Origin of the sequence: Mycobacterium sp. ACS1612 (genome assembly GCF_001667505.1) — a bacterium.
GTDB lineage: Bacteria > Actinomycetota > Actinomycetes > Mycobacteriales > Mycobacteriaceae > Mycobacterium.
On the sequence record NZ_LZHZ01000004.1, the window covers coordinates 1 to 226,519 of the forward strand.

General features: G+C 65.7%; 228 protein-coding genes, 1 tRNA gene and 1 pseudogene. 116 read left to right on the top strand and 114 right to left on the bottom strand.

Features of this window, described 5'->3' with window-relative positions; all coding sequences use genetic code 11:
• Positions 1–92: 92 nt before the first annotated feature.
• Positions 93–725: a TetR/AcrR family transcriptional regulator gene (locus A5724_RS01200; protein WP_067794904.1), complete on the bottom strand. Its 633-nt coding sequence runs from the start codon at positions 723–725 to the stop codon at positions 93–95.
• Between the two features lie 69 nt (positions 726–794).
• Here A5724_RS01200 and A5724_RS01205 point away from each other — a divergent pair, with 69 nt between their 5' ends.
• Positions 795–1,313: a cupin domain-containing protein gene (locus A5724_RS01205; protein WP_082964794.1), complete on the top strand. Its 519-nt coding sequence runs from the start codon at positions 795–797 to the stop codon at positions 1,311–1,313.
• Positions 1,314–1,327: 14 nt separating this feature from the next.
• Here the strand turns inward: A5724_RS01205 and A5724_RS01210 are convergent, their stop codons facing one another.
• Genes A5724_RS01210 through A5724_RS01220 form a run of 4 tightly spaced genes read right to left on the bottom strand, consistent with a single transcriptional unit; the run spans position 1,328 to position 3,707 of the window.
• On the bottom strand, positions 1,328–2,482 hold the full coding sequence (locus tag A5724_RS01210; RefSeq protein WP_067794907.1) for a serine/threonine-protein kinase: 1,155 nt from the start codon (positions 2,480–2,482) through the stop codon (positions 1,328–1,330).
• 40 nt (positions 2,483–2,522) lie between these two features.
• Positions 2,523–2,789, bottom strand: coding sequence for a hypothetical protein (locus A5724_RS01215; protein ID WP_156752079.1), 267 nt, complete (start codon positions 2,787–2,789; stop codon positions 2,523–2,525).
• A gap of 52 nt (positions 2,790–2,841) precedes the next feature.
• On the bottom strand, positions 2,842–3,102 hold the full coding sequence (locus tag A5724_RS35050) for a hypothetical protein (protein WP_369830591.1): 261 nt from the start codon (positions 3,100–3,102) through the stop codon (positions 2,842–2,844).
• Positions 3,103–3,104: 2 nt separating this feature from the next.
• Entirely contained in the window at positions 3,105–3,707 is a 603-nt protein-coding gene (locus A5724_RS01220; RefSeq protein WP_369830592.1) for an SPFH domain-containing protein, read from the bottom strand.
• Between the two features lie 55 nt (positions 3,708–3,762).
• Here A5724_RS01220 and A5724_RS01225 point away from each other — a divergent pair, with 55 nt between their 5' ends.
• Positions 3,763–4,086: a hypothetical protein gene (locus tag A5724_RS01225; RefSeq protein ID WP_067794913.1), complete on the top strand. Its 324-nt coding sequence runs from the start codon at positions 3,763–3,765 to the stop codon at positions 4,084–4,086.
• On the opposite strand, the gene A5724_RS01230 is transcribed toward A5724_RS01225, so the two are convergent.
• Positions 4,068–5,075, bottom strand: coding sequence for an oxygenase MpaB family protein (locus A5724_RS01230; protein WP_067794916.1), 1,008 nt, complete (start codon positions 5,073–5,075; stop codon positions 4,068–4,070). The two genes, A5724_RS01225 and A5724_RS01230, sit on opposite strands and share 19 nt — an antisense overlap.
• Positions 5,076–5,155: 80 nt before the next feature.
• Between A5724_RS01230 and A5724_RS01235 the strand changes: the two genes are divergently transcribed.
• Complete coding sequence (locus A5724_RS01235; protein ID WP_067794920.1) at positions 5,156–5,740, top strand: TetR/AcrR family transcriptional regulator; 585 nt, start codon at positions 5,156–5,158, stop codon at positions 5,738–5,740.
• A 2-nt stretch (positions 5,741–5,742) separates the two neighbouring features.
• On the opposite strand, the gene A5724_RS01240 is transcribed toward A5724_RS01235, so the two are convergent.
• Both A5724_RS01240 and A5724_RS01245 read right to left on the bottom strand, forming a co-directional pair.
• Positions 5,743–6,165: a hypothetical protein gene (locus A5724_RS01240; protein ID WP_067794924.1), complete on the bottom strand. Its 423-nt coding sequence runs from the start codon at positions 6,163–6,165 to the stop codon at positions 5,743–5,745.
• 98 nt (positions 6,166–6,263) lie between these two features.
• Positions 6,264–6,635, bottom strand: coding sequence for a hypothetical protein (locus A5724_RS01245; protein ID WP_067794928.1), 372 nt, complete (start codon positions 6,633–6,635; stop codon positions 6,264–6,266).
• A 219-nt stretch (positions 6,636–6,854) separates the two neighbouring features.
• Here A5724_RS01245 and A5724_RS01250 point away from each other — a divergent pair, with 219 nt between their 5' ends.
• The 4 genes from A5724_RS01250 (at position 6,855) to phoU (ending at position 12,002) form a co-directional block, all read left to right on the top strand.
• On the top strand, positions 6,855–7,862 hold the full coding sequence (locus tag A5724_RS01250; RefSeq protein ID WP_067794931.1) for an acyl-ACP desaturase: 1,008 nt from the start codon (positions 6,855–6,857) through the stop codon (positions 7,860–7,862).
• Positions 7,850–9,013 carry a tRNA dihydrouridine synthase DusB gene (gene dusB, locus A5724_RS01255; RefSeq protein ID WP_082964811.1) on the top strand — a complete coding sequence of 388 codons (1,164 nt, stop codon included), beginning with the start codon at positions 7,850–7,852 and terminating at the stop codon, positions 9,011–9,013. The genes A5724_RS01250 and dusB overlap by 13 nt, the downstream gene beginning before the upstream one ends.
• A 197-nt stretch (positions 9,014–9,210) precedes the next feature.
• Entirely contained in the window at positions 9,211–11,241 is a 2,031-nt protein-coding gene (locus A5724_RS01260) for an LCP family protein (RefSeq protein ID WP_067795650.1), read from the top strand.
• A 95-nt stretch (positions 11,242–11,336) separates the two neighbouring features.
• Positions 11,337–12,002, top strand: coding sequence for a phosphate signaling complex protein PhoU (gene phoU / locus A5724_RS01265; protein WP_067794937.1), 666 nt, complete (start codon positions 11,337–11,339; stop codon positions 12,000–12,002).
• An 80-nt stretch (positions 12,003–12,082) separates the two neighbouring features.
• On the opposite strand, the gene pstB is transcribed toward phoU, so the two are convergent.
• The 6 genes from pstB to A5724_RS01295 all read right to left on the bottom strand — a co-directional run bounded on the left by pstB (position 12,083) and on the right by A5724_RS01295 (position 17,794).
• Complete coding sequence (gene pstB / locus A5724_RS01270) at positions 12,083–12,859, bottom strand: phosphate ABC transporter ATP-binding protein PstB (protein ID WP_067794940.1); 777 nt, start codon at positions 12,857–12,859, stop codon at positions 12,083–12,085.
• A gap of 10 nt (positions 12,860–12,869) precedes the next feature.
• On the bottom strand, positions 12,870–13,784 hold the full coding sequence (gene pstA / locus A5724_RS01275) for a phosphate ABC transporter permease PstA (protein WP_067794943.1): 915 nt from the start codon (positions 13,782–13,784) through the stop codon (positions 12,870–12,872).
• Positions 13,781–14,836 carry a phosphate ABC transporter permease subunit PstC gene (gene pstC / locus A5724_RS01280; protein ID WP_067794946.1) on the bottom strand — a complete coding sequence of 352 codons (1,056 nt, stop codon included), beginning with the start codon at positions 14,834–14,836 and terminating at the stop codon, positions 13,781–13,783. The genes pstA and pstC overlap by 4 nt, the downstream gene beginning before the upstream one ends.
• A 48-nt stretch (positions 14,837–14,884) precedes the next feature.
• A complete protein-coding gene (pstS, locus tag A5724_RS01285; RefSeq protein WP_067794949.1) occupies positions 14,885–16,021 on the bottom strand; it encodes a phosphate ABC transporter substrate-binding protein PstS in 1,137 nt (378 codons plus the stop codon).
• Between the two features lie 103 nt (positions 16,022–16,124).
• A complete protein-coding gene (gene mshD, locus A5724_RS01290) occupies positions 16,125–17,012 on the bottom strand; it encodes a mycothiol synthase (RefSeq protein ID WP_067794951.1) in 888 nt (295 codons plus the stop codon).
• On the bottom strand, positions 17,009–17,794 hold the full coding sequence (locus A5724_RS01295; protein ID WP_067794954.1) for a response regulator transcription factor: 786 nt from the start codon (positions 17,792–17,794) through the stop codon (positions 17,009–17,011). The genes mshD and A5724_RS01295 overlap by 4 nt, the downstream gene beginning before the upstream one ends.
• A 177-nt stretch (positions 17,795–17,971) precedes the next feature.
• Between A5724_RS01295 and lmeA the strand changes: the two genes are divergently transcribed.
• The 8 genes from lmeA (at position 17,972) to A5724_RS01330 (ending at position 22,280) form a co-directional block, all read left to right on the top strand.
• Positions 17,972–18,769, top strand: a complete 798-nt coding sequence (gene lmeA / locus A5724_RS01300) for a mannan chain length control protein LmeA (RefSeq protein ID WP_067794957.1) — start codon at positions 17,972–17,974, stop codon at positions 18,767–18,769.
• Positions 18,766–19,188, top strand: coding sequence for a thioredoxin family protein (locus A5724_RS01305; protein ID WP_067794960.1), 423 nt, complete (start codon positions 18,766–18,768; stop codon positions 19,186–19,188). The genes lmeA and A5724_RS01305 overlap by 4 nt, the downstream gene beginning before the upstream one ends.
• A gap of 29 nt (positions 19,189–19,217) precedes the next feature.
• Positions 19,218–19,310 (top strand): Ms5788A family Cys-rich leader peptide, encoded by a 93-nt coding sequence (locus A5724_RS35055; RefSeq protein ID WP_369830593.1) that lies wholly within the window; start codon positions 19,218–19,220, stop codon positions 19,308–19,310.
• A gap of 91 nt (positions 19,311–19,401) precedes the next feature.
• Positions 19,402–19,872 carry a DUF4395 domain-containing protein gene (locus tag A5724_RS01310; RefSeq protein ID WP_067794963.1) on the top strand — a complete coding sequence of 157 codons (471 nt, stop codon included), beginning with the start codon at positions 19,402–19,404 and terminating at the stop codon, positions 19,870–19,872.
• A gap of 35 nt (positions 19,873–19,907) precedes the next feature.
• Positions 19,908–20,741, top strand: coding sequence for a sulfurtransferase (locus tag A5724_RS01315; protein ID WP_067794965.1), 834 nt, complete (start codon positions 19,908–19,910; stop codon positions 20,739–20,741).
• Position 20,742: 1 nt separating this feature from the next.
• Positions 20,743–21,045: a DUF1416 domain-containing protein gene (locus A5724_RS01320; protein WP_067794968.1), complete on the top strand. Its 303-nt coding sequence runs from the start codon at positions 20,743–20,745 to the stop codon at positions 21,043–21,045.
• Between the two features lie 138 nt (positions 21,046–21,183).
• Entirely contained in the window at positions 21,184–21,492 is a 309-nt protein-coding gene (locus A5724_RS01325) for a DUF732 domain-containing protein (protein WP_067794971.1), read from the top strand.
• A 158-nt stretch (positions 21,493–21,650) separates the two neighbouring features.
• Entirely contained in the window at positions 21,651–22,280 is a 630-nt protein-coding gene (locus tag A5724_RS01330; RefSeq protein ID WP_067794974.1) for an FABP family protein, read from the top strand.
• A gap of 253 nt (positions 22,281–22,533) precedes the next feature.
• On the opposite strand, the gene A5724_RS01340 is transcribed toward A5724_RS01330, so the two are convergent.
• The 3 genes from A5724_RS01340 to A5724_RS01350 form a co-directional block, all read right to left on the bottom strand.
• A complete protein-coding gene (locus A5724_RS01340; RefSeq protein WP_232004660.1) occupies positions 22,534–23,376 on the bottom strand; it encodes an ABC transporter substrate-binding protein in 843 nt (280 codons plus the stop codon).
• Between the two features lie 271 nt (positions 23,377–23,647).
• Positions 23,648–24,556 (bottom strand): adenylate/guanylate cyclase domain-containing protein, encoded by a 909-nt coding sequence (locus tag A5724_RS01345; protein WP_232004661.1) that lies wholly within the window; start codon positions 24,554–24,556, stop codon positions 23,648–23,650.
• Between the two features lie 32 nt (positions 24,557–24,588).
• Positions 24,589–25,497 carry an aminodeoxychorismate lyase gene (locus A5724_RS01350; RefSeq protein ID WP_067794983.1) on the bottom strand — a complete coding sequence of 303 codons (909 nt, stop codon included), beginning with the start codon at positions 25,495–25,497 and terminating at the stop codon, positions 24,589–24,591.
• Positions 25,498–25,531: 34 nt separating this feature from the next.
• Here A5724_RS01350 and A5724_RS01355 point away from each other — a divergent pair, with 34 nt between their 5' ends.
• Together A5724_RS01355 and A5724_RS01360 are read left to right on the top strand one after the other, a co-directional pair.
• Entirely contained in the window at positions 25,532–26,605 is a 1,074-nt protein-coding gene (locus A5724_RS01355) for a folate-binding protein YgfZ (RefSeq protein WP_067794986.1), read from the top strand.
• 149 nt (positions 26,606–26,754) lie between these two features.
• Entirely contained in the window at positions 26,755–26,937 is a 183-nt protein-coding gene (locus A5724_RS01360) for a DUF3073 domain-containing protein (RefSeq protein WP_067794991.1), read from the top strand.
• Positions 26,938–26,942: 5 nt separating this feature from the next.
• On the opposite strand, the gene purM is transcribed toward A5724_RS01360, so the two are convergent.
• Positions 26,943–28,016, bottom strand: coding sequence for a phosphoribosylformylglycinamidine cyclo-ligase (gene purM, locus A5724_RS01365; RefSeq protein ID WP_067795656.1), 1,074 nt, complete (start codon positions 28,014–28,016; stop codon positions 26,943–26,945).
• 108 nt (positions 28,017–28,124) lie between these two features.
• Here purM and A5724_RS01370 point away from each other — a divergent pair, with 108 nt between their 5' ends.
• Both A5724_RS01370 and A5724_RS01375 read left to right on the top strand, forming a co-directional pair.
• Positions 28,125–28,550 (top strand): cupin domain-containing protein, encoded by a 426-nt coding sequence (locus A5724_RS01370; protein WP_067794993.1) that lies wholly within the window; start codon positions 28,125–28,127, stop codon positions 28,548–28,550.
• 34 nt (positions 28,551–28,584) lie between these two features.
• Positions 28,585–29,514, top strand: coding sequence for an NAD(P)H-binding protein (locus A5724_RS01375; protein ID WP_197518510.1), 930 nt, complete (start codon positions 28,585–28,587; stop codon positions 29,512–29,514).
• On the opposite strand, the gene purF is transcribed toward A5724_RS01375, so the two are convergent.
• Together purF and A5724_RS01385 are read right to left on the bottom strand one after the other, a co-directional pair.
• Positions 29,511–31,043, bottom strand: a complete 1,533-nt coding sequence (purF, locus tag A5724_RS01380; protein WP_067794996.1) for an amidophosphoribosyltransferase — start codon at positions 31,041–31,043, stop codon at positions 29,511–29,513. The genes A5724_RS01375 and purF overlap by 4 nt on opposite strands.
• Before the next feature lie 111 nt (positions 31,044–31,154).
• Positions 31,155–31,553 (bottom strand): sterol carrier family protein, encoded by a 399-nt coding sequence (locus A5724_RS01385; protein ID WP_067794999.1) that lies wholly within the window; start codon positions 31,551–31,553, stop codon positions 31,155–31,157.
• A 16-nt stretch (positions 31,554–31,569) separates the two neighbouring features.
• Between A5724_RS01385 and A5724_RS01390 the strand changes: the two genes are divergently transcribed.
• On the top strand, positions 31,570–32,763 hold the full coding sequence (locus A5724_RS01390; protein ID WP_067795002.1) for an MCE family protein: 1,194 nt from the start codon (positions 31,570–31,572) through the stop codon (positions 32,761–32,763).
• A gap of 111 nt (positions 32,764–32,874) precedes the next feature.
• Here the strand turns inward: A5724_RS01390 and A5724_RS01395 are convergent, their stop codons facing one another.
• Genes A5724_RS01395 through purL form a run of 4 tightly spaced genes read right to left on the bottom strand, consistent with a single transcriptional unit; the run spans position 32,875 to position 38,347 of the window.
• Positions 32,875–33,669: an SDR family NAD(P)-dependent oxidoreductase gene (locus A5724_RS01395; protein WP_067795005.1), complete on the bottom strand. Its 795-nt coding sequence runs from the start codon at positions 33,667–33,669 to the stop codon at positions 32,875–32,877.
• Entirely contained in the window at positions 33,656–34,297 is a 642-nt protein-coding gene (locus tag A5724_RS01400; protein WP_067795006.1) for a CPBP family intramembrane glutamic endopeptidase, read from the bottom strand. Before A5724_RS01400 ends, A5724_RS01395 begins: the two co-directional genes overlap by 14 nt.
• Positions 34,297–36,021 (bottom strand): alpha/beta-hydrolase family protein, encoded by a 1,725-nt coding sequence (locus A5724_RS01405; protein WP_067795009.1) that lies wholly within the window; start codon positions 36,019–36,021, stop codon positions 34,297–34,299. Before A5724_RS01405 ends, A5724_RS01400 begins: the two co-directional genes overlap by 1 nt.
• Positions 36,022–36,028: 7 nt before the next feature.
• Entirely contained in the window at positions 36,029–38,347 is a 2,319-nt protein-coding gene (gene purL, locus A5724_RS01410; protein WP_067795012.1) for a phosphoribosylformylglycinamidine synthase subunit PurL, read from the bottom strand.
• 105 nt (positions 38,348–38,452) lie between these two features.
• On the opposite strand from purL, the gene A5724_RS01415 reads away from it, so the two are divergent.
• Together A5724_RS01415 and A5724_RS01420 are read left to right on the top strand one after the other, a co-directional pair.
• Entirely contained in the window at positions 38,453–40,264 is a 1,812-nt protein-coding gene (locus A5724_RS01415; protein WP_067795015.1) for a thiamine pyrophosphate-requiring protein, read from the top strand.
• 36 nt (positions 40,265–40,300) lie between these two features.
• The gene (locus A5724_RS01420; RefSeq protein WP_067795018.1) at positions 40,301–40,531 is read left to right on the top strand and encodes a hypothetical protein; all 231 of its coding nucleotides are present in this window, start codon (positions 40,301–40,303) and stop codon (positions 40,529–40,531) included.
• Between the two features lie 139 nt (positions 40,532–40,670).
• Here A5724_RS01420 and A5724_RS01425 read toward each other — a convergent pair whose 3' ends face one another.
• Positions 40,671–41,021, bottom strand: coding sequence for a VOC family protein (locus A5724_RS01425; RefSeq protein ID WP_067795021.1), 351 nt, complete (start codon positions 41,019–41,021; stop codon positions 40,671–40,673).
• A gap of 14 nt (positions 41,022–41,035) precedes the next feature.
• The gene (locus A5724_RS01430) at positions 41,036–42,292 is read right to left on the bottom strand and encodes a M18 family aminopeptidase (RefSeq protein WP_067795024.1); all 1,257 of its coding nucleotides are present in this window, start codon (positions 42,290–42,292) and stop codon (positions 41,036–41,038) included.
• 43 nt (positions 42,293–42,335) lie between these two features.
• On the opposite strand from A5724_RS01430, the gene A5724_RS01435 reads away from it, so the two are divergent.
• Together A5724_RS01435 and A5724_RS01440 are read left to right on the top strand one after the other, a co-directional pair.
• Positions 42,336–43,361 (top strand): Dyp-type peroxidase, encoded by a 1,026-nt coding sequence (locus tag A5724_RS01435; RefSeq protein ID WP_067795027.1) that lies wholly within the window; start codon positions 42,336–42,338, stop codon positions 43,359–43,361.
• Positions 43,358–44,155, top strand: a complete 798-nt coding sequence (locus tag A5724_RS01440; RefSeq protein ID WP_067795031.1) for a family 1 encapsulin nanocompartment shell protein — start codon at positions 43,358–43,360, stop codon at positions 44,153–44,155. The genes A5724_RS01435 and A5724_RS01440 overlap by 4 nt, the downstream gene beginning before the upstream one ends.
• 6 nt (positions 44,156–44,161) lie before the next feature.
• Here A5724_RS01440 and A5724_RS01445 read toward each other — a convergent pair whose 3' ends face one another.
• The 9 genes from A5724_RS01445 to A5724_RS01485 form a co-directional block, all read right to left on the bottom strand.
• Positions 44,162–44,758: a hypothetical protein gene (locus A5724_RS01445; RefSeq protein WP_067795034.1), complete on the bottom strand. Its 597-nt coding sequence runs from the start codon at positions 44,756–44,758 to the stop codon at positions 44,162–44,164.
• Positions 44,755–46,320 (bottom strand): phage tail sheath subtilisin-like domain-containing protein, encoded by a 1,566-nt coding sequence (locus tag A5724_RS01450; protein ID WP_067795037.1) that lies wholly within the window; start codon positions 46,318–46,320, stop codon positions 44,755–44,757. The genes A5724_RS01445 and A5724_RS01450 overlap by 4 nt, the downstream gene beginning before the upstream one ends.
• Before the next feature lie 44 nt (positions 46,321–46,364).
• Positions 46,365–47,087, bottom strand: a complete 723-nt coding sequence (locus A5724_RS01455) for a hypothetical protein (RefSeq protein WP_067795041.1) — start codon at positions 47,085–47,087, stop codon at positions 46,365–46,367.
• Positions 47,084–47,758 carry a hypothetical protein gene (locus A5724_RS01460; protein WP_156752081.1) on the bottom strand — a complete coding sequence of 225 codons (675 nt, stop codon included), beginning with the start codon at positions 47,756–47,758 and terminating at the stop codon, positions 47,084–47,086. The genes A5724_RS01455 and A5724_RS01460 overlap by 4 nt, the downstream gene beginning before the upstream one ends.
• Positions 47,759–47,823: 65 nt before the next feature.
• Positions 47,824–49,041: a hypothetical protein gene (locus tag A5724_RS01465; RefSeq protein ID WP_232004662.1), complete on the bottom strand. Its 1,218-nt coding sequence runs from the start codon at positions 49,039–49,041 to the stop codon at positions 47,824–47,826.
• A 132-nt stretch (positions 49,042–49,173) separates the two neighbouring features.
• Positions 49,174–49,458 (bottom strand): type VII secretion target, encoded by a 285-nt coding sequence (locus A5724_RS01470; RefSeq protein ID WP_082964812.1) that lies wholly within the window; start codon positions 49,456–49,458, stop codon positions 49,174–49,176.
• Between the two features lie 101 nt (positions 49,459–49,559).
• The gene (gene purQ / locus A5724_RS01475) at positions 49,560–50,234 is read right to left on the bottom strand and encodes a phosphoribosylformylglycinamidine synthase subunit PurQ (protein WP_067795054.1); all 675 of its coding nucleotides are present in this window, start codon (positions 50,232–50,234) and stop codon (positions 49,560–49,562) included.
• The gene (gene purS / locus A5724_RS01480; RefSeq protein WP_067795662.1) at positions 50,231–50,470 is read right to left on the bottom strand and encodes a phosphoribosylformylglycinamidine synthase subunit PurS; all 240 of its coding nucleotides are present in this window, start codon (positions 50,468–50,470) and stop codon (positions 50,231–50,233) included. The genes purQ and purS overlap by 4 nt, the downstream gene beginning before the upstream one ends.
• Before the next feature lie 36 nt (positions 50,471–50,506).
• Positions 50,507–51,166, bottom strand: a complete 660-nt coding sequence (locus A5724_RS01485; RefSeq protein ID WP_067795056.1) for an ATPase — start codon at positions 51,164–51,166, stop codon at positions 50,507–50,509.
• A 45-nt stretch (positions 51,167–51,211) separates the two neighbouring features.
• Between A5724_RS01485 and A5724_RS01490 the strand changes: the two genes are divergently transcribed.
• The gene (locus A5724_RS01490) at positions 51,212–51,865 is read left to right on the top strand and encodes an MBL fold metallo-hydrolase (RefSeq protein ID WP_067795061.1); all 654 of its coding nucleotides are present in this window, start codon (positions 51,212–51,214) and stop codon (positions 51,863–51,865) included.
• Here A5724_RS01490 and A5724_RS01495 read toward each other — a convergent pair.
• The 4 genes from A5724_RS01495 to A5724_RS01510 form a co-directional block, all read right to left on the bottom strand.
• Entirely contained in the window at positions 51,862–53,505 is a 1,644-nt protein-coding gene (locus tag A5724_RS01495; RefSeq protein WP_067795064.1) for an FAD-binding dehydrogenase, read from the bottom strand. The two genes, A5724_RS01490 and A5724_RS01495, sit on opposite strands and share 4 nt — an antisense overlap.
• A 22-nt stretch (positions 53,506–53,527) precedes the next feature.
• Entirely contained in the window at positions 53,528–54,232 is a 705-nt protein-coding gene (locus A5724_RS01500; RefSeq protein ID WP_067795067.1) for a DUF2334 domain-containing protein, read from the bottom strand.
• Between the two features lie 62 nt (positions 54,233–54,294).
• Positions 54,295–54,786 carry a glutathione peroxidase gene (locus A5724_RS01505; protein ID WP_067795071.1) on the bottom strand — a complete coding sequence of 164 codons (492 nt, stop codon included), beginning with the start codon at positions 54,784–54,786 and terminating at the stop codon, positions 54,295–54,297.
• A gap of 11 nt (positions 54,787–54,797) precedes the next feature.
• Positions 54,798–55,355, bottom strand: a complete 558-nt coding sequence (locus A5724_RS01510) for a TetR/AcrR family transcriptional regulator (protein WP_067795077.1) — start codon at positions 55,353–55,355, stop codon at positions 54,798–54,800.
• A gap of 75 nt (positions 55,356–55,430) precedes the next feature.
• Between A5724_RS01510 and A5724_RS01515 the strand changes: the two genes are divergently transcribed.
• Positions 55,431–55,880: a DoxX family protein gene (locus tag A5724_RS01515; RefSeq protein WP_067795080.1), complete on the top strand. Its 450-nt coding sequence runs from the start codon at positions 55,431–55,433 to the stop codon at positions 55,878–55,880.
• On the opposite strand, the gene A5724_RS01520 is transcribed toward A5724_RS01515, so the two are convergent.
• Together A5724_RS01520 and A5724_RS01525 are read right to left on the bottom strand one after the other, a co-directional pair.
• On the bottom strand, positions 55,839–57,944 hold the full coding sequence (locus A5724_RS01520; protein ID WP_067795083.1) for a S9 family peptidase: 2,106 nt from the start codon (positions 57,942–57,944) through the stop codon (positions 55,839–55,841). The genes A5724_RS01515 and A5724_RS01520 overlap by 42 nt on opposite strands.
• Complete coding sequence (locus A5724_RS01525; RefSeq protein WP_067795086.1) at positions 57,941–58,828, bottom strand: phosphoribosylaminoimidazolesuccinocarboxamide synthase; 888 nt, start codon at positions 58,826–58,828, stop codon at positions 57,941–57,943. The genes A5724_RS01520 and A5724_RS01525 overlap by 4 nt, the downstream gene beginning before the upstream one ends.
• 30 nt (positions 58,829–58,858) lie before the next feature.
• Between A5724_RS01525 and A5724_RS01530 the strand changes: the two genes are divergently transcribed.
• Positions 58,859–59,485, top strand: coding sequence for a hypothetical protein (locus A5724_RS01530; protein ID WP_067795089.1), 627 nt, complete (start codon positions 58,859–58,861; stop codon positions 59,483–59,485).
• Between the two features lie 96 nt (positions 59,486–59,581).
• Positions 59,582–60,445: a type IV toxin-antitoxin system AbiEi family antitoxin domain-containing protein gene (locus A5724_RS01535; protein ID WP_067795093.1), complete on the top strand. Its 864-nt coding sequence runs from the start codon at positions 59,582–59,584 to the stop codon at positions 60,443–60,445.
• On the opposite strand, the gene A5724_RS01540 is transcribed toward A5724_RS01535, so the two are convergent.
• The 3 genes from A5724_RS01540 to purB are packed head-to-tail and all read right to left on the bottom strand — an operon-like array spanning position 60,369 to position 63,906.
• Entirely contained in the window at positions 60,369–61,283 is a 915-nt protein-coding gene (locus A5724_RS01540; protein WP_156752082.1) for a tellurite resistance/C4-dicarboxylate transporter family protein, read from the bottom strand. The two genes, A5724_RS01535 and A5724_RS01540, sit on opposite strands and share 77 nt — an antisense overlap.
• Positions 61,280–62,491, bottom strand: coding sequence for a cytochrome P450 (locus tag A5724_RS01545; RefSeq protein ID WP_067795096.1), 1,212 nt, complete (start codon positions 62,489–62,491; stop codon positions 61,280–61,282). The genes A5724_RS01540 and A5724_RS01545 overlap by 4 nt, the downstream gene beginning before the upstream one ends.
• A complete protein-coding gene (gene purB, locus A5724_RS01550) occupies positions 62,488–63,906 on the bottom strand; it encodes an adenylosuccinate lyase (RefSeq protein ID WP_067795099.1) in 1,419 nt (472 codons plus the stop codon). The genes A5724_RS01545 and purB overlap by 4 nt, the downstream gene beginning before the upstream one ends.
• 40 nt (positions 63,907–63,946) lie before the next feature.
• On the opposite strand from purB, the gene A5724_RS01555 reads away from it, so the two are divergent.
• Positions 63,947–64,789, top strand: coding sequence for a DUF429 domain-containing protein (locus tag A5724_RS01555; protein ID WP_067795102.1), 843 nt, complete (start codon positions 63,947–63,949; stop codon positions 64,787–64,789).
• Here the strand turns inward: A5724_RS01555 and A5724_RS01560 are convergent.
• Genes A5724_RS01560 through A5724_RS01575 form a run of 4 tightly spaced genes read right to left on the bottom strand, consistent with a single transcriptional unit; the run spans position 64,786 to position 68,545 of the window.
• Positions 64,786–66,210 carry an APC family permease gene (locus A5724_RS01560; RefSeq protein WP_067795105.1) on the bottom strand — a complete coding sequence of 475 codons (1,425 nt, stop codon included), beginning with the start codon at positions 66,208–66,210 and terminating at the stop codon, positions 64,786–64,788. The genes A5724_RS01555 and A5724_RS01560 overlap by 4 nt on opposite strands.
• A gap of 15 nt (positions 66,211–66,225) precedes the next feature.
• Positions 66,226–66,855, bottom strand: a complete 630-nt coding sequence (locus tag A5724_RS01565; RefSeq protein ID WP_067795108.1) for a TetR/AcrR family transcriptional regulator — start codon at positions 66,853–66,855, stop codon at positions 66,226–66,228.
• 50 nt (positions 66,856–66,905) lie between these two features.
• A complete protein-coding gene (locus A5724_RS01570; RefSeq protein WP_067795112.1) occupies positions 66,906–67,739 on the bottom strand; it encodes an oxidoreductase in 834 nt (277 codons plus the stop codon).
• A gap of 14 nt (positions 67,740–67,753) precedes the next feature.
• The gene (locus tag A5724_RS01575) at positions 67,754–68,545 is read right to left on the bottom strand and encodes an SDR family NAD(P)-dependent oxidoreductase (RefSeq protein ID WP_067795116.1); all 792 of its coding nucleotides are present in this window, start codon (positions 68,543–68,545) and stop codon (positions 67,754–67,756) included.
• Between the two features lie 87 nt (positions 68,546–68,632).
• Between A5724_RS01575 and A5724_RS01580 the strand changes: the two genes are divergently transcribed.
• Together A5724_RS01580 and A5724_RS01585 are read left to right on the top strand one after the other, a co-directional pair.
• Entirely contained in the window at positions 68,633–69,211 is a 579-nt protein-coding gene (locus A5724_RS01580) for a TetR family transcriptional regulator (RefSeq protein WP_067795119.1), read from the top strand.
• Entirely contained in the window at positions 69,208–70,116 is a 909-nt protein-coding gene (locus A5724_RS01585; RefSeq protein WP_197518511.1) for an alpha/beta hydrolase family protein, read from the top strand. Before A5724_RS01580 ends, A5724_RS01585 begins: the two co-directional genes overlap by 4 nt.
• Here the strand turns inward: A5724_RS01585 and purD are convergent.
• Positions 70,113–71,381, bottom strand: coding sequence for a phosphoribosylamine--glycine ligase (purD, locus tag A5724_RS01590; RefSeq protein WP_067795125.1), 1,269 nt, complete (start codon positions 71,379–71,381; stop codon positions 70,113–70,115). The two genes, A5724_RS01585 and purD, sit on opposite strands and share 4 nt — an antisense overlap.
• 82 nt (positions 71,382–71,463) lie before the next feature.
• Complete coding sequence (locus tag A5724_RS01595) at positions 71,464–72,180, bottom strand: FadR/GntR family transcriptional regulator (RefSeq protein ID WP_067795128.1); 717 nt, start codon at positions 72,178–72,180, stop codon at positions 71,464–71,466.
• Positions 72,181–72,360: 180 nt separating this feature from the next.
• Between A5724_RS01595 and A5724_RS01600 the strand changes: the two genes are divergently transcribed.
• Genes A5724_RS01600 through A5724_RS01610 form a run of 3 tightly spaced genes read left to right on the top strand, consistent with a single transcriptional unit; the run spans position 72,361 to position 75,932 of the window.
• Complete coding sequence (locus A5724_RS01600; RefSeq protein ID WP_067795131.1) at positions 72,361–73,278, top strand: ABC transporter substrate-binding protein; 918 nt, start codon at positions 72,361–72,363, stop codon at positions 73,276–73,278.
• Positions 73,278–74,822: an amino acid ABC transporter permease/ATP-binding protein gene (locus tag A5724_RS01605; RefSeq protein WP_067795132.1), complete on the top strand. Its 1,545-nt coding sequence runs from the start codon at positions 73,278–73,280 to the stop codon at positions 74,820–74,822. The genes A5724_RS01600 and A5724_RS01605 overlap by 1 nt, the downstream gene beginning before the upstream one ends.
• 15 nt (positions 74,823–74,837) lie before the next feature.
• The gene (locus A5724_RS01610; protein ID WP_067795135.1) at positions 74,838–75,932 is read left to right on the top strand and encodes an acetamidase/formamidase family protein; all 1,095 of its coding nucleotides are present in this window, start codon (positions 74,838–74,840) and stop codon (positions 75,930–75,932) included.
• Positions 75,933–75,937: 5 nt separating this feature from the next.
• Here the strand turns inward: A5724_RS01610 and ddaH are convergent, their stop codons facing one another.
• Positions 75,938–76,708, bottom strand: coding sequence for a dimethylargininase (ddaH, locus tag A5724_RS01615; RefSeq protein ID WP_067795138.1), 771 nt, complete (start codon positions 76,706–76,708; stop codon positions 75,938–75,940).
• A 61-nt stretch (positions 76,709–76,769) separates the two neighbouring features.
• Here ddaH and A5724_RS01620 point away from each other — a divergent pair, with 61 nt between their 5' ends.
• Complete coding sequence (locus A5724_RS01620; RefSeq protein ID WP_067795141.1) at positions 76,770–77,999, top strand: cytochrome P450; 1,230 nt, start codon at positions 76,770–76,772, stop codon at positions 77,997–77,999.
• A 9-nt stretch (positions 78,000–78,008) separates the two neighbouring features.
• Positions 78,009–78,650 (top strand): TetR/AcrR family transcriptional regulator, encoded by a 642-nt coding sequence (locus A5724_RS01625; RefSeq protein WP_067795143.1) that lies wholly within the window; start codon positions 78,009–78,011, stop codon positions 78,648–78,650.
• Here A5724_RS01625 and A5724_RS01630 read toward each other — a convergent pair.
• The 5 genes from A5724_RS01630 to A5724_RS01650 all read right to left on the bottom strand — a co-directional run bounded on the left by A5724_RS01630 (position 78,589) and on the right by A5724_RS01650 (position 83,391).
• Positions 78,589–79,815 (bottom strand): hypothetical protein, encoded by a 1,227-nt coding sequence (locus A5724_RS01630; protein WP_067795146.1) that lies wholly within the window; start codon positions 79,813–79,815, stop codon positions 78,589–78,591. The two genes, A5724_RS01625 and A5724_RS01630, sit on opposite strands and share 62 nt — an antisense overlap.
• Entirely contained in the window at positions 79,805–80,245 is a 441-nt protein-coding gene (locus tag A5724_RS01635; protein WP_067795149.1) for a carboxymuconolactone decarboxylase family protein, read from the bottom strand. The genes A5724_RS01630 and A5724_RS01635 overlap by 11 nt, the downstream gene beginning before the upstream one ends.
• A 5-nt stretch (positions 80,246–80,250) precedes the next feature.
• A complete protein-coding gene (locus A5724_RS01640; protein ID WP_067795153.1) occupies positions 80,251–81,099 on the bottom strand; it encodes an NAD(P)-dependent oxidoreductase in 849 nt (282 codons plus the stop codon).
• Positions 81,096–81,845, bottom strand: a complete 750-nt coding sequence (locus A5724_RS01645; RefSeq protein ID WP_067795156.1) for an SDR family oxidoreductase — start codon at positions 81,843–81,845, stop codon at positions 81,096–81,098. Before A5724_RS01645 ends, A5724_RS01640 begins: the two co-directional genes overlap by 4 nt.
• A gap of 79 nt (positions 81,846–81,924) precedes the next feature.
• On the bottom strand, positions 81,925–83,391 hold the full coding sequence (locus A5724_RS01650) for an aldehyde dehydrogenase (RefSeq protein WP_067795159.1): 1,467 nt from the start codon (positions 83,389–83,391) through the stop codon (positions 81,925–81,927).
• Between the two features lie 140 nt (positions 83,392–83,531).
• Between A5724_RS01650 and A5724_RS01655 the strand changes: the two genes are divergently transcribed.
• From A5724_RS01655 to A5724_RS01690, 8 genes are all read left to right on the top strand, one after another.
• Entirely contained in the window at positions 83,532–84,116 is a 585-nt protein-coding gene (locus A5724_RS01655; RefSeq protein ID WP_067795162.1) for a TetR/AcrR family transcriptional regulator, read from the top strand.
• Complete coding sequence (locus tag A5724_RS01660) at positions 84,113–85,315, top strand: cytochrome P450 (RefSeq protein WP_067795165.1); 1,203 nt, start codon at positions 84,113–84,115, stop codon at positions 85,313–85,315. The genes A5724_RS01655 and A5724_RS01660 overlap by 4 nt, the downstream gene beginning before the upstream one ends.
• Positions 85,316–86,143: an SDR family oxidoreductase gene (locus A5724_RS01665; RefSeq protein ID WP_067795167.1), complete on the top strand. Its 828-nt coding sequence runs from the start codon at positions 85,316–85,318 to the stop codon at positions 86,141–86,143.
• Positions 86,140–87,495 (top strand): cytochrome P450, encoded by a 1,356-nt coding sequence (locus A5724_RS01670; RefSeq protein ID WP_067795170.1) that lies wholly within the window; start codon positions 86,140–86,142, stop codon positions 87,493–87,495. Before A5724_RS01665 ends, A5724_RS01670 begins: the two co-directional genes overlap by 4 nt.
• 12 nt (positions 87,496–87,507) lie before the next feature.
• Positions 87,508–87,711, top strand: coding sequence for a ferredoxin (locus A5724_RS01675; protein ID WP_067795173.1), 204 nt, complete (start codon positions 87,508–87,510; stop codon positions 87,709–87,711).
• Positions 87,711–88,256 (top strand): hypothetical protein, encoded by a 546-nt coding sequence (locus A5724_RS01680; RefSeq protein WP_067795176.1) that lies wholly within the window; start codon positions 87,711–87,713, stop codon positions 88,254–88,256. The genes A5724_RS01675 and A5724_RS01680 overlap by 1 nt, the downstream gene beginning before the upstream one ends.
• 66 nt (positions 88,257–88,322) lie before the next feature.
• Entirely contained in the window at positions 88,323–89,450 is a 1,128-nt protein-coding gene (locus A5724_RS01685; protein WP_067795178.1) for an NDMA-dependent alcohol dehydrogenase, read from the top strand.
• A gap of 93 nt (positions 89,451–89,543) precedes the next feature.
• Positions 89,544–90,002, top strand: coding sequence for a nuclear transport factor 2 family protein (locus A5724_RS01690; protein ID WP_067795183.1), 459 nt, complete (start codon positions 89,544–89,546; stop codon positions 90,000–90,002).
• Between the two features lie 68 nt (positions 90,003–90,070).
• Here A5724_RS01690 and A5724_RS01695 read toward each other — a convergent pair whose 3' ends face one another.
• Genes A5724_RS01695 through A5724_RS01705 form a run of 3 tightly spaced genes read right to left on the bottom strand, consistent with a single transcriptional unit; the run spans position 90,071 to position 93,785 of the window.
• A complete protein-coding gene (locus A5724_RS01695; RefSeq protein ID WP_067795185.1) occupies positions 90,071–91,018 on the bottom strand; it encodes a 3-hydroxyacyl-CoA dehydrogenase in 948 nt (315 codons plus the stop codon).
• On the bottom strand, positions 91,015–92,292 hold the full coding sequence (locus A5724_RS01700; protein ID WP_067795188.1) for an iron-containing alcohol dehydrogenase: 1,278 nt from the start codon (positions 92,290–92,292) through the stop codon (positions 91,015–91,017). The genes A5724_RS01695 and A5724_RS01700 overlap by 4 nt, the downstream gene beginning before the upstream one ends.
• Complete coding sequence (locus tag A5724_RS01705; protein ID WP_067795191.1) at positions 92,289–93,785, bottom strand: NAD-dependent succinate-semialdehyde dehydrogenase; 1,497 nt, start codon at positions 93,783–93,785, stop codon at positions 92,289–92,291. The genes A5724_RS01700 and A5724_RS01705 overlap by 4 nt, the downstream gene beginning before the upstream one ends.
• A 267-nt stretch (positions 93,786–94,052) precedes the next feature.
• Between A5724_RS01705 and A5724_RS01710 the strand changes: the two genes are divergently transcribed.
• The gene (locus A5724_RS01710; RefSeq protein WP_067795193.1) at positions 94,053–95,777 is read left to right on the top strand and encodes a sigma-54-dependent Fis family transcriptional regulator; all 1,725 of its coding nucleotides are present in this window, start codon (positions 94,053–94,055) and stop codon (positions 95,775–95,777) included.
• On the opposite strand, the gene A5724_RS01715 is transcribed toward A5724_RS01710, so the two are convergent.
• Entirely contained in the window at positions 95,778–96,509 is a 732-nt protein-coding gene (locus tag A5724_RS01715) for an SDR family NAD(P)-dependent oxidoreductase (RefSeq protein WP_067795199.1), read from the bottom strand.
• Positions 96,510–96,621: 112 nt separating this feature from the next.
• On the opposite strand from A5724_RS01715, the gene A5724_RS01720 reads away from it, so the two are divergent.
• The gene (locus A5724_RS01720; protein ID WP_232004664.1) at positions 96,622–97,650 is read left to right on the top strand and encodes an alpha/beta hydrolase fold domain-containing protein; all 1,029 of its coding nucleotides are present in this window, start codon (positions 96,622–96,624) and stop codon (positions 97,648–97,650) included.
• Complete coding sequence (locus A5724_RS01725) at positions 97,647–99,314, top strand: NAD(P)/FAD-dependent oxidoreductase (protein WP_232004665.1); 1,668 nt, start codon at positions 97,647–97,649, stop codon at positions 99,312–99,314. Before A5724_RS01720 ends, A5724_RS01725 begins: the two co-directional genes overlap by 4 nt.
• A 15-nt stretch (positions 99,315–99,329) precedes the next feature.
• Here the strand turns inward: A5724_RS01725 and A5724_RS01730 are convergent, their stop codons facing one another.
• Positions 99,330–100,604 (bottom strand): glycosyltransferase, encoded by a 1,275-nt coding sequence (locus A5724_RS01730; RefSeq protein ID WP_369830596.1) that lies wholly within the window; start codon positions 100,602–100,604, stop codon positions 99,330–99,332.
• Between the two features lie 10 nt (positions 100,605–100,614).
• Between A5724_RS01730 and A5724_RS01735 the strand changes: the two genes are divergently transcribed.
• Positions 100,615–101,019, top strand: a complete 405-nt coding sequence (locus tag A5724_RS01735; protein ID WP_067795671.1) for an HIT family protein — start codon at positions 100,615–100,617, stop codon at positions 101,017–101,019.
• Between the two features lie 3 nt (positions 101,020–101,022).
• Here A5724_RS01735 and A5724_RS01740 read toward each other — a convergent pair whose 3' ends face one another.
• Both A5724_RS01740 and A5724_RS01745 read right to left on the bottom strand, forming a co-directional pair.
• Positions 101,023–102,459, bottom strand: a complete 1,437-nt coding sequence (locus A5724_RS01740) for a cell wall metabolism sensor histidine kinase WalK (protein ID WP_156752084.1) — start codon at positions 102,457–102,459, stop codon at positions 101,023–101,025.
• 86 nt (positions 102,460–102,545) lie between these two features.
• Entirely contained in the window at positions 102,546–103,265 is a 720-nt protein-coding gene (locus A5724_RS01745; protein ID WP_067795208.1) for a response regulator transcription factor, read from the bottom strand.
• Between the two features lie 126 nt (positions 103,266–103,391).
• Here A5724_RS01745 and A5724_RS01750 point away from each other — a divergent pair, with 126 nt between their 5' ends.
• The 9 genes from A5724_RS01750 to A5724_RS01790 all read left to right on the top strand — a co-directional run bounded on the left by A5724_RS01750 (position 103,392) and on the right by A5724_RS01790 (position 110,853).
• Entirely contained in the window at positions 103,392–104,183 is a 792-nt protein-coding gene (locus A5724_RS01750) for a hypothetical protein (RefSeq protein WP_067795211.1), read from the top strand.
• Positions 104,184–104,208: 25 nt separating this feature from the next.
• Positions 104,209–104,283 (top strand) — tRNA-Thr (locus A5724_RS01755).
• 44 nt (positions 104,284–104,327) lie between these two features.
• Positions 104,328–104,732, top strand: coding sequence for an HNH endonuclease (locus tag A5724_RS01760; protein WP_067795214.1), 405 nt, complete (start codon positions 104,328–104,330; stop codon positions 104,730–104,732).
• 52 nt (positions 104,733–104,784) lie between these two features.
• Positions 104,785–105,774 carry a TIGR03885 family FMN-dependent LLM class oxidoreductase gene (locus A5724_RS01765; protein WP_067795217.1) on the top strand — a complete coding sequence of 330 codons (990 nt, stop codon included), beginning with the start codon at positions 104,785–104,787 and terminating at the stop codon, positions 105,772–105,774.
• Entirely contained in the window at positions 105,771–107,450 is a 1,680-nt protein-coding gene (locus A5724_RS01770) for an alpha-amylase family protein (protein ID WP_067795220.1), read from the top strand. The genes A5724_RS01765 and A5724_RS01770 overlap by 4 nt, the downstream gene beginning before the upstream one ends.
• Before the next feature lie 71 nt (positions 107,451–107,521).
• Positions 107,522–107,767, top strand: a complete 246-nt coding sequence (locus A5724_RS01775; protein ID WP_067795222.1) for a BatC protein — start codon at positions 107,522–107,524, stop codon at positions 107,765–107,767.
• Positions 107,739–108,986, top strand: coding sequence for a cupin domain-containing protein (locus A5724_RS01780; protein ID WP_067795225.1), 1,248 nt, complete (start codon positions 107,739–107,741; stop codon positions 108,984–108,986). The genes A5724_RS01775 and A5724_RS01780 overlap by 29 nt, the downstream gene beginning before the upstream one ends.
• Positions 108,983–109,876, top strand: a complete 894-nt coding sequence (locus A5724_RS01785; protein WP_067795228.1) for a sucrase ferredoxin — start codon at positions 108,983–108,985, stop codon at positions 109,874–109,876. The genes A5724_RS01780 and A5724_RS01785 overlap by 4 nt, the downstream gene beginning before the upstream one ends.
• A gap of 62 nt (positions 109,877–109,938) precedes the next feature.
• On the top strand, positions 109,939–110,853 hold the full coding sequence (locus A5724_RS01790) for an MBL fold metallo-hydrolase (RefSeq protein ID WP_067795233.1): 915 nt from the start codon (positions 109,939–109,941) through the stop codon (positions 110,851–110,853).
• Between the two features lie 2 nt (positions 110,854–110,855).
• Here A5724_RS01790 and ponA2 read toward each other — a convergent pair whose 3' ends face one another.
• The 3 genes from ponA2 to A5724_RS01805 all read right to left on the bottom strand — a co-directional run bounded on the left by ponA2 (position 110,856) and on the right by A5724_RS01805 (position 115,527).
• Positions 110,856–113,294: a transglycosylase/D,D-transpeptidase PonA2 gene (ponA2, locus tag A5724_RS01795; protein ID WP_082964813.1), complete on the bottom strand. Its 2,439-nt coding sequence runs from the start codon at positions 113,292–113,294 to the stop codon at positions 110,856–110,858.
• A 119-nt stretch (positions 113,295–113,413) separates the two neighbouring features.
• Positions 113,414–114,496 carry a dihydrodipicolinate reductase gene (locus tag A5724_RS01800; protein WP_197518512.1) on the bottom strand — a complete coding sequence of 361 codons (1,083 nt, stop codon included), beginning with the start codon at positions 114,494–114,496 and terminating at the stop codon, positions 113,414–113,416.
• A gap of 5 nt (positions 114,497–114,501) precedes the next feature.
• Positions 114,502–115,527: a Rieske 2Fe-2S domain-containing protein gene (locus tag A5724_RS01805; protein WP_067795680.1), complete on the bottom strand. Its 1,026-nt coding sequence runs from the start codon at positions 115,525–115,527 to the stop codon at positions 114,502–114,504.
• A 49-nt stretch (positions 115,528–115,576) separates the two neighbouring features.
• Here A5724_RS01805 and A5724_RS01810 point away from each other — a divergent pair, with 49 nt between their 5' ends.
• A complete protein-coding gene (locus A5724_RS01810) occupies positions 115,577–116,188 on the top strand; it encodes a TetR/AcrR family transcriptional regulator (RefSeq protein WP_067795683.1) in 612 nt (203 codons plus the stop codon).
• A 7-nt stretch (positions 116,189–116,195) separates the two neighbouring features.
• Here the strand turns inward: A5724_RS01810 and A5724_RS34075 are convergent, their stop codons facing one another.
• Together A5724_RS34075 and A5724_RS01815 are read right to left on the bottom strand one after the other, a co-directional pair.
• Positions 116,196–116,357, bottom strand: a complete 162-nt coding sequence (locus A5724_RS34075; RefSeq protein ID WP_197518513.1) for a hypothetical protein — start codon at positions 116,355–116,357, stop codon at positions 116,196–116,198.
• Between the two features lie 111 nt (positions 116,358–116,468).
• The gene (locus tag A5724_RS01815) at positions 116,469–117,887 is read right to left on the bottom strand and encodes a hypothetical protein (RefSeq protein ID WP_156752085.1); all 1,419 of its coding nucleotides are present in this window, start codon (positions 117,885–117,887) and stop codon (positions 116,469–116,471) included.
• A 465-nt stretch (positions 117,888–118,352) separates the two neighbouring features.
• Here A5724_RS01815 and A5724_RS01820 point away from each other — a divergent pair, with 465 nt between their 5' ends.
• The 7 genes from A5724_RS01820 to A5724_RS01850 all read left to right on the top strand — a co-directional run bounded on the left by A5724_RS01820 (position 118,353) and on the right by A5724_RS01850 (position 128,425).
• Positions 118,353–121,106 (top strand): AAA family ATPase, encoded by a 2,754-nt coding sequence (locus tag A5724_RS01820; RefSeq protein ID WP_067795238.1) that lies wholly within the window; start codon positions 118,353–118,355, stop codon positions 121,104–121,106.
• A 62-nt stretch (positions 121,107–121,168) separates the two neighbouring features.
• Positions 121,169–121,834, top strand: coding sequence for an Abi-alpha family protein (locus tag A5724_RS01825; protein ID WP_067795691.1), 666 nt, complete (start codon positions 121,169–121,171; stop codon positions 121,832–121,834).
• Positions 121,831–123,093, top strand: a complete 1,263-nt coding sequence (locus tag A5724_RS01830; RefSeq protein ID WP_067795686.1) for a hypothetical protein — start codon at positions 121,831–121,833, stop codon at positions 123,091–123,093. Before A5724_RS01825 ends, A5724_RS01830 begins: the two co-directional genes overlap by 4 nt.
• Positions 123,094–123,163: 70 nt before the next feature.
• Positions 123,164–125,353 (top strand): GAF domain-containing protein, encoded by a 2,190-nt coding sequence (locus tag A5724_RS01835; protein WP_067795248.1) that lies wholly within the window; start codon positions 123,164–123,166, stop codon positions 125,351–125,353.
• Entirely contained in the window at positions 125,350–125,730 is a 381-nt protein-coding gene (locus tag A5724_RS01840) for a response regulator (protein WP_067795251.1), read from the top strand. Before A5724_RS01835 ends, A5724_RS01840 begins: the two co-directional genes overlap by 4 nt.
• Entirely contained in the window at positions 125,730–126,851 is a 1,122-nt protein-coding gene (locus A5724_RS01845) for an adenylate/guanylate cyclase domain-containing protein (protein WP_067795254.1), read from the top strand. The genes A5724_RS01840 and A5724_RS01845 overlap by 1 nt, the downstream gene beginning before the upstream one ends.
• Positions 126,848–128,425 (top strand): peptide ligase PGM1-related protein, encoded by a 1,578-nt coding sequence (locus A5724_RS01850; RefSeq protein ID WP_067795255.1) that lies wholly within the window; start codon positions 126,848–126,850, stop codon positions 128,423–128,425. The genes A5724_RS01845 and A5724_RS01850 overlap by 4 nt, the downstream gene beginning before the upstream one ends.
• Here A5724_RS01850 and A5724_RS01855 read toward each other — a convergent pair.
• Entirely contained in the window at positions 128,412–129,119 is a 708-nt protein-coding gene (locus A5724_RS01855; protein ID WP_067795258.1) for a cutinase family protein, read from the bottom strand. The genes A5724_RS01850 and A5724_RS01855 overlap by 14 nt on opposite strands.
• A 57-nt stretch (positions 129,120–129,176) precedes the next feature.
• Here A5724_RS01855 and A5724_RS01860 point away from each other — a divergent pair, with 57 nt between their 5' ends.
• From A5724_RS01860 to A5724_RS01870, 3 genes are all read left to right on the top strand, one after another.
• Positions 129,177–129,542, top strand: coding sequence for a hypothetical protein (locus A5724_RS01860; RefSeq protein WP_067795260.1), 366 nt, complete (start codon positions 129,177–129,179; stop codon positions 129,540–129,542).
• 164 nt (positions 129,543–129,706) lie between these two features.
• Entirely contained in the window at positions 129,707–131,782 is a 2,076-nt protein-coding gene (locus A5724_RS01865; RefSeq protein WP_067795263.1) for a DUF4185 domain-containing protein, read from the top strand.
• A gap of 4 nt (positions 131,783–131,786) precedes the next feature.
• Positions 131,787–132,263: a hypothetical protein gene (locus A5724_RS01870; protein WP_067795266.1), complete on the top strand. Its 477-nt coding sequence runs from the start codon at positions 131,787–131,789 to the stop codon at positions 132,261–132,263.
• Here the strand turns inward: A5724_RS01870 and A5724_RS01875 are convergent.
• Both A5724_RS01875 and A5724_RS01880 read right to left on the bottom strand, forming a co-directional pair.
• Complete coding sequence (locus A5724_RS01875; protein ID WP_067795269.1) at positions 132,249–133,118, bottom strand: DKNYY domain-containing protein; 870 nt, start codon at positions 133,116–133,118, stop codon at positions 132,249–132,251. The genes A5724_RS01870 and A5724_RS01875 overlap by 15 nt on opposite strands.
• Positions 133,119–133,134: 16 nt before the next feature.
• Positions 133,135–133,788 (bottom strand): M15 family metallopeptidase, encoded by a 654-nt coding sequence (locus tag A5724_RS01880; RefSeq protein ID WP_067795272.1) that lies wholly within the window; start codon positions 133,786–133,788, stop codon positions 133,135–133,137.
• Between the two features lie 93 nt (positions 133,789–133,881).
• Here A5724_RS01880 and A5724_RS01885 point away from each other — a divergent pair, with 93 nt between their 5' ends.
• From A5724_RS01885 to A5724_RS01920, 8 genes are all read left to right on the top strand, one after another.
• Entirely contained in the window at positions 133,882–135,111 is a 1,230-nt protein-coding gene (locus A5724_RS01885; protein ID WP_067795275.1) for a cytochrome P450, read from the top strand.
• A gap of 54 nt (positions 135,112–135,165) precedes the next feature.
• Positions 135,166–136,284: an XdhC family protein gene (locus A5724_RS01890; protein WP_067795278.1), complete on the top strand. Its 1,119-nt coding sequence runs from the start codon at positions 135,166–135,168 to the stop codon at positions 136,282–136,284.
• A gap of 55 nt (positions 136,285–136,339) precedes the next feature.
• On the top strand, positions 136,340–138,655 hold the full coding sequence (locus A5724_RS01895) for a xanthine dehydrogenase family protein molybdopterin-binding subunit (protein ID WP_067795281.1): 2,316 nt from the start codon (positions 136,340–136,342) through the stop codon (positions 138,653–138,655).
• Entirely contained in the window at positions 138,655–139,284 is a 630-nt protein-coding gene (locus tag A5724_RS01900) for an SRPBCC family protein (RefSeq protein WP_067795284.1), read from the top strand. The genes A5724_RS01895 and A5724_RS01900 overlap by 1 nt, the downstream gene beginning before the upstream one ends.
• A complete protein-coding gene (locus A5724_RS01905; protein WP_067795287.1) occupies positions 139,281–140,156 on the top strand; it encodes a xanthine dehydrogenase family protein subunit M in 876 nt (291 codons plus the stop codon). The genes A5724_RS01900 and A5724_RS01905 overlap by 4 nt, the downstream gene beginning before the upstream one ends.
• Positions 140,149–140,622, top strand: a complete 474-nt coding sequence (locus tag A5724_RS01910; protein ID WP_067795290.1) for a (2Fe-2S)-binding protein — start codon at positions 140,149–140,151, stop codon at positions 140,620–140,622. Before A5724_RS01905 ends, A5724_RS01910 begins: the two co-directional genes overlap by 8 nt.
• A gap of 75 nt (positions 140,623–140,697) precedes the next feature.
• On the top strand, positions 140,698–141,024 hold the full coding sequence (locus A5724_RS01915) for a DUF732 domain-containing protein (protein WP_067795293.1): 327 nt from the start codon (positions 140,698–140,700) through the stop codon (positions 141,022–141,024).
• A gap of 45 nt (positions 141,025–141,069) precedes the next feature.
• A complete protein-coding gene (locus tag A5724_RS01920) occupies positions 141,070–141,954 on the top strand; it encodes an NAD(P)-dependent oxidoreductase (RefSeq protein ID WP_067795296.1) in 885 nt (294 codons plus the stop codon).
• Here A5724_RS01920 and A5724_RS33525 read toward each other — a convergent pair.
• The 4 genes and pseudogenes from A5724_RS33525 to A5724_RS01935 all read right to left on the bottom strand — a co-directional run bounded on the left by A5724_RS33525 (position 141,951) and on the right by A5724_RS01935 (position 144,793).
• Entirely contained in the window at positions 141,951–142,340 is a 390-nt protein-coding gene (locus A5724_RS33525) for a hypothetical protein (RefSeq protein ID WP_156752086.1), read from the bottom strand. The genes A5724_RS01920 and A5724_RS33525 overlap by 4 nt on opposite strands.
• Before the next feature lie 157 nt (positions 142,341–142,497).
• Positions 142,498–142,687, bottom strand: a pseudogene (locus A5724_RS32765) (hypothetical protein); the annotation flags it as partial.
• A 259-nt stretch (positions 142,688–142,946) separates the two neighbouring features.
• Positions 142,947–143,783, bottom strand: coding sequence for an SDR family oxidoreductase (locus A5724_RS01930; RefSeq protein WP_067795303.1), 837 nt, complete (start codon positions 143,781–143,783; stop codon positions 142,947–142,949).
• A gap of 44 nt (positions 143,784–143,827) precedes the next feature.
• Complete coding sequence (locus A5724_RS01935; protein WP_156752087.1) at positions 143,828–144,793, bottom strand: enoyl-CoA hydratase; 966 nt, start codon at positions 144,791–144,793, stop codon at positions 143,828–143,830.
• Between the two features lie 215 nt (positions 144,794–145,008).
• Between A5724_RS01935 and A5724_RS01940 the strand changes: the two genes are divergently transcribed.
• The 5 genes from A5724_RS01940 to A5724_RS01955 all read left to right on the top strand — a co-directional run bounded on the left by A5724_RS01940 (position 145,009) and on the right by A5724_RS01955 (position 147,991).
• Entirely contained in the window at positions 145,009–145,353 is a 345-nt protein-coding gene (locus A5724_RS01940; RefSeq protein ID WP_067795703.1) for an intersectin-EH binding protein Ibp1, read from the top strand.
• A gap of 125 nt (positions 145,354–145,478) precedes the next feature.
• Complete coding sequence (locus A5724_RS01945) at positions 145,479–145,841, top strand: hypothetical protein (protein WP_067795306.1); 363 nt, start codon at positions 145,479–145,481, stop codon at positions 145,839–145,841.
• Between the two features lie 119 nt (positions 145,842–145,960).
• Complete coding sequence (locus A5724_RS01950; protein WP_067795309.1) at positions 145,961–146,314, top strand: intersectin-EH binding protein Ibp1; 354 nt, start codon at positions 145,961–145,963, stop codon at positions 146,312–146,314.
• A 45-nt stretch (positions 146,315–146,359) separates the two neighbouring features.
• Positions 146,360–146,524, top strand: a complete 165-nt coding sequence (locus A5724_RS33530; protein WP_101951790.1) for a hypothetical protein — start codon at positions 146,360–146,362, stop codon at positions 146,522–146,524.
• Positions 146,525–147,991 carry a trehalose-6-phosphate synthase gene (locus tag A5724_RS01955; protein WP_067795311.1) on the top strand — a complete coding sequence of 489 codons (1,467 nt, stop codon included), beginning with the start codon at positions 146,525–146,527 and terminating at the stop codon, positions 147,989–147,991.
• On the opposite strand, the gene A5724_RS01960 is transcribed toward A5724_RS01955, so the two are convergent.
• From A5724_RS01960 to A5724_RS02015, 12 genes are all read right to left on the bottom strand, one after another.
• Positions 147,978–148,466 (bottom strand): mammalian cell entry protein, encoded by a 489-nt coding sequence (locus A5724_RS01960; protein WP_067795314.1) that lies wholly within the window; start codon positions 148,464–148,466, stop codon positions 147,978–147,980. The two genes, A5724_RS01955 and A5724_RS01960, sit on opposite strands and share 14 nt — an antisense overlap.
• Positions 148,466–149,161 (bottom strand): mammalian cell entry protein, encoded by a 696-nt coding sequence (locus tag A5724_RS01965; RefSeq protein ID WP_082964799.1) that lies wholly within the window; start codon positions 149,159–149,161, stop codon positions 148,466–148,468. The genes A5724_RS01960 and A5724_RS01965 overlap by 1 nt, the downstream gene beginning before the upstream one ends.
• Positions 149,158–150,936 carry a virulence factor Mce family protein gene (locus A5724_RS01970; protein WP_067795320.1) on the bottom strand — a complete coding sequence of 593 codons (1,779 nt, stop codon included), beginning with the start codon at positions 150,934–150,936 and terminating at the stop codon, positions 149,158–149,160. The genes A5724_RS01965 and A5724_RS01970 overlap by 4 nt, the downstream gene beginning before the upstream one ends.
• Positions 150,936–152,132 (bottom strand): MCE family protein, encoded by a 1,197-nt coding sequence (locus A5724_RS01975; protein WP_067795323.1) that lies wholly within the window; start codon positions 152,130–152,132, stop codon positions 150,936–150,938. Before A5724_RS01975 ends, A5724_RS01970 begins: the two co-directional genes overlap by 1 nt.
• Entirely contained in the window at positions 152,129–153,574 is a 1,446-nt protein-coding gene (locus A5724_RS01980) for a virulence factor Mce family protein (RefSeq protein ID WP_067795326.1), read from the bottom strand. The genes A5724_RS01975 and A5724_RS01980 overlap by 4 nt, the downstream gene beginning before the upstream one ends.
• The gene (locus A5724_RS01985; RefSeq protein ID WP_067795330.1) at positions 153,571–154,617 is read right to left on the bottom strand and encodes an MCE family protein; all 1,047 of its coding nucleotides are present in this window, start codon (positions 154,615–154,617) and stop codon (positions 153,571–153,573) included. The genes A5724_RS01980 and A5724_RS01985 overlap by 4 nt, the downstream gene beginning before the upstream one ends.
• Positions 154,610–155,644 carry an MCE family protein gene (locus A5724_RS01990; RefSeq protein WP_067795333.1) on the bottom strand — a complete coding sequence of 345 codons (1,035 nt, stop codon included), beginning with the start codon at positions 155,642–155,644 and terminating at the stop codon, positions 154,610–154,612. The genes A5724_RS01985 and A5724_RS01990 overlap by 8 nt, the downstream gene beginning before the upstream one ends.
• Before the next feature lie 31 nt (positions 155,645–155,675).
• Entirely contained in the window at positions 155,676–156,866 is a 1,191-nt protein-coding gene (locus tag A5724_RS01995; protein ID WP_067795336.1) for an MCE family protein, read from the bottom strand.
• 11 nt (positions 156,867–156,877) lie between these two features.
• Complete coding sequence (locus A5724_RS02000) at positions 156,878–157,732, bottom strand: ABC transporter permease (RefSeq protein ID WP_067795339.1); 855 nt, start codon at positions 157,730–157,732, stop codon at positions 156,878–156,880.
• Positions 157,729–158,493, bottom strand: coding sequence for an ABC transporter permease (locus A5724_RS02005; RefSeq protein WP_067795342.1), 765 nt, complete (start codon positions 158,491–158,493; stop codon positions 157,729–157,731). Before A5724_RS02005 ends, A5724_RS02000 begins: the two co-directional genes overlap by 4 nt.
• Before the next feature lie 258 nt (positions 158,494–158,751).
• Positions 158,752–159,672, bottom strand: a complete 921-nt coding sequence (locus A5724_RS02010; RefSeq protein WP_067795345.1) for a 3-oxoacyl-ACP reductase — start codon at positions 159,670–159,672, stop codon at positions 158,752–158,754.
• 13 nt (positions 159,673–159,685) lie between these two features.
• The gene (locus A5724_RS02015) at positions 159,686–159,877 is read right to left on the bottom strand and encodes a ferredoxin (protein ID WP_067795348.1); all 192 of its coding nucleotides are present in this window, start codon (positions 159,875–159,877) and stop codon (positions 159,686–159,688) included.
• A gap of 161 nt (positions 159,878–160,038) precedes the next feature.
• Between A5724_RS02015 and A5724_RS02020 the strand changes: the two genes are divergently transcribed.
• The 4 genes from A5724_RS02020 (at position 160,039) to A5724_RS02035 (ending at position 164,731) form a co-directional block, all read left to right on the top strand.
• Complete coding sequence (locus tag A5724_RS02020) at positions 160,039–161,223, top strand: acyl-CoA dehydrogenase family protein (RefSeq protein WP_067795707.1); 1,185 nt, start codon at positions 160,039–160,041, stop codon at positions 161,221–161,223.
• An 8-nt stretch (positions 161,224–161,231) separates the two neighbouring features.
• Positions 161,232–162,323 (top strand): acyl-CoA dehydrogenase family protein, encoded by a 1,092-nt coding sequence (locus tag A5724_RS02025; RefSeq protein WP_067795351.1) that lies wholly within the window; start codon positions 161,232–161,234, stop codon positions 162,321–162,323.
• Positions 162,324–162,326: 3 nt separating this feature from the next.
• Positions 162,327–163,865 carry a long-chain-fatty-acid--CoA ligase FadD17 gene (gene fadD17, locus A5724_RS02030; RefSeq protein ID WP_067795355.1) on the top strand — a complete coding sequence of 513 codons (1,539 nt, stop codon included), beginning with the start codon at positions 162,327–162,329 and terminating at the stop codon, positions 163,863–163,865.
• A 137-nt stretch (positions 163,866–164,002) separates the two neighbouring features.
• Positions 164,003–164,731, top strand: a complete 729-nt coding sequence (locus A5724_RS02035) for an AraC family transcriptional regulator (protein ID WP_067795359.1) — start codon at positions 164,003–164,005, stop codon at positions 164,729–164,731.
• On the opposite strand, the gene A5724_RS02040 is transcribed toward A5724_RS02035, so the two are convergent.
• Complete coding sequence (locus tag A5724_RS02040; RefSeq protein ID WP_067795711.1) at positions 164,668–165,066, bottom strand: VOC family protein; 399 nt, start codon at positions 165,064–165,066, stop codon at positions 164,668–164,670. The two genes, A5724_RS02035 and A5724_RS02040, sit on opposite strands and share 64 nt — an antisense overlap.
• A gap of 127 nt (positions 165,067–165,193) precedes the next feature.
• Between A5724_RS02040 and A5724_RS02045 the strand changes: the two genes are divergently transcribed.
• On the top strand, positions 165,194–165,853 hold the full coding sequence (locus A5724_RS02045; protein WP_067795362.1) for an LpqN/LpqT family lipoprotein: 660 nt from the start codon (positions 165,194–165,196) through the stop codon (positions 165,851–165,853).
• A 16-nt stretch (positions 165,854–165,869) separates the two neighbouring features.
• On the opposite strand, the gene A5724_RS02050 is transcribed toward A5724_RS02045, so the two are convergent.
• Genes A5724_RS02050 through A5724_RS02060 form a run of 3 tightly spaced genes read right to left on the bottom strand, consistent with a single transcriptional unit; the run spans position 165,870 to position 169,363 of the window.
• A complete protein-coding gene (locus A5724_RS02050; RefSeq protein WP_067795365.1) occupies positions 165,870–166,565 on the bottom strand; it encodes an alpha/beta fold hydrolase in 696 nt (231 codons plus the stop codon).
• A gap of 24 nt (positions 166,566–166,589) precedes the next feature.
• The gene (locus tag A5724_RS02055) at positions 166,590–167,711 is read right to left on the bottom strand and encodes a nitronate monooxygenase family protein (protein ID WP_067795714.1); all 1,122 of its coding nucleotides are present in this window, start codon (positions 167,709–167,711) and stop codon (positions 166,590–166,592) included.
• Positions 167,711–169,363 carry an acyl-CoA synthetase gene (locus A5724_RS02060; RefSeq protein ID WP_067795368.1) on the bottom strand — a complete coding sequence of 551 codons (1,653 nt, stop codon included), beginning with the start codon at positions 169,361–169,363 and terminating at the stop codon, positions 167,711–167,713. The genes A5724_RS02055 and A5724_RS02060 overlap by 1 nt, the downstream gene beginning before the upstream one ends.
• A gap of 69 nt (positions 169,364–169,432) precedes the next feature.
• Here A5724_RS02060 and A5724_RS02065 point away from each other — a divergent pair, with 69 nt between their 5' ends.
• On the top strand, positions 169,433–170,233 hold the full coding sequence (locus tag A5724_RS02065; RefSeq protein WP_067795370.1) for a crotonase/enoyl-CoA hydratase family protein: 801 nt from the start codon (positions 169,433–169,435) through the stop codon (positions 170,231–170,233).
• A gap of 25 nt (positions 170,234–170,258) precedes the next feature.
• Complete coding sequence (locus tag A5724_RS02070; RefSeq protein ID WP_067795373.1) at positions 170,259–171,650, top strand: MFS transporter; 1,392 nt, start codon at positions 170,259–170,261, stop codon at positions 171,648–171,650.
• Here the strand turns inward: A5724_RS02070 and A5724_RS02075 are convergent.
• The 4 genes from A5724_RS02075 to A5724_RS02090 are packed head-to-tail and all read right to left on the bottom strand — an operon-like array spanning position 171,631 to position 176,461.
• Positions 171,631–173,385 (bottom strand): fatty acyl-AMP ligase, encoded by a 1,755-nt coding sequence (locus tag A5724_RS02075; protein WP_067795376.1) that lies wholly within the window; start codon positions 173,383–173,385, stop codon positions 171,631–171,633. The genes A5724_RS02070 and A5724_RS02075 overlap by 20 nt on opposite strands.
• 55 nt (positions 173,386–173,440) lie before the next feature.
• Entirely contained in the window at positions 173,441–174,649 is a 1,209-nt protein-coding gene (locus tag A5724_RS02080; RefSeq protein ID WP_067795379.1) for a cytochrome P450, read from the bottom strand.
• Positions 174,646–175,377, bottom strand: a complete 732-nt coding sequence (locus A5724_RS02085) for an acetoacetate decarboxylase family protein (RefSeq protein WP_067795382.1) — start codon at positions 175,375–175,377, stop codon at positions 174,646–174,648. Before A5724_RS02085 ends, A5724_RS02080 begins: the two co-directional genes overlap by 4 nt.
• Positions 175,378–175,420: 43 nt before the next feature.
• Positions 175,421–176,461: an LLM class F420-dependent oxidoreductase gene (locus A5724_RS02090; RefSeq protein ID WP_067795384.1), complete on the bottom strand. Its 1,041-nt coding sequence runs from the start codon at positions 176,459–176,461 to the stop codon at positions 175,421–175,423.
• A gap of 70 nt (positions 176,462–176,531) precedes the next feature.
• Here A5724_RS02090 and A5724_RS02095 point away from each other — a divergent pair, with 70 nt between their 5' ends.
• Genes A5724_RS02095 through A5724_RS02120 form a run of 6 tightly spaced genes read left to right on the top strand, consistent with a single transcriptional unit; the run spans position 176,532 to position 182,019 of the window.
• The gene (locus A5724_RS02095) at positions 176,532–177,521 is read left to right on the top strand and encodes a Zn-ribbon domain-containing OB-fold protein (protein WP_067795387.1); all 990 of its coding nucleotides are present in this window, start codon (positions 176,532–176,534) and stop codon (positions 177,519–177,521) included.
• A 12-nt stretch (positions 177,522–177,533) separates the two neighbouring features.
• Positions 177,534–178,589 carry a thiolase domain-containing protein gene (locus tag A5724_RS02100; RefSeq protein ID WP_067795390.1) on the top strand — a complete coding sequence of 352 codons (1,056 nt, stop codon included), beginning with the start codon at positions 177,534–177,536 and terminating at the stop codon, positions 178,587–178,589.
• Positions 178,589–179,758, top strand: coding sequence for a thiolase domain-containing protein (locus tag A5724_RS02105; protein ID WP_067795392.1), 1,170 nt, complete (start codon positions 178,589–178,591; stop codon positions 179,756–179,758). Before A5724_RS02100 ends, A5724_RS02105 begins: the two co-directional genes overlap by 1 nt.
• Positions 179,755–180,633 carry a TIGR03619 family F420-dependent LLM class oxidoreductase gene (locus A5724_RS02110; RefSeq protein WP_067795395.1) on the top strand — a complete coding sequence of 293 codons (879 nt, stop codon included), beginning with the start codon at positions 179,755–179,757 and terminating at the stop codon, positions 180,631–180,633. The genes A5724_RS02105 and A5724_RS02110 overlap by 4 nt, the downstream gene beginning before the upstream one ends.
• Positions 180,630–181,037: a nuclear transport factor 2 family protein gene (locus A5724_RS02115; RefSeq protein ID WP_067795397.1), complete on the top strand. Its 408-nt coding sequence runs from the start codon at positions 180,630–180,632 to the stop codon at positions 181,035–181,037. Before A5724_RS02110 ends, A5724_RS02115 begins: the two co-directional genes overlap by 4 nt.
• Before the next feature lie 31 nt (positions 181,038–181,068).
• Positions 181,069–182,019, top strand: coding sequence for an aldose 1-epimerase family protein (locus A5724_RS02120; protein WP_082964800.1), 951 nt, complete (start codon positions 181,069–181,071; stop codon positions 182,017–182,019).
• Here the strand turns inward: A5724_RS02120 and A5724_RS02125 are convergent.
• Complete coding sequence (locus A5724_RS02125; protein ID WP_232004666.1) at positions 182,006–182,998, bottom strand: zinc-binding dehydrogenase; 993 nt, start codon at positions 182,996–182,998, stop codon at positions 182,006–182,008. The genes A5724_RS02120 and A5724_RS02125 overlap by 14 nt on opposite strands.
• Positions 182,999–183,110: 112 nt before the next feature.
• On the opposite strand from A5724_RS02125, the gene A5724_RS02130 reads away from it, so the two are divergent.
• Complete coding sequence (locus tag A5724_RS02130; protein ID WP_067795400.1) at positions 183,111–184,154, top strand: LacI family DNA-binding transcriptional regulator; 1,044 nt, start codon at positions 183,111–183,113, stop codon at positions 184,152–184,154.
• On the opposite strand, the gene mmsB is transcribed toward A5724_RS02130, so the two are convergent.
• Genes mmsB through chvE form a run of 3 tightly spaced genes read right to left on the bottom strand, consistent with a single transcriptional unit; the run spans position 184,151 to position 188,010 of the window.
• Positions 184,151–185,395, bottom strand: a complete 1,245-nt coding sequence (mmsB, locus tag A5724_RS02135; RefSeq protein ID WP_067795406.1) for a multiple monosaccharide ABC transporter permease — start codon at positions 185,393–185,395, stop codon at positions 184,151–184,153. The genes A5724_RS02130 and mmsB overlap by 4 nt on opposite strands.
• A complete protein-coding gene (gene mmsA / locus A5724_RS02140; protein ID WP_067795409.1) occupies positions 185,396–186,925 on the bottom strand; it encodes a multiple monosaccharide ABC transporter ATP-binding protein in 1,530 nt (509 codons plus the stop codon).
• Positions 186,922–188,010, bottom strand: coding sequence for a multiple monosaccharide ABC transporter substrate-binding protein (chvE, locus tag A5724_RS02145; RefSeq protein ID WP_067795412.1), 1,089 nt, complete (start codon positions 188,008–188,010; stop codon positions 186,922–186,924). The genes mmsA and chvE overlap by 4 nt, the downstream gene beginning before the upstream one ends.
• 336 nt (positions 188,011–188,346) lie before the next feature.
• Here chvE and A5724_RS02150 point away from each other — a divergent pair, with 336 nt between their 5' ends.
• From A5724_RS02150 to araA, 8 genes are read left to right on the top strand one after another with little or no spacing between them, the layout of a single operon-like run.
• On the top strand, positions 188,347–189,321 hold the full coding sequence (locus A5724_RS02150; protein ID WP_067795418.1) for an ABC transporter substrate-binding protein: 975 nt from the start codon (positions 188,347–188,349) through the stop codon (positions 189,319–189,321).
• 33 nt (positions 189,322–189,354) lie between these two features.
• Complete coding sequence (locus tag A5724_RS02155; RefSeq protein WP_067795420.1) at positions 189,355–190,890, top strand: sugar ABC transporter ATP-binding protein; 1,536 nt, start codon at positions 189,355–189,357, stop codon at positions 190,888–190,890.
• Complete coding sequence (locus A5724_RS02160; RefSeq protein WP_067795423.1) at positions 190,887–191,960, top strand: ABC transporter permease; 1,074 nt, start codon at positions 190,887–190,889, stop codon at positions 191,958–191,960. The genes A5724_RS02155 and A5724_RS02160 overlap by 4 nt, the downstream gene beginning before the upstream one ends.
• The gene (locus A5724_RS02165) at positions 191,957–192,958 is read left to right on the top strand and encodes a sugar ABC transporter permease YjfF (RefSeq protein WP_232004667.1); all 1,002 of its coding nucleotides are present in this window, start codon (positions 191,957–191,959) and stop codon (positions 192,956–192,958) included. The genes A5724_RS02160 and A5724_RS02165 overlap by 4 nt, the downstream gene beginning before the upstream one ends.
• Positions 192,955–193,974 (top strand): LacI family DNA-binding transcriptional regulator, encoded by a 1,020-nt coding sequence (locus A5724_RS02170; RefSeq protein ID WP_232004668.1) that lies wholly within the window; start codon positions 192,955–192,957, stop codon positions 193,972–193,974. Before A5724_RS02165 ends, A5724_RS02170 begins: the two co-directional genes overlap by 4 nt.
• An 8-nt stretch (positions 193,975–193,982) precedes the next feature.
• Positions 193,983–195,650 carry a ribulokinase gene (gene araB / locus A5724_RS02175; protein WP_067795726.1) on the top strand — a complete coding sequence of 556 codons (1,668 nt, stop codon included), beginning with the start codon at positions 193,983–193,985 and terminating at the stop codon, positions 195,648–195,650.
• Positions 195,647–196,351, top strand: coding sequence for an L-ribulose-5-phosphate 4-epimerase (locus A5724_RS02180; protein ID WP_067795430.1), 705 nt, complete (start codon positions 195,647–195,649; stop codon positions 196,349–196,351). Before araB ends, A5724_RS02180 begins: the two co-directional genes overlap by 4 nt.
• Positions 196,348–197,859 (top strand): L-arabinose isomerase, encoded by a 1,512-nt coding sequence (araA, locus tag A5724_RS02185; protein WP_067795433.1) that lies wholly within the window; start codon positions 196,348–196,350, stop codon positions 197,857–197,859. Before A5724_RS02180 ends, araA begins: the two co-directional genes overlap by 4 nt.
• Before the next feature lie 16 nt (positions 197,860–197,875).
• Here araA and A5724_RS02190 read toward each other — a convergent pair whose 3' ends face one another.
• Together A5724_RS02190 and A5724_RS02195 are read right to left on the bottom strand one after the other, a co-directional pair.
• Positions 197,876–198,856, bottom strand: a complete 981-nt coding sequence (locus tag A5724_RS02190; RefSeq protein ID WP_197518515.1) for an MOSC domain-containing protein — start codon at positions 198,854–198,856, stop codon at positions 197,876–197,878.
• 19 nt (positions 198,857–198,875) lie between these two features.
• On the bottom strand, positions 198,876–199,406 hold the full coding sequence (locus tag A5724_RS02195; protein ID WP_067795436.1) for a gamma carbonic anhydrase family protein: 531 nt from the start codon (positions 199,404–199,406) through the stop codon (positions 198,876–198,878).
• A gap of 131 nt (positions 199,407–199,537) precedes the next feature.
• Here A5724_RS02195 and A5724_RS02200 point away from each other — a divergent pair, with 131 nt between their 5' ends.
• From A5724_RS02200 to A5724_RS02210, 3 genes are read left to right on the top strand one after another with little or no spacing between them, the layout of a single operon-like run.
• Positions 199,538–200,686 carry a Rieske 2Fe-2S domain-containing protein gene (locus tag A5724_RS02200; protein WP_067795438.1) on the top strand — a complete coding sequence of 383 codons (1,149 nt, stop codon included), beginning with the start codon at positions 199,538–199,540 and terminating at the stop codon, positions 200,684–200,686.
• On the top strand, positions 200,687–201,148 hold the full coding sequence (locus A5724_RS02205) for a hypothetical protein (RefSeq protein WP_067795441.1): 462 nt from the start codon (positions 200,687–200,689) through the stop codon (positions 201,146–201,148). It abuts the gene before it with no gap.
• The gene (locus A5724_RS02210; RefSeq protein WP_082964801.1) at positions 201,123–201,770 is read left to right on the top strand and encodes a sensor domain-containing protein; all 648 of its coding nucleotides are present in this window, start codon (positions 201,123–201,125) and stop codon (positions 201,768–201,770) included. The genes A5724_RS02205 and A5724_RS02210 overlap by 26 nt, the downstream gene beginning before the upstream one ends.
• Positions 201,771–201,774: 4 nt before the next feature.
• Here the strand turns inward: A5724_RS02210 and A5724_RS02215 are convergent, their stop codons facing one another.
• The 3 genes from A5724_RS02215 to A5724_RS02225 are packed head-to-tail and all read right to left on the bottom strand — an operon-like array spanning position 201,775 to position 204,834.
• Positions 201,775–202,920 carry a sulfotransferase gene (locus A5724_RS02215; protein WP_067795443.1) on the bottom strand — a complete coding sequence of 382 codons (1,146 nt, stop codon included), beginning with the start codon at positions 202,918–202,920 and terminating at the stop codon, positions 201,775–201,777.
• Entirely contained in the window at positions 202,921–203,703 is a 783-nt protein-coding gene (locus A5724_RS02220) for an SDR family oxidoreductase (RefSeq protein WP_067795446.1), read from the bottom strand. It abuts the gene before it with no gap.
• Positions 203,704–203,706: 3 nt separating this feature from the next.
• Complete coding sequence (locus A5724_RS02225; protein ID WP_067795448.1) at positions 203,707–204,834, bottom strand: hypothetical protein; 1,128 nt, start codon at positions 204,832–204,834, stop codon at positions 203,707–203,709.
• Between the two features lie 86 nt (positions 204,835–204,920).
• Between A5724_RS02225 and A5724_RS02230 the strand changes: the two genes are divergently transcribed.
• Both A5724_RS02230 and A5724_RS02235 read left to right on the top strand, forming a co-directional pair.
• A complete protein-coding gene (locus A5724_RS02230; RefSeq protein ID WP_067795450.1) occupies positions 204,921–205,829 on the top strand; it encodes an IclR family transcriptional regulator in 909 nt (302 codons plus the stop codon).
• A gap of 91 nt (positions 205,830–205,920) precedes the next feature.
• Positions 205,921–206,316, top strand: coding sequence for a hypothetical protein (locus A5724_RS02235; protein ID WP_067795452.1), 396 nt, complete (start codon positions 205,921–205,923; stop codon positions 206,314–206,316).
• Here the strand turns inward: A5724_RS02235 and A5724_RS02240 are convergent.
• The 6 genes from A5724_RS02240 to A5724_RS02265 form a co-directional block, all read right to left on the bottom strand.
• The gene (locus tag A5724_RS02240; protein WP_067795453.1) at positions 206,313–207,020 is read right to left on the bottom strand and encodes a TIGR03943 family protein; all 708 of its coding nucleotides are present in this window, start codon (positions 207,018–207,020) and stop codon (positions 206,313–206,315) included. The two genes, A5724_RS02235 and A5724_RS02240, sit on opposite strands and share 4 nt — an antisense overlap.
• Positions 207,017–207,967, bottom strand: a complete 951-nt coding sequence (locus A5724_RS02245; RefSeq protein ID WP_067795454.1) for a permease — start codon at positions 207,965–207,967, stop codon at positions 207,017–207,019. The genes A5724_RS02240 and A5724_RS02245 overlap by 4 nt, the downstream gene beginning before the upstream one ends.
• 68 nt (positions 207,968–208,035) lie before the next feature.
• Entirely contained in the window at positions 208,036–208,419 is a 384-nt protein-coding gene (locus tag A5724_RS02250; protein WP_232004669.1) for a heme-binding protein, read from the bottom strand.
• 176 nt (positions 208,420–208,595) lie between these two features.
• Complete coding sequence (gene dmpG / locus A5724_RS02255) at positions 208,596–209,648, bottom strand: 4-hydroxy-2-oxovalerate aldolase (protein WP_067795462.1); 1,053 nt, start codon at positions 209,646–209,648, stop codon at positions 208,596–208,598.
• Positions 209,645–210,562 (bottom strand): acetaldehyde dehydrogenase (acetylating), encoded by a 918-nt coding sequence (locus tag A5724_RS02260; protein WP_067795464.1) that lies wholly within the window; start codon positions 210,560–210,562, stop codon positions 209,645–209,647. The genes dmpG and A5724_RS02260 overlap by 4 nt, the downstream gene beginning before the upstream one ends.
• Positions 210,563–210,574: 12 nt before the next feature.
• The gene (locus tag A5724_RS02265; protein ID WP_067795467.1) at positions 210,575–211,360 is read right to left on the bottom strand and encodes a 2-keto-4-pentenoate hydratase; all 786 of its coding nucleotides are present in this window, start codon (positions 211,358–211,360) and stop codon (positions 210,575–210,577) included.
• Positions 211,361–211,444: 84 nt separating this feature from the next.
• Between A5724_RS02265 and kstD the strand changes: the two genes are divergently transcribed.
• The 6 genes from kstD (at position 211,445) to A5724_RS35065 (ending at position 217,554) form a co-directional block, all read left to right on the top strand.
• Positions 211,445–213,127, top strand: a complete 1,683-nt coding sequence (gene kstD, locus A5724_RS02270; RefSeq protein WP_067795734.1) for a 3-oxosteroid 1-dehydrogenase — start codon at positions 211,445–211,447, stop codon at positions 213,125–213,127.
• Positions 213,127–213,987, top strand: coding sequence for a MaoC family dehydratase (locus tag A5724_RS02275; protein ID WP_067795469.1), 861 nt, complete (start codon positions 213,127–213,129; stop codon positions 213,985–213,987). Before kstD ends, A5724_RS02275 begins: the two co-directional genes overlap by 1 nt.
• 370 nt (positions 213,988–214,357) lie before the next feature.
• Positions 214,358–214,750 (top strand): hypothetical protein, encoded by a 393-nt coding sequence (locus A5724_RS02280; protein ID WP_067795471.1) that lies wholly within the window; start codon positions 214,358–214,360, stop codon positions 214,748–214,750.
• A gap of 197 nt (positions 214,751–214,947) precedes the next feature.
• Positions 214,948–216,780 (top strand): DUF4012 domain-containing protein, encoded by a 1,833-nt coding sequence (locus A5724_RS02285; protein ID WP_067795473.1) that lies wholly within the window; start codon positions 214,948–214,950, stop codon positions 216,778–216,780.
• A 401-nt stretch (positions 216,781–217,181) separates the two neighbouring features.
• On the top strand, positions 217,182–217,262 hold the full coding sequence (locus A5724_RS35060) for a DUF1942 domain-containing protein (RefSeq protein ID WP_369830597.1): 81 nt from the start codon (positions 217,182–217,184) through the stop codon (positions 217,260–217,262).
• A gap of 94 nt (positions 217,263–217,356) precedes the next feature.
• Positions 217,357–217,554: a DUF1942 domain-containing protein gene (locus A5724_RS35065; RefSeq protein WP_369830594.1), complete on the top strand. Its 198-nt coding sequence runs from the start codon at positions 217,357–217,359 to the stop codon at positions 217,552–217,554.
• Between the two features lie 438 nt (positions 217,555–217,992).
• Here A5724_RS35065 and A5724_RS33535 read toward each other — a convergent pair whose 3' ends face one another.
• The 4 genes from A5724_RS33535 to A5724_RS02310 form a co-directional block, all read right to left on the bottom strand.
• Positions 217,993–219,309, bottom strand: coding sequence for a hypothetical protein (locus A5724_RS33535; RefSeq protein ID WP_156752088.1), 1,317 nt, complete (start codon positions 219,307–219,309; stop codon positions 217,993–217,995).
• 26 nt (positions 219,310–219,335) lie between these two features.
• The gene (locus A5724_RS02295; RefSeq protein ID WP_082964802.1) at positions 219,336–220,667 is read right to left on the bottom strand and encodes an NAD(P)-binding domain-containing protein; all 1,332 of its coding nucleotides are present in this window, start codon (positions 220,665–220,667) and stop codon (positions 219,336–219,338) included.
• Positions 220,668–221,418: 751 nt separating this feature from the next.
• Complete coding sequence (locus A5724_RS02305) at positions 221,419–222,585, bottom strand: glycosyltransferase family 4 protein (protein ID WP_067795496.1); 1,167 nt, start codon at positions 222,583–222,585, stop codon at positions 221,419–221,421.
• Positions 222,586–222,746: 161 nt separating this feature from the next.
• Positions 222,747–223,772 carry a GNAT family N-acetyltransferase gene (locus A5724_RS02310; protein ID WP_067795501.1) on the bottom strand — a complete coding sequence of 342 codons (1,026 nt, stop codon included), beginning with the start codon at positions 223,770–223,772 and terminating at the stop codon, positions 222,747–222,749.
• 666 nt (positions 223,773–224,438) lie between these two features.
• Between A5724_RS02310 and A5724_RS02315 the strand changes: the two genes are divergently transcribed.
• On the top strand, positions 224,439–224,906 hold the full coding sequence (locus A5724_RS02315; RefSeq protein ID WP_156752089.1) for a VanZ family protein: 468 nt from the start codon (positions 224,439–224,441) through the stop codon (positions 224,904–224,906).
• A gap of 157 nt (positions 224,907–225,063) precedes the next feature.
• Positions 225,064–226,149, top strand: a complete 1,086-nt coding sequence (locus A5724_RS02320; protein WP_232004670.1) for a GNAT family N-acetyltransferase — start codon at positions 225,064–225,066, stop codon at positions 226,147–226,149.
• Positions 226,150–226,519 lie beyond the last annotated feature (370 nt).

Here is a 226,519-nt window from a genome sequence, read left to right on the forward strand (position 1 = left end):
CAGCCCTAAACCCATAACCCAGAGTGTCAAGGATCAGCCGAAACAGATCCGTCAACCGTCAACCGACTCTGAACAGGGGCACCAAAGGCTCGTCACCGCGGCTTCAGCAGTGCCGCGGCGGCCTGCTCGCGAAGCCAGTGCTCGGCCTCGTCCCACGTCCACCCCGCCTCGGCGACCAACGTGTGCCACGGCTGATGGCCGAAGTAGAACCAGAGCAGATCGGTGGCGCGCTCGTCGGTGAGATGCTCTCGGAGAGCGCCCATTTCACGTAACCGCGCCGCGGCCACGGCCAACGATTGCCGATAGGCGCGGTTGGATGTGTCGAGGATTTCGGCCGCGCTCTCGTCGACGGCCGCTGCGGTCCGGTTCACCTGAATGATGTCGTGGTAGCGCTCATTGTCGGCTCGGGTGCCGTGGGCCGTCACATCGATCACCTCACGCGGATCGCGGGCCCGGCGCACAGCGGCCAGCGTCTGTTCGACGACGGGGTCACGGACCGCCTCCTCGATGATCGTCGCGAGGAGCGCGGTCTTGCCCCCTGCGCTGGAGTACACGGTCGGCACCGCAACACCGGCCTCCCGCGCAATGTCGTTGACGGTGACTAGGCCGTAGCCCTTCTCGATGAACAGGCGCATTCCGGCGGCAAGAATCCGCGCGCGGGTATCGCCCGCCGCCTCCGCTCTGCGCGCCGATCGGTACGGCCTGCCCTGCACTGCACCCGCCATCTTCGTTATAGCATCCCTATAATCAATATTTCGTCCACCTAAGACTAAACCCGAGAGGGCAGATGCCGCATGAAATCGGAATTCAGCACCGTGTTCCATCGACTTGCCGGGATGCCGCCGAGCCAAAGCTTCGAGGTGTTCGGCGGCATCGTCGAGTTCCTCAGCTGGTCCGACGAGTTCTGCGTGCTGCGCGGCACCGTGCCGCCCGGCTCGGTGGTGCCGCTGCACCGTCATCCCGACGCTGAGGACTTTCTCATCCTGTCGGGCACCCAGCAGGTTCTCGTTGCGGGCGACAGCGGCCTGCAGTGGCGCGACGCCCACGCCGGCGACTACGTCCGGGTGCCCGGCAACGCGCCGCATGCGCACCGCAACGTCACCGACAGGCCCGCGGTCGATCTGATCGTCACCACCGCGCGGCTCGGCCGGTTCTTCCAAGAGGTGGGCCGTCCGATGACCGACGGCCTGGCTCCGCCCACCCCGGAGGAGGTGGCGAACTTCGTCGCGGTGTCGGAGCGGTACGGCTACGTGTTGGGTACCCCCGAGGAGAACGCGGCGGTGGGAATCACGATGCCGGTGTTCAGCGGCTGAGCCCCTCAGTCGCGTCAGTCGCGGCCCTTCTTGGGCCCCTTGCCATTGCCGTGCCCGGGCGGCCCCTTCTTTTTCGGCGGTGGCTGCTCGAGTTGCGCGGGCGTCGTGGTCGGTGGCGGCGGCACGAATGACGTCGGGGGCGGAGGTGGCACCGATGTGCTGGTGCTCGCGGGCTCCGGGACGGCGGGCTTCGACGACGAATCGACGATGAACGCGATCGCGATGACGAGCACTGCCACCACCGCCGCGGTGACCAGCCACCACCGCGACCGGTGGGTTCCCCGCACGGGCGCGGCCACCATCGTCGTGGGGTCGGGCAGCGGCGCCGCCATCACCCGCGTGGCCGGCCGCGCGGGAGGGCCGCCGCGGCCAGCCAACGCCGCGCGCATCTCTTCGGCGTCGGCGAACCGCCACGCCGGATCGGGCGCCATCGCCCGCTCGATCACTGCTGCCAACGCCGGGTCCGCGTCGGGCCGCAGCGCGCCGAGCGGGGGCAGCGCCCCGTGCGATATGGCCCTGGCCAACTCAGCGATGTTCTCCTGCGGAAAGGCTCGACGGCCGGTCAGCGCCTCATAACCCACCACACCGACGGCGTACAGATCGTCGGCGACCGACGCCGGCCTGCCCGCGATCCGCTCAGGGCTCAGATACGCCATGGTTCCGACGATTTGGCCCGTCATCGTGTGCACGCTGCCCGGGCTCTTGGCCACGCCGAAATCGGCCACCTTCGCATGTCCCGACAACGAGAACAAGATGTTGGCCGGCTTGATGTCGCGGTGCAGGATGCCTGCCGCGTGCGCGACGGACAGCGCGGACAGCACGTCATCGAGGATCCTCCGCACGTCCGGCTGCGGCAGTGGTCCCCGTGCGATCACGTCGGCGAGCGACTGGCCCGACAGCCGCTCCATCACGATGTACGGCGTGCCTGCGTGCTCGCCGCTGTCGTGGACGGACACGATGTGCGGATGGTTCAGGGCAGCCGCGGCGCGGGCCTCAGTCTGGAATCGCAGACGGTTGTCGGGTGCTTCGATCAACATCGGGTGCAGCAGCTTGACGGCGACCGGTCGGTCCAACCGGATGTCCCAGCCGTCGCGTACTTCTGCCATGCCACCGCGTCCGAGAACGCCCCGAAGTTCGTAGCGGCCGCCCAGCACCTCCGGCGCCTGCATGTCTAAAAGCTAGCCGGTCGACGTTGGCGTCAAACAACCGCTAGGTCGCGGCGTGCGGCGCGGGCACCGTGATCGGTGCGGGCGTCGCGATCATTTCGACCGCGTTGGCGAGGCCCTCGGCGATCGCGTCGATCACGTGGATGCCGATGGTGAACGGCGTGACCAGCACGGTCAGTGGCGACGGCGGCGGGTGGTAGCCGTTGGTCACCGTCGTCGCCGACGCAGGCGCTGGCGTGGACAACCCGATGGCCAGGGCGGCGATCATCGCCACCACTGCGCAGCCGACGGACCGCATTGCACGCAACACACGTGAATCGTGCCTTATAAACGGCGCCAGGCATAGCGGAAAACGCCGAACGTTACCGAGCCGGCACGGTCGGCACCGCCGAAGTGTTGGGCCAGCAGCCCAGCGGGCTGAGATGGGCCTCGCGTGCGGCGTCGAGGCACTTGCTCACCAACACGTTCGGATCGTTGGACACCGACGCGGCCAGGATCTCGTTCGCCCTGGCCTCGGCCGCGGCGGTCTTGGCCCGCTGCTCGGCGACCCGGGTGTTGGCCTTCTCCACGTTCAGCGCGTTGATCCGGCTCTGCGTCGCCTCGTCGTAATTGACAAGCGGCACAATCACATTGATGATCTCGATCTGCCCGCCACCTTGGACCGCAGCTTGTCGGCCACGTCGTCGCCCAGCGCCTGCACATTGGTGCCGTCGGAGTTCTCCGGTGCGAGCGGATCGAAGTTCGCGAACACCTCGTTGAGCGCGGCCCTCAACTCGCGGGTGACGAGATTGTCGCGAACGTTTTCGAAGTCGCGGTAGTCCAGGAACAGTTCGTCGGCGGCCGCGGGTTGGATGCGCCACCGCACGCTGTTGTCGACGAACGCCGTCGAGTTGTTGCCGAGTCGGACGGTGGTGGCGGCCTCGCCGGTGTGGTTGTCGATCTGGATGGTGCCGTTCATCTCGGTCACCGACTGCCACGGCGCCATGGCGTGCAGACCGTTGCTCAGTGTGCCGCCGGGCCTGCCGAACGTCGTGACCACGCCGATGTTGCGTGTCGAGACGATCGTCGTCGAGCCGAGAATCAGCACGAACACCAACAGGCCGCCCGATGCCACGGCGACCCGCATGGCCCTGGTCCGGCCCGCGTCGGCCTTCGAGGTGACCCGGACAAGCAGGGCGATCACGGTGACGATCACGAGCAACATCGCAGCGAACACTTGCCAAGGCACGTGGGCAGCCCTTTCGAAGGCGGGAGACGTCCGCCGCATCGTATGATCAAAATCGATGCTCTACCAGCAACCTCACAGGTCGTTTCCGTCACGGCATCCATTGCTCACCGGCGCGGGGCTGCTGGTGGCGCTGTGGTGGTTGAACAATGGCTGGTACGAGGCGCTCGCTGCCGTGGCGATCGTCGGCCTTCTGGTGGCCGTCACGCGGCGCAGACGGGCGCTCGAGATTCGCCGCGCCGGACTACGGGCACGCGCCGACTTCGAACACCGGCTGACCCTGGCGGGCGACCCCCGCGGCGTATTCGGACGGTACCCGCCCGTGCAGCCGGTCCTCTTCCCCGAGCCGCCGACCGTGAGGCGTCAGACCTTCGGGCAGTAATGCATCCCGTTGTCGCGGTGTTCGACCGGCGGCAGGTTGCGTGCGGGGGTGTGCACCAGCGGTGCGTCGGCGGGACAGCGCCCCGTTGCCCGGTCCCAGCCTGCGCGAGCCCGCGGATGAAAGCGGCGCCGTTTCGGCAGCAGCTTGAACGTCAGATTCACCAGCCGGCCGAACAGCCAGTGCAGCCGCTCGTCGCGAGCCGACCAGGTGTAGCCCATCAGGTCGCGGACCGGTTGGTCGTACAGTCCGACGGTGACCCAAACCGCAAAAGGCCCAAGCACTTTCAGCTGGAGGCGCCACAGCCAGTCCGGAATCCATTGCAGTGACGGATGCTTGGGCATGGTCGACAGATTGAGAACCTCGCGCGCGGCGAAATTGTTCTCGAGGACGTTGCGACACATGTGATCCCAGTAAGCCTGGAAATCCTCCCAGCTCTTGGGAACTGGTCGCATGCTCACGCCGTACATGCTGTACCAGGTGACATGTTCGTCGAACAGTTGCCGCTTCTGGGCCTCGGTCAGACCGTCGCCGAAGTGTTCGGCGGTCAGGATGGTGCCCATGAAGAACGTCGAGTGCGCCCAGTAGAAGACGTCGGGGTTGAGCGCGCTGTAGCGACGGCCTTGGTCGTCGACACCCTTGATGCCGATGTGGTAATCGCGAACTTCGGCACCCGTCTGCGGGGCGCGGTCGCCGTCGAAGACGACGCCGCCGATCGGATACAGCGAGCGAAGCAACCGCGGCATGCGTTCTTGGAAGAAGATCGAATGTTGTTCGACGGCGGCACCGAGTTGAGGGTGCATGTTCTGCATGGAACCGGCCCAGGGCCCCTGCAGCAGCCCGCGCCAGTCACCGAATAGTTGCCAGGTCAAGGAGTCGGGGCCGAGAAACGCAGGAACGGCGTCGTAGCCGCCCGTCGTGACCGGGCAGCCCGGTGCCGGAGGGGTGGATCCGGTGGTCTCCGGGCACGCCTCAGAAGTATCTTGAGTCACCGGTGAACTTCCGCTCGTGTCAAAAGCCGTCCACGGCATTCTGACTACGGGTGTTGTCATCATCGAGTTTAGGGAGTGATGTGACTTCGGGTCAACGACGGGGCCGTTGGTCAGGCGTTCCGCTGCAGGATCGTCAGGTCCTGCGGCGCGACGAACTGATCGCCGCCGGCGTCGGGCTGCTTGGCAGTGAATCCGGCCCGGGGCTGACGGTGCGGGCGGTGTGCAAGGCGGCCGGGTTGACCGAGCGCTATTTCTATGAAAGCTTCGCCGACCGCGACGAATTTGTCCGCGCGGTCTACGACGATGTGTGCACGCGGGCGATGTCGACGCTGATGACCGCGGAGACCCCGCGCGACGCCGTCGAACGCTTCGTCGCGCTGATGGTCGACGATCCGTCACGGGGCCGGGTGCTGCTGTTGGCCCCCGGCGTAGAACCGGTGCTGACCCGGTCGGGCGCGGAATGGATGCCCAGCTTCATCGACCTACTGCAGCACAAGCTGACCCGGATCACCGATCCGGCTGTGCAGGCGATGGTGGCCACCGGCCTGATCGGCGCGTTGACGGCGTTGTTCACCGCCTACCTGAACGGTCGGCTACCGGCCACCCGTGAGCAGTTCATCGACTACTGCGTCGACATGCTGCTCAACCGGGTGTCGAGCTATTAGTGCTACTCGTCGGGTGTGCTGACCTCTTCGAGCGACTGCTGCTCTTCGGCCGCGGCCTCATCGGCAGCAGCCTTGGCCTCGCGGCCCGCTGGGCTGGCGACCGACGCACCGGGGTTGGTCGCCGTGGCGTATCCGCCGTTGCAGTTGAGATAGAACTGCACCTGGCCGTCATAGTGAGCGCCATCGTCGGCATCGGCGAACGGCGCCGTCTGCGAACGCGTGACCAGGCACTCGTCCTGCGACAGTTTGTCGCCCACGCGGGCTGCGACCACGACGGAAAGCCCGGCATCACTGGCGGCCGACGAGGCGTCGGCGTAAGTCTGACCCGCGTAGTCGTCCGCCGCGGCGACTCCGGTGCCGAACAGCGCCATCAAGGCTGACGCGGCCACTGCCGAGCCGGCCGAAAGAACGAGGGACTTCTTCACTGAGTCCGACCTCCGAATTGTCGTAAAACTGCCTGGAAAGGTGATGGTCGGAGTGTATTGCGTGGTAGGCGTCACCGCTACCGATCGCGCAGTCCAGGTCAGCCGACTTGTTGAGCGGTGATCGCCTGCCGGCCCGCAGTACTGGCGGCGGAGTTGCCAGGAGTTCCCGGGCCCGCGATCGCGGCGTTACAGCTCAGCGCGACCCACACTTCGCTCGGACCCGATGCCTGCCGGGGCTGGTCGACACTCGGCTTACCCCAGGCGTTGGTGACAACACACTTGTCGATGTCCGCCGACCCGCCGGTGCGCGTCGCGATCACGACTGCCGACCCCTGGCTCTGGAGGGTGTTCTTGGCATCCCGGAACGTCTGGCCGACGACGTCAGGCACCGCGCCCGCGACGCCCGCGCCGACGGAGATGGTTGCTGCCATCGCGGCGGCAGCGCCTAATAGAACAGTGAGGGTCCTCATGTGAGCCCGACCTTCGAGTCGCGGGTGGCTGCGGCAGGATTTGCGGGCTCCCCCATTTGCCCGGGCCGATACTACCGCGACTATTGGCAACCTGTGAGGCGGATGTGACACACCGCGAGGCAACTTGAATGTCACCGGGGTACACAGATATATTGAGTGCAACCAACAGGTACAGATAACTGGGATAGCGCTTCCCTGCCGCGAGGAGGACGAAAACCCATGGCGCAAGATCTGACCGATCTTCAGCTACTGCACGAACTCGAGCCCGTTGTCGAGAAGAACCTCAATCGGCACCTGACGATGCGCAAGGACTGGAATCCGCACGACTACATCCCGTGGTCGGACGGCAAGAATTTCTACGCCCTCGGCGGTAAGGACTGGGACCCCGAGGAGTCCAAGCTTTCCGAGGTTGCCCAGGTGGCGATGCTGACCAACCTGCTGACCGAGGACAATCTCCCGGCGTATCACCGCGAGATTGCGATGAACTTCTCGATGGACGGCCCGTGGGGATTCTGGGTCAACCGCTGGACGGCCGAGGAGAACCGGCACGGCATCGCGCTGCGTGACTACCTCGTCGTCACCCGCGCCGTCGATCCCGTGGAGCTGGAGCAGCTCCGGCTGGAGCAGGTCACCCGCGGCTTCTCCCCCGGCCAGAACCAGCAGCTGGAGGGCAACGCCGAGCTGTTCGCCGAGAGCCTGTTCGACTCCGTCATCTATGTGACGTTCCAAGAATTGGCGACGCGCGTCTCGCACCGCAACACCGGCAAGGCGTGCAACGAGACCGTGGCCGACCAACTGCTGCAACGGGTTTCGGCCGATGAGAACCTGCACATGATCTTCTACCGCGATGTCTCCGCGGCCGGGTTCGACATCGCACCGAACCAGGCGATGCACTCGCTGCACAAGGTGCTGAAGAACTTCAAGATGCCCGGCTACACCATTCCGGACTTCCGGCGTAAGGCCGTCACCATCGCGTCCGGTGGCGTCTACGACCCGCGGATCCATCTCGACGACGTGGTGATGCCGGTACTGAAGAAGTGGCGCATCTTCGAGCGCGAGGACTTCACCGGCGAGGCGGCGCGGCAGCGCGACGAACTCGGCAAGCTCGTCGAGGAGCTCGAGGAAGCCTGCGTGAAGTTCGAGGTTGCCAAGCAGCGCAGGCTCGAGCGGCTGGCGCAGATGGCCGAGAAGAAGGCCGCGAAGGAGCTCGCCGCATCAGCGTCATAGCCGACCAGCGGCCCGCGCTCCGGATCGGGCCGATCGAACTGCCGAGCCCGGTCGTCCTGGCCCCGATGGCCGGTGTGACCAATGTCGCATTCCGCACCCTCTGCCGTGAATTGGAGTTGGCGCGCGCAGGCACCGTCAGTGGGTTGTACGTGTGTGAGATGGTCACCGCGCGTGCGCTCGTCGAGCGGCACCCGGTGACCATGCACATGACGACGTTCGCGCCCGACGAGACACCACGCTCGCTGCAGCTGTACACCGTCGACCCGGAAAACACCTTCGCCGCCGCGAAGATGGTCGCCGACGAGGGCATGGCCGACCACATCGACATGAATTTCGGCTGCCCGGTGCCCAAGGTCACCCGGCGCGGCGGCGGTGCGGCGCTGCCCTTCAAACGGCGGCTTTTCGGCCGCATCGTGGCTGCGGCCGTGCGAGCGACGGAGGGCACCGGCATCCCGGTCACCGTGAAGTTCCGCATCGGCATCGACGACGACCATCACACCCACCTGGACGCAGGCCGGATCGCGGCCGAGGAAGGTGCGGCCGCCGTGGCTCTGCACGCCAGGACCGCTGCGCAACGGTACTCGGGGACCGCCGACTGGGAGCAGATCGCGCTGCTCAAGCAGCATGTCACCACGGTCCCGGTGCTGGGCAACGGCGACATCTTCGACGCCGACGACGCGCTGGCGATGATGGCCGCGACCGGTTGCGACGGCGTGGTCATCGGCCGCGGCTGCCTCGGCAGGCCGTGGCTGTTCGCCGAGCTGTCCGCGGCCTTCACCGGCACCACCCCGGCGACGCCGCCGACGCTCGGCGAGGTCGCGGCCATCATGCGCCGACACGGTCGGCTGCTGGCCGAGCACTTCGGTGAGGACAAGGGCATGCGCGATATGCGCAAGCACATCGCCTGGTACCTGCACGGGTTTCCGGCAGGCGCCGATCTGCGCCGGGCGCTGGCGCTGGTCAAAACCCTTTCCGAGCTGGATGCGCTGCTCGATCAGCTCGACGAAGACGTACCGTTCCCGCAGGCCGCGACCGGTCCGCGGGGCAGGCAGGGATCGGCGGCATCAGTGGCGCTACCTGAGGGCTGGCTGGCCGATCCCGACGACTGCACGGTCCCGGCAGGCGCCGAAATTATGCACTCCGGAGGCTAAACCGAGACGATCTCGGTACCTCCGGCGGACTGGCCGTTGAACACGATGTCTCAGTACGATAAGGATCTTGTCGTATCCGGCTCCAACGGCGGAGCCCGCAGAGTGTCGCTACACCAACCGAAGGCACACGAAAGCACTGCATACGCCCACGCGCACCGAGGCGCGCGATGGTCCAGAAGTCGGAGGCCAGCAGAAACATGAGTGACGGCCAGAACGCCACTCCTGGATCTTCGGGCGCTGGACCCAACCGATGGCTTACCCGAAGTACGCCGCCGCCGCCACACGCCGCGCCGTGGGAGCGCAGCGGAAATTCGGATTCCGGCGAGCTGACGAAGAGCGAGTCGGCCGGCAATCACACCGATGGCGTCACAGTCGCCGACCTGATCGCCAAGGTGCACGGCGCCGCGAGCGTGCCCGAGGAGTTGAAGCGGCCTCGGCAGGCACCCGAACCGGAGCAAGAGCCCGAACCCGAACCGAAGGCCCCGCCGACCGAGATCCTCGCCCCGGTCGTCGAGGGCCGGGATCCGGACACCGAGGTTATTCCGATCGTGGCGGGGTACGCCTCCGAGGTGCCCGATTTGGCGGCACAGCGCCCTCGTGACAGGGTGCAGCCGTCGCGTGTCGGCACCGGACGCGGCAGCGGAGTTCCTGCGCCGGCCCGCCGCCGCCTGAGGAAGACGGCGGCCGCAGGCCGCGCCGCCGCCGCCCTGATCGCCGTGGCCACCCTGGCCGTCACCGGCGGCGCCTGGCAGTGGCAGTCGTCGAAGAACAACATGCTCAACAAGGTCTCCGCGCTCGATTTGAATTCGCGCGACATCGTCGACCCCACTGCGCAGTTCGGCGACGAGAACTTCTTGATTGTCGGCGTGGACAGCCGCATCGGCGAGAACAGCGACATGGGCGCGGGCAGCACCGAGGACGCTGCGGGTGCGCGATCCGACACCATCATGCTGGTGAACATCCCGGCGAACCGCAAACGCGTTGTCGCCGTGTCGTTTCCGCGTGACCTCGAGATCACGCCGACGAAGTGCCAGCACTGGGATCCCGACACCGGACAGTACGGACCGGTCACCGACACCGAGTCGGAGATGTACGGCCAGAACGACGTCTACACCGAAACGAAGATCAACTCCGCGTACGCGGTCGGTGGCCCCAAGTGTCTGGTGAAGGTGATCCAGAAGCTGTCCGGGTTGTCCGTGAACCGGTTCATGGCAGTCGATTTCGCCGGTTTCTCCAAGATGGTGGATGCGATCGGCGGCGTCGAGGTGTGTAGCACCACTCCGTTGGAGGACTACGAACTAGGCACCGTGCTGGCCAACGCCGGCCGTCAGACGGTCGACGGCCACACCGCGTTGAACTACGTCCGCGCCCGCCAGGTCACCACCGAGACCAACGGCGACTACGGCCGGATCAAGCGGCAGCAGTTGTTCCTGTCGTCGCTGCTGCGGTCGCTGATCTCGAAAGAAGTGTTCTTCTCGTTGTCCAAGCTCAACAACGTCGTGAACATGTTCATCGACGACAGCTACGTCGACAACATCAAGACCAAAGACCTTGTCGATCTTGGCCAGTCAATCCAGGGCGTGAACGCGGGCCGCATCACCTTCGTCACCGTGCCGACGGTCGGCTATGCCGACGAATACGGCAACGAGGTCCCGCGCACCGACGATATGCGGGCGCTGTTCGACGCGATCATCAACGACGATCCGCTGCCCGAGGAGAAGAACCCGGACAACACCCCGGTGCCCGGCACGCCGGAGTCGCAGACCAGCGAACCGGAAGCGACGCAGGCGCCTGCCCCGGAGAACGCCGAGTTGGTGAGCGCGGTGACCACCAATCCGCAGGACATCACCGTGCGGGTGTCGAACTCGACCGGTGAGAATGGGTTGGCGGCCACCGCGGCGACTGAACTGCAGTCGCACGGCTTCAACGTGACCAGTCCCGACGACTACCCCGGCCCGCTGTCGGCGACGACGGTGTTCTTCTCGCCGGGCAACGAGCAGGCGGCCGCGACGGTCGCGTCGTCATTCGCCAACCCGACCATCGAGCGGGTGTCCGGCATGGGCGACGTGGTGCGGGTGGTGTTGGGCAGCGACTTCTCATCGGTGACCCCGCCGTCGCCGAGTGGCTCGCCCGTTCAGGTTCACGTCGTGAAGGGCGCCAGCACGCCGCCCACTCGCCTGCCCGAGGATTTGACGGTCACCAACGCCGCCGACACCACCTGCGAATAACGCCCGTCGGCCCACTCATTTAGGCAGGTGGCATTCACCTTTCGTTCACCGCCTGCGTCGTGACGTTGTGCCTAGTCACCCCGTAGGCTTGGCGCATGCGAACCGCATACCACGACCAACTGGACGCGCTCACAGCGCAGCTCGGCGAGATGTGTGGACTGGCCGGCGCCGCGATGGAACGCGCCACCCAGGCCCTGCTGCAGGCCGATCTGGTGTTGGCCGAACAAGTCATCACCGACCACGAGCAGATCGCGGCGATGAGCGCCAAGGCCGAGGAGAGCGCGTTCGTGCTGCTGGCGCTGCAGGCCCCGGTCGCAGGTGATCTGCGGGCGATCGTCAGCTCGATCCAGATCGTCGCCGATGTCGACCGGATGGGCGCGCTGGCACTGCACGTCGCCAAGATCGCCCGCCGTCGTCACCCGCAGCATGCGCTGCCGGAAGAGGTCAACGGCTACTTCGCCGAAATGGGCCGCGTCGCAGTGGAATTGGGTAACAACGCCCAGGAGGTGCTGCTCACCCGCGACCCGGAGAAGGCCGCGCGGATCCGCGAAGAAGACGATGCGATGGACGATCTGCACCGGCATCTGTTCACCGTACTGATGGACCGGGAATGGAAGCACGGGGTGGCCGCCGCCGTCGACGTGACGCTGCTCGGCCGGTTCTACGAGCGCTTCGCCGACCACGCCGTCGAGATCGCCCGCCGGGTCATCTTCCAGGTCACCGGCAACCTCCCCGACGAAGAGGAGATGGCCGCCCGCTGAGTTTTTCTCGGCGAGCAGACGCAAACGGGCCCGACACGCCGATGATTTGGCGCACTCTGCGTCTGTAGGCGCAGGGAAAGTCAGCCGAAGCGGCCCGAGATGTAGTCCTCCGTGGCCTTCTCGTTCGGGTTGGAGAAGATCTTCTCGGTGTCATCGATCTCGATCAACCGGCCGGGCTTACCCGTCGCCTCCAGGTTGAAGAACGCGGTCTGATCGCTGACGCGGGCGGCCTGCTGCATGTTGTGGGTGACGATCACGATCGTGAAGTCCTGCTTGAGTTCGGCGATGAGGTCCTCGATCGCCAGCGTCGAGATCGGGTCCAGCGCCGAGCACGGCTCGTCCATCAGCAACACGTCGGGCTGCACGGCGATCGCGCGGGCGATGCACAGTCGCTGCTGCTGACCGCCGGACAGGCCGCCGCCCGGCCTGTCGAGCCGGTCCTTCACCTCGCTCCAGAGGTTGGCGCCCCGCAGTGAACGCTCGCATACGTCGTCGAGCGTCTTCTTGTTGCGAACGCCCTGCAGCTTCAGCCCCGCCACCACGTTGTCGCGAATCGACATGGTGGGGAACGGGTTTGGCCGCTGGAACACCATACCGATGGTTTTGCGCACGCCGACCGGGTCGACGCCAGGGCCGTAGATGTCCTCACCATCGAGCAGCACCGACCCTTCGACGCGGGCGCCGGGGATGACCTCGTGCATGCGGTTCAGCGTCCGCAGCACCGTCGACTTGCCGCAGCCCGACGGCCCGATGAACGCGGTCACGCTGCGGGGCTGAACGGACAGCGCCACATCGGCGACGGCGTGAAAGGAGCCGTAATAGATGTTGACGTCTTTGAGGTCCAATCGCTTGGCCACTGAAAAGCTCCTAAACCTTCTTGGGGGCGAAGATCCGCGCGATGAGTCGCGCGCCGATGTTGAGTAAGGCGATCAACAGAATCAACGTCAGTGCGGCGCCCCAGAGTCGGTCGGTGGGCACCGGGTTGGCGCCGGCACCCGCCGAGATCTGGTCGTACATCATGCCGGGCAGCGATCCCATGAAACCGCTGAACATGTCGAAATTCATGGCCTGCGCGTAGCCGACCAGGATCAGCAGCGGCGCCGTCTCACCCATCACACGGGCCAAGGCCAGCATGATGCCGGTGATGATGCCGGACAGCGCGGTGGGGATGACGATGCGCACGATGGTTTTCCACTTCGGCACGCCCAGTGCATAACTGGCCTCGCGAAGGTCCATCGGAACGATGCGCAGCATTTCCTCGGTGGCACGCACGATCACCGGAATCATCAACAGCACCAACGACAGTGACACCGCGAAACCGGACCGCTGGAAGCCGAGCGTGGCCACCCACAACGCATAGATGAACAGGGCGGCCACGATCGACGGGACACCGGTGAGGATGTCCACCATGAAGGTCGTCAGCTTGCCGAGTCGGGAACCGCCACCGTACTCGACAAGGTAGACGGCGACCATGATGCCGATCGGGATGGAAATGGCCGCACACACCAGGCCCTGCAGCAGGGTGCCGACGATGGCGTGGTAGACACCGCCACCGGCCTGGAATGCCGTCATCCCAGCCTGTGAATGGGTGAACCAGACCGGTGAGGTGAGCGCCTTGAAACCCTTGGCGATCACCGAGTACAGCACCCACAACAGCGGCACCAACGCGATGACCAGCGATGCGGTGACAAGCACGGTGGCGATGTTGTTGGTGACCTTGCGGCGCAGGCTCACCCCCTGAAAGGTGGTGACCTTGACAGGGCGGTCCAGTGTGGAGGTCACTTCGCCCCCCTTCCGGCGACTGCGGCGCGCGCCGCCGAGTTCACCACGAACGTCAGGATAAACAGCACCAGGCCCGCCGCGATGTAGGCGCCTGCCTTGTACTGGTCGTTGAATTCGCTTGCGGTGGCGGCGATTTTGCTTGCGAACGTGTAGCCCCCGTCGAACAGTGACCAGCCGAACGCCTTTTGGGTGCCGCGCAGCACGATCAACAGCGCGATCGTTTCACCGAGCGCGCGACCGAGGCCGAGCATCGCGCCGCTGATGTAGCCGGAGAGGCCGAACGGCAGCACCGTGGTGCGCACCACTTCCCACCGGGTGGCGCCGAGCGCAAGTGCGGCCTCGATCTGGCCGCGAGGTGTCTGCACGAACACTTCCCGCGTCACCGCCGTGATGATCGGCAGGATCATCACGGCCAGCACGATGCCCGCTGTGAAGATGGTGCCGCCGCCGGCCACCGAGGCGTTACCGGTCTTGAACAGGAAGAGCCAATCGAGGTTCTCGTTGAGCCACAACGCAAATGGCTTGAGCACCGGAGCCAGTACGTACAGTCCCCACACGCCGTAGACGATCGACGGCACCGCGGCGAGCAGGTCGACCATGTACGCCAGCGGGCCCGACAGTCGCCGTGGTGAGTAGTGGGTGAGGAAGATCGCGATACCCAGCGCGACGGGCATGGCAAGGATCAATGCGAAGACCGAGACAAAAACCGTCACCTGGAGCAGGTCGAGGATGCCGAAGTGCATCGCCGATGTGTCTGTGGTGATCCAGTTTCCGCCGTAGAGGAAGAAGTTCTCCTCGTTGCGCGCGAGCGCAGGAATCGCGCGCCACAACAGGAAGACGCCGATCGCCGCGATGATGACGACGATCAGGATTCCGGCGCCTTCGGCCAGACCGCGGAAGATCCTGTCCCCCAACCGGACCTTCGAGCCCTTCGCGGGATCGGTGGGGATGGGCGCCGGTTCCGGGAGGGGTGAAGCGATCACTTCACCCGAGCCCGCTTTGGCTGGGTCAGGCAGCCCGCTAGCTTCCGTCACATCAAGCCTATCGGTCATTGGTCCCGGCACCCATCCTCACCGCTTGTGTGCTATCGCGCAGGGCAACTATGCAATTGCGTTGACGGACTTGAGCAGACGCTCCTTGAACGAGTCCGGCAGCGGCACGTATCCGGCGGGCGACAGGTTGGCTTGGCCCTGGTTGGCGGACACCGTCAAGAACGACTTCACTGCGGCGGCGGTGTCGGCGTCGTAACCCTTGCTGCACACGATCTCGTAGGTGGCCAGCATCAACGGGTAGGAGCCCGCTTCCTTGCTGGCGTACAGGGCGTTGAGGTCCAGCGTGAGGTCGTTGCCCGCGCCCGCGATTTTCGCGGCGGCGACCGCCGCCTTCGTGGAGTCGTCGTTGAGCGCGACCGGCCCGGCGCCGCTGTCGATCTCGGCGGTCTTGAGGTTGGCCGCCATCGCCGGGCTCTTCTCCACGTAGCCGATGGAGCCGGGGGTGGCCTGAATTGCCTGCACAACGCCGGACGACTTCTGGGCGCCCTCGCCGGCACCGCCCTGGAACTCCTTGCCCGCGCCCTTCGTCCATGCCTGCGGCGCGGCGGCGGCGAGATACTTCTGGAAGTTGTCGGTGGTGCCCGACGAATCCGAACGGTAGACGGGCTTGATGTCGGTGTTCGGCAGGTTGGTGCCGCTGTTCAGCGCCGCGATCGCCGGGTCGTTCCACTTGGTGATCTGGCCCTGGAAGATCTTGGCGAGCACCTCACCGTTGACGACGAGCTTGTCGACGCCGTCGATGTTGTAGGCCATCGCCACCGGGCCGAACACCAGCGGCAGATTCCACGCTTCGTTGCCGCCACAGCGCTGCGCCGCCTTGGGCTTTTGGTCGTCACTCAGCGGGGAGTCGGATCCAGCGAAATCAACCTGCTTTGCGATGAACTGGTCGACACCCGCGCCCGACCCGGTGGGGTTGTAGGCCAGCGTCTTTCCCGAGCACACCTGGCCCCACACCTTGTTGAACTCCGCGATCGCGTTCTGCTGCGCCGTCGAACCCTCGGCGGTCACCGAGTTCTTGCCGCCGCAGTCGGCCGATGCGGATGCGGTGCCCGTGCCCGTACCCGACGCGCTCGTGGAAGGCGCGGAGGCGTTGTTGTCGCTACCGCAGGCGGTCAGCGTCAGCGCGGCGATCGCCGTCGCGGACAGGCTGGTGCCAAGCGCCTTGCCAATGCTGTTGAGCTTCACTGATCCCACTTTCGAATTTTTGACGACTTGAACTCCACGGCAACGTATGCGGCCGTAGTAGACGGCTCTGAGATGGAAAGTGAACGAAGGGTGAACAGGTCGGCTAGTTCACTGGTGACGCCGCATAGGCGGCATCGACGCTGAACACCTCGAAACCAAGGCGTTGATACGTGTTCACCGCAGCGGAGTTATCTGCCTCGACGTAGAGCGTCACAGTCGGTTCTGCGCTTTTTGACAGACTCTCGGCGAGGTGATGCAGCCCGGCCAGTGTGAGCGTCGCACCGAGGCCGCGACCCTGCGCGGCCGGATCCACGCCGACCACATAAACCTCGCCGAGGTCCGCGCTGTGCCGCTTGGTCCAGTGGAAGCCTGCCAGCTTGCCGGTGTCCGAGTCGAAGGCCATGAACAGGCCTTCGGGGTCGAACCACGGCTCGCCGCGACGCTCGGCGATGTCGGCTTCGGTCCACCCGCCCTGTTCGGGGTGCCAGGCGAAGGCGGCGTTGTTCACCCGCAGCAGCTCCGCGTCGTCGGCAGGACCGGAATATGTGGTCAGGCGAACCCCGTCGGGGACGGTCAACGGCGGCAGATCGGTTAGCGGCCTGCGCATCTGCAAGAGCTCACGAACGACGACGAGGCCGAGTGCGGCCGCGGTGGCCCGCGCCGGCGCCAGGTTGCCGTGTGCCCAGATGCGGGCGTCGGCGCCGCCCTCGGACAGGCCGGTACGCACCATCGCCGAGCCGATCCCGCGCCGCCGGGCTGTTGGATGCACCACCAACTCGGCCATCGCGGGCTCAGCGGTCAAGTTCAGATATCCCACCACGTGATCGCCGTCGACGGCCAGCAGGTGGCGGGTGCGGTCGTGCGCCAACTCGCGCAGCACCTGATCACCGACGGGCGCGACGCCGTCCTCGCGTTTCGTGACCGCGATCAGTTCACGGATGTCATGCTGCTCGGCCAGGGAAAGGCTTGGGCGCCAGTGGATTTCGGTCACTGACTGCGCAGCGGGTCGACCAGCGCATCGGGCAGGCTGTCGGGCGCCTCATAGCCACCTGCCTCGTCGACCATGTCGTCGGACACCTCCGCACCCGCTGGAGCCGGGCGGCCGCGGGCGGGCCGCACCGCCTTGTACCCGACGTTGCGCACCGTGCCGATCAGCGATTCGTATTCGGTGCCCAGCTTGGCCCGCAGCCGCCGCACGTGGACGTCGACGGTGCGGGTGCCGCCGAAGAAGTCGTAACCCCAGACCTCCTGCAGCAACTGCGCGCGGGTGAATACCCGGCCCGCGTGCTGGGCCAGGTACTTCAGCAGCTCGAATTCCTTGTACGTGAGGTCCAGTGGTCTACCACGCAGCCGGGCGGTGTAGGTGCCCTCGTCGATCACCAATTCCCCGAGACTGATCTTGCCGACGTTCTCCTGATTGGCCACCCCGCCGCGGCGGCCGACCAGTAGTCGCAGCCGGGCGTCGATCTCGGCCGGGCCGGTGCTTGGCAGCAGGATCTCGTCCAGACCCCATTCCACGTTGACGGCGACCAGGCCGCCCTCGTTGACGACGGCCACCACGGGGACCGACGTGCCCGTCGTCCCCAACAGCCGACACAGGCCGCGAGCGGCGGCCAGGTCAGTACGCGCGTCGACGATCGCCACATCCGCGGTGCCGGCTTCGAGAAGGGAAGACACCTCCGTTGGAGCGGTCCGCACGTTGTGCGCGAGCAGCGCCAACGACGGCAGCACGGATTCGGGATGCGGGTCGACGGTCAGTAGCAATAGATCCAACTGGCCCTCCAGCAGCCATAGGGACCTCGCCTGGACAACGATGTCGGTGGTGACTTCCCAGATTCACGCCTGACATACGGCCGTTACCCGGCCGTTAGTCATCTAACGATAGCGCGCCACCTGCTCGTTAGCCGCGCCGAACAGGGAGGCGGGCCGCCCGTAGGCCAGAATGTCCGGGTGCGGAAGCTGCTGACCGGTGCGATCGCGACGGTAACCGCGGTGGTCGTCGGCGCCGTCGGAACCGACTTCGGCGCCGCCATCTACGCCGAATATCACCTGGCCAGAAGCGTGCGCACGGCCGCGAACCTGGATTTCGACCCGTGGGTCAGCATCCTGGGCTTTCCGTTCATCACCCAGGCCAGCCGCGATCGGTACAACGAAATCGAGATCAAGGCCAGTGGCGTGGATCACCCTGTCGTCGGCAAGGTCGGACTCGAGGCGACCCTGCACCAGGTCGACGCCTCCCAGACGTCCTGGTTGATCGGTCCGGACGCCAGCCTGCCGGTCGGTGAGGTGGAAAGCCGCATCATCATCGACTCGACCCACGTCGGCCGCTTCATGGGCATCCCTGACCTGCTGGTCGAGGCGCCGTCACGGGAGACCAACGATGCGACGGGCGGCACCACCGAGTCGGGCATCTCGAGCAACCGGGGACTGGTGTTCACCGGCACTCCCAGGAAGGCGGATTACGACAAGAAGGTCAGTATCGCCGTCGATCTGTCGATCAGTGGGCCGGACCAGACGACGCTGATCTTCACCGGGACCGGGGTGCTGACCGGGCCAGGCACCGCTGACCAGGAGATTCCCGAAGACAAACTGCCCGCGGTGCTGGCCGCGTTCAGCACCAGCATGCCCGGGCAGAAGCTGCCGTTCGGGGTCCGACCCACCAGCGAGGGGGCCCGGGGTTCGGACATCATCATTGAGGGCATTACCAAGGGAGTAACCGTCCCGCTTGATCGGTTTCGATTGTCATGAGCTCTTCGATGGTGCTGGCCGTCACGGTGCTGATCGCGGCACTGGGCGTCGCCTTCGTCGTCGGCAGGCTGCTCACGCTGCGCGCCGGGATGTTGAAAGCCGCCGCCGAGGCCAGCGACGTCGACACCTCGGGCCTGGGACTTTCCGAAAGCGGACCGACGATCCTGCATTTCAGCGCGGAGTGGTGCGGGCCGTGCGCCGCGGTGCGACGGGTGGTGGACCAGGTGTGCGGGGAACTGCCCGGTGTCGCGCACGTCGAGATCGACATGGACGTCAATCCCGAAGCCGCCCGGCGGCTTTCGGTGCTGTCGCTGCCGACGACGTTGATCTTCGACGCCGACGGCCGGCCGCGGTATCGGACCAGCGGCGTCCCCAGCGCCGCTGACCTGCGGTCCGCGGTGCAACCGCTGTTGGCTTGATCACCCTGTCGTTGGGTAAGCTGTCTGCCGTGTACGCCCGCCTCGAGCCGATGCTCACCAAGCGCCGCGCAGTCGATCTGTGCCGCGTCGCGGGTTGTTGCTGTTGTTGTTGTAGCTGCTGAGCGCAGCCGCGCGAGTTAAGCGCGTCCGCTCGGAGCAGCCGGTCAGGCCTGCTCATGCCCAGCCCCTCCCAACGCAACAGGAGTCTGCTTCATGTCGACCAACACCACAGCCACGCAGGTGGATGTGCGCGGTCCCCGGTTCGCCGCATGGGTGACGACGGCCGTGATCGTGGCGACTCTGCTCGCCGCGGGCGCCAGCCCGGTCGCCGCTGCCGTGATCCTCGGCGCCCAGGCCGTCGTCTTCGCCGTCGGCGCGTGGCAGGGACCGCGCCGGCATCCCTACGGATTGATCTTCGGCCGCTTCGTCGCGCCCAGGCTGGGGCCAGTCGCCGAGAAGGAACCGGTCGCACCGCTGAAGTTCGCGCAGTTGGTCGGCTTCGTGTTCGCGGTCGTCGGCGTCGTCGGATTCGCCTCGGGCGTCGAACTTCTCGGCTTGATCGCCACCGGCTTCGCGCTTGTGGCGGCGTTTCTCAATGCGGCCTTCGGCATCTGCCTCGGCTGCCAGATCTACCCGCTCGTCGCACGCGTCCGCTCAAGGGCGAGTGCACCGTCCACCGCATAACGCTCAAACAGTAAGCAATCGAAAGGATTTCGTTCATGGCACGCTCCGACGTCCTGGTCAGTACGGACTGGGCCGAGAGCAATCTCAACGCGCCTAACACCGTTTTCGTCGAGGTCGACGAGGACACCAGCGCCTACGACGGCGGCCACATCGAGGGCGCCGTCAAGCTCGACTGGAAGACCGATCTGCAGGATCCGGTGCGCCGGGATTTCGTTGACCAGCAGCAGTTCTCCAAACTGCTCTCCGAGCGCGGCATCTCCAACGACGACACCGTGATCCTCTACGGCGGCAACAACAACTGGTTCGCTGCATACGCCTACTGGTACTTCAAGCTGTACGGCCACGAGAACGTCAAGCTGCTCGACGGCGGCCGCAAGAAGTGGGAGCTCGACGGGCGCCCGCTGTCGAAGGAGTCGGTGAAGCGTCCGGAGACCAGCTACACCGCCAAGGCCCCGGACAACAGCATCCGCGCCTTCCGCGATGAGGTCATCGCGGCGATCAACCAGAAGAACCTCGTCGACGTGCGCTCCCCCGACGAGTTCTCCGGCAAGATCCTCGCGCCCGCGCACCTGCCGCAGGAGCAAAGCCAGCGGCCCGGGCATATCCCCGGCGCCATCAACGTTCCGTGGAGCAAGGCGGCCAACGAGGACGGCACCTTCAAGTCGGATGAGGAGCTGGCCAAGTTGTACGCCGAGGCCGGCCTCGACGGCGAGAAGGAAACCATCGCGTATTGCCGCATCGGTGAGCGCTCGTCGCACACCTGGTTCGTGCTGCAGGAACTGTTGGGACACAAGAACGTCAAGAACTACGACGGCAGTTGGACGGAATACGGCTCCCTGGTGGGTGCCCCGATCGAGTTGGGAAGTTGATATGTGCTCTGCACCGAAGCAAGGACTGACGTTGCCTGCCAGCGTTGATCTCGAGAAGGAGACGGTGATCACCGGTCGCGTCGTCGACGGCGCGGGTCAGGCGGTCGGCGGCGCGTTCGTGCGCCTGCTGGACTCCTCTGACGAGTTCACCGCCGAGGTCGTCGCGTCGGCAACCGGTGACTTCCGGTTCTTCGCTGCGCCAGGTACATGGACGCTGCGCGCGCTGTCGCCTGCGGGCAACGGCGATGCGAGCGTGGCACCGTCCGGGGCGGGCATCCACGAGGTCGACGTCAAGGTCGCCTGACGCCGGAGGCTGCGGCCGGGTGGACCGGCCGCAGAACGGCTTTCGCCGCGAAAACGCTCCAAAATTTGCTGGACCGGCTCACCATTGTGGTAGCTCCCGCGCTGTCGCACGGGACAACCACGATGAACAGGGCCGATCATGAAATTCGCAATTGGGGGATTCGCGACAACACTCTTCGCCCTCCTCGCCATAGCTACCGCTCCTGCGTCGACGGCCAGCCCGGACGACGACTTCCTCGCCGCTCTGACCAGGAGCGGCATCTCGTTCCCGCCGCAGGTGGGACTCAACCTCATCAGCGCAGGTCACAATGTTTGCGCCAAGCTGGCCAAGGGCGACCCGTACGACGACGTCGTTTCGTACGTCTCCAAGGGCCTTGGCAACAACAAGGGTCTGACGACGAGTTTCATCAGCGCCGCGACCAATACGTTGTGCCCCGGTCACCGCTGAGCGCCCGCGTGATCTTGAGCCACCATCACCGCCGAGAATCGGTGGGCGGCTAGACTCATCGCCGTGGTGTTGTTCTTCGAGATCATGCTCGTCGCGACCGTCGTGGTGATCACGTGGTTCGCGCTGTACTCGCTCTATCGCCTCATCACCGACGAGTCGTGACCTCCGGCGACGACGCCGTCGCCGCGGCGGCCGAACGAGCCAAGAGCACGGCGGCCCGCAACATCCCGGTGTTCGACGATTTGCCGCTGCCGGCGGATACCGCGAACCTGCGGGAAGGCGCCCACTTCAGCGACGCCCTGCTGGCACTGCTTCCGCTGGTCGGGGTGTGGCGCGGCGAGGGCGAGGGCCGCGGCGCCACCGGTGACTACCGGTTCGGCCAACAGATCGTGGTGTCGCACGACGGCGGTGACTACCTGAACTGGGAGGCGCGGTCGTGGCGGCTCAACGACAGCGGTGAATACGAGGCGCCCGGCCTGCGCGAGACCGGCTTCTGGCGCTTCGTGGACGATCCCGCCGATCCGTCGGAGTCCCAGGCCATCGAACTGCTGCTCGCACATTCGGCGGGCTACATCGAACTGTTCTACGGCAGCCCCCGCAACCAGTCGTCGTGGGAACTGGTCACCGATGCGTTGGCTCGCAGCAAGTCGGGAATGCTGGTCGGCGGCGCCAAGAGGCTCTACGGCATCATCGAGGGCGGCGACCTGGCGTATGTCGAAGAACGCGTCGACGCCGACGGCGGGCTGGTACCGCATCTGTCCGCGCGGCTGTCCAGGTTCGTCGGCTAGTGCGGCGGCTTGCGCTGGCCGCGGGGGTTGCCGCGGCAGGACTGCTCGCGGCGTGCTCGTCGAATTCGCCTGCTCCGGAACAAACTTCGCCATCGGTCGCTCCGGCCGGCCACGGCAGTCTCGCGCACTGTCTCAGCGAGCACGGCGTGCCTGCCGCCTCGGGTCCGGTCGCGGGTCCACCGCCCGGCGTCGACCAGAACGCCTGGCACCAGGCGATGCAGGCATGCTCCTCGTTCGCGCCAGGGCCCGCAGGCTAAGCCAGCAGCGGCGCCCTGCCCACATCGGCCAACCACGTCTGCTCGAGGCGGGCCAGGGTGCCGTCGCCGTGCAGCTCCTCGACGGCCCACGAGACGCACCTGGTCAACCCGCTGCCCTTGTCGAGCACGATGCCGAGCTGCTCTACATCGCCTGGGGCACTTGGCAATTGACCCACCATCAGGCCGTGGCGCAATTCGTTTGCGACCGCGAACGCGGTGGGTAGATCGGCCACCAACGCGTCGATCTCACCGGTGCTGAGGGCCATCTTGGCGTCACCGTTGGTGTTGTACACCTCGATCGGGATGTCGCCGTTCACCGACTCCGCCGCCGTGTAGCTGGTGGTGCCGACCTGGACACCCAGCCGCAGCTTCTTCAGCCCGCGCACGGTCGTGACGGTCGCAGCTGGCGACGACTTCACCGTGACGACGCCCTGTGTCACCGTGAAATACGGTGATGAGAAATCGACTGCAGCCCTGCGCTGTTCGGTGATCGAAAACTCGGAGAGGTTGGCGTCGAAGGTCTTGGGGCCCGGTGCCAGCGCCGCATTGAACGGCACCCGCACCCACCGCACCTCGTCGGGCGTGTAGTCCATCTTGGCCGCGACGGCGTAGGCCACCGCCGCTTCGAACCCCTCACCGCTGGCTGGATTGTCGCCCATGTACCACGGCGGGTACACCGGTTGGTCGGTGCCGAAGGTGAAGATGCCGGAGTACAGCGTCTTCAACGCGTCCTTCTTACATTTGTCGGCGGTAGGGGCCGCGGTCTTGTATGAGATCGGAGCACATGCCGTGCTCACCGCGACGAGGGCCGCCACCGCCACTCCGACCACCCGCCGCACGCCATGCATCATCGCGCACCCGAGTCAACTGGTGCCAGTATCAGGCCGGTCAAGGCATGAAGCGGCCCCCGAGCCGTCGTACCTGGTTGGACAAAACCGAGGGGCTCGGGGGCCGGGTGACTGCGGGGAATTCGCCGGCGCGCGCAGGAGACTCCCCGGTGCTGCTAGCTCGCAGCCACCTCACATGTCCGTAAGTCACTCAATTGGTCGGACCACCTCCTTCCTTGTGTACAGGCGACGGTACCTGCGTATCCGCACGGCGACAACCGATTTAGGGATGCGCCGGGGTTTGGAACCAGCGCGCGCGTTGGGCGGCGACGGGTTCGTGCTTGCCTTTCACGGCAAGATGTTCGAGCGGCCCGACGGGTTCGTCGAGGAAGTCGGCGAGGCGTTGGGCGACCACCACCTCCCCGCTGCCCGCGCACCCCTGTAGCCGGGCCGCGGTGTTCACCACGTCGCCAATCGCGGTGAAGTCACTGATGGCGCCGCTTCCGCCGATGTTTCCGACGAATGCCTCGCCGTAGTCGAGGCCGATACCGAGGTCGAGGGCGGGGCCCTCCCGACTTCCGTAGCCGAGACCGGCGAGCAGCAGGCGGGCGTGCTCGAGCATGACCTTCGCCACCGTTCGCCGGTCTGCGTCTTGCGGCTTGAAGGAGCTTCCTGTGACGAAGATCGGCAGATACAGCGCCATCACCTCGTCGCCGATCAACTTGTCGATCAGCGCTTCCGGGAACAGCACGTCCTCGGCGACGGAATACAGGCGTCGCAACAGCGCGGTCGCCTCCTGCGGCGTGATGGATTCGGAACGCGCGGTGAACCCGCGCAGGTCGGCGAACATGACACCCACCTCTGTGGTGATGCCGCCGGGCGGCGCCAATTCGACGCACGTCGCGCACAAGTTCGGATTCTTGCGCGACGGCCGGAAGCCCAGCGGCCGAACGAACCGGCTGCCGAGGCCTGCGAACGGCGCCCCACACATGCCGCATCGCGGGCTGGACGGCAATGCGCGCATTACCCGATGTACCGCCCGTGTGCTTCTGACGGTGGAGAACTCGAAGTAGGCCTGCCATTCGTTCGAGGTCAGAGGCTGGCCCGGTCGCAAACCGGCGTGCTTCATCAGCCGACGCAACGCCATGCGTTGATACCGAGTCAGCCGTTCATCTGCGGGCTGCTCCCCCACTCACTAAGCATGTCGCATCCACCGTTCAATATTCAGCGATCGGACACGATTGCCGCGTCGACCAGTTCGGCGAGATCGGCCGCCATCGGCGCAGGGGGTAGCAGCTTGCCGTCGAGGGTGTGCACCCGGGCGGCGAGCGTGATGCTCGACACCAACCAAACCCCTTGCGCCTCAAAGAGATCCGGCGGGGTCAGGTTGCGGTAGTCGCAGTCGTAGCCCTTGCTGCGGGCCACCTCGAACAGCGCCTGCTGCGTGGTACCACGCAAAATCGGATACCACGGCGGCGGTGTCAGAAGCGCTGGGGCGCCGTCGAGTTCCGTCGCGATCACCACCGTCGAGCGCGGCCCCTCCAGCACGTTGCCGTCCGAGCTGACGAAGATCACGTCGCCCGCGCCGTGCCGCTCGGCGTGCCGCAGCGCGGCCATGTTCACCGCGTACGACAAGGTCTTCGCGCCAGCCAACAACCACGGCATCTCGGACGCGCAGTCCGACGGCAGGCCGCGCGCCAGCGTCATGGCGGAAACCCCCTTGCGACGGGCGTCGGCGACCCGCGCGGGCAGCTGCCCGATCGTCGCATATGCGGTGCATGATGTCGCCGACCCAGCGGCTCCGGTCGGCGGCGATCCGCTCTCCCTGCCCCTGCTGTACACCAGCCGCAGCACGCCTTCGTCGCCGCCATCGGCGATCCACCGCTCGACGCCGGCCGCCACGGCGGCCCGCCACTGCGGCAGCTCGGGTTCGGGCAGATCGGTCATCCGCGCCGACTGCGTCAACCGGGCGAGGTGCGCCTCCAGCAGGCATGGCCTGCCGTCGCGCACCAACAGCGTCTCGAAGACACCGTCACCGCGGACGGCGGCCAGGTCGTCTGCGAAGAGCAGGGGTGCCGCGGGGTCGTGCAGTTCGCCGTCGAGGGTGACGACGACTCCGGGTGCGCTGGCCATGGCGTAGAAGCGTAGCCCTCGTAGAGTTGAGGACATGTCCGCAGTTCCCGCCCCAGAGACCGGACCGGATGCGGGGGCCGTGTGGCACTACGGCGATCCGCTCGGTGAGCAGCGCGCGGCCGCCGAGGCCGCCATCGTCGTCGACCGCTCGCACCGCGCGGTCCTGACGCTCACCGGCGCCGACCGCAAGACCTGGCTGCACAGCATCTCGTCTCAGCACGTCAGCGAGCTTCCCGACGGCGCGGTCACCGAGAATCTGAGCCTCGACGGGCAGGGCCGTGTCGAAGATCACTGGGTTCAGACTGAGCTCGATGGCGTCACATATCTGGACACCGAACCGTGGCGCGGCGAACCGCTGCTGGCCTACCTCCGCAAAATGGTGTTCTGGTCCGACGTCGCCGTGGAACCCGCCGACTTGGCGGTGTTGTCACTGCTCGGCCCCCGGCTGGCCGACCAACAGGTGCTCGACGCTCTCGGGGTGGCCGCGCTACCCGCCGAAGGCACGGCCGTAGCGCTGCCCGGCGGCGGATTCCTGCGCAGAATGCCAGGTGACCGCTTGGAACTGGACCTCGCGGTGCCCAGCGAGCAGGCCGGTCAGCGACGGCAGCGACTCGTCGATGCGGGCGTGCGCGCCGCCGGCGTGTGGGCTTATGAAGCGCATCGCGTCGCGGCGCTGCGGCCCCGCCTCGGCGTCGACACCGACGAGCGGACCATCCCGCACGAGGTCGGCTGGATCGGCACCGCCGTGCACCTGGACAAGGGCTGCTACCGAGGCCAGGAAACCGTCGCCCGGGTCCATAACCTGGGTAAACCGCCCCGGATGTTGGTGCTCGTGCATCTCGACGGTTCCGCCGATCGGCCCGCGACCGGCGACCCGCTGCTGGCCGGCGGCCGGCCGGTCGGCCGAGTGGGCACCGTGGTCGACCACGTCGACGAAGGTGCCGTCGCCCTGGCCCTGGTCAAGCGCGGGCTGCCGGCGGATACCCCGTTGACCACCGGCGGCGAGGCGGCCGTCGCGGCCGTCATCGACCCCGACTCGGTGCCACCCGCCGACGCGGTGGGCGCCGGCCGGCTCGCCGTGGAACAGCTACGCGGCCGAGCGCGTTGACGCAATCGCCTGTTTCGCGGCTCGGCCGTGACCGGGCCTGCCAGCGCACAACAGCCGGGCACGGTAAAGTGTTGGCAGGACAATAAAGACACACAGATCGGAGCCGCCTGATATTGGGCCGCTCCGTTATTGCGCGAGGGGGTACCCCCATGGGCCGCGGCCGGGCTAAGGCAAAGCAGACCAAGGTTGCTCGTGAGCTTAAATACAGCTCACCGCAGACGGATTTCGAACGGCTACAGCGCGAGCTGGCAGGTTCCGACGACTCCGGCGATCTCAACGGCGCCGACACCGAGACCGACGATTGGGCCGCCGAGGACGACTGGCGGCGCTAACCCCTCTAGAAGCGCGGGTGCTGGCCCACCAGGCTGGCACGGGGACTGTCCTTGCTGCCCTTCTTGACGGTGCCCAAGGTCCAGCAGTCCAGATGCCTGGCGGTGAGTACGGCCAGCGCGCGGTCGGTGTCCTCCGGCGCGACGACGGCCACCATGCCGACACCCATGTTGAACGTCTTCTCCATCTCCACCCGCTCGACGCGGCCACGCTGCGCGATCATCCCGAAGACGGGCGCGGGCGTCCACGTGCCGCGGTCGATCTCGGCGACCAGCCCGGGCGGGATGACCCGTTCCAAGTTCCCAGCCAACCCGCCGCCGGTGACATGGCAGAAGGTGCGCACCTGGGTCTCGGCGGCAAGCGCCAAGCAGTCCTTGGCGTAGATGCGGGTGGGCTCCAGCAGTTCTTCCCCGAGTGTGCGGCCGAACTCCTCGACATGCCCGGCCAGGTTCATCCGGTCGATGTCGAGCAGCACCTTGCGCGCCAGCGAGTACCCGTTGGAATGCAGCCCGGTCGACGCCATCGCGATGATCACATCGCCCGGTTTGACCCGCTCGGGCCCGAGCACGTCGTCGGCCTCCACCACGCCGACGCCGGTGGCCGAGATGTCGTAGTGGTCGGGCGCCATCAGCCCCGGATGCTCGGCGGTCTCGCCGCCGAGCAGCGCGCAGCCCGCCATCACGCAGCCGTTGGCGATGCCTGACACCAATTCGCTGACCCGCTCGGGCACGGTCCGGCCGACGGCGATGTAGTCCTGCAGGAACAGGGGTTCGGCCCCGCACACCACCAGGTCGTCGACCACCATCGCGACCAGGTCGATACCGACCGTGTCGTGCTTGTCCATGGCCTGCGCGACAGCCAGCTTGGTGCCGACACCGTCGGTCGACGACGCCAGCAGCGGCTCGCGATAGCCGCCGCGTAATGCGAACAACCCGGCGAATCCGCCCAGTCCGCCTCGAACTTCAGGCCTGGTGGCCTTCTTGGCCAGCGGCTTGAACAGTTCGACGGCGCGGTCACCGGCTTCGATGTCCACACCAGCCGATGCGTAGGAGATGCCGTGTTGTTCGGCTTGATCCGTCATCGATAGCAAGGCTACCGTCGTTGCCCACCGCTGGGTAACCGGTCGAACCGCAGCGGTTCTGCCACATCGACCGCCATGAACGCGCCCGGTGTGGGAATGTGACCGACCATGAAAACAGTTCGCTGGTTTGCGCTCCTCGGCACGGCGATCATGCCCGCCGCCACGGCCATGGCGGCGACGGCGTCCGCCACGGCGCCGATCATGACCGACGCGGTGACCATCTCCCAGGCGACGGTCGACGGCGTCGACTACATCACCCGCGAGATCACGATCCAACCCGGCGGCAGCACCGGCTGGCACTACCACGACGGCCGGGTGTTCGGCGTCGTCCGCGAGGGCACGCTGACCCGCACCATGGGCGACTGTTCTGTCATCGCGTCTCCGCAAGGCTCGGCGGTCACCGAGGAAAGCGGACCCAACGCGGCACACAACGGCCGCAACCTCGGTCCCGGTGTGGTGAAACTCTGGGTTGATTACATCCAGCCCGCGGGTACTCCGCTGGCTGTGGAAGTGCCCGATCCCGGCTGCGGATAGGGCCAGATCGGGGGGTGACGACATCCGCTGCTTGGTGACGGGCGCGACCGGCTACATCGGCGGCCGGCTGACGCCGCGACTACTCGACAACGGCCATGCCGTGCGCGCGATGGCCCGCAACCCCGACAAACTCGGCGGCGCCGAATGGCGTGAACGTGTCGACGTCGTCCGCGGGGATCTCGGCGAACCGGACTCGCTGACCGCGGCGTTCGACGGGGTGGACGTCGTCTACTACCTGGTGCACTCGATGGGCACCGCCAAGGATTTCGTCGCCGAAGAGGCACGCGCGGCACGCAATGTGGCGGCTGCCGCCAAGCAGGCGGGCGTGCGCCGGTTGGTGTATCTGGGCGGCCTGCACCCAGTAGGCGCCGACCTGTCGCCGCATCTGCGGTCGCGAACCGCGGTCGGTGATGTCCTGGTGGATTCCGGTGTGGAAACCGTTGTGCTGCAAGCAGGAATAGTGGTCGGTTCCGGTTCGGCCTCGTTCGAGATGATCCGGCACCTGACCAACCGGCTGCCCGCGATGACGGCGCCGAAATGGGTGCACAACAAGATCCAGCCGATCGCGATCGACGATGTGCTGCACTACCTGACCGAAGCGGCGACGGCGCGTGTCCCGTCCTCGCGGGCGTGGGACATCGGCGGACCGGACGTGATGGAGTACGGCGACGCGCTGCAGACCTATGCCGAAGTGGCCGGGCTGCGCAGGCGGTTGATCGTGGCACTGCCGTTCCTGACCCCTACGATCGCGAGCCTCTGGATCGGGCTTGTCACACCGATGCCGCCCGGCCTTGCGCGTCCGCTGATCGAATCGCTGGAATGCGATGCGGTGATGGGTAATTCAGACATCGACGACGTCATCGCGCCGCCGCCGACCGGCCTGACCGGCTACCGCGACGCGGTCGCGCGCGCCTTGCAGGAGGGTCCGCTGCCGAGTGATCCGAGTTGGGCAGGCCCGCGCTAGGGCCTGCGCAGCGCTGACGCATTGTCGTTGTCGGCCTGCACCGGGATGCCCGTGCGTGCCGCAGTGGTGAGCATCTGCTCGATCACGTTCTTGCCCAACGCCGCTTCGCCGGGCAGTTCGATCGGGTAGTTGCCGTCGAAGCAGGCCGAACACAGCCGCGATGCCGGCTGCTCGGTGGCCGCGATCATGCCGGCCTGCGAGATGTAGCCCAGCGTGTCGGCACCGATGGCGTGCCGCACTGCCTCGGTCATATCGGCCTCGTTCGCCTCCATGCTCTTCGCGTTGGCGATCAACTCCGCCGGCGTTGCGAAGTCGATGCCGTAGAAGCACGGCCACTTCACCGGCGGGGAGGCGATCCGCACATGCACCTCGATGGCCCCCGCCTCGCGCAACATTCGGACCAGCGCTCGCTGCGTGTTGCCGCGCACGATCGAATCGTCGACGACGATCAGCCGCTTGCCGCGGATGACTTCCTTGAGCGGGTTGAGCTTCAGACGAATGCCCAACTGCCGGATGGTCTGCGACGGCTGGATGAAAGTCCGTCCCACATAGGCGTTTTTCATCAGGCCCTGCCCGTAGGGGATGCCCGACTCCTGCGCGTAACCGACCGCTGCAGGTGTGCCGGACTCGGGCACACCGATCACCAGGTCGGCGTCGATGGGATGCTCACGAGCCAGCGCCCTGCCGATGTCGACGCGGGTCTTGTGCACCGACCGGCCCGCAAGCGTGCTGTCCGGCCGGGCCAGATACACGTACTCGAAAACGCAGCCCTTCGGTTCGGGATTCGCGAAGCGGGTGGAGCGCACGCCGTCGGCGTCGATGGCCAGCAGTTCGCCCGGCTCGATGTCGCGGACGAACGACGCACCGACGATGTCGAGTGCCGCGGTCTCGGAGGCGACCACCCAGCCGCGGTCCAGCCGGCCGAGCGACAACGGCCGCACCCCGTACGGGTCGCGCGCCGCATATAGGGTGTTCTCATCCATGAACGTCAGGCAGAACGCGCCGCGCACAGTCGGCAGCAGTTCCAACGCCGCCTGCTCGAGCGTGGAGTCGGCGGCGCCGTGGGCCAGCAGCGCGCCCAGAATGTCGGAGTCGGTGGTCGCGGCGGGAGCGCCGCGGGTGCCTAACAGACCGGCTTCGCGGGCGCGGGCGGCCAACTCGGTGGCGTTGACCAGGTTGCCGTTGTGGCCGAGCGCGACGCCGGTGCCTGCAGCGGTGTTGCGGAACACCGGCTGGGCGTTCTCCCAGGTGGTGGAGCCGGTGGTGGAGTACCGGCAGTGGCCGATGGCGACGTGGCCTTCCATCGCGGCCAGCGTCTGCTCATCGAAGACCTGGCTGACCAGACCGAGATCCTTGAACACCAGCACCTGCGAACCGTCGGCGACAGCGATGCCTGCCGCTTCCTGGCCGCGGTGCTGAAGCGCGTACAGGCCGTAGTAGGTGAGTTTGGCGACTTCTTCGCCCGGCGCCCAGACGCCGAATACGCCACACTCTTCGCGGGGTTCTGGATCGGTCTGCGGGCCGGTCACGATATGGCTGCTCCCAGGGCGGGGGGGTAGACGCACCCAGTCTACGGCTACCACCGAGTAATCACGGAATCGCGACGCGGTGTCGCGTGACACACCAACAAACTGTCTAGCTCAGACATTTCCGTCGACGCCGACCAGCGGCAACCAGTGGGCTATCTCACACGCACGCGATCCGGACAACTGCAGGCCGCCCGTCGCGGCGGCGCCTTCCACGTCGAGCAGGCCCGTGGCCAGCAACAGCCACGTGCGCGGATCCGCCTCGACGACGTTCGGTGGGTTCCCGCGGCGGTGCGCAGGCCCCGAAATACATTGCACCGCAACAAAAGGAGGCACCCGGACCTCGACGCTGGCGCCCGGCGCGACGGCCGCAAGGGTGCGGGCGGTCAACCGCACCGCCTCGCCCAGTTCGGTGCGGCCAGGTTCGGGCCTGCCTGCGTCTTTCAACCACTCGAGAACTGCGGAAACGGCGGCGCGGGTCTTCGCCGGATCGGCACTGCGGCGGGCGGCCATACCTTAGATTCTCAAAGTGCTCGTCGACCGCCACCGACCGCCCTACAAAACGGCTGGCGCGGTCTTCCTGGCGATCGCGGTGGCCGTCGCGGTTTTCATCTTTCTCGCCTTTCGCGGCGCGCTCACCGACAACATCCAGTTGACCCTGCTGTCACCCCGGGCAGGCCTCGTCGTCGAACGGGGATCGAAGGTGACCTACAACGGCGTGCAGATCGGCCGGGTGGCGCGGATCGCGATGGATGACCAGAAGGCCAAACTCACGCTCGACGTCAACCGTCGCTACGTGCAGTTCATCCCGGCCAACGTCGCCGCCGAGATCAAGGCCACCACGGTGTTCGGCAACAAGTACATCTCCCTGAGTTCTCCGAAAAGCCCGACGCCGCAACGGATTACCTCCATCGACGTGATCGACGCCTCGGCCGTCACGACAGAGTTCAACACGCTGTTCGAGACGGTCTCCGCGATCGCCGAGCAGGTGGACCCCATCAAGCTGAACCAGACGCTGGCCGCGGCCGCCGAGGCGCTGACCGGCCTTGGCGATCAATTCGGCGAATCGCTGGAGAACGGCAATCAGATCCTCGGCCAGCTGAATCCGCAGATGCCGCAGATCGCCGCCGACAACCGCGGGCTGGCCGACCTGGCAGACATCTACGCCGACGCGTCGCCCGACCTGTGGGACGGCCTCGGGCACGCGCTGCGGACCGCGCAGACTTTCAACGAGTACCGCGCCGACATCGATGAGGTGTTGATGGCCGCGGTCGGGTTTGCCGACGACGCCGCGGACAGCCTCGAGCGTGGCGGGCCGTATCTGGTCCGCGGCGCCGCCGACCTGGTTCCGACGACGCGACTTCTCGACGATTACCGGGGCATGATCTTCTGCACTATTCGCAAGTTCTCGGTCGTCCAGAAGCAGGTCGCCAAGGCGCTGGGCGGCAACGGCTATTCGCTGGCCTCCTCGTCGGGCACGGTTGGCGGCGGCGGCAACCCGTACGTCTATCCCGACAACCTGCCGCGGACCAAGGCCCGCGGCGGGCCGGAAGGCAGGCCGGGCTGCTGGCAGGACATCTCGCGGGACCTGTGGCCCGCCCCGTACCTGGTGATGGACACCGGTGCATCGATCGCACCGTACAACCATTTCGAACTCGGCCAACCGATCCTGATCGACTACGTGTGGGGTCGACAAGTCGGCGAGAACACGATCAACCCGTGAGCGTTGACATGAACTTCCCTTGCGGTTCTACGTTGGCCACCATCCAGCCGGACGGCAACATAGATCGCCGCGACGCCTGGATCAAGAACCAACCAAGGCGGGCCGCCGACGTCAGTCGACAGGAAACCCGAACAGCTTGACGACACCGTGATCGCGGCCCGCCGTGTAGCCACCGTCGACGGCGATCGCCTGCCCGGTCACGAACGACGCATCAAGGGATACAAGGAAAGCCGCCATTGCGGCCACCTCGTCCGGTTGGCCGCGGCGCCCAAGCGCGTGCTCTTCTGTGATCGAACGCAGCGGGCCCTCCATGCCGTCGAGGCCCAACACGCTGTCGAGCATCGGGGTGTCGATGAAGCCGGGGCAGATGGCATTCGCCCGGATTCCGCTGGGGCCGTAGTCGAGCGCAATGTTCTTGGTCAGCAACACGACACCGCCCTTTGCGGCGTTGTACGCACTGCCGCCCGCCGTGCCTTCGAGGCCCTCGATGCTGGCGAGCGTCACCACCGATCCGCGTTCCCCGCCGACGCGCGGTTGTTCGATCATCCGGGCCACCGCCGCCTTGACCACCAGAAACGTCCCGGTGAGGTTTATCCGTATCACCCGCTCCCACTCGTCGCGAGGCAGCAGGTGGATCGGCCCGCCGCCCGCGACACCCGCGCAGTGCACCACTCCGTCGAGTCGCGCAGGCACAGCGGCGAACACGGCACCGACGGCGTCTTCGTCAGTGATGTCGGCCGCCACGAAGCCGAAGCGATCACCGAGATCGTCTGGCGGGTCGGCAATGTCGGTTCCGACGACGGTGCCACCCTCGGCCAGCAGCTGCCTGACAGTCGCAAGGCCGATACCTGACGAGGCGCCGGTGACGACAAATGTGCGCGAACGTGCGCGCTCAACGCTGACCATTGGGCGACCCTAGCCGCCTCGCGCGGCGTTGTACGCCGAGTGCGGTCAACCCGGCGGCCTCGTTGATCGCCAGGTGCAGCAGTATCGGCGCGATCACGCTGCCCGATCTCGCGTGCAGCCAACCGAATACCCAGCCCGCTGCGCCGGTCGCCAGCACGGTGCCCGCGACCGGTTGCCCGGTGACGCGGGCGTCGACGATGTGCCACAGACCGAACGCCGCGGCCTGCAGCAGCCTGCCGCGGGTCGGGCCGAATGCCGCTTCGGCGACGGTGCCCAGCGTGGCCCGGTAGGCGGCCTCCTCCGGCCACACTGTGCCGACCGGGATGCTCAGCAGCAGCCAGCGGGCGGTTCGCTCGGGCAATTCGCGTTCGGCCATCGCGTCGCGCACCGGCGGCAGCGCCGACACGGCGGCGATGCCCAGCGCCGCGACCGCGCCCGCCGCGAGGCCGTGCCGGATACCCGACCACACGGTGGGCGGGCGAAACCCCAGCGGGGACCGCGTGATTGCGACCAGGCCGGTGCCCAGCGACGCGTTCGGGACCGGGTGCCAGCGCACCCGAGGCGCGGCGAAGCTCCAGCCGACCAGTGCCGCGGCAAGACCGAGAGCGCGAGTCTTGCTTGGCCGCATCAGTATTCGGGCCCGTCTTCGGACTCGGTCTTCTGCAGCGCGATGCGGATGCGTTCGGTGTCGTCCTGGGTCCAGCCGTCCGGCGGGGCGACGGCGGCCCAACCGTCGAGCACGAAGTCGCCGTAGTTGTGGCCGTGCCCACCTGGCACCGACGACGCATTCGTCATGTCGGCCGCGACTTGCCAGAAGGTGATGATGGGATACCAGCGCATCGACGCGGTCCGGTCCCGGCCCGGCGGCTCCCTCAGCCAGTCGGGCCGGGTGAACAGCAGATTCTCCGACCACCACACGATCGGGTCCGACGGATGCTGCAGGAACAGCACCCGGGTGCCCTCCCACGGCGCCATCGTGTCGTCATGGATCTCGTTGGCGTCGTTGCCTTGTGAGAACCGCACCGTGCGGCCGTTGTCGTAGCGCGGTTCGACCTCGGTGGTGCCGGGGTCGCGGCGGGCGATGAGGCCGCTCCAGATCGGGCTCGCGTTGGGCGGGCCCACCCACAGCACCGAGGAGAAGCCCATCCGGGAGATGTCGGGCAGCCACCCGAATGCGCCCTGCCCGGCCATCGATCCGAGGCTTTCGCCGTAGAGCACCAGCTTCGGCCTGCGGTCGGCGGGCAACTGCATCCACCGTTGATGGATGGCGTCGATCATCATCCGTCCGGAGCGCATCGATTTGTCTTTGTCGCCGAGGAACGAGATCCAGCTGGGCAGAAAGGAATATTGCGATCCGACCAGCGCGGTGTCGCCGTTGTACATCATCTCGAGCGACCGGGCGGCCACCGGGTTGATCCATCCGGTGCCGGTGGTCGGGATGATGACGAGCAGCTTGCGGTCGAAGGCGCCAGTGCGTTCGAGTTCGCTCAGCAGCACCGCCATTCGGCTCTCGTCGTCCTCGGCGGTGTTCAGCCCGACGTACACCCGGACGGGTTCCTTGGCGGGCCTGCCGTTCAACCGGGTCAGCTCGTCGGCGTGCGGGCCCGTCGCGACGAAGTTGCGGCCCTGGTAGCCGAGCGTGTCCCACGGCGCGTATGACGCTGGGCTGCCTGATCTTTCGGGCTGCACCGGCTGCACGATGCCCTCGCGGGTGGTGCTGTTCTGCGGCTGAAATACCCGGTTCGCGCCGGCCAGGAAACCACGCACCAGGACGCCGTTGATGAGCGTCACGGCCAGTACCACCACGATGGCGGTGCCGATGAACAGCGCCATCTCGTCGTGCAGATGCCACCGTCGAATCAAGTACCGGGCCATGGTTTTGATCACGTCGAGCAGCACCCGCGCCACTGCGACGCACACCGCGCCGACAACCAGCGCGATGATCAGGGTGCGCATGTATCCCAGCGTGTTCGGGCCCTCCATGCCCATCACCGCCGAGACCTGACGCTGCCAGGCCGCCGCGGGGATCATCATCAACACGCACGCCGCCACGGATCCGACGACGACCACCGTTTTCAACGCGTACAGCAGCCGCTTCGACGGTGGCCACCAGTCCCTGCGGCGTAACACGAAGCGCCGCACCATTCTTTCCAGGAACGCGCCGATGCCGTAACCGATCGCGGCGGTGAGCCCACCGATCAGCCCCTGGAACAGCCAGTCACGCGGCAGCAGCGACGGGGTCAACGAGAGGCAGAAGAACAGTGCGCCGACGGCCACCCCGGTGAAGTCGAGGTGGACCAGGCTCCACGCCCAGACGAGTAGCGGATGTCGTTCTTTGGCCGCCCCGGTCACCCGAAGGTCACCCGAACAACCCGGGGAGCACGCCCTCCGACGTGCTGCGCAGGTCCTCCAACGAAACCGTGAACAAGCCTTGGACTTCGATCGAATCGCTGCCCTCGTCGACGACACCGATCCGCGTCGCTGGCAGCCCGCGTGCCTCGCACATCGCACGCAACCGGCTCTCCTCGGTGCGCGGCACCGCAACGAGCACCCGGCCCGCGGACTCGCTGAACAGGAACGTGAACGGGCCCGTGCCTTCTTGGAAGCCTTCGGGAATCACGATGCGACAACCGGTTTCGCCAGCCAGCGCCGCCTCGACGACGGTCTGCATCAGCCCGCCTTCGGAAAGGTCGTGCGCGGCGGACACCAGCCCGTCGCGCGACGCGGCGGCAAGCACCTCGGCCAGCAGCTTTTCCCGGGCCAGGTCGACCTTCGGTGGCAGACCGCCGAGATGATCTGCGGTGACCTGCGCCCAGATCGAGCCGTCGAACTCGTCGCGGGTGTCGCCGAGCAGGAGCAGGGTCTCACCGGGTTCGGTGCCCAGCCCCGTCGGGATGCGTCGCTTGACGTCGTCGATCACGCCGAGCACCCCGACCACTGGCGTCGGCAGGATCGGCGTGGTTCCGGTCTGGTTGTAGAAGCTGACGTTACCGCCCGTGACGGGAATGCCAAGTGCTGCACAACCATCCGCCAACCCGCGGACGGCCCGGCTGAACTGCCACATCACCGCCGGGTCTTCGGGGGAACCGAAGTTGAGGCAGTTGGTCACCGCGACCGGCTTGGCTCCGGTGACCGCGACGTTGCGATACGCCTCGGCCAGCGCGAGTTGCGCGCCGGTGTACGGGTCGAGTTGGGTGTAGCGGCCTGACGCGTCGGTGGACACCGCGATGCCGCGACCGGTGGTCTCGTCGACGCGCAACACGCCGCCGTCGGCGTGTTCGGCGAGCACGGTGTTGCCCCGCACGTAGCGGTCGTACTGCTCGGTGATGAACGCCCGGCTGCACAGGTGCGGACTGCCAAGCAGCGCAAGGAGAGTGGCCTTCAGGTCCTCGCCGGTCTTGGGCCGGGGCAGATGGGCCGAGGTGTCGGCGTTGAGCGCGTCCTGGCTGTCCGGACGCCGCACGGGCCGTTCGTAAACCGGGCCCTCGTGGGCGACCGTGCGCGGTGGCACGTCGACCACCGTCTCGCCGTGCCAGGTGATCTGGAGCCGATCGCCGTCGGTGACCTCGCCGATGACGGTGGCCAGCACCTCCCACTTGCGGCACACGGCCATGAACTTGTCCACGTTTTCCGGGGTGACGACCGCGCACATCCGCTCCTGCGACTCGCTGGACAGGATCTCGGCGGGCGTCATGTTCGCGGCGCGCAGCGGCACGGCGTCGAGTTCTATCTTCATTCCGCCGTCGCCAGCCGACGCGAGTTCGGATGTGGCACAAGACAATCCGGCGCCGCCGAGGTCCTGGATGCCGACGACGAGGTCGGCAGCATACAGCTCGAGGCAGCATTCGATGAGCACCTTCTCCATGAAGGGGTCGCCCACCTGAACGCTCGGCAGCTTCTTGCGGCCCGGGGCACCGCTCTCGTCACCGCCGAAGGTTTCGGATGCCAGCACCGAAACACCGCCGATGCCATCGAGACCGGTGCGCGCACCGAACAGGATGATCTTGTTGCCGGTACCGGACGCGAACGCCAGGTGCAGGTCCTCCTTGCGCAGCACGCCGACGCACAGCGCGTTCACCAATGGGTTGCCCGCGTAGGAGGCGTCGAACACCGTTTCACCGCCGATGTTGGGCAGTCCCAGCGAGTTTCCGTAGCCGCCGATGCCACGCACCACACCGTCGACCACCCGGCGGGTGTCGGGTGCATCGGCGGCGCCGAAGCGCAGTTGATCCATCACAGCCACCGGTCGCGCGCCCATCGCCATGATGTCGCGGACGATGCCGCCGACACCGGTGGCGGCGCCCTGATACGGCTCGATGTAGGAGGGATGGTTGTGCGACTCCACCTTGAACGTGGCCGCCCAGCCGTCGCCGATGTCGACCACACCAGCGTTCTCGCCGATGCCGGCGAGCATCACCTCCCGCATCTTTTCGGTGGTGGTCTCACCGAAGTAGCGCAGATGCACCTTCGACGACTTGTACGAGCAATGCTCGCTCCACATCACCGAGTACATCGCCAGCTCGGCGTCGGTGGGCCTGCGGCCAAGGATTTCGCGTATCCGCTGATACTCGTCCTCCTTGAGGCCGAGTTCGCGGAACGGCTGCGGGTGCTCGGGAGTGGCGGCGGCGTGTTCGACAGTGTCTAAAGTGCTTGAGGCGTTCGTGAGCTCCGACGTCACGCGGTCAGTTTAGTTCCCCCGGTCGCTCGCTCTCCCCAACCTCCGGTGTGGGCCTAGCCCGCCGAACCTAGTTTGACCCTCATCCTCGCGGGTATCGCGACGCTCATGGGTCAAACCGTTGCCGATTTCCTGCTTGCCCGTCTGCGCGAATGGGGGGTCGAGCAGGTCTTCGGCTATCCGGGCGACGGCATCAACGGGATCGTCGCCGCATTCGGCGACGCCGACAACCGGCCGCGGTTCGTGCAGGCACGCCACGAGGAGATGGCGGCGTTCGCGGCCACTGGTTATGCCAAGTTCTCCGGCAACGTCGGCGTCTGCCTCGCCACGTCGGGACCCGGCGCGATTCACCTACTCAACGGGCTCTACGACGCCAAGCTCGACCACACCCCTGTGGTGGCCATCGTCGGTCAGACGGCGCGCAGCGCGATGGGCGGCAGCTATCAGCAGGAAGTCGACCTGCAGACCCTGTTCAAGGACGTGGCCAGCGACTACCTGGTGGAAGTCAACGTCGCCAGCCAGCTGCCCAACGCCATCGACAGGGCGATCCGGACCGCGCGCGCCCGCAGGGCGCCCACCGCTGTGGTGATCCCCTCGGATCTGCAGGAGGAGCCGTACGAACCGCCCGCGCACGCGTTCAAGCAGGTGCCGTCGAGCGGTCCGCACGACGTCGAACCGCTGGCTTCCGCCGATCCCGTCGCGATCTCGCTCGCGGCCGACATCCTCAACGCGGGTTCGCGGGTGGCCATCCTCGTCGGGCAGGGCGCCCGCGGGGCGGCCACCGAGATCCACGAAGTTGCCGAACGCACCGGCGCGGGCGTTGCCAAGGCGCTGCTGGGCAAGGACGTGCTCACCGATGACCTGCCGTACGTCACGGGAGCGATCGGCCTGCTCGGAACCAGGGCGAGCTACGAGCTGATGCGCGACTGCGACACGCTGCTGATCGTCGGCTCCAACTTCCCCTACAGCCAGTTCCTGCCCGAGTACGGCAAGGCAAGAGCCGTGCAGATCGACATCGACGGCGCCAACATCGGCATGCGATACCCCACCGAGGTCAATATCGTGGCGGACGCGAAAACCGCTCTGGCCGAACTAGTTCCGTTGCTGAACCGGAAGACCGAGCGGTCCTGGCGGGACACCGTCGAGGGTAACGTCGCGCGCTGGTGGCAGACCGTTGAACGCCAGGTGATGCTGTCGGCCAAGCCGGTGAATCCGATGCGGGTGGTGTGGGAGCTGTCGAACCGGCTGCCCGCCGACGCGATCGTGACCGGCGACTCCGGTTCGTCGACCAACTGGTACGCGAGGTGCCTGCGGTTCGGGCCGGGGATGCGGGGCTCGCTGTCGGGGACATTGGCCACCATGGGTCCGGCGGTGCCGTACGCGATCGGCGCCAAGTACGCCCACCCGGACCGCCCGGTGGTCGCTCTGGTGGGCGACGGCGCGATGCAGATGAACGGGCTGGCCGAACTGCTCACCGTCCGCAGGTACTGCCAGCAGTGGTCGGATCCGCGGCTGGTGGTGTGCGTCTTCCACAACAACGACCTGTCGCACGTCACGTGGGAGCTGCGGGCGATGGGCGGCGCACCCAAGTTCGAGGAGTCGCAGGCACTGCCCGAGGTGTCCTACGCCGACGTGGCACGTGCGATGGGCCTGACCGCGATCGCTGTTGATGACCCGGACGAGCTCGGCGCGGCGTGGGACCACGCGCTGTCCGCGAGTGAGCCCGTCGTGCTCGACGTGCGCACGGATCCGGAGGTGCCGCCCATCCCGCCGCACGCCACCTACGACGAGATGAAGTCGATGGCTGAGGCGATCTTGAAGGGCGATCCGAACGGCTGGCATGTGGTGGGCGAACTCGCGAAGAACAAGGCGGCCGAACTGGTCACGCGTGTCGGTTTGTCTCCGAAAAGCGGTGGGTAGGCGTTCAATACGCCATTCGATGAAGGAAGGTGACGTATGAGCACCGCAAGCGAAACCGGCCAGGTGACCGGCACCAAGGACAAGAACTACAACCTGCTTTGGTACACCGAGCAGTGCCTGGAAAACGCGCTGAGGCTCGAGACCTACATCGGCGACGCCGAGCGCGAGGGTGACAACGAGGTGGTCGAGTTGTTCCGGAAGGCACAGGCTGACAGCAAGAAGGGTGCGGAAGAAGGCAAACGCCTCCTCGCGCAGCGCATCAAGTAATAGCCAGTCTGCGCTCGGCAAACGGCGGGTGATAGTGCCTCGTGAGCGACACTGGCGAACCCCGCGGTAAGCCGAACAGCGTCTGCTGCGCCCTGCAGAATCATCTGTCGGGCGCCGAGTGCGACTGCCGGCCGGTCGCTCAGTCAGCCGACGACGTCACACAGAACGCGTTGCCCTCCGGGTCGGCCAGCACCACCCACGAGACGGGGCCCAGGCTGTGCCGTCCGGTCTCTTCGGCGCCGAGGTCGACCAGCCGCTTCACTTCCGCCTCGACATCGGCGGCGGTGAAGTCCAGGTGGATCTTGTTCTTCCCCGGCGTCGGGTCCGCGACTTTCTGGAACAGCAACTTGGGTCCCGGCTGGCGTTCGACGGCGACGTATTCGCCTGCGACATAAGGGGTCAACTGTCCGCCGGCGGCCTGCGCCCACCATTGGGCTGCCCTGTCAGGGTCGGTGGTGTCGAACGTGATGGATTCCACGGAGAGTGCCATGGCGCCACCCTAGGTCAGGCCGGTGACAAAAAGGCGCCGAGCGCCGCGGCGTAGGCGGCGACGTCGGCGGCGCCCATCAGTTCCCGCGCCGAGTGCATGGCCAGTTGCGGCGCACCGACGTCGACGGTGGGAATGCCCGTGCGCGCGGCCGTCATCGGGCCGATCGTCGACCCGCACGGCAGGTCGGCCCGATGCTCATAACGCTGTAGCGGGACGCCTGCCTGGGCGCACGCCATCGCGAACGCCGCGGCGGTTCGGCCGTCGGTGGCGTAGCGCAGGTTCGGCTGCACCTTGAGCACCGGGCCACCGTTCACCTCGATCAGATGCCCGGGCTCGTGACGCTCGGGGTAGTTCGGATGCGTTGCGTGCGCCATGTCCCCGGAGGCCACCATCGACGTCGAGACCCTGCGCAGGTAGTCCTCGCGGACACCGCCTGCGGCCAGCGTGATGCGCTCCAGCACCGTCGGCAGCAGTTCAGACTGCGCGCCGTGGTCCGACTGGGAGCCGACCTCTTCGTGGTCGAAGAGGGCGAGCACCGGAAGGACCTCGCCCGGGCTGGCGGTGAGGAACGCCTCGAGTCCGGCGTAGCAGGTGGCCTGGTTGTCCAGCCGCGGCGCGCTGACCAGTTCCTGGTTCGCGCCGACCAGCCGCGACGGGTTGAGGTCGTGTGTCATCAGGTCGTAGCCGAGCACGTCGGCTTCCGGGACGCCCGCGTGCTCGGCGACGTACCGGAGAAACGACCCGGTGCCGGTGCCAACGCCCCATACCGCGTTGACGTGCCGCTGCGGATCCAGCGACACCGCCTTGCGGTCCTCGGCCAGGTGAATGGCCAGCTGTGGCACCCGCAGGATCGGCTCGTCGATGCGGACCAGCCAGTGGTCAACCGTGTTGCCGACCCGGATCGACAGCCGACCGCTGATGCCGAGGTCGCGGTCCAGCCACGAGTTCAGCCACGCCCCGCCGTAGGGCTGCAGCGCCACGATCTGCCAGCCGGAGACGAACCGGTCGGGATGTTGTTTGACCCGAAGGTTGGGGCTGTCGGTGTGGGCGCCGACGATGCGAAACGGCGTCGCGGCGTCGTCGCCGGTGATCCAGGCGACCAGCGAGCCTGCCCGCACGGTGAAGAAGCGTCCCGAGGCGGGCCATGCGTCGGCTTCGGACAACTCGGTGAACCCGGCGTCGGTCAGCCGCTGCGCGGCCGTCGCACACACGTGGAACGGCGAGGGTGACGCGTCGATGAACTCACACAGCCCCTTGGCACTCGCCGACATGGTTAACCATCATGGCCGATGATCTTGACGATAAGGTCAGACGGTGCCCGAGCCACTGCCACAACCGGTAACGGCGCCGCTGACACCGGCCGCCATCTTCCTGGTGGTCACCATCGACGAAGGCGGCGAGGCCGCTGTGCACGACGCGCTGCCCGACATCGCGGGGTTGGTGCGCGCCGTCGGCTTCCGCGACCCGGACAAGAAGTTGTCGGTGATCACCTCCATCGGCTCCGACGCGTGGGACCGGCTGTTCTCCGGTCCGCGGCCTGCAGAGCTGACCCGATTCATCGAACTGGACGGCGGCCGCCACAGGGCTCCCGCGACGCCCGGCGATCTGCTGTTCCACATCAGGGCGAACTCGATGGACATGTGCTTCGAGTTGGCGGGTCGGATTGTCAAGGCGCTGGGCGCGGTGACGGTCGTCGACGAGACGCATGGTTTCCGCTTTTTCGACAACCGCGATCTGCTCGGGTTCGTCGACGGCACCGAAAACCCGGACGGGCCGCTTGCGGTGTCGGCCACCGAGATCGGCGACGAGGATGCCGATTTCGCGGGCGGCTGCTACGTCCACGTGCAGAAGTACCTGCACGACATGTCGGCGTGGGATGCGCTGTCGGTCACCGAGCAGGAACTGGTGATCGGCCGCAGCAAGCTCGAGGACATCGAGATGGACGACGATGTGAAGCCGGCCAACTCGCACATCGCGCTGAACGTCATCGAGGACGAGGACGGCAACGAACTCAAGATCGTCAGGCACAACATGCCGTTCGGCGAGATCGGCAAGGGCGAGTACGGCACCTATTTCATCGGCTATTCACGTACCGCCGCGGTGACCGAACGGATGCTGCGCAACATGTTCATCGGTGATCCGCCGGGAAACAGCGATCACATCCTCGAGTTCTCGACCGCCGTCACGGGCGGCAAGTTCTTCACGCCGATCGTCGATTTTCTCAATGACCCACCACCGCTTCCGGATTCGGAGCCAGAAGAGCAACCAGAAGTCACTGTTGTGCCCGTCGCCACCAACGGGTCGCTGGCGATCGGCAGCCTGAAAGGAACCCGTCAATGAACAACCTGTATCGCGAGCTGGCTCCGATCACCGATGGCGCGTGGGAACAGATCGAAGAAGAGGCCACGCGAACGTTCAAGCGACACATCGCCGGTCGACGGGTGGTGGACGTCAGCGGGCCGGGTGGCCCGGTGACCGCGGGCATCAGCACCGGCCACCTGCTCGACGTCGCGTCGCCGGGCGACGGCGTGGTGGCGCATCTGCGGGAGGCCAAGCCGCTGGTACGACTGCGGGTGCCGTTCACGGTGTCGCGCATCGCGATCGACGACGTCGAGCGGGGTTCGCAGGACTCGGATTGGGATCCGGTCAAGGACGCCGCCAAGAAGTTGGCTTTCGTCGAGGATCGGGCGATTTTCGAAGGGTATGCGGCGGCGTCCATCGACGGCATCCGGGCCTGCAGCTCGAACACCGCGCTGGCGCTTCCGCAGAACGCCAACGAGATTCCTGACGCGATCGCACAGGCGCTGTCGGAGCTACGTCTGGCGGGCGTCGACGGCCCATATTCGGTGCTGCTGTCGGCCGAGGTGTACACCAAGGTCAGCGAGACGACCGAACACGGCTATCCGATCCGCGAGCACCTCAACCGGCTCGTCGACGGCGACATCATCTGGGCACCTGCGATCGACGGCGCGTTCGTGCTGTCGACGCGCGGCGGTGATTTCGATCTGCAGCTGGGCACCGACGTGTCGATCGGATACTCCTCGCACACCGCCGACAACGTCGAGCTGTACCTGGAGGAGACGCTGACGTTCCTCTGCTACACCGCCGAGGCCTCGGTCGCGCTGACGCCGTAGCGTTTCCTACAGCGCCGAGTGGGCGTCGAGTTCGTCGACCAGTTCGTTCGTCTGCAGATCGAGCCGCTGCGGGCGGGTGGCCCGTACCGCGTCCGTCGTGACCTTCATGACCAGATCCGCCGGATCGAGGCCGTGCGCTCGCGCCCCTGCGATCGCCGTGTCGACGGCTTCCTGTTCTCCGATGTCGCGGCCACCGGCGTAGACCTTCGTCGTGTGGGCGTAGGCGGTGGTGCCGTTCGAGGGCCGATGGAAGGAGACCGTTCGCACGGTGGTGGGCTCTTCGGGTGGGCCGGTGAAAGCGCCGGTGGTGTCGAACTGGTTCACCACGGCCACCGCCGCACCGTTGTCGGAGATCAGCTCGACATGCAGTTCGGTGATACCTGTCGCAACCAGGGAAGGTCCGTTCACGGTGACCGTCGACCCGCCGACCACCGCCCGTCGCAGCAGCGAGTAGCTGCGGAATATCGGGTTCGGCGCGATATTGGCGTTGAACTCGGTGTGCAGCGCCAGCGTCGACTGAGCGACGACCGTGTGCGCGGCGTGGGAGTAGTGGACGGTGGCCGAGTAGCCCCACGTGTTGACGGTGTCGGTCAGGATGATCATGGCGGCCCCTTCTGCCCTGCGATCAGCTGCAACTGCAGGATGACAAATTCGGAGGGCTTGAGTGGGGCGAAACCGACGACGACGTTGACGACGCCGTTCTCGATTTCGTCGTCTGTCGTGGTTTGCCTGCCGCAGTTGACGAAATAGGCGACGTTCGGCACCACGCCCTGAAACGCACCCTGCCGGAACAGGTTGTGCATGAACGCGCTGACCGTGAGCCGGATCTGCGCCCAGAGTGATTCGTCGTTGGGTTCGAGCACCACCCATTGCAGCGCGCGTTGCAGGCTTTCCTCGATGAACAACGCGGTGCGCCGAACGGCAATGTATTTGAATTCGTCGGCGTGGAGGTCGGCGCCGCGCATGGTGCGTGCTCCCCACACCACCGGGCCGACCGTCGGGAAGGTGCGAATCACGTTGATGCCGTGCTGATTCAGCGGGCCTGCCTGGGCGTCGGAAAGATTCTCGGACAGCCCCACCACACCGGCAAGTGAGGCGTCGGTGCCTGCCGGGGCCTTCCAGACGCCGCGGGCTGCGTCGGTGCGCGCGATCACTCCAGCTACTGCGCCGCATGCGGCGAACGGCTCGATCTGGCTGCCCCGCAATGGATTCTTTTGCAGCAGCCGCGGATAGAAGATCGCGGCATTGCGTGCGGCCGTTTCGGTGGATTCGAATTCGGAGAGCCGATCGGTCAGGTCGGCGCGGATCCAGTCGGCCGGCGCGTCGACGAGGAGGAACGCACGACGTTCGACGCAGTAGTCGAGGATGTCCCGGTACACCGGCGGCGGCACCGAGTTGTCGAGGGTATTGGCCGACACGCAAACGAGGTTGACGAGGTCGACGTGCGCGAGCTGATGCTTGCCGGTTCGTGCCGCTCGATCGCCGGCATAGGCGGCGAGGTCCAGAGGCGCGCCGGGGTGCCCGACGTCGTTGGGCTGCACGTGATCCCATGCCGCGGTGCCGGTGTCGTCGAGCGATTCGTCGGGCCGCTCGACCAATGCGTCGGGATCCGCGATCCGCACCCATGCCGACTCCCGCGCCAACACTCGGTCGACGCGCCGGGCACTGTCTTTGACCGTCAGGTTGAGGAACTTCTCCTGCGCTCCGCCCGGCCGGGTCCTGACGCGCAAGCTGAACAGGTCGTCCGGCGCCACCGCGAGGGCGGTTGCCACCGCAGCATCGCCGTCATGTTTGACCTGAGCTTCAAGGCTGTTCGCCCAATCTCCTGGTGAGGCGGCGACCAGCGTGACGGGGTGGACCGTTCCCGCCTTGAGGACGGCGGCCGCTTTGCCGGCGGGTGGGTTCTTGTAGAGCCGAACGATGACCGCGTGCGATCCGCCGTTGGCGAAGAAGTCGCGGACCGCGAAACCCATCGGGTAGTTCAGGTCGAGGGGACCGAACTGGTCGATGAAGTCGGTGAGATCGAAGACGCTGACCGGCTTGTCCGTGGGGCCCATCCTCGCCTGACCGAGAAAGGCCGTAATCGACGTCGCAACACCGGCGATGGGGTGCCCTGCTGGGAACTCCTCGATAAAGACACCCGGGTGGGAGACTTCGTCCGGCATCTGACTGATATTCGTCGCCTGCGCCGAGATTCGCAGGCGTTCTGTCAGAGCTGCATCTGAGTGAGCCGCGTGCGAGCTCGGCCGTCGGCCAGCTCGTCGCGGTGTTCGGGATGTGTCCAATAGAACAGGATCAACTCCCGCAACGCGGAGCCGTTTGGGGTGTACCAGTCGGTGGGAAGCTCTCGGGTTCGTCCGTCTGCGGTCGTGATGTAGGTGGCCCGGGCCGATTTGCGCGCGGTCTGTGGTCTGTCCGTAACGTCTGTCACTTCGTCCCATGACCGGTCTGCCGACGACATGGTGTTTCCGAGCTCGAGACCATCGACAGTGAGGTGGACATAGCTCGTCCCACGTCGCCTGATTATCTGCCGCAGGCTGAAGACACCCACCAGAACTGCCGCAGCACAGGCCAACACGAAGTACCTCTCATCGCCGCGCGGTGCGCGGATGGCGATCATGTCGAGTGGAGCGAAAATGGCATAGCACGCCATCGCACCGAAGGCCCCGAACGTCGCAGCCATCAGAAGGCGGTCTAGTCTTCGGTCCGGGCGAATCATGGTTCCGCCATCGGCGAGCTGAACTCGCGGTTTCACCTTGCGCGACGCGACGATCGCCAGCATCACTAGGAAGCACAGACTGAAGACCGCGAACCCCAGTGCCACGACAGCCGACAGAAACTCCGCACGCGTGACGAAGATGAACCCCCACGCGAGACAGACAAGACCGAAAGGGCCGAGGACGATCCACAAGAATGCGGTGGCGATGGTCACCGCGCCCCAATGAGCGCGATGAGTCGCTCGAGTGCGCGACCGTCGGTGAGTTCACCACGCGATTCCGGGTTCTTCCAGTAGAACCGGACCAACTCCCGTACTGCAGAACCATCTGGTGTCATCGCGCCTGCTGCGATGGTGTGCGCGCTTTTGTCGGACATGACGAACACGACAGCGTCGCCCGCTGATCGTGCCTGTTGCGTAGGAACCTGATCACTGATTTCCTCGACCTGCGCCCAGTCACCGGACGCCGATCGCAATCCTTCTGACAACTCGAAACCTTGCGTGCTTAGCCGCAGATACTTCGTGGTGCCGCCGCGACTTATGTTCCGCCACAACATCGGTGCACCGATCACCACGATCAGCGCGGCCATGAACGGAATCGCGTAACGCAGCCCAGATGGAATTGGGATGTCCAGCTTCCCGAGCGGCACGAGCACCGCGACAAGTCCGCCAGCTACGACGCCGCCAATGAGCGACACCTGGACGGGTATGTCGATTCCGGGGTCTGGCCGAAAGGTGGTTCCGTCATCATCGACGTTCACGCGTGGGGTCTGCTTGCCTCGGACAACCTTCGCCAGCGGCGTGATCAAGCCGTAGCAGAACACGCTGCCACCGAGCGCCGCGAGGGCCGACGGGTACTCACCGCGGACCACACTGCGCACCGTCAAGCACGCAGCAATAGTTCCGATACAGCCCATGAATAGCCACGCGAGTATCGCGGTCGATCGTTTCATCAACGGCACACAATATTGCCGATGATGCCGCCGACGTAGCCGAATGTCCAGCCGCCGAGAATGTCTCCCCCCATCGCGAACGCGGGAGCCAACTCTGGGTTACCTAGCGCAGTGATGCCGGCTGCCGCCAAACTCCCGGTTGCGGCGCCGCCCGCGACACCGGCACCGCCTGAGATGGCAGCGACGCAAGCGTCCTGGAAGGTCTTCGCCGTCACAGTGTCATAGAGCGCGGTCGCCACACCCAGAGTCGGGCCGCCGTACTTCCCCACCTTGCTAAGGCTCTCGACGGATTGCGGTGAGAGCATAGGGATTCCGCGTTTGGCCTGTCCCTCCAGTCCGGTGAACGCACCGCCGACGGTCGTCAGCACCGGATGGGTGAAGAATTCGTCGGGCAACACTCCGTGACGTCCATCCGCGGCCGTCACGCCACCGGTGCACTTACCGTCAGCAGTGAGCGTCATGGTGACCTCCGTGCCGTCGGCGAATTTGATCGACGTGAGCTTGGTCCCGTCGTAGTTCGTCTTGTCCTGAGAGAACGTGCTCGACACCTCTTTGCCGTTCTTGTCGTAGTACGTGTCTTCGACGCAGGGCAGAAATTCGTTCCATTCGTATATCTCGTGTCTACTGCCATCCATCATCGTCAACGTCCTGCGCACCTGGCCGTCTTCAGTGACCCACTCTTTGGTTTCCCGCACGGTCTGGGCCATGTCGTTGTCGCGCACGATGCCTTGTTGGATCAGGCCATTGAGCGTCATCGGGTTGGGGACCTGGTCCGCCGGCTGCGCGAATCCCGAGTTGGGGTCCAGACTGCGTGGATCACTCGGACCGGGCAAAGAAGATCCGAAAGTATCTGCTATAGCGTGTATTTGGGCTGCGGTTCCGCTGTCGGCATCGCCGAGCGCGACCAGTAGACGGTTGATCTCCGCCTGCTCAGCCTTCGCCCGAGCCTGAAGAATGGCCGACTTCTCGGCCGACAAGCGTGCCGGCTTGATGAGCACCACCCACATGTCCGTAACGGACAGTTCGCCGCGGTCGACTTCGTCCGCGTGATGCAACAACGCGGTTCTGGCACCGCCGATCGCCCCGACGCCCTTCGACAGGCCGCCGGCGACCGCTTCGGTGTAGTCGCTGAACTGGGACGCGGTATCCGTCGCACGGATGAACATCGCAGTCGCGGCCTTGTGCGCCGGGCCGTCCCATGCGCGGGCCTCCGGCATCCGGTCGCAGCCGTCATCGAGATTGCGCATGGCCGTGTACACCGAGTACCCCGCGGCGCTCACCCCCGATGAGGCCGGTAACAGCGACTCAGGATTCCACCCCTGCAGGCGGGAACGCGTCGGCAGCACCGGTCAGAACAATCCGTCGAACGCACGGGCGAGATTGTCGTCCTCGACCTGATATCTGTCGCCGGCCCCCCGGACTGCGGCGCCCATGTCGGTCACGTTCTTGGCGATGTCGTTCGCCTTCTGAGAGATGTGCTCGCCGACAACGCGCATCGCCCATTGCGTGGTCGACCCCGGAATTCCATCAGCCGCGGTCGTCGCTCTGTGCCCGACGTCGCTATCGCGAATGGCGGTGGCGGCCGAATCAACCTGCGCGGCAAACGCGCGCAGCACCTCTGGATCGACGAGCACGATCACTCCTGGAATTTCAGTACGCAATCAGTTGTCTCGACCCTAAGGCCTGCCGGACACCTCTCCGCGCACGAATTTCCGCACGCTCGCCGTCGCGCGAGCTACGCCGCGAGCACCTGGTCGAGGGCCGAGTAGAACAAGCCGAGCCCGTCGTCGGACGGCCCGGTCAACGCCTCGGTGGCGTGCTCGGGATGCGGCATCAGGCCGACGACGCGACCGTTGGCCGAGCTGATACCGGCGATGTCGCGCATGGAGCCGTTGGGGTTGTCGCGGTAGCGGAACACCACCCGCCCTTCGCCCTCCAACTCGTCGAGCACCTTCTCGCTGGCCACGTAGCGGCCCTCGCCCGATTTCAACGGCACCAGAATGTCGGCGCCGACGTCGTAGCGCGACGTCCACGCCGTCGTATTCGACACGACCTCCAGCCACAGATCACGGCAGACAAAGTGCAAGCCCGCGTTACGCGTCAGCGCTCCAGGCAGCAGGCCGGCCTCACACAGCACCTGAAAACCGTTGCAGATCCCCAACACTGGCAATCCCTGCTCAGCGCCGCGGACCACCTCGCCCATCACCGGGGCGAACTTCGCGATCGCGCCGCAACGCAAGTAGTCCCCGTACGAGAAGCCGCCGGGCACCACCACCGCGTCGACCCCCTTGAGGTCCCCGTCGGCGTGCCACAGGCTGACCGCCTCGGCCCCGGCCAGCTTGACCGCCCTGGCCGCGTCGACGTCGTCCAACGTCCCCGGAAATGTGATCACGCCCACACGTGCGGTCATGATGGCTCCCTGCTGACGCTGAAATCCTCGATCACCGTGTTCGCCAGAAGCGATTCGGCAATCTCGGCCAGGGTGTCGTCGTCGATGCTGTCGTCGACCTCGAGCTCAAATCGCTTGCCCTGCCGCACATCCGAGACACCGCCGAAGCCGAGCCGTCCCAGCGCCCCGACGATCGCCTGCCCCTGCGGGTCGAGGATCTCCGCCTTGGGCATCACCTGCACAACCACCCTTGCCACGGCGAACACTCTACCGGCGGCAACACCGCCGCCGCCTCACCGGCACGAACCCAGGTATGCCCTGCACAACGCGGCCGCCATCGCATCGAGCACCTGCGCGTCGGCCACCGCCGGCCAGTCCACCTGAGCCGGCAGCGACGACCACATGGCCAGTTCGACAACGGTGCTGCTGCCCGGATGGGCCAGCAGGTACTCGTGCATCACCTGGATGCCCGCCTTGCTGATCACCGCTGCGACGCTTGTGCCGTCATCGGTGGTGATCGATGGCGACGCCGTGTCCGCCGTCGACTGGCAGTCGCGCAGCTGTGACCTGGCGGTTTCCAGGGTCGACAGCGCGGTCCGTCCGCCGGTCGCGGTGTCGCCGCGCCAGTGGATCACCTGCACCAAAAGGTTCCACTGGCCTTTCTCGTGGAGCACCACCGACCGCGCCGCGACGGCATACGCCCGCGGATCCTCGGCGACCGGCGGACTGGTGCACACCGCCTCGAAGCCGAACCGCGGCGACGACGCCGTCACCGCCAATGCGGCCAGGCCGGGCCACCGATACACCGGGTATAGCGGCACAGACGTCGGCGCGATCCACGCCGCATCGGGGATGGCGTCGCAAAACGGCGGGCACTCGCCCGGGACGGCGCCAGTAGTGGGCGCGATGGCCAGCCCAAACGTCGTCACGGCCACCGCCAGCAGCAATCGCACGTTGCAGGTCCCCCCGGGTACAGACTTGCGCGCCACAATATAGGCATGCAATTGACGCATTTCGGCCATTCATGCCTACTCGCGAATTTCAAGGGCGATTCAGGACAGGACACCACCGTCCTGTTCGACCCGGGGACCTTTTCGCATGGGTTCGAGGGCATCACCGGGCTGTCGGCCATCCTGATCACCCACCAGCACCCCGATCATGCCGACACGGCGCGGCTACCGGCGCTCGTCGAGGCCAACCCGCAGGCCGCGCTGTACGCCGACCCGCAGACCGCCGAACAACTCGGCGACCCCTGGCAGGCCGTGCACGTCGGCGACGAGTTGAGCATCGGGCACCTGGCCGTGCGCGGAGTCGGCGGCAGGCACGCGGTGATCCACCCGGAAATCCCTGTGATAGACAACATTTCGTACCTCATCGGCGACGGCTCGCATGCCGCCCGGTTGATGCATCCCGGCGACGCGCTGTTCGCCCCCGGTGAGCCCGTCGACGTGCTGGCCACTCCCGCGGCCGCCCCGTGGATGAAGGTGTCGGAGGCGGTCGACTATCTGCGCGCCGTCGCACCCGCCCGCGCCGTACCCATCCATCAGGCGATCATCGAACCGAACGCCCGCGGCCTCTACTACGGGCGGCTGTCCGAGATGACCAACGCCGACTTCCAGGTGCTCGAACCCGAGAACGCGACGGAGTTCTAGGCCGTAGCCCTCGCCGCTGCCCGGCCCGCCGCTCGCCCCGAGAACACGCATCCGCCCAGGAAGGTGCCCTCCAGCGAGCGGTAGCCGTGCACGCCGCCGCCGCCGAATCCGGCCGCCTCGCCGGCTGCGTACAAACCGTCGAACGGGGTGCCGTCGGGTTTGAGCGCCCGCGAGTCCAGGTCGGTTTCCAACCCGCCCAACGACTTGCGGGTCAGGATGTGCAGTTTGACGGCGATCAACGGGCCGGCCTTCGGATCGGTGAGCCGGTGCGGGGCGACGACGCGGCCGAACCGGTCGCCGAGGTAGTTGCGCGCCACCCGGATCGAGGCGATCTGGGTGTCCTTGGTGAACCGGTTGGCCACCTCGCGGTCGCGGGCAGTCACCTCCGCCTCGACGGTCGCATAGTCCAGCGGCACCACGTCAGGCACCTTGTTCATTGCAGATACCAAGTCGCGCAGCGAGTTTGCGCTGACGAAGTCGACACCCTCGTCCACGAACGCTTGTACCGGCGGCGGTGCCCCAGGCCGCACCCGCCGCAACACATCGCGCACGCTCTTGCCGGTGAGGTCGGGATTCTGCTCCTGCCCGGACAACGCGAACTCCTTTTCGATGATTCGCGCGTTGAGGACGTACCACGTGTAGTCCTGCCCGGTTTGCGAGATGTACTCCAGCGTGCCGAGCGTGTCGAAGCCCGGATACAACGGCGACGGCAACCGTTTGCCGTTGGCGTCCAGCCACAACGACGACGGCCCAGGAATGATCCGGATGCCGTGCAACGGCCAGATGGGGTCGTAGTTCGTGATGCCCTCGGTGTAGTGCCACATCCGGTCGCTGTTGATCACCCGAGCACCGGCCGATTCGGTGATGCCGATCATCCGCCCGTCGACGTGCGCGGGAACCCCGCTGAGCAACTGCTCGGGCACCCGGCCCATCCGCTTCGGCCAGTTCTGCCGCACCAGGTCGTGGTTACCGCCGATCCCGCCACTGGCGACGACTACCGCCTGTGCGCGAAATTCGAAGTCGCCGACGACATTTCGTGACGACTCCACACCGCGCGCAGCGGTCGTAGGTTCCAGCACCGCACCGCGCACTCCGGTGACCGCGCCGCTGTCCACGACCAGCTCGTCGACGCGGTGGCGGTGCGCGAACCGCACCTTGGCGTTGCCCAGCAGCCTGCGCGCGAAGATGTCGACGATCGCAGGCCCGGTGCCCCAGGTGATGTGGAAGCGCGGCACCGAGTTGCCGTGGCCGCGGGCGTCGTAGCCGCCCCGCTCGGCCCAGCCGACCAGCGGGAAGGTCCGCAGACCGCGCTCGTGCAGCCAACTGCGCTTCTCCCCCGCGGCGAAGTCGACGTAGGCGTGCGCCCACTGCCGCGGCCAGTGGTCCTCGGGCCGGTCGAAGCCCGCGGTGCCCAGCCAGTCCTGCAACGCCAGCTCGTGGCTGTCGCGGATGCCCAGCCGCCGCTGCTCCGGGCTGTCCACGAAGAACAGCCCGCCGAACGACCAGAACGCCTGGCCACCGACGTTGTTGGCGTTCTCCTGGTCCACGATCAACACGCTGCGGCCACGTTCGACCAGCTCACACGCGGCCACCAGACCGGCCAGACCGGCACCTACCACGATCACATCAGCATCTGCCACGCCGCCACGTTAGCGGCGTTGGCTATGCCGCGTCTGTCAGAGCGGGATATGGATCCCAGTGGTAGACGCACGGCACGCACCCGTGCATCAACGCCAGGTCGACGGCATCCAACATGGCCTGCCGCGGCCCCGGCCGACGCAGATGACGTGCGGCCACCGCGACGCGGACGACACCCTCGCGCCGCGCCGAGCGTTCGGCCGACAGGACAAGCGTTCGACACCACCACGGCTCGCTCAGGAACCCCTCGCCGATGCCGAGCACCCGGCTCCGCACGGTGGTCTGACGAACCAGATCGGTGATACCGCTCAGCCCGGCGACGAGCCGAAACCCAGTGCGGGGCAACGCCATCATGGTGCCCTGCGATACCGTCCATCCGGGTGCGGCGAACAGCCGGGTCCGCAACCCCAGATGCTCGAGCACCCGGTCCGCGCCCATCAACCGCAGATTCGCTTCGTGCGCTTGCAAAGTGGCGAACTCGCCGCGTCGCTTCTTGGTGGCCGCCTCGTCAAAGCCGTGCAGCACGATGGCATCACCGCGGGTGCGCCGGTCTGCAAGCCACTCGACCGTCGGCGCATCCGAGTCGAGCCGGTAGCCCCCTTTGATTCTCGGCGCCACCAAAAACGAGGCAGGCACCCCACGTTCGTCAAGCCGGCCGCGGAACGCGGCGACGTCGGCCAGCGTGCGATCGCTGATCCCGGAAACCGAGACGATCAGTTGTCCAGCCACGCGTTCAGTGTGGCGCCGGCAAATGTCGCGACGGTTTACAACACGTGGTCAGCAGTTGACATCTACCGGGGCAACACCGATTCGATGGCCGCGATCACCTCAGGCGCATCCGGCACCGTGCGCGGCCGGAACCGGTTGAGCACCTGACCGCCGGGGGCGAGCAGGAACTTCTCGAAGTTCCACTGGACGTCGCCCGCCTCGCCGGAGGCATCCGGCGTCCTGGTCAGCTCGACGTAGAGCGGGTGGCGGTTCGCGCCGTTCACGTCGGTCTTGGCCAGCAGCGGAAATGTCACGCCGTAGTTGGTGGCGCAGAACGTCTGGATCTCCTCGGCGGTGCCCGGCTCCTGGCCCATGAACTGGTTGCACGGCACCCCGATCACCGTCAGGCCGCGGTCAGCGTAGTCCTTCGCCAGCTGCTCCAACGCGGTGTATTGCGGAGTCAGCCCACACTTCGACGCCACGTTCACCACCAACGCAGCGCCGCCGGCCAACTCGGCCAGCGTGGTCGGCCGTCCGTCCAGCGTCGTCAATGCGATGTCAGTCAGCGAGGTCATAACCCGGCACGCTACCGGTTCGTGAACAGCATCCCGGCGACCCGGTGCACCAGCGCGATCGGATCGGTGTCGTTGTCGATCGCTTGATTGAGCCATAGCAGCGAAAAGCCGTGCACCAGAGACCATGCCGCCAATGCCGCGGCCTGTGGATCGCCCTTGGCGTTCAGATCGTCGAGCGTGCCTACCCCTTGTGCCAACTCGGTCCCGGCGGCATCCATCGACGCGATCAGTTCGGGGTCCGCGGAGTTGACCAGCGACCGGTCGAACATCACCGCGTAGTGGCCGGGATGGTCCAGCGCGAATCGGACGTAGGCCAGTGCCGCGTCAAGGAAGTCCGGCCGCGCGTCTCGCAGCGCCTCGGTCAGCAGGCGCCACCCCTCGGCGGCGAGCGCGGTGAACAGTCCGCGACGGTCGGTGAAGTGATGCGCGGGCGCGGCGTGGGACACCCCGGCCTCCCGCGCGAGCTCACGCAGCGAGATTCCGTCGGCGCCGCGCTCGGCGACAAGGGTGGCGGCCTTGGCCAGGATCACGGCCTTCAGATCGCCGTGGTGATAGGTGTCCCTGCTCATCTGCCGATCATATCTTGACAGTGCCTAGATTCCCGCATAACCTCAATCTTGTCACTGTCTAGATTAGGAGTCGCAATGGCAGTCGTCCTCACCCTGGTCTTCGGCACCCTGGCCGCCCGCCTGGTCGGCTGGCTGGGGGTCGATTACGTCGCAGGTTGGCCGGAAGCGCTCGCGGTCGGCCTGGCGGCGATGTTCGTGTTGACCGGGGCCGCGCACTTCGTGAACCCACTGCGGCGCGACATGATCGCGATCGTCCCGCCGCGGCTACCCGCGCCGGGTCTGCTCGTCACGTTCACCGGCGTGCTGGAACTGCTGGGCGCGGCCGGACTGCTCTACCCGCCGACCCGTGTCGCGGCAGCGGTGTGTCTTTTCGTGCTGATGTTGGTGATGTTCCCGGCCAACATCTATGCGTCGCGGATGTCCGACCCGCCGAAGTCGATGAACTCACGGTTGGACGTGCGAACGGCGGAGGAGATCGTGTTCCTAGCCGCCGCCGTCGTGGTTGGCCTTGGCGGCGTCCAGTAGCCAGGCGTACTCGAACGCCACTTCCTTCCAGCGCTCATAGCGGCCGCTGATCCCGCCGTGGCCGGCGTTCATCTCGGTCTTCAGCAGCACCGGGTGATCGTCGGTCTTGGTGTGTCGAAGCGCCGCAACCCATTTCGCAGGTTCGACATACAGGACGCGGGTGTCGTTCAGCGATGTCATCGCGAGGATCGGCGGATAGTCTTTCGCCTCGATGTTCTCGTAGGGTGAGTAGGACTTCATGTAGTGGTAGACGTCCTTGTCTTCCAACGGGTTTCCCCACTCGTCCCACTCGGTGACCGTCAAAGGCAGCGACGGGTCGAGGATGGTGGTCAACGCGTCGACGAACGGCACCGCAGCGAGGATGCCCGCGAACAGTTCCGGCGCCATGTTGGCGACCGCGCCCATCAGCAACCCGCCCGCGCTGCCGCCAAAGGCCACCAGGTTCTCCGGTCGGGTGACGTCGGTCTGGATGAGGTGGTGCGCCACCACGATGAAATCGGTGAAGGTGTTCTTCTTCTCCAGCAGCTTGCCGTGCTCGTACCAGGATCTGCCGAGCTCGCCGCCGCCGCGTACATGGGCGACCGCGAACACCATGCCCCGGTCGAGCAGCGACAGCCGGGCGATGGAAAACCGTGGGTCTTCGCAGGATTCGTAGGCGCCGTAGCCGTACAGCAGCGTCGGAGCGGGGTACGGCAAGCCGATGCGGTGGACGATCGAAATCGGTACGCGCACACCGTCGGGGGCGACGGCCCAGTCGCGCCGCTCGACGTACTCGTCGGGGTGATAGTCGCCGAGTACGGGTTGCTCACGCAGCAGCGTGCGCTCGCCGGTGGCCAGGTCGATGTCGTAGATGCGCACCGGGATGACGAACGACGTCGCACCGATCCGCAGCTTGGGCGAACTCCAGTTCGGGTTCGCCGAGAGGCCCGCCGACATCAACTCGGAGTCGAACGTGATGTCCTCGGGGCGGCCGTATTCGCCGTCGGCGTATATGGGCCACAGCTGAATCCGCGGCAGCGCCTCACTGCGGTAGCTGACGACCAGATGTCCCTCGAACGCGTCGACCGAGTCGAGTCGGACGTCGCCTCGGTGTTCGATCAGGGTCCGAACGTTGGTGGGATCGCTGACCGGAGCCTCGACGAGCGTGAAGTTCTCGGCGCCGTCGTTGTGCAAGATCAAAAACCGGTCCTCGCCGCCGACGATCGCGTGCTCGACGGAGTACTCGACCAGTTCGCGCCGCGGCCAGATGGTGGTGAACTCGGCCTCACCGTCTCCTGCGTCGCCGTAGCGCATCTCGGTCGTGACGGCGCTGCCTGCGGCGATGACGATGTATTTGTTGCTGCGGGTGCGGCCGACAGCGAGCCAGAACTTCTCGTCGGGCTCGTGGTAGACCTTCTCGGCGGGCAAGCCGGAGCCCAGGCGATGTCGCCATACCGTGTCCGGGCGCCATGCCTCGTCGACCGTGACGTAGTAGATCGTGTGGTTGTCGGCCGCCCAGGTGGCTCCGGCGCCGATGCCGACGATCTCGTCGTCGTACAGAGCTCCGGTGCGTAAGTCCTTAAAGCGCAGCGTGTATCGTTCGTCACCCTTGACGTCCACGGAGTAGGCCAGGATGTTGCCGTCCAGGCTGACCGACGCGGCGCCGAGAGCGAAGTAGTCGTGTCCTTCAGCCTCGACGTTCTCATCGAGCAAGATCTGCTCGCCGGGGATCTCGGTGTTCTCGTCGAACTGCGGCGGCACCCAGTCGTCGGGATCTGCGACGGGGCAACGGCATTGCACGCTGTATTGCTTGCCCTCGAAGCTGCGGCCGTAGTACCACCAATCGCCGCGCCGAGTCGGCACCGACAGATCGGTTTCCTTGGTCCGCGCCTTGATCTCGTCAAAGATCTTCTGCCGCAGCGGGGCCAACGACTCGGTGACGTGGTCGGTGTATTCGTTCTCGGCCTTGAGGTACTCGAGAACTTCGGGGTCGTCTTTGTCGCGCAACCACTCGTAAGGGTCGACGAAGACGTCGCCGTGATACTCGCGGCGATGATCGATGCGTTTGGCTACAGGCGGGTTCACGGTTTGATCCAGTCGCTGAACTTACGGCCCGAAATGCGTTCGTAGGCCTCGATGTAACGGGAGCGGGTGGCGTCGACGATGTCGGGTGGCAGCGGGGGCGGCGGCTTGTCGCCGTTGCGGTCCCAGCCGGACTCCGGGCTGGTCAGCCAGTTGCGCACGAACTGCTTGTCGAAACTCTGCTGGACGACACCCTCCCGGTATTCGTCGGCGCGCCAGTACCTGCTGGAGTCCGGGGTGAAGACCTCATCGGCGAGGCGCAGGTTGCCTTGCTTGTCGACGCCGAACTCGAATTTGGTGTCGGCGACGATGATGCCCTTCGTCAGCGCATGATCGGCGCCCTGCACGTAGGTCTGCATGGTCTTCTCCCGCAACTGGTTGGCCCGCACCGCGCCGACCAATTCGATCACGTCGTTGAACGAGATGTTCTCGTCGTGTTGTCCTAGTTCGGCTTTGGTGGCCGGGGTGAACAACGGCTGGGCGAATTTACTGGCCTCCGTCAGCCCCGGCGGCAATGCGATGCCGCACACCTTGCCGGTCTTCTGATAGTCGATCAGCCCGGACCCCGTCAGGTAGCCGCGGGCCACCGCCTCCACCGGCAGCATCTCGAGTTCCTGCACCACCAAGGCCCGGCCGAGCACCTCTTGCGGGATGCGCTCGTCGTCGGGCGGGCCGGCCAGGTGGTTGGGCGCCGAGACGAAGTCGAAAAAGAAGACGCTCATCGCGGTCAGGATGCGGCCCTTATCGGGTATCTCCGAGTCCAGGATGTAGTCGTAGGCGGAGATCCGGTCGGTGGCGACGAACAACAGTGTCTCGTCGTCGACGCGGTACAGTTCGCGAACCTTGCCGCTGGCCAGATGTTCGTAGTCCGACAGAGACGGGCGCATCGGGCCAGCCTATCTGCTGGGATCAACCTTATGACGTCCCGTTACGTGCCCTATGCCACCACACCGACGCGGCTGCTCAGGCAGTTGATCAGCGACGTGGTGGTGATCGCCTGGACGACCGTGTGGGTGCTGGTCGGGATGGCGGTGCATTCCGCTGTGTCGGCCATCGGCGAGGTCGGTCGCCAGGTCGAGGCCGGCGCCAACGGCGTCGCCGACAACCTCAACTCGGCCGGTGACCGCACAGACGACTTTCCGCTCATCGGTGATGCGCTTGCCAAGCCGCTGCGAGCGGCCAGCGAGGCCGCGCTCGACATCGCGGGCGGCGGGCACAGCTTGTTTACGACGGCGTCGTGGTTGTCCTGGGTGCTTGCACTGGCGGTCGCCGCCCCGCCGATCCTGTTCGTCGCGCTGCCCTGGCTGTTTCTGCGGATCCGGTTCTTCCGCCGCAAGTGGACGGCCATCACACTGTCCTCGACGGCGGCGGGTGAGCAATTGCTCGCCCTGCGGGCGCTGGCCAACCGGCCGTTAGCCAAGCTCGCCGCGATCACGCCCGACCCGGTGGGCGCGTGGCGGGATCTCGACCCCATCGCGATCCGCGGCCTGGCCGCGCTGGAACTCCGGGCGGCGGGCGTCCGGGTCCGCCGCATCCCCCACTGAGCGATTTCGGTGTGCTGGGTCGCGCCCGCCGCGACTGAACACACCGAAATCGCAGCGAGTGGAACCGCGCAGGCCGTCACTGCCGTCCATTAAGTCGTGCTCGATGACTACCTACGCCGACATGACGGCGTCATCACATTGACTCAAGCGCGCAGCGCGGGCCTGAGCAAGCATGCTGTCAACCGACGAACACAGGCCGGTCAGTGGGTGCGATGTTCCCAGGGCGTGTACTTCGTCGACGACAGGCCGTTTACCGACCGGGCACGTATCCGCGCCGCGGTGTGGGGCTACGGGGACCGAGCCACCGCGAGCGGTTTGGCCGCGGCGTGGTGGCACGACCTGACCAGATACCCGCCCGACGTCGTCGAGGTGACAGTGCCCCGTCAGGGCGCGAGCCGATGCCACGCGGCTACCAGATTGAGGCGGCGGGATCTGGATCCACACGACGTCGTCGAGCGCGACGGCTTACGCGTGACGGCGCTGCCGCTGACCGTGGTCGAGGCCGCCGCCAGACGCGGCGCCGGCGCCAAGCTGATGGACTCCGCACTGCAGCGCCATGTCGAACTGCCGCAACTCTGGAAAGCCCATCTGCGCAACAAGGGCCGCTACGGTTCGCCCGCCGCGAGGCGACTGCTTGTGGCCGCGGCCGACGGCGCCCGCTCCGAAGCCGAACGCCTGCTGATCAAGCTGTTGCGAGACAACAACATCACCGGCTGGAAGGCCAACTATCCGGTCGGCGGATACAAGGTCGACGTCGGATTCCCGGCGGAGAAGATAGCCGTCGAAACCGACGGCTGGGCCTTTCACCACAGCCGGGAAGACTTCCAGATCGACCGCGAACGACAGAACAAGCTGATCCTGCTCGGCTGGCTGGTGCTGCGCTTCACGTGGCTGGATCTGACGGAGTATCCGCAGCGCGTGCTCGCCGAAATCGAAGCAGCGCGTCGGTCGCGACGATGAGCCACGCCGCCAGCGCGATCCAGAAGAACACCAGCGACACGATTGTCAGCCAGCGCCAACCGGTTTCGACGGCGGTGGCATACGTCGCCGACGAGTACATTCCCAGCGGGAACACCGTAGCCCACCCCAGCCCGATGCGACGCCGGAGGCAGGCATAAACCAAGAACGGGATGCATGCGGTGGCCACGATCCACGTCACCACCGTCACCGGCCACACCGCGGTCAGGCCCGCCTTGTGAATGTGATCGCCCGCCAACGTCGCGATCGCCGCACCGCCCATCAGAATCCAGATGTGCGGCCGCGCCACATCCGGCGGCAACGCCTCACGCAGCACACGCCCCACCACCAGGCTCGTCATCATCGCGTACACGAACATCGCGAGAACCCAGAACAACACGGCAGGAAACACGATCTTCAAATCCGCCATCAGGATCGCCAGCCCGGACGTCGCGACGCTGGCCAGTTCCCACCCGCCGTGCGCGCGATCACGCAGGCCGGAGCGTTCGCGCCACAGTCGCCGCGCCACCACCGGCGCCAGCGAAAGCCAGCCCTGCAACGCCATTCCGGCCAGCACCCACAGCACTATTCGGTGCTCAGCCAGTCGCGCCGCGACCACGGCGCATGCAGCGATGTACGTGCACAGCGGAATCGCCACATCGAGATCGGTCAGCGCCCACGACTCGCGTCGCCAGGCAGTCGCGGCCGCCACGATCAGCACCGGCAACGCGACCCCCGCCAACACGATCAACGCGTCGCTGACAACGTCGAGACCGTGGTCCGCGGCCGCGATCGACACGATGCCGGTCGCCATCACCGCCGCAAACGTGTCGGGTTTCACGGCCGCAGTTCGACCACCAGATGCCGGATTCCGGTGTGCCGGTTGCTGCGCGTCCACTCCACCGGCTTGACCACCTGCACCGACGAGAACCTGCCCAGCAATTCCTCGAACAGCACCCGCAGTTCGAGCCGCGCCAGGTTGGCGCCAAGGCAGTAGTGCACACCATGCCCAAAACCCAGATGCGGATTGGGTTTCCGCGCGATGTCAAACGTATCCGCGTCGGCGAACACCGACGCGTCGCGGTTTGCTGAGCCCTCCCACAACTGCACCTTCTGCCCGGCCTCGATGCGGCACCCGGCCAACTCGACCTCGCGGGTGGCGGTGCGCCGCTTCGACGGCGACGGTGACGTCCACCGCACCATCTCCTCGATCGCAGAGGGCAACAGCGCCAGATCCGAACGCAGCAAAGCCAATTGACCAGGATGCTCCGCCAACACCAGCAGCCCACCCGCGACGGCGTTGCGCGTCGTCTCCGCCCCCGCGCTGAACAGCAGGCTGAAGAACAGGTAGACCTCGAGGTCGCTGGCGTCGGAGTTGGCGACCACCGACAACATGTCGTCGGTCGGTGAAGCCCGCTTGGCCGAGATCAACTCCTGGCCGTAGGCGTACATCCGCGACCCGGCGTCCTCCGCCGACATCTGCCCCACCGACGCTTTACGGGCGCCGCCGAAGTCGAACTGCGGTTCGATGGCCTCGAACAGCCAATGCCGTTCGGACTCAGGAATTCCCAGCAGAATGCAGATCATCTGCATCGGCAGTTCGGCGGCGATCTCGACCAGGAAGTCGAAGGGCTCACCTGGCACCACCGCGGTTAGCAGGCGACGCGCCCGCACCCGCAGATCGTCTTCCACCCTGGCGATCATCCGCGGCGTCAGGCCCGAACTGACCAGTCGGCGGATCTGCGAGTGTCGCGGATCGTCCATCATGTTCAAGACTTGGCCGGCGATCGACAGGTCCTGCAAGAGTGTGCCACCGTACGGCCGTGACCCTCCGGTGACGGAGGAGAAGGTCGATGGATCACGAAATACCGCAAGCGTTTCCGCGTGCGTGGCTACCGACCAGAAGCCCTCCCCGTCCGGCGTGTGCTCGGTGGCAGGGTGCCAGTACACCGGCGCCTCGCGCCGATGCACCGTGAACAGCGCGTGCGGAAACCCGGATGCGAAGTTGTCCAGATCGGTGAAGTCGATCTGCGACAACTCCGAACTCACAGGATCGCGCCCGAGGTGTACTTCGCCGCCTCGGGATAGCGGCCCACCAGGTCGTCAACCGCGTCCACCACCCTGTCCACTTGATCGCCCGCGGCGCCGGTGAACGCCTGCTTGTCGGCCAGCGCGGCGTCGAGCGCGACACGGTCCAGCGGCAGCCGTGGGTCGGCGGCCAACCGATCCAAAAGGTCGGGCTCCAAACCCTTCTCGCGCATCGCCAACGCCACCGCGACGGCATGCTCCTTGATCACCTCGTGCGCGGCCTCGCGGCCCATCCCCGCGCGCACGGCCGCGATCAGGATTCGCGTCGTCGCCAAGAACGGCAGGTACCGGTCGAGTTCACGCTGGATCACAGCGGGATAGGCGCCGAACTCGTCGAGCACCGTCAGGAACGTCTCGATCTGGCCGTCGATCGCGAAGAACGCGTCGGGCAGTGCGACGCGTCGCACCACCGAGCAGAACACGTCGCCCTCGTTCCACTGCGCGCCCGCCAACTCGGCGGCCATCGACGCGTAGCCGCGCAACACCACCTGTAACCCGTTGACCCGCTCGCAGGACCGCGTGTTCATCTTGTGCGGCATGGCCGACGAACCGACCTGCCCCGGCGCGAAGCCCTCGGTCACCAGCTCGTGGCCTGCCATCAGCCGGATGGTGTGCGCCAGCGACGACGGCCCGGCCCCCACCTGCACCAGGGCGGACACCACGTCGTGGTCCAGCGACCGCGGATAGACCTGGCCGACGCTGGTGAAAATGTCTGTGAAGCCGAGAAATTCGGCGACTCGACGCTCTAACTCTGCGAGCCGCGAAACATCGCCGCCGAACAGGTCCAGCATGTCCTGCGCGGTGCCCATCGGGCCCTTGATGCCGCGCAGCGGATACCGGTCGATCAGTGTCCGCAACCGCTCGAGCGCCAACAGCATCTCCTCGGCCGCCGACGCGAACCGCTTGCCCAACGTGGTGGCCTGCGCGGCAACGTTGTGGCTGCGTCCCGCCATCACCAGATCGCGGTAGCTGATCGCACGCTCGGCCAGCCGTGCCACCACCGCGACACCGTGGGCGTGCACCAATTCGAGCGACCGGCGGATCTGCAACTGCTCGACGTTCTCGGTGAGGTCCCGAGACGTCATGCCCTTGTGCACATGCTCGTGCCCTGCCAACGCGTTGAACTCCTCGATGCGCGCCTTGACGTCGTGGCGCAGCACCCGCTCGCGCGCCGCGATGGACGACAGGTCGACGTCGTCGAGCACCCGTTCGTAGTCCTCCACCACGCCGGCGGGCACATCGACGCCGAGCGCGGCCTGCGCTCGCAGCACCGCCAGCCACAGCCGGCGTTCGGCGACCACCTTGGCCTCCGGTGACCAGATCGCCACCATCTCGTCGCTGGCATACCGGTTGGCCAGCACATCAGGGATCGTCACAGACAGACAGCTTACGGCGCGGGTAAGGCAGGCTAGGCGTATGTACTTCGTTGGGCTCGATCTTGCGTGGGGTGAAAAGAAGCAGACCGGCGTGGCCGCCATCGATGCGGGCGGCCGCCTGCTGCATGTGGGGATCGCACTGGACGACGCCAGCATCATCGACGCCGTCGCCCCGTTCACCGGCGAGGACTGCCTGGTCGGCATCGACGCCCCACTGATCGTCAACAACCCCACCGGATACCGGCCCGCCGAGACGGCCTACAACAAGGACTTCGGCAAGTTCGACGCGGGCGCGTATCCGGCGAACACCACCAACCCGCTGTTCAACCCGCCGCGTGCGGCGGTGCTGGCAACCGCGCTCGGGCTCGATATGGATCCCGCGTCGTCGTCGACCAGGCGGGCCATCGAGGTCTACCCGCATCCGGCGACGGTGGTGTTGTTCGGGCTGGAGAAGACGCTGAAGTACAAGAAGGGGGCGTTCGGCGATCGCCAACGCGAACTGCTCAAGCTGATGACGCTGATCGAGGGACTCGACAACGAGACACCGCGACTGCGCGCGAACCGCAGCGTGGCCTGGGTCGAACTGCGCAGGCGGGTCGAGGCCGCCACCAAGCCGAGCCAACTCGACAGGGACGAGGATGCCGTCGACGCGGTCATCGCCGCGTACGTCGCGTCGTACTGGTACCACCGACCGGAGGACGTCACGATCTACGGCGACTACGAAACGGGCTACATCGTCACGCCCAAGCTGTCGGAACCCGCCAAGCCGACCCCCGACCGCCGCACCAGCCGCTCCTCGCTGGAGAACAGGCTGATCCGTGCGATGGAACTGCTCGGCGACGCGCAGAAAGAACTCAACGCGATCCGCGAAGCTCTCCGCTAATCCGGTGCGGCACCCAGATGCGTCGGGTCGGTGATCCCCGCGTCGCGGATGCCGAGGTGACGGTTGATCGCCATCGTCACGAAGAACAACACGATGCCGGTCCCGACGAGGATCAGCGCCAGCACGTACTGCTGGACGGGCCTGCCCGACAGCGGCGTCACCAGATACAGCGAGGCGATACAGCCGACCACCGGCAGCACGGTCGGAGTCTTGAAATGTCCACCCGCTTCGCGAACGTCGCGACGCAGCACCAGAACCGCGACATTGACCATGGCGAACACCGCGAGCAACAGCAGCGACGTGGTTCCGCCGAGCACCGCGATCGCATTGCTGTTCGCGAACGCCGTCACATAGAAGATCAACCCGAACGCGATCAGCGTGGTGAACACGATCGCCACCCAGGGCGTCAGCCGTCGAGGATGGACCGAGCCCAACACCGGCGGCAGCACATGCTGGCGGGCCATGCCGTAGATCAGCCTGCTGGCCATCAACATGTTGATCAGCGCCGTATTCGACACCGCGAACATCGATATGAACGGGAGGATGTCCTCGATCGGCAGCCCAGGCGCACCTGCCTTGACCACCTCCACCAGCGGCGTGTCACTGGCCTCGAGCACACCGACGGGCACCAGCGCGACCGCGACGATCGCCACGAGCACGTACACGACACCTGCGATCGACAGACCCGACAACAACACCTTCGGGAAGACACGGACCGGATCCTTGGTCTCCTCAGCCATGTTCACCGAGTCCTCGAAGCCGACCATCGCGAAGAACGCCAGCGACGTCGCCGTGGTCACGGCGAGGAACACATTCTTGTCCGACGCCGTTTCGAACGCGACGACGCGGGAGAAGTCGACGTCACTGCTCGACGTGAACGCCCACAAGCCGACGAGGATCACCAGCAGCAAGCCGGTGATCTCGATGATGGTCAGTCCCACATTGAGTTTCACGCTCTCGCCGACACCGCGCAGGTTGACCAGCGCGAGCAGGGCCATGAAGAGCAGGGCGACGGTGACGATCCCGACCTTGCCCCAGTCCAGATCGAACGCCGTCTCGAAATTCGCCGCGAAGAACCGCGACGCGGTGGAGGCCGACGTGATACCCGAACACATCACCACGAACGCCACCAGGAAGGTCACGAACTGCACGCCAAAAGCCTTGTGCGCGTACAGCGCTGCGCCCGCCGCCTGCGGATACTTGGTGACCAGTTCCAGGTAGCTGAACGCGGTGATGGTGGCGATCACGAACGCGACGAGGAACGGGATCCACGCCGCCCCACCGACTTCGCCCGCGACGTCGCCGGTCAGTGCGTACACGCCGGTACCGAGAATGTCACCGACGACGAACAGCAACAGCAGTCCTGGGCCCATGACTCGCCGCAGTTGTGGTTGCTCCTCAACGGTCTCCGGCGCGGTCATTGCCCTGTCCTCCGATCAGACTGGTGCCACTCTTTCATCGATCGGCGCGAGCACGTCGATCACATCGATCAAGGTCGCCCGCGCAGTTGCACGCGGGCCGTCGCCGTCGCCGACCAGCGCGGCCACCACCGCTCCGTCGACGGCGCACACCAGTGCGGTGAGCAGTTCCGCGCGCACCGAGCGACCGGACCGCTCGACCACTTCGACCACCGCATCGGTGCGCTGCTGCAGGATGCGGCGTTCGATCTCCCGCAACCCTGGTTGGCGGGCACACGCGATGTACCGCTCGTAGCGGGAGATCAACTGTTCGGTGACCCGCAGCCCGTTGGCTTCACCGACCAACAGGTCCACCAACACGTCGGCCGTCGACTCGGCGCCTCGACGCCGCCGCGACAACGCGGAGACCCGCGCGCGCAGTTGTTCGGCCTCGCGGGCCCCGGCGTGTTCGACCGCTTTGGTGATGAGGTCCTCGAGTGAGGAGAAGTAGTACGTCGTCGACGCCAACGGCAGGCCCGCGCGGCGGGCCACCGCGCGATGCCGGACCGCGTCGAAGCCGCCCTCGCACAGCAGATCAGCGGCCGCGCTGACCAGCGCGTACCGCCGACGTTCTCCCTTTGGAGTGACTGCTGCCGTCACCTTTAGCATGCTGCCAGTCAGGCGGTTGCGGCATAGCGCTTTCGGCTAATCATCAGCCTTTACTCAGGGAAGTCCGCGCTGCGGCTGACCGCCGCCCACTTTCGCGCTTCCTCATCACGTTGGGCGCCGCTGGCCAATGCGAGTTCGACGGCGTCGCTACCGAGCAGCAATCGACGCGGCGGTTCAGGCGTCTCGACGACATCGATGATGATCCGCGCTGCGCGCGCTGGATCGCCGGGTTCATTTCCGTTGAGGTTCCTACGCAATTCGTGCATGAATTCAAGTGCGTCGCGGTAATCGGGTCCTGGATCGTGCATCGTCATCGACGATCCCATCCAGTCGGTGCGGAACCCGCCGGGTTCGACGATGATCACCTTCACACCGAACGCGCTCACTTCATTGGCGAGCACCTCGGAAAAACCTTCGACGCCGAACTTAGCCGCCTGGTACGCGCCGAGGCCGGGCGTGCCGCCGACACGTCCGCCGATCGACGAAAACTGAACGAACACACCGGATCGCTGCGCGCGCAATACGGGCAGGGCGGCGCGGGTGACGTTCACAACCCCGAAGAGGTTGGCCTCGATCTGAGCGCGAAAGTCGGCGGAATCGGTCTCCTCGATGGCTGCACTGTTGGCGTAGCCGGCGTTGTTGACCACGACGTCGATGCGGCCGAACTCGGCGACCGCGAATGCCATTGCGGCAACGGCGGCGTCGGCGTCGGTGACGTCGAGACCGAACACGCGGGCTTGATCTTCGTGACCCTCGACAAGTGCGCGCAATTGCTCCGGTCGCCGCGCGGTCGCGACGACGCGATCGCCGTGGGCCAGCACTGCGCGCACCAACTCCGCGCCGAAACCGCGGGAACTTCCTGTGATGAACCAAACCTTACTCATGTGCCTACTCCTGTTCATGCCACGCTGCGGATGGCGCCGCCGTCGACGCGCAGAACCGCGCCGCTGATGTAGTCGGCGTGTGTGCTGGCGAGGAAGACCGCTGCAGCGGCGATCTCCTCGGGTCGGCCGAAGCGGCCGATGTCGTTGGGAAACCACTGCGAGGCCGCCGCGGCTTCGATGTCGTCCCACTCCGGGCCCCACCCGCGGTCGGCTGCGACCTGGACGGCCATCTCCCGAACGGATTCGGTGAGTATTGCGCCGGGTGCGATGGTGTTCGCGGTGACGCCGGTGCCTGCAAGCTCACGCGCCAGCGACACCGTCAGGTTGTGCCGGGCCGCGAGAGTGGCGTTGTAATGCGGCTGATCAGCGACGGGCTGAACGGCCAGTCCTCCGCCGATTTGGATGACGCGACCCCAGCCACGGCGCCGCATCCCGGCCACCAGGCGCTCGATCAGCCGCACTCCCGAGATGACGTTCACTTGATAAATCTGCGACCACATGTCGGCGGTGACCTTCGACCACGGCAGCCCGTCGAAAGTTCCGGCGTTGTTGACCAGGACGTCGACGTCCCCGGTGGCTTCGGCCACTGCGTCAGCGCCGGCGTCGGTGGCCAGGTCGCCGACGACGGCGACGGCGTCACCACCGGCCGCGCGAATACCTGCCGCGACGCCCGTCGTGCGCTCCGCGTCGCGACCATGCACCACCACCGACGCGCCCTCGGCGGCCAGCGCCTCGGCGATGGCACGGCCCAAGCCTGCGCTCGAACCGCTGATCAGCGCCCGCTTGCCCGCCAGGCCCATGTCCATGACTTCTCCTCATATCTACACCCGTAGACTCCGGGACTCTTGTATACAGACGTAGACTTACTCCGCTCTATTCCCTAGCGTTGAGTCATGACGGCGCCCAAGCACCGACCACGCAACGCGGCCGCCACCCGCGAGGCGATACTCGAATCCGCGATCCGCAGCTTCGCCCGTGCGGGCTACGACGGCGTCGGCGTGCGCGACATCGCCGGCGACGCGGGCGTCACGGCCATGATGGTGAACAGGTACTTCGGGTCGAAGGAGCAGCTCTTCGCCGAGGCCGTCGAGGTTTCCTTCGCCCCTGCTGCGGTGATCGGCACCGATGCCGCGACGCTGGCACACGAGGCCGCCGCGGCGCTGGTCGCACGAACCAATCCCGACGCCGCACCGCTGAACCCGTTCCTGATCATGCTGCGATCGGTGTCCAACCCGCGCGCCGTCGAAATCGTGCGCGACGCGATCGAACGCCACGTCGGTCGCCGCCTGGCCGGCCAACTGCCCGAGCCGGGTCGCGGCATCCGCACCGACGCCATGCTGGCGGTGATCGCGGGCGTCCTGCTGATGCGACGGGTGATCGAAACCCGCGCCCTTAGGGACGCCGACCCGGATCAACTGGTCGACCTGCTCGAAGCGGTCTTCACCGCGATCGTCGAGGCGCCTTTGGCATGATGGCGCGCATGCCCGAACTCAGTCGCCGCGCGGTGCTGCGCCTCGGTGTCGGCGCCGCGGCCGGTGCGGCAGGCGTGTACGCACTGGGCTCTGCCCTGCACGGTCCGGGTACGGCGGCACCGTCGGTCTCGATGACGAGCGCAGGAGCCAAACTGGCGCCGCCTCCGCCGCTGGAGCCGGCACCCGCGGCCGTGCAACCGACCTACGTCAACGGGTCGTTCGTCTCCGCCGCGCGCGGCGGCATCACGACCAACTGGGCGATCGCCCGCCCGCCGGGTCAGACCGCGCCGCTTCGTCCCGTGATCGCACTACACGGCAAGGGCCAGGATGCCGCGGGTGTGATGGCAGGTGGGGTGGAACAAGGGCTCGCGCAGGCGGTGGACGCAGGCATTCCGCCGTTCGCGGTGGTAGCCGTCGACGGCGGCGGAAGTTATTGGCACAAGCGGGCATCCGGCGAGGACTCCGGCGCAATGGTGCTCAACGAACTGATCCCGATGCTCGCGCAGCAAGGCCTCGACACGTCGCGGGTCGGATTCCTCGGCTGGTCGATGGGCGGCTACGGCGCACTGCTGCTGGGCGCGCGATTCGGACCGGCGCGCACCGCCGCGATCTGCGCGGTGAGCCCCGCGCTGTGGACGTCGTCCGGCGCCGCAGCGCCCGGCGCATTCGACGGCGCCGACGACTACGCGGCCAACAGCGTATGGGGGCTGCCGCAACTCGGCCAGATCCCCATCCGAATCGACTGCGGCAACAGCGATCCGTTCTACTCGGCGACCAAGCAGTTCATCGCCCAGTTGCCGAGCCCGCCGTCGGGCGGCTTCTCGCCGGGCGGCCACGACGGCGCATTCTGGAGTTCGCAGCTACCCGCGGAGATCGCCTGGATGGCTCCGCTTCTGGTTGCTTAAACTGTTACCCGGCCCTCGGCCGCCGCGAGCCCGATGTCGGATCGAAAATGGCTGCCGGGCAATCGAATCGACTTCGTCAGCTCATAGGCGGCTGCCCGCGCGGCGGTCAGGTCGGCGCCCGTGCCGACGACCGACAGCACCCGGCCACCCGACGACACGATCGCGCCGTCGTCGCGTCGCGCCGTGCCCGCGTGCAGCACGCCGTCGGCTTCCGAACCGGTGATGACGTCGCCGACGCGCGGTCGGCCCGGATAGTTCTCGGCGGCCACCACCACGGTCACGGCGTAGCCGTCGTGCCAGCGCAACGGCGGTTGTTCGGCGAGTCGCCCCGTCGCCGCCGCATACAGCAGTTGACCGAGCGGGGTCTTTAGCAGCGCCAGCACCGACTGCGTTTCGGGATCACCGAAGCGGCAATTGAATTCGACGACGGCGGGCCCCTTCGAAGTGATCGCCAGTCCGGCGTACAGCAGCCCCGAAAACGGGCTGCCACGCCGAACCAACTCCGCTGCAACGGGTTTCACCACTTCGTCGACGATCGCAGTGACCACGTCGGCAGGCAGCCAGGGCAGCGGCGCGTAGGCGCCCATGCCGCCGGTGTTGGGTCCGGTGTCGTTGTCGCCGACCCGCTTGTAGTCCTGCGCGGCCACCAGTGGCACCACGGTCTCACCGTCGACGACGCTGAACAGCGACACCTCCGGTCCGTCGAGGAACGATTCGAGCAGCACCGGGTGGCCGGCGTCGAGCAGGCTCGCCGCATGCGCGCGGGCAGCATCGCGGTCCGCGGTCACCACCACGCCCTTGCCCGCGGCCAATCCGTCGTCTTTGACCACCCACGCCTGATCGCCCGCGGACAGCCCGAACCGGTCCAGCGCCGCGTCGAGGTGCGCGGGATTGTCGACGATCTCGCTCGTCGCGGTCCGCACACCGGCCGCCGACATCACATCCTTGGCGAACGCCTTCGATCCCTCGATGCGGGCGGCGTCCTTCGTCGGCCCGAAGCACGCGATGCCCGCCGCGCGCACGGCGTCGGCGACACCGAGCACCAGCGGTACCTCGGGTCCGATCACGACGAGGTCGGCGCCGATGCGCTGGGCCAACTGCACGACGGCCTCACCCGAGCTGACGTCGACGTCGTACTGATCGGCGATCACCGACGTGCCCGCATTGCCGGGCGCGACGGCCAGCTCCTCGACCTCGGGGTCGCGGCGCAGGGCCAACAGCAACGCATGTTCACGGGCTCCGGATCCGATTACGAGGACGCGCACAGCCTCACCCTAATAGTCAGCTGTTGAGGGTTTCGACGATGTAGCGGATGGCTCGGTGAGCCTGGGCTTGCGCGAACGGAATTCAATCGTCGGTTCGCGCGGCGCCGCGCCGCTTGGTCGCCTTGGCGATGAGCTCCTTGACCTCTTCGAGGTGCACCATCATCGACTCTTGCGCTGCACCCGGATCGTGGTCGCGGACAGCTTCGTAGATGCGGCGATGCCCGCGCGTCGAGATGCGCCGGCCCGCCCTGGTGGCGTGTGAATACTGCCGCACGTCATGGGTCCAGTCGCCGGTCATCGCCTGCAACGACTCCAGCAGCGGGTTCTGCGCCGCGCGGGCCAGCAGCGTGTGGAACTCGACGTCCAACCGCAGCGACTCGGACTGCAGCAGATTCTCGTGTGACCGGTCCAACACGTCGCCGAGCTGTAGCAGATTCGACGCGGTCGCCCGGCTGGCGGCCAGCGCCGCGATCGACGGCTCGATGATCTCCCGCAGTTCCGCGGCGTAGGACGCCGACGCGTCCTCGGCGGTCAGGTTGCGAAGATTACCCGAATTGCGTTGTACATCAAGCACAGTCGTCCCGCGGCCCGGCCTGCGCTCGATGAGGCGTTTGGCCTCGAGCTCGTGCATCGCCTCTCGCAGCGTCGAGCGCGATACGTCGAACTTCTCCGCCAACTCCCGCTCGGACGGCAGCCGCGAACCGGGGGCCAACTCACTGGTGGCGATCAGCCGTTCGAAGTGCGCGGCCAGCACCACCGAGATGTTCTGATTGCGACGCGGTACCGGCAGCTGGGCCATCGGCACAGCATAGGGCAGGCACCTCGCGCGTCGCGTTGATCACGCTATGTAAACGGCAACGCCACAGGTGTAAAAGGTTGGTAAATCACACCATCTCGCCTCTCGTAAAGCGCGGCGGCGGCCTAACGTACGCGGAGTCACTTGGTCGGACCATCCGGCCAATTAGGAGGGATCGGGACCATGACACCTCGAGTCGTGCGGACATTGGCCGCCGCATTGTGCGCCGCCGCGGCCCTGGCCGGCTGCTCCACCGACAGCAACAAGGCGCAGCCGTCGGCAGCCAGCAGTGAGTACGCCGACGTCGCCAGCTCCCCCGCCTGCACCAAACTGCGCCAGGACCACCCAGCCCTCGCCGGTAAGACGATGCGCAACGCGATCAACCCGTACACCCCGGGCTATGAGACCGTCGACCCCACCGACCCGAGCAAGTACCAGGGCTTCGACATCGACCTGGGCAACGCAATCGGCGCGTGCCTCGGATTCTCGGTGAGCTACGTGCCGGTCGGCTTCTCCGAACTGGTCCCGACCGTCGCCAGCGGGCGCGCCGACTGGATCCTGTCGAACCTGTACGCAACCAAGGAGCGGGCCCAGGGCGGCGTCGATTTCGTAAGCTACTCAAAGGTTTTCGACGGCATCCTGGTCAAGAACGGCAACCCGAAGAAGATCACCGGCATCGACACTTCGCTGTGCGGCCTCACGGTGGCGCTGAACAAGGGCTACGTCGAGGTGCCGCTGGTCGAGGCCGTCGGGCCCAAATGCCAGTCGCAGGGTAAGCCCGCCCCCACCACCAGCCTGTTCGACAACAGCTCCGACTGCGTGCAGGCCATCCTGGCCGGCCGCGCCGACTCCTACATGAACGACATCAACACCGTGAAGCGCTACATCGCCGAACACCCCAACGATCTGGCTTCCGCCGACACGGTGATGCTCGACTACACGATCGGTATCGGCGTGCCCCGAGGCAATCACGACCTGCGCGACGCCGTCATCGGCGCGCTGAACGAGATTCAGTCGACCGGTCTGCAAGGCAAACTCGCGACCAAGTGGAAGCTCGATGAGAACGCGGTGGCCCAGCCCACCGTGCTCAGCGCCGACTGATGGACAAGTTCACCCACTACCTGACCACCGGCTGGCTGCTCGATGGCATCGTCTTCACGCTGCAGCTGACCCTGTACGGCTTCGCCGGGGGTCTGCTGCTGGGCCTAATGCTCGCCCTGGCCCAGTTGACCCGGTTCAAACCGCTGACCGTGCTGGCCCGCACCTACGTCGTCATCTACCGGGGCACACCGCTGATCCTGCAGATGGTTTTCGTGTTCACCGCGCTGCCCCACGCCGGCATCTCGTTCCCGCCGTTGATGGCGGCGTCGGTGGCGTTGGCCATGAACGAGGCGGCGTTCTTCGCCGAGATCTTCCGGTCCGGGGTGCGCGCCGTTGACCCCGGCCAGTTGGCCGCGGCCCGCGCGCTCGGGCTGGTGCCCAGAGTGGTGGCGCTGCGCATCGTCGTACCGCAGGTCGCCCGCGTGTCGGTGCCCGCGCTCGGGAACGAGGCCATCGCCACGATGAAGAACTCGGCGCTGGCCTCGATCATCGCGGTGCCCGAATTGACGCTGCGCACACAGCAACTGACATCGGCGACGTTCGACTACTTCTCCATCTACTTCGCCACCGGCGTGATGTACCTGGCGCTGACCGGCGCGCTGACCGTGGTGCAGCTGCTGCTGGAGGATGCGCTCAACCTCGACCGCGGCCGCAAGCGCTCGGCGCTGTCGCGCATGGTGCCGCTGCCGCGAAGCCAATCCGCGCCGAGCGCAGCACCCGATGACACACCACCGCCGCCACTGGATCTGGACGCCGCCGCACCCCGCACCATCGGCGCCAAATTGATCCAGCTGACCGGGGTCGCCAAGGCCTACGGCGAGCACACCATCTTCGACGGCGTCGACCTGAGCATCCGCTCCGGTGAGGTGGTGGCACTGCTGGGGCCCAGCGGCTCCGGCAAGAGCACGCTGTTGCGGATGATCAACGGGCTCGAGGAGATCGACGCGGGGACCATCACGGTGGCTGGCGCCCGGATCGGATACGACGAACGCGGCCGACGCCTTTCGGTGCGCCAGGCGGCCGAACAACGCCAGCAGCTCGGCATCGGGATCGTCTTCCAGCACTTCAACCTGTTCAGCCACCTCTCGGCGCGCATGAACGTCGCCGGACCGCTGCACTGGACCGGCACCGCCAAACTCGAGGCGGAGGCCACCGCCGATGCGCTACTGGCGAAAGTCGGTATGGCGCAACGCGCCGACGCGCTGCCGCGTCAACTCTCCGGCGGCCAGCAGCAACGGGTCGGCATTGCGCGGGCGCTGGCGCCACGCCCGCGGGTGCTGCTACTCGACGAGCCGACCAGCGCATTGGATCCCGAGCTGATCGCCGGTGTGCTCGACGTGATCCGGGGGCTGGCCCATCAGCAGGGCCTGACCATGTTGATCGCCACCCACCAACTCGGCTTCGCCAACGAGATCGCCGACCGCGTGGTGTTCATGGCCAACGGCAACATCGTCGAACAAGGACCGGCGGCCGAGGTCATCGGCGCGCCCACGCACGAAATCACCCGGCGCTTCATGACCGCGATGCGCGCGGCGGAAGTCTAGAGGAGGAGTCCACCAATGCCACCTGTCTCATCGATCAGCCCTGCCCGCACTGTTCTGCAGTCCGGGTCGGGACCCGTGACCGGCAGGCACTACCTGCCGTCGCGGCCCGCCGAGGTGCAGTGGGGCTGGCTGCCCAATGCGGCCACCGCGCCGGTCATCGAAGTCGACAGCGGAGACACCATCACCATCGACACCGTCAGCCACGAAGGGATTCTCGAGGACCAGGGCCGCGATCCGGTCCGCTTCCTCGCCGGATTCGGGGTCCGCGAGGACGAGGTGCTCGACGACATGATCGCCATCGCTGAGACCGGTCCCACCCACGACATCGACGACGGGCCGCACGTGGTGACCGGGCCGATCGCGGTGAATCAGGCCAGGGCCGGCGACGTCCTGCGCATCGACGTGGTGGAGCTGACGCAACGCGCCCCGTACGGCTTCATCAGCATGCGGCACGGTTTCGGCGCGCTGCCCGAAGAACTGCCAGCCGAGGGCATGATGTTCAGCCACTTCTGTGAGGTCGACCCGACCGGCAGCGTCGGCAGAATCGCTGTCGCCCAACGGTTTTTGCAGTTCCCGCTGGCCCCGTTCCTCGGTCTGATGGGGGTGGCGCGCAACACCGGTGATCGGGTGCCCTCCGTGCCGCCCGGTGACCACGGCGGCAACATGGACGTCAAGCACGCGGTGGCGGGCTCGACCGTGTTCCTGCCGGTGCAGGTGGACGGGGCGTCGTTCTACGTCGGCGACCCACATTTCGCGCAGGGCAACGGCGAGGTGGCGCTGACCGCGCTGGAGGCGCCGTTGCGCGCCACGCTGCGGCTGACCGTGCTGCGCGGCGACGAGCGCACCAACGCGATCGGCCCGTTGACGTCACCGATGGTCGAAACGTCCTCGCACTGGATCCCCACCGGCATGGACGTCGACCTCGACGAAGCGATGCGCACCGCCGTACGAAACGCGGTGGCGTTGCTACATCAACGCTTCGACATCCCCGAACCCGTTGTCCTAGCCTATCTTTCGGCCGCGGCCGACTTCGAGGTCAGCCAGGTGGTCGACACGGTCAAGGGTGTGCACTGCATGATCGCCAAACGCGACTTCGCGGCCTGGTTCTGAGCCGCTCAGATGCCGCGAAGCCGAACCGAAAGGCACGTCACACAGCCCTCGAGCTTCTCGAACTCGCCGATGTCGACGAGCACCGGTTCGTAACCGCGCGCGGTCAGCAGGTCAGCGGTTTCAGGGGCGGCCGACGACATCAGCAGCTTCCGGTCGCCGAGCAGCACCACGTGCGCGCCCGGCTCCTCGGGCACCGCGAGGAACGCCGGGAACACCGTCGGATCGTCGACCACCGGCTCGTAGCCGATGATCGCGCCGTCCGGCAGCGCGGTCACCGCCGATTTGAGGTGCAGCGCCTTCGTCAACGGCACCGTGATCACCGTCGCGCCGTACGCCGCGAGGTGTTCCGCCAGCTGCCGGATCCCCTCGGCGTTCGTGCGCCCGGACTGCCCGACGTACACCGTGCCGCCGTGCTTCAGGACGTCTCCGCCGTCAAGCACACCGGGCGCCTCGATGTGCACGACGCGGTAACCCAATTCAGCGACCACCTTCTCGGTGCCCGCGGCCTCGGAGCGTCGCTCGGCGGCGCCCGACCGCGCGATCACGGCGAGATCCCCGTAGACGACGACGGTGTCCTCGACGAACACGCTGTCGGGGGATTCCGGCGCCGGCTCGACTTCAGTCAACCGCCAGCCCGCGTCGACGAACGCCCGGACGTAGCCGTCCCACTGTTTCATCGCGACGTCCGGGTCGACAGGCGACCGCTCGAGGTGGGTCAGCAGTCCTTCTGCCAGGCGCGGACCGGGCCGTCGCACCAGGGCCTTCTTGGCATGCACGGTCCCGATCGTACGGTCGCGGCACGGCCATACACTTGACATAGCCGTGTATGGTCAGACTATGACGCAGACCACATGCCCTTTCGGCCACGGGTATGACTTCACCGACCCCGACGTCCTGCTCAAGGGCATCCCCGTCACCGAGTTCGCGCAACTTCGCAAGACCGCGCCGGTGTGGTGGAACGAGCAGAAGGAGTCGATCTTCGACGACGGCGGCTACTGGGTGATCAGCCGTCACGCCGACATCAAAGAGATCTCCCGCAACGGCAACCTGTGGTCCACCAACCGCAAGGGTGTCGTGATGCGAATGCCCGAAGGCTCCACGCCTGAGCAACTCGAGCTGACCAAGGCCCTGCTGATCAACCACGATGCGCCCGAGCACACCCGGCTACGCAAGATCGTCTCCCGGCTGTTCACCCCGCGAGCCGTCGCCACGCTGGAAGAGAAGCTAGCCGTGGCCGCCAGCGAAATCGTCGCCGCCGCAAAGGAAAAGGGATCAGGTAACTTCGTTGACGACATCGCGATGGGCCTGCCGCTACTGGCGATCGCCGATCTGTTGGGGGTACCCGAGGCGGACCGCGAGAAGTTGTTCCACTGGACCAACCTGATCATGAACACCGACGACCCGGACTTCGAGGCGGACGTCATCGCCGCCAACGCTGAGTTGATGGGTTACGCCTACAACATGGCCGAGGAGCGGCGTCGCTGCCCGGCGGACGACATCGTCACCCGACTGGTGCAGGCCGACATCGACGGCGAGGCCATCGAAGACGTCGAGTTCGCGTTCTTCGTCATCCTGCTCGCCGTCGCGGGCAACGAGACCACCCGCAACGCGATGACACACGGCATGAACGCATTCTTCGAGAATCCCGACCAGTGGGAGTTGTTCAAGCGTGAGCGGCCGGAGACCACCGCCGACGAGATCGTCCGCTGGGCTACGCCGGTGCACTGCTTCCAGCGGACGGCGTTGGCGGACACCGACATCGGCGGGGTCACCATTCGCGAGGGCCAGCGGGTCGGCCTGTTCTACAGCTCCGCCAACTACGACGACGAGGTGTTCGAGTCCCCCTTCCGATTTGATATCCGCCGGGACCCGAACCCGCATCTCGGCTTCGGCGGCAACGGCGCGCACTACTGCATCGGTGCCAACCTGGCCCGCATGGAGATCAAGCTGATTTTCAACGAGCTGGCCAGTCAGGTTCCGGATATCGCCAAACTGGCCGAACCTCAACGGCTTCGGTCCGGTTGGATCAACGGGGTCAAGGAGCTGCAAGTCTCCTACCGCGGATAGCATCGGCGCGTGCGCACCCACGGCTGGTCGGGCTCGGCCCCCGCGACGGACGAGGAGGCCATTGCCCGCATCCTCGACGCCGCCAGCAAGGCGATCGACGCCAAGGGCGCCGACTTCTCCATCACCGACGTCGCACGCGCGTTGGGCGTCACCCGCCAGACCGTCTATCGGTATTTCCCGAGCACCGACGCGCTGCTGGTAGCGGCCGCCGTGCGTGCCGCAAGCGCCTTCCTGGACCGGCTGGCCGCACATTTGCAGGGCGTCTCGGATCCGGCCGAGGCGGTCGCCGAGGGCGTCGCGACCGCGCTGGAGTGGTTACCGCGGGACAAACATCTGGGCCTGTTGATCGTTCCCGGGCGGCCCAGTCGGCACACCGAGGAAGTGACGTCCGACGTCGCGTTGGACTTCGCGCATTCGATGGTGCGCCGGTTCGACGTGGATTGGGCCGGCCTCGGGTTCACCGACGGCGAGCTCGACGAACTCGCCGAGCATCTGCTGCGCATCATCCAGTCGTTCGTGATCGACCCCGGCCGCCCGCCTCGCACAGGGGACGATCTGCGGGCTTATCTGAAGCGCTGGGTCGGCGAGGCTATACGACCCTCAGCGGCAACGACTTCCGTGGCTCGAACACGAACGTCGCCCCGCCACTGACCTTCGCCACGGATACTTCCGGCAATTCTTTTGCCGCGGTGTCGGTTTCGAACACGCGAGCAGTCCACTCGGCGTCGGTTCCTACAACCTCGACATCCAGGTGGGGATCGACCGCGGCGACCGCCGCCTGCAGCGGACGGGTCTCGGCGGGGCTGATCAGCGACACCCAGGCGCCGTCCTCGTGGGCCGCTGAGCGCCGGACATGCATCGTGTCCGCGCCGAACTCGGCGGACACGTAGGCGGACGGGTTGAACAGCGGATGCAACTCCAGCATCCGGACCGCGCCGTCGATGTCCTTTGACAGGCCGAGTGCGCGGTGGACGCGTTCGCCGGCGACGCCCGCCAATCCGATCAGTTGCTTGGTGCAGATCTCGTTCGCCAGTTCGGTGTTCGTTCCCGCGCGCTTGCCGACCGCGAGCACGAACGACAGGTTCAGCAGGTGCATCTGCAGCGCGACCTCATCAGCCATCCGCACCAGCGCGGAGTGGGAGAAGGCGGCGAAGTCGAAGTCGGAGACCAGGTCACCGGAGTAGTCGCTCTGCCCTTGCTCGTTGGTGTCGATCGGGGCGAGTTCGGTTGCGGCAGCCCGGGTTCTGCGGATGACGTCCAGCGCGGGGTGGTCGTCGACTTCCGGATATGACTCGTCGATGATCACCGTCCACGCGCAGTGCGGCTGGCGGTCGGCGGGCACTCGCGGCGGCCGGTGGATCGGCCTGATCTGCGCCCGCCGGTTGGTGGCCACCGCGGTGGCGTCGAACGTCGGGTCTTCGATGTCGTGGCACATGCCGCGGACGTACTCCTCGCCCATCGGCTCGACGTCCAGCAGTGCCCCGCAATGGTCGAGATGGAACTCGCCGTGCCACCGGTCGTGCACGGTGTAGCGGAAATCCATGAACTGCGGCGGTGCGCCGATGTCGAGCTGTAGGCCTTTGAAGATCGTGATGACGTCGTCACCCTCGTAGCGCAGCGCCCGCTGCATCCGCCTGGTGTAGATCGGGCTGGCGCCCATCCACTCCTCGATCGCGATCTGCAGCATCTCCTCGCGCCCGAAATTGCTGATGCACCAGGCCATTCCGGAGCGGTCGATCATCTGCCCGATCAGCAGCAGCTCGGGCACCAGCGTCGCAAGCTGCTCACGCGACAGGCCGGCGTACCTACTTGTCATGAAGGTCCTTATGCGCGTACATCTGCACGGCTTCGTTCACGTTGTCCTTCGCGTCCTTGGCCGCGCCGGCCTCCTCGGCCTTCTTCCGCTTCTGCACCACGCGATGGATCGCTCCGTCCAGTTTCGAGCCGAGCGGGAATCCGACATAGTGCGTGAGGAAGATCGATATCTCCTTGAGCTCGTCGACGGTCAGCTCTTCATTGGAGAGGATCGCGTTGAGCTGGACCTCCAACAGGGCTTCCTGGTTCTGCGCGGTCAGGACTGCGAGCAACATCAACCGGCGGTCGCGCATTGACAGACCCTCGCGCGTCCAGATGGTGCCGAACAGGTGGTCGACTGTAAGCGCGAAGAACCGGCCCGGCATATCGGGCATGTCCCAGGCGTAGACCTCTTTCATCTTCTCGAGGCCCTTGCGGCGCAGTTCATCCATGGCGACTACTCCTCTGTGTGCGGCACGCCGAGCCCGGCGGCCAGGTCTCGCAGGGCAATTTCGGCCAGCGGCAAGTCGACGCCTGTCGCTTCGCCGAGACCGAGCGCAAGGCGCAGGTCCTTTTCCGCCAGTCCGCGCGTGTGGACGAACATGTCGTGCAGAAAGTGGTCGGGCGTCAATGGCTTCGTGTCGTCGCGATACATGATCGCGCCGGGACCGCCGCTCTGCGCATCGCTGTGCCGCACCACCCGACCGAGCTTCTGCAGGTCGATGCCTGCCGCCTCGGCGAGTCTCTGCGCCTCGCAGGCCGCCGCGAAGCCGGTGAATGTCAACATGTTGCGGGCCAGCTTCATTCGGGTGCCTGCGCCTGGCTCGCCTGCGCGGACCACCAGCGACGCCCACTTCTTGAACACCGGCTTGACTTTGGCGTACGCCTCGTCGTCGGCGCCGACCATCACCGCGAGTTCACCCTTGTCCGCTGCGCCCGCACCACCGCTCACGGGTGCATCGACGATGTGAACTCGCTTCGAGCGCAACTCATCAGCGAGTGCGCCTGTCGTGTCGGGTTCGATCGTCGAGTGGATGGCGATGACGGTGCCCGGCTCGGTGTGTTCGGCCAGTCGCCTCACCACGTCACGCACCTGCTCGTCGTTGAGCACCGTGACGCTGATGACGTCGGCTTTGGCGACGTCGGCGACGCTGTCCGCGAGCGTGGCGCCGAGTTCTGCCAGCGGGGTCATCGCTTCGGTGCGGACGTCGAAAACGATCAGGCCGCCTGGCCAGTCGACCAGTCGCTTGGCCATCGGCGCGCCCTGGTTACCGAGGCCGATGTACCCGAGTTTGAGGTCGTTCATGAGCGGATGATCTGGCCGCCGTCGACGTTGAAGATCTGGCCGGTGATCCACTTGGCCTGATCCGAGAGCAGGAACAGGCACATTCCGACCAGATCTTCCGGTTGGCCCATGCGCGACAACGGGATTCCCTTCACGATGTCGGCCACCATCTCCTGCGGCGTTGTGGTGCGGTTGGCCTCGGTGTCGATGGGGCCGGGCGCGATCGCGTTGACGCGGATGTTCTGGCCGCCCAGTTCGGTGGCCAGTTGTTGTGTCAAGCCGTTGATGCCGACCTTCGCCAAACCGTAGAAGTTCGAATACAACCACGCCGCGGTGGACGACTGGTTGACGATCGCCCCGCCACCACGCTTGGCCATCTTGCGGTACACCGCGCGGGTGCACACCAGCGCGCCGTCCATGTTCACGCTCATGAACTTCTTGTAGTAGTCCCAGTCGACGGTGATCAGGAAGTCCAGCTTCATGCCGCCGAAGATCGCCGCGTTGTTGACCAGGTAGTCGATCCCGCCGAACTCTGACAGGGTCTGCGCGGCCATCTCTTTCGCGGAGTCGGGGTCGGACACGTCGACGTGCACCGCGAGCGCGTTGCCGCCCTCGCCCTTGATGCCGTCGGCGACCTTCTGTGCGCCCTCGGTGTTGATGTCGGCCACCACCACCGCGGCGCCCTCGCGGGCCAGCGCCTCGGCGTAGGCCTGTCCGATGCCGCCGCCGGCGCCGGTGACGATCGCGACCTTCTCCTCGAACTGCATGTTTCCCTTCCTGCCGAGTGTGGGCTTTATGCACACTTTTTCGGATTTCACGTGCGGGTAACCCACGTTCGGCGCGCTGCTAAATCGCCGTGGCAATCGCTTTGATTTCGAGGTATTCCTCGAATCCTGCGAGGCCCATCTCCCGGCCGATGCCGGACTGCTTGTAGCCGCCGAACGGCATGTCGGCGGAGTACCAGACACCGCCGTTGATGTTGACGGTGCCGACGCGCAACCGCGCCGCCACAGCGTTGGCGCGCTCGACGTCCGCCGAGAACACCGTCCCCGACAGGCCGTACGGGGAGTCGTTGGCGATGCGCACCGCATCGTCGTCGCCGTCGTGTGCGATCACCGTCAACACCGGGCCGAAGATCTCCTCACGCGCGACCTTCGCGTTGTTGTCAAGGCCCGCAATGACAGTCGGCTCGATGAAGAAGCCGGTGTCACGGCCGGCGGGACGACCGCCGCCGCAGGCGAACGTGCCGCCCTCGTCGGTGGCCGAATCCAGGTAGCCCTGGACGCGATCGCGCTGCCGCGCCGAGATCAAGGGGCCGCAAATGGTTCCCGGGTCCGCGGGATCGCCCGGCTTCAGGGCGCCCATCGTCGCGGCGGCCGCGTCGACAGCCTCGTCGTACCGCGCCCGCGGCACCACCAGACGCGTGGTGATCGCGCAACCCTGTCCCGCATGCATCGACGCGGTGAACGCCGACATCGAACAGGCGCCCGCCAGATCCGCGTCGTCGAGCACCAGGAACGCCGACTTGCCGCCCAGTTCCAGGAAGACCTTCTTCAACGTCGCCGCGCCGTCGGCCATCACCGCGCGCCCAGTAGCGGTCGACCCGGTGAACGAAACCATGTCCACCCGTGGGTCTTTCGACAGCAGCGCGCCGACACTGTGGTCGCTGGAGGTGACGATGTTCAGCACGCCTGGCGGCAGATCGGTGTGCTCGGCGACCAGCTCGCCGAGGATCGCCGCGCACCACGGCGTATCCGGCGCGGGCTTGAGGACGACGGTGTTGCCCGCCGCCAACGCCGGGCCGAGCTTGGCGAGGTTGATCTGATGCGGGAAGTTCCACGGCGTGATCGCACCCACCACACCGACTGCCTCGCGGGCGACGGTGCGGTGCGTCTTGATGCCCATCGGCTCGGCGGTGCCGAAGTCCGTGCCCCACGCATACGACTCCGCGGTGTCCGCGGCGAAGCTCAGGTCGGCGACGGGGCCCTCCAGTTGCGCGGCGGCGGTCAGCATCCGCGGCGCGCCGACTTCGGCGATGGTCAACTCCCGTAATTCCTCGACGTGTGCCCTCAGCGCGTCCTGCAACTGTCGCACGCACTGCACCCGGAATTCGACGTTGGTCGACCAGTCGGTGTCGTCGAACGCGCGCCGGGCCGCCTCGATGGCCATGCCCATGTCGTCCACGGTCGCGTCGGCCGCGACACCGAGCACCTCTTCGGTCGCCGGATTGATCGTCTGGAACGAGCCGCCGCTGCCGGCCACCAGTTTGCCTTCGATGAACAGTTGACTCTGGCGATCGGTGAGCAGGCCCATACCAATTCTCCGCTTCGTTGCTGGACAACTGTCCGACTTAGAATACTCGAACGATAGCCGCCGATGACGCGGGGTGGCAAGCAGGACCGCTTTCACCTGCATGCTTGCCTACCGCCCTTAGTGTCCGATAACTTGGACATGTGTCCAGCGATGCCGTGGCGGCGGTCACCGAACAGCCCCGTAACCGGCGCCAGGAGGAAACGTTCCGCAAGGTGCTCGCCGCGGGTGTCGAGATGCTGCGGGAGTCGTCGTACGCCGACCTGACCGTGCGGGCGGTGGCCGCCCGCGCCAAGGTCGCCCCGGCCACCGCCTACACCTACTTCTCGTCGAAGAACCATCTGATCGCCGAGGTCTACCTCGACCTGGTCCGTCAGGTCCCGTACTTCACCGACGTCAACGACAGCCGGGCCAGCCGGGTCGAGCAGGCGCTGCGCGCGCTGACGCTGATGATCGCCGACGAACCGGAGGTGGCGGCCGCGTGCACGACGGCCCTGCTCTCCAACAACGACCAGGCAGTGCGCGCGGTCCGCGACCGCATCGGCGCCGAGATCCACCGCCGGATCAAGTCGGCGGTCGGACCGGATGCCGACCCGCGCATGGTCTCGGCGTTGGAGATGACGTACTTCGGGGCGCTGGTGCACGCGGGCAGCGGCGTCGTCACCTACCACCAGATCGCCGACCGGCTGTCCTACGTCGTCGGCCTCATCCTGGGAGAAAACTCATGACCGTCCAGGCTGCCGACCTGGTTTTCGACCCGTACGACTACGACTTCCACGAAGACCCGTACCCGTACTACCGGCGGTTGCGTGACGAGGCGCCGCTGTATCGCAACGACAAACTCGGCTTCTGGGCGCTGTCTCGGCACGCCGATGTGCTGCAGGGTTTCCGCAACAGCACGACGCTGTCGAACAAGTACGGCGTGTCGCTGGATCCGGCGTCCCGAGGGCCGCACGCGAGCAAGACGATGTCGTTCCTTGCGATGGACGACCCAGCCCACCTGCGGTTGCGCACCCTGGTGTCGAAGGGTTTCACCCCGCGACGCATCCGCGAGCTGGAGCCCAGGGTCACCGAGATCGCGGTGGCACATCTCGAAACCGCCTTGCAGTCAGACACCTTCGACTACGTCGACGAGTTCGCAGGCAAGCTCCCGATGGACGTCATCTCCGAACTCATGGGCGTGCCCCAACCCGACCGCGCCCAGGTCAGGGCGTGGGCCGACGGCGTCATGCACCGCGACGAGGGGGTCACCGATGTGCCGCCCGCGGCGGTCGAGGCGTCCATCAACCTGATCGTGTACTACCAGCAGATGGTGGCCGAGCGGCGCAAGAAGCCGACCGACGACCTCACCACGGCGCTGCTGGAAGCCGAGATCGACGGCGACCGGCTCACGGACGACGAGATTCTCGGATTCATGTTCCTGATGGTGATCGCGGGCAACGAGACCACCACCAAATTGCTTGCCAATGCCGCATTTTGGGGTCACAAGAACCCCGATCAGCTGGCGCCCATCTACGACGATCTGGAGCGGGTTCCGCTGTGGGTGGAGGAGACGCTGCGCTACGACACCTCCAGCCAGATCCTGGCGCGGACCGTGTCGGGCGAACTGACGCTGTACGACACGACCGTCCCCGACGGCGACGTGCTGTTGCTGCTACCCGGTTCCGCGCACCGCGACGAGCGGGTGTTCGACAGACCCGACGAATACCTGATCGGCCGCGAAATCGGGTCGAAACTCATGAGTTTCGGCAGCGGCGCGCACTTCTGCCTCGGCGCGCACCTGGCCCGCATGGAGGCCAGGGTGGCGCTCGCCGAACTGTTCAAGCGAATCCGCGGATACGAGGTCGACGAGGCCAACGCCGTCCGCGTCCACTCCAGCAATGTCCGCGGATTCGCTCACCTTCCCATCACCGTGGAGGTCCGCTAGATGCCCCGGTTCGACCCACTTCCCGAGCGCAGGCCTGCGATCGTCGCAGGCGCGTCGTCGGGAATCGGTGAAGCCACCGCGATCCAGCTCGCCGCGCACGGCTTTCCCGTCGCGCTCGGCGCCCGCCGCGTCGAGAAACTCGACGAGATCGTCGAACGGATCCGCGCCGACGGAGGCGAGGCCGTCGGATTCCACCTCGACGTCACCGATCCCGGCTCGGTGAAAGCGTTTGTCGCGCAATCGGTCGAAGCGCTCGGCGAGATCGAGGTGCTGGTGGCAGGCGCGGGCGACACGTACTTCGGCAAGCTGGCCGATATCAGCACCGACGAGTTCGAGTCGCAGTTGCAGATCCACCTGGTCGGCGCCAACCGGTTGGCCACCGCCGTGCTGCCGGGGATGATCGAACGCAGGCGCGGCGACCTGATCTTTGTCGGCTCCGACGTCGCGCTGCGTCAGCGCCCGCACATGGGCGCCTACGGCGCGGCGAAGGCCGCATTGGTGGCGATGGTGACCAACTTCCAGATGGAACTGGAAGGCACCGGTGTGCGCGCGTCGATCGTGCACCCAGGACCGACGAAGACCAACATGGGCTGGAGCCTGCCCGCCGAGTTGATCGGGCCGGCGCTCGAAGACTGGGCCAAGTGGGGACAGGCCCGCCACGACTACTTCCTGCGAGCCGCCGACCTCGCGCGCGCCATCACGTTCGTCGCCGAGACCCCGCGTGGTGGGTTCATCGCGAACATGGAACTCCAGCCCGAAGCGCCGCTGGCCGACGACAAGGACCGCCAGAAGCTCGCCCTTGGCGAAGAAGGGATGCCGAACCAATGACTACCACAGCCATGGTGCCCCGTGTCTCCGGCGGAGAGGAAGAACACGGCCATCTCGAGGAATTCCGCACCGATCCAATCGGTTTGATGAAGCGGGTGCGCGACGAGTGCGGGGATGTCGGCTGGTTCCAGTTGGTCGACAAGCACGTCATCCTGCTGTCCGGCGCCGAGGCCAACGAGTTCTTCTTCCGGTCGGCCGACGAGGATCTCGACCAGGCCGAGGCCTACCCGTTCATGACGCCGATCTTCGGCAAGGGCGTGGTCTTCGACGCCAGCCCAGAACGGCGCAAGGAGATGCTGCACAACTCGGCGCTGCGCGGCGAGCAGATGAAGGGCCACGCGGCCACCATCGAGGGCGAAGTCAAGAAGATGATCGCCGACTGGGGCGACGAAGGCGAGATCGAACTCCTCGACTTCTTCGCCGAGTTGACCATCTACACCAGCACGGCCTGCCTGATCGGGTTGAAGTTCCGCGAACAACTGGACCACCGGTTCGCCGAGTACTACCACGACCTGGAGCGCGGCACCGATCCGCTCTGCTACGTCGACCCGTATCTGCCGATCGAGAGCTTCAAACGCCGCGACGAGGCCCGCGTGAAACTCGTTGCACTGGTTCAAGAGATCATGGATCAGCGGCTGGCCAATCCGCCGCAGGACAAGGCCGACCGCGACATGCTCGACGTGCTGGTGTCGATCAAAGACGAGGACGGCAACCCCCGGTTCTCCGCCGACGAGGTGACCGGCATGTTCATCTCGCTGATGTTCGCGGGGCACCACACCAGCTCCGGCACGTCGGCATGGACGCTGATCGAGTTGATCCGCCACCCGGAGGTGTACGCCGAGGTCCGCGCGGAACTCGACGAGCTGTACGCCGACGGCCAGGAAGTGAGTTTCCACGCGCTGCGCCAGATTCCGAAGCTCGACAACGTCGTCAAGGAGACGCTTCGGCTGCACCCTCCGCTGATCATCCTGATGCGGGTGGCGCAGGGCGAGTTCGAGGTGGCCGGCTTCCCGATCCACAAGGGCGATTTCGTCGCGGCCTCCCCCGCCGTCTCCAACCGGATCCCCGAGGACTTCCCCGACCCGGATGCGTTCAAGCCGGACCGCTACAACAAACCTGAGCAGGCCGACGTCGTGAACCGGTGGACCTGGATCCCGTTCGGCGCCGGGCGGCACCGCTGCGTCGGCGCGGCGTTCGCGCAGATGCAGATCAAGGCAATCTTCTCGGTTTTGTTGCGCGAGTACGAGTTCGAGATGGCGCAGCCGGCAGACTCCTACCGCAACGACCACTCCAAGATGGTGGTGCAACTGGAGCGGCCGGCCAAGGCGCGATACTTCAGGCGCACCAAGTAGGGAGGAGGCACCATGGGCTTTCGGATCGAGGTCGACATGGACCTCTGCCAGGGCCACGCCATGTGCGAGTTGGAGGCACCCAACTACTTCAAGGTGCCCAAGCGCGGTCAGGTCGAGATCCTCAACACCGAACCGCCCGAAGAAGATCGGCCGCAGATCGAGCAAGCCGTCTGGGCCTGTCCCACCCAAGCCTTGTCCGTGAGAGAGGAAGACTGATGCCGTCACTGCCGCGCGAAGCACTCGACAAGTGGGTCGAGCAATGGCTCCAGGCCAACCGAGACTGCGAGAAGGCCGGCGACTGGACGCCACTGGCCGACTTCTACACCGAGGACGCGACCTACGGCTGGAACATCGGGCCGAAGGAAGACGTGATGTGCGTGGGCGTCAACGAAATCCGGGACGTGGCACTGGGTTTGGAGATGCAGGGCCTGGAGAACTGGACCTACGAGTACCAGAGGGTGCTGGTCGACGACAAGCTCGGCGAGATCGTCGGCTTCTGGAAGCAGATCGTCAACAAGGCCGACGGCACCACCGACGAGATCTACGGAATCGGCGGCAGTTGGTTCCGCCTGAACGCCAACTTGAAAATCGAATGGCAGCGCGACTTCTTCGACTTCGGGCACGTCTCCAAGATGTTCATGAAGCTGATCGAATCCGGTGACCTCAGCGAGGGCATGCAGAAGCGGATCGAGCGCAGCCTGGCCGGTGAGAAGCTGCCGGGCTACTACCCACTCGGAGCGGCACCCGTCCCGATCTGGTAGACAGCAAGCACACGGGTGACCTAGATAACTTAGTCTGACACGGGGCACTCGAGAGGAGCAGGTTCTATGAAGACAAAAGGCGCTCTCATCTGGGAGTTCAACCAGCCGTGGTCGATCGAGGAGATCGAGATCGGCGACCCCGTCAAAGACGAGGTGAAGATTCAGATGGAAGCGTCGGGGATGTGCCACTCCGACCACCACCTGGTCACCGGCGGCATCCCGATGGGCGGTTTCCCGGTGCTCGGCGGCCACGAGGGCGCGGGCATCGTCACCGAAGTCGGCCCCGGTGTCGAGGAAGTCGCGCCAGGCGATCACGTCGTGCTGTCGTTCATCCCGTCCTGCGGGCACTGTCCGTCGTGTCAGGCCGGGCTGCGCAACCTGTGCGACCTCGGCGCGGGTCTGCTCAACGGCGCCGCGGTCTCCGACGGCACATTCCGGATCCAGGCCAAAGGCCAGAACGTGTTCCCGATGACGCTGCTGGGCACCTTCTCGCCGTACATGGTCGTGCACAAGAGTTCCGTGGTGAAGATCGACCCGTCGATTCCGTTCGAGGTCGCTTGCCTGGTGGGCTGCGGCGTCACCACCGGCTACGGCTCGGCGGTGCGCACCGCCGACATCCGGCCCGGCCAGGACGTCGCGATCGTCGGCGTCGGCGGTGTCGGCATGTCTGCCCTGCAGGGCGCGGTCAATGCCGGCGCGCGGCACATCTTCGTCATCGAACCGGTCGAATGGAAACGCGACGCAGCACTCAAGTTCGGCGCCACCCACGTCTACCCCGACATCAACACCGCGCTGATGGGCATCGCCGAGGTCACCTACGGGTTCATGGCCCACAAGGTCGTCCTCACCGTCGGCGAACTCAAGGGTGAAGACATCGACAACTATCTGATGATCACCGCGAAGGGCGGCACCTGTGTGGCGACCGCGATCGGCAGCCTGCTGGACACCCAGGTCACGCTGAACCTGGCGATGCTCACCCTGATGCAGAAGAACCTGCAGGGCACCATTTTCGGCGGCGGCAACCCGCACTACGACATCCCGCAACTGCTGTCGATGTACAAGGCGGGCAAGCTCAACATCGACGACATGATCACCCGGCAGTACAAGCTGGAGCAGATCAACGAGGGCTACTCCGACATGTTGGAGGGCAAGAACATTCGCGGCGTGATCCGCTACACCGACGACGACCGGTAGAGCAAACGAAACAAGGGATTTCGGTCTCTGAGGTGGTCAACTTGCGGCGACCGGGCTGGGGCTGATCCGCAACGCCACCGAGGACGGTGTCGCATGCGGCATTTAGATAGGAGTGAAGTGTCCCAAGAAACCGTTCAGCAGTCACCGGCGTTCACCGCATCGCAGAACTCGTGGCAGTGCGTGCACGCCAAAGACAAGGCGGGCTGGCTGGCTCTCATGGCCGATGACGTCGTCATCGAAGACCCGATCGGCCCGGCCCATACCAACCCCGACGGGACTGGCGTACGGGGCAAGCAAGGGGTCTCATCATTCTGGGACAACAGCATCGGCGTTACCACCATCAAGATCACCTGCGAGGAGACCTTCCCGTCGAGCTCGCCAGACGAGATCGCGCACATCCTGCACTTGCGCTTCACATTCGATAACGGCTCGGCAAGCGCGGTGCGCGGCATATTCACGTATAAGGTCAACGACGTCGGCCTGCTGACCAACCTGCGCGGCTACTGGAACATGTCGATGATGAAGCCCGCACAGGGGGCTGAGGGCGATTAGCGAGGCGCTGTCCGGCCGCGACGCCCTCCAAGCCATCGGACGCGCTGCGAGATTGCGTCTGCCGGTCGCTAGTTCGCTTCGTTCCAGACCGCCTGCAGCCGCATGAGCTGTCGATCGCGCCAGCGCACCCGATCGTCCCAATCCGCCAGATCGAGCAGCTTGCGGCGTTGTGCGGCGGCTGCCGCAACGAGGTCAGGCGTCCACGAGTCGTGTTGGCCGCGCTCAGCACCCATGCGTTCGTAGGCCGGGCCCATCTTCGCCGCGTGGGACTCGAGGCCACCCCGCGTGTTGAGGTCGGCGGTTTCGAACGGCCCGATGATGCTCCATCGACGGCCGAGCCCACTGCGGACCACCTCATCGATGTCATCCACCGACGCGACCCCGTCCCGCACAAGGCAATACGCCTCACGCAACAGCGCGCCCTGCAGCCTGTTGAAGACGAAGCCCTCGACCTCGCGCCGCACCTTGACGGGTCGCAATCCCGCAGCGCGGTAGGTCGCCAATGCCCGCTCGACGATGCCAGGCTCGCTGAGCGTCGACGGCACCACCTCGATCACCGGCAGCAGGTAGGGCGGATTGCCAGGGTGCCCAACGAGGACGCGCTCCGCGATGTCCGGATCGAGACCAGCGATGAGTGCACTCGGCACGATCGCGGAAGTCGAACTGACAAGTGGGACCTCGCGGTCGGTGTGTGCGCCCGCTTGCCGGAACAGGTTCCGCTTGAGCTCCGCGCGCTCGGGGGCGCACTCCTGCACGAGCGTCGCCCCGGCCAGCGCGTCCGGCATTTCGGTCGTGAAGCCCACCCGCTCCGCGACCTCGCGACAACCGTCGGCGAGCTGGCCGGCGTCATCGAGTTGCCGTAATCGCTCCGTAAGGTCGGCCTTGGCGCGCGGCAGCGCATCCGGGATTGGATCGTAAACGCTGACTGCAAACCGCCGTCGCGCAAACAGAATGGCGAATGCGACACCGATCGATCCCGCGCCGAGGATCGCAATCGATGACTCGGTTTCCGTCACAGTTCCCACCAGGTGCGGTCGCCCGCGTACCCCCGCTCCAGGATCGCCACGATCGCCGGGACCGTAAGCTCCCGCGGGTTGTTGGCGGTCAGCCGGGTGGCCAGCATTGCCTGGTCGGCGACGAACCCGAAGTCAGACTCAGAGAGCCCGAGGGTGCGCAGGTCCAACGGCGCTCCGAGGGTGTCGAGGATCGCCTCGATCCGCTCGATGGCGCAGTGCGCCTGCGCCAGATCGGGATCCGTCGCGTTCGCCACTCCGAGGACGCGACCGATCTCGGCGAACTCGTGGACCCGGGCAGGAAGGTTGTAGCGCATCACATACGGCAGTAGGGCACTGATGCCGAAGCCGTGCGCGGTATGGGTGAGGTTGCCGATCGGCGATTGAATCGCATGCGCCCCCGCGGTGCCCGCGGTGTTGATCGCCATTCCGGCGCAGTACGCACCGAACAGGGTGTCGGAACGCGCCTTGAGATCGCCCGGGTCGACGACGACGGCGGGCAGCGACGTATTCAGCAGGCCCAGCCCGGTGCGCGCGTAGACGTCGGCGAGCAGGTTCTTGCCCGCGTACAGCTTGGTCGCGAGGTCATCCGGTCCGGGGTTCTTCGCCCTGCCGGTGAACGATTCGATCAGATGGGACAGGGCGTCTGCCCCAGCCGCGGCGGTCAGCCCGGGTGGACAGGAGAGCGTCAATTCGGGATCGATGACGGCGGCGAACGCTTCCAGATGCGGGCTGGCCACGCCGACCTTCATCGCCTTCTCCTCGTCGAAAACGACTGAGATGCATGTGACCTCGGCCCCTGTACCGCCGGTCGTGGGCACCGTGATGACGGGACATCCCGATCCGGGTACCAGGAACTCGCCGTAATAGTCACGCACATCGCCCTTGTTGGCCAGCACCACCGAGGCGACCTTGGCCAGATCCATACAAGAGCCCCCGCCGATGCCGACGATCGCGTCGACGGTGGCGCCGCCGAACCCGGCGGCGATGTCGACGACGTTTCGGCGCGGCAGGTCCGGTTCGGTTTCGGCATACGTCAGCACCGAAACTCCCCTTGCCGCAATGCCATCGACGATCCCGGCGAATTCGGCGCTGCGCGACATCCGGTCGTCGGTCACCATCAGCACCTGGCCGGCGATCCCCTCCACCAGGTGCGGAATCTGACGGCGCTGACCAGGCCCGAACAACACCGTGGTGGGTTGCCGTAGCAGCCCCAGCCCAAGGTCGTTGCTGGTTCGATAGGGCTGCGGCGCGGACACAGTGTCGATAGTGGTCATGCGAGTCCCTCTTCCTCGTTGACGGTGACGGCGAGGTACTTCGGTTCGAGATAGTCGTAAATGGCGTCGTGGCCGCCCTCACGACCGAGGCCGGACGCCTTGATTCCGCCGAATGCCGCCGCCGGGTCAGCCATGATGCCCCGGTTGATGCCGACCATCCCGAAATCCAGGTGCTCGCCGACGGCGAGGGCACGCGACAGGTCACGCGTGAAGACGTAGGCGGCCAACCCGTAGGTGGTGTCGTTTGCCAAAGCGATCGCCTCATCCGTCGAGTCGACCCGGTAGATGGTGGCGACCGGCGCGAACAATTCGCGGTTGCACAACTCGGTGGGACGGCCATTCACACGAAAGACGGTGGGCTGGAAAAAGTATCCCTCGCCCGGTAACGCAGACCCGCCCGTCAAGAGCTGCGCATCAAGGCCTTTCAGCGTCTCAACCAGTTCCGCGACACCGTCGCGTTGGCGGGCGGAGATGATCGGTCCGATGTCCACCCCGTCATCGAATCCGTCTCCGACACGCAGAGCCTCGGTCAGCTCGACGAACCGCCTGGTGAACTCGTCGGCGACCGCGCTGTGGACGATGATGCGGTTGGCGGCCACGCACGCCTGTCCCGCATTGCGGAACTTGCACACGATCGCCTGCTGCGCGGCCAGCTCGACGTCTGCGTCATCGAGGACGATGAACGGCCCGTCACCACCCAATTCCATTGACGCGTTGACGATTCCGGGCGCAGCCTGGGCGAGCAGCGTCGACCCGACCCCGGTGGAACCGGTGAAGCTGATCTTGCGCAGCCGCGGATCGGCCATCACCGCCGCGGACACCGCGGCCGAAGTCGTGCTGTGGACCAGATTGACAACACCATCCGGGAAACCGGCTTCCCGGAGAGTCTCGACAAACAGCGCACAGGTCAGCGGCGTCTCCTTCGCGGATTTCACGATGACCGGGCAGCCCGCGGCCAGCGCGGCACCAGCCTTGCGGGCGATCATCAGCATCGGGAAGTTCCACGGCGTGATGAGCAGGGCGGGCCCGACCGGCTGGTGGGTGGTGACCACCCGGTAGCCACCGTTGGAGGCCGGTGCATAGGTGCCGTGCAGGTGGGCAATCTGCTCGGTGTACCAGAGAAAGAAGTCGGCCGACAGCGCGAACTCCGCGCGCGATTCAGCGAGGGGTTTGCCGCTCTCCATGGTCATCACGTCGGCGAACGCCTCGGCCCGGTCCACCAACATGCCGTGGGCGCGGGAGAACAGCGTGGCACGGGCCCGAGGGGTAGCCCGGCGCCATGCTGCCTGCGCGGCGACCGCGGCGTCGAGCGCTTCGATCGCGTCGTCGGGCCCGCCGTCGGACACGGTCGCGATCTCCTGCCCGGTTGCCGGGTTGAGTACCGGAAACGTCTTGTCCGTTGCTCGCCAGCGTCCCCCGACGAACAGGCCAGTCGGCACGGAGTGGTTGCGAATAAACCCGGTGTCGGGGTGGCCGATCAGAGTCGTCGTCATGAAGTCCTCGCGGATGAGTCGGTGACGGAATGCGATACCGCCTGGATAAGCGCCTTTACGGTATGGCCGGCAAGCTCTGCGTCACCCGAGTGAATCTTTTTGAGACAGTTCCGGGCGCGAGGACTTGCACGTCGAGCAAGATGGTCGGCCATGGAAAGCTCAGCTGTGACCGGTCCGCGTTCCGGTATGCTCTGTGACCTGAGTCGCACCTCGGTCCTGGACGGTCACCGTCCAACTCCGCCGAGCCGAGCGGCGCAAGGAGCCATCGTGTCAGCACGTCGCCGCGCACCGCGAATCGAAGATATACGCGCCCAGTTCCTCACCTCGTCCGACCCCGACCACGCAGTGCCGCCCGAGCTCCTACGCTCGTGGCGGCGTTCCCAAGAGGCACTCGGTGTCCCTGCGAACGTGCGCGACGTGCCGCGCGTCGACGAAGATCTTCTCGACAACCGTCTCGTCGAGATGTTTCAAGCCCCGATGGCCAGGGTCGCCGAAGATCTCGAGGGTTCGGGCATGGGCCTGCTGCTCGCCGATGCGCAGGGCCGCATCCTTCAGCGGTGGTCGCACGACAGGATGGCGATGACCCACCTCGACCGCCTCGGCTCGGTCCGCGGCGCGGTGCTCGCCGAGGACGCGGTGGGCACCAACGGCATCGGCACGGCCATCGCTGCGGGCAGAAGCGTGCAGATCGAGGGCGCCCAGCACTTCGCGGACCTCTACCAGAATGCGCTGTGCACCGGGGCACCGGTCTGGCATCCGATCACCGGCAAACTGCTTGCGGTGGTTACGGTTTCGACGACGATCAGCGAGCGAAGCGGCCTGCTGCTTCCGCTGACGAATTCGGTGGCCGCCCAGCTCGAAGAGCACGTTCTCGATGTGGCACAGCCCGGCGCCAGGGCAATGCTCGTCGCATTTCTCGACGCGTCCGCCAATCACCCTGGCCCGGTGGTCGCGTTCGGTCCGGACGGCCTCACGATGCGCAGCCAGCGCGCGGGAAATCTCACCCAGACCGACATCGACATGATCGGTCACCTGTGCGCCGGAATGCGGCGCAGCACCCGCGTGACGGCCGCACTGTCCACCGGCACCACCACCATCGATGTCACCGCGCTCGATGACGGTGCGGGCGTGGTCGCGGCGCTGCGGCCCGCTCCTCGCTCCACTGCCGCCCGAGGCCGCCCATCGCTGACCGGCCTTGTCGGGCAGTCGGAATCGTGGCGGGCCGCCGCCCACCATGTCAGCAGACACATCGCAGCGCGGCAGGCGCTGATCGTCGCGGGCGAGCCGGGCAGCGGTAAGACTTCGTTGGCGCTCGGACGCCCGTACATCCCTGGTGCGGATGTGGACGGCGCGGTCGTGGTGCATGCCGCCGAACGGCAGATATCGGGAGACCGCACCTGGCTGCAGCGGCTCGCCGATATCCTGGGCGCACCGACTCCCGTCATCATCCGTGGTGTCGAGACGCTCGACGGCCCAACGGTGGCCGCGCTGCGGACGCTGGTCGAGAACAACACCGGCCGTGGAGCGGTGCTGCTCACGATGGCCGCATCGAGCCACGTCGAATCGGAGGCCTTTGCCGCGCGCCTCGGGGCCGCCACGGTATGGGTGCCGCCGCTGCGCGACCGGGTGGTCGACGTCGCGATCCTGTGGAATGCGTTTGCGGCACAACGGGCTCCGGGCATGCGGCTAGAACTCACCGATGACGCTCGACGGGCCGCCGAGGCGCACAGCTGGCCGGGCAACCTGATGGAGCTGCGTGGTGTCGTCGAGCACCTGGTCGCATCGGGTAAACGCGGGCTAGTCCCTCTCGACGATCTCCCTGACGCGATGCGCGGCCACCGCGCCTGGTCGATGATCGAGCGGACCGAGATCGAGGCCATCCGCCGCGCGCTCCAGGAGGCGGGTGGAAATCGATCGCGAGCGGCCGAGCTGCTCGGGATATCGCGGGCCACGATTCACCGAAAGCTCAAGACCTATCACATTTCTGGGTGACTACTGGGCCAGGTATCCGCCGTCGATCACCAGCTCCGATCCGGTGACGAAGCTCGCTTCGTCGGAAGCCAAGAACACCACACCGTTGGCAATCTCCTCCGGCGTGCCTGCCCGCCCCAGCGGCGTCTGGGCCACGACGAACTCGTTGATCTCGGGATCCTGCGCATCGGTGAGCGGTGTCTGGATGAACCCAGGATGCAATGAATTGACCCGCACATTGTCCTTGGCATAGCTGATTGCCGCGCTCTTCGACATGTTGCGGACCGCACCCTTCGTCGCGTGGTAGGCGTGTGCGCCCGCCACGGCGACCGAACCCCAGATCGACGAAATATTGATGATCGACCCGTTGCCCTGTCCGACCATGTGCGGAATGACGGCACGCATCCCCAACCAGGTGCCCGTCTGATTCGTCGCCACCACGCGCTCCCATTCCGCCATCGTCAGTTCGTGCAACGGCTGGTACGCGATGACGCCGGCGTTGTTGGCCAGCACGTCGATTCGGCCGTGGTCGGCAATGACATCGGCGACCACAGCGTCCCAATCGTCTTCCTGCGACACATCGAGCTGCCGATACTCGATGCCAGGGGGTCGTGGACCGAACGATTCGTCGGTCTTCTCCCGACCGGTCGCAACGGTGATGGCGCCCTCGCGGGCGAACGCCTCGGCGATCGCGTGACCGATGCCGCGGCCTGCCCCGGTTACGATGGCCACCTTTCCGTCCAGACGTTCCATCTCGACACTTCCCTTCAATCAGCGGATGCGACGAGACAACCGCGCCGCGCCGCGATCACGAGGCGGTGCGTCACGCTGAGACAGTGGTGCGTCATTTTGCGACACATCGACGGTGGCCGGGCGCTACACCCACACACTCGCAGTGAAGCCGGTCACCACGGCCGGCCGGCCCGAACTGCAGGAGCACAACATGTCCACGCATCAGCCGACCGACCCGCTGGGCCGCATCTACGCGGAATGGACCGAAGAGTTCATCGCGAACCCCGCCATGTCACTGCAACTCATGCGCTGGGTGTTCGAGGATTGGCAGCGCGCCACCGCGGAGCCAGAAGACGTGACCTACCAGTCGACCGAAATCGGTGGCGTACCAGGAATTCTGGTCAAGCCACTCGATGCAGATCCCAGCCAGATGCTGCTCGTGCTGCACGGTGGCGGGTTCGCGCTCGGTTCCTCGGCCAGCCACCGCAAGTTCGCGGGCCACCTCGCCCACGCGTGCGGCACGCACGCCTTCGTCGCCGACTTCCGCAGGGCACCGGAGCATCCGTATCCGGCCCAGATCGAGGACGCCGCAGCGGTGTTCGACGCCTTGGTCACCGGCGGGACTCTTCCGACAGACATCACGTTCGTCGGGGACAGTGCGGGGGCGAACATCGCTATCGCGGCGGCCCTGACGCTGTTGCGTGACCGCAACCGCACACCCGGGCGGGTCATCGCGATCTCCCCGTGGCTGGACATGGAGAACAGCGGCACCACCATCGAAACCAACAACGACACCGACTTCCTCATCACGCGGGAAGGGTTGCAGGGCAACATCGACCGGTACCTGTCCGGTGGCGCGAGCCCAACGGATCCACTGGTCAACCCGTTGTACGCGGACCTCTCGGGCCTGCCGCCGCTGTACATCACCGCATCGGATATCGAATCGCTCTACGCCGACGCCACCCGGCTGTACGCCCGCGCCCGCGACGCCGGTGTCGATGTCACGTTCGACGTCGCCGCCGATCAGCAGCACGTCTTTCCGTTGCAGGCGGGCGTGCTGGCCGCCGCCGATGAGTCGATCTCGACGATGGCGACCTGGTATCGCGAGGGCCGCGCGGCATCGCCCGCAAGCCCGATCGCATTCGAACCGACATCAGCATGACCTCCCCGATCACAAAGGACACTTCGATGAATGCCCGCAACAACTTTGACGCTATTGTCATCGGCGCCGGTTTTTCCGGTCTGGCGATCCTGCACCACCTCCGCGAGATCGGCTTGAGCACACTGGTCGTCGACGCCCAAGACGGTGTCGGCGGAACATGGTGGGCGAATCGATATCCCGGCGTCCGCACCGACAGCGAGTTCAGCTACTACTCGTTCTCCTTCTCGACGGAGGTGCGCGAAGAGTGGACATGGACGCAGCGCTACCCGGCGGGTGACGAGGTGCTGGCTTACCTCAACTTCGTCGCCGATCGCCTCGATTTGCGCAGCAACATCCGCCTGAACACCCGGATAGAGTCCGCGCGCTACGACGAGGGCAGCAACACCTGGACTGTGCACACCGCCGACGGCGATTCGCTGGTAGCGAAGTACCTCGTGAGCGGCATGGGTGTGCTGTCACACGCGATCTACCCGGACATTCCGGGCATCGACAGCTTCGCCGGGGAGAAGTACCACACGGCGCACTGGCCGCGCGACGGTGTCGAGCTGGCTGGAAAGAGGGTAGGGCTGATCGGGCTCGGCGCGTCGGGCATCCAGGTCGTCCCGGCGATCGCGCGCGAGGTCGGCGAGTTCTACGTCTTCCAACGCACACCGAATTTCGTCGTGGAGACCACGAACGATCCGGTGACCGAGGAACAGATGGCATGGGTCCGGCAGAACTATGACGCGATTTACCAGAAGGCCGCCAATCATCCCTTCGGCGTGGCGATGGAGCCGGCCACCTACAGCGCGCTGGAGGTCTCGCCCGAGGAGCGCAGGCGCATCTTTGAAAGCAAGTGGAACGAGGGCGGATTCCATTTCGCCAACGAATGCTTCAACGACCTCGCCACCGATCCTCAGGCCAGCGAGCTTGCGTCGGAGTTCATCCGGTCCAAGATCAAGGAGATTGTCACCGATCCCGCGACCGCCGAGCTGCTCTGTCCGACAACGTATTCGTTCAACGGCAAGCGGGTCCCGACCGGACACGGTTACTACGACGCGTTCAACCTCGAACACGTCCACCTGATCGACACGGCGACCGAGCCGATCACCGCGATCACCGACCGCGGTGTCGTGGTCGGTGGCACCGAGTACGCACTCGACGTGCTGATATTCGCCACCGGATTCGACGCGATGACGGGCACACTGACGAATATCGACATCGTCGGCCGCGAGGGAATCACGTTGCGTGACAGATGGGCCCGCGACGGTCTACGGTCCAACCTCGGCATCTGTGTGAGTGGCTTTCCGAACTTCTTCATGTCGCTCGGCCCGCAGACGCCGTACTCCAACCTGGTGGTGCCGATTCAGCTTGGCGCGCAATGGTTGCAGCGGGCGCTGCGGTGGGCCGAGCAAAACGGTGTTGAACGGTTCGAGGCAACCCCCGAGTCGGAGGAATGGTGGGCGGCCGAGACCGAGCGCACCGGCAAGGCGACGGTGATGTACTCGGAGGGCAAGAAGGCCAAGGCGTGGTTCCTCGGTGAGAACGTGCCCGGTAAGCCGGAAGCGTTTCTGGTGTATATGGGTGGCGGGCATGTCTATCAGGAGCACTGCCGCGAGGCCGAATACCGCGGCTATGCGTCCTTCCTGCTGGACAGCTACGGCGCTGTAGCGGCAGCGCTGTAGCGACGCCGGCCGGCGCTAGGCGTTGAAAACTCGGCGCAGAGCAATGAATCGGAGCAAGGTCGCTATCAGGTTGGCCGCCACGAGCACCGACAGCTCCACCACCTTGCCGACCGTCGGGTCGTACCGATGCAGCGCAAACAGCGACCCGCTGGTGATCGCCAAACAGAACGCGAAGACCAGCAGCCCGCTCAGTTGGTGACGTGTCACGCCGGTTCGGCCGCGGATGCCGAACGTGAACGCCCGGTTGGCGGCCGTGTTCGCGATCGCCGTCAACAGCAGCGCGGTCAGGTTCGCCGCCTGGGCGCCCACCACCGGGTGCAACAGCAGATACAGCAGCGCGTAGGCCAGCGTGCTGGCGACACCGACGATGCCGAAACGCACCATCTGGCCGACCATTCCGCGGGGAACGCCGGGAACCAGCGGTTCGCGGCCGAGGCTGCGCTGCAGTTCGCGCAGCGGCAGTGCGCCGGTCGCCAGCGCGCGGCCCACCCGCCAGCAGCCCTTGAGATCGTTGATGGCGGTGCGGACGATGTCGACCCGCGAGTCGGGGTCGTCGACCCAGTCGACGGGCACCTCGTGGATGCGCAGACCCGCGCGTTCGGCGATCACCAGCAGTTCGGTGTCGAAGAACCACCCGGTGTCGGCGACGTGTGGAAGCAGTTGACGCGCCACGTCCGCACGCACCGCCTTGAACCCGCACTGCGCGTCGGAGAACTTGGCGCCGAGCACGCCGCGCAGGATCAAGTTGTAACTGCGAGAGACGAATTCGCGCTTGGGCCCACGCACCACGCGCGACGAGGCCGCCAACCTGGACCCGATCGCGACATCGGAGTGACCCGAAATCAGCGGTGCGACGAGAGGCATCAGCGCCGACAGATCAGTCGACAGGTCGACGTCCATGTAGGCGACCACGTCGGCATCCGACGCCATCCACGCGGTGTACAGCGCGCCGCCGCGACCCTTCTGGTCGAGGTGGATGACGTCGACATCGGACAACTCCCGGGCCAGCGATTCGGCCACCGCCAAGGTGCTGTCCGTGCTGGCGTTGTCGGCGATCGTGATCCGCGACGGGTACGGCACCTCGGCGGCCAGATACTCGTGCAACCGGCGGACGCTCCCCGGAAGGTCGCGCTCCTCGTTGTAAACCGGGATCACGATGTCGAGGACGTAGCTGCGTGTCGGGCGTTCGGCCACGTTGGCCGTGCGGGGAGCCGCCAGGTCAGTCACGATGTCGAGCGTCTCTAAACATGCTGCTACCCCACTGCGCCGAGACTGGGAGCTTGCTGGAATGCTCATGCCCATGGCGACCGTCTTCACCAAGATCATCAACGGCGAAATCCCCGGCAGGTTCGTCTACGAGGACGACGAGATCGTGGCGTTTCTGACCATCGCGCCGATGACGCAGGGGCACACCCTGGTCGTGCCGCGGGCCGAGATCGACCAGTGGCAGGACGTCGAACCCGCGGTGTTCGGCCGCGTCATGGAAGTTGCACAGTTGATCGGCAAGGCGGTGTGCAAGGCGTTCGACGTCGAGCGTGCCGGGGTGATCATCGCGGGCCTCGAGGTGCCGCATATGCACGTGCACGTCTTCCCGGCCCGCAACCTCAGCGACTTCGGCTTCGCCAACGTCGACCAGAACCCGTCGCCGGAATCACTCGACGAGGCGCAGGCGAAGATCAAGGCCGCCTTGGCCGAATTGAGTTGAGCCTCAACTGACTTGGGCCGGCACGTCCGCGATCCGCGGCAGGTTCACCTTGAACCGGCAGCCCTTGCCCGGTGCGGTGGTGACGCTCACCGCACCGCCGTGCGCATGCACCAGCGAATCGACGATCGACAGGCCGAGCCCGGTGCCCCCGCTGGCCCTGGCGCGTGACGAATCGGCGCGGTAGAAGCGCTCGAACACGCGGTGCGCGTCTTCCTTGCTCATGCCGGGACCCTCGTCGCACACCTCGAGCACGGCGTGCCCGTCGTCGGTGCCCACCCGCACCGTGATGCCCGCGGTGTCGGGGGTGTGCTGCAGCGCGTTGGCGACCAGGTTGCCCAGCACCTGCCGCAGCCTGGCCTCGTCGCCGAGCACCTCCGGAGTGCCGGGACCGTCGAACACCTCCATGGTGATCTTGCGGGCCGGCGGCGCGATCGACTGCGCGTCGTGCACGGCGTCGCTGGCGATGGCCAGCAGGTCGACGCGGTGCCGCTCCAACGGCCGCTGCTGATCGAGGCGGGCCAGCAACAGCAGGTCCTCAACGAGCAGGCCCATCCGGCGGGACTCGCTTTCGATGCGGCTCATCAACATCTCGACGTCTTTGGCCGCACCTTGCCGGTAGAGCTCGGCGAAACCACGGATCGTGGTCAGCGGGGTGCGCAGTTCGTGGCTGGCATCGGTGATGAACCGGCGCATCCTGTCCTCGGAGGTGCGGGCCGCCTCGGCCGACGAATCCGACGATGCCACCGCGCGCTGGATCTGCGCGAGCATTCCGTTGAGCGCCAACGAAAGTCGGCCCACTTCGGTGCGCGGATCACGTTCGGGGACACGACGGTCGAGCTGCCCCGCGGCGATCGCCGCTGCGGTCTGTTCCACCTCGACCAGCGGGCGCAGGCTGCGGTGCACCACCCAGTAGCCGACGACGCCGAGCACCAAAAGCACGGCGGCCCCGATGCCGAGTTGCGCATAGATCAGCGCGCGCACCGTGGTCTGGACATCGGACAGGTCGATCGCGACGGTGGTGAGTTCACCGCGCAGTCCGCGCACACTCATCGCGCGCCATTTGACGTCGGAATGATCGACCGAGCGGACGGTCACGGGCACCGGCCCCACGTCGTTGTCGGCGGGCAGCGCCGGTTCGGCTGCGCGATCGTTCACGGCCATCCAGATGCGGCCGTCGGGGTCGACCCCGCGCACGTAGAAGTTGGACGGCGGCCGGGCCGGGTTGGGTCCTTCGATCGGGGTCGGCGGCATCCGCCGCGGCGCCTGCGCCCAGCTACGCGAAGCGTCGAGCAGCGTCTGGTCGACGCGATTGGTCAGGTCGTGCCGAAGGATCGTGGTGACGGCGATGCCCGACGCCAGCAGGCCGCCCGCCACCAGCACAAGGGTGGCGGCGACCAGGCCAACCCTTAGGGGTATGCCTCGCCCGCGCAGTACCGCCATGCCCCTATTGTCGCGAACTTGCTAGCAAGGTTCTCGGCGCTTGGCCGATGACTCTTCGCCTAACGGCTCATCGCCGCGCCAGCGACTCATCGCGGTTCACGCAGGACGTACCCGACGCCCCGCAACGTATGGAGAAGTCGCTTCTCGCCGGTGTCGATCTTGCGCCGAAGATATGACACGTAGGACTCGACGACGTTGACGTCGCCGCCGAAGTCGTAGCGCCAGACGTGGTCGAGGATCTTGGGCTTCGACAGCACCGTGCCTGCGTTGATGATGAAGTAGCGCAACAGCGTGAACTCGGTCGGCGACAGCGAGACGGGCTCGCCGGCCTTCCAGACTTCGTGGGTGTCCTCGTCGAGTTCGATGTCTGCGAAGGTCAGCCGCGCATTGCGGGGCTCCTCGATGCCGCGACCGGACCGGCGCAGGATCACCCGCAGCCTCGCGACCACCTCTTCCAGGGAGAACGGCTTGGTGACGTAGTCGTCGCCGCCCAGTGTGAGGCCCGCAATCTTGTCCTGCAGGGTGTCGCGGGCGGTCAGGAACAACGCGGGTGCGTCGATGCCGTCGGCACGCAGCCTGCGCAGCAGGCCAAAGCCGTCCATGCCGGGCATCATCACGTCGAGAATCACCGCGTCTGGCCGCACTTCGCGGGCTTTGTCCAGCGCCGCGGGACCATTGGACGCGGTATGGACCTCGAAGCCCTGGAACTTCAGGCTCACTGAGAGTAGTTCGACGATGTTGGTCTCATCGTCGACTACGAGGACGCGCGCCTCGGGCAGATTCTCGGGTAGTGCAGCCATCGCCATTCCGCTAATGTCCACGACTTCGCTTGGAATTATCCTGCACAAACCCTGTCAACTTCCTGTGAGTGTGAATCCAGGGAGTGCTTGGATGCAATGGGTGCGCCGACCTTACACCCATAGACTGGGTGCATGAACCTCGGCAAAGCGCTGACCGATTTAGCTACCGCGCCGGTACGGGTCGGCATCGCGGTTGCCGAGACGGGCCTCGACATCGCCAAGAGCGCGCTCGGCCAGGCCCAGTCGGGTTCGGGTTCCGTGGCGCACATCCTGGGCATCGACGATGCGGTCGAGCGGGCGAACCGGCTGGCCAAGCTGATGGACGACGACGCCCCGCTGGGCAGAGCGCTACGGCCGAACGGTCCGGTCGACCGGTTGCTGCAACCCGGCGGAATCGTCGATCAACTGACCGCCGAGGGTGGGCTGCTGGACCGGTTGACCGCGGAGAACGGTGCGGTGTCGCGGGCGCTGGCCCCCGGCGGGCTGGTCGATCAGTTGACCGCCGAGGGCGGGTTGATGGACCGGATGACCACCGACGACGGCGCGCTGTCGCGGGTCATCGCGCCGGGTGGACTGGCCGACCAACTACTGGCCAATGACGGCCTGATCGAGCGGGTGCTGCGCGAGGACGGGGTCGCCGACCGCCTGCTGGCCGAGGGCGGCCTGCTCGACACCTTGACCGCCGAGGAAGGGCCGCTGCTCAAGCTGGCCGACGTCGCCGACACGTTGAACCGGCTCGCGCCGGGACTCGAGGCGCTGGCGCCGACAATCGATGCGCTGCACGAAGCCGTCGTGACGCTGAGCCAGGTGGTCAATCCGCTGAGCAATATCGCCGACCGGATTCCGCTGCCTGGCCGCCGGCCGCGCGCGCGATCGTCGTCGCGGACCGTGACCTCGCAGCGCATTATCGACGCCGAGCAGTGACCCGATAAACTTGCCGGGTTCACACGCCCCCTTAGCTCAGTGGTAGAGCATCCGTCTTGTAAACGGAAGGCCGTCAGTTCAATCCTGACAGGGGGCTCCACTCGGCGACCACCGGTTGTCGGTAGCCAGTCGTAGCTTCGGCGCATGAGACAGTGTCGCGGCTGCGGTTCCACACTCTCGAAGCGCAGCCAGAAGATCTACTGCGGCAACGCATGTCAGGCGTCAGCCCGGCGCAAGTCGCGTACGGAACAGTGGCTCGAATCCGGAGAAGCCCGAATCGACGGCCACCAGGGTCACTACATCCGCGAGTACCTCGTCGCCGCGCAATCGTGCTGTTGTGCGATGTGTGGCGCGGCAAGCACATGGCAAGGCCTACCGCTCGCATTCGTGTTGGACCACATCGACGGCGACCCGACGAACAACTGCCGGGAGAACTTGCGGTTGGTCTGTCCGAACTGCGACTCGCAGTTGCCGACGTACAAGAGTCGCAACCGCGGCAAGGGCCGCCACTTCCGTCGACAGCGGTACGCCGACGGCCAGTCGTATTGACTGTTAGCTGTTCTACGACTGACACGGCCATCGAAACGGGTATGCCGCCGAGATGACGGTCATCGGCTTTCACTGCTCGCACGAGCAGATCAACCCGGCTCAGTTGTTGCGCGACGTCCAGCACGCGCAGCGGGCCGGCTTCACCGCCGGCATGTCCTCGGACCACTTCAGCCCGTGGAGTTCCCGGCAGGGCGAGTCCGGCTTCGCTTGGTCCTTCCTCGGCGCCGCGCTCGCGTCGACGACGCTGCCCTTCGGCGTCGTGAACGCGCCAGGTCAGCGCTACCATCCCGCGATCATCGCCCAGGCCATCGCGACCCTCGGGCAGATGTTCCCCGGTCGGTTCTGGGCGGCGCTGGGGTCGGGCGAGGCCTCCAATGAGCGGATCACCGGCGAGGTGTGGCCACGCAAGGAAATTCGCGACCAACGGCTTGTCGAATGTGTGACCGTCATACGGCGTCTGCTCGAGGGTGAGGAGGTCAGCCACGAGGGCCTGGTGCACGTCAACCGGGCACGGCTGTGGACGCTGCCCGACGTGGTTCCCGACCTCGTCGGCCCGGCCGTCACACCCGAGACCGCGGCCCGCCACGCCGCGTGGGCGGACGGATTGGTCACCGTCAACCAATCTAAGGACACTCTGCGCAAGGTCCTCGACGCATACCGCGACGCCGGGGGCCGCGGACCTGCCCGCCTGCAGATTCACCTCAGCTGGGCGCCGACCGAGGAACAGGCTCTCGCGATCGCCCACGACCAATGGCGCAGTAACGTTTTCGCCCCTCCGGCTTGTTGGGACGTCGAGTCGGTCGACGCCTTCGACGTCATCAGCGAGAACGTCACTGGAGATCAGGTGAAGCAATCCGTGCTCGTCTCAAGCGATTTCGATCAGCACATCGAATGGCTGCGGGAATTCGTCGACCAGGGCTGGGACGAGCTGTACCTGCACTTTGTGGGTAAGGAGCAGTCCGGCTTCATCGACGCCTTCGGCGAACACGTCCTGCCGCAGCTGTCGCCGACCGCCCCGCAGTCTCGGGTGGCGATCGCATGAGGCGCAGCGACACCGGCGACCTGTGGTGGAAGAACGCCGTCTTCTACTGCGCCGACGTGGAGACGTTCTACGACTACGACGGCGACGGATGCGGCGACATCCGCGGCATGACCGAACGCATCGAGTACCTGTGCGACCTCGGCGTGACATGCCTGTGGCTGATGCCCTTCTATCCGACGGCCCGTAAGGACGACGGTTACGACATCACCGACTTCTTCGGCATCGACCGAAGGCTGGGCACCCACGGCGACTTCGTCGAACTCGTCCGCACGGCCAAGGCAACCGGCATCCGGGTGGTCATCGACTTCGTCATGAACCACACGTCCGATGCGCACCCCTGGTTCAAGTCCGCCCGCCGCAGCACGGATGATCCGTACCGCGACTTCTACGTATGGAGCGCCACCAAGCCCAAGTCCCGCCGCAAGGACGTGGTGTTCCCGGATCAGGAAACCAGCCTCTGGCAGCTCGACCAGCGAACCGACGAGTGGTACCTGCACCACTTCCTCAAACACCAACCCGACCTCAACATCGCGAACCCGAAAGTGCAGGAAGAGATTTCACGCACTCTGGGCTTTTGGCTGGAGCTCGGGGTCTCAGGCTTCCGCGTCGACGCGGTGCCCTTCATGTTCGCGAAAGACTCAGCGCCGGGAGATCCAGGAGTGTTCGACGCCAGTCAATACCTCGGCGACGTCAGGAACTTCGTCACCAGGCGCCTCGGCGACGCTGTTCTGCTCGGCGAGGTGAACCTGCCCTACAAGGACCAACTGGCCTTCTTCGGCGGGCCGGACGGCGACGGGCTGAACATGCAGTTCGACTTCAACGGAATGCAGGCAATGTACCTGTCTTTCGCTCGCAGTGATGCCGGCCCCATCGCCAAGGCTCTTCGGCAGCGCCCGGCACTGGACCTGACCAGTCAATGGGCCAACTTTCTGCGCAACCACGACGAGCTCACCCTCGACAAGCTCAAAGACAGCGAACGCCGGGAAGTCTTTGAGGCATTCGGTCCCGACAAGGACATGCAGCTCTACGGGCGCGGGCTGCGCCGACGGCTCCCGTCGATGTTCGGTGGCGATCAGCGGAGGATGCGGATGGCCTATTCGCTCGCGTTCTCGTTGCCGGGGACTCCCGTCCTTTTCTACGGCGAGGAGATCGGGATGGCCGAAAACCTCGATGTCCCAGGGCGACTCGCGGTACGCACACCGATGCAGTGGACCGCGGGCCACAACGGCGGGTTCTCCGGTGCCAACAAGCGCAGGCTGACCCGTCCGCTCACCGACGGTCTCTACGGCCCGGACCGCATCAACGCCGCCGACCAGCGCCATGACCATCAGTCCTTCTGGTGGTTCATGCGCGACCTCATCTACACCTACCGGCAGCAGCCGGAAATCGGCTGGTCGACTGCCGAAGTCCTCGAGCAGCCCAACCCTGCCGTCCTGGCGCATGTCTGCCGCGAGAAGTCGGGCTGGACGATGGTGGCGGTGCACAACCTCGGAGCGGACCGCTGCATCGTCTCGATTCGACTGGCCGACGTACCGACGGGCTGCACGCTCGTCGACCTGCTCGACGGGCTCGCAGAACACAAGCTCGATCCCGAGGGCAGAATCGACGTCGGCCTCGACGGGTACGGCTATCGATGGATGCGCCTTCGGCGGCCAGAAGACCAGCCGATCATCTGACTCCCGCAGGCCGTTTCGCCGGGGCCGTCGCGGGTAACTCTCAGCGCACGCATCGCGGGAAAGGGATCACCATGCCACTGGATGACGACGACATCACCACCTCGGGCGGCGGAGAGGGTACCGCCGACGGCGGGTCTAACCCCGAAGGTCACGACGGCGGGGCCGACGGTACGGCGGGCGGCGAAGGCCTGGCCGACGGCGGCTCCAACCCACAGGGTCACGACGGCGGGGCCGACGGCACGGCGGGCGGCGAAGGCCCGGCCGACGGCGGCTCCAACCCCGAAGGCCATGACGGCGGTGCCGACGGAACCGCATAGCGGCTTCGCGGCGCTGAGACGCTGCATCGCGATCGACCGGGAAACCTTCGCCAGCGAGTTCTGGGGTCGTAAACCGTTGCTCAGCCCGGCGACTGGGCTGCCGCGCGATTTCCGCGACCTGCTCTCACCGGAGACGGTCGACGAATTGATCGCCGAGCGCGGGGTACGCGCACCGTTCATCCGGATGGCCAAGGAAGGCGGCGTCCTGGCCAAGGACTGCTACCTCGGGCCTGCCGGATTCGGGGCGGAGATCCCGGATCAGGTGGACTCCGCCAAGGTGCTCGCCCAATTCGCTTCTGGCGCAACGATTGTGCTGCAGGGCCTGCATCGGCTGTGGCCTCCGCTGATCGACTTCGTCCAGCAAGCCGTCGACGATGTCGGCCATCCGGTGCAGGCGAACGCCTACATCACACCGCCCAGCAATCGTGGCTTCGACCCGCACTACGACGTGCACGACGTGTTCGTGTTGCAGGTCGCCGGTCAGAAGCGATGGATGGTGCACGAACCCGTGCACCGCCATCCGCTGCCCTCGCAGCCGTGGACTCGCTACCGGTCCGCGATCGCAGAGCGGGTGAGCGACGATCCGGTGATCGACACCGTGCTGTCCGAAGGCGACGCACTGTACCTCCCGCGCGGCTGGGTGCACGCTGCGCAGGCGTTGGACACCACGTCCATCCACCTGACCGTCGGCGTATCCGCGGTCACCGGTGTGGATGTCGCGCGCGCGGTCATCGACCAGTTGGCGACGACCGAAGAGTTCCGACGGTCGTTGCCGCTGGGCCGAAACCCCGCCGATCAGGATGAGATCATCGCGACGGTGACGAAGGTGATGGCGGAAATGGTCGATACATTGCGCGACGAGGCGACCACCGTCAGCGCAGGCGCCGCCGCACAGTTGACACAGGGGCACGCCAAACACACACGGCCCGTAGCCGTGCGCCCGCTGGTCGCGTTCAGCGCGTCGGAATCCGCTGACACCATTCGGGTCCGGTGGCGCCGCGGACTGGTGGCCACGATGGCACACACCGACGGACGCGTCGTGCTGCGATTACCGGACAAGGTGATGACGTTCCCGATGTCGTGCGCGGAGGCCATAGCGGCGCTTCACCGCGGGCTTGCCGCCGACGCGGCGGCGATGCCGGGTCTCGACCACACCGACGCCGCAGTGCTGATTCGTCGGCTGCTTCGAGAGGCCGTTGTCGAGCCGGACAACGGATGACCGCGGCCAAGCGAGCGCCATGCAGCGATCAGTCGCTTGCCCGTGGCGATCCGATGTACGGCACCGCTTCGGCGGGCTCGTCCTGGGTGTTGCTCGAATTGCCGGGCGGCTGGGGGTATTCGGCGTTTCTTCGATCTCCGGCGATCATCGATCCGGAACTCGGCCGCGCCATCGTCCGTCGGGTTGAGACGGCGAAGATGCGTATCGCGGCGATCCGAAAGCACGGCCGACGCTCTGCCACGCCGCGATGGCGGTGGTTCATCGCGCACGCCGATGTCGGCAGAGAAGTGTTGTACGGCGGGGAGGTGGCTCATCCGCGCGAGTACCTGGACATCGCGCTCGACGGAAGTGACGGCACCGTGCAGACGGATCCGCTCGTCGCGGTCTGTGCGCACGGTAAGCACGATCAGTGCTGCGCCGTTCGTGGTCGCACTGCCTGTAAGGCGATCGCGGCGGAGTACCCCGACTTCACTTGGGAGTGCTCGCATCTGGGTGGGGACCGGTTCGCGGCCACCATGCTGGTGTTGCCGGAAGGGCTGTGTTACGGCCGGGTCGACTCGACCGATTCGGCGGATCTCGTCCGGCTGTATCTCGACGGGCGGGTTAACAACGCGTTGCTGCGGGGCCGTACCTCGCTGCCGCATGCCGTCCAGGCCGCGCAGTACTTCGCCCGCGAGGCCACCGGTGACGACCGTATCGCCGGCTTGCCGCCAGTCGAAGTCGAGCGGGGCGAGCACAGGATCCGCGTAGTGCTCAGCAGCGAGCAGGGCCCGCTCGAAGTCTGCCTCACCGAGGAGATGTCCGAGCCGCTGTTCTCGCAATGCCATGCGCAGGTGTCCGGACCGGTCCGGACTTTCTCACTCGCGTCGATCACCACACTGCCGGGATGAATCGGCGAAGCCGCACCCGTTCGGAGGCGATAGGAAGCTGTCACGGATACGGAGGAGCGGTCATGAGCTTGGACAATATTTCGGACCTCGGCGCGCAGGGTCTCGACGAGTTGGTGCCGTCGCGGTACGCGATGCAGGTCGGCGATCTCGATGTGCTGGTGATCAGCGACGGCATGCTGCCCATCCCCGCCAAGACGATGGCGTACAACGCAGACTCGGCCGACCTCGCGGGCTGGCTGGACGACATGTTCCTGCCGCCGGACGTGCTCGACTGGCCGCTGAACGTAGCGGTGGTGCGCAGCGGCAGCCAGACCATCCTCATCGACGCGGGCCTGGGAGGCGAGTTCCCAGACTTCCCGCGGGCGGGGCAGCTGGCAATGCGGTTGCACGCCGCGGGCATCGACCCCGCATCGGTGACCGACGTCGTGCTCACCCACATGCACATGGACCACGTCGGCGGACTGCTCGGCGACGGCCTGCAGCAGGAACTCAGCCCGGAGGTGCGGGTCCACGTGGCGGCGGCGGAAGCGGAGTTCTGGGAGGCGCCCGACTTCTCTCACACCCGCATGCCCGCTCCGGTGCCGGACGCGCTTCGGTCCGCCGCCTCCCGGTTCCTCGACGAATACCGCAGTCGGTTACAACCATTCGAGACGGAGCACGAGGTGGCGCCCGGAGTGATGGTGACCAAGACAGGCGGCCACACCCCCGGACACAGCGTGGTCCGGCTGGCGTCGCGGGGCGGCGCGTTGACGTTCGCGGGCGACGCCGTGTTCCAGGTCGGCTTCGACCAGCCCGACTGGTTCAACGGCTTCGAACACGACCCGGAGGAAGCGGCCCGCGTCCGGGTCCGTCTGCTGCGCGAACTGGCGGCGACCGGCGAGGCGCTGGTGGCCACGCACCTGCCGTTCCCGTCGGTCTGCCATGTGGCTGCCGCCGGTGACGTATTCCGGTGCGTGCCCGCCGTCTGGGACTACTGACCTCACGGAGGCGGTGGCGGCGGCGGTTCGACCGGCGGCGGTGGCGGCGGCGGCGCGAACGGCGGCGGTGGCGGCGGCGGTCCGAGCAGCGGCACGGTGATCGGCGGCAGCCCCGGAATCTCCACGACGGTCATGCCCTCCGGCGGCACAGCAGGCGGCGGCGGCTCACTCGGCGGTGGCGGCGGTGGTGGCGGCGGCGCAGGCGGGATGCCGTTGCTGACGTTAATCGTGATGATCGACCCAGGAATCGTCTTCCCGCTCGGGGAGGTTCCGACGACGGCGCCGTAGGACGCCGAACTGTTCACCATCGTCGTTTTCTCGGCGACCTGGAATCCGGCGTTGCGCAACCGCTCTCGCGCGGCATCCACCTTCATGCCGGACACGTTCGGCACCTGACTGCCGGACGTGCCGTCGACGTAACGCAGATCGGTCGGCGGCAGGTGCACCTCACCGAAATCCGTGGCGATCGGCTTCATCGCCTCGAACCAGGTGCGCGCGGGCTCGCTACCGCCAAAAAGGTCGCCGCTGCCGCACTTCCGCAGTGGGAACGAACAGATGCCGGACGGATTGCTCGAATCGTCGAAGATGTAGTTGGCCGCCGCGTACTGGTTCGTGAACCCCACGAAACCTGCCGACCGATGCGCTTCGGTGGTGCCGGTCTTCCCTGACATCGGCAGGTCCCAGCCGACCGACGAAGCTGCGCCTGCCGCGGTGCCCGGGCTGACGGAGTCCTTGCTCAGCGCGTTCGCCATCGTGTTGGCCAGCCCCTCCGGCACCGCCTGGTCACATGGCTGACCCTCCACCGGCACGTCGTTGCCGTGGCGGTCGACGATCTGAACAATCGGGTTCGGCGCGCACCAGGTGCCGCCCGACGACAGCGTCGCCGCCACGTTGGCCAACTCGAGCGCGTTGAGTTGGAACGGCCCCAACGTGAACGAGCCGATGTTCTGCCGTTTGATGAAATCGGCCAAACTCTCGTTGCTTTCGGGGTCGTACGACCTGGCGGTCCCAGGAAGGGCATAGGACCTGAGCCCCAGCCGCACCGACATGTCGACCGCGCGGGGAACACCGACTTGCTGAATCAGCTTGGCGAAGGCGGTGTTCGGCGACACAGCCAGCGCGTCGGTGACCTTCAGCGAGCCGCGGTAGTTCCCGGCGTTGCGCACGCACCATGTCTCCTTCGGACACCCCGGCGTATCGCTGCTGCCGAGCCCGCGCGCTTGAAACGACCCAGGCACATCCAGCTGGAAGTCGATGCCCATGCCCATGTCGAGCGCCGCCGCGGTGGTGAAGATCTTGAATATCGAGCCTGCGCCGTCGCCGACCAGCGAGAACGGCAGCGGCTGCATCGTCTCGTGTTCGTCGTCGTTGAGTCCGTACCGCCGGTTACTCGCCATCGCCAACACGTGGTGCGCGTCCTTGCCCGGTTTGATCACGCTCATCACGCTGGCGACACTGTCGAGGTCGGGGTCGGCCATCTTGTCGATCGCCGACTTGACCGACGCCTGCACCTTCGGGTCCAGCGACGTGCGAATCAGATAGCCACCCTGGGCCACCTGCTCCTTGCTGATCCCGGCCCGCGCCAAGTAGTCGAGCACGTAGTCGCAGAAGAAGCCGCGATCGCCCGCGGCGATGCAGCCGTTCGGCAACCCGTTCGGTTGGGGTAGCACACCCAACGGCTGTGCCTTCGCCGCCCGCAGCTCGTCGGCGCGCTGCGGCAGATTCTCGATCATGGTGTCCAGCACGATGTTTCGCCGACTGATCGCGCTGTCGGGATTGGTGTAGGGATCGTGCTGGCTGGTCGACTGCACCAGCCCGGCCAGCAGCGCGGCCTGCTGCCAGTTCAGTTCGGACGCGTTGATCCCGAAGTAGGTCTGCGCGGCGTCCTGCACGCCGAACGCCCCGTTGCCGAAGTACACCAGGTTCAGGTAGCGGGTCAGGATCTCGGCTTTACTCATGGCCTTGTCCAGCGCCAGCGCCATCCGGATCTCGCGCATCTTGCGTGCCGGGGTCAGCGCGACGGCGGCACGCCGCTGCGCGTCGGTCTGCGCGGTCACCAACAACTGGTAGTTCTTCACGTACTGTTGCTCGATCGTCGAACCGCCGCGGGTGTCCGGATTACCTGCGAGGTACCCGGACAGCCCCGTCAGCGTGCCCGGCCAGTCCACGCCGTTGTGTTCGGCGAAGCGCTTGTCCTCGATCGAGACGATCGCCAACTTCATCTCATTCGAGATCCGGTCCGTCGGCACCTCGAATCGACGTTGCGTGTACAGCCAGGCGATCGGCTGGCCCTGTGCGTCGACCATCGTCGACACCTGCGGTACGTCACCTGCGATCAGTTGCGAGGAACCGTTGGCTACGACGTCGGCCGCGCGGTTGGACATCAACCCGATGCCGCCGACGACAGGAAACATCAGGGCCGCCGCCAGCGCTCCGGCCATCACGCAACAGCCAGCCAGCCTCCTGACGCATGCCCACGTCGGCCGCCCCTCCGACACGCCCTCAGGTTATTCGCAGGCGCCGCCCGAATGCCGCGTATTGATGAAACCCGTTCTGCCAACTAGAGCTTGAAACGGCCGGCGAACCCTCGCAGCGGAAGGTCCGCACTGGTGAGCAGTCCGGGCGGCGCCTCGAGCACCGACTTGATCGCATGCAGCGCGGGCATGCCGGTCACCGTCATGCCGATCGAGGCGAAGTTGTCGGGATTCGACAGATCCACTCCGGGTTTCGGGAAGATCATGTGTTTGTTGTAGACACAGGGGTCGCCCTTGATCTGAGTGATATAGCAGCCCTTGATATCCCAATGCGGATCGGTGTGCGGCGTCATCTGCCACTCCAGGTGGGTTTCCACCCGCGGCATGCCGTCGACCATGCCCTGATACTTGATGTAGTTGCCGCCTAGGGAACCTTTCGGCAACACATACCATCCCAGATCGACGTCTTTGGTGCATGCGCCCAGTTCGTAGCTGAACTTGACCTCGTCGAGTTGCAGGTCGAAGCAGTCGGCCATCAGCAGCACGCTGTCGGCGAACACGCGGGTGTACTTCTCGAGCCTGGCGGGGATGCTCGGATCGTCGACGGGCAGGCCGTAGCCCACCTCGATCCAGGTGTCCTTGCTGTGGTGGCATGACACGTCGACGGACTCGATGGTGGTGACGTTCTCGATCTCGGCGACATCGGCCGAGCAGACCACGCCCAGAATCTGGTTCAATCCGGGATTCATGCCGGTGCCGTAAAAGGACGACGAGCCCCGCGCGCATGCCTCGGCCAACAACTGGCTGACCGGCTTACCGGACGGGTGCGGATGGTTGGTGTCGCGGTGCCAACCGGTGATCCAGTCGGCGGTGGTGACAATGTTGATGCCGGCCTCGAGCACCTTGACATAGAGGTCCTCGTCAGGGAAGACCCCGTGGAAGGTCAGCACGTCGGGTTTGGCGGCGATGATCTCTTCGACGGAGCCGGTGGCGATCACGCCGTTGGGCTCGATGCCCGCCAGCTCGCCCGCGTCCTTGCCGATCTTCTCCGGCGAGTAACAGTGCACCCCCACCAGTTGCAGGTCGGACTGGGCGCCATAGCGCTTGATCATCTCGGAGCCCACGTTGCCGGTGGCGACCTGAAACACGCGAATCGGCTTGTTCGACAAGAGAATCAACCCTTCTGATCGGTCGAGGCGAGGTCCGCGGCGCTACCCCCGCGGCCGTCGGGATAGAACTGCATGGCCCATTTGCGGATCGCCGTGAACCCCTCGTACTCCGAGCTGGCCAGCGCCGGCGGATCGGAGTAGCGCTGATGCGACCAGATGTGGATGTCCTGGCGGAACTGTCGGATGATCTCCTCGCCGAACTCGGCGGCCTTCTGCGCGGCCCGCTCGGTGTCCTTGCCGGGGGTGCGGCCGATGTAGGCCATGAACCGGACATCGGAGATCGACTCGTCGACCGGGGTGATCGCCGAGATGGTGCGGTTGTCGACCATCCCCCAGCTCTTGGTCACGGCGATGCCGAGCCCGCCGTTGATCGCCTCGACGCCACTGCGGACGTCGTCGATGGACTGCTGACCGTCGCCCTCGAACGTGATCGTGAAGTCCACGTAGGAGACCGGTTCGGCGAAGTCATGCCTGGTGAAGATCGGGTTGATCGGCGTCTGGTGGACGTACTTGAAGTGAGCGAAATCGACGCCGTTCTCCAGCACGTACTGCGGGTGCAGTTCGTGGGCACGCTCGAACAACCGCTGCTGCGGGTAGTAGTCGGCCGCACTGCTGCCGTCGCGGAAACTGGCGAACACGTCGGGTGCGTCGAAGAAGGGCTCGCGGCCCTCGATGTCGTGCCAGATGTAGATCGACTCGTTGCGCTCGACCACGGGATAGGTCGTCATCCGCCTGCCGCGGTTGGGTCGGCTCTCGTAGGGGATGCACACGTTGCGGCCCTCGTGGTTCCACTGCCAGCCGTGAAACGGGCACTGAATCACCTCGCCGACGACGTGCCCGCCGAACCCGAGGTGCGCGCCGAGGTGTTCGCAGTATGCGTTCATCACCGTGACCCGGCCGGACTCGGATCGCCACGCGACCAACTCTTCGCCGAAGTACTTCATCGCATGGACATCGCCGACGCCGACCTCATCCGACCATGCGACCTGGAACCAGCCCGTCGGCTTCATGGACAGGGGCGGCTTGGCCATGTCGACAAGAATCACAGAGGGCTCTATCATTCGTCAAGTGCCGGAGCCGATGACCCGACGGAGCAACCGCCGGGGCCAGGCGACGCGCGACGCCATGCTCGACGCGGCACTGCGCGCCTTGGCGACGGGTGACGTCGCCGCGGCGTCGGCCAATCGCATCGCGAAAGACGCAGGAGCCACCTGGGGTGCGGTCAAGTACCAGTTCGGCGACATCGATGGCTTGTGGGCGGCGGTGCTGCGGCGCACCGCAGAGCGGCGCGGTCAGTTGCCGTCGAACGCGAATCCCGCTGCGCCGCTTCGTGACCGGGTGGCCGCGATCATCGACCTGCTGTTCGACGGGCTGTCCGCACCGGATTCGCGCGCGATCGAGACGCTACGCGCCGCCCTACCCCGCGACGGCGCCGAATTGGAACGGCTCTACCCACGCACAGCCGCCGAACTGCAATCGTGGGGACGGAGCTGGATCGAGGCGTGCCAGGAAGCGTTCCGCGACGTCGATGTCGAACCCGAACGGGTGCGCCAGGTCGCCTCGTTCATCCCCGGCGCGATGCGCGGCCTGGCCTCCGAACGCCAGCTGGGGTCGTACTACGACCTGGATCTGGCGCGACGGGGGTTGACCAACGCCATCGTGGCGTACGTCCATCGCCCGGCAGGCGACTGAGTCGACGTCAACGGCCTGATTCGTCAGGCACGTCGTGGCGGTCCTGGTGCCGGCCGGGGGCGTCCGGGTCGCCGTCGCTGTGGTCGAGTTCTCGTTGCAGCTCCCGCTGGTCGTCGGTCGCCGCTCTGGCGTCCTTCGGCGTGCTGGGCGTGTCCTCGTGTCGTGTCATGTCGATTGCAGGGTGGCCCGATCGAGCGCTGCCGAAACCTGTGTCCGGCGCGGATACGAAAACAGGCCTCCCCCATCGGAATTGATGAGGGAGGCCTGTTCGTCGAAGGTGTTACTTGCCGGCCTTGGCGTGCTTCGGGCCGGTCTTGGCGTGCTTCGGGCCAGTCGCGCTCTTCTGCGCCCCGCCGGACGTCGCGGTGCTCGAGGATGCGGACGTGCCCGTCGCCGACGAAGTGGCGTCGTGAGTGGTCGCCGACGAAGTGGCGTCGTGAGTGGTGCCCGAATCCGTGGAGCTACCCGACTTGCTGGACTCCGAACCGGAGGTCGGCTTCGGGTCGACCTTGTTGCCGGTCGTCGCGTCGGTGCTCGCGTCGGTGGACTTGGTCGACTCGGGCTTGGTCGTCGAATCCGTCGAATCCTTGGTGGTATCGGTGGATTCGGTCGCCGTCGACTTCGTGTCGGTGCTCGCGGGTTTCTGCGCGGGCGCCTCGGTGGCCGAGTCGGCTGGTGTCGCCTCCTTGGCAGGCAGCGCAGCGGTGCTACCCGTCGACAGCGTCACGGTCGGCGCCGTTGCCGCAGGCACCGTGGCGACCTCGGCAGTCTTGACGGCCGCCGTCTTGACCGCAGCCGTCGTCGCGGTTGTCGTCGGCTTGAGCGCCATCACGATCTTCGCCAGCGCCGTCTCGATCGCGGCGAGCGGTCCGCCGGTGCCCACGTCGATCGTGCCGTCGGGGTTGATGTTCAGCGTCGAAGAGCTGAGCAACCCGCCGGCGATTACCGGGAACGGGCTGTTCACCAAGGGTCCGAGATCGGGGCCGAAGCCGCCGTTGAGGAATCCGTCGGCGATGGTGGCCGGGGCCGCGATGAGGGCGCTCACCGCAGCTGCCGGGTTGCCCGACGCGACGGCACCGATCACGTTCTGGACCGCGGTCGCGGCGGCGGCAGGCGTGCTGATCAGCGGTGCGATCAGGCCGGCCAGGATGAGCTGGGTGCCCAGTGTGTCATTGGTGAACGCGTGGACAACATTGACGAGGTTCTGCATCGGCTGGGTGACGAGGTTCGTCAGCGCCGGAAGGAGGTTCTGCAGCGGCAGCACCGCCTCGACGGGCACCGTGAGCAGGGTGTTCGTCGCACCCGAGATGTTGCCCGCGGCGAGCTGGCTGACCACGGTCTGCACCGTCGCCGGCAACTGCGCCACGACGGCACCCAGGTCCGAACCGGTCTGGCCGAGAGCCGTGCCGACCCCGTTCACGCCGCTGAGCTGGTTGGCCAGGATGGCCTGAAGCACCTGGCCGGGCTTGAAGTTCTCGCCGAGCGTCTGGATGTTCGCGAGCGCGTCCTGCAGCACCTGCGAGTAGATCGCGAGCGGGTTCACCGCCGCCGCGAGATCGACCTCCATGCTGCGAACCGTCGGCAGATGCAGGTCGGGCAGGTGGACGTCCGATACCGGTGCCACGGTCGAGGCGACGACGAGGCTCGCCCCGACAACGGCGACTCCTGTCGTGAAACGTGGACGGCTGGCAACTTGCATTGAAAAACCCCTTGGCTGGTGATCACCGGCGCTGCCGGAACTTACTTGCGAGTAATGTCACAAACAGCGATGACTTAATCACCAACGGCGTTGGTTGCCTATCGCACGATTTGACGAACTCTCGGGAGCCACGCATTAGGTGTTTGCCGCAACGCGTTGCCACGGAATGCTTTTGCAGCTCACCGCGTACCGGCTTGTCAGATCGACTGTCGCCACGCGGTCTCGGGCGGCTTCGCGCCCGTGGCCGGGAGGCGCTGTCTCACACGTTCCGACGAGCCGACGCAAACTACCGGCGTGCTGCGATAGCGACTGCGCAGGCGATCTCGCATGTTCGCGCTACCAGGGCCACCGGACCAACGGAATCATTCTGGCGAATCGGCGTTAGTCACTACGTAATACTCTCCGGCCCGTCGGGGGTGCGTGGCCTCAAAGCACCGATATGGGGCGCGACGGAATGAACGACTGATGGCGCGGATCGCGCTACGTGGGCGCAGCGACGCGATGTCGAAAGCGCTGAACGCTCTGGATCGAGCGGCCCGCACTGGCCAGGGCGCCCTGGTGGTGGTCAGCGGCGAACCCGGAATCGGCAAGTCTGCGGTGCTGCGTGCCATCGTCGAACAGGCATCACGCGCCGGGTACAAGACGGGCAGCGGCAAGGCCGAACAAGGCGACCAGATCGCAGCCGGTGCACCGCTGTTGGTGTCGCTTCGCTCGGGCCCTCACCCGCTCTTGCCTGCCGACGCGTTCGCCAGTCTCGCGCCGCTCTACGACCAGCCGCTGTGGCTGGTCGACCGGATCAGCGCGCTGCTCGAGGAGTTGGCCGTGCACGGGCCGGTGCTGATCGCCATCGACGACGTGCAGTGGGCCGACCGGCTGACCAGATTCGCGCTGCGTGTCCTTCCCGCGAGGCTGGCCGGATCTCCCGTGGTGTGGGCGGTCACCAGTCGGTGGCAGCCCAGCGACCCGCTCGACGAATTGATCGCCGGCATCGACGACGCCACCACGATCACCCGCATCGAACTCGGGCCGCTGACGCTCGCCGACATCGACGGCATCGCGACCGATCTGCTCGGCGCCGAACCGTCCGCGCAGACCAGAAAACTTCTCGGCGGCGTCGGCGGCAACCCGTTCTGGGCGGTGCAGGTGATCGAAGGGCTGGCCCGACGGCACCAGCGCGGGCAGGACGCCAGCGACCTGCACGCAGAGTTGTCCGTCGGCGTCCGGGCACGGGTCGGCAGCTTGTCAGGGCCCGCTGCCGCCCTGATCCGGCTGGCCGCCGTGTGGGGTCGTGCCATGGCCCTTGCCGACGCGGGCCATCTGCTCGGCAGCATGTCGGAAGCCCAGCTGAGCCTGCTGGCCCGCGAAGGCGTCGACAACGGGCTGCTCGGCACCGTCGACGGTGAAGTCTTTTTCCCGCACGACCTCGTCCGCGAAGCCGTGTACGCGGACATCCCGCCGGGAGACCGTCGGGCACTGCACCGCGCGTGCGCCCGCTTCATCGTCGGTGACGGCCGTTCAGCGCTCGCCGCGGCCAACCATTTCCGGGCGTGCGCCACCAAGGACGACGAGGAAGCGGTGCTCGCCTTGGAACAGGCGGCTCGGGAATGCATGGTGTCGATGCCCGACCAGGCTGCCGAACTGGCGCAGCAGGCGTTCGCACTGACGACGCAGGGGCATCCGCTCTGGCTGCTGGCCGGCGAGCGGACGGTCGAAACGCTGGTCAATGTGCAGCGCGATGGCGAGGCATTGGCCGTCGCGGATCGGCTACTCGCGGTCGCCGACGAGGCCGAGACGATCGCTCGCATCGAATTGCAGGCCTGTCGAGCGCTGTGGTGCGCCAACGACTGCGAACAGATGGAACGCCGGGCCGGCGCAGCTCTGGCGATCGCCGAAGTATCAGCGGTTGCGCGCGCTCAGCTGTCCGCGGCGCGAGCGTTGGCCGCTTCGCGCACCCAGCCGGCGGCGCGTGCCGAGACCATGGCACAGGCCGCGCTTGCCGAGGGAAACCGCCTCAGCGACACCTATTCTCAGCGGCTGGCTGTCGTCGCGTTGATTGAGACGGCCCGCAACGAGGGTCGGCACCGACTCGCACTCGAGCGGTTCTCCGACCTCCGCCGGTTGTCGGATTCGGCGTACGAAGCCGAGGAGATCCGCACCCTTCAGCACCTTGACCGGTACGACGACGCCGAAGCCATGCTGGTCAAGATCCGCGAAGCGCATCAGGACGCCGATAGCCAGGCACCCGCGATTCTGTATGCGCAGATGTGGCAGGACCACAACTTGGGCCGGTTGGATGCCGCTGAGGCGGGGGCGCGCACGCTGTTGCGGCTTGCCGACGAGACAGGGAACTACGGGTTCCGGCTCAATGCCAGGATGGTGCTCGCCGCGGTGGCCAGGTATCGGGGCGAGTTCGCAAGGGCGACCGAGCTGTTGGTCCCGGTCGCGGCGGAGGAGACGGTACCCCGGCTACGGCTGATGCAGGGCTGGCTGAAAGCCAGTGCAGGTGACTATGCGGCCAGCCTCGCGATCCTCGGTCCGCTGCTCGACGGCGTCGAGGACTTCCGTGACCCGTGGCCGTGGTCGCCGCCGTGGATGCGAATCCTGGCGCGGATCGGCCTGGACGGTGGAGATCCCGAGTTCGCCCGTAAGGCGGCGCACATCGCCGACCTTGCGGCGCAGCGCAATCCGGGTGTGCCCACGCTGGAGGGCATCGCGTTGCACATCCACGGTTCGTTGACAGCCGATCCCACGCTGCTTGCCAGTGCGGTACAGGTACTGCGTGAATCGCCGCGCCCGCTGCTGCTGGCCGATGCGCTCACCGATCACGGTTCGGCGCTGTTGGTCCTCGACCGGTCCCGCGAGGCGATCGACGTGCTGCTGGAAGCGGCCGAGATCTACCAACGCGTCGGCGCCGAATCCGGCAGCCGCACCGTGGCGAAACATCTTCGCAGCCACGGCGTTCGCGGCGTCCGGATCAATGCGCCCGCGCCCCGTCCTGCGACCGGCTGGGCGGCACTGACGCCGACCGAGTCGAGGGTGGTCGAACTGATCAGCTCCGGGCACACCAACCGCTCAGCCGCGGCCGAACTCGGGGTCTCGCCGAACACCGTCAACACCCACCTGCGGGCGGTGTTCCGGAAGCTGGACGTCAAATCCCGGGTGCAACTGACAATCGCGCATCGCGAGCACGCGTCCGGCTCACCGGGAACCGGCTCGTAACCGTCTGCCGATTCTGCGCCCTGATCGTGATGATCGGCAGGCGCAGAGGCTACGGTTCACCCGTGGCGAACTCCCAAGATCCGTTCGGGCTCGTCGGCATGGCGTCGGGTGTCGCGAAGTTCTGGCTTCGCACGTCCATCCGCACCCAGGAACAGTTGATGGCGCTGCTCGGCGATCAGCCCGAGGAGCCCGAGCCTGCGCGCCCGGCACAGCGGCCCGCGCAGGTGGCCGACCCCGATGCGCTGAGCTCGAAGATGCGCGGGCTGTTGGACCGAGCACTGGACAACAGCACCAGCAGCAGCCAGATGGAGTTGTTCCACCACATCCTCGACCAGTTGGTCGCCGACGAGGCGCGGATCATCAGCGCTTTGTCTGACGGTTCGTCGTCGCCGGTGGTGAGCGTGCACGACTGGACCCGTCGTCGTGTTCAGGGCCGGGCGGTGCTGGAGAATGCGTCGCTGATCGGGCGGACCGCCAGCGTCGCATTGCCCGACATGGTCCTGTCGTATGTCAGCCACCTGCTTTCGCTCGGGCTGGTCGAGATCGGACCGGAGGACCCGGATCTGAAGGACGACTACGAGGTGCTGATGGCGGAGAGTTCGGTGCTCGCCGCGATCAAGACCGCGTCGCGCGGACCGCTGGCCGCGAAGGTCGACAAGTACACCCTGACGTTGTCCAGCCTGGGGCAGGCGTTGTGGGCGGCGACCATGCAGCAGGACGGCCCGTGACCCATCTCGTGGTCGCGCTGCAGACCTGGGATGAGATCAAACACGACTTCGGTGCCAACTGGCTGATCTACCTTTCGATGCCGTTCGTGGCGGCGTTCGTCGGCTGGAGCACCAAAATCGTTGCGCTGGAGATGATTTACCGGCCACTCGAATTCAAGGGCATCGGACCGATCGGCTGGCAGGGCATCGTGCCGCGACGAGCGGGCAAGGTGGGCTCGAAGACCATCGAGTTGCTGACGGCGAATCTGCTCAAGCCTCAGGAGTTGCTGGAGCGCATCGACGCCGCCGAAGCCGTTGAGGCACTGCGGGTTCCGCTCAACCAGGCGATCGACGAGATCACCCGCGACCTCGCCGAACAAATCCGCCCTGGGCTGTGGGACTCGCTACCCGATGCCGCCAGGAAAGCCATTCAGGAGCGGATCCGCGCGCAGGCCCCGCGTGTCACCGAGAACCTGCTCAACGGGATGAGGGCCGACCTGGACCGCTACGTCGACCTCCAATTCCTCGCCGTCACGACGCTGGTGCGCAACAAGGACAAGCTCATCAAGCTGATGCGCGGCCTCAGCGACGACGCGATGGCGTTCGTGCGGCGCAGCGGGATCTACTTCGGCTTCGCCATCGGGCTGGTGCAGATGGTGGCGTGGGCATTGTTCAACAATCCGTGGATCATGCCTGCGTTCGGTTTCGCCGTCGGCTTCCTCAGCGACTACATCGCGCTGAACATGCTGTTCCGGCCGGTGCAGCCGAAGAAGTTCCTCGGGGTCATCAGGTTCCAGGGTCTGCTGCACGCCCAGCGCGACAAGATCACCCGCGATTACGCCAGGATCCTCGCCGACGACCTGTTTGCGCCGCAGATCCTCTTCGACGGCATCATCTCCGGCCCCGGCTCGGACAAGCTGTTCGCGTTGGCCGCCAAGGAAGTCGAGGCGGCGGTCGACGCGCAGACCGGGATCGCGGGCCCGATCGTCGCGCTCGCGGTCGGCACGAAACGCTATCGCGCACTGAAGGAGCGAGTGGTCGAGCTTGTTCTCGAACGGTTCCCGTCCACCCTGCTCGAAGCGCAGGACTACGCGGCCGACGTCATCGACCTCGAGAACACCATCGTCGAGAAGATGAACCAGCTCACCAATGAGCAGTACGAATCGATCCTCCGGCCGGTGTTCAAGGACGACGAGCCGTTGATGGTCGCCGTCGGCGGCGTGCTCGGCGGGGTGGTCGGCGAGCTTCAGGTGCTGATCATCGAACAGTTCGGGCACTGACCGCGGCCAATCCGCTCCTCAATTGGGCAAAGGGGGGCCACACTGAGACGGTCTCCGGGGGGAGGAATCGGTGGCCGAACGCAGCGAGCGCACCACGCGGGTGTCGCGGGCTTCGACGGAGCTGAACCAGGCATTACGAGATGCCCGCGAACAGTCCGCAGCCAGTCGACAGATCCTGGCCGCGCTCGGCAGGGCCGATGCCGATCCGGGGGCGATCCTGGACACCATCCTCGAGCGCGCCGAAATCCTGTGTCGGGCCCAGGCCGCCAACCTGTACATCCCCGAGGGCGATGCGTTCCGGCTGTCTCGTGCGTCGGGCAAGATCCCCGAACAGTTCCGCAGGTACCTCGAGGACCATCCGCTGGCCAGAAACAAATCGTCCACCGTCGGTCGTGCGGCAGTGGAGAAGCGCACGGTGCAGATCGCCGACGTGCTCAGCGACGCCAGCTATGGCCGTCCCGATCTGCAACAACTGGCGGGTTACCGCGCGCTGCTGTCCACCCCGATGATGCTGCAGAACGAGGTCGTCGGGGTGCTGTCGATGTGGCGGACCAGCGCCCAGCCGTTCAATGCCCGCGAATGTGAACTCCTCGAGGAGTTCGCCGTCCAGGGCGCGATCGTGATGCGACAGGTGGCCCTGCTCCGCGAACTCGGCAGCAAGGTGGCACAACTGGAGGCGCTGCGTGACGTCGGCGACGCCGTCGGCTCAACCCTCGACCTCGACGAGGTGCTCGACCAGATCGTCAGCAACGCGGTGCGGCTCACCGCAACCGACGGCGGTTCGATCATGGAGTACGACGAGCCGAGCAATTCGTTTCACGTTCGCGCCGCCGCGGGCACTGACCCTGACCTGTTGAAAGCGTTGCGCGCGATGGTGATCGACCGCGACTCGACGCTTGTCGGACGTGCGGCCACCGCCCACCGCACCCTCGAGGTGCCGGACCTGACCACCGTCGACCTCGATCCGCATCTGGAGGCGCTGTATCGCAACGGCTGGCGCTCGGTGCTCGCGGTGCCCATTCTGCGCGGCGAGCGGATCCTCGGTGTGCTGGTGATCCGGCGGCGCAGCACGGGGTCGTTCGGTCCGTACGTCGAACTGCTCGAGACGTTTGCCGGGCAGTCCGCACTGGCTATCGTCAACGCCCGGTTGTTCGGTGAATTGCAAACCAAGACAATAGAACTCGAAGTCGCCAGCCGGCACAAATCCGAGTTCCTGGCCAGCATGTCACACGAATTGCGCACCCCGCTCAACGCGGTCATCGGGTTTTCCGAGGTGTTGTTGGATCGGATGTTCGGCGAGCTCAACGAGCGCCAGGACGAATACCTGCGCGACATCTGGAACTCCGGCAAGCACCTGCTCGAGCTGCTCAACGAGATCCTCGACCTCTCCAAGGTCGAGGCGGGCCAAATGGTGTTGGAGCCAGCCACGTTCAACGTCACAACCGCACTGGAGTACTGCCTGGCGATGGTCCGCGAGCGGGCGGCTCAGCACGGCATCACCGTCGACGTCGACGTGGCCGACGAGATCAGCACGATCGACGCCGACGAGCGGAAGTTCAAGCAGGTGGCGCTCAATCTGCTGACCAACGCCGTCAAGTTCACCCCGGACGGCGGATCGGTGTCGCTTCGCGCCTACCGCGAGCAGGACGACCTCGAGATCACAGTGACCGACACCGGCATCGGGGTGCCATTCGAGGACCAGGAGCGGATCTTCGAGTCGTTCCAACAGGGCCCACGCGGCGCACCGAAAGAGGAGGGCACCGGCCTCGGACTGACGCTGTCCCGCCGGTTCGTCTGGCTGTGGGGCGGGCGGATGTGGCTGCACAGCACCCCCGGCGAGGGCGCCACGTTCGGGTTTTCCATCCCCGGTGTGCTGCGCCGCGGCGCGCCCGCGCCGGACCACCTTGCCGCCATCCTGCTCGTCGACGATGACTGGGCGTCACTCGATTTGAATGCGGCCTATCTGGACGGGTCGCCGACGCGGGTACTGCGCGCCAAAGACGGTGTCGAGGCTCTCGCGATCGCGCGCACGCAATTGCCTGCGGCGGTCGTGCTCGAGATCGGGCTGCCGCGTCGCGAGGGCTGGCAGGTGCTCACCGAACTCAAGGAGGACCCCGCCACCGCGGACATCCCGGTCGTCGTCGCCACGCATGTCGACGACCGGACGCGTGCCCTCTCGTCGGGCGCCGACGTCTACCTGCGCAAGCCGATCGGACGCGAGGAACTGATGGATGCGTTGAAGCAGGTGGGTGCCCTGTGACGCCCCGGCGCATCCTCGTCGTCGAGGACAATCCGTTGAACCTCAAGCTGGTTCGCGATGTCCTCAGTTTCGCCGGTTACGACGTCGTCGAGGCACAATCCGGTGAGGAAGGTCTGCGCGTCGCGAAACAGACTCCGCCCGATCTGGTGCTGCTGGATCTACAACTGCCTGGCATCGACGGGGCCGAGACACTGCGCCGCCTGCGGCAGGACACGCTCGGCCCGCACGTCCCGGTCGTCGCGGTGACGGCGCTGGCGATGGCCGAAGACAAGGCGCGGGCATCGCAGGCCGGCTTCGACGGATACGTCGAGAAGCCGATCAGCGTGCGCGCACTGCCCGGTCAGATCCAAGCATTCCTCGACGGGCGGCCGGATTGATGGACCTCACCGCGACCGTGCTGGCCGTCGACGATCAGCCCACCAACCTCAAACTCCTCGATGCGGTGCTCACCCCGCGAGGACACCGGGTGCTCACGGCGCAGTCCGGTGCCGAGGCGCTACGACTGCTCGACACCGAAGACGTCGACCTGGTGTTGCTCGACATCGTGATGCCCGAGATGGACGGCTACGAGGTCTGCCGGCGGATACGCGCAAACCCGGCAACGGAATTCCTGCCCGTGGTGATGATCACCGCCAGCGGGAGCGAACAGCGGTTGGTTGCTTTGCAGGCAGGTGCCGACGATTTCGTCACCAAGCCGTTCGACAAGAGCGAACTGCTCGCCAGGGTCGCGTCGCTGGCGCGGATCAAGCGGTACCACGACACCATCCGGCGTCAAGCCGCCGAACTCGCCGAATGGAACGCCGAACTCGAGTCCCGGGTGGCCCTACAGGTCGACGAACTGGAGCGGACCAATCGACTGCGCCGCTTTCTGTCCCCGCAGCTTGCCGACCTCGTCGTCGGCGACGAGACGCTGCTGGCGAGTCACCGCCGCGAAATCGTGGTGCTGTTCACCGATCTGAGGAACTTCACCCCGTTCGCCGAGACCAGTGAACCCGAGGAAGTGATGGGGGTGCTCGCCGAGTACCACCACTCGATAGGCGCCTTGGTGCACGCGTACGGCGGCACGCTCGAACGGTTCACCGGCGACGGCGTCATGGTCTTTTTCAATGATCCGATCTCCTACGACGACTCCGCGGAGCGCGCGGTCCGGATGGCGTTGGAGATCCGTGACGCCGTCCGCGAGCACGCCGCCCGCTGGCAGCGGTACGGATTCGAGCTGTCGCTGGGAATCGGTATCGCGCAAGGCTTTGCGACGCTCGGGCGGATCGGTTTTGAAGGGCGGTTCGACTACGCGGCCATCGGCAGCGTGACCAATCTGGCCGCCCGGCTGTGCTCGGACGCCCAGCCATGGGAGGTGCGGGTCACCGATCGTGTGCTCGCCGCCACCGAACACATCGCCGTGGCCGAGATGGTCGGCGACGTGGCGCCCAAAGGATTCAGTCGCTCGGTGCGCGTGCACAACATCAGCGCGCTCAAAGAACAAGAGGGGGAACCATGACACAACTGGACGCGCCAGGTCGCACACTGTCGCAGCTCGATGACGACGAATGCTATCGACTGTTCGACGATCTGCAAACAACGATGCCCGCCGTCTGGGAGTCGATGCGGCTGGACATGGAAGACGAATCGGTCGTCGTCGTCCCGTCGATCAGCATCGAACGCACCACCGAGGGCAGCGGCACCATCATGCAGGCCATGGAGGAACGCGCTCTGTTCCTGCTGCTGCTGCTTCGCCAGCCGCGGTTGCAGATGATCTACGTGACGTCGCAACCGATTTCGGAGTCGATCATCGAGTATTACCTCGGTCTGCTGCCCGGCGTCATCCCCAGCCACGCCCGCGCCCGGCTCACACTGATCCCGGTCGGCGACGCCTCGGCCACCCCGCTGAGTTCAAAACTGCTTGCGCGTCCGCGATTGCTGCGGGAGATCCGGTCGCTGATTCCCAACCCTGCCCGCAGCCACCTCATCCCCTACAACACCACACCCCTGGAACGCGATGTCGCGCTCTCTCTACGGATCCCGATGTACGGCGCTGATCCCCGACTCGAAGACCTCGGCAGTAAGACCGGTTGCCGCAGGATGTTCGAAGAACTGGGGGTGCGCTGCCCGGTCGGGGCAGAAGACCTGCACACCGTCGACGACATCGTCGCGGGCGTGCAGAGCATGCGTGCCCGGCGACCGTCGTTGAGCCAGGCGATCGTGAAACTCAACGAAGGAGTCTCCGGCGCGGGTAATGCGATGGTCGACCTGGGTGACCTACCCGCCCCGGACTCACCGGACGAGGCAGCCGCCATCCGGGACCGCCTGTTGCACATGCAACCCGAAGCCGAAAGGTTCTCGGTAGCGGCCTATCTGGACGCGTTCGAGAAGCACGGCGGCATCGTCGAGGAGCGCATCACCGGGGAGGCGCTGACCAGTCCGAGCGTCCAGATGCGCGCACTGCCCGACGGCACTGTCGAACTGCTGTCCACCCACGACCAGCTCCTCGGGGGGGCCAGCGGGCAGAAGTACCTGGGCTGCGTGTTCCCCGCCAACCCCGATTACGCCGCCGCGATCGCCGAGCCGGCCATGGTCATCGGCGGCCGCCTCGCCGCGCTCGGCGCGCTGGGCAGGTTCGCGGTGGATTTCGTTGTGGTGCAGGACAGCACCGGCGCATGGACGCCGTACGCGATCGAACTCAATCTTCGCAAGGGCGGCACCACACATCCGTTCCTGACGCTGCAATTCCTCACCGACGGCAGTTACGACGGTGCACGTGGGGTGTTCCTCACGCCGAGCGGTGACGAGAAGTATCTGGTCGCGACGGACCACTTCGAGGACGACCGACTGAAGGCACTGACCGTGCGTGAACTGTTCGACGTCGTGGTGCGCCACGGCCTGCACTTCGATCAGGCCCGGCGGACCGGGGTGGTCTTCCACATGATCAGCTGCCTGACCGAATGCGGTCGTGTCGGGCTGACCGCGGTCGGTGACACCCCTGGGGACGCGTGGCAGATCTACGAGAAGGCGCAGTCCGTGGTCCTCGAGGAGGCCGAACAGGCGCTCGAGGAAGGCGTCGTCACAACCGACTGACGGCGAAGTCCGCGGCCTGGTTGACCATGCCGTTGAAGCCGTACGAGGCGTGCGCGAGGGTGGGCCCACCCAGCGGAGCACCGTTGCAGATGGTGTCGCCGTCGGCACACAGATCGATGGTCTTGGGCACATACGTCGGGCCGAGGACGATGGTGGGGGCCCCGGCGTCGCGAAGCCATTGATCCGATGGTTTGCCGAACAACACCACGGCGGCGACGTGGTTGGCAACCTCGGGCGGCATCGGTGGCGGGACGAACGCGGCCGGAACCCCCTCGGGAACGGCGGCCGAAGTGGTGAACCCGGCCACCGCCGCGCCCTGGGAGAAGCCGCCCAGCACGATCTTGGTGGTCGGGCAGTTGGCGGCCGTCGCCTGCACATGGTTGGCCGCGTCCCTGATCCCTTCCACCACCGTCGCCGCGAACTCGATGCCCGCGGTGAAATCGCTGCTCGCCGGGTAGTTGACGGGATACACCGCCAGCGACCGATCGCCGACCCGGGCGCGCAGCGCGTCGACGAACGCCTGACCGACGCCGCCGACACCCGGCGGCTCGCTAGTTCCGCGTGCGAACACCACCTCGATGTCGGAGCACGGTTCGGCAGATGCGGCGGGAGCGGGCCCACTCAGCAGCGCCGCCGCTGTCGCGATCGCGACGCCCGCGGCCCGAACAAAACGAAGTATTCGGTGACTGGTCATGACGGATCTCCAGTACCCAGTTGTTTGTCTTTGGCAAACACGATAGAGCTAGGAGCCATGGCCGACGCCGGATTTTGGATCGCATGGGGGCTACCGACGCAGGGCCGCGAACGCCGCGCCCTCGAACTGCTGACTGAGACAAGGGGCTACCTCGAGGACCTCACGAAAGATCACCGCATCGAGCGCTACGACATCACGATCCTCAAGCCGCAGACGACCGAGTTGGGCGGCTTCATCCTGATCCAGGGCACGAACGAACAAATCGACACGCTGCGCCGTGACGACGACTTCCAGGTGTGGGTCAACCGGGTGCAGTTGGTCGCCGACCAGGTGGGCATCGTCGACGCCTGGGTCGATGAAGGCATCACCGAAGCCATCGACCTCTACGACGAGGCGCTCCGAAAAGCCGGATTGCTCCCGTAGCTCCGTTGGCAAGGACCGGTCGAAAACGCCAACAAGATCATCACCACAGCGACTGCTGTGATTTGTGGGACGTTTGTCCCTTTTGCTGTGGGCCGCTCGCCGATTCGCTTTAATGTGATCCGTCTTTGCAAATTGACGGGGGAGAAGCTGCATGGAGGCATGTCATGGGAGCTGCAGCGTTTGTCGGCCGCGTAGGGGGGCTCGCGGTCGCGCTGGGGGTTGGCACCGCGATCGCGGCGGGCTACGGCGTCGCCGCCGCGGATACCACTGCTTCGGACCCACCGTCTGACACCTCGGCCCCCAGCGGGTCGACCGAGACCGAGACCAAAACCACCACTCACACCGAAACCACCTCCGATTCGGCCAAGGACACGGCGGGGTCCGAAGACACCAAAGCCACCACCGAACCGGTGAAGGGCGTCGTCACCGCCCAGACCAACACCGGGACATCCGGCAGCACGCCGACGAAGCCGACGATCGAACCCGAGCCGACGACCGAACCCGAGCCGACAAAGCCGACTACCGAACCCGAGTCGACAAAGCCGACGACCGAACCCGAGCCCGAGTCCGAGTCCGAGTCCGAGACGCCCGAACCCAGTGCGACTGCGAAGCCGACCGGCACGAAGAAGGCCAGCACGAAGAAGGCCGGTACCAGAGAGCCCAGCACGAAAGCCGCTGCAACATCGGCTCCAACGCCCACCAAACGCGCTGCGCAATCCGTCGCGGATCCGGCGGTGTCGATCCAATCAGCCGAGTCCGTCGCCGTATTCGCCGACGCACGCACACTTGCCGCCGCCTCGCTGGACGTACCGACACCGAGGGTGCCCACCGCACCTCAGAACCCGCTGACCGCAGTGACGAAGCTGGTGTCCAACGTCATCGGTTTCGCGCTGAACCCGTTGGCAGGCAACGCGCCGATCACGCCGGCTCAACCGCCGCTGATCTGGAGCCTGCTGGCCTTCGCCCGCAGGGAATTCGACAACTTCTTCGCTGCGCTGGCGGGCGGCGCCACCGACACCGCATCACCGGTGCAGCGGCTGACCAGCCTGGCATTGGCGGCCCTGGTGCCTGACCGGCCGCACTTCCCGTCCCCTGGTCAGCAGCTGAGCCCGTCGACCAACTTCGTCGACTGGGTGACGGGAAACTTCCTGCCCAACAACACCGATCAACGCTTCGACATCTGGGGCACCGACGTCGGGGTCATGTGGGACAACGGAATCCTCGATGATCCCAAGACCACGATCAACGAGCATCAGGTGCTCATCGCCGTCGGGGACACCTTCGGCGGCGACAACATGTCGGGTTACTGGCGGAACAACACCATCCTGCGCAGCGGCGACCTGGTGCTCGGCGACGGCATGTCGATACCCGACGGAGAATGGTTCAACGGGAACATGTTCGGCGGTGCCCCGCTGAACGGCCCGACCTCGGCGCGCCCGGTCATCTTCAAGGAGATACTGCCCGCCGGTCTGCCGACGGGCGTGACGCTGATTCCGACGGCGGGGATCTCGCTGCAGACCCCGGGCACGACGTACGGCGCAACCCAGTACATGAGCTTCATGTCGGTCAAGCAGTGGGGTAACCCTGGTTCGTGGTCGACGAACTATTCCGCCATCGCGTATTCGGTGGACAACGGCGAGAACTGGCTGGTCGCGCCGACGAGCGTCCGGATGAACTCGGGCGGTAACAAGAACTTTCAGCAGCAAGCGTTCGTGATGGGCAACGACGGCTACGTCTACGCCTACGGCACTCCGAACGGCCGCCAAGGCGCGGCGTACGTCTCCCGCGTGCTTCCGCAGGACATTTTGGACGTCTCGAAGTACGAGTACTACAGCAAGGGCACCAGGAGTTGGTTCTCGAGCACACCCGCCGGGTGGTACAAGAACGCCCCGAGCAAGGCCACGTCGGTGTTCGGCAAGGAGTCCGGCGCGTGCGGCGTGGCCAAGGCGGGTAACACGGTCAGCGAGATGTCGGTGCAGTACAACAAGTCGCTCAACAAGTACGTGGTGCTGTACGGCGACCAGTTCAACAACATCGTGATCCGCACCGCGGACTCGCCGCAGGGCAAGTGGTCAACCGCGAAAACCATTCTCAACCAACAGAACGGCGGGATCTACGCGCCGATGATGCATCCCTGGTCGCCGTCGACGATGGGGACGGGCACCGACCTGTACTGGAATCTGTCGCTGTGGTCGGAGTACAACGTGATGTTGATGCGTACCGACCTCACGAAGGTGTGATCCCATGCGACGGATGACAATCGCACCCGCGGTCGTGTTCACGGTGGTGGCGGCGGCGCCCGTCGCTGCCGCAGACCCGACCGCGCCGCAGGACGGTACGCCGTGCGCTTCGGACTTGACCAGCGTGATGACCTGGCCCGCCGAAGAGCAGATGCCACTGGTGTGCACCGACGGTCGATGGCAGACCGTGACGTCTCCCCCGCCGCCGAACGACCGGTGGCTGAGTTTCGGGCCGACGATGACGCTGCACGGCCAAGGCCTGCGCAATCCCAGCGTCACGTCCGGCAACTGGACAGCCACCCCGCTGGACGCGGACGGACGATGCCGCGCCGAGCAACGAGCGGTCGTCGAAGCGGGCGTCGTCGGCCCTCCGCAGACATCGGAAGGCGAACCCGGACAACCACTTTCGTTCCGCGTGCTGCCGCAGCTGTATTCGATTGAGATGAGCGGACACTGCCTGTGGACGCTAGTCGGCGAATGAGATCGACGTCTCGCTGCAGTTGGTGACGGCGCGCCCCGGCTCGAAGAAACGCGGGTCGGCGCCCGCGATGACGGTCTGCCGATAGTACGCGCGCTCGGCGTCCGCCGAACATTCGAAGGCGGCGTTCAACACGCGGAAGGTGCCCGGGTCGGCGCCGTCGATCACCTTGCCCATCCAGTAGACGCGAGCATCGTCACGTGCATACGGCCCGTCGAGCGGACGAAACGACGAGGCATCCGCGACCGGCACCGGGTCGACGAAGTAGAACACGTGCCCGACGTCCTGCGCGTAGGCGCCGCCGACGACCCTGAATGTGGCCGGGTCGGCGCCTGCGATCGGGTTGCCGTTCACGTGCACGGTCCGGCCGTCCTTCGTGAACAGGTAGTGGTCGTTGTTCGCGATGACCGCGAAATGCGTTGGGTCGTCGGACAGCATCCCGCCATCCGTCCAGTACACCGCGGTGCTGTCCTTGGAGAGTCCGCCGTCGAGCAGTTCGAAGTGGGCGGGGTCGTCGCTGACCGGCCGGTCCAGTTGATAGACACGATTGCGGTCCTTGGCGAACCCGCCGCGGCCGAGCACTTCGAAAGTCGCTGCGTCGGCGCCGGATATCGAATGGCCGTCGAAGTAGGCGGCCTCGTTGTCCTTGGCGTAGGTGGTGTCGAAGGCCGTAAACGACGCCGGATCGGCACCCGTGATCTCGAACGCCTCGCCGGGGAACGCGGCCAGGTAGTAGACCTTGTCGGCACGCACGTGGTAACCGGCGGCGTCGAACAGCGAGTTCGGTGATTTGTTACCGCTGCAGGCCTGCGTCAGCGTCACCGCCACCAGACACAAGGCTGCAATCGATCTCCGCATGCGTCGATCGAATCACCTAATTCACAGCCACATTGAGAATCGGGCGGTTCTGGTGCGCGTCGCCGGTGTCGAAATGCCACCACTCGCCCTGGTAGACCGTCAGCCCGCCCGCCTGCATCGCGTCGCGCAACCTCGCCCGATTGGCCTGTGCGGTCGCGCTGACACCGTCGGTCGCGTACGCGAATGCCCTCGAAGTGAAGTTGTCGAAATCGGTGCCCATGTCGATCGGACCCGCGGCGTTGGCGATCGTCACGTCCACCGACCGGCCCGTCTCGTGACTACTGGAGTACGGGCCCGGCCGGGCCACCCAGTTCGGGTTGGGCACCGCCTCAAACATCCGCACCTGGACGTCATGCGGCCGATAGCAGTCCCAGAACTGCAGCACTTCACCTGCCGGCCGCAGCACCGCCGCCGCGGCGGCCAATCCCTGCGCCATCGATTCGTGCACCAGGCACCGGGCGTCGGCGGGATACAGCGGCACACCCACGAAGTTGTTCGGCGTCGCGTACCGAAGATCGATGACCGCGTCGGGCACGACGGTGCGCACGTCGACCAGCCCCGCCGCCCGCGCAGCGTCCGAAACGGGGGGCACCGGCGCTGCCGCCGCAGTGCCGGGACCAGCGCAGATGGCGCACGACATCGCCAGCACAGCCCAACCAGGTACGCGCATGCAGACACCTCCCGAAAGCAGGTAGCCACCTACGCTATCGGGCCTGTCTGCCCGGCAAGACCATGAAGGCATCCGGAGAAAGAGGAGGCCACCGTGAGCGTCGTCAGCGTCACCTGCCCGACGGTTTTCGAAGCCGACCTACCCACCGTCTCCTACGAGGACGCGCCGACCCCGGATGCCGTGCACGCGGCGCTCAAGGACGCGCGCGACCGGTCGCCGATCGCGATGGGCGCGCACGGGCCCGAGATCTTGGGCTACGAACTGGCGCACACCGCGCTGCGCGATCCCCGGCTGGCACCGCCACCGGGATTGGGCCTCGAGGCGCAGGGCATCACGTCAGGTCCGCTGTGGGACCGCGTGACCGCGACGTTGCTGAGCGTCAACGGCGAAGACCACACGCGCATGCGAAGGCTGATGTGCAAGGCCTTCAGTCCGCGTGCGGTCGCCCGGTTGGACACGACGATCGTCGACATCGTCACCCAGCTGACCGACCCGCTGCTGGTGGCGGGCCGCTGCGACGTCGTCGCCGATATCGCCCGCCCGTACCCGGTTCCGGTCATCTGCGAACTGCTCGGCGCGCCGAAACAGGACTGGCAGCTGTTCTCCGTGTGGGCCGACGAGTTCTTCAAGACGTTCACCTTCAAGGCGGCCGAATACGAGGCCGACATCCTGAAGGCGTGGGGTGAACTCGACGACTACGTCGACGCCATGGTCGCCGACCGCCGCAACTCCCCCACCGACGACCTGATCTCCGAACTGATCCGCGCCGAGGACGGCGGCGACCGGCTGAGCATGGCCGAACTGCGGATGCTGGCAGGCGGCCTGCTGATGGCCGGCACCGACACCACCCGCAACCAGGTGGCCGCCGCGGTCGACGTGCTCTGCGATCACCCGCAACAATGGGCGCTGCTCGCCGAACATCCCGAGTTGGCGATGCATGCGGTCGAGGAGTTGATGCGCTACCAACCCGTCACCATCGGCGTGATGCGCATGACGCTGCAGGACGTCGCATACGAGGGCGTCACCATCCCGGCGGGCACGTTCGTTCTGGTCAACACCGTCGCCGCGAACCGCGACCCGGCCGTCTACGACGACCCGGACCGGCTCGACATCACCCGCGACGGCGCCGCCCCGATGCAGTCCTTCGGTGCGGGCGTGCACTACTGCCTCGGCGCGAACCTCGCCCGGCGTGAGATCGCCGAGGCTTTGCGCGTCATGTCCCGGCGGATGCGCAACGTGCGTCGCAGCGGACCGGCGCCGTGGAAGCCCATGGTCGGAATCACCGGCCCCGCCACGCTGCCGGTGGAATTCGACGCGGCTTGAGACATCGCTGAGCACTCGCACAGGGACGCCGGGTTTCGGGCATAGACTTCGGGCGTGCGAGACGTACTCGACGATCTGTTGACCGTGTGGCGGGCCGGCGGCACGGCGGGGGTCGCCACGGTCGTGCGCACGATCAAGTCCGCGCCGCGCCCGCCGGGCGCGACCATGGTCGTCGCCCCTGATGGCACGGTCGCCGGTTCGGTGTCCGGTGGTTGCGTCGAGGCCGCCGTCTACGAACTCGCCAACGAGGTGGCCGCCAGCGGCCGACCGGAACTGCAGCGCTACGGGATCTCCGACGACGACGCGTTCGCGGTCGGGTTGACGTGCGGCGGCATCATCGACATCTTCGCAGAGCCGGTGTCGCGCAACACTTTTCCCCAGTTGGAAGTGATCGCCGACAATATCGGCGCGCGCCGCCCGACGGCCGTCGCCACCGTGATCGCCCACCCCGACCCCACCTGGCTCGGGCGCAGGCTGGTGATCGGACCGGACACCGTCGACGGGTCGCTTGGCTCGCAGCGCGCCGACGACGCGGTGGCCGACGACGCCAGAGGTCTGCTCGCCGCGGGCCGCACCGCCGTGCTGAGCTACGGACCCGACGGCCAACGGCAGGAGGCGGGCATGGAGGTGTTCGTCGCCAGCCACGCACCGCCGCCGCGGATGCTGATATTCGGAGCCATCGACTTCGCCGCCGCCCTCGCCCGGCAGGGCTCCTTTCTCGGCTACCGGGTCACGGTGTGCGACGCCCGACCCGTGTTCGCGACGCCCGCCCGATTCCCGCATGCCGACGAGGTCGTCGTCGACTGGCCGGACCGCTACCTGCGCGGGCAGGCCGAACAAGGCGCGATCGACGCCAGGACTGCGATCTGCGTGCTGACCCATGATCCGAAATTCGACGTGCCGGTGCTGCAGGTGGCGGTGCGGCTACCGGAGGTGGACTACATCGGCGTGATGGGATCGCGCCGCACGCACGAGGACCGGATGGCCCGGCTGCGCGAGGTCGGCCTGACCGACGCCGAACTGGATCGGCTGTCCAGCCCGATCGGCCTCGACCTCGGGGCGCGCACCCCCGAGGAGACCGCGGTGTCGATCGCCGCGGAGATCATCGCGCGCCGCTGGGGCGGCGGCGGCAAGCCGTTGGCCGAGGTCGGCGGCCGTATTCACCATGGTTGATTAGATGAGACAACGAGGGTGGAAATGTCGCTCTCAAATACGATAACGTGATTCCGTGACGGTAACGGTTGCCCCCCGATATGCAGGCGCGCGAGTTGCTCGCGTGGAAGACAACCGCCTGCTGACCGGTCGTGGCACCTTCGTCGACGACGTCATCAGGCCAGGAATGCTGCACGCCTGTTTCGTACGCAGCCCCTTCGCGCGCGCGAAGCTGGGCACCATCGACGCCTCCGCCGCCCTGGCGCTGCCGGGCGTGCGTGCGGTGTTCACCGCGGCCGATATCAATCCGGATGTCAAAGAGGCCTGGCACGCCGTCGCCGGGAAGGACATCGCGGACACGCCGCGGCCCCCGCTGGCCGAGGGCGAGGCGAAGTTCGTCGGCGACCCGGTGGCGTTGGTGATCGCCGAGAGCCGCTACATCGCCGAAGACGCCGTCGAACTGGTCGAGGTCGACTACGAACCGCTGCCCGCGGTCGCCGACTTCACCAAGGCCGTCGGCTCCGATGTGATCGTCCACGAGTCCTATCCGGACAACGTGGCGGGCGGGTTGGCCGGTGCGCCGCCGGACGAGGAGACGTTCGCGTCCGCCGCGCACGTCGCGGAAGCCAATGTCTACCAACAGATCTACGCGCCGGTGCCGATGGAGACCAGGGGCATGGTCGTCGAGTGGGAGGCGTCGTCGGAGGAACTGACGGTGTGGGCGTCGACCCAGACGCCGCACGAGTTGCGGGCGTTCGCCGCCCGCCTGCTCGGCATCCCGGCGCAGGGCGTGCGGGTCATCATGCGCGACACCGGCGGCGGTTTCGGCCAGAAGGTCGTGCCGATGCGCGAGGACATGTGCGTCCTGCTGGCCGCCCGCAAGGTGCCGTTCGCGTTGAAGTGGATCGAGGACCGGCGCGAGAACCTGATGTCGGCCGGTCAGGCGCGCCACGTCGACGGCAAGGCCAGGATGGCGTTCGACGACGAGGGCAATATCCTGGCCGCCGACATCGACTTCACCTACGACATCGGCGCGTATCCGACGCCGTACCCGGTGCTGACCACCGCCGCGGTCGGCATGTTCTTTCCCGGCCCGTATCGGGTGCCGAAGGCCAGCTTCAACTACAAGACGGTGTTCTCCAACACGGCGGGCCTCGCGGCGTACCGCGGACCGTGGCAGTACGAGACGTTGACCCGCGAGATCCTGCTCGACATCGCCGCGCGCAAGATGAACATGGATCCCGTCGAGTTGCGGCGGCGCAACATCCTGCGCGGCGACGAGATGCCCTACTTCAACCCCAACGGCATGCCCTACGACCACGTCGCGCCCGCGGACACCTTCGATCAGGCAGTGAAAATCCTTGACCACGAAGGGTTTCGCCGCGAACAACGCGAGGCACTGGAGCAGGGCCGCTACATCGGGCTCGGTTTCTCGGCGTACATCGAGCCGACGGGCGCGGCCACCGGGCACCTCGCCACCGAGGGCGCCACCATCCGGATGGAGCCCACCGGCAAGATCAACGTCTACGTCAACGGCGGGTCGACCGGCAACAGCATCGAGACCACGGTGGTGCAGTTGACCGCCGATGCGCTCGGCGCCGAGATCGACGACGTGTCAACGATCCAGGGCGACACCGCGGTGACGCCGTACGGCGCAGGCACCCAGGGCAGCCGGTCGGGCCCGATGACCGCGGGTGCGGTCAACGAGGCGGGCACGATCCTGCGCAAGCAGATCGTCGCGATGGCCGCTGCCAGGCTCGGGGTCGACGAGGACGCGATCGAACTGGGCGGGTCCCGCGCTTTTGTTCGCGACGACGACTCCAAGAGCGTGTCGTTCGGCGAGCTGGCCTATCGCGCGTACTACGAACCGCAGCAGTTGCCCGCCGGGATGTCGGCGTCGCTGGAGGCGACCGCGCGCTTCACGTCGCAGGCGCCGATCCACTGGGCGAACGCCACCCACGCCTGCACCTGCGAGGTGGACATCCAGACCGGCCACGTCACTCTCATCCGCTACATCGTCAGTGAAGACGTCGGCGCGATGATCAACCCGAATGTGGTCGAAGGCCAGATCGCGGGCGGCACGGTTCAGGGTATCGGCGGCGCGCTACTGGAAGACATGGCCTATGACGACGACGGAAATCCATTGTCGTCCACCTTCGTCGACTATCTGGTGCCGACGGCCACCGAGGTGCCGCCCATCGAGTTCGGCCACGTCGAGATCCCAGGGCCAGGCGTCGGCGGCTACAAGGGCGTCGGCGAGGGCGGAGCGATCGGGGCGACGCCCGCGGTGATCAACGCGATCAACGACGCGTTGGCGCCCCTCGGCGTGACGTTGACCCGGTTACCCGCCAGTCCCTCAGCCATCGTCGCGCTCATCGAGGAGTCCCAATAGTGGAGCTGAACAACGAATTTCGGGTCGCGGTGCCTGCGGCGACGACGTGGGAGGTGCTGACGGACATCGAACGGGTCGCGCCGTGCCTGCCGGGAGCGACGCTGCTGTCGGTCGACGGCGACCATTTCACCGGCGCCGTCAAGGTGAAGGTCGGCCCGATCACCGTGTCGTACAAGGGGCAAGCGGCGTTCTTGGAGAAGGACGCCGCGGCGCAACGGGTGGTGCTCAAAGCCAACGGCAAGGAGACGCGGGGCAACGGCAACGCCGCCGCGGTGGTGACGGCGCAACTGAAGGACGAAGTCGACGCCACCAGCGTCCTGATCACCACCGACCTGACCATCTCCGGTAAGGCGGCTCAGTTCGGCCGCGGGGTGCTCGGCGACGTCGCAGGCAATCTGATCGCCCAGTTCGCCAAGGCGCTCGAGGCCGACATCCTCGGCGGAGCGGCGTCGGCCGCCAGCGCGCCTGTGTCGGAAACTCCAACGGCGGCAAGCCAACCCGCGGCAAGCGACTCGGTCGACTTGTTGAAGGTGGTTGCGGTGCCGATGGTCAAGCGGTTCGCACCGGCGCTCGCGGCGCTGGCGGCGGGCGGCATCATCGGCTTCCTGTTGGGCAGGCGACGCCGATGAAGGCTGCCGCTTTCGCCTACCACCGGCCGGGCGCGGTCGACGAGGCGGTCGATCTGCTCGCCGAATACGGCGAGGACGCCAAGATCCTCGCCGGCGGTCAAAGCCTGGTGCCCATGTTGGCAATGCGTCTCACGCATTTCGACAACCTGATCGACATCTCCCGGATCGACGAGCTTGTCGGAATCGATCTGCAGGACGGGCAGATTCGGATCGGGGCCGCGACGCCGCACGCGTTCGTCGGAATGGACGACGAGGTCGCCGACTCCGTGCCGCTGTTGACGCTGGCGACGCCGCACATCGGCCACTTCCAGATCCGGACCCGTGGCACGCTCGGCGGCGCCATCGCCCACGCGGATCCGGCCGCGGAGTATGCGGCGGTCGCGTTGGCGTTGGATGCGCAGATGGAGGCGGTGTCGCCGAGGGGAACGCGTCAAATTCCGGCCGCGGCGTTCTTCACCGGACTTTGGGAGACCTCGATGGCCTCTGATGAGATTCTGACCGCCGTGCGGTTCCCGGTCCGCGGTGCGCGGGCCGGATTCGCGGTTGAGGAATTCACGCGTAGGCACGGCGATTTCGCGATCGCAGGGGCGGCGATCGCCGTCGAACTGGACGACGACATGCGTATCGGCCGTTGCGGCATAGGTCTTTTGGGACTCGGCTCGACGCCGCTGCGCGGTACGGCCGCGGAGGAAGCGGTGCTCGGGCGACCGGTCGCCGACGTCGCCGCGGACGAAGTCGGCCGGTTGGCGATCGACTCACTCGACGATATTCCGGCCGACCTGCAGGGCTCGGCCGCCTACCGGGCCAGGGTCGGGGCGACCATGGTGGCCCGCGCATGGGAGAAAGCGACCACGGAGGCGAGCAATGCATGAGTGGCCAGTGAAGGTGTCCGTCAACGGGCAACCGACCGAGGCGACCGTGGAACCGAGGCTGACGCTGGCCGACTATCTGCGCGAGAGGTGCGGCCTGACCGGGACACATCTGGGCTGCGAGCACGGCGCCTGCGGGGCGTGCACCGTGCTGGTCGACGGGCAGGCCACACGCTCGTGTCTGATGTTCGCGGTGCAGGCCGACGAGTGCGAGGTCACCACGGTCGAGGGCATCGCGTCGGAGGACGGCGAACTATCGCCCGTGCAGGCCGCGATGCGGGAGTGCCACGGCCTGCAGTGCGGGTTCTGCACGCCGGGATTCGTCATGTCGATCACCGCGTTGCTGCGCGACAACCCGACGCCGACGGACGAGGAGATCCGGGAAGGCCTGTCCGGCAACTTCTGCCGGTGCACCGGATATCAGGGCATCGTCAACGCAGTTCACCGCGCCGCAGAAATGCAAGCCTGACTAACTGCCCCCTAGGCAGAGTTTCCTTTGCTGACGTACGCTGCTGGTTGGCCGGGGACGTTACTGGGGAGACAGATGAGAAAGAAGCACCTGCTGGCGGCGGTCGCATTCGCAGTGGGCACGGCCACGGCGCTCGCGGCGCCGGCCTCCGCCGATGATCAGTTGGACCAGGCGTTCCTCAAGGGACTGCAGCAGAAAGGCGTCTCGGTGAGTTCGCCAGACCAGGCGCTGAGCCTGGCCCATTCGACGTGCGACATCCTCGAGCACGGCGGCACCGTCAACGACGCGCTGAACATGCTGACGAAGAAGACCAAGTGGTCGATCCAGAAGTCCGCCGACTTCGGCGGCCTGGCGGTCTACGCCTACTGCAAGGACAAACTGCCCTCCGGCAGCGGGAGTTGACCCCGCCGCCCAGCGGCGCACAGGAACACCCGGCAAGGTGGACCCATGAAGATTGGGTTCATCGGGCTGGGAAACATGGGCGCGGGCATGGCGGGGAATCTGCTGAAGGCCGGCCACGAGGTGACCGCGTACAACCGGTCACAGGACAAGGTGGCGGCGCTGGCAGAGCAGGGCGCGAAGCCGGCGAATTCGGTGGCCGACGCGTGCGACGGCGACATCGTGATCACGATGCTGTCCAACGACGAGGCGCTTCGTGCGGTCACATTCGGCAACGACGGAATTGTCGCGATGCTCCGTCCTGGCGCCACGCATGTGTCGTCGAGCACGATCAGTGTCGCCCTGGCAGAGGAGTTGACGGCAGCGCATGCGGAGGCGGGCCAGCAGTTCGTCGCGGCGCCGGTGTTCGGAAGGCCCGAGGCAGCGGCTGCGGCGAAGCTTTTCGTGGTCGCCGCAGGCGCGAAGGCGGCGGTGGAAGCGATTGCACCGGTGTTCGATGCAATCGGTCAACAGACCTTCGTCGTCTCCGACGAGCCGAAGGCGGCCAGCCTGGTGAAGCTGAGCGGCAACTTCCTGATCGCATCGGTGATCGAATCGCTCAGCGAGGCAATGGCTTTGGTTGCCAAGGCCGGTGTGGACAAGACCGAGTACCTCGAGATTCTCACGTCGACTTTGTTCGGTGCGCCGGTGTACAAGACGTATGGCGGGCTGATCGCGCGGGAGGAGTTCGAGCCTGCGGGGTTCGCGGCCGAACTCGGCGCCAAGGACGTCCGTTTGGTGCTCGCCGCGGGCGAGGCATTGCAGGCGCCGTTGCCGATCGCCAGCCTGCTGCGGGACCGCTTCCTGACGCTGCTCGCCAGCGGTGGTGCGGCGTTGGACTGGTCTGCGCTCGCCAAGGTCGCGGCGTGGGAGGCGGGTGAACGCGCCAGCTAGATATGCGCGGCGTCCATTCCACCGGGATGCATGGCGTCGAAGCCTGGATGCATGCCCATGCCGATGCCCATCCCCCCGGTCATCCCACCGATCGGCCCCATCGGGGGTGTCGACATCGGCGGCGGCGGAGGCGGAGGTGGCGGTGCGGGATCGTAAGGACCGCCCTGGCATATCCCCTGGCCGGGGTCAATTGCGCAACCGACGCTCGAAGGCGAGGTCGGCATGCCCCACGGACCGCCCATACACACGGCGTCCGTCGGGTCCGACATACATGCCGGGTCACTTGGGCCGGTGGGTTGGTCGTCGGCGTTCGCGGGCACGACCGCAAAAGCCATGGCCATGGCGATCAGCGCTAACCCTCCGACTGTCCTCGCCGCCCAACTCATGCAGGAATGGTGCCACGCCGGAGATATGTGCGGACGCAAAATGACTGAGACACATACGTTTTCGACGCAGGCGTCAAAACAGTGACTGCGCCCGAGCGCGTTTCGGCCTATCGGCTCAGTTGTCGCTGGGTGGTGGTTTGGGTTCGTAGGGGTCGTACTACCACCAGTCGGCGCGTCCGCCGAGTGGCCCGGTCCAGGGTGAAACGTCGGGTGGGGGTTTGGTCGGTTGCCGGGCCAGTGATGCCGAGGTCAGTGGGTTGCCGTCACCTGTCGGTGACGACGAGCGTGTCGGCGGGCCCGTGATGGTGGATCTCGCCTTTGTGATGCAGCCGGTGGTGATACGGGCAGCGGGTGGTGCGTTGGCCCTCTGCGGGCGCCGCGCGGCCTCAGCGTCCCATCCGGCTTCGACCAACCGCATGAACGCCGCCAGGGCCGTCGGCAACGGTTGACCAGCGGTGTATTCGGCGAACAACGCATCCTTCAACCGATCCGCGATCGTGGTGATGGTGCGCGCAGTGGACGATGACAATCCCAACTGCCACGCCATCATCGCCACCACCGACGACAGGATGCCCATTCGGAAATCCCCGCCTGGGGACAACTCCGCTAGCCGGAGACAACCCCGCGTAGGCCGTCGGCGCCGAAGAGCGGTTCGAGCATCGACGAGTAATCAGGACCGCGCCGTACCAGGACACCGCCGTCGACATTGATCACCTGGCCCGTGATGTAGCTCGACACGTCGCTGAGCAGAAACACCGCCGCATTGGCGATGTCCTCCACCTCACCGGGCCGCGGCAGCGGCGTGATGATCGCGTAGTCGGCGCTCAGCTCTGGCGAATCGAGAACGGGCGCAACGAGTTCGGTGCGGATCAGTCCCGGCCGGATGCAGTTGACGCGCACCCATGATGCGCCAAGTTCGTCGGCGGCCAACTGCATCAGGTGATCGATGCCCGCCTTCGAGACCCCGTACGCGCCGAACCACCGGTGCGTATTGCTCGCCGCGATCGAGGAGATGCCGACGAACGATCCGCCACCGCCGCGGACCATCTCACGCGCGGAATGCTTGAGCACATACATGGTGCCGTTGATGTTCAGGTCGACGGTGCGCCGCCACGCTTCGGAGTCGATCTGGGTGATCGGGCCGATGGTCTCGCTGCCGCCCGCGCAGTGCACCACGCCCCACAGCCGGCCGGTCCACGCGGTGGCCGCCTCGACGACATGTGCCACCTCGTCCTCGTTGGTGACGTCCGCGGGTTCGTACAACACCGCGCCGGGGCCGCCCAGCGCTCCGATCTCGTCGGCGGCGGCCGACAGCTTGTCGGCGTTGCGCCCGACCAGCATCGCGTTGCCGCCGGCCGCGACCACCGCCGCGGCCGTTCCTTTGCCGATCCCGCTGCCACCGCCGGTGACCAGTACCGTTCGCTCCGCCAATGACACCTGCACTGCTGCCCCTCCGCCGGGTTACTAGAACAGGTTCTAGTTATACGTCACGGCTCGTCGCGGCGGGCGAGCTTGGGGGCGCCCAGCGTCCGCCAGTCCGGCACATTCGGCGGCAAGCCGATGGGATACCGGTTCTCGTTGGCCGCCGCCCAGTGGGCATGCCCGAGTTCGTGGATGTGGAACGCGTGCCGCAGCGCCTCGGTGAAACCCATGGCGTCTGCCGCTGCATTGACAGAGTCCTTCACCAACAGCGCCGCCATTGTCGGCCGCTCGGCGATCCGCCTCGCGAACTCCACCGTCTTGTCCTCCAGGTCCGCGCGGGCGAACACCTTGGACACCATGCCGAGCCGGTAGGCCTCATCTGCATCGATTGAATCACCGGTCAGCAGAAGCTCTTTGGCTTTCCGCGCACCGAATTCCCAAGGGTGGGCGTAATATTCGACGCCGGGCATTCCCATTCGCACCGCCACCACGTCGCTGAATTTCGCGTCGTCTGCGGCGACGATCAGGTCGCACGCCCAAATCAGCATCAGCGCCGCGGAAATCGCATTGCCCTGCACCTGCGCGATGGTGATCTTGCGCAGATCGCGCCATCGCCGGGTGTTCTCGAAGAAGTAATGCCACTCCTGCAGATACGTCTTCTCCGCGACGGCCGACCGTGTCGCGCCATTGATCTGGAAGGTCGGGTGCTGTCCGGGCCCGGGCCTGCGCTCGGCCAACGCCTCCTCCGACCCGAGGTCATGTCCGGCCGAGAAGTTCTTGCCGCGGGCGGCCAAGATCACCACCCGCACCTCGTCGTCGGCTTCGGCGCGGCCAAAGGCCTCATCGAGCGCTACCAACAGCGTTCGCGATTGCGCGTTCTGGGCTTCAGGCCGGTTCAGCCAGATCCGCGCGATGCGGCCCTCATCGAGAGTCTCGTAAGTCACCTGCTGGGGCGCTTCACCGCCTGCAGGGTCCGCACTGGTCAGATCGGGGCTTGCCACGCGGACCACCTCGTTCGCTCGAGAAAGCATTGACGACTGCACATTACGGTGCCGCACCTAGCTTGTTTGAAGCGGTGCCACAGCTAGTTGACAGCAACCTTCCAGAATTGGCACTTGCGCACCACTTCTATCCCATTTGACGCGGTGTTTTGTACATGTGCAGCGTAATGTCATCGCTAGCAGATCCACTCTGCCGCCACAACTTCGGGCGACGAAAAACCAGCAAATCTACAGAAAGCGTGATGATGCCGACCTTGAAAATTCCAGCGCGACGACTGCTCCTTGCCGGCGGATTTGCGGTCGCAATCGCGGCCGCGCCGGCGGCCGTCATCGCCGCACCCACGCACTCGGTACCGAGCATCGCGGCGTGCCCGGGTGGCGAATCCGAGGACACCTTCACCGGTGAGTGCACCCCAGATCTCGTGCCCAATTCGCCTGAGGTCGGCGTGACCTCGCCCGGCGGTCTGCCGGAGGTGGACAACATTCCGTGCACCGGAGGCAATTCCGGTCAGTGCATCGGCCTTTCGGAGGAAGAGCAGGCGGCCGGCCCGCAACCGGTGCCGCACTCGACCATCAGCTCGAGCCCGTAGTCGCGGGCCGACGACAGGCCGGGGCGCACCATGTGCCCCGGCCTTTTTCGTTTTCGACCCAACCCATTCCCAGCGAACACCAAGAATCTCTGCGGGTTTCTTTCAGCATTCGTAGAATTCTGGTCATGACGACAGACCTGACGCGCACCCGACGCCTGCTTCTCGCCGGCGGCTTCGCGGTCGCGATCACCATCACTCCGGCCATTGCAACCGTCGCACAGCCCACGCACGCAACGGATTTCAAGCCGGTGGCGGCCTGCACGGACGGTGAGGAGGAGGACGTCTTCACCGCGTCCTGCACGCCGTTATTGGTGCCCAACTCACCGGAGGGTTTCACTTCGACGGCCGCCAATCCGGATATCCCTGAGATCCAAGGGGTGCCCTGCCTGGGCGGGCGCAGTTCGGCCGCCTGCATAGGTCTGGCCGAGGACGAGGCGGCCGAAGGCCCGCAACCGGTGCCGCGGTCCACCATCGAAGCCAGCCCATAGCGGCAGCCGATCCGCAAGCGCTGGGGTCGCCCTCTCAGGGAACTCGTGGAACTTATGCAGATTCCTGCCAGCTTCCATAGAATCCCGACGAGATGGTCAATAACTACAGAAGGCGTGACATGGCGACCCTTGAGCTTTCAGTACGACGATTGATCCTTGCCGGCGGCTTCGCAGTTGTACTTGCCGCTGCCCCGGCGATGGCCGTCGTCACCATTCCCAGCGCCTCGGCGGCGCCGGAGGCCCAGTGCCCCGCCGGTGAAGAGGAAGACCTCTACTCTGGCGCCTGCGTGCCCCACACCGTGCCGAACTCGGGGGCAGCGTTCAGCAGCATCGCCGGTAACCCGGACCTGCCCGCCATCGGCGGCATCCCCTGCACCGGCCACAACTCCGGTGAGTGCATCGGGCTGGCCGAGGAATCAGAGTCCCTTGGCCCGCAGCCCGTGCCGCATTCGACCGTCAGTTCGAGCCCGTAGCGGACGGCATCGCCCCCTGTGGGAACGGGTCGGTAAGGTTGTCATATGCCTGCGAAATCAGACCCCGCGGAGATCGGTGACGTCGAACCACTTGCCGATAGCACTGCACGCCAGGCCAGGCGCGTTGTCGCTGCGTACGCCAATGACGCCGACGAATGCCGGATCTTTTTGTCCATGCTCGGCATCGGACCGGCGAAGCTCGAGGTGTAAGTGACTTCGGGGCGCGGCCAAGCGCACGGCCCCGGGGATGCGGACTTTGTGGTGGTGGCCAATCGGCTGCCCATCGACATGGAGCGCTTGCCTGACGGCAGCACGACATGGAAGCGGAGTCCCGGCGGTTTGGTGACCGCCCTGGAGCCGCTGCTTCGGCCGCGGCGCGGAGCATGGATCGGCTGGCCAGGTGTGCCCGACGTCGACGAGGATCCGATCGAGCAGGACGACATGTACCTGTGTCCGGTCCGGCTGTCCGCCGACGACGTCGCCAAGTATTACGAGGGTTTCTCCAACGCGACGCTGTGGCCGCTGTATCACGACGTCATCGTCAAGCCGATCTACCACCGCGAGTGGTGGGACGCGTACGTCGCGGTCAACCGAAGGTTCGCCGAGGCCACCGCGAAAGTGGCGGCCGAAGGCGCCACCGTGTGGGTGCAGGATTACCAGCTGCAGTTGGTGCCGAAGATGCTGCGGATGCTGCGGCCCGACCTGACCATCGGCTTCTTCCTGCACATCCCCTTCCCACCGGTCGAACTGTTCATGCAGATGCCGTGGCGGACCGAGATCACCGAAGGCCTGCTCGGCGCCGACCTCGTCGGCTTCCACCTGCCCGGTGGCGCACAGAACTTCATGATTCTGGCCCGTCGGCTCGTCGGGGCGAACACGTCTCGAGGGTCGGTCGGCGTGCGTTCTAAATTCGGCGAAGTCAACGTCGGCTTCCGTACCGTCAAGGTCGGCGCCTTCCCGATCTCGATCGACTCCGCTGCGTTGGACCAGCAGGCGCGCACCCGCGCGGTCAGGCAGCGGGCCCGCGCCATCCGCAGCGAGTTGGGCAACCCCCGCAAGATCCTGCTTGGCGTGGACCGCCTCGACTACACCAAGGGCATCGACGTTCGGCTGCGGGCGTTTTCGGAGCTGCTGGCCGAGGACAGGGCCAAGCGTGACGACACGGTCCTGGTGCAGTTGGCGACACCGAGCCGGGAACGCGTCGAGAGCTACATCGAGATGCGCGAGGACATCGAGCGTCAGGTGGGGCACATCAACGGCGAGTACGGCGAGATCGGCCATCCGATCGTGCATTACATTCACCGGCCGGTTCCCCGTGATGAGTTGATCGCGTTCTTCGTGGCCGCCGACGTCATGTTGGTCACCCCGTTGCGAGACGGTATGAATCTGGTCGCCAAGGAGTATGTGGCCTGCCGCAGTGACCTGGGTGGCGCGCTGGTCCTCAGCGAATTCACCGGCGCCGCAGCCGAACTGCGCCAGGCGTACCTGACGAACCCGCATCATCTCGAGGGTGTCAAGGACGCCATCGAGGCGGCGCTGAATCAGACGCCCGAGGAAGGCCGACGACGGATGCGGGCGCTACGCAGGCAGGTGCTCGCACATGACGTCGACCGCTGGGCGCGGTCGTTCCTTGATGCGCTGGCGTCCACCAAAGAGGACTCCGCTAAATCGGAGTGATGTAGTTGATCAGCCACTTGCCGTCTATGCGCTTGTATTCCACTCGTAGTCGCACGCCGTCGTAGATGGGCCGCTCGCGACTCGACTTATCGGATACCGTCCGGTTGAGGTAGACCATCACGGCTGCGGAATTGCGCTGCGCGTCCATTACGCCTACCCCGACGACATTGGCTTGGCTCACCACTTCCCGTTGTCGCGCTTGGGGGATGATGTCCGAGTTCGCCCTACTCTCGAACTCCTTGCGGTAATCGGGTGTGAGCAGTTTGTAAGCGTCGTCGAGACTTCGCTCAACGGTTTTGTAGTCGTAGTTGAACACGGCAGGGAGTTCTTTTTGCGCAAGCGGTCCCAGCTCATCCCGGGCGGCCTGCTCACTACGCATCTCCACCCGTTGCCAGTACATGAAACCGCCCACCGCAGCCAGACCTACGAACGCAGCGGTCAGTAGGCCCACGACGACGCTCACCAACCAGCGCATCAGTTCCCACCGTTGGGGTACTTGAGGTCGTATGCCGTCATTCGCCCGTCGTCTCCCTCATGCACGACGATCCGCAACCGGTAAGGCTGCGACGGCCTGTTGTTCCCGTTCATATCGCTGGCCGTGACCCGCGCAGACACCAGCACCGACGCGTTACCGCTGATGCCGTCAACACCTTCCAGCGCGGCGCCGTTGATCACCGCCTCCGAACTGCCACCGGTGTCCCGGAAGATGGCCTTGAGGTTCTCGACGTTGTTGTTATGGCCCAGCATGTCGCGCAATGGCCCACTTGTGTTGTCGTACAGCGAATTGACGCTTTCCTCGATCGTGTCCTGCTTGAAGCTGAACATGTTCACCACCGTCTGCGTTGCGGTGTCGACGAATCGCTGGTTGCGCGCCTGCATGGCTTCCGTGTGATTCTTCTGGACGGTCATCACCGCCACCGCACCGCCGAGCGCAGCAGTCGCGACGAACACGACCGCGAGGCCGACAATCGCCACCATCCGACGGTGTGCAGGCCTGCGTGCCGGTGCCGCAGGTGTAGCGAGCTTGCGCGTACGGGTTGTGCCCGCCGAAACCGGAGTCTCTACAGGCACGGCAAAGGTCTCGGCGGACTTGCCGTTCGCGGGCCCGGCGGCCCTGGATGCGCGACGGCGCGCAGCCTGTGGCGGGCGAGTGTGACTGGACGTCGTCACGACTGCCTCGGATAAAGCATCAGATCTACCCAATTCTCTTGTGGCCGCATGTCAGAGTCACCTGCCGCGAACACGCCCGTACCGCCTGCCGGGTCGACGAACACACCGGTGTGCTGATCGTACGTGCCGTATGCGGTTCCATCCCCCTGCCCTCCGGGCGGGAGGTGCCCCCAAGCCAGCGGCGGGCTCACCGCCGACGGCGGCAGGTCGGCGGGCGCCGGCGGAGGTGCCGGTGCCGGTGCCGGTCCCGGCGGCGGTGCCACGGGGTTGTACGGCCCTGGAAACATGAACGGCGGCTGCGGATTCGCCGGCGGCGGCCATGCATCCGGGTACGGTGCCGGCGGTATCCACGCGGTCGCCGGAGGCGGTGGCCCGTTGTCGTTCGGCGGCGGGATATACGGCCACGGTTGATGCGGCGCAGGTCCCGGACCAGGCTGAATCCCCGGCGGGATCAGACCCGGTGCCACCGGATAGCCCGGGTCGGGATCGGCTTCCGGTGGTATGTACGGGAACTTGTTCGGCGGCAAGATGTTTCGTGGGTCAGTAACCGGCGTCCCAGTCGGGATGGGCGGCCCCCGCCACGGATTGCTGCCGATCGGCACGTACCCCTTGGGGTCCCGGCAGAGCTGAACCGTTGGTGCGCGCTTACCGGGGAACTCCTGGCACGGGTAATTCCTCGCGCCCCGCACCACACTCGGATCGTTCTGAGGCACCTTGCAGTACAGGTCCGTCGGCAACTCCCGCAACGTCGTGTCGCCAGGCGTTCGAATATCCATCGGAGACAGGAATCCGACGTTGCACGGAGGCGGGTCATTGATAGAGATCTTGAAGTCCTGTTTGCCGCCTTCATCTGCGGGCAGCTGACCGCCGATGGTGATGAGAGCCGCCTGCAGGGCAGGGAAGATGACCAGCGCCTGTTCGATCGACCTGTTGTAGATGACACCGATGCGGCCGAAGTTGGCCAGGTTGGCTGCGAGCACCGGGAACGACGGGCGAATGCCCTCGAACGTCTGACTGGCCGCCTCGGCCGCCGACGGCGCGTTCGACAGCAGCGACCGCACCTGAGGATCGGCGTTGGCCACCTCCGTCGTCAAGCGCGCAAGCCCGTCGGCGAAGGACCGGATGTCGTCGCCGCTACGGATCTGAGCGTCCAGGAAGGGCCCGGCCTGGTCGATGAGCGCCGAGGTCTGCGGCCAGCTCGAGTTGGCCTCGTCGACCAACGACCGCGTTGATTGGATCAGGCGAGCAAGTTCCGGCCCAGAGCCGTTGAACGCCTTGAACGTTTCTCGCAGCACGTCCTGAAGGCGGGTGTTGTTGAGGCTGCTCACCAATTGGTCGGCCTGGTGCAACAGGTCGGCGACGTCCTGCGGGATCGCTGTGCGCTCCTTCGGGATGACGGAACCATCACCCAGCACCGCCTGCGACGGATGCTCGGGCGGCACGAAATCCACATACTGTTCGCCGACCGCAGAGACGCTCTTGACCGTCGCGGTCGAATTCGCCGGGATTTTGATGTCGCTGTTGAGCCGCAACCGCGCGGCGACGCCATCGTCAGTGAGCTTCACCGACTCCACGCGTCCCGCTTGCACTCCGCGGAAAGCGACGTTGGCGTTCTGATACAGGCCACCGCCTGCGGCGAAGTTCGCCGTGACCTCATACGCGCCGATTCCCAGCCGAGCCGGGACGCGCAGGTAGAACATCGCGATCGCCGCGACGGTGAGCACCGTCACGAGGGCGAAGACCGCGAGTTGGATTCGCGCAGTTCGGTTCAGCATTACTGGGGTGGCACCTCCTGACCCGATGCGGTACCGGCGGGAATCTTGAACGGATCGGCGGCCTGCCCCGAGAGGTTCGCCATCTCCCCGACCAGGAAGTCGGGCGGGTTGACCACTTCGTCGAGGTGCTTCATGTTCGGGTCCAAGCCCAGCGACGTCGTGAATATCGTCTCGCCAAGCCGGCGGAGGGTCAGGTCGAAAACCTCCCAGATGTTGAAGTAGTCGCCCCTGGCCACGCGCTTCAAGTTCTTACCCGGGAAAGGGAAGGTCGCCAGGAAGTCCAGGGAGTCCACCAGCGCCGAACGGTTGTCGTTGACCGGCTTGATGACTGCGTACAGATCCTTGGTTTCCGCGGCGAAATCACTCTTCGTCTCCGAGAGGATGCGTGCCCCGACTGTGGCGAGCCTGCGCAGCCCAGCGAACGCGTCGACTATGTTGGCGCGGTTGTCGTTGAGCACCTTCAACGCTCCGGGAAGCGTGTCCAGGGTGCGGTCCAGGCTGTCCTTTTGGTGGGCGAGCATTCCGGCGAACCGGTTGAGCCCTTCGGCGGCATTGATGATGTCGTCGGTCTGCCGATTTAACGAGGCGGCCAGCTCGGCGAGCCGCGGAATCAAGTCGGCGAACTGGCCTTCGCGGCCGGCCACCGCGGCCGAGACTTCCTGGGTAATGTCTTGCAGCGCCCCGAGGTTGCCCTTGTTGACGACGACACCCAACGCGGACAGCACTTCCTCGGTGGTCGGGAAACGGCCGCCCTGGCTCTGCGGGATCCGCGACCCATCACGCAGCTCCCCGACCGGCGGCTGGCCCACAGGCGCCGACAGCTCGACATGCTGCGAGCCCAATAGCGAGGTCTGCCCGACTTTTGCGATCGCGTTGGCCGGCAACTTGACGTCGCGTTCCAGGGACAGTTTCACCGCGGCGTAGAAGCTGCCATCCGCACGCTGAACGGCCTCTACGCCCGACACACTGCCGACGGTGACGTCGTCGACCATCACCGGCGAATTCTGCGGCAGCGTGGCCACATCCGGCAGCTCCGCTGTTATCGAGTACGAGCCGGCGCCATGGCCGACGGTGCCCGGCATGTTCAGCGAGTTCAGTCCACCGAATTGGCAGCCGGCCAAGAGTACGGCACCCGAACCGATGGCTGCCGTGCGGCGCGTTGCGCGGCCGATGTTGAGGCTCATCGACTTTGTCATCCGCCGCCTCCAGGTTGTTGCGGGCCGACCGGCTGCATGGGTGGTACGGCGTCGGCCGGGAACGGCGCCTCCGCGGGGAGCGGACCGGCCGCAGCAGGGGCCGGCGCGTCCGGCGGCGGTCCTGCCGGGGGCACTACTGGGCCGAGCGTGTACGGCTGCGCCGGTGGCGGTGGGCCAGGAGCCGGATTTGGTGGCAGGAGCAACGAACTGACATCACCGCCCTCGCCGGATCGAGGCGGGTACCGACCGTCGGACGGTACCCACTGCAGATACGGGATGTAGGTCTGCGCCTTGGCCTGCGTCGCCGGGGTGTCATAGATGACCTGACCCTTGTACGCAGTGATCGTGTTGATTCCGTGCACCATGATGGGCGGGTAGTTCATCATCAACCGCCGCAGCACGGGAGCCATCCGCTGGCGACAGATTTCGGTTCGCTTGTAGTTGTCGGGTTGGCCCGCGCCGTCGAAATCTGCGCAGATGAATTGCACAGGGTTCGTGAACTCCGGCAGGCTCAGCAGACCATTCGCGGTGCCCTGGGCCGGGTTGTAGATGTTGTAGAAATTCGCCATCGCGTTCGGAAGGACATGCAGTAACTGCTCGAGGTCGTCGCTCTGGTTCGACAGCAGGGTGGTGAAGTCGGTCAACTTGTTCACGCTGCTGATCAGGGTCGAGTTGTGCTCGTTGAGGAAGCCGCGAATGTCCGACAGGGCCTGGTTGAGCGTGCCGAGGGTGTCGTTCAAACCCGCGGAGCTCTCGGCCAGCACCTGCGACACGGAGGCCAAATGCCCACTGAATTGCACGATTTGATCGTTGCTGCGCGACAGCGCGTCGATCAGAATCTGCAGATTCTTGACCGTTCCGAACAGATCGGTGCGTGAGTCACCTAACCGCCCTGCGGTCTGCGACAACTCGCGCAGGGCTCGTCGGAACGAATCACCGTTGCCGTCGAAGGTGTCGGCGGCTTGATCGATGAACGCTCCCAACGGGCCTTGAACCTGGCCGGCCCGCGGTCCGAGCTGCTGGCTGAGTTGCGTCAGCTCGGATTTCACTTCGTCCCACTCCACCGGCACAGCGGTGCGCTGCAGCGCGATACTGCCGCCGTCCTTCATCGCCGGACCGCCCTTGAATGCGGGGGTGAGCTGAATGAACCGGGCCGCAACGATATTCGGTGCAATGACGACCGCGCGGGCATCGGCGGGCAACTTGATACTGTCTTGCACCCGCATCGTGATTTTGACCGAATCGGCTTCCGGCGAGATCGATTCGATCGAGCCGACCGGCACGCCGACGACGCGGACCTCGTCCCCCGGGTACAGGCCGGTTGCCGACGTGAAATAGCCGACCACGCGGTACGTCCCGACGCGCGGCCACACCACGTAGATGCCACCGATCAGTGCCACCACCAGGGCACCGATGACTCCATAACGCAGCCAGCGGCTCATGGCGACTTTGGCCTTACGATCAACCGCTCGTCGATGAATCCGCGGATGAAGTCGGCGAGGCTGTCCGGAACCTTGCCCGGTTGGAAGTAGAGGTCCAGCAACAGCTCCTGCTGAGCAATATTCGGTACAGCGTTGGGAAGGTTGACGTTGAAGCCCGAACCCGAACCGACCGATTCGCCGAGGGCGGTGGCATACGGCGGCAACCGGCGAATCGCCTGGCTGATGTGCTCGCGGCGCTCGAGGAGATTGTCCAGCACGAGGTTCAACTTCGTCAGCGCCGGGCCGAACTCGCGGCGGTTGTCGGCCACGAATCCCGAAAGTTGGCGTGAGACGTCGTCGATGCCGGCGATCAGGTTGCTCAGCGCGGTACGGCGCTCGTCGAGCGCGGCGAATAGTTGATTGCCGTCGGTGACGAGCTGGTTCACCTGGTTGGCCCGGTCGGCGAGCACCTTGGTCACCGACTGCGCGTGGGCCAACAGTTCGCCCAATGCCTCATCATTGGCGTTGATGCTGCGGGACAACGAGGCCACTCCGTCCAGTGTTCGACGCAGTTGCGGGGTTGCATCGCGTAGGGATTCGGTCAACACACTCAACGCCTGGTTCAACTGTCCCTTGTCGAGTTCGGCGGAATTCTGACCAAGATCCTGCAGCGCCATGTTCAGCGTGTACGGAACTGTAGTGCGCTTCAAGGGAATTGATGTCACTGACCCGCCGCCGCGCGGGGTCACCGCTAGCGACCGCTCACCCAGTACAGTGTCGGTCTTGATCGATGCCAGCGTTTGATCACCCAGCCGAACCTTGCGGTTGACGGTGAACGTCACCTTTGCGACGTCGCCCGCGAGTGCAACCCCGGTCACCTTACCGACCGCAATGCCGGAGACGTTGACGTCATTACCCGGCGAAATGCCGCCGGCATCGGCAAAGTAAGCCTCGTATGGCTTGCCTTGCGGATAGAAAGGCAGCGTCGTGTAACCGAACGCGACGATCAACACACATATGACGATCACCAGCCCGAAGATGCCTGAGCGCAGCGTCTTATCCATTGTCGGAGCACCTGCCCTTCGACAGATCCGGGACGCCGCCGATTGGCAGGAAGATGTCGCTGCCCGCTGGTCCGTTGAACTTGAGCGACACCGAGCAGATGTAATAGTTGAAGTACGACCCGTATGCGCCAAGGGAATTGAGCCGCAGATAGTTCTCGGCGAGCGGTTCGATGACCTTGTTGACGTCTCCCTTGCGGTTGTCGAGCTCGGTAGCCAATGGGCGAAGGTTTTCGAGTATGCCCTGCACCGGCCGGCGTGAGTTCACCAGCAGGTCGGTCAGATCATTTTCAGCGGATGCCAGTGGCGGAATGGCCCCGGCGATCGGGTCGCGGCCCTGCGCCAATCCACTGACCAGCTTTTGGAGCTGGTCCACGCTGGCATCGAACTGCGCACTCTTCCCGTCAATGGCGCCCAGCACCTCATTGAGATTGTGGATCACTTCCGAGATCACCTGATAGCGATCGGCCAGGGATTGGCTGAATGTTCCAGTGTCGGAAAGCAATTGCGCCAACGCACCACCCTGGCCCTGCAAGAGCTCGAGGATCGCATTGTTGAGCTGGTTGACCTGCGTCCCGTTGAGGCCTTTGACCACGGGACGCAGCCCGCCGAGCAAGGCATCGAGATCCAGTGCGGGCTCGGTGTGGTCGATGTTGACCGTGCCGCCCGGCGGCAACTTCCGAAGTTCACCGGGACCCGAGGTGACTTCCATGTAGCGGTCGCCAACCAGATTCTCGTATCGGATCACCGCACGCGTTGACGTGTACATCTGGAACTTCTTGTTGACGGTGAACGCGACGTCGACGGTGTTGTCGGGGTTCAATTTCACGTCTCTGACGCTGCCCACCGGAACGCCTGCGATGCGCACATCGTTGCCGCTCTTCAGCCGCGACGCGTCGGTGAAGGTGGCGTGGTAGGTGCTGGTGGAAGCGAACCGGAATTCGCCGAAGATCACCACCAAGGCGGCGGATACCAACAGCATGATCGCTGCAAAGATGCTCACCTTGATCAGGAGTCCCCGGTGGGCCATCAGTGCCCCCGCTTCTTCGCGCTAGCGCTCATCAGAAGTCGTCCCGTTCTGCAAATGCACCATTGAAGAGGAACTGCAACGTATTTGGCGCGTCGACCTGAACCTCTGTGAACGGCTCGTACGGGATGTAGGCGTTGTCGGTGACAAGGAACGGCGCCCTGTACCAGGAGCCGCCGTACTGTTTGGTGGGGATGTCGGGCAGCCCGCGGCAGTTCGGCCCGCCGGACGCGTTCACGATGGGCAGGCTTTCCGGGTAGGTGTAGGACGGCACCCCGAGCACGAAGCTAGAACTCACCATTGCGCCCGGATGCAGGCCGCCGACGACCCGTTCCCCGCGCTGAGCGGCAATCTTGGTGCCCTGCAACACACAGCCGAATTCCGGCGAATAGTCGCCCAGCACCTTCAGCGGTGCCCGCAACCGCTGGATCGCCGCGATGTAATCGTCTGCCCCCGGTTCGAGCGTGGCGGATCCTTCATTCGCCAAACCGATTGTCGCGAGCAGCGTGGCGTTCAGGTTGTCCTGCTCGTCGCTGATCGTGTGGTTGATCGTCGGCACGTTGTTGATCACAGTGACGAGATCCTGGCCCGCATCACCGTAGATGTTGGCGACCTGCGCTGTCTGGGCGATTTCCGACTCAACCGTTGGCAGCTTTGGATTCACCTGCGCCAGAAACTGATTCAACCCCGTAAGGCCCGCGCCGAAGTCGTCACCACGACCACGCAATCCCTCGGCGATCGCCGACAGGGTTGCATTCAGGTGTATCGGGTCGACCTTGTGCAGCACGTCGGTCAGTGTCTGGAACAACGTGTTGGCTTCCAGCTGTACCGACTGAGCCTCGACGTTTGCGCCAGGCCGCAGCGCCGTGCGGTCCGGCCGCGGCGGTGCAATGAACTCCACCGACTTTGCACCGAACACGGTGGTACTGCCGATGTGCACCAACGCGTTCGACGGGACGTAATGCAGCTGGTCGCGGTTGATCGCCAGCGTCAACTTCGCCTGATCACCGGTATAGGCGATGTCTTCGACCTTGCCGATTTGAACACCGCGGTATTTGACCTTGGCCTCCTTGTCCATCACCAAACCGGCGCGCGGCGACGTCACCGTCACGGAATCGGTGGGGGTGAACGCGGCGCTGTATGCCAAATAGGTGAACACCGTGAACGCCACGATGATCGACGCCAACACAGCGGCGGCGATCCTGATCGCGGCAGTCCTCGACACGACGTCTCCCCTTACCCCGAGAGGTTGAAGTTACCGGACGCGCCGTATACGGCGAGGGCGATGAACAAAGTGATGACGACCACGACGATCAGCGATGTGCGCACCGCCTGACCCACGGCGACGCCGACTCCGACGGGGCCGCCCGATGCGTTGTAGCCGTAGTAGGTGTGCACCAGCATCACCGCGATCGACATCACGATGGCCTGGGCGAAAGACCACAGCAGGTCCGTCGGTATCAGGAACGTGTTGAAGTAGTGGTCGTAGAGGCCGGCGGATTGTCCATTGACATAGACGGTGATGGCGCGGGCAGAGAAGAACGCCGCAAGTGTGGCCAGCGAGTAGAGCGGAATGATCGCCACCAGCCCGGCCATGATCCGAGTTGAAACCAGATAAGCCACCGAGTGCACGGCCATTGATTCGACCGCGTCGATCTCCTCGGCGATGCGCATCGCGCCGAGTTGGGCTGTAGTGCCGGCACCGATGGTGGCGGCGAGTGCGATACCCGCGATGATCGGGGCGACGATGCGCACGTTGAGGAAGGCGGACAGAAAGCCCGTCAGCGCCTCGATCCCGATGTTGCCCAGCGATTGGTAGCCCTGGACGGCGATGACCCCGCCAGATGCCAGGGTGAGGAACGCCGCGACGCCGACCGTGCCGCCGATGAGTATCAATGCACCGGTGCCCAGCGTCATCTCTGCGATCAGCCGCACCGTTTCCGTGCGGTACCGCCGTAATGCCAGAGGTATGTATCGGACCGACGTCGCATAGAACAGGGCCTGTTCACCGAAGCTGTCCACCGCCCCGGGCACTCGTCGAAACGCCCGCCGCAACCGCAGCGTGACGTCGTAGCTCCCCAGCTCGCTCATCGGCCGAGGATCCGAATGCCGATTGCCGTCATGAGGACGTTGATCACGAACAGGCAGATGAAGGCGTAGATGACCGTCTCGTTGACGGCTTCTCCGACACCCTTGGGTCCGCCTTTGACGGTCAGCCCTCGGTAGCAGCCGACCAGCCCTGCCATGACGCCGAAAAGCAATGCCTTGAACTCTGAGATGACCAACTCGCCCAACCCGGTCAGGATGGTCAGGCCGTTGATGAACGCGCCAGGGTTGACGCCCTGTAACAACACGGAGAATACGTAGCCGCCGCTGAGGCCGATAGCGATCACGAGACCGTTGAGAAGCAGTGCCACGAACGTCGACGCCAACACGCGCGGCACCACCAGGCGCTGGATCGGATCGATGCCGAGCACCCGCATCGCGTCGATTTCCTCACGGATGGTGCGGGCGCCCAAGTCGGCGCAGATCGCCGTCGCCCCCGCTCCGGCGACAACCAGCACGGTTGAGACCGGACCGAGCTGAGTCACGGTGCCGAACGCGGTACCTGATCCCGACAAGTCCGCAGCGCCGATCTCGCGCAACAAGATGTTGAGGGTGAACGCGACCAGCACCGTGAACGGAATCGAGATCAGCAGAGTCGGAACGATCGAGACGCGCGCGATCATCCAGGTCTGGTCGAGGAACTCACCATACTGAAAGGGCCGACGGAACATCGCGCGGAAAGTGTCGAGAGACATCTCCATGAACCCGCCGACGGCCCGAGCCGGAACGGCGAGTTGCTCCCTCAACCTCGGCTCCGTTTCTCGCGGCGGCGCGGCACGTGCGCCTTGGCGAAGAGTTCGACACAACTTGCCGCGGCGGTTTCCCCACCCATTTGTTAAGCGTGGCTCTTAGTGAGCCGGATCATACTAACTAGAACACGTTCGCAGTGTCAAAGAACGGAAAAACTACTCTGAATCGTGACCTTTACGCAGGTCAACGCCACTGTGACGCAGGCCATTCTGTAACACGTTCTAGTCGACTCACAGGTTCCCAAACAGAGAACGTCATTCTCCTTGAGACATCAGGGCCGCTGCTGAGAAATTCCGCTCGGGATCACGGCCAGCAAAGTAATTCTGGAGCGTATTCGACAGCTGAGACGGGTCCCACGCGTCGGAATCCGCACGGAACCGGTGCTCGGCCGTCGGCGCCGCAACGAGTGTCACCGTCGGACCATAGACGATGAACAACTGCCCGTTGACATCGCTCGACGCGGGCGACGCGAGGAACCTCACCAGATTCACCACGTGCTCGGGCGACAGCGGATCGACCTGGCCCTCGGCCAGCTCCGGCGAATCCCCGAAGACGTCGACCGTCATCGCGGTGCGGGCACGCGGCGCGATCGCGTTGGCCCGTACTCCATAGCGGTCCAGGGCACGCGCCGCGGTCAGCGTCAGCGCCGTAATACCGGCTTTGGCCGCACCGTAATTCGCCTGTCCCACCGGTCCTGCCAGGCCCGCCTCCGATGAGGTGTTGATGATGCGGCCGTAAACCGTCCCGTCGCCGTCTTTCGCCTTCGCCCGCCAATACGTCGCCGCGTTGCGGGTCAACAGGAAGTGGCCGCGCAGGTGGACGGCGATCACTGTGTCCCAGTCCTCGTCGGACATGTTGAACAGCATCTTGTCGCGGGTGATGCCGGCGTTGTTGACGACGATGCCGAGACCACCGAGACCGTCGGCGGTCTCGACCAATTCGTCGGCAGTCGAACGCTCACTGATGTCTCCGGCCACCGCGACGGCTTTGGCGCCTGCCGCCGTGATCTCGTCGATGACGTCGGAGCGGTCGAGCGCGCCCGGGATGTCGTTGACGACGATCGTCGCGCCCGCGCGGGCAAGTCCGATGGCCTCGGCCCGGCCGCGGCCCGCGGCCGCACCGGTCACCACCGCGACCAGTCCGGACAGATCGGTCGCGTCCTGCGAAACAGTCACTTTATGAATACCTCTAGTCTCTGCGGATCAGGGCAGCTCGGGGGCACTCGTTGACCGACTGCTCCGCCACGTCCTCCCGGTCGGCCGGCACCGGGTCGGCCTTCACGACGGCGTAATCGTCGTCATCGAGTTCGAACAGGTCGGGAGCGATTCCGACGCAAACGGCATTGCCCTCACAGCGGTCGCGGTCCACTTCCACTCGCATGACAGTCTCCTTTCGGGGCCACACGGCCCCTGCGGGCTTGCGCGCCAGTGCGGCACCGGCCTAGACCCCAAGACTAGAACGTGTTACAACCGGGGGTGAAAGCGGGCCACACGATGGCTTTCTTAATACACCAGAAGTACCCACGAAGTGAGGACATGGCGATGCGGATCGGCTACACCCCGGAGCAGGAGGAGTTGCGCCGCGAACTGCGGTCCTACTTCACCAAACTCATGACGCCGGAGCGTGCCGAAGCGCTCAGCGCCGGCGACGGCGGCGAGATGGGCCGAGGCAATGTCTACCGAGAGACGGTCGCGCAGATGGGCAAGGACGGCTGGCTCACGCTGAACTGGCCCAAGGAATACGGCGGGCAGGAGCGCTCGCCGATGGACAGCCTGATCTTCAACGACGAAGCCGCGATCGCGAACGTCCCCGTGCCGTTCCTGACCATCAACAGCGTCGCGCCGACGATCATGCATTTCGGCAGCGACGAACAGAAGAAGTTCTTCCTGCCCAAGATCGCCGCGGGCGAGCTGCACTTCTCGATCGGCTACTCCGAGCCCGGCGCAGGCACCGACCTCGCCGCGCTGCGCACCACGGCGGTGCGTGACGGGGACGACTACGTCATCAACGGTCAGAAGATGTGGACCAGCCTGATCGCGTATGCGGACTACGTGTGGCTGGCCGTCCGCACCAACCCGGAAGCCAAGAAGCATCGCGGCATCTCGATGCTCATCGTGCCGACCACCGCCGAGGGCTTCTCGTGGACGCCGGTACACACCATGGCAGGCGTCGACACCAGCGCCACTTACTACCAGGACGTCAGGGTGCCCACCAGCAGCCTCGTCGGCGAGGAGAACGCCGGCTGGAAACTGGTCACCAACCAGCTCAACCACGAACGCGTCGCGCTCGTGTCGGCGCAGCCGATCTTCATGGCGCTTAACGGTGTTCGCGAGTGGGCGCAGAACACCAAGGACATCCACGGCAACCGGGTGATCGACTCGGAGTGGGTGCAGCTGAACCTGGCCCGCGTCCACGCCAAGGCCGAGGTGCTCAAGCTGATCAACTGGGAACTCGCGTCCTCCGACGAAGCCGCACCATCGCCCGCTGATGCGTCGGCGGCCAAGGTGTACGGCACCGAACTCGCCACCGAGGCGTACCGGCTGCTGATGGAGGTGCTCGGCACGGCGGGCACGCTGCGCACGAACGCCCCCGGCGCGCTGCTTCGCGGACGTGTCGAACGCATGCACCGCAGCTGCCTGATACTGACGTTCGGCGGCGGTACCAACGAGATTCAACGCGACATCATCGGGATGGTCGCCCTCGGCCTGCCCCGGGTCAATCGGTAAGGAACATCATGGATTTCAAGACGACGGAAGCCGCATCCGATCTGGGCGGCCTGGCCCGGACCATCACCGACTCGGTCTGCACCAACGAGCACCAGCGCGAGCTCGACAAGCTCGACGAACGCTTCGACCGCGACCTGTGGGGCAAGCTGATCGAAGCGGACATCCTGTCGGCGGCCGCGCCGGAGTCGTTGGGCGGCGGCGGTTTCGGCGTGCTGGAGCAGGTGGCCGTGCTCGAGGCACTGGGCCGTCAGCTGGCCGCGGTGCCCTATCTGGACTCGGTGGTGCTCGGCGCGGGCGCGCTGGCGACGTTCGGCTCCGAGGCGCTGCAACAGGAATGGGCGCAGCCCGCGGTCAGCGGAGAGAAGATCATCGCGGTCGCGCTCGACGGCGAGATGGGTGAGGGCCCGGTGAGGGCCACGGGTTCCGCAGCCGGCTACAAGCTGACGGGCACGCGCACTCAGATCGCTTTCGGGCCCTTGGCAGATGCGTTCCTGGTTCCGGCGGAAACCGATTCAGGCGTCAAGGTTTTCTTGATCGCCAAGGCCGATGCCGGTGTGAATATGACCAGTCTGGACACCACCGGTCTGGGCAGCGTCGGCCACCTCGAACTGCAGGGTGTCGAATCGGATCGGGTCGTCGGCGGTGAGGACGTTCTCGGGTGGCTGAGGACCCATGGCGCTCTCGGCCGCAGCGCATACCAACTGGGGGTGCTCGACCGGGCGTTGGAGCTCACCGCGCAATACGCCCGTGAGCGCGAGCAATTCGACCGGCCGATCGGCAGCTTCCAGGCCGTGTCGTCGCGACTGGCCGACGACTACATCAGCGTCAAGGCGCTGCGCTTGACGGTGACGCAGGCGGCTTGGCGGCTGGCCGAGGACCTTCCAGCGGACATCGACGTCAACACGGCCGCGTTCTGGGCGGCCGACGCCGGTCATCGCGTCGCGCACACCACCGTGCATGTGCACGGAGGCGTCGGCATCGACCTCGACCATCCGGTACACCGGTACTTCCTGGCGGCCAAGCAGAACGAATTCGCCGTCGGCAGTGCGACAGGCCAGCTATTGCGCATCGGCCGCGAGTTGGCCGATACCCCAGCGTGACTCGTGGCTGAAGGACTGCCGACCGTCACCGAACTGCTGCTCCCGCTGATCGAGGTCGACGAGCGGGGAGTGTACTTCGAGGGCACCTTCACCAGTTGGCGTGACCACATCCAGCAGGGCGCAGCGATCGCTGCCGCGTTGCGGGCACGCCTTGATCCAGATAAGCCGCCGCACGTGGGCGTGCTGTTACAGAACACGCCGGTATTCTCCTCAGTGCTCGTCGCGGCGGCTCTGACAGGGATCGTGCCGGTGGGCCTGAACCCGGTGCGGCGGGGCGCGGCGCTCACCCGCGACGTCGCCCACGCGGATTGCCAAGTGGTGCTGGCGGATTCGGCATCGGCCGACGGCCTCGACGGCGACTACCTCGACGTCGACTCACCGGACTGGGCGGACGAGGTCGCCGCCTTCCACGACGTCCCGATCGAACCGTACGGGGCAGACCCCGACGACCTGTTCATGCTCATCTACACGTCGGGCACAAGCGGCGACCCCAAGGCCGTCAAATGTAGCCAGGGCAAGGTCGGCATTGCGGGCGCGATGATGGCGCAACGCTTCTCGCTCGGGACAGCCGACGTCTGCTACGTTTCGATGCCGCTGTTCCATTCGAACGCGGTGCTGGTCGGCTGGTCAGTGGCGGTCGCGTGCGGTGGCTCGCTTGTGTTGCGGCGCAAGTTCTCCGCGTCGCAATTCATCCCCGATGTCCGCCGCTACGGTGCCACGTACGCCAATTACGTTGGCAAGCCGCTGTCCTATGTGCTGGCCACTCCCGAGCGCCCCGACGACGTGGACAACCCGCTGCGCGCGGTGTACGGGAACGAGGGCGCACCGGCGGATGTCGAGCGGTTCGCCGAACGGTTCGACACTGTGGTGATAGACGGGTTCGGGTCGTCGGAGGGCGGCATCGCGATCGGCCGCACACCGGACACTCCGCCGGGGGCGCTGGGCCCGCTGCCGCCGGGCACTGAGATCATCGATGTCGAGACGGGAAAGCCGTGCCCTCCCGGCGTGACTGGCGAGCTGGTGAACACCTCGGACGCAGGACGTTTCGAGGGCTATTACAACGATCCCGATGCCGAGGCCGAACGGATGCGCGACGGTATCTATCACAGCGGCGACCTTGCCTACCGCGACGAAAACGGCTACGCGTACTTCGCGGGCAGGCTCGGCGACTGGATGCGGGTGGACGGCGAGAACCTCGGGTCTGCCCCGATAGAACGCGTGCTGCTGCGCCATCCAGATGTGGTCGAGGTGGCTGTGTACGGCATCCCCGCCCCCGATGTCGGCGATCAGGTGATGGCCGCGCTAGTGCTGCGCGACGGCGCGCGATTCGACGCCGACAAGTTCAGCGCCTTCTTGGCCGAGCAGTCAGATCTAGGGCCCAAGCAATGGCCGTCGTACGTCCGCGTGGGAATGGAGCTGCCAAGGACCGAGACCTTCAAGGTGGTCAAACGGCAGCTCCAGGCCGAGGGCACTGAATGCGGCGACCCGGTGTATCGGATCGAACGTCAACGTTCGTGGACGAATGGGCCGCTCCACAACTGAGGGCGGTAGCGGCGCACCGCATTCTCGACGCGCGTGGCCGTGCCCGACCACAGCATGGTCCACGGCCCGGCGGCCAATGCCGCCGTCACCGCCAGCGCTCCTCCCCGTTGTCATGGGGCAACGGTAACCTGGCCAACGTGGGCTATCGCGAGTTCTCGCCCCCGAACGCGCTGCGCGACCTGGTCGAATGTGCGTGGGTGGTGGACGGCCCCGCCGAGGTGGTGCGTGTGCTGCCCGACGGCTGCATGGACCTGATTCGCATGAACGGCCGCATCGTGGTGGCCGGACCCGACACCACTGCATCGGTCAGTCCGCGCGATGCAGAACCGTTCGTAGGGTTGCGGTTTCATCCGGGAGCGCTGCCGCGTCTGCTGTGCGTCCCCGCTGCCGAATTGCGCAATGATCGCGTGCCCCTGGCCGAGTTGCGCAGCGGACTCCCCCGACACCCGTCGCTGACCGCCCTGGCCGCGGCTCTGGCCTCGCGGGAACCGCACGCCGAGACGGCGCCGTGGCCGCTGCCGCTCCTGCGGACCGTCACCAGCAGGGTGGCGGCCGGCTTCACGGTCGGTGACATCGCGAGCGAAATCGGATGGTCGCGTCGAAGCCTGCAGCGCCAATGCGCGTCGGTGTACGGCTACGGTCCGGCGATGTTGCGTCGAATCCTGCGATTCCGGCGTGCGCTGATCCTGTTGGACCGCGGCCTGCCGCCCAGCGAAGTGGCCGCCCGCGGCGGGTACGCCGACCAGCCACATCTGCACCGCGAAGTGCGCGACCTCGCGGGTGTCCCGCTTGCGTGTTTCCGTCAGGACGGCAGAGCGGCGAACACGTCGACCCAGTTACCGTCCGGGTCGGCGACGGTCGCGTAACGCATGCCCCACGGCGCGTCATAGGGCGCCAGCGGACCGGCGTGCCCCGCCGTGGTCACCTTCTCGAAGAGCGCGTCGACCTGCGCGGGCGACGCGACGCCAAGCGCCAGCGCCAGCCTGCCCGCCGAAGGCGGTGGCGGTGTCCAACCTGGATGCATTCCGGCGATCGTCTCTTCTGTGTCGAGCGAGAGGGTGTTTCCGCTGGGCAACTCCACCGCGACGTGCGGCACCTCCGGGTCCGGCACCGGCAGACCGAGAAGGCGATAGAACTCGATCGAACGGGCCAGGTCGCTGACGAACACCTGGAAAACGGCTGAAGTGAGCGCAATGTCCATGACCAGCACGCTATGCGGGCCGGCGCGGACCGGTCGTGAACAAATCGGACAAAGCTGACTTTCAGGACGACCCGCTAGCCTCGCCACGTCGGCGACCGCCGGCATCAGACTGACAGGAGTCTTTCTCGTGAAACGCACGGCCATCAGTGGTGCCGCCGCGGTCGTTGCCGGGATCGCGATCGTGCTGTCCGGCTGCGGTTCTGACACCAAGACGGCACCCACCGCCTCGACGCCGCCCACCGATTCGTCGACAAGCGCCAAGGGCCCGCTGCCGACGATCGCCAGCTACATCGCGGAGAACAACATCCAAGAGGCGCCGGTCAAGCACGGCGACGCGGGGTCTCCGAAAATCGATCTGACGCCACCGGCCGACTGGGCGGACGCGGGTTCCGACACCCCTGATTGGGCTTACCGCGCAATCATTTACAAGGGTCCGGTGGCCGGTGACTACACGCCGAGCATCGTCGCGCTGATGTCCAAGCTGACCGGCACGGTGGACCCGCAGAAAATCTTGGACCTCGCGCCCGGTGAGCTCACCAACCTCCCTGGGTGGAAGCCGATGAGCGCGAGCCGGCCCAGCACCCTCGGCAACTACCGCGCGGTCCAACTCAGCGGCACGTGGACGCAGGACGGCCAGACGAAAGTCGTCGCGCAGAAGACGGTCGTGATCCCCGAGAAGGACGCGGTCTACGTGCTGCAACTCAATGCCGACGGCCTACAGGCCGAGAAGGAGATCATCGGCGCGGCAACGGATGTGACGGACTCAAACACCAAGATCACGCCCTGAGCCCGCGATTCGCAGGCTAAGCGAGCCGGTCCAGCACGGCGGCAAGCTCGGCGGGGCGGGAGAGAAACGGCGAGTGGTCTCCGGGCAGTTCGACGAGTTCGGCGTTGAGCCAATCGCGGGCGACGCGCCTGGACCACGACGGGTTGACCATGCGGTCCCCGTCGCACAGTACATATGTCGTGTCGACAATGGGATAGGCGGACAACGAGCAGGGCAACTCGTAGTGGATGGTCGCCTGCGGCCGCAACCGCATCGAAGCCCAGCTAACCGTCTTCCGATTGCAGTCTCCGAAGACGAGGTGATACAACACGTCCTCGTCGACCCAAGTGGTTCGTGCTTGCGAATCCGGCGCGCCCAGGCCCTTTACGTAGTCGGGGTTCAGCATGTCAGGGTCGCTCAACTGCTGCAGGAGCGACTGCCCCGGACTAGCCGGAATTGCACATAGGTACACCAGCCGACGCACTGGCCGGCGCGCCGCTACGAGCGGAATCGTCTGGCCTGCCAACGAATGGCCGACCAGGACCAGATCGCCGGCGACTCCGGTGACCGCGGCGCATACCACATCCGCGTAATCGTCGAATGTTGCCGAGCTGTCGTCGCATGGCAGATCCATCGCGATGGCCCGATGCCCCAGCGCTTCGAGTTCGGGGATCAGCCGTTCCCAGCACCATGCCCCGTGCCAGGCACCGTGCACCAAGCCAAATGTCGCCATTGTCGCCCCCTTGGGGGACTCTAGCTAACCCTCGCGGATTTCGTCGAGGTTGCGGGTGGCGTCCTCGAAACCCGCGACCAGCTCCGCGATGATGTCGGCGACCGAGCGGATCTCGTTCATCCGGCCCACGATCTGGCCCACCGGCATCGCGACGGTGTCCGGGTTGTCGGACTCGTTCATCCGCTGATGGGCCTCGCTGACGAGGATGTTCTGCAACGGCATCGGCAACGGCTCCGGCGCGTCGGGGGCATCCCACGCGTCGGTCCACCGAGATTTGAGCAGGCGGGCCGGCTTGCCGGTGTAGATGCGGCGCCGCACCGTATCGCTGGAGGTGGCTCGCAGCAACGCCTCCTGAATCGTCGACACGCCGCTGGCCTTGCGGTGCCCGAGGTCATATTCCGCCGACGTCAGGAACGCCGAACCCATCCAAACCCCTTGCGCACCAAGGGCAAGCGCTGCGGCCACCTGCCGACCGGTGCCGATGCCCCCGGCCGCCAGCACCGGCGCCCTGCCACCCAGCGCGTCGACGATCTCCGGCCACAGCACCATCGACCCGATCTCGCCCGTGTGCCCACCGGCCTCGTGGCCCTGCGCGACGACGATGTCGACACCGTTGTCCACATGGCGCTGCGCGTGTTTGGCGCTGCCTGCCAACGCGGCAACCGGGACACCGGCCCGGTGCGCCTGGTCGATGACATCCTTCGGCGGTGAGCCAAGGGCGTTGGCGATCAACTTGATCGGATGTTTGAGCGCCACCTCGACGTGCGAACGCGCCACCGAGTGCAGCCAGCCCAGCACCCCTTCGTTGCGCTCGCCGTCTTCCGGCAGCGGCGGGACACCAAGATCGGCAAGGGTTTTGGCGACGAAGTCACGATGGCTCTGTGGGACCAGCTTGTCGATGTCGACCGCCGAACCTTCCTGCGGCACCTTGGCGGGCATCACGACGTCGACGCCGTACGGTTTACCGTCGGTGTTCTCGTCCATCCAACACAGCACGTTCTCGAGATCCTCGGCGTCGTTGAACCGCACGCACCCGAGCACCCCGAGGCCGCCCGCCTTGCTGACCGCCGCGGCCACCTTCTCCGACGGCGTGAAGACGAAGATCGGGTAGGTGATGCCGAAGCGGTCACACAGCGCGGTCCGCATCACGTACTGGACCCCACATGGTTTGCGTGTGCGTCGTCGGCCGGGCGCTCCTCGGTGGTGTCCTTGGCCCAGCGGTAATCCGGCTTGCCCGCCGGGGTGCGGTGAATCTCGTCGACCCACCAAACCTTGCGCGGAACCTTGTATCCCGCGATCTCCTGACGGACGAACGCGTCGAGGTCGGCCAGCGTCGGATTGGTGCCGGGCCTGCGGTGCACGACGGCGGCCACACACTGGCCGTAACGCTCGTCAGGCACCCCGACGACCAGGGCGTCGAACACGTCGGGATGTCCCTTGAGGGCGGCCTCCACCTCTTCGGGGTAGATCTTCTCGCCGCCGCTGTTGATCGACACCGAACCGCGGCCGAGCATCGTGACGGTCCCGTCGGCCTCGACCTCGGCGTAGTCACCGGGGATCGCGTAGCGGACACCGTTGAACGTCTTGAACGTCTCCGCGGTCTTCTTCTCGTCCTTGTAGTAGCCGATCGGGATGTTGCCCTTCTTGGCGATGACGCCGCGGACGCCCGAACCGGGTTTCACCTCGTTGCCGTTCTCGTCGAGCACCACGGTGCGATGGTCGATCGCGACGCGCGGTCCGCCGGTGTGCGACTGGCCTTTTGCGACGATGCTCGTTCCGCCGAACCCCGTCTCGGACGAACCGATGGAGTCAGTGATGACCCGGTTCGGCAGCAGTTCGAGGAACTTCTCCTTGATGCTGGTCGAGAACAGCGCCGCGGTGCTGGCGAGCAGGAACAGGCTCGACAAGTCGGGCTCGTGTCCGTCGTCGTGCAACTTGGTCAACGCGTCCAGCAGCGGTCGCGCCATCGCGTCGCCGGTGAAGAACAACAGATTGACCTTGTGCTTCTCGATCGTCCGCCACACGTCGTCGGCATCGAATTCCGGTGCGAGCACGGTGGTTTGGCCGGAGAACAGCGACATCCAGGTCGCCGATTGAGTGGCGCCGTGGATCATCGGCGGGATCGGGTAGCGGACCATCGGCGGATTCTCCGCGGCGGCTTTCGCCAGGTCGTACTCGTCTTTGACGAATTCGCCGGTGGCAAAGTCCGTGCCGCCGAAGAGGACTCGATAGATGTCCTCGTGGCGCCACATCACGCCCTTCGGGAAACCTGTGGTGCCGCCGGTGTACAGCAGGTAGATGTCGTCGGCGCTGCGGTCACCGAAGTCGCGCTCCGGGGAGCCCTGCTCCAGGGCCGTGTAGAACTCCACACCGCCGTAGCGCTCGAAGTCGTCGTCACTACCGTCCTCGACCACCAGGACGGTCTTCACGTTCGGTGTCTCGGGCAGCACGTTGGCCACCCGGTCGGCGTACCGGCGCTCGTGCACCACCGCGACCATGTCGGAGTTCTCGAACAGATACTTCAGTTCGCCTTCGACGTAGCGGAAGTTGACGTTGACCAGAATGGCGCCGGCCTTCACGATGCCGAGCATCGCGATCACGATCTCGATGCGGTTGCGGCAGTAGAGACCGACCTTGTCGTCTTTCTGCACGCCCTGGTCGACGAGGTAGTGAGCCAACCTGTTGGCCTTCTCCTCCAACTGGGCGTAGGAGACCTGTTCGTCGCCGCAGATCAGGGCGACGCGATCAGGCACAGCGTCGATGGCGTGCTCGGCGAGGTCGGCAATGTTCAGGGCCACGAGACCTAAACTAGAACGTGTTACATTTTCATTCAAGTCTGTGGCATCGACGCAGGAAGGCGGACGCCCGTGAGCCAACCCGAAAAGGGTCCCGACGCCCTCATTGAGCAGCGCGGACACACGTTGATCCTGACGCTGAACCGGCCAGAGGCGCGCAACGCCCTTTCCACCGAGATGCTCTCGATCATGGTCGAGGCCTGGGACCGCGTCGACAACGATCCGCAGATCCGTTCCTGCATTCTGACCGGCGCGGGCGGCTATTTCTGCGCCGGCATGGACCTGAAGGCGGCGACGGCCAAGCCGCCGGGCGACTCGTTCGCCGACGGCAGCTACGACCCGTCGCGCATCGACGCCCTGCTCAAGGGTCGACGGCTGACCAAGCCGCTGATCGCAGCGGTCGAAGGCCCTGCGATCGCGGGCGGCACCGAGATTCTGCAGGGCACCGACATCCGGGTCGCCGGCGAGAGCGCCAAGTTCGGCATCTCCGAGGCCAAGTGGAGCCTGTACCCGATGGGTGGTTCAGCGGTTCGACTGGTGCGCCAGATTCCCTATACGGTCGCGTGCGATCTGCTGCTGACCGGCAGGCACATCACCGCCGCCGAGGCCAAGGAAATGGGCTTGATCGGCTACGTGGTGCCCGACGGTACGGCGCTGGACAGGGCCCTCGAGATCGCCGAGGTGATCAACAACAACGGCCCGCTCGCCGTACAGGCGATCCTGCGGACCATCCACGAAACCGAAGGTCTGCACGAGAACGAGGCGTTCAAGATCGACACCAAGATCGGTATCGAGGTGTTTCTATCCGACGATGCCAAGGAAGGGCCCTTGGCATTCAAGGAAAAACGTGCGCCGAACTTCAAGATGAGGTAACGCAAGCGCCGCTACAGTCATCCCGATGGTCCCCCTGTCGGGCAAACGCGTCGTGTTCATGGTCGCAGCGCTGCTCGTCGCGGTGATGTCGTTCCAACTCAATGCGACCATGCTCGCTCCCGCGATCCGCGACATCGAAACCGAACTCGGTGACGGCGCGTTCGCGGCGATGTCGACGTACTTCTATCTCGCGGGTGCGGTTGGCAACGTGGTGCTGGTCCGGTGGAGCGATTTCGTCGGACGGAAACGGATGATCTTCGGTGTACTCGGCGTGCTGTTCATCGGCTGCCTGATGTGCGTCGTCAGTACGTCGCTGCCGATCGTGCTGATCGGCCGGTTCCTGCAGGGCGTCAGTAACGTGACGTTCGGACTGGCGTTCCTGGTCATGCGAGAACGCCTGGACAGCAAGACATTCGGATTCTGCAGCGGCTTGGTCACCGCGATGTCGGGCGGGGTCGCGGGTGTTGACGGCCTGGTCGGCGGATATCTGTCGGACAACTTCGGCTACCGGTCGATCTTCGTTCTGATCGGCATCGTGGGCCTGCTCGGCATCGTGCTGTGTGCCGTGGCGGTGCCCGCCGACGAACCGGACCGCGTCGCGCCGGGCCGGATGGATTGGGCCGGTGCCGCCTTGATCGCACTGGGCGTGGCGGGCATCAATCTGTTCTTCTCGTCGGGTGGTGATTCGGGATGGACGTCGCCGCTCGCACTCGGGTTCATCATCACCGCCATGGTGGCGCTCGTGGCACTCGTCGTCGTCGAGAAGCGGTTGATGCATCCGCTGGTGAACATCGACCAGATCCGGTCGCGCGAGGCGTGGCCGCTGATCGTCTTGACCATCCTCAACATGGGTTCGTTCCTGGTGGTACTCGGCTTCATCGTGCCTTATATCGCCGAGGACAAGGACTCCGGTTTCGGTTTGAGCGGCGTGATGACGGCGCTGCTGTTCATCACGCCCGCGGCCCTCATCCAGTTGGTCGTGTCGCCGTTGGCCGGGCGCACGGCGGTGCGCATCGGTTTCGTGACTCTGCTGCGCGCCGGCCTGGTCAGCGCATTGGTCGTGATGGTGTTGCTGGCGCTCTTCGCACACAGCTTGGCGCTGCTCGCGATCTTCGTGGCGCTGCTGGGTGTCACGTACTTCGGGATGGCGATGACCGCGATGGGGATCCTGGGCGTGGTGCAGGCGCCCGAAGACGAGCCCGGGTCGCTGCCCGGTATCAGCAACGCGGCCTACGGCATCGGCTCGTCGCTCGGGTTCGCCTGGGCGGGCCCGATCATCGGCTCGGGCACGGCGTCGAGCTTCCAGTTGGCGCTGTGGATTTGCATCGGCATCGGTTCGGTGTCGTTGGTGATGAGCTTGATTCTGCGGCCGCGGAAGAACGCGAGAGTCGCAGGGCCTATTGCTCTGCACCACTGAGATAGCGTGCGCGACTGGCCCACCGGGCGAGCTTGCCGCTGGTGGTGCGCGGGATCGCGCCTGCGGGCACGAAGCGGACCTCGAACACCGGCAGTCCGTGTTTGTGCGCCACCAACTTACGGATCGCGTCGATCACCGGTGCGGGATCCTCGCGGGCCGTCCCTGCCGCTCGCTCGGCGATGATCACAAGGCGTTCACGGTTGTCGGTGAAAGCGGCGACGTGACCTCGCCGCACCATCGCTGACGCCTCGGCCGTGGTGGCCTCGATGTCCTGCGGATAATGTTGCGCACCGTCGATGGTGATGAGGTCGGCGATTCTGCCGGTCACGTACAGTTCGCCGTCCAGGTACACGCCGAGGTCGCCGCTGCGAAGCCAATTACCCTGCCGCGACGGCAATTTCGCCTCGAACGTGCGGCGACTTTCTTCCGGTCTGCCCCAGTAACCGCGGCAGACGTTGCCGCCCTGCAGCCAGATTTCGCCGACCTGCCCCTCGGGCACCTCCGCGCCCGCAGAGGGGTCGACGATGACAGCACGCTGGCTGCGTGCCACCTGACCGCACGCCACATGAGCCATCGCGTCGGGACTGTCCGCACTGGCCCGCACCGCTTCGCCGTGGGCCAGCCGCCGCCGGTCGAAGAAGCTGACGCGCGGCTCCGCGGCCGGTGCGATGGTCGACACGAACAGCGTTGCCTCGGCGATGCCGTAGGACGGTTTGATCGCCGTCCGCGGTAAACCGAAGGGCGCGAACGCGTCACCGAACGCTCGGATGGCGTCCATGCTCACCGGTTCGGACCCGATGATCATCACGACGTTGCTCAGGTCGATGTGGTCACCGGCCTGCGGTACGCCGCGCTGCGCGGCCCACTCGTAGGCGAAGTTGGGTGCTGCGGTGACGACGCGACCGTTGCGAGAACCTGCGGACAGCGCCCTGATCCACCGCTGCGGCCTGCGCAGAAACGCGGTCGGCGCCATCAGCGTCGAGTGCCCGCCGTACACCGCAGGAAAGCCGATCATGGACAGCCCCATGTCGTGGTAGAGCGGTAACCAACTGACGCCGTGCGTGTTCCGGTCCAGCAGGTCAATGGACAGGATCATCTGGATCAGATTGGTTCCGACCGCCCGGTGCGTGACTTCGACGCCGACGGGAGGCCGCGTGGCACCGCCGGTGTACTGCAGATGTGAGACGTCGGCGACATCGAGGACTACCGGGGTGAACGCGTTCGCCGCGGAGTCGGGTATCTCATCGATCGCGATGACGGGCGGCCGACGGGCGGCAGGTACGGTAGCCAAGAACTCCTTCACCGGTCCCGTCGCCGCCGCGGTGGTGAGCACCAACGCGGGCCTGGCGTCGTCGAGCGCGATCTTCAGACGCTCCGCGTGACCGGGGAGCTCCGGGGCAAACAACGGCACCGCAATGGTTCCCGCCTTCACCGCCGCGAAGAAGCCCGCGACGTAGTCGAGTCCCTGCGGCGCCAGAATCGCCACCCGATCGCCGCGCACGGTGGCCTGCTGCACGCGCGCGCCGATGGCTCGTAACCGGACCCCGAGCTGTGTCCAGGTGATCTCGCTGGGCTGTCCCGCCTCCGAGCGGGTGAAGTCCAGGTAGCGGTAGGCGACCGAGTCGCCGACGTTGGCGATGTTGCGGTCGATGAGCGATATCAGGGTGACCCCGGGCGGCAGGACGATGCCGCCGTCGCCGTCCAGGCAGTCCTCGATCTGCAGTAGGCCGGCCATGTCCGCAGTCTAGGCACGGCGACCGACCCGCGACCGCCGCCTGTGACGGACGTCGCTAGCCGGCGAGGACCGGCTTGGTGGGAGTGAACCTCACCGGCATCGACTCCAGCCCGCTGACGAAGTTCGCCGGTCGAAGCGGCAACTCGGCGTCGTCGGCCAGCTGCAGATCCGGCAGCCGCTCCAGCACCCGCCGCGTCATGTTGATCAGTTCGATGCGGGCCAGCTGGTTGCCGAGACAGAAGTGGGTACCGAAGCCAAATGCTAAGTGGCTGTTCGGTTCTCGCTGGATGTTGAACTCATCGGGGTTGTCGAAGACCGCTTCGTCGAAGTTTGCCGACTCGAACATCAGCATCATCTTCTCGCCCTGACGCAGCTTCGCACCGTGGAATTCGGTGTCGGCCGTCAGCGTGCGGCACATGTTCTTCAACGGCGACGTCCAGCGCAGCATCTCCTCGATGGCGCCGGGAATCAGGTCGGGGTCGGTCTGCAGCAGCGCCCACTGTTCGGGGTGCCGGATCAACTGTTCGGTTCCGCCGGAGATCGTGTGACGCGTGGTCTCATCGCCGCCGACGAGGATCAGCAGGCTCTCCTGCAGAATGTCGTCGTCGGACAGTCGTTCTCCGTCGACCTCGGCGTGCACCAGGACGCCGATCAGGTCCTCGGTGGGCTGGGCGCGGCGCTGTTCGATCTTGTTGCGGGTGTAGTCGTTGTAGGCGATGAACGCGTCGAGGGTGACCTGCATATCGGCTTCGGAGACAGTGGAACTGAGTCCGACCATCATCTCGTCGGACCACTTCAGGAACATCTCGCGTTCGTCGGGAAGTACCCCGAGCATGTCGCCGATGACCGCCATCGGAAGGGGCGCGGCGATGTCACGGACGAAGTCGCATTCACCACGTTCGCAGACCGCGTCGATGAGCCAGTCGCACAGCACGGCGATGGAGTCGCTCTGGACCTTCAGCCGCTTGCGGGTGAAGCCTGCGTTGACGAGCTTGCGGCGCAACAGATGTGCCGGATCGTCCATGTCGATCATCATCGGCAGCGGATCTTGGTCCGGCCGGATGCCGCCCGCGTTCGAGAACAACTCGGGATTCCGCTCGGCGTCGATCACTGCCTGGTAGGTGGTCGCGGCGGCCAGACCGTTTCGATCGCGGAACACCGGCTCGTTGGCCCGCATCCAGCGGTACGCCTCGCGGGAGCCGTATCGGTCGGCGTAGAAGGCACCGTCGGCGAGATCGACTTCGGGCTTCGTTGCAGTCGTCATGGGATCTCCTTGGCGTCGCCGAACGAGGCCTCGACATTGTCGGCGGAAATCGACATCATGGCGCGCTTCGGCAAGCCGAGCGCGGCAAGCTCATTGGCGTAGGGATGGTCGCCGAGCCGCACCTGCACACCTTGCGGTCGGCAGCGCACACCGGTGAGCGTGAACGCGCCCACCGTTTCCCGCAGCACGCCATCGCGATACGTGAACGTGGGTTGCTCCTGCATGTGTGACATGAATTTCGCTGGAACCGGCAGGCCGGGGCGGAAGTTCATGCCTATGACGTGCTGGCCGTCGATGGTCACGTCGACGCCGAACTGGCTGTCGTCACGGATGTCGAAGTCCGCCATCACCTTTGGATAGCCCCAGATCTTGGTACCCGCCTCCAACGTGAAGGCCTGGTCGACGGGAAGGTGGTGGACGAACGCGACCGCCGACTGCAGGGCGCGCAGGCCGGTGGCATCCGACCCGGGACGGTTGACCATCACATTCGTGCCGTACTCCCAGTACTGGCCGAGATCGCCGTCGTGGTAGCGCATCAGGATCAGCACGACGACGGCGCGCGTGGGACGGTACCGGCACACCGTCAGGCCGCTGTAGTCGATCATCCGCTGGGCGGCGTCGGCGTCCACCGAGAACATCGCAGCGCGCTGACTGGCCTTGCGGATCCTCACCGGCATGGTCAGCACGGTGTCTGCGATGGTGTGCTGCGACGACGCTGACTCTGTCATCCGGCCAATCTAGAACGCGTTCTAGACAAGTAGCAAGAAGTGTCTACAGCAGTCCGGCGAGGTCGCGGATCTGCTCGGGTGAGCGGGCGCCGACGACCATCATCGTGACACCCGCGGCCTCCCACGCCTTGATCTGCTGCTGTACGTAAGCGAGGTCGCCGACGATCGCCGAATCGTCAACGAGTTCGTCGGGAATGATCTTGGCCGCTTCGTCTTTGCCGTCGGGGCGGCCCGAACGGAAATGGCGAGTCACGTCGTCGACCACCTCGGCGTACCCCATTCGGCGGTAGACGTCGGCGTGGAAGTTGGTGTCCTCGGCCCCCATGCCACCCATGTAGAGCGCCAGGTGTGGCTTCATCAGTTCCATGACCGCGGGGCGATCGTCGGTCACCACTACCTGTGCGGTCGCGCAGATCTCGAACGTCTCTCTCGTCCGGCGTGCCCCCGGCCGGGCGAAGCCCTCGTCGAGCCACTCGTTGTACATGCCCGCGATCCGCGGCGAGTAGAAGATCGGCAGCCAGCCGTCACAGATCTCGGCGGCCAGCGCGACGTTCTTCGGGCCCTCGGCGCCCAGCATCACCGGGATGTCCGCGCGTAGCGGGTGCGTGATCGGCTTGAGGTTCTTGCCGAGTCCGGTGGTGCCCTCCCCGGTCAGCGGCAGCGGGTAGTGCGGACCGCCGCTGCACACCGGGGCCTCGCGTGCCCACACCTGCCGCAGGATGTCGATGTACTCGCGGGTCCTGGCCAGCGGTTTGGGGAACTTCGCGCCGTACCAACCCTCGACGACCTGCGGTCCCGACACGCCCAGGCCGAGGATGTGCCGTCCGCCTGACAGATGGTCGAGTGTCAGCGCCGCCATCGCGCACGCCGTCGGCGTCCGTGCCGACAACTGGATGACCGAGGTGCCGAGCCGCATCCGTGTGGTCTCACGGCCCCACCAGGCCAGCGGTGTGTAGGCGTCCGAACCCCACGCCTCCGCGGTGAACACGGTGTCGAAGCCGGCGTCCTCGGCCGCCGCCACCAGTTCGGCGTGGTTGTCCGGCGGCTGCGCGCCCCAGTAACCCAACTGCAAGCCCAGCTTCATCAGCCCCGTCCTTTCGGGCCGCCCGGCCCGCTTCTTGAAACTATTATTAGAACCTGTTCTACTCGAATCCGTGACCACCAGCCAAAGCAGCCCGGTGCAGATCGACGAGCATGAGCGGCCACTCTCGGCGCCACTGAAGCTCTCATTCGACTACACCCGTTCAGTCGGCCCACTCCTTAGCCAGTTCTTCACCGCCCTGCGTGGACGGCGGATCGTCGGTGTTCGCGGTTCGGATGGGCGAGTGCACGTGCCGCCTGCAGAGTACGACCCGATCACGTACGAGCAATTGACCGAGATCGTACCGGTGAGCAGCGTTGGGACGGTGCTGTCGTGGACATGGCAGTCCACCCCGCTGGAGGGCCAGCCGTTGGATCGACCGTTCGCCTGGGCATTGATCAAACTGGACGGCGCCGACACCCCGTTGTTGCACGCGGTCGATGTCGCTTCGTCCGACGCCATCAATACCGGCGACCGGGTGCACGCGCACTGGGTCGATGAGACGGTCGGCGCGATCACCGACATCGCCTACTTCTTGCCGGGCGAAAATCGCGAGCCCGAGGGCACGCCGGACGACCGTGAGCCAGTCAAGGTGCAGGTGGCACCATCGTCGATCGAGATCCAGCACACCGCATCGGTTCCCGAGAGCAAGTTCCTGCGCGCACTCGAGGAGGGCAAGCTGCTCGGCGCGCGCACCGGCGACACCGGCAAGGTGTACTTCCCGCCCAAGGAGGCCGATCCGGCCACCGGCCTGGAACTCGACCAGTTCGTCGAATTGCCCGACAAGGGCACGGTCACCACGTTCGCCATCATCAACATTCCGTTCCCCGGCCAGCGCATCAAGCCGCCCTATGTCGCGGCGTACGTGCTGCTGGACGGCGCCGACATCCCGTTCCTGCACCTGGTCACCGAGATCGACCCGGCTGACGTGCGGATGGGCATGCGAGTGCAAGCGGTGTGGAAGCCCCGCGAGGAATGGGGTCTCGGCATCGACAACATCGACTACTTCCGGCCGACGGGTGAGCCCGACGCCGATTATGACACCTACAAGCACCACCTGTAAGGGATCCGTTTGATGACTGACATTGCAGTGGTGGGCTTCGCGCATGCACCCCACGTCCGCCGGACCGACGGCACCACCAACGGCGTCGAGATGCTGATGCCGTGTTTCCACAAGCTCTACGACGAGCTCGGTCTGCAGCAGACCGACATCGGGTTCTGGTGCTCGGGCTCGTCGGATTACCTTGCAGGCCGGGCATTCTCGTTCATCTCAGCAATCGACTCGATCGGCGCGGTGCCGCCGATCAACGAGTCGCACGTCGAGATGGACGCGGCGTGGGCACTGTACGAGGCCTACATCAAGCTGCTGACGGGCCAGGTGGAGACGGCGCTGGTGTACGGATTCGGCAAGTCGTCGGCGGGCACGCTGCGGCGGGTGCTGGCGCTGCAGACCGACCCCTACACCGTCGCGCCCCTGTGGCCGGATTCGGTGTCGATGGCAGGCCTGCAGGCGCGCATGGGGCTGGACACGGGCAAGTGGACGGCCGAGGACATGGCCCGGGTGGCGCTGGATTCCTTTGCTGCAGCGGGACGCACCGATTCCGAGAAGCCTGCCAAGAGCATCGACGAGCTGCTGTCCCGCCCCTACTTCGCCGACCCGCTGAGACGTCACGACATCGCGCCGATCACCGACGGCGCATCGGCAATCGTGCTGGCGGCAGGTGACAGGGCCCGTGAGTTGCGGGAAAATCCGGCGTGGATCACGGGATTCGAGCACCGTATCGAAACGCCGATCCTCGGCGCCCGCGACCTGACCACCTCGCCCTCGACGGCGGCATCAGCCAAGGCGGCTACCGGCGGTGACACCGCATCCATCGACGTCGCGGAGATCTACGCGCCGTTCACCCACCAGCAATTGATCCTGAAAGAAGCGATCGGGCTGACTGACAATACCAAGGTGAATCCGTCCGGCGGCGCGCTGGCAGCCAACCCGATGTTCTCTGCCGGGCTGGAGCGTATCGGCTTTGCCGCACAGCACATCTTCGACGGTTCCGCCCAGCGCGTGCTCGCGCACGCCACGAGCGGCCCCGCGCTGCAACAGAATCTCGTCGCGGTCCTGGAGGGGAAATAGTGGCCAAGCAACTCGCCGCGGTGCTGGGCACCGGGCAGACGAAATACGTCGCCAAGCGCCACGACGTGTCGATGAACGGCCTGGTCCGTGAGGCCATCGATCGAGCGCTGGAGGATTCCGGTTCGACGTTCGACGACATCGACGCCGTGGTGGTCGGTAAGGCGCCCGATTTCTTCGAGGGCGTGATGATGCCCGAATTGTTCATGGCCGACGCCACCGGTGCGACGAACAAGCCGCTGATCCGGGTACACACGGCGGGTTCGGTGGGCGGTTCGACGGCCGTTGTCGCGGCCAGCCTGGTGCAGTCCGGCAAGTACAAGCGCGTGCTGACGATGGCGTGGGAGAAGCAGTCGGAGTCGAACGCCATGTGGGCGTTGAGCATTCCTGTGCCGTTCACCAAACCGGTCGGCGCGGGCGCGGGCGGCTACTTCGCCCCGCATATCCGCGCGTACATCCGCCGCTCCGGCGCCCCCAATCACATCGGCGCGATCGTGGCGGTGAAGGATCGCCGCAACGGCGCCAAGAATCCCTTGGCACACCTACACCAGCCCGACATCACCGTCGAGAAGGTGATGGAGTCCCCGATGCTGTGGGACCCAATCCGCTACGACGAGACGTGTCCCTCGTCAGACGGCGCCGCGGCGATGGTGATCGGTGACGAGGCCGCCGCGGATGCCCGGGTCGCCGACGGCCACCCCGTCGCGTGGATCCACGCCACCTCGTTGCGCACCGAACCGCTGGCCTACGCGGGACGCGATCAGGTCAACCCGCAGGCCAGTCGCGACGCCGCTGCCGCGCTGTGGCGGGATGCCGGGATCAAGAGCCCCATCGACGAAATCGACGCGGCCGAGGTGTACGTGCCGTTCTCCTGGTACGAACCCATGTGGCTGGAGAGCCTCGGCTTCGCCCCCGAAGGCGAAGGCTGGAAGCTCACCGAGGCGGGCGAAACCGAGATCACCGGACGTATTCCGCTCAACGCCTCGGGTGGCGTGCTGTCGAGCAATCCGATCGGCGCGTCGGGGATGATCCGGTTCGCGGAGTCCGCGATCCAGGTCATGGGGAAGGCCGGCGACCACCAGGTGCCCGGGGCGCGCAAGGCATTGGGTCACGCGTATGGCGGTGGCGCGCAGTATTACTCGATGTGGGTCGTCGGAGCCGATAAGCCGTGAAGTACACGGTCAGCGTGGCGATGAGCCCGATCGAGCAACTGGTCGAAATCGCCAAGACCGCGGAGGAAGTCGGGTTCGACTCGATCGCGCTGCCAGATTCGATCTTCTACATGGAGAAGCAGTCGGCCGATTACCCGTACACCGCCGACGGATCGCGGATGTGGAACCAGGACACCCCGTGGGCTGATCCGTTGATCGTCGCAGGCGCGATGGGTGCGGTGACGTCGACGCTGCGGTTCTATACCAACGTGATGAAGCTGAGCTCCCGCAATCCCCTATTGCTGGCGCGGCAGGTCGGCTCGGTGGCCAATCTGACGAACAACCGGTTCGGGTTCGGTGTCGGTATCGGTTGGGCACCTGAGGAATTCGAGTGGTGCGGGGTGCCGTACGCCAAGCGCGGCAAGCGCGTCGACGAGATGATCGAAGTGATCAAGCTCGTCCTCGCCGGCGGCATGGTGGAATTCCACGGCGACTTCTATGACTTCGACAAGCTGCAGATGAGCCCCGCGCCGAGCAAGCCGGTGCCGTTCTATGTCGGTGGGCACACCGATGTCGCGTTGCGGCGGGCCGCCCGCGTCGGCGATGGGTGGACAAGCGCGATGTTGACCTGCGACCAACTCGCCGAGATCATCGGCAAACTGCAGGCTTTGCTCGCCGAATACGGCCGCGCCGACGTGCCGTTCGAGTTCCAGGCGGTGTGCATTGACAAGTTCGACGTCGACGGGCACCGCGAACTCGCCGAAGCGGGCGTCACCGACAACATCGTCATTCCGTGGATCTTTGACGGCCATGGCTTCGACGCGCCCATCGAGCAGAAGAAGGATTCGCTGAAGCGGTTCGCCGACACCTTCATCCACTCGGGTTGGCAGCAGTGACCGACTCACCAGTCCACCTGGCTGGCAGGGGATCCCGCGAAGCGGCGATGGCCCATGACAAAGCGGCGTGGCTTGCGGTGTTCGCCGACGACGCAATCGTCGAGGACCCGATCGGGCCGTCGCACTTCGACCCGGAGGGCAAGGGCCACCGCGGCAAGGAAGCCATCGCCAGGTTCTACGACATGGCGATCGCGCCGAGCGATCTCACCTTCCACTTCGAGAAGGCCTATCAGTGCGGCAACGAGGAAGCCAACGTCGGCCACATCCTGATCAAGGCCGCCGGGTACGAGGTCACCGCCGAAGGGGTGTTCACCTACCGGGTGAACGACGCGGGAAAGATCGTTGCGCTGCGGGCCTATTGGGAACTCGACAAGGCCACCGCGAGCGCGCGCAAGATTTCCTAGCGCTGCGCAGTGTTAGCGCTAACATTGCGTAGTGTCATTTCAGCCATGGTCGGCGCTCGGCGAACAGCACGAGTTGAACCTGCGGGCCTCCGGACGCTCCGTGCGCGCGGTCGTCACCGAGGTCGCCGCCGCGATCCGCCACCTGTCCGTCGACGGTGTGCAACTCACCGCCGGCTACGAGGACGACGCCCCACCGCCGTTCGGATCCGGCATCGTGCTGGTGCCCTGGCCGAACCGGGTCCGCGACGGACGATGGATTCACCGCGGGCAGACGATGCAACTCGACATCACCGAGCCTCCGCGGGGCAATGCCTTGCACGGCCTCCTGCAGCACGCGCCGTATCAGGTCGTCGAGCGCAGCGATCGTTCGATCACACTGCGCGCACAGGTGTTCCCGCAGAACGGCTATCCGTTTCGGTTGGACACCGCGGTTCGCTATACCCTCGTCGCCGATGGCTTGCAGGTGATGCACACGGTTCGAAACGTCGGATCCGACTGTGCCCCAGTCGCAGTCGGCGCTCACCCGTTCCTCGCTCTTGGTGACGTACCGACAGACACGCTCACCTTGACCGTATCGGCCGATCGCCACATCGACGTCGACGACCGCCTCAATCCGATCGGCGTCACGCCTGTCGACGGCACGAAATGGGATCTGCGCGCAGGGCGACTGGTGGCCGACCTCGACCTGGACGACGCCTGGTCTGGGCTGACCATCACCGGAGGTGGAAGCACCCACTGGTTGAGCACACCCGACGGCCGAACCGTATCCCTGTGGGCGGACCAGCAATTCGGCTATCTACAAGTCTTCATCACTCGCGAGTTCCCGCAGGCGGGTGACACGATCACCGCCGTCGCCGTCGAACCGATGACCGCACCTGCGGATGCGCTCAACAGCGGCGAAGGACTGCGGTGGCTTGCGCCCGGCGAGTGCTGGTCGATGTCGTGGGCGATCCGCTACGACGACGGCGTCAGGGCTCGATGACGACCTTGAGGCCCTCTCTGTCGGCGGCCACCGCGAAAGCCTCTGCTGCGCTGTCGATCGGATACCGGTGCGACACGATCGACGAGACGTCGATCAGGCCTTGCTGCACAAGCCGAATCGCGCGCGGGTACGCCTCGTTCATCCGCCGGACCAACGCCAGCGTCAGACCCTTACGACGAGCCATCGACGCCTGAAACGACGTGCGATCACCGTCGGGTATCCCGCCCAACACCACCCTGGCGCCCGGTCTTGCCGCGCGGATGGCGATCTCGACCGCCTCGTCCGTCCCGGCCAGTTCGAACACCACATCCGCGCCGATGTCGTCGGCCGGACCTGCTACGTCGAGCACGACATCGGCGCCAAGTCGTTTGGCAGCGTCCCTGCGATGCGCGCGTGGCTCGACCGCCACGACACGCGCCGCCCCGGCACGCCTCGCGGCCTGCGCCAACAAAAGGCCTATCGGCCCAGCGCCGATGACGGCGACGGTCGACCCAAATCGCAAGTGGCCCAGGTCCAAAGCGTGCAGCGCCACACCGAGAGGCTCGAGCATCGCGCCGTCTGCGCCGCTCATGGTGTCCGGCAGTGGATGAAGTGCCCACGACGGCCAACTCAGAAACTGCCGCAGGCCGCCATCCTCGTCGCCGTGGCCGGCGAAGACGACATCAGGGCAGAGGTTCCGGTAGCCGCCCATACAGATCTCGCATTGCCGACACGGCAGCGCCGGGTCCACCGCGACAGGCAGACCACGTCGCGGACCGCTTTCGATGACACCGGCGAACTCGTGGCCTGGCACCAGCGGTCGCGTCAGCCTCGCGTCGCCGATGCCCGCTTCGGTGAACCAGTGCAAGTCGGATCCGCACAGTCCCACCGCGGTGATGCGTACCAGTTCTTCCCCCGGTGCCACGGAGGGAACGGGTTCGGTGTGGATTCTGATATCGCGCACACCATGTAGACGTGCGACGGTCATCGAGCCTGACATGGCTCAATGTTAGCGTTAACATTTGGGCGATCAAAGGCCCGTGAGCGCTCACATTCCGACTACTATGCGACAGCAAACCTTGTCCTCGCCGACACGAGAGGGGTCGCATCGAATGGCGGGCAGCGTCGAGGGACCCGGGCGGCGTCGTGAGGGTCGGCCGGTCAACATGTTCGACGTCGCCAAGGCGGCGGGCGTCTCGCATCAGACCGTCTCGCGCGTGCTCAACGACTCGGCCGCCGTCAAGGAGTCGACTCGCCGTCGGGTGAACGCCGCGATCGACGAACTCGGCTACCACCGCAATCTGGCGGCGCGTGCGCTTGCGACACACCGGTCAAACACGCTGGGAGTCATCTGCTTTGACAGCACACTGTACGGACCGGCCAGCATGCTCTACGCCATCGAGCATGCCGCCCGCAGCGCGGGCTACTTCGTCAGCGTGGCCAGCGAGTCCACCATCGACGGCACCACGCTGCCGAGGACGTTGAACCGATTGGCTGAACAAGCGGTGGAAGGTGTGGTGGTGATCGCACCGCTTTCCGAGACGCGCGAAGCGCTCTCGCGATTGCGTCGCGACATGCCCGTGGTGGCCGTCGACGCCACCGGCGGACTTGGCCTTCCTGTGGTGAGCGTCGATCAGTTCGACGGTGCCCGGCAGGTCACCCGGCACCTGCTCGACCAAGGCGCATTGACCGTGTGGCATGTGACCGGCGCCGAGGGGTGGACGGAAACGGAGGCCAGGATGGCCGGCTGGCGTGCGGAGTTGACCGACGCCAAACGCTCCGTTCCCGAACCGCTGCAAGGCAATTGGTCGCCCGCATCCGGGTACCAGGCAGGCATCGTGCTCGCGCACCGCACAGATGTCGAGGCGGTGTTCGTCGCAAACGATCAGATGGCCCTGGGCGTATTGCGCGCATTCGCCGAAGCCGGTCGCGCTGTACCCGACGACGTCCTGGTCGCGGGGTTTGACGATGTGCCGGAAGCGGAGTTCTACTCGCCGCCGCTGACCACCGTCCGTCAGGATTTCGGCACTGTAGGCCGCACCAGCGTCGAAATGCTCGTCGCCCGAATCGAACATAGCGACTCCGCACCCGCCGACGTTCAACCGGTGCTGGTGCCCGCACAACTCGTCGTGAGGCAGAGCACTCGACGAAGCTAGCGACCGCCCTTGCGCTTGTTGTACACGTCGAATCCGACGGCGACCAGCAGCACGAGGCCCTTGATCACTTGCTGGATATCACTGCCGATGCCGAGGATGGACATGCCGTTGTTCAACACGCCCAGTACCAGGCCGCCGACGATCGCGCCGAACACCGTGCCGACCCCACCGCTGGACGACGCGCCGCCGATGAATGCCGCCGCGATGGCCTCGAGTTCGAAGTTGATACCGGCCTGCGGCGTCGCGGAATTCAACCTGGCAGCGAACAACAGCCCCGCGACGGCGGCGAGCATCCCCATGTTGACGAACACCAACAGCGTGACACGTTGGTTGCGGATGCCGGAAAGGCGTGCGGCCGCGGAGTTTCCGCCGACGGCGTACACCCGGCGCCCGAGAACGGTGTTGCGCATGACGAACGCGTAGATCAAGGTCAGCACCACCAGGATGATGCCGACGATCGGCACACCGCGGTAGCTGGCGAGCAGCAACGTGAACGCCGCCAGCGCCGCGACGATCGCAGCGCACTTGGCGGTGAAGATCGCCGTGCCCGTCACTCTCTGTCCGTGGCGGACTTGCGAGTTCCGGCGACGGATCTGCACCACCACCGCGGCCACCGTGATGCCGGCGCCGAGAATGACTGTGGGCCAGTGGTAGACGGCGTTGGTCCCGATCTCGGGTAGAAATCCACTGCTGACTTGCTCGAGTCCGCGTGGCATCGGAGCGATGGACTGACCTTCGAGCAGATACTGCGTCGCACCACGAAACACCAGCATGCCGCCGAGCGTGACGATGAAAGACGGGATGCCGACGTAGGCGATCCAGAAGCCCTGCCAAGCGCCGATCAGCGCGCCGATGCCCACGCACACCGTCACCCCCAGCAACCACGGCATGTCGTTGCGCACCATGAGGACTCCGGACATCGCGCCGATGAAGCCGGCGATGGATCCCACTGACAGGTCGATGTGGCCGGAGATGATCACGATGACCATGCCGATCGCGAGGACCAGGATGTAGCCGTTCTGCTGAATGATGTTGGTGACATTCAGCGGTTTGAGCAGAATGCCGCCGGTCCAGATCTGGAACAGCAACACAATGGCGGCCAGCGCCACCACCATGCCGGACTGCCGCACATGGGACAACAAGAAGCCCGAAACGCGCTGGCGCAGACCGGGCGGGGTCGGCTCACTGGACTCTGGTTGCGCCGCGGGCTTTTCAGACGCCTGCTCGACGGTGGTCGTCACCTAGGCACGTCCTTTCATCATGTACCGCATCAGGGTTTCCTGCGTCGCATCGGCACGCGTCACCTCGCCGGTCAACCGTCCCTGGCTGAGCGCATAGATGCGGTCGCACATGCCGAGGAGTTCAGGTAATTCCGACGAGATGACGAGCACGGCCTTACCACGTGCCGCGAGTTCGTTGATGATCGTGTAGATCTCGTACTTCGCACCGACATCGATACCGCGGGTCGGCTCGTCGAGAATCAGTACGTCAGGGTCGGTGAACAGCCACTTGCTGAGTACGACCTTCTGCTGGTTCCCGCCCGAGAGCTTGCCCGTGATCGCCGAAACCGACGATGCCTTGATTCTCATCGAGGCGCGGAACCGCTCCCCGACGCTGACTTCCTCGTGCTGATCGACGATGCCGCGCGTGCTGACCTTGCGCAGCGACGGCAGCGTGATGCTTTCGGCAATACTGTCCATCAGGTTCAGGCCCAGATGCTTGCGATCCTCGGTCGCGTAGGCGATACCGTTGTCGATAGCGTCCGACACGGTACGGGTGCTGACCTCGCGGTCGCCTTTGAAGACCCTACCGCTGACGTACTTTCCGTACGACCGGCCGAACACGCTCAAGGCGAGTTCAGTACGGCCCGCGCCCATCAGTCCGGCGATACCCACGATCTCACCGGCCCGCACATTCAGCGACACGTCGTCGACGACCTTGCGATGTTGGTCGATGGGATGGAGGACCGTCCAGTTCGCCACCGCGAAAGCGACGTCACCAATCTCGTGGTCGGGGCGGGGCGGAAATCGATGCGTGAGGTCGCGCCCGACCATGCCGCGCACGATGCGGTCTTCGGTCAGTTCTTGGTCGACGCTGATCGTCTCGATGGTGTGGCCGTCCCGCAGGATGGTGACGGTGTCGGCCACCTCCATCACCTCGTTGAGCTTGTGCGAGATGATGATCGAGGTGATTCCCTGGTCCCGCAGGTCCACGATCAGGTCGAGCAGGTGGCGACTGTCGGAATCGTTTAGCGCTGCGGTCGGTTCGTCCAGGATCAGCAGGCGCACCTTCTTCGACAGCGCCTTGGCGATCTCCACCAACTGCTGCTTACCCACTCCGATGTCGGCCACCCGGGTCTGCGGGCTCTCCTGCAGCCCCACCCGGTCGAGCAGGTTCTGCGCCTCGACAAGGGTACGTTCCCAGTCGATCACCCCACGGCGCCTGATTTCGTTGCCCATGAACACGTTTTCGGCTATCGACAGGTAGGGCACCAGCGCCAGTTCCTGGTGGATGATCGCGATACCGGCCCGCTCACTGGACCGAATGTCCTTGAAGCCGCAGACCTGCCCGTCGAGGAGGATCTGGCCGTCGTAGTCCCCATGCGGGTAGACGCCGCTGAGCACCTTCATCAAGGTCGACTTGCCCGCCCCGTTCTCACCGCAGATGGCGTGAATGGCACCGGCCTTCACGGTCAGGTCGACACCGGAGAGGGCGGTGACACCGGGAAACTGCTTGGTGATACCCCGCATCTCCAACAGCGTCGACGTCATTGCACCTGGGCGTCGGTGTAGTAGCCCGAATCGACCAGCACCGCCTTGTAGTTCGACTTGTCGACACTGACCGGTTGCAGCAGGTACGACGGGACGACCTTGACGCCGTTGTTGTACGTCGTCGTGTCGTTGACTTCCGGTTTCCCGCCCGTGAGTACGGCATTGGCCTCCTGCACCGCGGCCTTCGCGAGCTCACGGGTGTCCTTGAACACGGTCTGCGTCTGCTCCCCTGCCACGATGGACTTCACCGACGCCAACTCGGCGTCCTGCCCGGTGACGATGGGCAGCGGTTTCGCCGCGTTACCGTAGCCTGCGCTCTTCAGTGCTGAGAGCACGCCGCGCGAAATCCCGTCGTACGGCGACAGCACGGCATCGACCCTGGCCGTGGTGTAGGCCTGGCTCAGCAGGTTGTCCATTCTCGACTGGGCCAACCCCCCGTCCCACCGCAGCGTCGCGATCTGGTCGAACGAGGTCTGGCCGCTCTTGACCACCAGCTTTCCGCTGTCGATGTAGGGCTTGAGCACGCTCATGGCGCCGTCGAAGAAGTAGGTGGCGTTGTTGTCATCGGGTGAGCCGGCGAACAGTTCGATGTTGAACGGTCCCTTGCCCTGCGCCGGACCGAGCTTGTCGACGATGTAGTTACCCTGCAGCACACCGACTTTGAAGTTGTCGAACGTCGCGTAGTAGTCGACGTTCGGCGTCCCCTTGATCAACCGGTCGTAGCTGATCACCGGAATCTTCGCATCCGCGGCGTGTTGCAGGGTCGTGGTCAGCGACGAACCGTCGATCGGCGCGACGACCAGGAGTTTGACGCCCTTGGTGATCATGTTCTCGATCTGCGACACCTGGTTCTGAACGACGTCGTCGCCGTATTGCAGGTCGGTGGTGTAGCCCAACGCCTGGAACTGGTCCACCATGTTCTTGCCGTCAGCGACCCAGCGCTCCGACGATTTCGTGGGCATCGCGATGCCCACGGTGCCCTTCTCCCCGCCGCCGGGGGCGGCGGTGTCCGTGGACCGACCGCAGCCCGAGAGAACCAGCGTGGCCAGCACCGCCACTACGGCGAGCCAGATCAACTTCCTCACGAGATCCTCCTTCGGGGGACGCTCGGCGCGCTCATGCGCGGCCGGTCAGAATGTGAGCGTTAACATGCCGGGCGTTAGTATGTGAGCCACTTCACTGGCTTGTCAACAACTTCGCGGGAATTGCCCGTTGACCTGCCATCTTGGCAAATTGTGCGGCGCAGGCACGGCCCTCAGGCGGCCTGAGGAACTACGCGATCCCGACCGTTGACACGCTCAGAGTGTTAACGCTAACATCCTCGCACTGTAATGCCGGTCACACCCGCAGGTGCGATGCGCAGGCATGCCGACCCGGCCCGCAGCGACCGACTTCGGCAACCGAACAAGTGAGGAGTTGCGGTGAAGAGAACCCTTGCAGTGGCGCTGGGTGCGCTGCTCGCAGCAACGATGGTGGGCTGTGGAAGCGGTCCGGCACCTGGCGGGTCGGCCACCGATGGCAAGATCACGATGGGCTTCGCTCAGGTAGGTGCGGAAAGCGGGTGGCGCACCGCGAACACCAAGAACATCCAGGAATCCGCGGCGGCGGCCAATGTCGACTTGAAGTTCTCCGATGCCAACGGCAAACAGGAGAACCAGATCTCGGCCATCCGCTCGTTCATCCAGCAACACGTCGACGTGATCGCATTCAGTCCTGTCGTCCGGACCGGTTGGGACGCGGTGCTGTTGGAAGCGAAGAACGCCAAGATCCCGGTGATCCTCACCGACCGCGCTGTCGATACACAGGAAACCGACGTCTACAAGACGTTCGTCGGCGCCGACTTCGTCGAGGAAGGCCGGCGCGCAGGCGACTGGATGGTCAAGCAGTACGCCGCCGCGCCCGGCCCGGTCAACATCGTCGAACTGCAGGGGACCACCGGTGCCGACCCCGCCATCGACCGAAGCAAGGGCTTCTCTGAAGCCATCGCCGCCAATCCAAACCTGAAGGTGATCGCCTCGCAGACAGGCGATTTCACCCGGTCTGGCGGTAAGCAGGTGATGGAGGCCTTCTTGAAGGCGCATCCGAAGATCGATGTCGTCTTCGCCCAGAACGACGATATGGGCCTTGGCGCGGTAGAGGCCATCGAGGCGGCCGGCCTCAAGCCGGGGCAGGACGTCAAGATCGTCGCGGTCGACGCCACCCACGACGGCATGCAGGCCCTGGCCGACGGCAAGTTCAACTTCCTCGTCGAGTGCAATCCCCTGCTAGGGCCGCAACTGATGGACCTGGCCAAGAAGGTGGTAGCAGGCGAGAGCGTGCCGCCGCGAGTTGTTGTTCCCGACAAGACATTCGATCAGCAGCAGGCCATTGCGGCCCTACCCGATCGCAAGTACTGAGCGCACCGCGAAGCGTTACAGAAGCGAGTCACCATGTCATCGACACCCATCGCCGAGCAGCGGGCTCCTGTGGTCGAGATGTGTGATGTCAGCGTCAGCTTTCCCGGAGTGAAGGCACTCGACGGCGTGACGCTGCGATTGTTGCCTGGCGAGGTGCACGCCTTGATGGGTGAGAACGGCGCAGGGAAGTCGACTCTCATCAAGGCGCTCACCGGTGTCTATGACATAGATGGGGGCAGCATTGCCGTGGCGGGTGTTCCGTGCCGATTCTCTGGGCCGCGGCAGGCGCAAGAGGCCGGGATCAGCACGGTGTACCAGGAGGTCAACCTGTGCACCAATCTGACGGTCGCGGAGAACATTCTGCTGGGTCGCGAACCACGCCGATTTGGTCGCATCGACCATCGAGCGCTCAATGGTCGTGCCCGGGAGCTCCTATCGCACCTTGAACTCGACATCGACCCGCGGTCGACACTGGGCACGCATCCGGTCGCAGTCCAGCAACTCGTCGCGATCGCACGGGCCACCGCTGTTTCAGCACGTGTGCTGATCCTCGACGAGCCGACGTCGAGCCTGGACGCCGACGAGGTCGCCGAGTTGTTCAGGGTGATCCGGCAGTTGCGCGACAGCGGCACGGCGGTGCTCTTCGTTTCGCACTTTCTCGATCAGGTCTACGAGATCTCCGATCGAATGACGGTGCTGCGCAACGGGGAGCGGGTCGGCGAGTACCTGACCGCCGACTTCAATCGCCACCAGCTGGTCACCGCGATGCTCGGCAGGGAGCTCGATGTGCTCGACGAAATCGGCGATGCCCAGCCGGGCGCCCACCGCAACGACATCGCCGCACCGATTGTCAGCGCCGAGGCCGTCGGCCGTGCGCCACGGGTCCATCCCGTCAGCCTCGACATCTCCTCCGGGGAGGTGGTCGGGCTCGCGGGGCTACTCGGCTCTGGCCGAACGGAATTCGCGCGCCTGCTGTTCGGAGCGGACAGACCGACGAGCGGACAGATCAGCGTCAACGGTAAACCGGCGCGGCTGCGCTCGCCGCGGGCGGCGATCTGGCACGGTTTCGGGTTCACGTCAGAGGATCGCAAGCGTGAGGGAATCGTCGGCGATCTGAGCGTGCGGGACAACCTGGTGTTGGCGCTGCAAGCCCGACGGGGCTTCGCCAGGCCGCTGTCGGCGAAGGCCAAGACCAGGTTGGTCCGCGGGTACATGGACATGCTCGACATCCGCCCTCGGGACCCAAACGCGCTGATCAGAAACCTCAGTGGCGGCAATCAACAGAAGGTGCTGTTGGCGCGCTGGCTGATCACCCAGCCCAAGCTGCTCATTCTCGACGAGCCCACCCGCGGCATCGACGTCGGCGCCAAGGCCCAGATCCAAAAGCTCGTCACTGAACTGGCCGCCGACGGTATGGCCGTGCTGTTCATCTCGGCCGAACTCGACGAGGTCACCCGCATCAGCGATCGCATCGCGTTGATGCGCGATGGACACAACATCGCCCAGATCGACGGCGGCTGTCCGGTTTCGGAGCTCACCCGGCTTATCGCGAGCGGAGCCCAACAGTGACACGCCGTCTGTTGGCCTCGCCCCTCGCATGGCCGGTCCTGGCATTGATTGCACTGCTCGCCCTCAATGTCGTTCTCACACCGGCTTTCTTGACCATCCGGGTACAAGACGGCCACCTCTACGGCAGCTTGATCGACATCCTGCGCAACGGCGCACCGACCATGCTCGTCGCGCTGGGGATGACGCTCGTCATCGCATCTCGCGGTATCGACCTGTCGGTCGGCGCAGTGGTTGCCATCGCCGGGGCGCTGGCCTGCGCCCACATCGCATCGGCGCCGGACGGGAGCAGTGTGCTGGCCGTCACCACCGCGATGCTGATCGCGCTCGGCGTCGCCGTCGGGCTCGGGTTGTGGAACGGAATCCTGGTGTCGAGCTTCGGGATTCAACCGATCATCGCCACGCTGGTGCTGATGACCGCTGGTCGCGGCATCGCGCTGCTGGTCACGGGAGGCCAGATCGTCACCGTCAGCAGCGATCCGTTCAAAGTTCTCGGCGCCGGCTACGTCATGGGACTTCCGGTGGCGATCCTGGTCAGCCTGGCCGTGTTCGCCGTCGTCGGACTCGTCACGCGCCGCAGTGCGCTCGGCATGCTATTGGAGGCCATCGGCGTCAACCCCGAGGCCAGTCGGTTGGCCGGCGTGCGGAACCGGACGATCGTGTTCGCCGTCTACGTGTTCAGTGCGCTGTGCGCGGGCGTCGCCGGCTTGATGATCGCCTCCAACATCTCTGCCGCCGATGCCAACAACGCCGGGCTGTGGATCGAGATGGACGCGATCCTGGCGGTGGTGATCGGCGGCACATCACTGCTCGGTGGTCGCTTCAGCCTGACAGGAACGATTCTGGGCGCCTTGATCATCCAGACTTTGACCACCACGGTCTACACCGCGGGTATAACGCCGGAAACCACTCTGGTCTTCAAGGCGGTGGTCGTCATCGCCGTCTGCCTGATGCAAGCTCCGAAGTTCCGGCGACTGCTGCGGCGAGGCCGCGGTGAGGTAAAGCAACCCGCGGTGGCGGGCACCGAGGATGTCGCACCCGCAAGAGACACGGACAAGGTGGCGGCGTCGTGAGCACCCAGGTTCTGCGTCGCCGCCCCGTCGACATGTCCATGATGGCCGAACGTTTCCGGGGGCGGTATCTGTCCCCGGCCGCTTCCCTCGTCCTGTTTGTGGCACTCTTCGGCACTGTCGTCGTGCGCTATCAGTTCGCCAGCCCCGGCCAAGTGTTCCTGAACCTGCTCGTCGACAACGCGCACCTGATCGTGCTGGCGGTCGGGATGACGTTCGTGATCCTGACCGGCGGCATCGATCTGAGTGTCGGCTCCGTCGTCGCGCTGTCGACGGTGCTGCTGGCCAAAACCCTCCAATCCGGTTGGCCCGCCCCAATCGCGATGCTGACGGTGTTACTCGTCGGCACGGTGCTCGGGTTGTTGATGGGCACAATCATCGAACTGTTCGACGTTCAGCCGTTCATCGTCACCCTCGCTGGAATGTTTCTCGCCCGCGGGCTCTGCTACGTGATCAGCGTCGACACTCTGCCGATCAAGGACCCGTTGATGCGGGCGCTCGGCCTGAAATATCTGTACCTGTATGAAGACAAGTTCATCCGTTGGACCGTTGTCATCGCGCTGATCGTCGTAGCGGTGGCGGTATATGTACTGCACGAAACCCGCTTCGGGCGAACGTGTTACGCGATCGGCGGCAACCGGCAGTCGGCTCAGTTGATGGGCCTTGCCGCCGCGCGAACCCAAATCTCGGTGTACGTGATCAGTGGCTTCTGCGCCGCACTGGCCGGTTTGCTGCTGGGTGTGCAAAAGCTGTCCGGCTACAGCCTCAACGGCATCGGGCTCGAACTCGACGCAATCGCCGCTGCGGTGATCGGTGGCGTATTGCTCTCCGGTGGCGTCGGTTTCGTGCTTGGCTCGCTGATCGGTGTACTCGTGCTAGGCACCATCCAGGTGTTCGTCACCGCCGAGAATCTCGACTCTTACTGGACCAGGATCATGACCGGTCTACTGCTGTTGGTGTTCGTGCTGGTGCAGCGCGTGCTGGTGAGGAACACCCGGTGACGGCGGAGCCGACCCCGCGCCGCCCTGTGATGGCGGATGTCGCCAGGCTTGCCGGTGTCTCGCATCAGACCGTGTCACGTGTCATCAACGGCTCGACGAGCATCCGGCCCAGTACTCGCGAGCGGGTGGAACGCGCGATTGCCCACCTCGACTATCGTCCGAACACCGCCGCCCGCGCTCTGGTCACCAGACGATCCAAGACCATCGGGATCATTGGCAGCAACACCGCCCTCTACGGACCGACCAGCATCCAGTTCTCGATCCAGGACGCCGCAAGGGCCGCGGGTTACTTCACCAGCCTGGTGACGCTCGCCGCGGTCACACACGACGAATTACGCGGTGCACTCGACTATCTCGGTCGCCAATCGGTGGAGGCGATCGTCATGATCGTCACGCAACAGGACGCGCTTGCCGTCGTACGCTCGGAGGCCGTCACCATCCCGCTGATCGTCGTCGAGGGTGAACTGACCGGTCGTGGCCTCAGCGTTGGTGTCGACCAAACCGAAGGCGCCCGATTGGCGACACGCCATCTGGTGGATCGCGGCCACCGCGACATCGTTCATGTGAGTGGCCCCCTGACGTGGACCGAGGCACGTGCCCGTCGCGCCGGCTACATCGAGGTCATGCAGGCAGCGCGTCTGCCGGTCCGGGCCGACCTCGAGGGTGACTGGAGTCCGGAGCGTGGCTATGAGATCGGCCGAGAGTTGGCCCGTTACCAGGACTTCTCCGCCGTCTTCGTCGCCAACGACCAGATGGCGATCGGCATCCTGCATGCGTTCGCAGAAGCCGGCATCGCTGTACCCGACGACGTCAGCCTGGTCGGCTTCGATGACGTTCCCGAGGCGGCTTTACTGAATCCGGCGCTGAGCACGGTAAGACAGGACTTCCACGCGGTTGGGCAGCGCGCGATCGAACTGCTGACTGCCGTGCTCGACGGAGTCACTGCCTCGACACCGCTACTCGCTCCCGAGCTCGTCGTTCGCGCAAGCACCCGCCCGCACACCGAAACCAAGTGAGGACCGAGATGTCCCGTCAGAAATACACCGTCGGAATCGATTTCGGCACGCTGTCCGGACGCGCCGTCGTAGTGCGAGTCGACGACGGCAAGGAAATGGGCAGTGCGCTGCACGACTACGAACACGGTGTGCTGACGCAATCCCTCCCGATCGGCACGACCCGATTGCCCGCCGAGTGGGCGCTTCAAGTACCGGAAGACTACCGCCAGGTGCTCAAACAGGCTGTCCCTGAGGCTATTCGGCAAGCCGGGATCGATGCCGATGACGTCATCGGAATAGGCACCGACTTCACCGCATGCACCATGGTTCCTGTGCTAGCGGACGGCACGCCGTTGTCGGAGACATCGGCCTTCGCTGACCGGCCGCACGCATACGCGAAATTGTGGCGACACCATTCCTCCCAGCCACAGGCGGATCGGATCAACGCGCTCGCCGCGGACCGGAAGGAACCGTGGCTGCGCCGATATGGCGGCTTCATCTCCAGCGAATGGGAGTTCGCGAAGGCGTTGCAGATCCTCGAAGAGGACCCCGCGGTCTACCACGCGATCGACCGATGGGTGGAGGCCGCGGACTGGATCGTGTGGCAGCTGTGCGGGATCTACGTACGCAACGCATGCAGTGCCGGTTACAAGGGCATCCTCCAGGACGGGCACTACCCGGCCAGGGATTTCCTGGCGGAATTGCATCCCGAGTTCGCCGACTTCGTCGACACCAAATTGGACCAGCCCATCGGCGCGCTCGGTGCGGCCGCGGGCACCCTGACCGCGGAAGCCGCCGGGTGGACCGGGCTACCAGCAGGCATACCGGTCGCTGTCGGCAACATCGACGCGCACGTCACGGCGGCTGCAGCCGATTCCCTCGAACCCGGCCAACTGCTGGCGATCATGGGCACGTCGACCTGTCACGTGTTGAATTCGAATGTCCTGCAGGATGTTCCCGGCATGTGCGGCGTCGTCGACGGCGGCATCGTCGCCGGATACTGGGGATACGAAGCGGGCCAGTCCGGCGTCGGCGACATCTTTGCCTGGTTCATCGACAACTGCGTTCCGCCGTCCGTTCACCAGCAGGCGCAGGCCCGCAACATCTCCGTCCACGACCTGCTCACCGAGCTGGCCGCCGGACAGCGGGTCGGCGAGCACGGCCTCGTCGCCCTCGATTGGCACAGCGGCAATCGGTCGGTGCTCGTCGACCATCAGCTCTCGGGCGTGATCGTCGGACAGACGTTGGCCACCACGTGTGCGGACATCTACCGGGCGCTTCTGGAGGCGACGGCCTTCGGCACCCGGATGATCGTCGAGACGTTCATCAACAGCGGTGTCCCCGTCAACGAACTCGTCGTCGGAGGCGGCCTCCTGAAGAACCGGCTGCTGATGCAGATCTACACCGACGTCGTGGGATTGCCCCTGTCGACCGTTGATTCGGACCAGGCGCCCGCGCTGGGCGCGGCGATCCATGCCGCCGCGGCTGCGGGCGCCTACCAGGACGTGCCAGCCGCAGCCAAACAGATGGGCGGGCGCACCCGCAACGCCTACACACCGATCCCCGACCACGCCGCGCGGTACAACGCGCTGTACGCCGAGTACGTCAAGCTCCACGACTGGTTCGGCCGCGGCAACCCGATGATGCGAACGCTGCGCGCGATATCCGCCGACGCACGAGCCGAGGAAGACAAATGACCGTCACATCCGACGTCCACACGACCGTCGCGGATCTCCGCCGCGAGGTCTGCGCACTGCATGCGCAGCTGACCAAGTATCAGTTGGTGATCTGGACCGCTGGCAACGTCTCGGCCCGCGTACCGGGACACGACCTGATGGTGATCAAGCCGTCCGGTGTCGACTACGACGCACTGAAGCCCGACGACATGGTGGTATGCGACCTGTACGGCAATCTGGTGGACGGCGAGTTCGCTCCGTCGTCCGACACCGCGGCGCACGCCTACGTCTACCGAAACATGCCGGAGGTCGGCGGAGTCGTGCACACCCACTCCACGTATGCCACCGCATGGGCGGCACGGGGTGAGCCCATTCCTTGCGTGCTGACGATGATCGCGGACGAGTTCGGCGGCGACATACCGATCGGGCCGTTCGCCCTGATCGGCGATGACTCGATCGGCCGCGGAATCGTTGAGACGTTGCGGGACAGCCGTTCTCCGGCTGTGCTGATGCGCAACCATGGACCGTTCACCGTAGCCGCCAACGCCCGCTTGGCCGTCAAGGCGGCCGTCATGGTCGAGGACGTCGCGCGCACTGTGCACATCGGACGGCAGCTCGGCACGCTCGACCGCATCGACGACCGGGACATCAACGCGTTGTTCGACCGATACCAGAACGTGTACGGCCAGCAGGCCGTGGCAGAGGAAGGCTCACCACGATGATCGACTCACGGATGGTCGGCGGCGAAGTGTGGTTCGTCACCGGCAGCCAGGCGATGTACGGCCAGGACACCCTTGACCAGGTTGCCGACCAATCGCGTCAGCTCGCCGAACAGCTCGATGCGTGCTCCGAGATTCCGGTGAAGATCGTGTGGGTGCCGACGGTCGTCACCTCAGACAACATCGCGGCGGTGATTCGCCGGGCCAACGACAACGCTCATTGCGTCGGCGTGATCGCGTGGATGCACACGTTCTCCCCGGCGAAGATGTGGATCCGAGGCCTGAAAGCGCTGCAGAAACCGCTGCTGCATCTGCACACCCAGTTCGGTGTCGAGTTGCCATGGGACAGCATCGATATGGACTTCATGAACCTGAACCAGGCCGCGCATGGCGACCGGGAGTTCGGCTACATCCAGACACGGCTGTCGACCGCGCGCAAGACCGTCGCCGGGCATGTCAGTGATCTGCGCACCCGGTCACGTATCGGCGCGTGGACGCGCGCCGCGCTCGCCAACGCCGAACTCGCGACCCTGCGGGTGGCACGGTTCGGCGACAACATGCGCAATGTCGCGGTCACCGAGGGTGACAAAATCGAGGCCGAAGCGCATTTCGGCGCGTCGATCAACACCTATCCGGTCAACGACCTGGTCGAAGTGGTCGAGCGCGTGCCCATGAGCGAAGTCGACAAGTTGGTCCGCGAATACGAGCACGCCTATCGCTTGGCACCCGAGTTGCGGCCAGGCGGCGAGCGTCACCCGTCGCTTCGAATCGGCGCACAGATCGAAGCCGGACTGCGAAAGTTCCTGGAAACTGGTGGGTTTCGTGCCTTCACGACCAATTTCGAGGACCTGGGCGGGTTGCGCCAGTTGCCGGGCCTCGCTGTGCAGCGGCTGATGGCCGACGGATACGGCTTCGGCGCCGAAGGCGATTGGAAGACCGCGGTCATGCTACGGGCGGTGAAGGTGATGGCCGAAGGACTGCCCGGCGGTACGTCGTTCATGGAGGACTACACCTACGACCTGACAGCCGGCGCGGAACGCGTCCTCGGCGCCCACATGCTGGAAGTGTGCCCGTCCATCGCCGACGGTGTGCCGTCGCTGGAAGTGCATCCGTTGTCGATCGGCGGCCGCGAGGATCCCGTCCGGTTGCGTTTCACCGCGGCGCCTTCGGACGCGGTGATCCTGGGCATCAGCGACGTCGGCTCCCGATTCCGTCTGGTGGCCAACGAGGTTCGAGTGGTCGAGCCCAACGCACCGTTACCGAAGTTGCCTGTCGCATGCGCGGTCTGGGAGCCGCGCCCGAATTGGTCCGTCGCCGCGGAGGCATGGCTGATCGCGGGCGCGCCCCACCACACCGTGCTCACCACAGCGGTCGGAACGGAGATGCTCGAGGACTTTGCCGCGATGACGAGTACCGAATTGCTGGTGATCGATTCCGACACCACCGTGCGCGGCTTCCTTCGTGAGCTCAAGTGGAACGACGTGTACCACCACGCCGCGGCGGGACTCTGACCGCAGTGGGTCTCGGTCAGCGCGTCAGCCGGTCGATTCCCTTGTTGACCAACCCGAATGTGATCCGCTTTGCGCGGCGGCCCACATCGCCGACAAGCCGTCGTGACGCGGTGGCAGGCCGTAGTGCCACGTCGTCACCGACCCGAACACTGCCTGCGGCGTCAACCCAGCAGTAGACGCCGAGGCAGCGTTCGGCGCGCGTGGCCACGGCCTTGGTGATGCGCCGGTCGACTGCGAACCCCGGTTGCGCGCGGCTGGGAACCACGCACCGGATCGTCGGCATCGCCACGTTGAGGACCGCGCCACCGAGTGCGAGATGCGCTCCGGTCCAATGTGATTCCGGTAGACCGTCGTCGGGGTCAGCCACCTTCAGGAGCACATTGGGGCGAAAACGCCGCACATCCAGATCAGTTCCGAGTTCGGAGCCGATGGTGGCCAGGCTAGTCGTGGTCAACACGTGCACCGGAGCCAGGTCGACAAACATGCCCGGAGGTGTCGAGTAGCGGGTGAAGTTGACCATGTCGGAGACTCGCATCATCGACAGATCCGGCAGCTTCTCGTCATCCGAAAGCCCGAAGGCGGCTCGCAACCATGAGGCCGACATGGTTGCAGAGCGTTCCCTGCGACTCAACTTGTGCAGGCTGGTGTCCGGCGGCAGTGCGGTCAACGCGACCTCGCGGTCGACCAGTTCGGACAGTTTGGTGTGCACGGCGTGATCGCTGCTCGATACCGCCGTGCCGTCCGGGAAGGTGATCTCCACTTCGGGGACGTTTCCCGGTCCTGCCTCTGGCGGAACAGCGTCGACATACCTGGCGGTCGCGGTCAGCAGCGCGGGCAGCTGCCTTGCCGACGCTGTGACGTCCTTCTCGACATCCCGGACGGCCCAGAGCCGGTCACCGAGGACTCCCCTGGCGCCGACCTCGGCCTGCTCGATCCGGGCGCCGCCCAGCGACTTGACGGGATAGCGCCACAGTTCGGCGACTTGGCCCAGGGGCATGGCGCCACGGTACGGCGCGCTACTCGGAAACGGGCCGCATTCCGGTCATGTAGCGGCGGGCCAGGTCCTGATAGGCCCCGGGGTTGGTGTCCACCCACATCTGAGCGCCGGTGCCCGCGACCGGCCCGCGCACCTTCGCCGGAGCGCCGGTCACCAGCACCTCGTCGGGAATCTTGGTGCCGCCGACCACCAGTGAATGCGCGGCGATCAGGCTGCGAGCACCGATGACCGCGCCGTCGAGAACCGTGCAGTGGTTGGCGAGCACCGCCTGAGCGCCGATGTGCACGCCGTGCACCACGCACCCGTGGGCGACCGTGGCGCCGGGGCCGACGTCGACAGGGATGCCCGGCGGCGCGTGCAGCACGCAGCAGTCCTGTACGTTCGCGCCTTCGCGGACGATGATCGGCGCGAAGTCGGCGCGGATGACCGCGTTGAACCACACGGACGCGCCTGCCTCGACGTGGACGTCGCCGACGAGCGTCGCGGTGGGGGCGATGAACGCGCCTGGATCGACGGTCGGCGATCGGCCCTCGAATGAGTACAACGGCATCGTCTAGATATACCGCAGGTAACCCAGCGACGAGCGCTTGCGGGTGGGGCCGATCAACCGCGTCGATTGCGCGCCACGGGGCAAAAACTGTAACGTGTTCTAGTTAGAGAGCACAGATTGGGAGACCAGAGGTGACCACCGAAACCGCAGGCATTCGCGAAATCGACGCCGGCACGCTGCCGGACAGGTACGCGCGTGGCTGGCACTGCCTAGGCCCGGTCCAGGACTACCTGGACGGCAAACCGCACGGCATCGAGATTTTCGGCACCATGTTGGTGGTCTTCGCCGATTCGCATGGCGACGTCAAAGTGCTCGACGGCTACTGCCGCCATATGGGCGGCAACCTGGCGCATGGCACCATCAAGGGCGACGAGGTCGCCTGCCCGTTCCATGACTGGCGCTGGGGCGGCGACGGCAAGTGCAAGCTCGTGCCCTACGCCAAGCGCACCCCGCGGTTGGCCCGCACCCGGTCGTGGACCACCGACGTGCGCGGCGGCCTGCTGTTCGTCTGGCATGACCAGGAGGGCAACCCGCCGCAGCCGGAGGTGCGCATCCCGGATATCCCGGAGGCTGCCAGCGACGAATGGACCGACTGGAAGTGGAACTCGATTCTGATCGAGGGTTCCAACTGCCGCGACATCATCGACAACGTCACCGATATGGCGCACTTCTTCTACATTCATTTCGGTCTTCCGACGTACTTCAAGAACGTGTTCGAGGGTCACATCGCGTCGCAGTACCTGCACAACGTCGGCCGCCCGGATGTCAACGACATGGGCACCACTTACGGTGAGGCGCACCTGGATTCGGAGGCGTCCTACTTCGGTCCGTCGTTCATGATCAACTGGTTGCACAACAGCTACGGCGGCTTCAAAGCCGAGTCGATCCTGATCAACTGCCACTACCCGGTCACCCAGAACTCGTTCATGCTGCAATGGGGTGTGATCGTGGAGAAGCCGAAGGGGTTGGACGAGGCCACCACCGAGAAGCTGGCGACGGTGTTCACCGAAGGGGTCAGCAAGGGCTTCCTGCAGGACGTCGAGATCTGGAAGCACAAGACTCGCATCGAGAATCCGCTGCTCGTCGAGGAAGACGGCGCGGTCTATCAGATGCGCCGGTGGTATCAGCAGTTCTATGTGGACGTCGCGGACGTGACGCCCGACATGACCGACCGGTTCGAGATCGAAATCGACACCACCGCCGCCAACGAGAAGTGGCACGTCGAGGTCGAAGAGAACCTCAAACAGCAGGCCGCCGAGAAGGAAAAGACCGGCTCGTAGATGACCGCGCGCGATGACGCCCCTGACGTCGACCAACTGGCGCGGTCGATGCTGGAGCTCTACGGGGCGCACGATGACGACGAGCACGGTGCACGGGCGGACACCGGCGCGCGAAAGTCTCCGGGCGCACCGAATTTCGCCTCGGATCCGCACCGTGCCGCGGCGGTGCGGGAGGCCACCAGGCGTGACCGAGAGCGTTATCTGACGTCCGGGCTGGTGTCCGTCGACTGCCGATTCTGTCACGTCGCGGTGCAGGTCAAAAAGCTAGGTCCCGGCCACACGTCGGTGCAGTGGAACACGGAAGCATCGCAGCGGTGCGCGTACTTCGCCGAAATCCGGCAGTCCGGCGGCCAGTCCGCTCGAGCCAAGTCATGCCCGAAGCTCGCCGACAGCATCAGGCACGCGGTGGCCGAAGGGTGTCTAGAGGAAATGTCCAGTGCCCCTTCGCCGGGCGACGGCTAGCCTGCTGATCAGCCTTGCCGTCGCGGGCTGCGACCGAAACGTCGAGGCGCCCACGCCGCGGCCGGAACGGCCGGTGGCACCGATCACCGCGCTGCAGGTCGAAGATCTGTTGAGCGACAAGGTCCAGGACAGGGACGGCAACTTGTTCGTCGCTGTCGAACCGCAGGAGTGCAGCGGGATGTCGCGAGAGGTCGATCCGCCACTGATCTTCGATCTGGATCCGGCGGCGACCGACGGCGGGCATTGGGTGGACACCAACGACAGCAGGGACGTCGTGATCGACGAGGCGGCGGGCGTCTACCACGCCGGCTTCGACCCCAAGCAGGCGCTCGGGCAGACCGAGCGCACCATCGAAGCCTGCCGCGGTGTGCCGTTCACCGTCACCGATATGCGCGGCCGCGAGTACCACTTCCATCTGCTACCGCAAGTGAATTCGGGCTCGCCCGATATCGTGCTCTACTCGTTCCAGGCACCGGACTGGGCGTGTGACAACGCGTTCGTCGCCGCACACAACGCGGCCGTGCGGATCTCGACGTGCGCGGCGGTCAACGGCTATGACGTGCTGTCGCTGGCTCAGGATGCGCTCAAACGCATTGAGAAATTGGCCAATACGACGGCCTGAGCACTCACAGCCCTTTGAACCGCTCCTTGACCTGTTCGTCGGTCAGACCGTAGTCGGCCAGTGAGTAGGTGTGTTTGGGCGCGCGGGGCCCTTTCTTGCTCTCGGCATGGGTGTCTTCTGCCGCCGTCGTCGCCTCGTCGGTGAACGCGATGCCGAAGTGGCGGTAGATCCTCTCGAGTTCGCGGAGCGGGTCGGCGATGAAGTCGGAATAGTCCATATCGTAGAACTGAGCCGAATCATGTTTGGCACGTTCGGTGTTGAACAACTCGAGGCCGCGTGACCAGGTCTCCAGCGCATCGGCACCGATAACTTCACCGACGAATGTCGTCGACCATCCCTCCGTGGTGTGCTGCGCCAACGAACACATCGACGCCATGATCGTCTCCGCGGGTCGGTGACATTGGATCACCAGAGCGTCGGGATACGTGGCGAACAACGCGTCAAGGGCGAACAGGTGGCTCGGGTTCTTCAACACCCACCGCTTCTCCGCCTCGTTCAACCCGATCAACTGCAGGTTCTTGCGGTGCCGCTGATACGGCCGCGTCCAGTCCTGCCGGGACAGCCATTGAGAGTAGGTCGGGATGTGCGCGAGCGTTTCGTAAGACACCGAGTGCAGCGACTGGCGTAGCAGCTGCCAGCACTCCTCGACGTCGTCCGCGGTCATGTAGTGCAGACCCGTGTAGTCCGGGTTCTCCTCATGAGCCTTCTTGAACCGGGCATCCAGCTCGGCGAAAATCGGATTTTGCGGCCAGGTTTCGCGCGGCGGACGCGGTTGCGGGAACTCCGCGAGCCACAGCTCCAGGCCCTGATGCCCCGGGTCGGCGGCCAGCAACCGGTGCAGCGCGGTGGTGCCGGTGCGCGGCAGGCCCGTGACGAAGATCGGTCGCTCGATGGCGACGTCAGCGTGTTGTGGATGCTGTTTGAACGCCGCCTCGGACACCAGCCTGGCCACCAACGCGTTACGCACGAAGAACCGCTGCATCTTGCTGCCGAACTCGGTCAGGTCGGCATCGCGCGCGTACGAGTCGAGTAGCACACCGAGCGCTTCGCGGTAGTTGTCGTCGTCGGCACCGAAATCGTCTAGGCCACAAGCCTTTGTGGCCGAAGCGTGCAACTCCTCGACGGTGCCGACGTCTGTCCGGGTGGTCATCTAGGCCTTGTACTCCCCGCAGTTGACATCCAGCGTCTGACCGGTGACACCGCTGGACAAGTCGCTGGCCATGAACAGGATGGCCGAGGCCACCTCGTCCTCGGTGGGCAGCCGCTTCAGGTCGCTGTTGACTGCGGCGGCCTTATAGATCTCGTCGACGGTCGTACCGTACTTGTTCGCCTGGTGTTCGAAGTATCCCTTCAGCGTCCCGCCCCAAATATAGCCGGGGAGCACCGAATTCACTCGAACGCCTTGGGGGCCGAGCTCACTGGCCAGCGACTGCGACATGGCCAACAGCGCTGACTTCGCCATCTTGTACGCACCCTGCTTCGGGTCGGAATGACGCACCACCATCGAATTGACGTTCACCACCGATCCCTTAGCCTCGGTCAAGGCGGGCGTGAAGCCCTGGATCAACCGCAGCGCGCCAAGGACGGTGAGCTCGAAGGTATCCCTGATGTGGTCGAACGTGGTGTTGGCGAACGGCTTCATCGACGGCACCTTGAACGCGTTGTTGATCAGCACATCTACCTTGCCGTAGGCCTCGAGCGTCTGCTCGACGAGGTGGTTCACCTGCGCTTCGTCGGTGATGTCTGTCCCGACCGACACCGCCCGCCTGCCCAGATCGGTGATCTGCTTGGCTACGTCCTCCAGTCGTTCCACCGTGCGGGCGGCCAGCACCAGATCGGCGCCCGCCTCCGCACAGCGCCGCGCGAGGGTGGTGCCGAGCGCTGGACCGACCCCGCTGATCACCACGACCTTGTTGTCCAGTAAGCCAGCCATCGTCTACCCCACCATCCTGTGTCCAATTTGCTCCTGACGCTGGGCGATTCGCGCACGCCAGTCCTGTTCGGAGATCTTGTTCTGCTCGTAGTAGGGCAACGCCCCCGGGACCTCGTCGAAGTCGACCACCTCGGCGGTCGGCCCGTCTTCGGCTGTCAGTTCGCGCGGCACCCGCTGCCACCGGAACTGCAGGTAGCCCTTGGCGTGGCCCAGCGTCTCCACCCAGTTGGTGATGCCCGGGTTGCGATCGGCGACGACGATCCGGATCTTTCCGTCCGGATCAGCCTGCGCCTGAGTGCCGTTCAGCGAGGTCTGGTGGTTGATGTAGTCCAGCGAGATGTACCACAGGCTGCCCAGCTGGAAACCGAGATAGGGTGCATCGGGCACTGGGAGCGTGATGACCATGGCCTGGTCCGGCGCCAGGTCGAAATGCCCGACGGACGAGTACTGGGTGGCCAGTCCGCCGGGGGTGAGCCTGGGCGCCACCAACGTGTTGACGGGGATGTTGGTGTAGAACCACTGCGGGAACTGCAGCCAGGTCTTGACGCGCTGCACCAGCTGCTTTCCCGCTGTGGCGTAACGCTTTTCGATCAACTCGCGAGTAAGCGACGGGGGTGCGGTGCCTGCGGTGTCGAGTCGCTTGATGGCAAAGGACCCACGCTGCGCCGACCAGTCGTTGTAGACCTCCCTGATCACCAATTGCGACGGCGTCTCGGGGCGGAACCGCCATTCGAATGTGCCGTCGGGCGTAATGTCGAGTTTCCGGTCGTCGAAGGCGGTTTCGCTGTCGGGCACCACCTTGTCGGTGTACTCACCGCCGAGCAGTTGGAAGCTGACGTCGGTGGTGGTGCCGCGCTTCCCGGTGACGACGTAGTCGTGGCCGGGCAGCACCCGGGTGCCGAAGTACAGCGTGTCGGGATTGTCGAGTCCCATCTTGGTGAACGGGCCGGTCCCGCTGTGCAGGAACGGGTGGTCGCGGTCGTAGTCGAACGCGACGTGTGTGCATGCCGCGATGCAGCCCGCCAGATACTGCAGACCCTCCAGGAGGTCGGCTTCGGATTCGATGTGCGGGGCCTCGGCGACCAGTCGCTCGGCTTCGGCGATCGCGTCGTTCAATGGCTGTGAGAACACGTACTCGAAACTAGAACGCGTTCTACCTATAGTCAATATATCGACCGAGTCGGTACACATATGGAACGGACGGTTACCCTAGTGCTGTGCCTGTCCCCGGGTCCACCAGCCGCGCGTCACCACCGACCGACCGGGTGGTCCGCATCCTGGACTTCCTGGCCGCGCACCCGGACGAGCGGTTCGGCCTCTCCGATCTCGCCCGCAGGCTCGGACTGAGCAAGCCGACATGCCTGGGTATCGTCACCTCACTGACCGAGGCGGGCTACCTGGTGCGCGACGCATACGACAAGACCTACCGGCTCGGCCCGTCGCTGATCACGCTCGGTCACAAGGCGCAGGAGTCGATGCGGGTCAGCCCGGCAGCCCGGGACGAGTTGCGGCGTCTTTCGGCACGGTTCGGCGTCACCGCCGCCTTGTCGGGCGTGATCGATGACCGCATCACGCTGCTCGAATTGGTCGCGCCGCCCGGCGCCAGACCCGGTGTCGAGGTGGGGCAGAGTTATCCCTTCGCTCCCCCGGTCGGGTTGATGTTCGTGCTGTGGGACGACGAGGCCGAACGCGATTGGCTTGCAAAGGAACCGACGCTGCCGCTGAGGACGAACAGCGACCGGATGAACCGGGTGATCGCGGCGTGCCGCGCCGACGGCTACCTCGTGGAGCGCCTGACGCCGGGTGGGCGACGACTGTACTCACTGATGGCCGGCGTGTCGAACAACCTGCCCGACGAACTGCGCGCGCTGCTCGGCGAATTGGTCTCCGACATCGGCGAACGGGTCTACCTGCGCGACGAGAACAACACGCGCGGCAGGGCACGCCATGACATCAGCGTGATCTCCGCTCCCGTCTTCGACCACTATCAACGCCAGGTGATGGTGGCATCCATGCACATTGGAAAGCCTTTGACGGACAACGAAATCGGTGAGCGCGCACGTGCGCTGGTGGACACGGCCGATGTGGTCACCAAACAGTTGGGCGGGGTCAAGCCCACTCGCTGAGTGTTTGGCACCGCCGCGCCACGGGTACGCCAGTGAGGCGTTGGGGGGTCTTCACATGAACGACAAGTCGTAGTTGGACAAGGAGTTCGACATGAAGATCAAGAGGATTTTCGCCGGTGCAGCGATGGCGGGCGCACTGGGTATCGGGGCAGTCGCCGCAGCTGACGGCGTCGCGCAAGCCGACCCGAAGCCGTGGCCTCCGCCGATTCCGCCCGCTCCGGGCGATGTCGTGTGGTTGCCGGGTGACCCGCCTGGGCACAATCCCTGGGGGCCGCCCGGACAGGTCAAAAAGGATCCGTTCACCCCGCTCTACGGGGTGCCTCCCGGCCACTGGGACGATCCGGTGTCCGTCGGGTTGCCCGCGGTGTGGCTCCCGCCGGATATCGACGGTGTGACCGTGCCGCTACCTGTGCGGTTCAATCCCGATTTTCCGGGTTGGGGCGTCTGGGTGAATCCTGATTGGTTCATTCCGCTGCCGCAGGTCTAATAGGCGTATGTATTGGCGGGTTTGTCGATGCGCGTCACCTGCGAAACCATAACCGTCGGAACGAAATTGGTTGACAGCGCAGACGATCCCGGCACCACGCTGCCCTCTACCCGCAGCCAGGTGTCCTGCGGGTAGCGGGCCGCCTCGTCAGCTGCGGGGCCGGACAGGTGGACCCGGGCCAACTGCGCGTCGGCCGCGCAGCACACGATGACGACGCGGCCGAGGTCGGTGCCCTCCGGGTAGTGCAGCGTGAACCCATTCAGCGTGATGAGGCGCCGGTCGAGGCTGTTGGTGGAATCGGCCGCCGCCCGCATCATCACGTCGGGAATGGACACCACAGGTGCCCGTCCCGCTGGCAGCGGCGGGAAAGCCCGCTTCGCCGGTGCCGTCGCCCCCACCGCTTCTGGGGCGGTGCCCTGCGCCCCCAGTGGCGGTGGCACCACGAACGAGGTCAGCGCGATCGGCACCAGCAACAGCCACACCAGCCAGGGACGATGCCGGTGGTCGTGATCGTCTTCGGCCGCTCCGTGGCGCAGATCGTGAACGATCGACGCGACTGCGAGCCCGACCAGGACCACGGCCGCGGCGATCAGCCACGGCAGCAGTGTGGGCCGCACGAAATTCAAATAGCTGCCCTTGACCACCATCACCAGGGCGCTGAGCCCGACGAGCAGCACGACAGTGTGCTGCGTGCCCCGACTCACCGCGCACCGCCGAGGAGCAGCAGGCCGACACCCGTCGCGACCAGCGTGGCCACCACAAACGTCGCAGGCCCGAAACGAACCGCGAAGGGACGGCCGAACATCCCCGCCTGCATGGCTGACAGCTTGACGTCGACGGCAGGCCCGACGACCAGGAACACCAGTCGTGGCAGCAGCGGCAGCATCGTCAGGCTAGCGGCGACGAAGGCGTCAGCTTCTGAGCACAGCGCCAACACGACGGCCAATGCCGCCATGGTGACGACATCGGCGATCAGGTGGCCCGCGAGGTGCTGGAACACCCACGCGGGCAACGCAACTCGTAACGCGGCGGCAGCGGCGGCGCCGAGCACCAGGTAGGAGGCGGCCTGGAGAAAGTCGTGCCGGGCCGCTTCGGTGAACACAGTCCAACGTGACGCGTCGCTGTCGTGCGGCGTGGGCAGGCGGCGGGTCACCCATTCGGCGCGCCCCCACCGCAGCCACACCAACCCCATCACCACCGCGGTGATCAACGAGGCGACACAGCGTGCCAGCACCATCGCAGGCTGCCCGGGAAACGCGACGGCGGTAGCCACCAGCACCACCGGGTTGATCGCGGGGGCCGACAACATGAACGTCAGCGCGGCCGCGCCGAAGACACCCTCGCCGAACAGCCGTCGAGCCACCGGTACGGAACCACATTCGCAGCCGGGCAGGGCGGCGCCGCCGACGCCCGCGACGGCGACGGCCAGCGCGGGCCGTCGCGGCAGCCAGCGCGATAGCCGCTCGGCGGACACGAAAGCCGCGATCAGCCCGCTGATCACCACGCCGAGCACCAGAAACGGCAGCGCTTGAACGAACACGCCGCAAAACACCGTCGCAGCCACGCTGACATCGACGTTTCCCGCCACAAACGCACTCATCGCGCTAGCCGACAGGGCCAGCGCGATGAGCGATGCGAGCAAGACCTCCATGGAACCGATCCGCCGACGGCGGTCGGTGGGGGCGGTGATCACCGCCCCATCTTGCCCGCGCTACCTGACTAGAGCGTCTGCAGAATCTCAGAGATCGGTGTCGGTGTCACCGTGACACCGCACTGGCCCAACAAGTCGCTCGCCGGCTGGTTGATCGCCTGCAACTCGTTAGCGACCTGCGGGTTGGCCTCGAAATACGCCTGATACGCGGTCTCGACCTGATCGGTCGGCTGCTTGGCGATGTCGGTCAGCTCCTGGTTGGTCTGCGGGTGCGCGGCCAGATAGGCCGCCGTACTCGCCGACACCGAGCTTGCGGTGGTCGCGATGCCACTCTGGCTGCACGGGTCAGGGGCAGCGTTCGCGACGGGCAGGACGATGGCCGCCGATCCAAAGGCCAACAGGCCACCGGCGAACATTCCGTAAAGGCCGCGTCGCACGGTCGTGGCGGACATATGCATCGAATCACTCCTTCGGTTTGCGGCGAAAAGCCGCACCAAAGGCCTAACCGGGATGCAGGGGTGGCTAAACACCCGCAGGTCGCCGCGGTGGCGTTACCCGGCGAAACGGCATTCCAGCACGCAAAAGTCGAGTGACGACGTCCTGGGATGCAGTTTCGGCGGGTAATGAATTACTTCGCGGTCGCCTTGTCTTGTTCGCGCTTGATCTCCAGCGCGATGTCGATGAGCTGGTCTTCCTGGCCGCCGATCAACTTGCGCTGGCCCGCCCGGTGCAGCAACTGATGGGCAGGTACGCCGTAGCGCTCGGACTGGCGGATGGCGTGCTTGAGGAAGCTCGAGTACACCCCCGAGTAGCCCATGATCAGCGCGTTGCGGTCGAGCAGACATTCCTGCGGCATCGCGGGCGCCACGACCTCTTCGGCGGCGTCGGCGATGTCGAAGAAGTCGATACCCGTCTTCACGCCGATCTTGTCGAAGACGCCGATCAGCGCCTCGACCGGCGCGTTGCCCGCGCCGGCACCGAATCGGCGGCACGACCCGTCGATCTGCTTGGCGCCCGCGCGGACGGCCTCGACGCTGTTGGCGACGCCCAGGCCGAGGTTCTCGTGGCCGTGGAAGCCGACTTGGGCGTCGTCGCCGAGTTCGGCGACGAGCGCGGCCACCCGGTCACGCACGCCCTCGAGCACCAACGCGCCAGCCGAGTCCACCACGTACACGCACTGACATCCGGCGTCGGCCATGATGCGGGCCTGTGCCGCAAGCTTTTCCGGCGTGATGGTGTGCGCCATCATCAGGAAGCCGACCGTCTCGAGGCCGAGTTCGCGGGCGAGCCCGAAGTGCTGGATCGACACGTCGGCCTCGGTACAGTGGGTGGCGATCCGGCAGATGGTGCCGCCGTTGTTCTGCGCCTCTTTGATGTCCTCTTTGGTGCCGACGCCCGGCAGCATCAGAAACGCGATCTTGGCCTCTTTTGCGGTCTCGGCCGCGAGCTTGATCAGTTCCTGCTCAGGCGTTTTCGAGAAGCCGTAGTTGAAGCTCGACCCGCCGAGGCCGTCGCCGTGGGTCACCTCGATGACCGGCACGCCGGCCTCGTCGAGCGCCGAAACGATCGCGTGCACTTCGTCTTTGGTGAATTGGTGGCGCTTGTGATGCGAGCCGTCGCGCAGCGACGTATCGGTGATGCGGATGTCCCACACCGGGTTGAAGAAGATGTCGGTGCTCATGCCTGTGCACCTCCTGTCACTGCGAATGATTCCTTGGCGATTTCCTCGCCGACCTTGGTGGCCGCGGCCGTCATGATGTCGAGGTTCCCCGCGTAGGGCGGCAAGTAGTCGCCTGCGCCCTCGACCTCAATGAACGTCGTGACCAGACGGTTGCCGCCGTTGACCACCGACGGCTCGTCGAACTGTGGCTCGTTGAGCAGCCGGTAGCCCGGAACATACGTCTGAACTTCCGCGACGACGTCCTTGATCGACTGGGTGATCGCGTCGTGGTCGGCGTCCTCGGGGATGGCGCAGAAAATGGTGTCGCGCATGATCATTGGCGGTTCGGCCGGGTTGAGGATGATGATCGCCTTGCCCCGCTTGGCGCCGCCGATGTTCTCCACGCCCGCGCTGGTGGTCTTGGTGAACTCGTCGATGTTGGCCCGCGTGCCCGGCCCAGCCGACGCCGACGACACCGACGCCACGATTTCGCCGTATGGCACGTCGACGACGCGGCTGACCGCGTACACGATCGGGATGGTCGCCTGCCCGCCACAGGTGACCATGTTGACGTTCGGGGCGTCGAGGTGCTCACGAAGGTTCGCGGGCGGAATCACGCCCGGGCCGACCGCGGCAGGCGTCAGGTCGATGGCGCGGATGCCTGCCTCGGCGTAGCGTGGCGCGGCGTCGCGATGAACGTATGCACTGGTGGCTTCGAAGACCAGGTCGGGTCTGTCGCTCTGGGCGAGCAGCCAGTCCACTCCCTCGTGCGAGGTCTCCAGGCCGAGCTTTCTGGCCCGGGCCAGACCCTCGGACTCCGGATCGATACCGATCATCCAGCGCGGCTCCAGCCACTCCGAGCGCAGCAGCTTGTAGAGCAGGTCGGTGCTGATGTTGCCCGATCCGACAATCGCCACGGAGGCCTTGTGAGGCATTACTACTCCCTGCTATTCGAAACTCAGTCGTACAGAACCTAACCCGGCGAAGTCCGCAACGAAATTGCTGCCGGGCGGTGCATCTATCGCACGTGTGCACGAGCCGGGCAACACGATGTCACCGGCCTTCAACCGCACGCCGAAACCCTCCACCTTGCGGGCCAACCAGGCCACCGCTGTCACCGGGTTGCCGAGCACCGCGTCGCTACGACCCTTCGCGACAACCTCACCGTTGTTGGTCAGCACCGCGTCGATGTTGCGGATGTCGATGTCCTTCGGCGAGACGCGCGCTTCACCGAGAACCCAGCCTGCCGAGGACGCGTTGTCGGCGATGGTGTCGCACAACTTGATCTTCCAGTCAGTGATGCGGGTGTCGATCAATTCGATCGACGGTGCGAACGCAGCGGTGGCGGCAAGGACGTCGTCCTCGGTGCACCCCGCCCCTGGCAGGTCGTCGGCGAGGATGAACCCGACCTCGACCTCGACGCGCGGATACAGATAGTTCCCGGACTTCACCGGGCGGTCTTCAAAGACCTGCATCTCGTCGAGCAGGTGCCCGTAGTCGGGTTCGTCCACATTCATCATCTTCTGCATGGCCTCGGACGACAGGCCAACCTTGTGTCCCACTACGCGGGCACCCTCTGCGACCCGCTGCCGGATGTTGATCAGCTGAATCTCGTAGGCGTCGACGACGTCGATATCGGGGTTTCCGTCGGTCAACGGAGTGATCGGGACGCGGCTGCGCTCGGCTTGAGCGAGGTCGGCGGCGAGCTGTTCACGTACCTGAGCGCTGAGCATCTAGGCTATGCCCTCTCTTGGTCCACTCGTTTCTTCGACCGGCGCAGTTGTGGGTCGGCCGGGCAATTCTATAACGTGTTCTACATGACGGGTCAGGAGTACGACGTCGTTGTGGTGGGAAGCGGCGCGGCCGGCATGGTTGCCGCCCTGACCGCGGCCCACCAGGGACTATCAACACTAGTCGTCGAGAAGGCGCCGCACTATGGCGGTTCTACGGCGCGCTCGGGCGGCGGCGTGTGGATTCCGAACAACGAAGTCCTCAAGCGCGACGGTGTGACAGACACCTTCGAGGCGGCCCGCAAATACCTGCACACGATCATCGGCGACGTCGTCGAACCCGAGCGCATAGACACCTACCTCGAACGCGGCCCGGAGATGCTGTCCTTCGTGCTCGAGCACTCGCCGCTGAAGATGTGCTGGGTGCCCGACTACTCGGACTACTACCCCGAGACGCCGGGCGGACGTCCCGGCGGCCGATCCATCGAACCGAAGCCGTTCGACGCACGCAAACTCGGTGCCGACGAGTCCGGCCTGGAACCGCCGTACGGCAAGGTTCCGCTCAATGTGGTGGTGATGCAACAGGATTACGTGCGGCTCAACCAGCTCAAGCGTCATCCGCGCGGCGTCCTGCGCAGCTTGAAGGTGGGCGCCCGCACCATGTGGGCCAGGGCCACCGGCAAGAACCTCGTCGGCATGGGGCGCGCGCTGATCGCCCCGCTTCGGATCGGCTTGCAACAGGCGGGCGTCCCGGTGCGACTGAACACCGCGCTCACCGACCTCTATGTCGAGGACGGTGTGGTCCGCGGGATCTACGTCCGTGACTCGATGGCGCCGGAATCGGCTGAGCCAGAACTCATTCGCGCGCGCAGGGGTGTCGTCCTTGGCGCTGGCGGGTTCGAGCGCAACGAACAGATGCGGGTGAAGTACCAGCGCGCGCCGATCACCGCGGATTGGACCGTCGGTGCCATTGCCAACACCGGCGACGGCATCGTCGCGGCCGAGAAGCTCGGCGCCGCCCTCGACATCATGGAAGACGCCTGGTGGATCCCGACGGTGCCACTGGTCGGCGCACCGTGGATCGCGTTGTCGGAGCGCAATTCGCCGGGCGCGATCATGGTCAACATGGCAGGCAAGCGGTTCATGAACGAGTCGTTGCCCTACGTCGAGGCCGGTCATCGCATGTACGGCGGCGAATACGGGCAGGGGCCCGGTCCCGGTGAGAACATTCCCTCGTGGCTGGTATTCGACCAGCAGTACCGAGACCGGTATATCTTCGCGGGATTGCAACCGGGACAACGTATTCCGAGCAAGTGGCTGGAGTCCGGTGTGATCGTCAAGGCCGACACCCTCGACGAGTTGGCGAAGAAGGCGGACCTTCCTGTCGACGCGTTGAAGGCGACCGTCGAGCGGTTCAACGGCTTCGCCCGGTCGGGAATCGACGAAGACTTCCACCGCGGCGAAAGCGCCTACGACCGCTACTACGGCGACCCGACCAACAAACCGAACCCGAACCTCGGCGAGATCAGCCATCCGCCGTACTACGCGGCCAAGATGGTGCCCGGCGATCTCGGCACCAAGGGCGGCATCCGCACCGACGTCCACGCCCGCGCATTGCGCGACGACGGTTCGGTCATCGAGGGGCTGTACGCCGCAGGCAACGTGAGCGCGCCGGTGATGGGCCACACGTACCCGGGGCCGGGCGGGACGATAGGTCCGGCCATGACCTTCGGATACCTTGCAGCGCTACATATTGCGGGGAAGAACTGATGCCGATCAATCTGGACGAGGCGCTTGGGGCCGAACTCGAACCCGCCGAATTCTCATGGACCAGCAGCGATGTTCAGCTGTACCACTTGGGTCTCGGCGCGGGCGCCGATCCGATGGACAAGCGGGAGTTGCGCTACCTGGCCGACGAGACGCCGCAGGTGTTGCCGACGTTCGGCAACGTCGCACAGAGCTTCCATATGACGAAGCCACCGACGGTGCAGTTTCCCGGGATCGACATCGAACTGTCGAAGGTGCTGCACGCCAGCGAGGCGGTGTCCGCCCCCGGGCCGATACCGCCCGCGGGCACCGGCATCGCGGTGACCCGCTTCACCGACATCTGGGACAAGGGCAAGGCCGCGGTGATCTGGTCGGAGACGACGGTGAATGCGGCGGACGGCACACTGCTGTGGACGCAGAAGCGGTCGATCTTCGCGCGCGGTGAGGGCGGTTTCGGCGGCGAACGCGGGCCGTCGACGTCATCGGAACCACCGAACCGCGCAGCCGATTTCGAGCTCTCGATCGCCGTCTCGCCGCAGCAGGCGCTGTTGTACCGGATGTGCGGTGACCGCAATCCGCTGCATTCGGACCCCGACTTCGCCGCCGCGGCGGGGTTCCCGCGTCCGATCCTGCACGGTCTGTGCACGTACGGCATGACATGCAAGGCCATGGTGGATGCGCTGCTGGACGGGGACACGTCGCGCGTGGTCAGTTATGGCGCCCGGTTCGCCGGTGTCGTCTTTCCCGGCGAGACGCTCAAGGCCAGCGTCTGGAAGTCCGGTGACGGCTTCACCGCCGTCGTCACCGCGCCCGCGCGCGATAACGCGGTGGCGCTGGCCGGCGTGGAGCTGATCCCCGCCTAATAGGCGCCGTTACGTCGACTCGACGACCGTTGTTGCAAACGCAAGTTGCAGCAAACTCCGATTTCCGGCGCCGCCGCGCCTCGTGCTCCTTGTCTTGGCGACCGGCATGCCGTTGACATTGCGACATTGCGCAACCCCCGCCGCTGAAGCGTCGACGGCGCGGTCGCGTCGCCGTCACTCGGTTAAAACACCGACGAGGTCGTCGAGATTTTTGTAAGAAGTTCGCTGACGCGGTCGTCGAATTTCCTCGTCCGAACGACTGACAACGTTGCTGGCAAACTACGAAAAAGTAGGAACTTCGTGGTTGACACGCTATTGTTGGGTCTGCGAAGCTAGCAGAGACTTCCACGGAGGAAAGGCAGGGGGAGCCATGAACACGATTGCTACAAGGGTTCAGGCCGGGACCGCGGCGCTTGCGGTTGCGGCGGCAGCCACATTGGTGCCGGTAGCGGCACAGGCCGCGCCGGAAATTTCGGCGCCCACTGCGCCGGTCACGCAAGTCATCGACCGCGCAGTTCAGGGGACAGGCATCGCCAGCATCCCCGAGATCAGCTTCTTCTACTTCGGCGCGACGCCGTCGTCTCAGCCGCCGGGCATCACGTTGTTCAGCCCCGGCTTCCCGATCCTCGGCCCCGTCTCGCGGATTCTTGATCCGCTCTGGTCGATTCTCGGACTCAGGGGTAAAGAGCTGTGCCTCGGCGGTGCCAGCATCCAGTGGGGCTCGTACGGCGGGTTCAGCGTCCGCATCGGCTTGGGCTGCTAGCCGCCTCCGTTAGCAAACGCAGAATCGACCGCTCGGTGAGCCGAGTGGTCGATTCTGCATTGTCAGAACGAAGGCGATTGAAGTTTTAGCAAACTCCTTCCGCATGTGCCACTTTTGCTTCACACTGGAAGAATCGGCACTCATGGGGGGGTAGTTTCGGCGTGGCAAACACAGGAGACGGCGATCGCAGGCCGTCAATGGATGACGAACTGCCTGAAGACAGCAACGCGCCCTTCGAGAAACCGCGGCCTAGGTGGCGATCGATACCCCGAGGTCGGCGGCTGGTGGCAGGAGCTGGACTGCTGTTACTCCTCGTCATCGCGTTCGCGGGCTGGCTCGGATATCAAGCGACCCAGGCCAAGTCGTATCTCGAACAAGCACGCAGCGACGCCCAGCAAGCGAAAGACGCACTCTCGAAAGCGAACGCCGGCGAGGCCACCAGGTGGGCGGACGCAGCACAAGAACATGCGCGGCAGGCACAGGATGCAACTCATTCCATACCGTGGAACATCGCATCGGTCGTGCCGTGGTTGGGCAGCCCCTTCAAAAGCGGACAGCAGATTTCCGATGTCGTTCTCGGTCTCGCCTCGGATGTATTGAAGCCGTCCGTGGATGTTGCGGAAGCCCTCTCTCCCGAGCACCTGCTCAGTGGCAATGGTCGCGTCGATGTTGCACTACTGAGCGAAAATGCGCGAAAACTGGATGAGATCTCCGTAGCTGCGACCAATCTCGACGCTCAAGCCAAATCCATCACAGATCCTGCTTACCTCTCGGCCATCGGCGACGCGCGCTCTGCGCTCCAAACACAGACGTCAGATCTGGCAGAACTACTCCATAACACCGCGCTCGCGGGTCGTCTCGCAGGGCCCATGATGGGCGCCGACGGCCCGAGGGCCTACTTCATAGGATTTCAAACGAACGCCGAAGCTCGCGGCACCGGTGGACTGATTGGCGGATTCGGAATTCTCGAGTTCAACAACGGCACCGCAAGCGTGGACACACTCGGACAGAACATCGCTCTTGAGAGAAAATACGCACCGATCGACCTCGGTGAAGAGTTCAACAAGGAGTACGGGTTCAACAACCCCACCACAGATTTTCGGAACAGCAACTACAGCTCTCACTTCCCGTATACGGGGCGCATCTGGCAGTCCATGTGGGAGCAGATCTCCGAACAACGCGTGAACGGTGCTATCTCCATTGACCCGGTCGCCCTCAGTTACATCCTTGGGGCAGTCGGGTCCGTAACGATGCCGGATGGCGAAGTGATCACCGCCGACAACGTTGTCGAGTTGACCGAGAACACCTCGTATGTCCGGTTCGCCGACAACAACGAAGCGCGCAAACAATATCTTCAGGACGTCGCTGCCGCTGTAGTACGCAAGATGACAGGCCACTTGGAATCGCCCCGCGCGCTCTTGGATGCCCTGGGCAAATCCGTCAGCGAAGGCCGCATCGCGGTGTGGAGCGCCAACCCCGATGAGCAGAGACTTCTCGAAGAAACTCCCCTTGCGCACATCGTTCCGGACGATCCAGCACCGTTCGCATCAGTGGTAATCAACAACCTCGGCGGAAACAAGCTCGACTATTATCTGACGCGGCAGATCGAATATTCCGCTGGCGCTTGTGATTCCGACACCCGGAAGTCCGCGGTCACTGTTCGATTGACAAACACAGTCCCCGACGTCCCGTTACCGGAATACATCGCGGGCAGTGGAGGCCTTCGTGAGTTGACGCCGGACGTCGACCTCCCCTGGGCGACGAACGCCACATCGGTTCGGCTTCTCGCCACCAAGGGGGCGACACTAACGGGGGTCTTTGTCAACGGCATGAAGGTGCCGTCAGTCTTCGGCGGCATGGAACGCGGTCACCCCACCTTCGAAGTCCAGGTAGGGCTGCAGCGTGGTCAGCCTGTCGTGATTCGTTATGAGCTCAGCGAGCCGACGACGCCTGGCCAGGCACGCGTTCCTGTTCAACCATTGCGGGACGACCCCACTCCGAAAGTGTCGGTCCCCACGTGCAGTGGATGATCTTGCTGCATGTCAATGAGGCAATCGCCAACCATGCGCCATCGCCAGAGAATTCAGCGCAACCTTGACTAGAATTCGCGGTGAGCAAAAAGGTGACCGTGTTGCTCTAGGCTGCATTTTTGGTCGAGAGATTGAATTCTGTTGCGCCAGAGCGCAAGCCGTCCGCTGCCCACAAGCGCGACCCAACCCGATAACTCCCTTTACAGTGTTAGATCCCGCTGCGGGATGCCGCAGTCGGACGACTCCGGCGCACACCATTGTGAAGATCACCAGGCCCACCGCGGTATTGGCTGTCGCAGCGACCGTCGCCACCGCAGGCACCATCGCAGCATCCCCCGGCATCGGCCGAGGACGTCACGACAACGACCATCGGAAGCCACGCCAAGCTCGTCGACGGCAACATCGTCCAGGGCTGCACGATCACCGGCCTTCGGCCGAGCTCGGATACCATCCCGTACCCAGTCGCGGGCACGCTGTGGTAGGCCACCGCCACCGACGAGGCACTCTGGGGCGCCGCCACGCCGATCGTGTCCAACCTGAACGGCCGCGCCCCGCAACGGCCAGACGTACCGCGTTTTGTTAGGCGTTGCGACACCGCAGCGCGTCAATCCGGCGACGCTTGGTCACTGCGAAAAGACCACGGGCAAGGTGTATTTCGATGTCACCGGCGGCCCGCCTGACGCCGTCGCGTCCCTTGTTCTCAACCAGTGTGTAGGTCGCAGTCAGTGGTCCGCCCTGGTCGGAGTTCTTGTCGCAATTGACCTGTGCGAGTGAGTCTTTCGGCGCGCTGATGGGGTTGCACGCGTCGGTTGGATAACCGGCTGGGACGAGGCGCAATAGCCGATCGGTGTCGGGGCTCGGCGTAGTCGGTGTGGCTGACGGCGGCGGCGCGCTGGTTGGGTCGGACGACGGCCGCACAAGCCAGAAGATCAGGCCGCCGACGTCGAGCACAATCAGCAGCGAGACGAAGCCGAGGAAGACAATCGGTCTGGGTTCGTGATGCCGCACCGGAGCGTCCAAGAGATTGAAAAGCATTGTGCTACTTCGAATATGCGCCGCCGATTCGGAGTTCCGTGGAACTCGCCAGCGCGCCGGTCAACCAGATATGCGATGGGCTGCCAAACGGTTGGTTCGGTGGCGCTAAGCGGCGGGGTGTGGTGGGGGCCTTGGACCGCGTCGCATCCAACTGCTGCGATACCTCGGCACCGCAAGCTACGGGCTCGTTCCGCCTCCCGAAGATGTGCTGCCGCTTTCATTGGCGCTCGGCCCGGTTACGTCTTCGCCAGCTGCTTCAGCGCGGCTTCCCCCACCTCGCGCAGCCGTTTGCGCCCCCGGCATAGCGCGATGCGCGCGCGGGCCGTGCGTTTCAGGGGAATTGGTTGCGGGCGGATTGTTGGCGGTTTGTTGTGCCGCCGCCTCCCCAGGCTCGAATTTGTTCCCTGACGAGATGACCCCTCGGAACGTCTCAGGGGCACTGGTCGGCAGCGACGCAGTGGGAGCGGTAGCCGTAGGTGTAGATGTCGGCAAAGGAGGTGGCGCCAGTTGTTCAGTGGTCGCCGCCACCGTGAAAGCAGACGCCGACAGGCTCACCGGCACCGGCGGTGGCGCCAGCTGTTCAGTGGTCGGCGCCACCGTGAAAGCAGACGCCGACAGGCTCACCGGCGCCGGCGGTGGCGCCAGCTGTTCAGTGGTCGGCGCCACCGTGAAAGCAGACATGACCTGGCGGGCTGGCGCTAGAACCAGGGATACTACCGTCACCGTCACCGGTCCGCCTGGTGGTGATGGCAGCGCGGACATCGACGACCCAGCAGCGTCCATTGCACCCATCTGGTCGGCAGACGTATGCACGATGTACGCCGGCTTGCCATTTACGTTGACGACATCGATCTTCTCGGATGGTCCCTGCACTGAGGTGACATCGATTTTGTCGAGCTCGGTCTTGACTGCCGACAGATCAGTTGTCCCCAGGAATACAGCGTCCAGCGTCTTTTTCAAGTCGGCCAGATCGGGGTGTTCCAGCAACTGTGCCAGTACTGAATCAGGCAACGTTAACAACGCCTGCAACTTCGCCTCGAGAGCCGCCGGATCCCCGATGTCTGATTGGGAATACAACAACATCAGCAATGCCTGGAGCTTCGACCTCAGCGAAACTTGACTGACGTCAGCGGCCGGGCTCGGGTACCACGCGGCCGGCCCATACTCCGTCGGCTCCGACGACAACCGTACGGCCGCGTTCAACGTGAGGGTATCTCCCTGAAAGCGGATGCCTCCGCCGACGACACCGTCCAACGCCGACTTGACTGCGGCAGAGGGGGGCGATGCCGTCGGGAGTTGAACGTCGGCTCCCGACCCCCCGCGTGACGGAAAAAGTGCCCACGCATTGATCGCGACGGCCGCAGTTGCCACAAGAACTAGACACGCGCGACCATCTTTGATGTACAAATGGGCCGCGGTGCGATCTGGGCGGTTTGCGACATTATGGATCGCCGTCCACAGCGACGACTGCCGGACAGCAAACTGGTGGGCCATCGGTCGCCCTCCTTGACTCTAGCTCGCTACGCCGATAAGGATTCGTTCGACTCGGCCGCGAGGACGCCTAACGATTCAGTCGGGGTCTCATCCGGGCGGTTCAGTCGGCGACAGAGGAGCGGAAGCGCCAAGATCACACGCTGGCCGGGCTTGCTGACCGGCTGACGTCGCCGTACACGGCGGGCCAGAGCGCGGGCTACCAGGGGGGCCGCAAACTCCGCACCCACCATGAAACGCATCAGCGGGCCGAAGCTGTTGACAGAGGAGAGCCCAACGAAGTACAGCCCAGGAACCGAACTTTCGAACTTGGTCGAGACCACCGGCATCTGAGCATGCGTCCGGATACAAGAACGGAGATCCTCGCTGATGAAATCCACCGCCGATATGTTCGGGTAGTACCCCGTCGCGGCGATCACGTGATCGGTCAGGACCTCTCGCGTGTTGCCGTCCTGGGAGCGAAGGATCAGCCGTACCTGCCCGTTTTCTTCGCTGGCCCGTTCAACGGTGTGGCCGACGGCGACGGCGACCCCGGCTTCGAACCGGTCCCTCATCGTCCACCCCGCTTCTGGGCCAAGGCTGCGACGGATGATCGTGAGCCGAGCCTGCCCTGGCAGATACCTGAATAGGTTGGGGAACTTCTGATGTATCCATGGCTTCAGCCCCGGACCAAGTCCCGAGAGCGGGTAGCGGATCCGCTGCCAACGGCCAGCGCCCCTAACTGCGGGCGGAGAAGTGAACCTCAGCACGTCGCGCCGGGCCACCAGGGAGGTCCGTGCGCCCACCTCATGCAGGAGAGTGGCGACATCGATCGCCGACGAGCCGCCACCGATCACGGTGACGTCGTGTCCCGCGAAATGTGAGAGGTCACTGTGCGCTGAGCTATGGCTCATCAGGTTGGCCGGAAGATGGGCGAGTTCGCTGGGAATTCGGCTGAAATGCGTAATTCCCATTGCACCAACAACGAAATCGGCCTGGAGCACTTCTCCGTCATCCAGTTCCAGCATGAAGCCGTCACCCTTCCGGTCGAGGGCTACGACTTGCCGCTCCTCGAGGTCGGCAACGAATCGTTGCTGGAAGTCCAGCGCGTAACTATTGAAGACCTCCAGACTCACAGGAATGTGAGTGACGTGGTACGGAATCCCCTGCTCTGCGCAATATGCTGCGAGCGTTCCCTGGCCATCCGGTGCGCTGAGGTTCGATGCAAAACCGGCCGACTTCAGCAGCATCCCGACCGGCATGTGTCGACGCCAGGTATCTAGGGGGGTGCCGAAAATGCGGAACGGAACACCGTACCCCCGCAGATGCGCCGCGATCGAAAGTCCGTATGGTCCCGCTCCAATGATGGCAACCCGAGTCATGATGTCAGTACCTTCCAAGGTGAACGCTTGTCGCTCTTCCGCCAGCGGATTACGGGAATCTCGTCGCAGATCGGCGGGATGATGGTCCAGGCTCTGAGCAGAGTGCAGAACGCCCTACCGGCGGCGGAGGCGTCAGCATCGGGGCTGAAACGCCCGCCGAGATAATGCTGTCAAGCGCATTGCCCTTGAGGCCGACCACACGCTCTCCAGCGATCCCGGACGGCGCTTGGGAGTTAACTCGTGATACACACCCCTACTATCGTTTGGGGCCTGCCGGCAGTACATGGACCATCGGAGCGATCTTTCAGTGGATCAGGGACTAGTTCCTGGATTCGCCCTCGGTAGCCGATGGCGCGGGCCAGGGCCACACCCTGGGTGCGGGTGCGCACACCCAGCTTGGTCAACCGGCTGTGCACGTGAATATTGACCATATGAACCGCGATATACGGATGTTCTGCGGTCCGCTTCGACAGACAGAGCTTCAGCATCGTGATGATCTGGGCCTGGCGGGCAGTCAGAACTAGGTCCAATTGCGCCGTTGTCGTTGTGAGGCGGGCGCTGATAAGCGGTGAAGCCGAATTGTCGACACTCGCGGCGAACACAATGACTCCCCGGCAGCAACCTGCCGGAATCATCGATGCACCACCGTCTGGACCGACGGCTCCCACCAGGAACGCCGCTTCGACACGCCGCTACGCGGGCATTTTCAGACGAGGCGACGATCAGCGTTACGCGGGCACCTTTTGATGAGTCAGCGCGTCCGCTGGACCATCTGCAGGAGGCGCGTGTACTCCGCGTATATCTGTTCCCAGAGGTCCTCCTGCCGAAAATCCCGCAGCACCCGTTCCCGCCCAGCCCGGCCGTGCCGGCGCCGCAGCTCCGGGTCGAGCAGGTAGCGGCGGATCGCCTCGGTCAGCGCCGCCGCGTCGCGCGATGGCACCAACGTTCCCGTCACACTGTCCTGAACGGCGTCCACGCAGCCGGGCACTTCGGTGGCGACGACGGGCAACTCCATCGCGGCAGCCTCAATGGCGACTATGCCGAACCCTTCGCGGTACGTCGGGAGTACGACCACGTCCATAGCCGTGTACATCGGGGGCATGTCCGAGATCCGCCCGGTCAAGTGAATGCGCGGGTCGGATCGCAGCAGCTCCTCGACCTCTGGGGGCAACGGGTCTTGTGACTCGAAGGGGCCGACCACCAGCAAGTGGAGCTCGGGACGCTCCGCGCGAAGTATCTGCCAGGCCTCGACCAGCTCAACAAGCCCTTTGTCACGGACCACGCGGCCGACGAAAGCTATCACTTCAGCATCGATTGGAATGTCATAGCGTGCCCGCGCGGCGGCCCGGGCCATGCCGCCGACACGCGCTGGGTTGAATCCCGTTTCGGCATCGACGCCGTTGATGCTGCCGTGGTGGAGCACCGTAATCTTGTCCGGCTGGCATAACCCCTCCGCCACCGCGGCCTCCTGGAGCGAGGCACTGACACAGAGGACCTCTTGCGCCAGCAGGCACGACACCTTTTCGGCCCACCGCAGCAGCTGCCGCTTCAGCCCCGTGGCCGTCATGAGCGGCAAGCCGTGCATGTGGTAGACCCGCACCGGCACGTGCGCCAGCCACGCCCCCACCATGCCGAGCAGTCCCCCCTTCGGCGTGTGGGCGTCGACGATGTCCGGCCGCACCTCGCGCAGCCAGCGCCATAGCCGGGCCGTCGTGGCCATGTCGCGCAGCGGCGTAATACGCCGCGGCATTTCAAGGTCGTGAACCGGGACCCCCTCGCGCGCGGCAAACTGGTCGAGCAGCTCGCCCGGTGAAGAGAGCGCCCACACGTCCACTCCCCGGGCCTTCAGGTAGCCGACCTGCCCCTCAAGGAACCACAGCGTCTGAGGAACCGTGGTGACGTGAACCAGACGAACCATGCTTGGCCTTCCGTCCTGTCGCGCAGATAGCGCAGAAAAGCGACGCACTGTCGCGGCAGCAAACTCCTCATATCATGATACGGCGGAGCCGCCGACGCGTTGGTGGCGCTGCCCATGACACTGCGCATCTATACAAGCTAATTCTTTTGAGGGGAAGGTCTTTACAGCTCTTGGGGGCACTCTCTGCGATAAGCGGGAAAGAAGCCGGTCGATTCCGGCTCCTTTCCCGAAATTTCCGTGTATTGCTGCTCATCGAGCACGACGCGCCAAGTTTTGAAGGGGTGCCTCCGGTCAGAGAAGCCGGCCTTGAAGTGCATGAGGGAATCCTGGGCGCTGCCTACTCCGCCGCCCAAATGCAGGACGTCAGCGCCTCGTTGCGTCGCCCAACGTCGCCCGTAGTTGAGCAGGATTTTCAGCGGACTGAGCTCGAGCGCCTGCTCGTCGGTACCCGACAGGTGGTACTGGACAATGCCGTTGGATTCGCCGAACAAGCCCGCGCACACAATCGACCCTTCGATTTCGACGACTCCGAGGTGCATATGTCCGCGCATTTCCAGCCAGAGTCTCGATAAGTAGTCCCGCGAGTAGAAGTACTCGGCTGCCGCGTTCTGGCGCCGCATCGTATCGAGATAGAGAGTGATGAACCGGTCGAAGTGTTCGCCGGTGTCATCCATGAATGCTCGGTGCCCCAACCGCTCACTACGGTTGAGCGATGTTCGAAAGCGCGCGCGGATACCGCGCCATTGCTCACTTTCGTTCTGGCGCAGGTCGATTGATACTGTCTGCCCATGTTCGACCAGTGTGCCGAGGCCAATAAACGCGCCGTCGGGTAACTCCAGGATCGGATGAAGCCGCACGAACATAGACACGAAACCTTGTTCACGCAGCGTTTGCATCACAGCGGAGAACGCACCTCGCAGTAGTGCGACGTCCTCGAACTGTGCAATCGGGGACGGATAGCCGTACGGCGAAACGAGATCGAAGGTATCGCTGCCCGGTATCGCTCGACGAATGAGCGGCAGAACCAACCGCACGCCACGCTGCTCGACGTAGGCGGCAACCGCCGTGCCCCCCAGTCGACTCGACTCGAGCGAGACGTACTCGGGCAAGTGATAGAAGTCGTGCCGGACCATCGTCAGCGCGTCTCGCCAACGACGATCGGTCGGCTCGATCAGATCGACGTGCATGGTCGTATCGACACGAGAAGCCGCGTCCTCGTTGTCATGCCTGCTTGATCCTCCAACCACAGACGACGCAGGAACGACCGTCTGCCAACCCGCGGGAGGTCACCCCCCAATGGCGTACGGTACTACGTCGGTATGAAAAACGCGTTCGCCGTCGCAGCTACCAGCGCAACCCCTGTCACGCCTCGCCGCCTGCCAGCCGTTGAGGTTTACGCGCGTTGGCCAACAACGGCGATGATGCCGCAGCGCACCAGCTGCCGTGCTCCCAGCCCTTTGTCGCAGTGGGCGTGTCGTTGGGCGCTACCCCGTTATGCCTCATCCGTACAGCTATTCTTGTTCGCGTTGTCGGCAGCACTGAAGCTGACCCCGGCGCGGCAGCCGAATTTTGCCCTCGTGCGGTGGCCTTGGTCTAACCGAGTCGAATCGGGCGGAGTGCCGGCCAAGGTGATCGCCCGGCCGACGGCCCTTGATAAGAGAGTTTTCCGATGATCGCCCCACCACTACCGGCGCCGGCGCATCTGGTAGTCGCGTCGTTCGTCGGTATTCCAGTAGCAACGACGCGGTCGCGACATTGAGCTCGACCGAGCCTCGGCCATCTAGGCTGGCGAGAACTTGAGGGACCTTCCGGGCGTCCTTCCGTGGTTCCTACCCGGGCTGGCGATCACGACCGTGACGGCAGTCGCGGTCGCCGGCCGTGTCGCACGGCGGCTGCGCACCGAGAACTGGATCGCGTTCCTCCTCATCATGAGTGTGGGGGGCGTGCTCGCGGCGACGATCACACCCCTCGCAGGCGGGTTCAGGGGCCGACCTCCGCCGCCAGGCCGATGCGATTTCGGGCGCATCGGACTGGCGCCGCTCTCCCATTACCTCCAATTTGGCGAAACTGGCCTCAACGTCATCCTGTTCGTACCGCTCGGCCTGGCGGTCGGACTCCTCGGTCGGTCCCCCGCCACGGCCCGGGTGCTTGTAGCTGTCCTTGCCTTGCCGCTGGCCATCGAAGTCATCCAATCGCTGGCGCCGATGCTAGGACGCGGGTGCCAGAGCCGGGATGTCATCGACAACCTCCTCGGGCTTGGCATCGGTCTCGCGCTGGGGGTATTGCTGTCAGTCTTTCGAGCGCGCCGGACCAGGAACTGAAGCGCTCGGCCCCCGGGCGGCGCCGTTGCCAGTCGCAGTCCTCATCCTGGGCATTCAGGAACGTCAACCCGCACTTGCCAATTGGACGTCGCGCCCGAGGCGACGTCTTCAGCCCAACAGCGCAAATGTTCCAGTTTGCCCAGTTACGCTAACCAGCGTGGCCTGGAACTTGGTCGACTTCGGCAAGCTGGGCGCGGGGGAACTGAATTCGTGGCGGCAGGTTCGCGAGGCCGATCCTTCGCTGGACAGCCCATTCTTTCACCCGGCGTTTGCGGCGGCGGTGCACGCGGTATTTGGCGACGTCCAGGTGGCCACCAACGACCATCAGAGCCAGCTGTGGTTCCCCGTACAGGTGTGCAGGCGGGTGGCGCGGCCCGCCGGCTGGCCGGCGGCCGACTTCCAAGGCCCAGTCGCGGCCCCGAGCGTGCGCGTCGACCCGCTCGAGCTGGTGCGGGCGACCGGCCTGCGCGCCCTGGAGTTCGACAACCTTCCAGAGCAGCGCACCGAGTTCGCGCCGTGGGTTGAGGAGCGCCATCCGTCACCGTTCGTCGACACCACCGGCGGGCTCGACGCGTATCTGTCGCGGATCAGCAAGGCGGGCCGGGACAAGATGTCGCGGGTGCGGCGGAAAACTAACAGGGCCGGCCGCGAACTGGGCGAAGTGCGCCTGGTGTGGGACGCCCAGGACCCGGACTTGTTGGATCGGCTGATCGAGATCAAACGGGCGCAGTATGCCAACACCGGCGTGCTCGACTACTTCGCTGTGCCCGGCCGGCAGGAGCTGCTACACCGACTCCTGAAGACCAGGGTGGACGGTTTCGGCGGCATACTGTCGGCGGTTTATGCGGGCCAGACGCTGCTAGCCGCACATTTCGGGCTGCGCGACGGCGGCGTCCTGCATTGGTGGTTCCCGGTGTTCGAGCCGTCGCACGCTGACCTGGGGCCGGGGTGGATGCTGCTGCGAGAGTTGATCGCAATGGCCCCGGAAACCGGGTTGACGCGCATCGACCTCGGTCGCGGCGAGGAAGACTACAAGCGCCTGGCGATGACCGGCTCGGTTCCGGTATGCGTGGGCGAGGTGCCTGCGGACGTGCTGCGCCGGCGGATGAGGCGGATGCGGCGCGCTGCCCTCGGAGGGCTGAAGTCCTCGCCGCTCGGGCCGTCGTTGCGCGCGGCAAAGGACAGGGTCATGCGGGCCCGTGCGGACCGCAGATCAGGCGGCCCGCGTCACCCGGCGGCTTAGCCAGCACCTCAGGTATCCGTGAGCTTCTCATGCACGCGACGCCCGCGCACTGAGGGTCTCCACGTCGAGATATCCGCCGGCCGATAAGTGGTCGACGAGGTCGCGGCGGTATACGGCGACACCCTGCGCGCGTCGGCGAGGCCGAGACCCACCACTTCCGCGACGAATACCTGGGTGGGTGTCTGGTTCCACGCCTGCATCGGCGACGGCCGCCGGACAACTGATCGCCAGAGTCGTTGCCATGACGCAGTCTGGCGACGTTAGATTCATTGCAAACCAAGATGGCCATGGCCTCGACAGTAATAATTGCTAAAACCGCAGAACGCCGCCCTATGGTTTGCACTTCAAGGGCGCGACGCCATGGCTCTCG

What these genes read in the sequence shown, in the direction of transcription:
- A5724_RS01200 (WP_067794904.1), bottom strand. Translation starts at nt 725, where the DNA reads ATGGCGGGTGCAGTGCAGGGCAGGCCGTACCGATCGGCGCGCAGAGCG.
- A5724_RS01205 (WP_082964794.1), top strand. Translation starts at nt 795, where the DNA reads ATGAAATCGGAATTCAGCACCGTGTTCCATCGACTTGCCGGGATGCCG.
- A5724_RS01210 (WP_067794907.1), bottom strand. Translation starts at nt 2,482, where the DNA reads ATGCAGGCGCCGGAGGTGCTGGGCGGCCGCTACGAACTTCGGGGCGTT.
- A5724_RS01225 (WP_067794913.1), top strand. Translation starts at nt 3,763, where the DNA reads ATGCTCTACCAGCAACCTCACAGGTCGTTTCCGTCACGGCATCCATTG.
- A5724_RS01245 (WP_067794928.1), bottom strand. Translation starts at nt 6,635, where the DNA reads ATGAGGACCCTCACTGTTCTATTAGGCGCTGCCGCCGCGATGGCAGCA.
- A5724_RS01250 (WP_067794931.1), top strand. Translation starts at nt 6,855, where the DNA reads ATGGCGCAAGATCTGACCGATCTTCAGCTACTGCACGAACTCGAGCCC.
- A5724_RS01260 (WP_067795650.1), top strand. Translation starts at nt 9,211, where the DNA reads ATGAGTGACGGCCAGAACGCCACTCCTGGATCTTCGGGCGCTGGACCC.
- phoU (WP_067794937.1), top strand. Translation starts at nt 11,337, where the DNA reads ATGCGAACCGCATACCACGACCAACTGGACGCGCTCACAGCGCAGCTC.
- pstC (WP_067794946.1), bottom strand. Translation starts at nt 14,836, where the DNA reads ATGACCGATAGGCTTGATGTGACGGAAGCTAGCGGGCTGCCTGACCCA.
- A5724_RS01305 (WP_067794960.1), top strand. Translation starts at nt 18,766, where the DNA reads ATGAGCTCTTCGATGGTGCTGGCCGTCACGGTGCTGATCGCGGCACTG.
- A5724_RS01310 (WP_067794963.1), top strand. Translation starts at nt 19,402, where the DNA reads ATGTCGACCAACACCACAGCCACGCAGGTGGATGTGCGCGGTCCCCGG.
- A5724_RS01315 (WP_067794965.1), top strand. Translation starts at nt 19,908, where the DNA reads ATGGCACGCTCCGACGTCCTGGTCAGTACGGACTGGGCCGAGAGCAAT.
- A5724_RS01320 (WP_067794968.1), top strand. Translation starts at nt 20,743, where the DNA reads ATGTGCTCTGCACCGAAGCAAGGACTGACGTTGCCTGCCAGCGTTGAT.
- A5724_RS01325 (WP_067794971.1), top strand. Translation starts at nt 21,184, where the DNA reads ATGAAATTCGCAATTGGGGGATTCGCGACAACACTCTTCGCCCTCCTC.
- A5724_RS01350 (WP_067794983.1), bottom strand. Translation starts at nt 25,497, where the DNA reads ATGGCCAGCGCACCCGGAGTCGTCGTCACCCTCGACGGCGAACTGCAC.
- A5724_RS01355 (WP_067794986.1), top strand. Translation starts at nt 25,532, where the DNA reads ATGTCCGCAGTTCCCGCCCCAGAGACCGGACCGGATGCGGGGGCCGTG.
- A5724_RS01360 (WP_067794991.1), top strand. Translation starts at nt 26,755, where the DNA reads ATGGGCCGCGGCCGGGCTAAGGCAAAGCAGACCAAGGTTGCTCGTGAG.
- purM (WP_067795656.1), bottom strand. Translation starts at nt 28,016, where the DNA reads ATGACGGATCAAGCCGAACAACACGGCATCTCCTACGCATCGGCTGGT.
- A5724_RS01370 (WP_067794993.1), top strand. Translation starts at nt 28,125, where the DNA reads ATGAAAACAGTTCGCTGGTTTGCGCTCCTCGGCACGGCGATCATGCCC.
- A5724_RS01385 (WP_067794999.1), bottom strand. Translation starts at nt 31,553, where the DNA reads ATGGCCGCCCGCCGCAGTGCCGATCCGGCGAAGACCCGCGCCGCCGTT.
- A5724_RS01395 (WP_067795005.1), bottom strand. Translation starts at nt 33,669, where the DNA reads ATGGTCAGCGTTGAGCGCGCACGTTCGCGCACATTTGTCGTCACCGGC.
- A5724_RS01400 (WP_067795006.1), bottom strand. Translation starts at nt 34,297, where the DNA reads ATGCGGCCAAGCAAGACTCGCGCTCTCGGTCTTGCCGCGGCACTGGTC.
- A5724_RS01415 (WP_067795015.1), top strand. Translation starts at nt 38,453, where the DNA reads ATGGGTCAAACCGTTGCCGATTTCCTGCTTGCCCGTCTGCGCGAATGG.
- A5724_RS01420 (WP_067795018.1), top strand. Translation starts at nt 40,301, where the DNA reads ATGAGCACCGCAAGCGAAACCGGCCAGGTGACCGGCACCAAGGACAAG.
- A5724_RS01425 (WP_067795021.1), bottom strand. Translation starts at nt 41,021, where the DNA reads ATGGCACTCTCCGTGGAATCCATCACGTTCGACACCACCGACCCTGAC.
- A5724_RS01430 (WP_067795024.1), bottom strand. Translation starts at nt 42,292, where the DNA reads ATGTCGGCGAGTGCCAAGGGGCTGTGTGAGTTCATCGACGCGTCACCC.
- A5724_RS01440 (WP_067795031.1), top strand. Translation starts at nt 43,358, where the DNA reads ATGAACAACCTGTATCGCGAGCTGGCTCCGATCACCGATGGCGCGTGG.
- A5724_RS01445 (WP_067795034.1), bottom strand. Translation starts at nt 44,758, where the DNA reads ATGATCATCCTGACCGACACCGTCAACACGTGGGGCTACTCGGCCACC.
- A5724_RS01450 (WP_067795037.1), bottom strand. Translation starts at nt 46,320, where the DNA reads ATGCCGGACGAAGTCTCCCACCCGGGTGTCTTTATCGAGGAGTTCCCA.
- A5724_RS01465 (WP_232004662.1), bottom strand. Translation starts at nt 49,041, where the DNA reads ATGCCGGAGGCCCGCGCATGGGACGGCCCGGCGCACAAGGCCGCGACT.
- purQ (WP_067795054.1), bottom strand. Translation starts at nt 50,234, where the DNA reads ATGACCGCACGTGTGGGCGTGATCACATTTCCGGGGACGTTGGACGAC.
- A5724_RS01490 (WP_067795061.1), top strand. Translation starts at nt 51,212, where the DNA reads ATGCAATTGACGCATTTCGGCCATTCATGCCTACTCGCGAATTTCAAG.
- A5724_RS01505 (WP_067795071.1), bottom strand. Translation starts at nt 54,786, where the DNA reads ATGACCTCGCTGACTGACATCGCATTGACGACGCTGGACGGACGGCCG.
- A5724_RS01510 (WP_067795077.1), bottom strand. Translation starts at nt 55,355, where the DNA reads ATGAGCAGGGACACCTATCACCACGGCGATCTGAAGGCCGTGATCCTG.
- A5724_RS01515 (WP_067795080.1), top strand. Translation starts at nt 55,431, where the DNA reads ATGGCAGTCGTCCTCACCCTGGTCTTCGGCACCCTGGCCGCCCGCCTG.
- A5724_RS01525 (WP_067795086.1), bottom strand. Translation starts at nt 58,828, where the DNA reads ATGCGCCCGTCTCTGTCGGACTACGAACATCTGGCCAGCGGCAAGGTT.
- A5724_RS01530 (WP_067795089.1), top strand. Translation starts at nt 58,859, where the DNA reads ATGACGTCCCGTTACGTGCCCTATGCCACCACACCGACGCGGCTGCTC.
- A5724_RS01555 (WP_067795102.1), top strand. Translation starts at nt 63,947, where the DNA reads ATGTACTTCGTTGGGCTCGATCTTGCGTGGGGTGAAAAGAAGCAGACC.
- A5724_RS01560 (WP_067795105.1), bottom strand. Translation starts at nt 66,210, where the DNA reads ATGACCGCGCCGGAGACCGTTGAGGAGCAACCACAACTGCGGCGAGTC.
- A5724_RS01565 (WP_067795108.1), bottom strand. Translation starts at nt 66,855, where the DNA reads ATGCTAAAGGTGACGGCAGCAGTCACTCCAAAGGGAGAACGTCGGCGG.
- A5724_RS01570 (WP_067795112.1), bottom strand. Translation starts at nt 67,739, where the DNA reads ATGAGTAAGGTTTGGTTCATCACAGGAAGTTCCCGCGGTTTCGGCGCG.
- A5724_RS01575 (WP_067795116.1), bottom strand. Translation starts at nt 68,545, where the DNA reads ATGGACATGGGCCTGGCGGGCAAGCGGGCGCTGATCAGCGGTTCGAGC.
- A5724_RS01580 (WP_067795119.1), top strand. Translation starts at nt 68,633, where the DNA reads ATGACGGCGCCCAAGCACCGACCACGCAACGCGGCCGCCACCCGCGAG.
- A5724_RS01585 (WP_197518511.1), top strand. Translation starts at nt 69,208, where the DNA reads ATGATGGCGCGCATGCCCGAACTCAGTCGCCGCGCGGTGCTGCGCCTC.
- A5724_RS01595 (WP_067795128.1), bottom strand. Translation starts at nt 72,180, where the DNA reads ATGGCCCAGCTGCCGGTACCGCGTCGCAATCAGAACATCTCGGTGGTG.
- A5724_RS01600 (WP_067795131.1), top strand. Translation starts at nt 72,361, where the DNA reads ATGACACCTCGAGTCGTGCGGACATTGGCCGCCGCATTGTGCGCCGCC.
- A5724_RS01605 (WP_067795132.1), top strand. Translation starts at nt 73,278, where the DNA reads ATGGACAAGTTCACCCACTACCTGACCACCGGCTGGCTGCTCGATGGC.
- A5724_RS01610 (WP_067795135.1), top strand. Translation starts at nt 74,838, where the DNA reads ATGCCACCTGTCTCATCGATCAGCCCTGCCCGCACTGTTCTGCAGTCC.
- A5724_RS01620 (WP_067795141.1), top strand. Translation starts at nt 76,770, where the DNA reads ATGACGCAGACCACATGCCCTTTCGGCCACGGGTATGACTTCACCGAC.
- A5724_RS01630 (WP_067795146.1), bottom strand. Translation starts at nt 79,815, where the DNA reads ATGACAAGTAGGTACGCCGGCCTGTCGCGTGAGCAGCTTGCGACGCTG.
- A5724_RS01635 (WP_067795149.1), bottom strand. Translation starts at nt 80,245, where the DNA reads ATGGATGAACTGCGCCGCAAGGGCCTCGAGAAGATGAAAGAGGTCTAC.
- A5724_RS01640 (WP_067795153.1), bottom strand. Translation starts at nt 81,099, where the DNA reads ATGAACGACCTCAAACTCGGGTACATCGGCCTCGGTAACCAGGGCGCG.
- A5724_RS01645 (WP_067795156.1), bottom strand. Translation starts at nt 81,845, where the DNA reads ATGCAGTTCGAGGAGAAGGTCGCGATCGTCACCGGCGCCGGCGGCGGC.
- A5724_RS01650 (WP_067795159.1), bottom strand. Translation starts at nt 83,391, where the DNA reads ATGGGCCTGCTCACCGATCGCCAGAGTCAACTGTTCATCGAAGGCAAA.
- A5724_RS01660 (WP_067795165.1), top strand. Translation starts at nt 84,113, where the DNA reads ATGACCGTCCAGGCTGCCGACCTGGTTTTCGACCCGTACGACTACGAC.
- A5724_RS01665 (WP_067795167.1), top strand. Translation starts at nt 85,316, where the DNA reads ATGCCCCGGTTCGACCCACTTCCCGAGCGCAGGCCTGCGATCGTCGCA.
- A5724_RS01670 (WP_067795170.1), top strand. Translation starts at nt 86,140, where the DNA reads ATGACTACCACAGCCATGGTGCCCCGTGTCTCCGGCGGAGAGGAAGAA.
- A5724_RS01675 (WP_067795173.1), top strand. Translation starts at nt 87,508, where the DNA reads ATGGGCTTTCGGATCGAGGTCGACATGGACCTCTGCCAGGGCCACGCC.
- A5724_RS01680 (WP_067795176.1), top strand. Translation starts at nt 87,711, where the DNA reads ATGCCGTCACTGCCGCGCGAAGCACTCGACAAGTGGGTCGAGCAATGG.
- A5724_RS01685 (WP_067795178.1), top strand. Translation starts at nt 88,323, where the DNA reads ATGAAGACAAAAGGCGCTCTCATCTGGGAGTTCAACCAGCCGTGGTCG.
- A5724_RS01690 (WP_067795183.1), top strand. Translation starts at nt 89,544, where the DNA reads ATGCGGCATTTAGATAGGAGTGAAGTGTCCCAAGAAACCGTTCAGCAG.
- A5724_RS01700 (WP_067795188.1), bottom strand. Translation starts at nt 92,292, where the DNA reads ATGACCACTATCGACACTGTGTCCGCGCCGCAGCCCTATCGAACCAGC.
- A5724_RS01705 (WP_067795191.1), bottom strand. Translation starts at nt 93,785, where the DNA reads ATGACGACGACTCTGATCGGCCACCCCGACACCGGGTTTATTCGCAAC.
- A5724_RS01715 (WP_067795199.1), bottom strand. Translation starts at nt 96,509, where the DNA reads ATGGAACGTCTGGACGGAAAGGTGGCCATCGTAACCGGGGCAGGCCGC.
- A5724_RS01725 (WP_232004665.1), top strand. Translation starts at nt 97,647, where the DNA reads ATGACCTCCCCGATCACAAAGGACACTTCGATGAATGCCCGCAACAAC.
- A5724_RS01735 (WP_067795671.1), top strand. Translation starts at nt 100,615, where the DNA reads ATGGCGACCGTCTTCACCAAGATCATCAACGGCGAAATCCCCGGCAGG.
- A5724_RS01740 (WP_156752084.1), bottom strand. Translation starts at nt 102,459, where the DNA reads ATGGCGGTACTGCGCGGGCGAGGCATACCCCTAAGGGTTGGCCTGGTC.
- A5724_RS01745 (WP_067795208.1), bottom strand. Translation starts at nt 103,265, where the DNA reads ATGGCGATGGCTGCACTACCCGAGAATCTGCCCGAGGCGCGCGTCCTC.
- A5724_RS01750 (WP_067795211.1), top strand. Translation starts at nt 103,392, where the DNA reads ATGAACCTCGGCAAAGCGCTGACCGATTTAGCTACCGCGCCGGTACGG.
- A5724_RS01760 (WP_067795214.1), top strand. Translation starts at nt 104,328, where the DNA reads ATGAGACAGTGTCGCGGCTGCGGTTCCACACTCTCGAAGCGCAGCCAG.
- A5724_RS01765 (WP_067795217.1), top strand. Translation starts at nt 104,785, where the DNA reads ATGACGGTCATCGGCTTTCACTGCTCGCACGAGCAGATCAACCCGGCT.
- A5724_RS01770 (WP_067795220.1), top strand. Translation starts at nt 105,771, where the DNA reads ATGAGGCGCAGCGACACCGGCGACCTGTGGTGGAAGAACGCCGTCTTC.
- A5724_RS01775 (WP_067795222.1), top strand. Translation starts at nt 107,522, where the DNA reads ATGCCACTGGATGACGACGACATCACCACCTCGGGCGGCGGAGAGGGT.
- A5724_RS01780 (WP_067795225.1), top strand. Translation starts at nt 107,739, where the DNA reads ATGACGGCGGTGCCGACGGAACCGCATAGCGGCTTCGCGGCGCTGAGA.
- A5724_RS01785 (WP_067795228.1), top strand. Translation starts at nt 108,983, where the DNA reads ATGACCGCGGCCAAGCGAGCGCCATGCAGCGATCAGTCGCTTGCCCGT.
- A5724_RS01790 (WP_067795233.1), top strand. Translation starts at nt 109,939, where the DNA reads ATGAGCTTGGACAATATTTCGGACCTCGGCGCGCAGGGTCTCGACGAG.
- ponA2 (WP_082964813.1), bottom strand. Translation starts at nt 113,294, where the DNA reads ATGGCCGGAGCGCTGGCGGCGGCCCTGATGTTTCCTGTCGTCGGCGGC.
- A5724_RS01805 (WP_067795680.1), bottom strand. Translation starts at nt 115,527, where the DNA reads ATGGCCAAGCCGCCCCTGTCCATGAAGCCGACGGGCTGGTTCCAGGTC.
- A5724_RS01810 (WP_067795683.1), top strand. Translation starts at nt 115,577, where the DNA reads ATGACCCGACGGAGCAACCGCCGGGGCCAGGCGACGCGCGACGCCATG.
- A5724_RS34075 (WP_197518513.1), bottom strand. Translation starts at nt 116,357, where the DNA reads ATGACACGACACGAGGACACGCCCAGCACGCCGAAGGACGCCAGAGCG.
- A5724_RS01815 (WP_156752085.1), bottom strand. Translation starts at nt 117,887, where the DNA reads ATGCAAGTTGCCAGCCGTCCACGTTTCACGACAGGAGTCGCCGTTGTC.
- A5724_RS01820 (WP_067795238.1), top strand. Translation starts at nt 118,353, where the DNA reads ATGGCGCGGATCGCGCTACGTGGGCGCAGCGACGCGATGTCGAAAGCG.
- A5724_RS01845 (WP_067795254.1), top strand. Translation starts at nt 125,730, where the DNA reads ATGGACCTCACCGCGACCGTGCTGGCCGTCGACGATCAGCCCACCAAC.
- A5724_RS01850 (WP_067795255.1), top strand. Translation starts at nt 126,848, where the DNA reads ATGACACAACTGGACGCGCCAGGTCGCACACTGTCGCAGCTCGATGAC.
- A5724_RS01855 (WP_067795258.1), bottom strand. Translation starts at nt 129,119, where the DNA reads ATGACCAGTCACCGAATACTTCGTTTTGTTCGGGCCGCGGGCGTCGCG.
- A5724_RS01860 (WP_067795260.1), top strand. Translation starts at nt 129,177, where the DNA reads ATGGCCGACGCCGGATTTTGGATCGCATGGGGGCTACCGACGCAGGGC.
- A5724_RS01865 (WP_067795263.1), top strand. Translation starts at nt 129,707, where the DNA reads ATGGGAGCTGCAGCGTTTGTCGGCCGCGTAGGGGGGCTCGCGGTCGCG.
- A5724_RS01870 (WP_067795266.1), top strand. Translation starts at nt 131,787, where the DNA reads ATGCGACGGATGACAATCGCACCCGCGGTCGTGTTCACGGTGGTGGCG.
- A5724_RS01875 (WP_067795269.1), bottom strand. Translation starts at nt 133,118, where the DNA reads ATGCGGAGATCGATTGCAGCCTTGTGTCTGGTGGCGGTGACGCTGACG.
- A5724_RS01880 (WP_067795272.1), bottom strand. Translation starts at nt 133,788, where the DNA reads ATGCGCGTACCTGGTTGGGCTGTGCTGGCGATGTCGTGCGCCATCTGC.
- A5724_RS01905 (WP_067795287.1), top strand. Translation starts at nt 139,281, where the DNA reads ATGAAGGCTGCCGCTTTCGCCTACCACCGGCCGGGCGCGGTCGACGAG.
- A5724_RS01910 (WP_067795290.1), top strand. Translation starts at nt 140,149, where the DNA reads ATGCATGAGTGGCCAGTGAAGGTGTCCGTCAACGGGCAACCGACCGAG.
- A5724_RS01915 (WP_067795293.1), top strand. Translation starts at nt 140,698, where the DNA reads ATGAGAAAGAAGCACCTGCTGGCGGCGGTCGCATTCGCAGTGGGCACG.
- A5724_RS01920 (WP_067795296.1), top strand. Translation starts at nt 141,070, where the DNA reads ATGAAGATTGGGTTCATCGGGCTGGGAAACATGGGCGCGGGCATGGCG.
- A5724_RS33525 (WP_156752086.1), bottom strand. Translation starts at nt 142,340, where the DNA reads ATGAGTTGGGCGGCGAGGACAGTCGGAGGGTTAGCGCTGATCGCCATG.
- A5724_RS01935 (WP_156752087.1), bottom strand. Translation starts at nt 144,793, where the DNA reads ATGCTTTCTCGAGCGAACGAGGTGGTCCGCGTGGCAAGCCCCGATCTG.
- A5724_RS01940 (WP_067795703.1), top strand. Translation starts at nt 145,009, where the DNA reads ATGCCGACCTTGAAAATTCCAGCGCGACGACTGCTCCTTGCCGGCGGA.
- A5724_RS01945 (WP_067795306.1), top strand. Translation starts at nt 145,479, where the DNA reads ATGACGACAGACCTGACGCGCACCCGACGCCTGCTTCTCGCCGGCGGC.
- A5724_RS01950 (WP_067795309.1), top strand. Translation starts at nt 145,961, where the DNA reads ATGGCGACCCTTGAGCTTTCAGTACGACGATTGATCCTTGCCGGCGGC.
- A5724_RS33530 (WP_101951790.1), top strand. Translation starts at nt 146,360, where the DNA reads ATGCCTGCGAAATCAGACCCCGCGGAGATCGGTGACGTCGAACCACTT.
- A5724_RS01960 (WP_067795314.1), bottom strand. Translation starts at nt 148,466, where the DNA reads ATGCGCTGGTTGGTGAGCGTCGTCGTGGGCCTACTGACCGCTGCGTTC.
- A5724_RS01970 (WP_067795320.1), bottom strand. Translation starts at nt 150,936, where the DNA reads ATGCTGAACCGAACTGCGCGAATCCAACTCGCGGTCTTCGCCCTCGTG.
- A5724_RS01975 (WP_067795323.1), bottom strand. Translation starts at nt 152,132, where the DNA reads ATGACAAAGTCGATGAGCCTCAACATCGGCCGCGCAACGCGCCGCACG.
- A5724_RS01980 (WP_067795326.1), bottom strand. Translation starts at nt 153,574, where the DNA reads ATGAGCCGCTGGCTGCGTTATGGAGTCATCGGTGCCCTGGTGGTGGCA.
- A5724_RS01985 (WP_067795330.1), bottom strand. Translation starts at nt 154,617, where the DNA reads ATGGATAAGACGCTGCGCTCAGGCATCTTCGGGCTGGTGATCGTCATA.
- A5724_RS01990 (WP_067795333.1), bottom strand. Translation starts at nt 155,644, where the DNA reads ATGGCCCACCGGGGACTCCTGATCAAGGTGAGCATCTTTGCAGCGATC.
- A5724_RS02000 (WP_067795339.1), bottom strand. Translation starts at nt 157,732, where the DNA reads ATGAGCGAGCTGGGGAGCTACGACGTCACGCTGCGGTTGCGGCGGGCG.
- A5724_RS02015 (WP_067795348.1), bottom strand. Translation starts at nt 159,877, where the DNA reads ATGCGAGTGGAAGTGGACCGCGACCGCTGTGAGGGCAATGCCGTTTGC.
- A5724_RS02020 (WP_067795707.1), top strand. Translation starts at nt 160,039, where the DNA reads ATGCGGATCGGCTACACCCCGGAGCAGGAGGAGTTGCGCCGCGAACTG.
- A5724_RS02025 (WP_067795351.1), top strand. Translation starts at nt 161,232, where the DNA reads ATGGATTTCAAGACGACGGAAGCCGCATCCGATCTGGGCGGCCTGGCC.
- A5724_RS02040 (WP_067795711.1), bottom strand. Translation starts at nt 165,066, where the DNA reads ATGGACATTGCGCTCACTTCAGCCGTTTTCCAGGTGTTCGTCAGCGAC.
- A5724_RS02050 (WP_067795365.1), bottom strand. Translation starts at nt 166,565, where the DNA reads ATGGCGACATTTGGCTTGGTGCACGGTGCCTGGCACGGGGCATGGTGC.
- A5724_RS02055 (WP_067795714.1), bottom strand. Translation starts at nt 167,711, where the DNA reads ATGCGGACCGCGCTGTGTGACCGCTTCGGCATCACCTACCCGATCTTC.
- A5724_RS02070 (WP_067795373.1), top strand. Translation starts at nt 170,259, where the DNA reads ATGGTCCCCCTGTCGGGCAAACGCGTCGTGTTCATGGTCGCAGCGCTG.
- A5724_RS02075 (WP_067795376.1), bottom strand. Translation starts at nt 173,385, where the DNA reads ATGGCCGGCCTACTGCAGATCGAGGACTGCCTGGACGGCGACGGCGGC.
- A5724_RS02080 (WP_067795379.1), bottom strand. Translation starts at nt 174,649, where the DNA reads ATGACGACTGCAACGAAGCCCGAAGTCGATCTCGCCGACGGTGCCTTC.
- A5724_RS02085 (WP_067795382.1), bottom strand. Translation starts at nt 175,377, where the DNA reads ATGACAGAGTCAGCGTCGTCGCAGCACACCATCGCAGACACCGTGCTG.
- A5724_RS02090 (WP_067795384.1), bottom strand. Translation starts at nt 176,461, where the DNA reads ATGAAGCTGGGCTTGCAGTTGGGTTACTGGGGCGCGCAGCCGCCGGAC.
- A5724_RS02100 (WP_067795390.1), top strand. Translation starts at nt 177,534, where the DNA reads ATGACTGACATTGCAGTGGTGGGCTTCGCGCATGCACCCCACGTCCGC.
- A5724_RS02125 (WP_232004666.1), bottom strand. Translation starts at nt 182,998, where the DNA reads ATGTCAGGCTCGATGACCGTCGCACGTCTACATGGTGTGCGCGATATC.
- A5724_RS02130 (WP_067795400.1), top strand. Translation starts at nt 183,111, where the DNA reads ATGGCGGGCAGCGTCGAGGGACCCGGGCGGCGTCGTGAGGGTCGGCCG.
- mmsA (WP_067795409.1), bottom strand. Translation starts at nt 186,925, where the DNA reads ATGACGTCGACGCTGTTGGAGATGCGGGGTATCACCAAGCAGTTTCCC.
- A5724_RS02155 (WP_067795420.1), top strand. Translation starts at nt 189,355, where the DNA reads ATGTCATCGACACCCATCGCCGAGCAGCGGGCTCCTGTGGTCGAGATG.
- araB (WP_067795726.1), top strand. Translation starts at nt 193,983, where the DNA reads ATGTCCCGTCAGAAATACACCGTCGGAATCGATTTCGGCACGCTGTCC.
- A5724_RS02180 (WP_067795430.1), top strand. Translation starts at nt 195,647, where the DNA reads ATGACCGTCACATCCGACGTCCACACGACCGTCGCGGATCTCCGCCGC.
- araA (WP_067795433.1), top strand. Translation starts at nt 196,348, where the DNA reads ATGATCGACTCACGGATGGTCGGCGGCGAAGTGTGGTTCGTCACCGGC.
- A5724_RS02190 (WP_197518515.1), bottom strand. Translation starts at nt 198,856, where the DNA reads ATGCCCCTGGGCCAAGTCGCCGAACTGTGGCGCTATCCCGTCAAGTCG.
- A5724_RS02195 (WP_067795436.1), bottom strand. Translation starts at nt 199,406, where the DNA reads ATGCCGTTGTACTCATTCGAGGGCCGATCGCCGACCGTCGATCCAGGC.
- A5724_RS02205 (WP_067795441.1), top strand. Translation starts at nt 200,687, where the DNA reads ATGACCGCGCGCGATGACGCCCCTGACGTCGACCAACTGGCGCGGTCG.
- A5724_RS02215 (WP_067795443.1), bottom strand. Translation starts at nt 202,920, where the DNA reads ATGACCACCCGGACAGACGTCGGCACCGTCGAGGAGTTGCACGCTTCG.
- A5724_RS02220 (WP_067795446.1), bottom strand. Translation starts at nt 203,703, where the DNA reads ATGGCTGGCTTACTGGACAACAAGGTCGTGGTGATCAGCGGGGTCGGT.
- A5724_RS02235 (WP_067795452.1), top strand. Translation starts at nt 205,921, where the DNA reads ATGAAGATCAAGAGGATTTTCGCCGGTGCAGCGATGGCGGGCGCACTG.
- A5724_RS02245 (WP_067795454.1), bottom strand. Translation starts at nt 207,967, where the DNA reads ATGGAGGTCTTGCTCGCATCGCTCATCGCGCTGGCCCTGTCGGCTAGC.
- A5724_RS02250 (WP_232004669.1), bottom strand. Translation starts at nt 208,419, where the DNA reads ATGTCCGCCACGACCGTGCGACGCGGCCTTTACGGAATGTTCGCCGGT.
- dmpG (WP_067795462.1), bottom strand. Translation starts at nt 209,648, where the DNA reads ATGAGCACCGACATCTTCTTCAACCCGGTGTGGGACATCCGCATCACC.
- A5724_RS02260 (WP_067795464.1), bottom strand. Translation starts at nt 210,562, where the DNA reads ATGCCTCACAAGGCCTCCGTGGCGATTGTCGGATCGGGCAACATCAGC.
- A5724_RS02265 (WP_067795467.1), bottom strand. Translation starts at nt 211,360, where the DNA reads ATGCTCAGCGCTCAGGTACGTGAACAGCTCGCCGCCGACCTCGCTCAA.
- kstD (WP_067795734.1), top strand. Translation starts at nt 211,445, where the DNA reads ATGACGGGTCAGGAGTACGACGTCGTTGTGGTGGGAAGCGGCGCGGCC.
- A5724_RS02275 (WP_067795469.1), top strand. Translation starts at nt 213,127, where the DNA reads ATGCCGATCAATCTGGACGAGGCGCTTGGGGCCGAACTCGAACCCGCC.
- A5724_RS02280 (WP_067795471.1), top strand. Translation starts at nt 214,358, where the DNA reads ATGAACACGATTGCTACAAGGGTTCAGGCCGGGACCGCGGCGCTTGCG.
- A5724_RS02285 (WP_067795473.1), top strand. Translation starts at nt 214,948, where the DNA reads ATGGATGACGAACTGCCTGAAGACAGCAACGCGCCCTTCGAGAAACCG.
- A5724_RS33535 (WP_156752088.1), bottom strand. Translation starts at nt 219,309, where the DNA reads ATGGCCCACCAGTTTGCTGTCCGGCAGTCGTCGCTGTGGACGGCGATC.
- A5724_RS02295 (WP_082964802.1), bottom strand. Translation starts at nt 220,667, where the DNA reads ATGACTCGGGTTGCCATCATTGGAGCGGGACCATACGGACTTTCGATC.
- A5724_RS02305 (WP_067795496.1), bottom strand. Translation starts at nt 222,585, where the DNA reads ATGGTTCGTCTGGTTCACGTCACCACGGTTCCTCAGACGCTGTGGTTC.
- A5724_RS02310 (WP_067795501.1), bottom strand. Translation starts at nt 223,772, where the DNA reads ATGCACGTCGATCTGATCGAGCCGACCGATCGTCGTTGGCGAGACGCG.